Genomic DNA, 218,800 nt, shown 5'->3' with positions numbered 1-218,800 from the left:
AATCGTCGGAGATCAACGCGAGTCCGGAAAGGCCAGGCCCCGTAGAACTAGACGGTGTGCTCGGCACAGTCGTGGATGGTGCTGTAACGGTCGTAACCGGCGGTGTCGACGCTGGCGGTGGTGCTGTGGCAGCAGGCGGAGCGGTGGCTTCCGGTGTGGTGGTTGTTGTCGTAGTTGGTGTTGTTGCGGTTGGTACCGTCGCGGTTGGCGTTGTCGCCGTTGGGCTGGTAGTCGTTACCGTTGCAGGCGTCGTGGACGTCGTTGTATGGTCAGATGTTGTTGAAGGCGGTGTCGCTGCCGGAGCATCGGTCGACGGACTCTTGACCGTGTCGCTCGTCGCGCCCGACGTTGCATTCTGATCACTGCCCGTCACCGTAACGGCGCTCGAAGCGGTCCGATGCCCAGTGATCGCGCTAATAACTACGTGTCCGTCTCTCAGTCCTTTAACAAGACCTGTAACTGACACTGTGGCGATCGTTGTATCGCTGGATTTCCAGTGTGCGAGGACGCCCATCACGCCTTGCATCGGGCGACCATCCGCATCGACGATACTCGTTGCCAGTTTTACGGTTTTGCCGACGACGAGCTGGGATGTGCCGGGCGAGACCTGGACGGATGCCGACGGCGGCAGCGCATACTCGGCTGCCGTGAGGTCCGTAACATCAGCCCCGCTCTTGTTTGCGTCGGTGCCGGCGCACGCAGCGACGGCGAGAAGAAGTGCTGTAAGCACAGTCTTGGAACTTGGGTTCACAATTCGGTCCTCGTAAAAACGCCATTCGGAAGCCCGACTAGCATGGCGCGAAGTTTTCGCGCTTTAGCCTCGTGGTTTTGCGTCCCCGCCTTTCAGCGGGTTTGCCTTTGTCGTGGCCCCTCTAGAGGGCCCAACTGGAAAAGAACGGTAAAGGCGTAGTATTTACCGTCCACCTTATTACGACTAACTCCCTACATGGTAACCGCTGGTCACGTGTTTGTGGACCGCCCTCACTGTTTTTTTATGGCGTCTACGGCTCCCAGCAAAACAGCCGTGTCATATTCCCAGTTATAACGGTTCCGAACGGCCGTTCGTCCGGAAGCCCCCAGGATTGCTGCTATATCAGGCCGTGCTACCTCTTCTATGGCGGTGGCAAGCTCGATGGCATCGCCGGACCTGAAGATTCGCCCGGAACCTGTTTCCCGAATTATCCGCGCACAGGGAGCGGCGTCCGAGCTGACCACGGGCAGGCCAGCCGCCATGTAGTCAAAGAGCTTGTTGGGGATCGTGGTATCCCAGGACTCGTTCTTCCTGTGCGGAATCAATCCCACATCGGATTCCGCGACAACGCGAAGCGCCTCCGCGTGGGATGCGATATAGCCGAGGAACTCGACGTCCTCCGCCGTGAGGCCCAGCGATGCAGCGCGATCCCTCACCAACGCCTCGTCCCGCCCGCGGCCTATCACGCGAAGACGGATTCGCTTTCCTTCGTTCTTGAGATGCGCAACCGCATCGATCGCTTCGAGAAGACCGCGAACAACTTCCAGGTTACCCATGTAAACGACATCCGTCGTGGCACGCGTCGACGACGGCTCATGCGATGGACAGTCGAGTCTGGCAAGAGGTGGAGTGTTCGAAACCACAGTGAGCTTGCTGCGCGGAATGCCAAGCGCTGCGACGCGGTCAGCGGATTCCTCGACGACCACGATGATGTGGTCGACATTTCTCACGCAGCGACGCTCGACTTTCGCCGTGATGGATGGATTCCTGGCAAAGTAGTCGAACAATGTGTCGCGACCGGTCTCCCAAAGCACACGCATCATCGCCGGATAATTTTCCGCCATGTCGAGCATCACCGGTATGTCGAGTCGCTTGCCGCACGAAATCGCGGTTGGGCACAGCGGCAGGTCGCGAACGATTATCAGATCGGCCTTCGCTTCGCGGCACGTACGGTCAATCAGACTGATCCAGCGCGGACTGAAGAACGCCGGAAAGCTCAACGCATTGTCGAGGCGGCGGCCGAGCGGTTTCCACGGCATCATGCGGTGAACAGTGCCTTCCGGTAACGTCTCCGTCGTCTGCTTCCAGGCGCGATTACGCGCCACGATGTGCACCGAATGGCCGGCACGCGCGAGCGCGAGGGTTACTTTCTCGGTGCGAACGTCCCACGGGTAATCGGCATCCCAAACGTAAACAATCGATTTACTGGTGTGGCTCATCTGCGATTCGGCGCGGAAGGTCAGAGGTCTGGGAGCTGAGATGCCGCGCGAATGGTGTGGACGCGCGAATACCGATTGCTGAATATCGGCAACTTCGAATACGGACCGCATCAACGCTCGCGCAGCCAGCGAGACATTTCAACGAGATCGGAATTACTAACCATATGATGTGTCGGCAATGTAACAAGCCGGCGCGCCAGTTCGTGCGCACCGTGCAGCGGCTCGCGCGACGCAACCAGACAGGGCTGTATCTGCGGCTCGAGAGACAGCGGATTCGGATAGCCGCGCGCGATTCCAAGTGCGTCGTTGTCGCGTGGATCGTCGCGAAGGAGAACGGGGAAGCGCAGGTATCCTGACTCGCCTGTTTCTATCGCGCGTACCGTGTCCAGGTTCCGCGACTGGTCGGCAGTGTCGCGTAGTACGAGGGCGTTGGCCTGGCGCGCTTGCACGGCGCGCCGCATCCCCGGGAAGGTCCGGTCGAGCAGGGCAATGCCGGCGCGAGACATTCGGCTCGGCTCGCCAGCATCGTGATACACGGTTTCTCCGAGATGAAGCGACGGTATGGATGCGGGTATTCCATAGAAGGAAGGACGGCCAAGCACCCACGTCGCGGCAGTGGTCAGGAGCACGCCCGTGCTCGGAGCCTGTCCACGCTCGCCAGGCGAGAGCGTCGCTCCGGCCTCGACACCGCCACCACTCAATAACGCGCCGCCGCGGCCGGATGTGGTCCCCTTGCCGCGTCCGAAGCTCAGCACGGTTACGTCGCCGAACGACCCGGCAGGCTTTCCCGCGATCGTTGCGCCTGCATGCTGGGCGGCATCCTCGATGACGGGGACGCCCGCGTCTCGTGCCATCTTCATCACGGTTGGCATGTCCGCGGGAAAGCCGTAAAGGTGCGCGATCACGATTGCACTGACACCCGCGCTCATCACGCGTTGCAGCGAGTCCATGTCAGGACTGAGTGTGTGCGGATCGATGTCGAAGAGACGAACGCGTACGCCACCCCGTCGCGCGGCCGCTATGAGATCGACGCACACGTACGCTGGCATCGCGACAGGCATCGTAATCTTTGCGAACATCCGCAGCGCAAGTACGAGTGCCGACGTGCCGCTGTCGGTAAGCAGAACGTCGCGTGCATTGAATTCCATCGCAATCGCGTTGCGCACGCGCTCGCTCGCATCCCGACGCGCGATGGTGTCGAGCGTCGCGCCGACGATGTTGCCTGCGCTGAGCGGTGACGCAACGGTGAGCTGCCGGCGGATATGCATCGCGTCCGCTACGGGATGAAGCGGATGATGCGCGGGCCGAGCGCGTTTGCCAGCGGGAGAGGGAGGCGCTTCCAGATCTCTGGGCCGCGTGCTGCTGCACCGTGTCCTTCAGATGGCGTTGCGGCGCCGGCCGCTCTGCGCTCGTACCACCAGAGTGGCTGATCGACCGTGCCCCACTGAGTCTTGAACTTGTGGGTGTTTCCACCGGGCGTGCAGCGGCCGAAGTTGAAGGTGGTGACGCCGCGATCGGCGACGTGTTTCATCAGCTCCCAGTACACCAGCATGTTGGGCGACATGCGGTTGTAGGCACGCAGCGCTGATGCCCACGTGATCTCGAATTCGCTGTTGTCGCCGGTGCCCCACGTGAAGCCTGCGCCGCACGCGATCGGTTTGTCGTTGTGATACGCAACAGCGAACAGGGCGTCGTCGCCGAATTGGTGCGCTATCTCCTCGAAGAACCTGCGCGGCATGACGGGGGTGCCGAGGTCACGCATGTGGTGCGCGAAGACGTCGTAGAAGGGACGCAACTGATCCGCGCCGATGCGCACTGTGACGCCTTCCTTCTGCGGTCTCCGGATCTGACTGCGCAATTTCGAGCTCAACCGCTTCCACAACGCGTCGGAGCCGCCGCTGCTGTCGAGGAGGACCGTGATCTTGCGATGCGACACCGAAAAATCCGGAATTGCACCGATGTCATGGCGACTGCGCAGCTCGAGTACTGTTGCGCCGTCGTCGGTCGCCATCTTCGCGGCGTGGGCTGCCAGTGCCGTTATCGCGGACGGTGATCCGAGCGGGCCACCGTAGTTGAGGAAGGGCACAGAGACGAGGAAGTGTCCGAACAGCGCGCTCTTCACACGAACCAGCGGCAGCACACCGACGATCTGGTCGTCGTGCGCTGCATCGTCGATCGCGACGAGATACGGAGTGTCGTGTCCCATTGCGTGCTGCATGACGTTGCGCCAGCCGTGCAGGTGGAAGTGGGTCCAGCCTTTTTGTGACCGGACGAACTCATTCCAGCGCTCGGGCGATCCGGTGTAGCGCTCGACGCGCAGTGTCAAATCCGGGCTACGGCGTGTGGTGACACGTCGGGCAGCGGTGCGGTTGCACGAAACCACTTGCCGTCACCGGCGAGTCGTTGCGCGATCGACGTGAATTTGAATTCGCCGAGCAGGCGCTCGAGTCGAGGAAGCACTTTGTGAATGTTCCGGTAATGACGGACGGTGGTCAGCCACGGAACGGGCATGCGCGGCTGTTCGCAGTCGATTTCCCAGGGATGAATGTAGAACACGCCGGGGATTCCGGAGCGGTCTTTTTCGCTGAAGGCCTTCCGGATTATGCCATATGGAAAGTGCCGGAGGTATCCGCCGCCAGCGGCTGGAATGTGCTTTCCGAGGACACGCGTGGTGGTGAGCGGAAATTCCATGAGATCGCCGGCGCTGCGATGGATGAGATGCGGCAGCGGCGGTGTGGTCGGGTAGCCGTAGTTGGACCGGTTGATCGGGAAGAGACTGGAGTCGTATCGATAGCCCGTTTCCAGCAGCACGTCGAATGCCCATTCGTTCCCCGGTGTGATCGAGAAACTCGGGGCGCGATAGCCGACGACTGGGCGTCCGCTCACCTGCTCGAGGATGGCGCGCGATGCATGCGCGTCCTCGCGGAACTGCGCGGGTGTGAGGCTGGTCACCTTGCGATGCCACCATCCGTGAGAGGCGATCTCATGACCCGCGTCGGCGATCCTGCGAACTATCTCCGGATGCTTGTCGGCGACCCAGCCGAGTGTGAAGAAGGTGCCGTGAGCGCCATGACGCGCGAGCAGGTCGAGGAGCACGTCGGTATTGCGCGCGACGCGTGACGGATAGCCATCCCACGCGGCGCGATCGACGACGCCCTCGAATGCGTAGACCTGAAAATAGTCTTCGACGTCTACCGTGAAGACGTGCTCGGTTGCCACGTTTCTCCTAGGCGGTCATGTGGTGCTTGCAACGCTGTCGCGCTCGTCCGCGAACCACCTGAACGTTTCGGCTATACCATCTGCAATTGACATGCGCGGAGTCCAGCCGAGTACTTCTTCCGCTCTTGAAGCGAGGAGCACCGAGCGGCGAACCTCGCCAGCGCGCTCCGGCGCGTGTTCGATCACGGGGTTGGCACCGGACGTCTCGTGGATCAGCTCGGCGAGCTCGATCACGGTCGTCTCCACGCCGGTTCCGATGTTGAACGAGCGTGAATCGAGAGGGCCGGCTGGCGGCAACTGTCGCGTGGCGGCGAGGAAGTTGGCGTTCGCGACGTCGGCGACGTAGACGTAATCGCGGGTCTGCTTTCCATCGCCGAAGACTGTCAGCTTCCGTCCAGCGAGGACTCGCTCGCAGAAGATCGCGACGACGCCAGCCTCGCCATGGGAATCCTGGCGCGGGCCGTAGACATTGCCGTAGCGGAGCGCCACCGTATCGAGACCGTGCACTCGTGCATAGTAGCCGAGGTACAATTCCACGGAAAGCTTGGCGTTGCCGTAGGGGGACTGGGGGTCTTTCGGAAAGTGTTCCGGGGTGGGCAGCACCTCGACGTCGCCGTAGAGTGCGCCGCCAGTGGACGAAAAGATGAAGCGGGTTGTCTTCTTGCCGCTCTGGCGCATCGCCTCGAGCAGGTTGAGCGAGCCGCCTATGTTCACCGCTACGTCGTAGGCGGGATCTTCGACACTCTTGCGGACGTCGATCTGAGCCGCGAGGTGACAGATGACGTCGAATGCGCCGTCGCGGACCAGGCGTGCGGCAGAGGGCGATCTGATGTCATCTTCCACGAAAGTGACGCCTTCGGGGAGATTGGCGAGCTTGCCGGAGGACAGGTCATCGAGGACGGTTACGGACGAGCCATGCTCGACGAATCGCCGGACGACGTGTGAGCCGATAAACCCGGCGCCGCCGGTGACGAGTACAGAATGGGACATAGTGTCTTAGGAAGAGTAGCAGGGACCTGGCCAGCGCGATGCACCAGCGATGGGTTGGAGATTCAGTACCGTTTGGAGTATCGGCGGCAAACAGGAGTCGCAACAACGATACCGGCGCGGAGTGCAAGCTACATATGGGTGTCGCGGTCGCTACCAGCGCGTCGGGATGTGGCCGCGCAATGAATCCAACACGTGTGGGGCGAATGCAACACAAGGATTGGTCCGGGATCGTCCGGTTCGTGCGAGAATGGTGCGGTGTCGGTGGTCAGTGCCCGGGTGATGTTGCGAGCTTTTTCATGGGAGAATATCACATATTCGACGATCGCACTTCAAATGTTTGAGGCGTTATGGCCTGGCGGTCATGCGGGGCATGGAATCTGCCAATCAGGATGCCTGTCGCAGGGTGTCGACGGGCGCGATTGCGGCGCTGCATCCAGCTCCTAGGGTCACCGTCGAGTAGGTAAACATTATTTTGGAGGAGTAGAGAGTATGAAGATTTCTCGACGGTTAACCGCTATCGCTGGTGCTGCAGCAGCGTTGGCACTTCCAGTGGCCTCGCAGGCTCAGGTGACGTACTTCACGACTGGCGTGTTTACGTCCACCGGCACGAATACGGTCAGCAACGGTGGGATGACCATCACGTTCAACGGCCTTCCGAGCACGACGACGGCGACGCCGAGCAACGTCAGCTTCGGCGACTTCCTGTCCACTGCTGCCTCGACAGGTTCGTCAGGAACGTTCAACGATCAGTTCACCCTGAACGTGTTCCAGACATCCCCGACGACAGGTCAGGGGAGCTTTTTCGGCTCCTTCGCTGGTACGATCTCGAGCACCGGAAGCCTTACCTACTGGAATCCGGCCAACCCGACGATCTTCAACATCGATGCGTCCACCTACTCCCTGACGAACTTCACGCCAGGCCTGGGCTACTCGATCGTTGCGCCGAACAACAACAACGGCCACACCACGGTTCAGGGCTTCGTTTCGACGCCTGAGCCGAGCTCGATGGCTCTTCTCGGAACGGGCCTCATCGGCCTCGTACCGATGATCCGCCGCAAGAAGCAGAAGTAGCAATGGCCGGATCAGCGCACTGAGGTGTGCTGAAAAAAGGGGCGCGCATCGAGAGATGCGCGCCCCTTTCTGCTTTCTGGTGCGGCTGCCGGACTCGCTGCCGACACTGGCCAACCCGGGCCGATGACCGCATTTTGCGGCCATGCAAATACCTCGCTGGTTACAGATCGTCGTCGCTGTCTGCCTGATCGTCCTGAGCCTCGACGCGACGTTTTATCTCATTGGTCCTGCGCGCGACCACCGCTACTCCGCCGGTCCCGAGCACTTTTCGGTGGTCGATGGCCGGACGGGAAGGTTCTGTCAGATGAATGGGTCTGCAGCGGCGGTATGCTGGAACCCGATGGTGGTCGAAACGAACGCGACGAAGCCCTAGGGACGGCCCCTCGGCGCGATCGTGTCGTGAAAGGCGGTCGCTAGAATCGCTTTCCGGTGGATGCCCAGTGGCGGACCAGGCGATTCCAGGCCCAGCCGCCGACGCCCACGATGACCGCACCGGCAAGAATGTCGAATACCATTGTGTTGCTCCTGTAGGCTTCGGGCGCCGATGGTCGACGCCGCTCTCCTTAATTATGTGTCAGTTTCGAGCGGAGAAACGTTGCCTGCCCTTGTCATGGGCCAGCGCACGGGTACTCAGCACGGCGAGCTTGCGCCGTGCGCCCTGGATGGTAAACTCTCCCTAGCTTCTTCCATTCAATCAACCGGGGGGATTCAATGTCCACTGTCGGGGATTCGCTGGACGCTCAGGGGCCAACTGGGCTTGTCGCGCGTGTGAAGGGCATCATCATGCTGCCGAAGTCGGAGTGGCGTGTGATAGACGGTGAGTCAACCACCGTGAGTCAACTGTACACAGGCTACATCATTCCGTTGTCAGCCATTCCGCCGATTGCATCGGTGATCGGGCTGAGCATTTTCGGAGTCAGTCTCCCGTTACTCGGTACGTATCGTGTTCCGCTTGGCTCGGCACTCACGAGCGCGATAACGCAATACATACTCGGGCTGGTCGGCATCTACGTGCTCGCGCTGATAATCGACGCACTCGCGCCCACGTTCGCGGGTCAGAAGAATCAGATCCAGGCGTTGAAGGTTGCGACGTACTCGAGCACGGCGAGCTGGCTGGCGGGAATCTTCGCGCTCATTCCAGGGCTGCGTATTTTCGGTCTGCTGGGTTTGTACGGCCTGTACCTGCTGTACACCGGCCTTCCGACTTTGATGAAGGCGCCGGCAGAGAAGGCGATGGGTTACACTGTGGTGGTAATCATCTGCGCGATCGTGATCTTCGTAGTGATCGGGGCGATTGCCGCACGGTTTGTGTCGTATCCGGCGCTGGGAGGGTTGCAGTAGCTTTTAGTTCGATCGCGCGTGGAGGGGCCAGGCGCGGATATATCCGCGCCTTACGCAGGACCGGCGATGCGGCGCGTGGCTGAGCGTCGGGCGGGCCACATCCGAGCTCGATCGCGCGTGGAGGGGGCAGGCGCGGATATATCCGCGCCTTACGCAGGACCGGCGATGCGGCGCGTGGCTGAGCGTCGGGTGGGATACAATCAGGGGGTTGAGATTGCGGATCAAGTTCTTTGCGATGATGGTCGTTTGCGTTGCGGGACCGCTCGCGGCGCAAACGACTGCGGCTCAGCCGAAACCGGCTGACACGGAGGTGTGGGGTCCGGAGCCGCGGATCGTGACGCCGGGCGCGTCAAACGCGGCGGCGCCGTCGGATGCGATAGTGTTGTTCGACGGCAGGAATCTGGATCAGTGGATCAGCGCACGCGACAGCTCGGCGGCCAAATGGGACGTCGGAAACGGGATCGTCACCGTGAACAAGCCGTCGGGTGATATCCAGACCAGGCGGAGCTTCAGCAACTATCAGCTGCACATCGAATGGCGCATCCCTGTTGGAATAACAGGGACGAGTCAGGATCGCGGCAACAGCGGGGTCTTTCTGGCCATCACTCCCGTGGGCGGGTACGAGCTGCAGATCATGGACTCGTACAACAACAAGACGTACGTCAACGGACAGGCTGGAAGCATCTACAAGCAATACGCGCCACTGGTGAACGCGGCGCGAAAGCCTGGTGAATGGCAGACGTACGATGTCGTCTGGACGGCGCCGACGTTCAAGAGCGATGGTTCGCTTGCGACTCCGGCTTATGTAACGGCGTTTCACAATGGCGTACTCGTGCAGAACCACGTCGCACTCAAAGGTGTGACCAAGAATACGGGGTATCCGGAGTACAAGCAGCACGGGCCTGCTCCGATTCTTCTGCAGGCGCATGGAGACAAGAGCGCCCCGATCAGCTTCAGGAATATCTGGGTGCGGGTGCTGTAGAACGCGGCGCCAGCACGCTTTGCGCGTGCGCTCGCCTGACGCGTAGCGCACCGCGTTCAGTCGCGAGCCGGAGGATGTCGTTGAGTACGCCGGCAGCGGTGACAGCGGGTCCCGCGCCGGGGCCGGTAATCACGAGTGGTTGCCGTTTGTAACGTCTGGTTGTGAATGCGAATTGATTGTCGGTGCCGCTCAGCGTGCCGAGTGGATCGGTTACCGACACGGCGACGAGTCCAACTGTGATCGCCGACGGCGTGACGCGGGCGCGATAGCGAAGAACCGTGCTGGCTGCGCTCGCTTCGCTCACCCGCGCGCTCCAGTGGTCGTTCAGCTCCTCGATACGCTCGAGAAATTCTTCGCGTGAGATGTCGCGCAACCGATCGGGGACGAGCGACTCGACTACGATGTCGTCGAGATCACCGTCGAACCCAATCAGTCGCGCGAGTATGAGCGCCTTGCGCGCAACGTCGATGCCTGAGAGGTCGATTCGTGGGTCTGGCTCGGTGTAGCCAGCCGCGATTGCGCTCCGCAGTGCCGCGGCGAAGGTGCGACCGCTGCCTAGCTCGCCGAAGAGATAGCCGAGTGTTCCGGAAGGACAGCCCTCGATGCAGAGAACGTGATCACCTGCCTCGACGAGTTTTCGCAACGTGTCGATCACCGGGAGGCCGGCACCGACAGTTGCTTCGTAGAGGATGTGACGGCCGTGCTCCTGCGCGGTCTTCTCCAATTGCACGGCGGTGTCGCGTGTAGCGAGCGGAATCTTGTTGGCAAGCACGAGATCCCATCCTCTAGACAGCGCGAGATCGAGGATCGCGCCGGAGTCCGCGGCGGTCGCGTCGACGAGGATCGGACGCGACAGGGCGTGCGCAGACATTACCTCGATCGCCTGGACGGCATCGGCGAGCTGGCCACCAGGGACCGATGCCAGCGCGCCGCCGTTCGACTTGTGCAGCGAGAGTGCGACAAGCTCGGCGCGCGACAATCCGCGCGAATCGAAGACGAAGCCCGACCGGTCGATCACCCCGCACACACGGAGCGGTGCGATGGCGGTCGTACCAGGCTCGGTGATCTGATCGAGCAATTCGCGGCCGATCGCACCGACGCCGAGCAACACGACGTCGGCGTGAGCCGGCGCGCTGACGCGGCCGCCGCCTGTCTTGTGCAGTTGGAACCGATCATGGATTGCGCACTGAACTTCAGCAGCGCGTGTCGCATCAACGACGACGGAGAGCGAGCCGCCCGATCCGCTACCTTGTGCAGCGGCAACGACGTTGATCCCCGCATCGGCGAGCGCGCTGAATACGCGTGCCGCGACGCCGGGCTCGTGTGCAAGCGCGCACCCAACGATGCCGATGGTGGCGACTCCGACACGTGCGTCGATGTGCTCGATCTCTCCGCTCGCGAGCTCCGGCGCGAGAGCGTGTCGCAACGCGGCAACCGCGGCACCCGCGCGACAGCTGGCCACGGTGAACGCCACCGCATAATCGGTAGCTGCCTGGGATATGAGTGCTGCACCGAGCCCGGCGTCATGCAGCGCCGCGAACGCACGCGTCGCGATGCCCGGAAGCGCGAAGAGGCCCTGACCGCTGATGCTCACCAGCGCCTGGTCCATCGTGGCCGCAATCGCCTGCACGGGAGATGGCGAGCTGTGGCGGTGACTCGATATCTCGGTTCCGGCCGCAAGGCGATTGCTGAACGGGCGCACGTGTACGCGAGTGCGCTCGGTGAGGGGAGCGAGCGTACGCGGATGAAGGACCTTGACGCCGTAGTGCGCCAATTCGGCCGCTTCACGGAAGGTCAGATGCGGTATGACGCGCGCTGTCGCAACGACGCGTGGATCCGCGCTCAACAGGCCATCGACGTCCTTCCAGAGAATGACCCGCGCCGCATCCAGTGCCCGTGCCAGCACAGTCGCAGCGAGATCGGAGCCGCCGCGGCCGAGTGTGACTGTAGCTCCGTCATGACCGCGACCGATGAATCCCGGGACTACGGGGATGGCTCCCGAAGAGAGCAGCGGTCCGAGCGTGGCGCGACTCGCAGCGTTCGTGCGGCCGAGATCCGGTGCGGCGTGACCGAACCGGCCGTCGGTCTCGATCAGGTCTGTTGCATCGACGAAAACAGCGGGGAGACCCACGCTCCGCATCGCCGCCGCAAGGATGCGTGCGGCAAGACGCTCTCCGCGTGCAACGATGAGATCCGACTCGCGCGGCCCCGCATCACCGACGATCCGCGCCGCAGCTACCAGTATCTCCAGCTCCTGGAAGGCCTGATGCACAAAGGCACGTAACTCGTCTGCGTCTGCCCCTCCGAGAAGCACGTCGACGACTTCCAGGTGACGCGCGCGCAGCCGCTCGATCTCCGCCGCGATCTGCGCCGGCGCATTCCTGGATGCGGTACGGGCGATGCTCAGCAGTGCGTCGGTGACACCGGCGAAGGCAGATGCTACTACAACCGCGGGATGTGCGTCGGACGCCGACGCAGGCGCATCTTGTGATGCTGGCGCGATCAGAGAAATCGCTGCGCGGATGGCGTCAGCGTTGGCGAGAGCAGCGCCGCCAAACTTGTGGATTGTAAGAGCATTGTTACAACCGAACGGGCCGGCTCGCGTGTGACCTGTCACGTCGATCATGCGAGGGTTGCCGCGAGCGAGGGTGATGCGCCTGTGATACAACGTTCCGTCCGGGAGGCGGCTACGCGATCGAGCGCGCGCGTAAGATCCTGGACCAGATCGGCCGCAAGCTCGATTCCGACTGACAGGCGCAGCAGCGAGTCGCTGATTCCGGCGACGGCGCGTGCATCCGCGTCCATCGAGGCGTGGGTCATCGTCGCCGGATGCGCGACGAGGCTTTCGACACCGCCGAGGGACTCGGCCAGAGTAAAGCAGCTCAATGCCGATGTGAAGATCTCGACCGCGTCTATTCCGCCCCGCAGCTCGAAACTGACCATCGCACCGAAGCCGGACTGCTGGCAACGTGCGACGTCGTGGCCGGGATGCGTGACAAGGCCGGGATAGTAGACGTTGGCAACGGCTTCGTGGTCGCACAGCGCGTCAACGACCGCGCTTGCGTTGCCGAGGTGCAACGCAAGGCGAGCATACAGGGTGCGAATGCCGCGCAGCGTGAGAAAGCTGTCGAATGGTGCGCCGGTGAGACCAAGACAGTTCGCCCACCACGCGAGCTCCTGGCCCAGTGCGGCGTCACGCGCGATCACCGCTCCTCCCACGACGTCGCTGTGTCCGTTGAGGTATTTGGTAGTGCTGTGCAGGGCGATGTCCGCGCCGAGTGCTAGTGGCTGCTGGAGCGCCGGTGAGAGGAAGGTGTTGTCCACTACGACGAGGGCGTTGGCAGCGTGCCCCGCGGCGGCGATCCGGCGAATGTCCGTGATGCGAAGCAGTGGATTGCTGGGTGTCTCGATCCAGAGGATTTTGGGCCTTCTGCGCGCGATTTCCGCTTCCGCAGTGGTACCGGTGAGGTCGATCAGCGCGAGATCGAAGTTGCCGCGGGCGCTGAGCGATCGCAGCAGACGCTGTGTTCCGCCGTAACAATCGTGCGCGGCGACGACGAGATCACCCGGACGCGTCAGCTGAAGCACAAGCGTCACCGCCGACATGCCCGTGTTCGTCACGACCGCCGACGCGCCGTGTTCCAGCTCCGCGAGCGCGTCCGCAAGGTGACTGCGCGTTGGATTACCGCTTCGAGTGTAGTCGTACTGGCCCGGCGACCCGAATCCGTTGAACGCGAACGTCGAGGAGAGGTGAATTGGCGGGACAACCGCGCCATATTCGCGATCGGTTGCGATACCAGCACGCACGGCGCGCGTTGCTGCTCCGTGCGACGTTGTGATGTTGGATCCTGTCATGACACGACCTCGGTGTGTAGTGAGTTGTGGAGGATCGGGCCGATCAGATCCGGCTCCGCGAGAAATGCGTCATGCCCCGTTGCGACCTGCAATCGGATGAGACGATTGGGACCGGCGAGTCGGGCAGCCAGCTGGCGCAGCTGCTCGCCGGGCACGATCGTGTCGCCGTCGATGCTCACGAGTACGGCTGGAGTACGGATGCGCTCAGGAGCGACGCGGTGGAGGTCGGCGGAGAGCGAGAGAGCCAGAAAGCGACTCGCGCTCCAGCGCCGCGCGAATTTCTCACCGTTGTGCAGGAGATAATTCTCTACCGGGAAGGTGGCGCCTGCTTCGGTCGTGGCGTCGGGCGTGGATGCGAAACGCTGGGCGAACTCGTTCGCCGAGCGATATGTCGTCATTGCGAGTGCGCGGGCGAGTACGAGCGCATCGTGCGTGCGCTCAGTCTCGATGCCAAGCGTGACGATGCGACGTTGTATGGTGCGGAGAGCGGTACTCATTGGATGAGTCTCGTGCGGGGCGCTTATCACGATCAGCCGCCCGACGCGATCCGGATATCGCTCCGCGAATGCGAGCGCCACCATGCCGCCGTACGACGCGCCGACGATCGCGTGTACCCGTGCGATGCGGAGCGTGTCGAGCACGTGCGCGAGCGCATCGGCCTGGTCGTGGGTGGATACGAGGGCCGCCGGCCGTCCGTCTTTCGTGCTGCCGCCATCGATGTAATCGAAACTGAGGACGCGATACTCTTTCGTGTCGATCGCGCGTCCCGCGCCAACTACGTCCTGCCACCAACCGTCCGACGTATCGCCAACCGTCGATGTGACGTGGCGGCTGGCGGAGATTCCGCCGAGTGTGACGACCAGCGGCGCCGCGGGCGGTCCAGTTACTTCGTACGGCGGTAACGGCGCTGACAATGGAGATGCAGCGGAGAATGCAGCGGCTCCGCGTGCAGCCCGCCTCGGCGTCGGTGTCTCGAGTTGTGTCATCTATCGCAATCCTGTTTGTTGGCGGACCGCGGCTTGCGCTTGTCTCGCGTGTGGCTCGTCCGGTGTGTTCTCGGAGTCACAGCCGTCGTTTGCCGCGCGTAAACAGGGCGCACGCGGTCACGGAAGGCAGCGCGCAGATGAGACTGCGCGACGCTCTCCATGACTCGCAAACGAAAATGCCCGGACGGTAGAGCCGCCGGGCAGATTGCGTTTTAGCACTTTGTTTTACGTGGCGGCAATAGGCAGCAAATGACCACGAAGCTTCGATTGTGACCGGAACATATAACGGCCATTGCCGGCAGTCAATGCCCAGGGGATGACGAAGGGGCGATCCACAGCACGTACCGGGGGGAGAGGCCGAGAGGGGGATGTGGTTGCGGGTGTTGCCTTCATGCGTCATTGAACAATGCACGCAATGCCGCCGCCAAATGTAGCAAAATGACCACGTCTGTAGACTCCAAAGGCAGTTACCGCGAAGTTCAACCCAGCCAGGCGCAGAAGCTGGATGCCGTGAGCCGGCTGGCGAGCAAGGTCGCCCACGACCTTAACAACATTCTCACCGTCATCCATGGCTGTTCGGATTTCCTCACGACGAGCCTTGCCGACGATGATCCGCGTCGCGCCGATGCGGTGATGATCAGGGATGCGTCGTCGCGTGCGGCCGCGCTCACGACCAGGCTGGTCGAGTTCACGACGAATCAGGAACTCGAGGTGTCAGTCGTCGATCTCAATGCCTGCATCATCGCGCTGCAACCAACGCTCGTTCGTGAAGTTGGTGCCGGCGTCGTTCTCGCGATCGATCTTGCCAGCGATCTCGGCCGCGTCTCGGTGGATTACGGGCGGCTCGAAAGCGCGATTCTGAGCATGGCCGCGAACGCAAGAGACGCAATGCCGAGCGGCGGCGAGCTGCGAATCACCACGCGCAACTACATGGTGGGCGAGGCTGACATCCGACAACATCCCGAGGCAACGCCCGGGCCTCACGTTCGACTGTCGATCTGCGATACCGGACGCGGAATGGATAATGCGACGCTTGCGCGCGTGTTCGAGCCGTTCTTCACGACAAAAAAACCTCCCGGAGCGGGGATTGCGCTCGCCACCGTGTATGGAATGATCCGGCAATCGTCGGGCTACATATCCGTGGCTACCACGCCTGGGGCGGGCACGTGCTTCGATATCCTGCTCCCGATGGTCCAGGCGTCACCGGATGAGGATCCGGGATTGACGGACGGAGTGCAGACGGCGCACGGGAAGGAAGTCATCCTTGTCGTCGAGGACGACGCGGGCGTACTTTCGCTCGCATCGCGCATGCTCATCAGCGAAGGCTATGCAGTTATCGAGGCTGCGAACGGTGCTGAAGCTCTGAATACGGTCCGTGCATGGGCGGGGAATGTGGATCTCGTCATTACCGACGCCATGATGCCCGTGATGAATGGTGGCGAGCTCGCAGATGCACTTGCGCGCGAATATCCGCATGTCCGGGTGCTTTTCATGTCGCTCTACACCGGGGACGACATCGTCCGACGTGGGCCGGACGCCCGGCGCGCGTTCATGCCGAAGCCGTTTACGGCGGCGGACCTGACCCGGAAGGTGCGGGAAATCCTCGATAGCAGCGAAGGACGTTCGTGAGCAGCGTGCCGGCCACACCGGGCGTGCAGCGGGACGCATCGCCCAACACGCCGCGCGTGCTCTGTGTCGATGACGATCAGTTTGTGCTCGCAGGCATGCAGCGGATATTGCATGCGAAGTTCAGTGTCCACGTTGCTTCCGATCCGATCTCGGCACTCAAGCTCATCGACGAATCCGCGTCGTCGCCGTTTGCGGTTATCGTGTCGGATCTGGCGATGCCGGGTGTGAATGGAATCGCGCTGCTCAAGCGTGTTCGTGAGATGGCGCCGGATACAGTTCGCGTGCTCCTGACCGGGCATGCAAACATCGACAGTGCGATTGCCGCGGTAAACGATGGGGCCGTGTTCCGCTTTCTGACCAAGCCGTGCGGGGCAAGCGCGTTGATCGCTGCCGTGTCCTCTGCTGCCGAGCATTATCGGCTCACCATGTCGGAACGCGTGTTGCTCGAGCGAACGTTGCATGGATCGGTCAAGGCGCTCATCGATATTCTCACGCTCGTCAATCCGTCGGCATTCGCCCGGGGAACGCGACTCAAGCGATACGTCGCTCGCGTTTCCGACGCGCTGGAGGTGGACAATCAGTGGGAGATCGAGATTGCCGCGCTTCTTTCGCGGCTCGGCACAGTATCCTTGCCACCTGCGCTCGTCGACAAACTGCACGTCGGGAAGGAACTGAGTCAGGAGGAGCAATGTCTTGCCGACAGTGTCCCCGCGCTGGCTGCGTCATTCATAGCGGAAATACCCAGGCTGGACGGAGTTCACGAAATTCTCGTGTTCCAGAATACTGGATTCGACGGCGCCAACTCTCCGCGTCGTGGTGTGCGTGGCGAGAAGATCCCGCTTGGTGCGCGCATTCTCAAAGTCGCGACCGATCTCGACGCACTCGAGGCGGGTGGCATGACAGCGAGCGTTGCCATCGCAGCATTATCGGATCGCGCGAACGTTTACGATCCGCGCGTTCTGCGAGCATTTGTAAAGTCGATCGAGAGCGATACCGCGCCCGTGAACGTGCGGCACGTACGGTTGGGAGAGGTGGTTCCCGGAATGGTATTCGCTGTCGACGTTACGGGGGCGAACGGCCTGCTGCTGGCCGCTCGCGGGCAGGAAGTAGGGCGCGCGCTCACGGAACGTCTCCGCTACTCCATGCCGGGCGCACTTCTGGATCAGGAGGTCGTGGTGATCGTACCCGACCCGGGTGCCCGAGATCGTTAGCACTCGCGTGAGCCATCGCGCGCTTGCGGGCGCGGTAACAGTTGCCGTTCTTGTCGCACTGGCGGCGATCCGTCGCAACGATCTGCATCGCGCAGCCGTTGGAGAGTGGACGCGCCGATCGTCATCGGCCGTTCAAATATCGAGTGGCTCGGCGCGGGCCTGGGTCGCCGAGCGCGCAGCTGCGGTGCGAATCGTCGGTGCAAGCGGTGCTCGCAGCCCCGCACTCTTCGCCAGATCGGCGGCGCTGGGTTTTCCGCTGGCCGACTCCGCGCTGATGCACAGGCTTGCGACGGTCCTCAGCCAGCTCGATCAGGCGTCTGCGCAGTCCACAGCGCCATTCTCGGCCCTGTGGTTGCTGAACCGATCGGGTGTGTTGGTTGGCTCTGCATCGCAGAGCACTCCGCCTGACGTCGTCGTTGCGGCAATGCGCAACGCGAGGGATACGAACTCGATCATCGTGGTGGGTCCATTTCCGTTGAACGACAGTCAGCTGTGCGTCGTGTTCGTTCAGCCGGTGTTGTCCAGTGCGGATACGAGCGGAGGAATCTCCGGTCGTTCGTCGATGATCGGTGCCGTTGCGATGGCGACGACGCTCGATGGCAAGTCGCTCGCAAGGCTTGGTGTCGCGCCGCCGGGCCCCACGTCGCAACATACCGCTCTGGTCGCCCGCGTGGGGGACTCGGTATATGCATACACGCTCTCGAAGCGCGGGAGCGGATTCCACGTTCACTCGATGGGAGCGCCGCAGGCGGGCCCGCTCGTGCTCGAATCTCTGGGCGCGTCTGGAGTCGTGCGCTCGCTGGACGGTCACGTTCCAGCTGTTGCCGTTCATATCGACGGGCTGCCGTGGGGATTGGTGCGTCGCGCAAATCCAGAGACGCTGTATCGTTCCGCGGACGCGACCCTTCTGCACGAGATTTCTACTGTCCTCGTCATTCTGACGTTAGTCAGTTGGCTCGTGCTCGCTCGCGGCCACAGGGAGCGCGCCGAGAATCTTCGTGGACTGGCTACGTCGGAGGCACGCTATCGCCTGCTGGCCGATCACTCCACCGACATCATCGCGCGGTTCGCGCCCGATGGCCGCGTGTTGTACGTATCGCCGGCCGTAAAGGCAGTCCTCGGTTACGAACCGCAGGCTGTGGTGGGCACCTTCCCGTTCGCGTTGCGCCACGATGACGATGCAGCCACCACGCACACCGCCATTCATCGTGCCATGTCTCTAAAGGAAGCCGTGCGCACGGAGCATCGGTTCCGGCATGCCGATGGCCACTTTGTGTGGCTCGAGACCGTTGGCACCGCGGTCCGTGATCCGATGACGGGAGAGGTGAAGGAAGTCATCACCACAAGTCGCGATATCGTCGACGCGAAGGCGTCGGAAGAGGCGCTCAAGGCGTCGGAAGAGCAGTACCGCCTCCTGTTCGAGACGAACCCGATGCCGATGTGGGCGTTCGATGTGGAGACGAGCCGTTTTCTGGCGGTCAACAACGCCGCTGTCGAGCACTACGGATTTTCACGCGATGAATTCCTGCAGATGACGATCTTCGACGTGCGGTCGCCCGAATATGCGTACGAGGTCCTTTCCCCGGAAGAGCGTCTGAAGCAGGGATCGGTAGAGATCACGGGACGCCACCATCGCAAGAAGGATGGCACGCTGATCGACGTCGATCTTACAATTCATTCGCTTCCGTTCGGAGATCGTGCAACGCGGCTCGTACTGATCAACGACGTGACTCAGAAGAACGAAATCGAAGCCGCGTTTCGTGAGTCGAGCCAGTTTGTTCGTGCGATCCTGGGCAGCTCTCCGGTTGCGATCATAGCAACCGATCTCGACCTGCGCGTCGTCCAATGGAATCGTGCGTCGGAGCGTCTATTCGGCTGGCGCGCTGACGAAATTATCGGCAGGCAATGCCCGCTGATGGCAGTGGATGCGAACGGTGTCAGCAAGGATCGACTTCATGACGTCCTGCCTGGCACCATGCAGATTTCCGGACGCGAAACGGAAGTCGCGCGGAAGGACGGGACCCATGTCAAGGTCGATGTATCAGTCGCGGTGATTCACAACGCAACGGGCGTTCCCGCCGGCTTTGTCACCCTCGCGGTGGATCTTACAGAACGCACACGTCTCGAAGCACAATTACTTCAGGCGCAAAAGATGGAAGCAGTGGGCCAGTTCGCCGGCGGAATCGCTCATGACTTCAACAACCTGCTTACCGTAATTACGGCATACGCGGAGATGCTCATCGGGGACGTCGATGAGACTGCTCCGAAGCGCGCCGACCTGTTGGAGATCAGGGGAGCGGCGTCGCGGGCCGCCGCGCTGGTACGCCAGCTTCTGGCATTCAGCCGCAGACAGGTGCTGGTCCCCACCCTCATCGACCTCAACTCCGTCGTGCGCGAAACGGAGCAGATGCTCCGTCGCGTGCTTCCGCCAACGGTAACGATAGTGACGTCGCTCGATCCCGACCTTCACTTAGTCTTCGCCGACACAGGACAGGTCGAACAGGTGCTGATGAATCTTGTGGTCAATGCACGGGACGCAATGGCCGATGGCGGAACACTCACCGTCACGACTGCGAATGTCGCGCGGGATACGGCAACTGGCGCGGATGGTGTCGACGCACGCCACACTGCGGAGGTCATGCTTTCAGTGAGCGACACGGGCTGCGGCATGCCGCGCGAAATTCAGGATCGTATCTTCGAGCCATTCTTCACGACCAAGGAAGTCGGCAAGGGAACAGGATTGGGACTCTCCACCGCGCATGGAATCGTGAGTCAGTCCGGCGGCCGTCTCACCGTCAGCAGTACGGAAGGTGTGGGAACGACCTTCACGATACATCTGCCCGCCGCGTCGACCTTTGACGCGGATAACGAGGCGGACCAGCCCGACAAGCCGGCATCCCGCAGGCGCGGGTCGGGAGTCGTGCTACTCGCGGATGATGAAGGCGCTGTGCGCTACGTGGCGACGCGCATTCTCGAATCCGCAGGCTACACCGTGCTCGCTGCGAACGACGGTCCGGATGCACTGGCGCTGTATGCTGAGCATCACGCGGACATCAAGCTGTTGATCACCGACATGATCATGCCGACGATGACCGGCGCTGCGGTCGCCGCGACGTTGCGCGAGGAGGATCCGCATCTGCCGGTCGTTATCATGTCCGGGGTAGCGGACGATGGGATGGCGAGCGGCGTTTCGGGCGATCCAATCATGATCCTCCGGAAGCCGTTCACGCCGGACGCCTTCATTCGCAAGGCGACAGACGCGATCGGCGCAGTCAGTCCACATGGACCTCCGAGCCGGTCGGCCGCTCTCCGCGCCTGAGCAACAGAACGAGCGGAAGGCCTAGCACGAACAGCGCGGTGACCAGCAGGAAGACATGATTGTAGGCAAGTACCGTCGCCTGTCGTGTCACTGAAATATCGAGCAGCTGGAGCGCGCGTTGCTGGGCCGTGAACTTGTCGGCGCCAGCGTGAATCATCGCAGCGGTTGCGTTCTTGAGGAACCGCACGGTGGCGGGATTCCACATTCCCGTGTTCTCCGACAGCACGTCGTGGTAACGTGAAGTAGCGCTTGTGAGCTGAGTCGCGGCGATCGCGATTCCGACGCTACCCATCACCTGACGCACCACGTTGTACAGGCCGGTCGCCTGTGTCATCTGCGGTTTGGCGATAGTTGCGAGCGCAGCGGTGCTGAGCGCAACGAAGATGAGCGAGAAGCCGACTCCCTGCCAGAGCTGCGGCCAGAAGATGTCCCAGAAACCGACGTCGGTCGTGAGCACCGAAAGGCCCCAGAAACCGTACGCGCAGATGACGAGTCCTGACCCGATCAGGACGCGCGGCCCGAGTTTGTTGTAGAATCGTCCGGCGATCGGCATGAGCAGTGCCATGGCCAGACTGCGCGGCATGAGCGCGATTCCGGATTGCGTCGCATCGAACCCGATCAGATCTTGCAGAAAGAGTGGCAGCAGAAAGAGGCTTCCATTGAGTGCCAGCCCCAGCACGCCACCGATCGCCGTCGCGGAAGTGAACGAGATGTTGCCGAGTATCCGCAGATTGACAGCTGGCCTGCGCGCTTTCATCTCGCGCCAGATGAAGAGCATCAATCCAACTGCGGCGATCGCAGCGAGCCGCAGGATGAACCCGGACTCGAACCACTGGTTGCGCTCGCCCTCTTCCAGCATGAGCTGCAACGCCCCCAATCCCGCGACGAGCAGACCGAGTCCCAGGAAGTCGATCTCTCCATTTTCGCGAATGAGATAAGGGGGATCCTGAATGAAGCGCGCGACGAGGATGAGATTGAGAATCCCGATCGGGAGATTGATGTAGAAGATCCACGGCCATGAGTAATTATCCGTGAGCCAGCCGCCGAGCGTGGGACCGAGCGCCGGCGCGAGCACGACGCCGAGTCCATACACGCCCATCGCTATTCCCTGTTCCTCGGGCGGAAACGATTCGCGGAGAATCGCCTGCGACACCGTTATGAGCACTCCGCCGCCAAGCCCCTGGATGATCCTGAACATGACCATCACGAGGAGCGAGGGCGCGAGCCCGCAGGCCATCGATGCCGTAGTGAACAGCACCACGCTTGCCATGTAGAAGTTCTTGCGGCCGAAACGCGAGCTCAGGAGCGCCACGATCGGCATGATGATCACGTTGGCGAGGATGTAGCCGGTGATTACCCACGTGATTTCTTCGATGGTCGCGCCGAGCGTGCCGCTCATGTTCGGCAGCGCGACGTTGACGATGCTGGAATCCAGTGACGCCATGATGGAGCCGGTCATCACAGTGCCGGCTATCACCCACTTGTGCGTCCCTTCCGCAGGCTCAAGTCGCTCCAGAGCCCCGGCTACTGAAGTCACCGCGCCATCGCCTCGATCATCTTCGCAGCCTCGGCGACCGATACGCGGCCGGTATCGATTACTACGTGATAGAGCAGGGGATCATGCCATTCGCGATGATAGTAGCGCTGTGAGTATGCGGCGCGATCGGCGTCTATATGGCGCGCGCGGTCAGCGGCAGTATCGTAGTCCCAGCCGAATCGCGCCATGAGCCGTTCGACACGCGACTCCAACGGCGCGACGAGGCGCACGTGCAGCGCACCCGGGCGCGTGGCGAAGATGTTCTGGCCGCTGTGGCCGACGATGATGAGTGGCGGGTTCTGTGCGGCTTCGACGACGACACTCTGGGCGGCCTCGGCAACAGAATCCATGTGCAGCATGTGGGGTGTGTCGATCCCGACCGGCATCTCCGGCGGCGCGATGAGGAGCGCCGAGGTGACGCGTGCGAGCCAGTTTGGCGGGTGCTCGTCGAGGCGCTCGACCGCTTTGACCTGGAGTTTGAGCCGCTGCGCTACGCGGCGGATGATATCCTGGTCGAGTACCGGCCAGCCGAGGCCGTTGCCCAGCTCTACCGCGAAATCGCTCCCTCCAGCCCCGAACTCGCGACTGACGGTTATGAGATCGATCGATTGGTTCTGCACGGTTTGTTCGTGCCGTCTTGTGTGAGGTTTAATGCCCCGTGCGCTTGATCCGCCGCCGCGGGGGTTTACGTTCAATATGTACTAAACAAACATAACAAAGTTTGGTGACTCGAGGAATTGCATGGTGGCAGCGCGCGAGCGATTCATCGAAGAGGTCGGGATGGCGGCGGAGGGGGACGGGTTGCCACGCATTGCGGGGCGGCTCTTCGGCCACCTTTTACTGAGTCCGGGTCCGTGCACGCTGGACGAGATCGCGGAGGCGCTGAACGTGAGCAAGGGGAGCGTGAGCACCGACGCGCGGCTCCTGCTGCGTCACGGTTGGCTGCGTCGGAGCAGCCGAGCCGGCGACCGTAAGGACTATTACGAGATGGCGCCGGATTTTTTTGCAGGAATCGTGGCGTACCGGCTAGAGAGATGGGATGCGCTGCACGATCTCGTCGCGGCGTCGATTCCGGATTTTGCGGAGGCGCCGGCGACGGTTCGCGGCCGGTTGGAATATCTGGATGAGGTGCAGGCTTTCTTTGTTGCCGGAATGCGGCAACTGCTTCTGGAATGGCGATCGCGCGGTGAGGTTGCCACTTCAGCGGCGGGTTGACGGGCGTTATCCACTGCTACCGCTGCGCGGGCTGGGTGAGCCGATCGAGACGTGCAGACTGTTGCAGCGTTGCGTCGGGCCGAATCTCGAGGGTCCATGCGGTTGCTGGATTGTCAGACGGTGCGAAGCGCAAGCCGAACCAGTTGAGCGCTTCCGAATAATCCATCTCGTCGGTGGTCTGGAGCAGCGTGTGGAAGAACGTCGTGAGATCCGTTCCGGCGACATCCGACGCGGTTGCGACCCATTGTTGCGGCGTGAATCCGTGCGCGCCGCCGTAGCGCTTGTAAGCGAGGCGCATCATGTCGTCCAGGCTCTTTCTGCCATTGGTCGCGTGCTGGATGCGCGCGTCGAGCAGCAGTCCGACGATGAGTCCCTTGTCGTAGTAGCTGACGTTCGTATTCGGATTGCCGCCCTCACCGGACCCTCCGGTGGAGAAGATGTCGAGCGATGCCTGCTCCAGAGTCTGCACGTGGCGGCCGGGCGAGTTCTGCACCGATGTGATCGCTTTTGAAAGCGCGTTGAGCACGTCCTGCTGCGTGCCGAGGCCGCCGCGGCTCACCATGAGATTGCCGTAGTACGTCGTCAGTCCTTCGGAAATCCAGAGGCTCGGCGTTTTTGGCGGATGCTCGTAGTCGAACGGGCCAAGTTGAACAGGGCGGAGTCGCTTGACGTTGAAGGCATGGAAGTATTCGTGACTTACGTATTGGAGCCAGCGCATGTCGCCGCCGCCGGTGGAGTTCGGACTCGACGTGAGCAGTGTCGAGTTGAGGTGCTCGAGTCCGCCGGCGCCGCGACGAAAGACGTTGAGGAAAACGTATTTCCTGAATGGCAGGAATCCCCAGAAGCTGGAATCAGCGGTTACGAATTTCTTCAGGTTCTGCGCGGCGAGTGCGCCGTCCCATTGAGGCGGGATTTCACCGATGTCGGCGAGGTAGTGTTTCGCGCCTGCGAGCTCGAATTCGTGGAATGAAATGTTGCCCGCAATGATTGGAGAATCCGCGAGCTCATCGTAGCTCGATGCTTCGTAGTGATTGGGGACGCTGTCGGATGCCGCAGCGAGCGACGTCGCCGACTGTTTCCATCGCGACGGAAGCTCGAGCGCGACGTCGTGTTGCCGCTTCACGTGCTCGGCGAGCGTGATGTATGTCGCCGGCCCGTTGAGAATGGCCATCGTCGTATCGACCCAATCACCAGTCACGGAGCGGTGATCGCACACGAGTGTGTATGACAGTGTGATTGCGGATGCGCCGCCGGTCGCGATGCGCCAGCGATTGGGCTGCGGCTGTTCCACAGTGAGTGTGCGTCCGTCCGGCGTCGCTGCCGAAAGCTGCTGAACGTGAGTGGCGTAATTCTCCTGCACATAATAGCCCGGTGACCAGACTGCCATCATCAGATCGACGTACGGCTTTGCTCCGGTTGGAATGCGCGCCTGGACGTGAGCCAGGTGCGTTTCCGGTGCTGGCATGCTCACGGTGTACTGGATGGGTGGTAACTGTTGCGCGCGCGCGACCGGCGCAATGGTGAGCGAAGTTGCGGTCGCGAATATGGCGTAAGTGAGGTGGCGCCGAGTGGTGGGCATGTTAGCGATTGGTCCGATCTGGTAGGGAAGTGCGATAAGCATGCATCCTCGACGTCGGGCGGGCTATCCGGCGACGGGAGTTACTCTGCGCTCGACGAGCGCCAACATTCCATCCACTGCGAGCGCGAGCGCCGCCGCGGGTAGCGCACCGGACAGTATCATGCGTGTGTCGGCGAGTGCAAGGCCGGCAACGATGGGCTCGCCGAGGCCGCCCGCGCCTATGAATGCCGCGAGCGTGGCGGCGCCCACGGTGATCACCGCAGCGGTTCGCACGCCGGCCATGATTATTGGCGCAGCGAGCGGGAGGCGAACCCACAGCAAGCGCTGTACTGCCGTGGTGCCGAGCGCCTCCGCGGCCTCGATGGCGCCGGGATCGGCGTCGCGTACGCCGGTATATGTGTTGCGCGCGATCGGGTACAACGCATACAGCCAGAGCGCAACGAGCGCTGGAACTGTTCCGATTCCGAACAGCGGTATCATGAAGGCGAGCATCGCTATGCTCGGCACTGTCTGAATCACGCCGAGTGCACGCACCACAGGCTCGGCCGCACTGCGTGCTCGCTCGAGTGCCAGGCCGAGCGGGATGGCGACCAGGATAGCCGCGCCCAGCGCAATCACCACCAGAAAAAGATGACGCAGCGTGAGGGCACCGATGGTCGCTCTGCGATTCCACATGTAGCGCCAGAAAGAATCGTGCGTGTCGCTCCTGAGTGACGTCGCGGGGCTGACCGGCGCATTCATGAGGCCAAGCGCGTTGAGCGCATCGGCTGCCACGCGATGCACGTCCTCGCCAGCGACCTCGACTCGCTGATTGAGGCGACGCATTCGCGCTTCATCGAGTCGGCCGCTGAGCAGCGTGAGCACAGCGATCGCGTCGGGACGATCGCGCACCAGCCGCGGACTGACCAGCGCTGCCGCCTCGTAGGGCGGGAAGAAATGACGATCATCCAACAGTGTGACGAGATCGTACCGTGCGAGCAGCCCGTCGGTGGAGTATCCATCTGCCACGTCGACGGCTCCATCTGCAAGCGCGCGATACTTCACGGCAGGCGCCAGCGGACGGACATTGCGCAGACGAACGCCATACACGCGAGCGAGCCCCGGGAGCCCATCGCTACGACCTATGAAATCCGGAGTGAAGCCGCCGACCAGGTGCGAGCCCTCCCGGGCCAGATCGCTCAGCGTGCGAAGGTGGTATCGCTCTGCTGTCGAACGACGGACGGCTATCGCGTAAGTATTCTGGAAGCCGAGCGGCGGGAGCCATCGTACGCCGTAACGCGCGTTGAAAGTGCGCGCGACCTTTTCAAAGACTGCGCGCGAATCTCGTGCGAGGGAATCTGCAACCGAGTCGTGCAGGATCGCGATCAACCCCGTTCCTGTGTATTCAGGATAGACGTCGATAGCGTCCTGTCGGAGCGCGCCGAACGCGACCTCTGTTGCTCCGAGGCCGGGGCGACGTGTCACCGCAATACCGTGTGCTTCGAGAAGCTGCGCGAACATCTCGCACAGGAGATACGACTCGCCGAACGGCTTGGATGCAACAACGACGGGAGGCTGGTTCTGCTCACCCGGATTCGCGTGTGGTGGTGGTGCGACGGGGCCGAAGGTCTGTCCGCGCGAACCGTTCGCGAATCCATTCGCTCCACTGGCCGCGAGCGATAGCAGCAGGATGGCAGGGAATACGAAGATCATGCGTGCGATCCGGCTGCGCGAACCGCTCATGGCGTGGGGATGAGATGCGCCGACGTCGCTCTCGCTCGTGCGATCAGTGCTGCGACGTAGCTCGTTGCGGGAGCAGTGTGGAGATCGGACATGGTTCCCTGTTGTTCCACTCGCCCTGATCTCATCACGGCGATTTCGTCCGCGAGCCGCGCCGCCTCGGCGAGATCATGCGTGACCAGGAGCACGGTCATCGGCAGCTGGCGGCGCACATCCTGAAACGTCTCGTGCAGTTCCGCGCGCGTAATGGCGTCGAGCGCGCCGAAGGGTTCGTCGAGCAGGATCACGCCGGGCCGCGCGGCGAGTGCGCGAGCGAGAGCTACGCGCTGACGTTGCCCGCCGGACAGCTCGTGCGGGTAGCGGCCGCCAAACGTGTCTGGCGATAATCCGACGAGGCGAAGCGCTTCGGCAGCTTCCGACTCCGGTTCGTGCATCTGCAGCAGTTTCGGGACGAGCGCCACATTACGCAGCACGCGCCAGTGCGGCAGCAATCCACCATCCTGGGGGACGTACCCCATATGACGGCGCAGCGTGATCACCGGGAGAGATCGCGCATCGATACCGCCTACCTGGATCGCCCCTGCGTCCGCCTCCGCCATGCGGTTGAAACATCGCAGGAGTGTCGTCTTGCCGGAGCCGCTCTCGCCGACGAGCGCGAGAGCCCGAGCCGCATCGACGGTAATACTCGCGCCGTCGAGGGCGAGCACACTACCGTAGCGGTGCACCACACGATGCGCCGCGAGTGCGCGTGGTGACGACTGGCTCTCAGACATCGATTACGCGGGATTATCGGAGGGTGATACGTTCGAATCGGGGACTACCAGATCAAAGGTATGTGCTGTGGGGCACATACGGGTAATCAGCGGGCTCGTCGGCGGCATCAGGGCCTCCCACGTTGACAAGTCTCGCGCCGTGGCCCATCGTTGCGCACGCCGACATCTTCTTCTCCAGTCCGCCGCACAACGTGACTTCCACCCCACTCTGGACACCGCCCCTACGCCGAGCTGCCGGCGTCGTGTTGAAATCGCAGCAGATTGGAATCGTCGCCGTCCTGATCGCGCTGGGTATCGCGCTGACATTCGCAGCCGGCTCCCATATCGACGCGGTGAGCGGCGCCCACACAAATAATTTCCTCAACGTCTACACGCTGGTGCAGATGGGCACCGACGCGAGCTCATTCGCGATCATGGGCGTCGGGGCTACGATCGTGATCATCGCCGGCGGGATCGACCTCTCCGTCGGCGCGATCTATGCGCTGGCCGGCGTCGGGATGGCGATGGTGCTCCGTGCCGTCGGTCCCATGGGGCCCGTCGCCACCGTGTTCGTCGCTCTGGCGACCTGCCTCTCCATCGCACTGCTATGCGGACTCGCCAACGGGTTCATGGTGATTGGCCTTGGCGTGCATCCATTCATCGTCACGCTCGGCACCATGTGGGTGCTGCGCGGCGTTGCGTTCGTGGTGAGCCACGCGGAGAGCATTCTGGTACCCGGCGCGCTGACGAGCGTCGCCAAGGCGCGCCTGGGTCTGGGTGCCGACCTGTATCCCGTACCGGTGCTCGTGATGCTCGTCGTGGCGGCGATCGGACAGGTGTATCTGAGCCGGACTGTGAGCGGACGCTACGTATTCGCGATCGGTGGCAATCCGGAAGCGAGCCGCTACTCGGGACTTCGCGTGGACCGCATCAAGCTCGGTGTGTATGCGATCTCAGGCCTGAGCGCCGGAATCGCGGCGTTCCTGGGCGCGTCATTCTATGGATCTGCGACGTCGTCGGACGCGAACGGCTACGAGCTGTACGTGATCGCGGCTGCAGTGGTCGGCGGTGCAAGTCTCATCGGGGGGAAGGGCAGCGCGATCAGCGCGATGCTGGGGGCAATTCTCATCGTGATGATCCGGCAGGCGATTCGTACATTGCATCTGGACCAGAACTACGAGTGGATCATCATTGGCAGCGCACTGATCCTCGCCGTCGTATTGGATCAGGGTGGCACCCGTCTGCTCGCGCGCCGAATGGCCGCAGTTCCTGCCACGAAAGACACATCCACTGTAACATGAGAGGCGTTGTGATGAAGCGATCGCATATCATCCCCGTTCCATTCCTTCTGAGCGCTGCCGCCATGCTCGCCTGCGGGGGTTCGGGAGAAAGTGCTGCGAAGGGTGGTAGCGCGTCCTCCGGTGGCGCAAAGACGTTCACGATCGCGATGATCGCGAAGAGTTCCACCAATCCGGTGTTCCTCTCGGGACGCACCGGCGCGGACTCGGCGGCGAAGGAGCTGTCGAAGCAGTATGGTGTGAACGTGCGCGTTGACTGGCTGACGCCGCCGAGCGAGGATGCGACGATTCAGGCGCAACGGATCGCGTCGGCGGTGAACAGCGGCGACAACGCGATTCTCCTCTCGGCAAGCGATGCGGGCAAGCTGATCGGAGCGGTGAACGAAGCAGTGGACCGCGGCGTTCCAGTAATGACGTTCGATAGCGACGTCGCCGGCTCCAAGCGATTCTCGTTCTACGGTGGCGACGACGAGCTGATAGGCAAGCAGGTGATGCAGGAGCTCGCCAAGCAGATGAACGGCAAGGGCCGGATCGCGATTCTGGGCGGAAGCCAGAACGCGCCGAATCTGCAGAAGCGCATCGAGGGAGTGAAGAACGAGGCGAAGAATTATCCCGGCATCACCATCGTCAACACCTTCTATCACGAGGAAACTCCGCAGGATGCCGCGGCGGAAGTGGTGCGCGCACAGAACGCATATCCGGGCATTCAGGGTTGGGCGATGATCGGTGGATGGGCACTTTTTACAAAGGCGCTCCTGACAGATCTCGATCCCGCGCGACTCAAGATTGTTTCCGTGGACGCGTTGCCTGCCGAGCTGCCATACGTGGATAAAGGCCTTGCGCCGGTGCTCCTCGCACAACCGACGTACCTCTGGGGCTACGTCTCCGTGAAGACGATCTTCGATCATGTTTATCTGCACAAGGATGTACCGCCTCACGTGCAGATGGATCTCGTGCGCGTATCGAAGGACAATCTCGGCACATGGGCCCGCCAGTTGAAAGCGTGGGGATTCACCGACGTCGATCCGAAATATCTCGCGATGAAGTAACATGGCGGCGATTTCGTTCTCACACATCACCAAACGCTTTCCAGGAGCTCTCGCACTTTCGAACGTGAGCTTCGACGTGCGCGCCGGCTCCTGCCACGCGGTGTGCGGTGAGAATGGCGCCGGCAAAAGTACGTTGGGAAAGATTCTGGCGGGACTGCAGCGCCCTGACGACGGCGAGATCCTGCTGGAAGGTCGTCCCGCTCGATTCGACAGCCCGCGTGATGCACTTGCGTCGGGCGTGGCGATGGTGCACCAGGAGCTCGCGTTCTGCGAGAATCTCACCGTTGGCGAGAATCTCTGTCTCGGCACGCTTCCGCGTCGGTTCGGATTCGTTCGGCGCGACGTCACGCACCGCCGCGCGAAGGAGTTGCTGGCGACCATCGGTGCGACGATCGATCCGTCGCGGCCGATGGACACGCTCACGGTTGCTGAGCAGCAGCTAGTGCAGATCGCGGGTGCAGTTGGCGCCGGCGCCAGGGTCATCGTGTTCGACGAGCCCACCAGCAGTCTGGGCGGCGACGACGCCGAGCGACTCTTTACGCTGATTGGCGAACTGCAGGCGCGCGGCGTTACGATCATCTACGTCTCGCATCGAATGATGGAAATACACCGACTGTGTGATGAGATCACCGTGCTCCGGGATGGCCAGCACGTAGTCACGCGACCGGCAAACGAATTGGATGAGGGTGCACTCATCCAACTCATGATCGGGCGCCGGCTGGAACAGTATTTCCCGACGGCAACAGGGGAGGAGCGCGGTGAGGAACGTTTGCGTGTCGAAGGACTCGCGCGCGGCGCAGCGTTCTCCAACGTCTCGTTCACGCTGCACGCAGGCGAAGTACTCGGCTTGGCCGGACTGATCGGCGCAGGACGCTCGGAGATCGCGCAATCCATTTTCGGGCTCGAGCCAGCGACGCATGGCACGGTCTGGGTGCGCGGTGTACGTGCAGTAATCCGGTCGGCGCGGGACGCAGTGCGGTTGCGTATCGGATTCGTTCCCGAGGATCGCAAGAAGCAGGGCCTCGTTCTTTCGATGCGAACCGGGGAGAACAGCACGTTGCCGACATTGCCGCTCTTCGCGCGCCTGGGCTGGATCGACAGGGCGCGGGAGAGCGGTGTGATCCACCAGCTGTTCGAACGGCTTCGCGTACGTGCGACTCCACAAGCCGTTACCGCCGAGTTGTCAGGCGGTAATCAGCAGAAGATCGTGATGGCAAAATGGCTCGCCGCCGATTGCGACATACTCATACTCGACGAGCCAACCCGCGGCGTGGATGTCGGAGCCAAGGCGGAGCTGCACGCGTGGATCGACGAGCTGGCGTCGCGTGGATGCGCAGTGTTGCTCATCTCGAGCGAGCTGCCCGAGCTGATCAATCTCTCGACGCGCATCCTCGTGCTACGAAACGGCCGCGTCGTCGGCGAAGTCGCCCGCTCCGACGCGACGCAGGAAGGTCTCCTGCGGTTGATGACCGGCACCACCGCGACAGTGTTGCCGGCTGCGTGAGCCGAGTGTCATCGCGTGACGTCAGCGTCACCTGGTGTGGCGCTACGGCAGTGCGTCTCCTCGCGTCATTCGCACTCCGAACACCGCCGCGATCTGACTTCCCTCAGCGGCCTGAAAGCGCACCGTGACCTTCGACTTGCCCTGCACCAGTGCTGCCGGCACCGGACAACGCACATCGTAGAATTGGCCGGGGTCGGTCCGCTCCACCTTTTGCTCGGCGATCTGTTGGCCGTCGACCAGGATATCGAACCGGGCGGGTGAGGTGCGACGGTCCGCAGTGTAGTACGTCGCGACGAGGACCATGGGGTGCCCCGCCTCGACCGGTAGATCGTAGGAAAACCAGCTTCGTCCCGCGCGGGCAGTGCGTCCGAGCACGTGCTGCGGGGTCGCGTCCTTGCCGCCCTGGTAGTCGAACGACTGTTCGGTAGCCGTTTCTCCCGGATGGACGAAGGCAACTGTCGCAGCTTCGAGCTTGCGCTGGCTCTCGGCGTCGCGCGCGTACTCTGCTTTCTGCGCCGTCCACTGATCGGGGGTGAGGAGATCCCAGTATGTCGAGTAGGTACGCTCGTGCAGGCGATAGAACGGCACGAGATCGACTTCGTGCGCGGTTCCGGCCACCGTCGGCTCGTGTCCGACGCCCACGGTTCGGAACCGACCGGGCTCGCCCGGCACCGGCCTGACCCAGTTCTCGACCGGAACGTTGGCTGCGACAAAGACCGGCACAACCACGGGAGCGTGCACTCCCTCGTTTTCTCCGTCACCGTTGTCGTCTTCGCGATGCGGCGGCTCGGGGCCCAGGTCGCCAGCGAGCACGAATGGTCCCCACATGATTGCGACGCGCTGCGGCATGTCGGGAGTTGGTTCCAGTCGGAGAGTCTTGGGCAGTGTCACTTCCACGACGTCGCCGCTGTGCCAGGTGCGCTTCACCTCGACGTACGATCCCACCGGCACGGGCGAGCTGTACATGGGGTGTCGCGCTGGTCCCCGCGCGGCTTCAGCGGACTTGGGCGTCTCCGCGGAGTTCGTGACAGTCTTGCCGTTGACGCTCACCGAGTAGCCATCGCCGGCCCAGTAGGGTCGCCGCATCGCGAGCGTGAACTGTCTGGGCCGCTGCAATTTGAGAGTGAGGCGGGCCGTTTCGCCTTCGGGGAAGTCGCTTTCCATCGCGAGTTGTACGCCCGCCGCTGGCCATTTCGCGGTGGACGGTGCGTAGATGTTGACCCACAGCTTGTCGCCGGACTCGTAGTACATCCCGTCGCCGGCGAGTGCGTGATTCTCCATGCCCGTGCCAACGCAGCACGTGAAGCTATGCAGCATGTCCTGATATTCGTGCGTGACTCCGGGGCCCACGGGCACCATGTAGCACATGCGCGAATTATCCGGATTGATGGACGCCATCGCGTGATTGAAAAGCGCGCGCTCGTGAAAATCCGCGTAGTGGACATCGGGCGCCACGGAAAACATCTGCCGGGACATCTTGAGCATGTTGTAGACGTTGCACGACTCGGCGGTGCGGCCGTGCACGCGTGCGCCGAGGCGATCGGGCGGGCCGAAATATTCGTCCGTGCCGTCACCGCCCGTGGAGAAGCTGTGGTGTTGCGCTACCTGGTCGTAGAAGAACGCGGCGGCCAGAAGATCGGGCACCTGTTGCGTGTACGCATATCTGGCAGCCGATCCGATGAGCTTGGGGATCTGCGTGTTTGCGTGTTTTCCGTTCAGCACGTCTTCATGACGTTGCAGCGGCTGAATGAAGGCCGTGTGCTCGAAGTCATATGAGACATTCAGCCAGCGCCGATCGCCGGTGTCTGCGTACAGATCGACCAGCACCTCGTTCATTCCGCCGAACTCGGTGTCGAGCATGTGCTGTATCTGCTCGTTGTCGAGGCCGGACAGAATTCCGTGCGCCCATTCAGCGAATTTCGTCTCCACATTCAGAGCCGTTCTGTTGCCAGTGAAGCGATAGGCATCGCGCAGTCCGGCGAAGGTCTTGTGCAGCGTGTACCAGGGCGACCACTGGCCGTTGAGGTCGAATGCAGCCGCCTTGATCTCGCCCTTTGCGAGTGCGTTGAAACATTGCCGGCCGCCTTCGAGCGCGCTGAGGTAGCCGTCGCCGTGCTTGTCCTGCACCAGCTTGAGCTCCGTGACTATGTAGTCCACGCGCTCCTTGAAACGCCTGTCACCGGTCGCGGACCACATCGCGCTGGTCGCCGAGAGGTAGTGGCCGGCGATGTGACCGGTGAGATTGCGGCCGCCGCCGTCCCAGCCACCGTATGGCTTTGCCCTGGGAGTGAGGCCGGCGTTCTGCCGGTAGTAGGCAAGCATTCGATCGGGCTCCAGCTCGAGCAGATATCTGATGTCGGCGTCCTGCGCCTGCTTGAGCGGACCACCGAGCAGACGCACCCCGTCGAGGGGCAGCGGCCGCGCCGCCAGAATCTGATTCCGGGGCGGCTGCAGCAGCTTGCTCGGGGGCGTGGTCGCCTCTGCGTCGGCGACTCCGCTCGCAATGGAATCGAGCAATGAAACCGCGCCTGCTCCCAGGCCCAGTTTGAGAACATTACGGCGGGACAACGTCATGGAATGCTCCTCGTGATTCGCCTGCGAGATTTGCCTGCTCAGCGTGTTGAAGGGGGGACAATGGCAGCCGACGTGCTGGCGCTCGATTCTCCTCTCGGATATAGTATACCGAACATGACACGGATTGGCCGTGTCGGCGGGCCACACCCGGCAGCACTCGATGCGAGGTCTTGATTCATGAGCGACTCGGTCACTCGCCGGGACTGGCTGAAAACAATGGGCCTGGTCGGCGCCGGCGCACTGGTCGCGCCGGATCCGCTGCAACGCGCGGCGCCGGCAACTGGTCAGGTCGCGACAACGCCCATGGCGGGAGCGGCCACTCCGGTCGTGCGGCACGCCCCGGGGACGATTCTGGACCTGGTCTCGACGAGCGAGATATTCATTCCGCCGCGCGGTCGCAGTTTCCAGAAGTTCAGCTTCGACTTCCCCGAGCCGTCGGTGGCCTTTGGCGATTACACGTTCGGATTTCTCGTCTTTACCGACGAGAACACCTATGGTCTCGACCGGGCGGCGATAAGGGCCGACGGAAATGGCGACGCGCTGACTATCACGTGTGATCGTTTCGTCTGGGCTGGCGGGCAGCAGACGGCGCCCGGGCGGCTGACCGCGTCACTCCGGCGCAACGGGAGTGCGATCGAGTGGGATGCAGTGGTGGAGATGGAACGGCCGGTCAAGTCGGTCACCACGATCGTCCGCAGCGTGCCGCGCGGTCACGTTTCGTTCGGCGCAGGCGGATTCCGCGATCCGCACGACGACGAGATGCTCGCTGGTTACGCATTCGGCGCCGGTGATCTGAACGGTCCCGGTGGAAGCATGACGACGCCGCTGCTCATGATCCAGACGCCGACCGATGTGTTCTACGTTTCGTCGCTGGACGATCGCATGCGCCCAAAGCGATTCTATCTCGCGCCGGGCGAGACGGGCTATCGAGTGGAGGCGGTCTACGAGCACGACGGGTGGCGCGAGGACAGGAAGGTTGTCGTGCCTGCGTGGCGGCTCGGCCGCGTCGCAAACGAGCAGGACGCGACAGCTCTGCACATGCAACACGTCGAGAAAGCCTTTTCTCTCAAGTCATGGGAGACGCGCACCGATGTGCCGGCGTGGATGCGCAAGCTGGCGATGGTGACGACGCTGCATGGCATGCACTACACGGGCTACATGTTCAACGATTTCGCGAAGATGCTGGAGATTCTGCGCTGGATGGCGACGCAGATTCCAGCCGATCGCGTGCTGGTGTTCCTGCCCGCGTGGGACGGACGCTACTACTGGGACTATCCGACGTACACGGTCTCCGATCGCATGGGCGGCGAAGCAGGCTTCCGTCGGCTGATCGACGAGGGTCACAAGCTCGGTTTCAAGCTGATGCCGATGTACGGCACGAACGCCGCAAACACGAAGCTGCCCAGCTGGCCCACGATTGCCAGCGCGGTCACACGGAAGATCGACGGCAACGTCTACAATCTGGACTGGGTCGACTGGAACAACGACCGTCACGGTGACGGATGGCTCGCGTACATGAACCTCGGCGCCGACGCGTGGCGCGAGCATCTCGAGGGCCGGATCTCCGACATGATAACGCGCTACGGCGTCGACGCGTATTTTCTCGACATCGTGGGCGGCCACGTCAACAGCACCAATGGCGACATGCACGAGGGAACGCGGCGACTGGTCGAGAGTCTGCGCGCGAAGCATCCACAGGTTGCATGCGTCGGTGAGATGCCATATGACGCGCTGCACGGCTTCATTCCAATGTTTCAGGTCGGTCTGGGGCCACTGTGGTCGAAGTACAGTCACGCGTATCAGCATCTCAGCAGCCCAGCCCCGGGCCGCGGCAGCAGCGGCGTACACGAATCGGGATTCGGCCGGTTCAATTCCGAGACGTTATCGCTCTCGCCGAACAGCATTCCCACACTTCAGGTCGTGGACGACACCTTCACCAGCCATCGTGATGCGATGACGGCGATCATTCAGCGTGCAAAGCAGCGGGCGGGTATCGTATGACGGACAGACGCGGTGCATTGCTGGATCTTCGCTGCGAAGTCTGCGAAGCGAACAAGGAACTGGCGGAGCGCGGGCTCGCGCGATTCACTTTCGGGAATGCAAGCGCGATCGATCGTGAGTCCGGTGTCGTGGTGATCAAGCCGAGCGGTGTGCCGTACGATGCGATGACCCCTGCGCAGATGGTAGTCGTGAACATGAACGGTGACGTCGTGGAAGGGAGTCTGCGCCCGTCGTCGGACCTTGCCACGCATCTGGAGCTGTACCGCGCGTTCGATCGCATCGGCGGCGTGGTCCACACGCACTCGCATTACGCCACGGTTTGGGCACAGTCACAACGCGAGATTCCGTGCCTCGGCACGACGCACGCCGACTATTTTCACGGCGCGATTCCATTGACCGCGCATCTCTCGGCGGACGACATTCAGTCGGAATACGAGGCCAACACCGGTCGCGAGATCGTGCGCAGATTCGCGAACATCGATCCGCTGCGAATGCCGGCGGTGCTCGTGGCGGGGCATGCGAGTTTCTGCTGGGGTGAATCTGTCGGCGCCGCGGTGGAGACTGCGGACCTGCTCGAGGAAGTGGCTCGTATGGCGTACGCGACACTTACGCTGAATGCGAACGCGGATGCAATTCCGGCGGCGTTGCTCGACAAGCATTTTCTGCGCAAGCACGGACCGGCGGCGTATTACGGGCAGGTAAAGAGCTAGCGATTGGCAGGTCGATGTTGCATGGGGTTCGATTCAGTCAGCGCTCAAAGCGAGATTTCGATCTCACGACCGGTGAACGAGAGCGAAGTCACTTTCTTACTTCCTGCCACGCGCACATCGATGCGTCGCGGTGCAGGCTCGCGCATGCGTGAACCTGGTGCGAGGCGCAGGCTGAGCCGGCGTGTTGCATCGTGCCACGTCATGTTGATACGCATGAAATCACCGCGTCGATAATCGAACGTATTTCCGTCGTCCTCGTACCATGACGATTCACCGTCGGCGCCCGGATAGACAACCAGAGTCACCGGCTCGTCGCTCTGCTCGCTGACGTATTGTCTGACCGGGCCCATTGGTATGATGGAGCCTGCACGCGCGTAGAGTGGCGTGGTCGCGAGGTCCACTGCGCGATCGATTTCGCGACCGCCTTCGGTGCGCTGTTCGGTCCAGAAGTCGAACCAGCTTCCGCGCGGAAGGTACAGGCGCCGTGATGTGACGCCTTTTTCCACCACGGGCGCGACGAGCAGATCTCGGCCCCAGAGATACTCGTCGCCGCGCGCGACCGCGGCTTCCTCTCCGGAATGGTGCAGCCACAGCGCGCGCATGATGGGCATCCCCGTGTCGTGACTCTCACGAACGGCGGTATACAGATATGGCAACAGGCGATAACGCAGCTCCAGATATTTCCGGCATATCGGCTCGACAGTGGTGTTATGCAACTCTGCCGGATCCACCTGAAAATTGCGTGTCTCCGGCGGACCGCCATCACCTCCATCCCAGCCCCACGGCAGATGCAGATGCCAGTTGCGTCCGTGTGATCGGAACAGCGGACAGAATGCACCGAACTGAAACCAGCGCACGTACAGCTCCCCCGTGTACTCCGACGTTGGAACGAATCCGCCGATGTCCGTTCCCCAGTACGGCAATCCAGTGAGACCTGCATTGATACCGACAGCGACATGAGTGCGCAGCGTTTCCCAGCGTGACTGGACGTCGCCGGACCAGAGAAGGCCGCCAAACCGCTGCACGCCCGCCGATGCATTGCGGTGAAGCGCGAAGGGACGCTCGTTGGGACGGAAGAGCTGAGTGCCTTCCCAGTACATGCGATGGCGGTTGAGTTCCGACGGACCATCGAAGCCATCGCCCTGATCCGGCCACCATCCATCTATCCCGTCGTCCACCATCACGGACTTGTGCGATGGCCAGTAGCACGCAACCTGCCGGTCGGGTGGCCAGTGTCCGTCGGGAGTCACTCCGCTCGGAAGCGGCGCAGCGGTGCATGGATCCGACACGGTACCCGTGAGATGATGCCCTTCCACGACCACGTGCAGCACGACCTTGAAATGCTCTGCGTGCAACGCCGCGACCTGCTGCTTTGGCGATGGGAAGTTTGCGGAGTTCCAGGTGAAGTCACCGTTGCGGGTGTTCCAGCCCGACGGACAAAAACCCGTGCCGAGGTAGATGAGTGCATCGCATGGAAGCCGTTTCTCGCGCATGGTGCGCGCGACGCCCATTACTTCATCAGGACCGGCGAGGGTGCGGGACGATTGCAGGTAGCCGAACCCCCAGAGTGCGGGCATCTCGGGCAGGCCGGTGATGCGCGCGTACTCGCGCATGATCACGCGCGGCTCTTTCGACGAAACGACGAATATGTCGAGCGGCAACGCCGGCGAGGGGATGAACTTCCCCGTAGTGCCGGTGAAATCGAATGTGCCGTGCGGTCGATGAACGAACATCGCCCAGCCGTCGGTTCCCACGAGCCACTGAATCGGGGCGCGAGTTCCGTTCGTCGACAGGCGATAGCCGCCCTGTCCGATGATCATGGGATCGGTCTTTCCCTTGCGATCGAATTGCGGGCCTCCCTCGCCGAGGCCGAGCAGCGGTCCGTGTCCGAGGGAGAACGACATGCCGGGTGTCGATGCGTCGAACGCGAGATCCTGAACGATCGTGCCGCTGGCGGTCTCGATTCGAATCCTCGGCGGGTCGTCGGTCACCGTCACGAACAGATCGCCAGCTCGCACGCGTGCAAGGTCGGTCGCAGTGCGGCCGCGCCGCGAAATCTTTCCAATCTCGTGGTCAACGAGCTCACCCGTGATTGGCAGCGGCTGTGGTTGCCCGTTCTGCAGTGGGCGAATCGTGAGTCGCGCTGTTTGCGGGCTCAGCGATAAGACGGTGATCTCCACTGGCTGGCCGGCGATGGTGATGTCGCGAGCGGTGCGGCGGATGGTGAGTCCGCCGCGGGTGATGTCGCCGCTTAGCGCGAAGCCCGCGGTGATCGTGGCGAGGCGCTTGATGGCGTCGCGCCGTGATACGGAATCCGACATGGGAGTAGATCCTTATCCGAAGCTGGAATCAGATGCCTTCCTGAGATTGGATAAAGTATACAGCCCAATCGGCAGCGCCGCATCACTGCACTGCGGCCGCCCTGGCTGCGCGAACCTCGGCCGCGATCCGACGCAAGTCCGGGAGCACGGTGCCGACACGTATCGCGGGCGACGATGGATCACCCATCGCGAAGTACAGCGACCTGTACATCTCATACAGCCGTTCACAGGTCGCCTGCTCGCGCGGCTCGGGCTCGATGACGCGAAATGGCGGGCAGAGCGCGGCCTGCGCTTCCTCGATCGTGCCGAAGACACCGGCGGCGAGAAAGGCGAAGATGGATGAGCCGAGTCCCGTGATCGGACGCTCGGGCACGAGAATCGGCTTGCCGAGCACGTTTGCGTAGACGCGGTTGAGCGCGTCGTTCTTCTGCGCTATCCCGCCGCCGTGTATCACGCGATTGATCGGCACGCCGTGCTCCGCCATTCGTTCGAGTACGATGCGCGTGTGGAACGCGGTCCCCTCGATTGCGGCGAATAGCTCGTCACGCGCGCTGTGGTTCAGATTCCAGCCGAACGTCACACCGCCAAGATGCGGATTCACCAGCACCGTGCGGTCGCCGTTGTCCCACACCATCCGCAGCAGTCCGGTCTGGCCCGCGCGATAGTGCTCGATGCCGGCGGAGAGCTCCTCGACCGTGCTTCCGCTTCGCGTTGCTATGGACTCGAAGATGCTGCCCACGCCGGACAGTCCCGACTCGACGCCGACATAATCCGGATGCGCGGATCCGCGCACCACTCCGCAGACGCCCGGTACGCAGTCGACATTCTTCCCGATGGCGACGATGCACGTGGACGTCCCGATCACGTTGACGACGTCGCCTTCGACGAGGCCGGCACCGATGGCATCCCAGTGTGCGTCGAATGCACCAACCGGAATTGGAATTCCAGCTCTGAGACGGAGCTTGGCGGCCCAATCCGCGGACAGTTCGCCCGCGACATGCTCCGACGTGAGATAGCGGCCCTGCAACTTCGCGCGCACGCCGGCCAGCAGCGGATCCACCGCGCAGAGGAATTCCTCCGATGGAAGGCCGCCGAGCTCCTCGTTCCAGAGCCACTTGTGTCCCATGGCGCAGATCGAGCGGGCGACCTCGCGCGGATCGGAGACGCCGCACAGCGTCGCCGCAACCATGTCGCAGTTCTCGAGCGCTGTCACGAACCTGTCGCGCTTGTCGGGATTGTTTCGCAGCCAGTGCAGCAGCTTGGCAAAGCCCCACTCGGCGGAATAAACACCGCCGCAGTACTGGATCGCCTCCAATCCCTCGCGATGCGCGATCTCTGTTATCAGCGCGGCTTCATGCTTTGCGCGGTGGTCGGCCCAGAGATAGTAATCGTCGAGTGGGACGAGTCCTTCGCCTACCGGTATCACCGACGATCCGGTCGTGTCGAGCGCCAGTGCGAGAATGTCATGTCCATCGACTCTCGCGTCCGCGAGTGCAAGCCGCATCGCGTCGACCAGCGCATTCATCTGCGCGTCGTGCGGCTGGGTCGCGAAGTCGGGATCGTTCGGATCGCGCAGCAGCGGCAATCCGGCGACGCCGGCACCGAGCTGTCCAGCCTTGCTGTCGACGATCGCGACGCGCACGCTCTGCGTGCCGAAATCGACCCCTGCGACGATAGGCACTCTGCTACGCGTGCTTGTGGACGTCCCAGCCAAGATATCGCGACGTCGCCTCGTGCACCGAATCGGTCACGGTTGCCATCGTACCCGCGACGTGATGCTCGAAGCCCTTCTCGCAGATGAAGTGCAACAATTCCTGCAGGCGCGGAATCTCCACCACGCCGGCGCCGCCGAACGTGGTGAGCGGATCGTTCGTGAATCGCCCGCCACCGACATAGCCGCGGATGCGGCCGCTGCGGTCGTCAGTCGAAAAGCGCGCGTACGTCATCGGGTTCGCCTTCACCTTGCCTACGACGGTGCCGTATGTATTCTCCCGTCCCACGGTGCCGGCTATGATCGCCTGATAGTCCATCTGCACGTCTTCGAAGAAAGCCTTCGGCAGGTTGCTGCAGTGGAAGCATACGGCCTTGTTGGGATCATCTCCGTAGTTGTTGTTCCAATCCAGGAGAGCGCTGGGCGTCCCGGACGCGAGCGTCAGTGCGTACATGCTGATGGTGCCGCACACGTCCATCTCGCATGCACTGGGAAGATTCACATCACTCATCATGCTCATGATCGTGCATGGTACCACGCCGAAGAACTCTTCCATGGAGGTCCAGCACTGGATTGCGCTTACCGTTACGTCTGCCTCGTGCATCCAGCGGTCGATCACGAGGCCCAGCTTGGCCATCTTCATGAGCGCTTCGGACGGGATGCCGTCCGTTGAGACGTAGGCCTCGATCTCGTCCAGTTTCGTGCGAACGTGAGGGTCGTCGTTCGCGAGGCGGTCGATGCGTCCGAGAATCTCGGACAGATCGATTGGCTCGACGGCGATTCCGGAGGCCTCGAGTATCTTCTCGCTGAACCGAACTGTCTTGAACGCGGCCGGCCGAGCGCCGATTGCGCCGATACGCGCATGCTTGAGACCTCGTACGACGCGGCAGACGCTGGTGAAGCTGCGCAGATCGGCGCGGAAGCTCTCGGATTCCGGACGCTGGGTGTGCAGTGACGTGAGCGAGTAGGGAATGCCGTACTGCGTGAGCACGTTGCAGGCGGACATCTTGCCGCAGAAAGCGTCGCGTCGTGCATCGATGCCCATTCTGGCCGGATCGTCGGCGGTGGCGTGGATGAGCACGGGCACGTCGAGCCGGGCCATGCGGAGCGTCTCCGCGATCGCGCGCTCGTCGCCGAAATTCGGCAGGGTGACGATCACGCCGGCGATTTTGTCGGCGTTGGCGCGGAAGAGCGCCGCGCATGCCTTGGCCTCGTCGCGACTCTCGACGGCTCCGTGCACCGAATCCTCCGGACCGAGCGCTATCGCGTCGATCCCTTCCTCGGCGAGCGCCTTGAGCATGTCATCGCGTCCCGTGCTCGCGAGGTGGCCGGGGAAAAAGCCCCGATTGCCGACGATGACGCCGAGTGTCACACGCTCATGAGGGGTGGAGCGGGGCGGGCGTGACGCCGGCCTGGCAGAGCGCTTTGCGGTGAGCTTTCCACCGGCATTGGACTCGAGTTTATGGATGCGCATTTGGATAGGTCAGGAATCAGGATTGTATACAATACTGCAACGCCGGAGCGGTCGAAAGAGCAGCAAGCAGGCGCGATGCGCGATGTCGTCTCATGACTGACATTCGACGTCAGGACTTCCGGACGCAAATTCATGTTTTTCCGGACTGCGTACGCGGTTGTGGGCGTGCACGTTTCAGAATGTCAGCCGGCGGGCTGATTCAACCGTGTCGACACGGGCTGGCGCGAAGCACGTCCATCAAACTCATCGAGTGAGGGATCGTACAATGTATTCCGACACAGCATTACAGAAGAACGTGATCGACGAACTGGCGTGGGACCCCGCGTTGACAGCGACAGAAGTCGGTGTTGCAGCAAAGGCCGGTGTCGTCACGCTATCGGGTAAAGTGCGCAACTACAGTCAGAAATATGCAGCCGAGAAGGCCGCGCGCCGGGTGTCCGGCGTCAAGGCACTCGCGGACGAGTTGGAAGTGCACCTGCTGCCCGAGTACAAGCGGAACGATACGGACATTGCACATGCCGTTCTCAACGGCTTCATCTGGAACGTCTCCGTACCTGAAGACAAGATCCAGGTCGACGTCGAGGATGGGTGGGTCACGCTGCGGGGGCACGTCGAATGGGATTTCCAGCGACGCGCGGCGGAAGCTTCCGTTCGGTCGCTCACCGGAGTGCGCGGCGTGTCCAATCTGATCGCGGTGACGCCGAGTGTCTCCGTGAGCGACGTCAAAGGGAAGATCGAGTCCGCCTTGAAGCGATACGCGGAAATCGACTCGAAGCACGTTCAGGTATCTGCGAGCGATGGCACCGTGACGTTGCGCGGGACTGTGCGGTCATGGACCGAGCGCAACGACGCCGAGCGTGCCGCGTGGGCTGCCCCGGGCGTTCGTCAAGTCGAGGATCTCCTGACGGTCGGCGTTCTTTGAGGTGCGCGAATCGCCAGCCGCGTTGAGGAGGGATATGCTCGCAGGAGTATATCCCTCCCCGCCGGCGGGCACGGAGCACGGCAGTTCAGCGATCGTGGTAAGAACAGTCCGATGTGGCACTCAGCAGATCTCAATCTGGTCATGACTGGGTCGACGTCGCCTCTCTCCCGCTGATCTCATTGATGTGGATGCGAAACAGCACGTTCCGGAATGCCGCCCGATCATGCTCGGTCCACGTGTCCGGTTCCAATTGGCGCAGCAGCTCGAGTGCCTTGATATATGCGAGTGCATCCGGCCCCGACAGATCGGCCGGAATTATCTCGAACTCACCCTTTATGACTACGCTGCGCCAGTCGAACTGGCCAGCGACCTCGTCTACCTCGAATGCGACCCAGTGGTGATGCGTCAGTATGGCGAGCTTGGTGCCGTGCGAAGTGCGGCCGTACAGCCATCCATGCGTGTAGACGTAGCTGATGGGCTCGATGTCCACGCTGTCATGCAACGTAAACGCCAGGCGTCCGACGTGATTGCGTTCCAGCAGGGCCTCTGCTTCGTGATGGGCGAGCTGTCGAAATACCGGCGGACTGGAGGACCCCGTCATTCTTGCATGTTCTTTGTTCGCGCTTGCCATTTCGGGCCTCCGCTTCTGTGGTGTAATCGAGGTACAGCAAAACCTAGCGATTGTGCGGATGACCTCGCTGTCAGATACGTCCGTATTTGATGACGGGGAAAAGCCGACATCCTTGTCCGTAAGAGTGGTGGCGCGGTGGCGCGAGGTCCTTACACGAAATGCATTGAATTCCCGACATGACGTTCCCGTGCGCGAGATAGTATGTCCTTGTGTCATTCTGCCTCTTTCCCTTCGCGACACCCTGCAATGGAATCCCAGGCCACAGAGCTTTCCGGGTCGCTTGTGTCTGCCATGCGTGAGGCGCCGATTCTTGTCGCCACAGACGGAAATCCGCATGCGGACACCGCACTGATCGCAGCCGCATTCATAGCGGGCCGCGTCGGAGCAAATGTGCAGGTATTCTCGATCGTGGAGCATGCGTCACCGGCATGTCGAGAGTGTGATAATACAGCCGGCGCGTCCCACGTTTCTCATGACCCGCGAAAGCAGTGCGGCGCGCAGGAAGAGATTTCCGAAGAACGGGACGCACGCTGCGCAATGATCGCGGCGCAAGTGGCTCTCACGGTCGGCGAGGCGGCAAACTGGCCAATCACGGTGCACGATGGGCCGCTCGGCCAGACGACCTGTGATCTCGTGACGCGGAGTCATGCACAATTGATGGTCATCGGACAGCGACGGCAGCGGAGTCTCGATCTGCAGTCCGAAGATGAGCGCGCGACCGATGCATTGATGCAGTGCGCGGTCCCGATCTACATCGCGGCACCAACACTTCGAGGAATCGCACGTCGCGTCGTGGTCGCGATCGACTTCAGCGTCGCGAGTATCCACGCTGCGCACATCGTCAAACGTCTCAGTGCACCGGACGCGCGCATGTACCTGATCCATGTCGTTTCCTATGCGTCTGCACAGGAGCTGGAAGAGCGGCGACGCCAGTTGCTGAATATCGAACACTCCCTTCGTGACGAATCCGGCGTTTGCGTCGAGTCCATCATGCTGCTGGGAGACGCGGCGCGGGAGACGCTCAGCTTCGCTGAAGGTATTCAGGCGGACGTCATTGCCTGTGGCCTGTCCGGCCGGCGTGCCGTCTCCCCAGCAGATCCTTCCCCGCCCGTGGGCGATGACGTTACACGGGGCCTCATCCGCCATGCATCGTGTTCGATGCTGATCGCCCCAGCCCTGACCGGTTTGTAAACCCAATCACTCGCAGAGCCATGTACACAAGATGCGCGCAGCGACTCGGCCCGCCGGATGCGAAGGACATCGCCCGGAGCATTCCGTCGTCGATTCAGCACATTGTCGTGATGTGTGACGGAACACCGTCCGGCGACGGCGCCCTGCGGCTTGCCGACGCGATTTCGCAGGGTACCGGTGCCAGCGTTCGCGCCGTCACGTGGCTTCCGGATGGGTATGCGCTCTACGGGGAGGCGCCGATCGAAAAATTTCTCGCCTCCGTTACGCGGCAGCTCTACAGGATCACGCCGATGGCTGGATTCTGGCGGCTCGAGTTGTTGGCGGGGCATGTCGATATGCGGCTCGCCCTGCTGTGCGCGACGGAGTCTGCCCAACTCCTCATTGTTCCCGGCGCACTGAGCCTGGCGAGTCCGGGATATCGCTGGACTCCAATGGCGGGAATTCCTGCGGTCTGTGTGGTCCAGGACACCGAACCCTGCGGCGAGCAGGCGATACTCCATGCACGCGCCGACGCCCGAAGTCAGCTTGATGCCCATGTTGCTGCAGCGATCGTTACGGCTGCTCACACGGTGCATGCCGTGGCTCACAGATCTCGCGGAGAATATGCGAAACCATCATGTCCGTATGTCCATGTCCAGACCGAGCCCGCGGTGGCGAGCTATTTGGTCGGTGCCCACTCCTCGTCGAATAGCTTGAGCTTGACCGCGAGTTGAATGTATTCCGCGCGGTGCGACACGCCGATCTTCTCCTGAATTCGTTGCTTGTACGTCTCGACCGTCTTGGCGCTGATGTTCAGCTTGTGCCCGATTTCCGGGCCGGAGTATCCACGCGCGACATGCCGAAATACAAGTCCCTCGCGCTCGCTTAGCGTCGCAAACCGTTCGCGATCGGCATGGCGCGGTTCCTTGTGTACGAGTTGCTGGACAACCATTCGCGCAGCAGTCGGTCTTAGATAGACATCGCCATACGCAACGGCCCGAATGGCATCGACGAGCTCACGGTCCGCGGCGGTCTTGACGAGATAGCCGGAGGCGCCGGCGTGCAGCGCGGGTGACAGATGTTCTGCCTCCTCATGCATCGTGAGGATGAGGACTCTGGTGGGGCTCAGCCGACTGACGATCTCCCTGGTCGCTTCCGTACCGTCGCCGCCAGCCATATCGAGGTCCATCACGACGACATGCGGATGAAACCGCTCCACCAGACTTACCGCTTCGCGTCCGTGCTTTGCTTCGGCAACCACTTCGATGTCAGCAGCCTTGCTGAGGATGGTTTTCAATCCGGTGCGCACAACTGAATGATCGTCAGCCAGCACTACTCGAATGATGTCGAGCGTCATGGTCTCGCACCTTTTCTGAAGAGTATCACTCCGGAACATATCCCCCGATCGGGGCGGCCGTGTCCAGTATTTGGATGACAGCTCGTCCGAATTCCTGACTGGACTCAGCGTACATTTATGCCATGGCATCGGATACGAGGGATTTCGTACTGGATGCATTCCGCGCATTGTTCGGGGATCCCGAGCGATACGCGCTCATTCTGACGCAGGATCATGAGGTTCTGGAGGGTACGGCAGCAGCGCGCCGTCTCTTTGGGCTCCCCCCGGACGGCGTCGCCTCTGCGCGCGGGATACTCCCTGCGGCCGTCGCGGACGCGATCGACGAAGCCTTCCGGGGACGGGTTGTACAGCTTGATTTTGCGGCAGAAGCGCGTGACGGAAAGGCCGCCTTTGAAGTAGTCATACAGCCCGCCGGCGAACTGGCGGAGACCGGGTCCGTCCTTCTCCTGGCGGTCGCCACCGATGGCCGGCGTACACACGAAGAGCAGGAAGGCGAGCTGCTGGCGCGGATCGCGCTCGCGGTATGCAAAACCGCCAGCGTCACGTTCGCGGTCGAGGAGACACTGCGAAATATCTGTCAGGCGACGGGATGGCCGCTTGGCGAAGCCTGGATTCCGCAAAATTCGAAAGGCGTAACGCCAGCGCTCATGTGTTGTGGTAGCTGGACGAGCGAAAAGGGCTGGCTCGAGACGTTTACGACCCAGGCGACAGGACTCCGGTTCAACCGTGGGGAAGGGGTTCCGGGGGCGGCGTGGGATTCGGGGCGTCCTGTCTGGGTCGGTGACCTGGCGACGTCGCGCATCTTCACCCGCGGTGCCCTGGCTGCCATTTCACGTCTCAGGGCAGCGGTGGCCATCCCGCTGATGTACGCCGACGATGATTTTGTCGGCGTCCTTCAGTTCTACATGCGCGACGTGCCCGCGAACAACGATGAGCTGGTGAAGCTCGCGTCCGCGGTCGCAACTCCGCTCGCTCAGTTGCTCCGGCAGAAGCAAAGCGAAGAAGCGCATCGCCTGGCGGAGGCGAGGTTCATCGGGATGGTCTCGATGGCATCGGATGCCATCGTCTCGATCGACGGCGCACGCCGGATCACGCTCTTCAATTGGGGCGCCGAGCGGATTTTCGGGTACAGCTCGGCCGAAGCTATCGGACAGCTGATGGATATGCTGTTACCGGAAGACGTGCGAAGTCGGCACGCCGCGCACATCGCGGCATTCGCCGCGTCGTCCGACACGACCCGACGTATGGGAGAGCGCAGTCACATCGTGGGACGACGCAAGAATGGCGAATTGTTTCCCGCGGAAGCGTCGATCTCGCGATTTCTGGTCGGCCGCGAATGGGGGTATACTGCGATCCTGCGCGACGTGAGCGAACGGGTTCGGAAAGAAGACGAACTCCGGGTGCTTGCCGAGCGCATGCGGAAGGCTGCCGCCGCTCGCGACGAAGTCATGGCGCTTGTCTCGCACGATCTTCGTAATCCGCTGAGCACGATGTCGATGTGCCTGTCCGCACTGCACGACGATCCACCGCCGACGCCGGACATGGCTCATGGTCTCGTCGTGCTTGCAGAAGAGGCGGCGTTGTTGATGTCGCGCATGATTCAGGATTTGCTCGACATCGCAAGCATCGATGCTGGGAAGCTGTCCATCGAACGCACGGAACAGGCCGTCGGTCCAACGCTCGAGCAAGCGGTTGAAATGCATCGGCCCATTGCGGCCGAACAGGAAATCGCGCTTGTCATGGATCTTCCGCCCGGACTGGAAGAACGCATGTTGACGATCGATCGCGAGCGTATCGTGCAGGCGCTCTCGAATCTGATTGGCAATGGTTGCAAGTTCACACGCGCCGGCGGCAGCGTGACAGTCAGCGCAGCCGCGCTTGCGGATGCAGTGCAGGTCACCGTGCGAGACACGGGACGCGGGATTCCGGTCGACGCGATTCCGCACGTTTTCGACCGCTTCTGGCATGCCCGCCGCGGCGCTGCCCAGCGATCAACCGGATTGGGGCTCGCGATCGTGCGGGGAATCATCGAAGCGCACGATGGCCGGATCTGGGTCGAGAGCACGGTGGGAGAGGGAAGCGCCTTTCACTTCACGCTACCATCCCTTGCCGTGTCAGGCAATGGACGACATGTCGCGGGTGAAGTCCCGCACGAAGATCAGGTGACGCGCTGACATCCAGGGGGGTGGGCTGGGCGTATGATGAATCAACTCATCTCGTCCGGAGCAACTCATGGCACCACTCTCCTCGCCCCAGACGGCGCCCCGGGCCGCGGGTTTGGCGGTACGCGCAACTCAACTGTCGCCGGTCTTTCCGGCGGTCGTTGCAGTAACCGCTGATACAGCGGCGAGCGCCGCGATCTACATCACGCATGCACTCGCACAGGAGTGCGGCGCTGTACCGACGGTTCTGCGTGTCGTGCAGGACGATATCGCAGCACGTGCAGCTGCGACTGGGACGATGCTTGGTGTCCCGCAGGCTGCGCTTGATCCCGCCTATCGTACTTCCCAGCTGGCCGCGCTAGAAGATCAGGTGCAACGAATCCTGGGTACGCTTCCGAGCTGGCAATACGACGTCGAGATCGGGGTGACCGTGCCCACAATCGTGCGGCGGGCTCATGATCTTCGTGCCGAGATCGTGATCCTGGGATTGCCGGACCACAACTTTTTCCGGCACGCATTTGTGCGCGACACGGTGCAGGGGATTATCGAACACACCCAGGCGGCGGTCTTTGCAGTCCGTCCGGAGCTGGTACATCGCCCCGAGTCGATTCTGGTGGCTCTCGATTTTGGCATTGGTAGCCTGCGAGCTGCGCATCTGGCATGTCAGCTCGTAGTACCAGGCGGCCGCGTCATTCTCGTGTATGTCCAGCCGGATCTTCCACCGGGCAGCAGCGCGGATGCGACCAATGACAGCCCCGATGGTTCTTTGGCGCTCCAAACGGCGATCACATTGTTGATCGACGAGCTGATGTCACAGAAGGCGGTCACGATCACTTCCATCATCGAGCACGGTGGCTCGATCGAGGGTGTCAAGCAGGCCGCAGTGCGCATGCGGCCTGACGTCATCGCTCTGGGATCCCGGCATCACTCCGCCGTCGATTGGTTCTTCGGCGACAGTGTCTCGGCGGACCTCCTGAGCGACCGTCGGTGGTCGCTATTGATGGTCCCCGAATAGTGCGACGCCCTGCACGCACGGAGTACACGTGCCAACCGTAATCACTCATCCGACGCGCACGCCGGAAACGTGCATCGGGCATGACGGCCCGCACGCACGCTCCTGGACGCGGCCACGCGACACGACTTCAGGACCTGGCGTGCCCGAGCTGCGAATAGCCGTCTCCGTGCCGGGTAGCGCATCGAGCGTCTCGATGCAGCTGGCGCATGAGGCACATTGGTCCGTGCTGACAGTTCCGGCACGCAACGATGTCTGAACGAGCACGCGATGTCCCCATGAAGCTGCTGCTCGCGATCACCAATGATGATCTTGCGCCTGCTGCGACCGCTGTCGCGGCCGCGCTTCAGCGCGAGCGTAACGCCCGGCCATCGGTCGTCTATGTCATCGACATAGGCCCCACCGTGCCGGAAGCGGCGATGCTGGTCGCACAACTCGAAGAGCCGCAGGCGCTCGCGAGAGAAGCGGTCGGGATGCGCCCCGTGCTCCACATCGACCGGGGTGCGGCTGCGAGTTGGCCGTTCGAGATCGCGGTTGGAGCGGTCGCGCGGGAGGTCGTGGAAACCGCGCAGCGGGAAGAGGCCGATGTGGTCGTGATGGGATTGAGCCGGCACACCTCCATTGGGCGGGCCATCGGGAACGACACAGTGCGGGAAGTCATGACGATAGGCGGTGTTCCAGTCCTCGCCGTTCGCCCTGAGTTGACGGCGCTGCCCAAACGCGTCGTGATTGCGGTCGACTTCAGTCGGGCAAGCATTCGCGCGGCACAGCTCGTACGCAGGTTGGTCGACGACAACTGCAGCGTACACCTCCTGTTCGTCGAATCTGATTCTCCGCGCGAGACCACCGAGAGCGCGGAGGGATTGCAGCTGATTCGGAGCCGCGGCGTCGATCATGCTTTCGCGGAGCTGATCCGCACGCTCGATGCGCCGCCGGGAATGACGATCGATGCCAACGTGCGACAGGGCAAGCCAGTCGCGGAGATTACACGCTTCTGCGAGGAGGTCGCCCCGGATCTGGTCGCGGTCGGAAGCCAGCACCACCGCTTTCTCGATCGCTTGCTGCTGGGGAGCGTCGGGAAGGCAATCGCGGGCGATGGCAGATGGTCAGTGTTGGTGACACCTCCCGGGTTGGTCGAGCATACACCACCGATAGAAGTATCGGCAGCGCGGCGGTGATTCATGCGCGCCTGGCTCATGAACGCGGGCCGCGGTCACGCGGGCGGCTCCTGTCATGAATCTGCGCACCGCTAGCGCTCCAACTGCAACATCGAACGCGTCGGCAACGCCGGCAGCGGCTGAAGGACTGCCAGCTGACCATCACACTGCGGAGCTACGCCCGCGCTCGATTCAGACGTCGCCGTTCCTCGATGAAGCGGCGAGCCACTCTGTGCAGTGGGTGTACGAACGTCTCGGGACCGGTGACGCCGGCCTCTCGAGCGACGAGGCCCGCACCAGACTCGCGCTCCATGGCCCCAACGACATAGCGTCGGAACATCCTCCCGGCTGGGCGCGGCGACTGTTGCTGGCATGCCGCAATCCGCTCGTTCTGCTGCTCGCGGTGCTCGCCAGCGTTTCGATTGCCACGGGGGATGTCCGTGCCGCGACGGTGATTACAGTGATGATCGTGCTCGGTGTCGCGCTTCGACTGTTCCAGGAGCAGCGCGCCGATGTCGCCGCGGAAAGCCTCCGTGAGATGATTCACGTAACCGCGACCGTCATGCGAGACGGAGCCGCTGCCGAGATCCCGATTCACGAAGTGGTTCCGGGCGACATCGTTCATCTGGCGGCAGGCGACATGATCCCGGGTGACGTTCGCATTGTCGTCTCGAATACACTGTTCGTGAATCAGGCGACACTGACTGGCGAGTCGCTTCCGGTCGAGAAGTCGGCCGACGCGACTCAAGCCACCACCGCTAATCGTTCAAGCGGCGTGGCGCTCATCGATGCCACGAATGTCTGCTACCTAGGGACCAGCGTTCAGAGCGGGACCGCGACGGCCGTGGTAGTCGAGACCGGTCCGAATACATCCTTCGGTCGCGTGGCGGCGAGCATCGCTGCGACCGAACCGCCTACCGCGTTCGAACGTGGCGTGAGCCAGTTCACCTGGTTCATGATACGGCTGATGTGCGTGATGGTGCCGCTCGTGTTCTTCATCAATGGAGTGACCAAGCACAACTGGCACGAGGCGTTCTTCTTCGCTCTGGCCGTGGCGGTCGGACTCACACCCGAGATGCTTCCGATGATCGTGTCGGTTTGCCTTTCGCAGGGCGCGCTCGCGATGTCCAGGAAACGGGTGATCGTTCGGCGGCTCGATTCGATCCAGAATCTTGGCGCAATGGACGTCCTCTGCACGGACAAGACCGGGACGCTCACCAGAGACGAAGTGATCCTGGAGCGCCACTGCGACGTCGACGGCGCGGAGAGCGCTCGCGTCCTCTTGCTCGCGTCGCTCGTCAGCCAGATGCAGACCGGCCTGAAGAGCGTGCTCGATCGTGCAATCCTCGACTACGTGCAAACCCACAGCGACTCGATTCCGGTCACACACGACAGTTATCGCAAGGTGGGGGAGATTCCCTACGATTTCACGCGCAAGCTGATGTCGGTCGTCGTGGATGCGCCGGACGGGAAGCGGATGTTGATCGTCAAGGGCGCGCCCGAAGAGGTATTCCGGCGTTGCACGCGACTGGAGATGAGCGGCGAAATGGTCGTGATCGATCCTGCGTTCCTCGCCGATATCGGGGAGGAATACGACGCTCTCAGCACCAATGGCTTTCGCGTGCTGGCGGTGGCATACCGCGAGGTTCCGCCGACGGACGGAGTCACCACGGAGGACGAGACTGATCTTGTGCTGTGCGGGTATGTCGCATTTCTGGACCCGCCCAAGGAAACAGCGCGGGCTGCGATCAAGGCTCTGGAGCACGCGGGAATCACGGTGAAGACGCTTACAGGCGACAACGAGCTTGTCTCGCGAACGATCTGCCGGTCGGTCGGAATCGCGACGAGGCATGTCCTTACGGGAGCCGACATCGCGCTCATGTCGGATGCGCAGCTTGCGGATGCGGCGGAGAAAGCATCCATCTTCGCGCGTGTATCGCCTGCCGACAAGCAACGCATCATTCGCTCTCTGCAGGCAAAGTCGCACGTCGTTGGCTACATGGGTGACGGAATCAACGACGCGCCGGCGCTTCACACGGCTGACGTCGGCATCTCGGTCGATTCAGCAGTGGATGTTGCCAAGGCGTCGGCCGACATCATCCTGCTCGACAAGAGTCTGGCGGTGCTTGCACAGGGTGTGATGGAGGGACGAAAAGTCTTCGCGAACGTGCTCAAGTACGTGAGGATGGGTGCAAGCTCGAATTTTGGAAACATGTTCAGCGTGCTCGGTGCCAGCGCGTGGCTGCCGTTCCTGCCAATGGCTCCGATCCAGGTGCTCACGAACAATCTGCTGTACGATGTGTCGCAAATTCCGATTCCATCCGACCGGGTCGATGTGGAACAGATTACTCGCCCGCGTCCCTGGGCCATGGGTGAGATCCGGCGCTACATCCTCTGGATCGGGCCCGTCAGCTCGCTATTCGATTACACGACGTTTCTGGTGATGTATTTCGTCTTTCACGCGTCCACGCCCGCACACGCTGCGCTCTTTCAGACCGGATGGTTCGTCGAGTCACTGCTGACACAGACGCTGATCATTCACGTCATCCGAACCGACAAGATACCGTTCCTGCAGAGCCGCGCGAGCGGGCAACTCATTGCGACGAGCATCACGGTAATGGCAATCGGCGCATGGCTGCCGTTTTCTCCATTCGCATCATCGCTTGGCCTTGTCAGACTGCCGTCCCTGTACTGGCCGTTTCTGCTCGCGACGGCCGTGGCGTACATGACCGTCACGCAACTCCTCAAGACGGTGTTGCTGCGCCGGAGGTTGATCTAGCGACGATCAGGCGGAAAGTGGAAAACAACGCGGATCCGAGCACGACGGCGACATTCCATGTGAAGAATCAATGACCGGCGTTATCTGCAGCGCTCACGCGGTGCCGGAACATCCAGTACAGATAGCCGAAATAGCCCACGACGAGCACGGCGCTCATCATCCACCAGATAAGACCGATCCGGAGGCCATATGCACCGGCCGCGCTGTTTGCGATGGTCAGGCTGTTCGCTGGATCGGTCGTCGCGGGGAGCAGCGTTGGATACATGCCAAACGCGATTCCACCCAGCATGCCGGCGATGTAAAGACTGGACGAGACGAAGGCGAACAGATCGTTGTGGCGCGCACCAAACCAAGCCATTCCAGCCAGCCCACCAAGAGCGACGACGGGTATCAACCACCCCAAGCCGAGCACGCGATAGTTATCGAGAATCGTCGGACGCACCCGGACCGTGGCAAAAAATCCCACTACGGTAACAAGAGCTACGATCCACCAGAGAGTTGTTGCAATGCGACGCGCTCGTCCGCGCAGCGGCTCTTCAGTCTTGAGTGCGAGCCAGTGCGCGCCGTGGTTTGCCAACGTCACTAACGACATCACACCGATCAACGTGGTGTACCAGTCCAGAATTCCTGGCCGGCCCGTGACTCGAAACGTCGTCCAGAGCGGCTCGAAGAAATAGCCGTCCGAGTTCAGCGGCACGCCGCGGATCACGTTGCCGAGCGCAGCACCGAGGAAGATGGCGAGCAGTGCTCCAGAAAGCGTGAACACAAAATCGTAGAAGCCGTGCCAGAGCGGGTCGTTTACATGGGATCTTACCTCGATGCTGATACCGCGAAGCATGAGCAGCCACAGCACCATTGTGAGCGGGAGATAGAAGCCGCTGAAGCTTGATGCGTAAAGTGCCGGGAAGGCGAAATACAACGTTCCGCCAGCTGCAATCAGCCAGACTTCATTGCCATCCCAAACAGGGCCGATTGCGCTTAGCACCAGGCGACGCTCGTCGCTCGTGCGGCCCACAAGCCAGTGAATTGCTCCGACTCCCAGATCGAAGCCGTCGAGCACTGAATAGATCATGAGCATCAATGCAACAATCACAAAAAAGGCCGTCGCCATCGTTGCGCCTGCCTAGGCTGTCGCCGGTCGACCGGCAGCAGCGGGGCCCTGCTCGATCTCGCGGTAGATGAGGAAGAGAAACAGAATCGTCAGCACGGCATACATCCCCATGAAGCCCAGAAGCGTGAAGAGGCCATTACCCGCCGACACTTCCGGCGAAAGGCCGTGTGACGTGCGCATGAGCCCGTAGACGAGCCATGGTTGGCGACCGATCTCCGCCGTCAGCCAGCCCGCGGTGTTCGCGATATACGGGAACGGCAGCATGAGCATCAGTATCCAGAGCATCCAGCGGTTCTTATCGAGAGTTCCCCGCCACAGCAGAAGCGTACCGACCAGTAACACCGCGATCATGATTGTGCCGAGGCCGACCATGATGTGGTAGGCGTAGTAGAGGAGTGGTACGTTGTCGGGCCACGTATCGGCGGGGAAGGCGTCGAGTCCGCGCACAGATGCGTCCCAACGCCGGTAGGTCAGGAAACTCAACATCTTCGGGACCGTAATCGGATTGTCCAACGACCTGTCGCGCATGTTGGGCTGACCGATGATCACCAGCGGCACGCCCGGCCCCGTCGTGAATACGGCCTCCATCGCAGCAAGCGTCACCGGCTGATATTCGGCGACCATCTTCCCCTGGCGGTCCCCGGTCGGGAACAGCTGCAGCAGTGAGAACAGGCAGCCCGCGAGAATTCCCACCTTCAGGAATATCTGGCCGTGCCTGGTCGCTCGGCCTGAGAGGACGTAGAACGCGCCAACGCTCGCCATCACCACCGAGCCGGTAATCGCCGCGCCGCTCATCGTGTGGGCATACTGCCAGAGACCCCACGGATTGCTGAGGAGCGCACCGAAACTCGCGAGTTGTACGCTTCCATCCGGCATGACCTGGTTCGCGACCGGGTGTTGCATCCAGGCGTCGGTCACCACGATGAAGTAACCCGACAGCCATGAGCCCAGGAAGACCAGCAACGCCGCAACCCAGTGTCCGCGAGGCCCGAGCCGGCGCTCTCGGAATAGAAAGAGACCGAGGAAGGATGATTCGAGAAAGAACGCGAACATTCCTTCCATGGCCAGTGTTTGCCCGATCACGCCGCCTGCGAACTTTGAGAACGCAGCCCAGTTTGTGCCGAACTGGAATTCCATCGGAATCCCAGTGACCACGCCGAACGCGAAGTTGATTCCGAAGATGCGGGCCCAGAAGCGAGCGGAATCGCCGTATCGCTCATTTCCAGTCCTGAGCGCGAGCGTCTTCAGCACGAGGATGAGGAGCGCCAGCCCCATCGTCAGTTGCGGAAAGAGGTAGTGATATGTAATTGTGAAGGCGAACTGAAGGCGATCTACAACTAGCGCACTGTCCATCGCAGCCTGTGTGTTGAGCCTTCCATGAAACTACTCGTTCTATGGCTACCCGCACGCGTGTGCGTGCCAGATACGCCAACGAGATGTAGTGGTTGTCGGACGGCTACACACGCTCATGATCACTCCGTCCTTTCGACAGAGGCAAATGACCAAGGAGGCAATTCCAATGAAGGCAATCGTTGTGACGGACCAGACCGCGGGAACGGCCGGGATGAAGTTGACCGAGCAGCCCGCGCCGGCGGCAGCGATAAACGACGTTGTCGTTCAGATTCATGCGTCGGGATTCGTTCCGACCGAGCTGACATGGCCCTCGACCTGGACCGATCGCCGTGACCGCGATCGAACACCGTCGATTCCCGGCCACGAGCTGGCTGGAGTCGTCACCGCACTCGGCTACGGTACGACGGGACTGTCGATAGGACAGCGCGTGTTCGGCCTTGCGGACTGGTATCGCAACGGCACCCTTGCCGAGTACGTGGCGATCGAGGCACGTAATCTCGCGCCGCTGCCGGGCGACGTCGACTTCACCGTGGGCGCGAGCCTGCCGATCTCGGGACTCACCGCGTGGCAGGGACTGTTCGAGCAGGGCCGCCTTCGGGCGGGGCAGAGTGTAATCGCGCACGGCGCGGCCGGCGCGGTCGGCTCGATGGTGACGCAGCTCGCACGAGAGATCGGGGCCCACGTCATCGGCACCGGACGCGGGGCCGACCGTCAGAAGGCGCTCGACTTCGGTGCGCAGGAGTTTGTAGACCTCGACAGCGACACGCTGGAAGACGTCGGCAGCGTCGATCTCGTGTTCGATGTCATCGGCGGCGACATCGGGAAGCGGTCTGCGCGCCTGATTCGAGCCGGAGGAACGCTGGTGTCGATCGTTGGGCCGTCGGAGGCGCGGCCCGTTGACGGCCTTGCGGTCGACTTCGTCGTCGAGTCCGATCGTGCCCAACTGAGTGAGATTGTCCAGCGGGTGCGGGACGGACGACTGCGGACGAACATCGGAAATGTCTCGACCCTCGACGATGCGGTCGCAGCCTTCAACTCGACCCAGCGGCGCGCGGGGAAGCCGGTCATCCGCGTTCTTCTGTAAGGAGTCTGGGAGGGCGAGCGATTCTGCCCTCCTGGGTGGATTGCCGCACGTCAGCCGAGTCGATCTTCGTGATCGCTTGGACATCGGGCCGATCAAGACCTGATCGATTGCGCGTGGGATCTCAGATGCGCGAAACGCCGATCGATGTCGATCGGCGTTTCGCTTGTAACTTGTTGTTGGAGCGGGATTTACAGATCAGTCGGGGTGGCCGGATTTGAACCGGCGACCTCTTGCTCCCGAAGCAAGCGCGCTACCGGGCTACGCTACACCCCGATGCCTTCATGGTACAGCCTTTCAACTTAATCAGGGCCAAGGGCGCGGCGCCACCCCGCGCCGCCGGCTGAGCTGGAATGGTGGACAGCGTTGATTGCGTAAACGGCTACGTGGATTCCCGCTTTCCCGGGAATGACGAGGGCGTAGCGGGAATGACGAGGGCGTGGCGGGAATGACGAGGGCCCGAATGGGCCTGGCTGGGTGCGAGCAGGAATCGGTTCCCTCCCCACCTCTCGGCTCCGCCGGTTAACATAGGCTCGTAACTCGCAATTACGCACCCGCAGAAACGGTCCAACACTTCAATCCGACCCTCGCATGGCCACCGCCGTCCTGCAAGAAACTCCCACAGCCAAATCGCTGTACGAGGCCTCCAGCAAGCCTGAAACGCTAGCCCAGCTGGTCGCTCCGCTCCGCGCAGCCGACATCGCCGAGCTGGTGAATCAGCTGCAGCCGGCCAGGGCTGCGCGGGTTCTGGCCAATCTTCCGTTCGACGTCGCGGTAGATGTGATGGACGAGCCGGAGCTCGACCGGCGGCACGACATCGTCCAGCACATGGACAGGGGGATCGCCGGAGCGCTGGTGGCCGCCATGGCGCCGGATCGGCGCGCCGATCTGCTGCGCGAGCTGAGCCCGGGCAAGCGAAAGGCGGTGCTCGCCACGATCGATGAGCCCGACCGGTCCGTTCTCAATGCGTTACTGGTATACCCGGAAGGATCGGTTGGCGCGATCATGACCACGGAGTTCGTGAGCGTTGCAGCGAACACCACTGTCGCCGATGCGATCGAGCGCGTCCGCATACTCGCGCCTGACGTAACTGCCGTCTACGCTGTGTACGTGGTCGATCCGGTGAGCGGGAGGCTCGAGCGCTCGGTGCACCTGCAGGACCTGCTGCTCGCCGATCGCAACGCTCCGATCAGCAGCATCGGCGACGCGCGCAAGCCACTTTCCACGTCGCCGCTCACGAGTGAAGAAGATGTCGCGCGGCTCATCTCCAAGTACAATCTCGTCGCGCTTCCGGTTGTCGACGAGACCGGCAGGATGATCGGCGCGGCAACTGTCGACGACGTGATCGATGCGATGGTGCGCGAGACGACAGAAGATGTCCAACGATTCGGCGGTGTCGCCGCGCTCGAAGTTCCGTACCTGCGCATCTCGCTCTTCGGCATGGTGCGCAAGCGCGCCGGTTGGCTCGCTGCGCTGTTCCTCGGTGAGATGCTCACGGCGACGGCGATGGGATATTTCCAGACCGAGATCGCGCGTGCGGTGGTGCTCGCGCTGTTCATCCCACTGATCATCTCGTCCGGCGGCAATTCCGGATCGCAGGCGACTTCGCTCATCATTCGTGCACTCGCGCTGCGGGAGCTCTCACTGCGCGACTGGTGGCGCGTCGCGGTGCGGGAGCTGCCAACCGGACTGGCGCTCGGCACAGTGCTCGGCGTCATCGGGGTCATCCGAATTCTCACGTGGCAACATCTCGGATGGTATGATTACGGTCCCCACCACAATCTCGTCGCGCTCACGATCGGTGTCTCGCTCGTCGGGGTGGTCACCTTCGGATCGATGGCCGGGTCGATGCTCCCGTTCCTGCTCCGGCGGCTCGGATTCGACCCCGCCAGCGCATCCGCCCCGTTCGTCGCGACGCTGGTGGATGTGACCGGACTGGTCATCTACTTCTCGGTCGCCTACGCAATCCTGCGAGGGACGTTATTGTAAGGCGTGACCCAATCAAACATGCCTCTGAATCCGCCGGGCTCACCGCTCTTCCGGGACCATCTGGAAACGAAGGTCGCCTCGTGGATCCGGCCGTGGGATGGAACGGAATCCGTCGACGTCGTCCTGCTCGGCGCACCGCTGTCCAAGACGTCCATCTCGCATTCCGGTGCGTCAGGAACGCCGCAGGCAATGCGCGAGATGTTCGGCGCGGTATCGACGTACAACTTCGATCACGACGTCGATCTCGCATCCGCGCTGAGCATCCGGGACGCGGGCGATGCCAGGGTACACGTGACCGATCTCGCGCGATCGCGCGCGGGGATCGGCGAAGCCGTTGCCGCGGTGCTGGCGCAATCCTCGGGTGCGCTCACCGTCGTCATGGGCGGTGACCACTCGATCTCCGCGCCGTCGATCGAGGCGTTCCGCGCGCACGTGCGCGGTACTGCAGGACTGGTGCAGCTCGACGCGCACATGGATCTCCGCAATCTCGACGATGGTGGGCCGAGTAACGGAACTCCGATCAGACAATTGCTGGAATCGGGAACGCTGGAAGGCCGCAACATTGTACAGATTGGTCTTCACGCGTTCGCGAATGCGCGCGCATACCGCGACGTTGCGCGCGACGCGGGCATCACGCAGATCTCCGCACGCGAGGTCGCACACACGCCTCCAGGAGACATCGCGCGCATGGCCCTGTCCCTGCTGGACGAGCGAGCGGATGCGCTGTACGTGACGCTCGACATGGACGTGCTGGACCAGGCCTTCGCACCCGGCGTCCCAGCGCTCGTGCCGGGTGGAATGACGTCGTGGCAGCTGTTCGAGATGTTGCTCGTACTCGGCGGTCATCCGAAAGTGCGCGCGATCGACATAGTCGAGGTCGATCCGTCGCAGGATCCGCGACGTGCGACCGTGCGCGTCGCAGTGCACGCGATGCTGACATTTCTCACCGGCATGGCGCTGTGCCGAGGCAAGGCATGACCGTCACGGATACGGTACGGATCGATGGGCGATCGCTCAGGATTGCCGACGTGATTGCCGTAGCGCGTGGACTCGCGCGCGTGGAGATGACCGATGCCGCGCGGACGCGGATGGCGGCATCGAATGCGACCGTCACCAGCATCGTGGAGCGCAATGACGTCGTGTACGGTGTTACGACCGGGTTCGGAAAGTTGTCGGACATCGCGATACCGCCGAACAGGCTCGCCGAGCTGCAGGTGAATCTGATCAGATCGCACGCGGTGGGAGTCGGACCGCTGTTGAGCGAAGCCGAGGTGCGCGCGATGATGCTGCTGCGCGCGAACGTGATATCGAAGGGATATTCGGGGGCGCGCGCTGCACTTGTGGATCTGCTCGCCGGCATGCTGAACGCCGGATTGTATCCGCCTGTACCCGAGCAGGGGAGTGTCGGCGCCAGCGGCGATCTCGCGCCGCTCGCGCATCTCGCGCTGTCGATGATCGGTGAAGGATTATTGTTCAAGGGCGATCAGTCCGGCCCCGCAGCCGACATGTTGCGTGCGAGCGGACTCGAACCGATCACGCTCGGTCCCAAGGAAGGGATCACCCTCATCAATGGGACGCAGGCACACACGGCCATCGCGGCGTTGCTCGTGCACGACGCAGAGCGAATCTGGCGCGCCGCGCACGTTGCTGCGGCGATGTCGCTCGAAGCGCTCAAGGGTACGCCGGTGGCGTTCGACGCCCGTATCCAGGAAGCGCGCGGTCAGATCGGACAGGTGGAATCTGCGCGCGTGATGCGGCTGCTCCTCGACAACAGCGAGATTCGAGAGTCGCACAGGTCGAACGATCGCAGGGTGCAGGACGCGTATGGATTGCGGTGCGTTCCGCAGGTTCACGGGCCCGTGCTCGATGCGCTTCGATGGATCGAAGGGATGGTGTCGCGCGAGCTGAACGCCGCGACCGACAATCCGCTGGTGTTCGAGGACGGCGAGATGTTGAGCGGTGGAAACTTTCACGGACAGGCAGTTGCGATGGCGCTCGACTTTCTCGCAATTGCGACAACCAATCTCGCAGTTATCAGCGAGCGTCGCACCGATCGGCTGGTTCATCCGGACCTGAACGAAGGGTTGCCTGCATTTCTGTCACCGGATGCCGGCACGAATTCGGGATTCATGATGGCGCAGGTCACCGCCGCGTCGATCACGAGCGAGTGCAAAGTGCTGGCGCATCCCTCCAGCGTGGATTCGATCCCGACCGACGGGAGCAAGGAAGACGTGGTGCCGATGGCGATGGGCGCAGCGTGGAAGGCGCGTCGCATCATTGCAAACGTGCGAAACGTGCTTGCGATCGAGATGATGTGCGGTGCGCAGGGGATCGATTTCCGCGCGCCGCTCAAGCCATCCTGTGCCGTGGCCCGAGCGCATGGCATCGTCCGCCAGGTAGTCCCGCACCTCGATCGAGACAGAGTGATGAGCGGAGACATCGGAGTGATCGCGACCGAGATTGCCAACGGACGCTTCGATGAGTGCATAGTATGGGACGTGGAGGAGCAAGTTCAATGACGCATGGCGCCAGAGTAGTGCGCGCACCGCACGGAACGGAGATCACCTGCAAGGGGTGGCAGCAGGAAGCGGCGATGCGAATGCTGATGAACAACCTCGATCCGGACGTCGCCGAACGTCCGGACGATCTCGTCGTGTACGGCGGAACGGGAAAGGCCGCGCGCAACTGGGAGGCGTTCGACGCGATAGTGCGCGAGCTCCGCGACCTGGGCGATGACGAAACACTGCTGGTGCAGAGCGGCAAGCCAGTGGGTGTGCTGCGCACTCACCGCAGCGCACCACGAGTGCTCATTGCGAACAGCAATCTCGTGGGCCGCTGGGCAACGTGGGACAAGTTTCGCGAGCTCGAGCGTGCGGGACTGATCATGTACGGGCAGATGACAGCCGGCTCGTGGATCTACATCGGATCGCAGGGCATCGTGCAGGGAACCTACGAAACGCTGGGCGCGGTGGCACGCAAGCACTTCGACGGCTCGCTCGCGGGACGACTCGTCGTTACTGCCGGACTTGGCGGAATGGGCGGCGCGCAACCACTCGCCGCAACGATGCTCGGCGCTGTGTTTCTAGGCGTCGAAGTCGCGGAGTCGCGCATCGACAAGCGGATCGAGACAGGGTATTGCGATCGCAAGACGAGCAGTCTCGACCAGGCGTTGGCGTGGCTCGGTGAGGCGCAGCGAAACAGGACGCCGCTATCCGTTGGGCTGGTTGGAAACGCGGCAGATGTGATGCCTGAGCTTGCCCGGCGTGGTGTGGTGCCCGACGTGCTGACGGATCAGACGAGCGCGCACGACATGTTGAACGGCTACGTGCCAGCGGGCATGTCCATATGGGAGGCCGATGAACTTCGGCGCAACGATCCGGAGGAATACGTGCACCGTTCGACGGCGAGCGCGGTCCGGCACGTCGAAGCGATGCTCGCGCTGCAGAAGATGGGCGCGGTGACCTTCGATTACGGCAATAACATCCGCACCGTGGCGTTCGACGCGGGACTCGAACATGCGTTCGACTTTCCCGGATTCGTGCCTGCATACATACGGCCACTGTTCTGCGAGGGGAAAGGACCATTCCGGTGGGCCGCACTATCCGGCGATCCAGCGGATATAGCGCGTACCGATCGTCTCGTGCTCGATCTATTTCCGGAGGATGAGCATCTCGCGCGATGGATCAAGCTCGCGAGCGAGCGGATTCACTTCCAGGGACTGCCGGCGCGGATATGCTGGCTGGGTCAGGGTGATCGAGCACGATTTGGCGTCGCACTCAACGATCTCGTTGCTTCGGGTGAGATAAGCGCGCCGATCGCGATCGGGCGCGATCATCTCGATACGGGGAGCGTTGCATCTCCGTTCCGCGAAACCGAAGCGATGCTGGATGGCAGCGACGCGATTGCCGACTGGCCGATATTGAACGCGCTCGTGAACACGGCGAGTGGGGCGAGCTGGGTGTCGTTCCACCACGGTGGCGGCGTCGGGATCGGTAACTCGCTGCATGCGGGCCAGGTGGTCGTCGCCGACGGAACGCCGGAGATGCGCGAGCGTATCGAGCGCGTGTTGACGAACGATCCCGCCACTGGAATTCTGCGGCACGCCGATGCGGGCTACGATAGTGCTCGCGACGCCGCCGTGCGTCACGGGCTGACGATCCCCGTTCCGCGCTGATAGTGTGACGCGGAGAATCATCTTTCACAACGCATCGCAGGTCGTCACTTGCGCCGGACCCGCGCGCGGCAGGCGCGGTGCCGAGATGGCCGACGCGGGGATACGAACGGAGGTCGCGGTCGGGATCGATGACGGCCTCATAGTCGCGGTCGGAACGATGACCGACGTCGAGCGCGGGCTTGCCGGCCTCGAGCGCTCTGGCGAGTCCGAGTATCACGCGCAGTGTGAGTACATAGACTGTGCGGGGCGGGTCGTGACGCCCGGATTGGTGGATTCGCACACGCATGCTGTGTTCGGTCGGCCGAGGTATGACGAGCAGGAGTTGCGCGCGGCGGGCGCTGGCTACATGGAGATCGCGCAGAAGGGAGGCGGGATTCACTCGTCCGTACGTGACCTGCGTTTGCGTAGCGAGGACGATCTGCTCGCGTTGACGAGGGCGAGGCTGCAGCGTCTCGCCCGGTACGGTACAACCACCGTCGAGATCAAGTCGGGTTACGGGCTTTCAAGCGAAGACGAGCTCAAGTCGCTGCGTGTCATTGCAAGTGTGCAGAGCGAGACAAACCTTCGGCTCGTGCCGACGTGGCTTGGCGCACACGAAATCCCGCAGGATTATCGCAGCGGTCCGGACGGACGGCGTCGATACATCGAGCAATTGGTCTCGGAACAACTGCCGACCGTTGCGCGGGAGAAACTGGCGACATTCGCGGATGTGTTCTGCGAGCCCGGAGTGTTCACTCTTGACGAGACCCGGGCGATCCTGGAAGCGGCGCGCGCTCGCGGATTGCAATTGAAGCTGCACGCCGACGAGCTGGAGCCGTCGGGCGGCGCGGAGCTCGCAGCGGAGCTGGGTGCAACGTCTGCTGACCATCTGGCTGCGATATCCGAGGCGGGGATCGCGGCACTGGCGAGTTCCAATACGGTCGCGACGCTTCTTCCTGGAACCATGTTCTTCCTCGGGCGTACCAGGCAGGCGCCCGCGCGTGCTCTGATCGAATCCGGTGCCGTCGTGGCGCTGGCGACCGACTTCAACCCCGGCACATCGCCGACACCGAACCTGCCACTCATTATGACCATCGGCGTGAGTCAGCTTCACATGAGCGTTGCGGAGGTTTTGCTCGCTACGACTGTGAATGGTGCGGCAGCGCTTGGGCTCGCCGGTTCGACGGGGCAGATCGCATCGGGCTTCAGCGCCGACATCGCCCTCTGGGATTGTGAGGACGCGCGCGAGATTCCGTACTGGTACGGCGATGCTCGCTGTGTTGCGACCTGGTGTCGCGGAGAACCGGTGCACACGGCGTGACCTGGCGCCACGGACCTTTGAATCAAGACGGAGACAGTCGGTGGATGCGATAGACATTTCGGGCGATGTCGCGATTGTGGCGATAACGCTTCTGACGGTCAACATTCTGCTCGGGATGTTGATGTCGATCAAGTACAATCCAGTGCGCAGCTGGCCACACCGGCGCGTCAATACGCTCAAGCTGCACAACTGGACCGGATACCTCGCGCTGGCGGCGAGCGCAATTCATCCACTCATAATTCTGTTGTCATCGACGGCGAAGTTTCATCTGATCGACATCGTCTATCCGATAAATGCCCCGAAGCAACCGTGGATCAACACGCTCGGCGCGGGGGCTCTTTATCTGCTGGCGTTCGTCGTGATCACATCGTACTTCCGGTTCGACATTGGCCGGTTCTGGTGGAAGCGTATGCATTACGTGACGTACGCGCTGTTCGTACTGTACGCATTTCACGCAATCCTGACCGATCCCACGTTGAAGGACGCGCCGCTCGATCCGCTGGATGCGGAAAAGGTGTATGTGGAGCTGTGTATTCTCGTGGTCGTGATCGCCACGGTATTGCGCGCGCGCTTCGCATTAAGGCAGCCGGCGCCGCGTGTCCACAGGCCGAAGCAACCCCGCCCAGCGCGGCGCAGAGTGTTGGCATAGTCCTCGTTCGCCGCAAAAGCTTCCCGACTCGTCATTCCCGCTTTCGCGGGAATGACGGGCCGCTAGAAATCCCTATCTACATCCTACTTCTTGGGGTTCAGGATCTCCCCGATGCGATGCTCCGCGTCGGCGAGGTGAAGCTGTGTCTCCCTGTCCGTCGCATTCCCACTCGCACGCTTGATGTCGGCGGTAAGTGAGACGAGCTCGCCGCGAAGCGCGGACTTTGCATCGTCCGATAGCGGTGGCTGCGGTGGACCGAAGCCTGCGCGCGCCGCGGTAGTTGCCGGTGCGTTCAGCTTGCGATCGATCTGTGTGAGATAGGTATCCTGCAACGCACGCCGGTACGGATCGATTGCGACGTGCGACGATGCCAGCTCGCTCCAGATTCCGTGGCGCATGTCGTCCAGCATGTTCACGAGCGTGTACGTATCGCGCTTGTTCGTGGCGAGTGCCTCGTCGCCGAGCAGGCGGTTCATTCGCTGATCGTCCAGGAGGCTGCTGAGAATCCGTCCCTGCGCGTTGTCGATGCGTCTGATCATGCCATCGGCTTCGATTCTGCGCGCGATGTCCGGCCGGATCAGGAAGGTCGGCGTTTTGAACACGTTGTCGTTGAGAAAGCGAATCGCGTCGGCCTGCCGAGCGCGTGACAGTGGAGTGTAGACGGCACCTGGCTGACTTCCGGACTTGTACTGCACTTCCGCGCCGCCAACGACGGTCGTTACGTGATTTGCTTCCGTTGTCCACTGGTTGACAGTGCGGTCGTATATCTCGCGCAGGTCGCTGTTATCCTCGCCTTGCTCGGTCGCTGCTCCGTTTATGTAGCCGACGACGCGTTCCAGGTTCTTGAAGCCGTAGCCTGTGGACTTGACCGGATCCGCGTCACCTACGGCTTCTGTAAGAGTGCCGAAGCCGCCCGCTTCGTTGTTCTCGGAAAAGCGATACCACGGGATGCTGTCCTGCATGCGCGCCCACTGATCCAGCATCGGACGCTCGGCGTCAGTGGTCATCGCGGCCGGAATCGGCTTGTAGCCCCACATGATCGCGTACTTGTCGTATGGACCGATGCGTGGGATGATGTCTTCCAGCGGAATGTGGTCTTCCGGCTGCGCCACGTAGTTGAAGCGCGAGTAGTCCATGATCGACGGCGAGTGTCCCATCTTGTGCACCCACGTCGCACTTCGGACGCTGTCCGCGGGATACGTCGAGCTTCCGAGCTGGTCGTGCCGCAAGCCGATCGTGTGACCGATCTCGTGTGCGACGACGAACTCCAGCAATCTGCCCATCAGCGAATCCGGCATCGGGAAGCTGCGCGCGCGTGGATCCACCTGCGCGGCCTGCGTGAAGTACCAGTCGCGCTGAAGGTTGAGCACGTTCTGGAAGATGCGCACGGAGCCATTCAATATCTCACCCGTACGCGGATCGCTGACGTGCGGGCCGACGGCATTTTCGACCGTGGACGGCAGCCAGCGGATCATTGTGTGACGTATGTCGTCGGGTGACCAGTCGGGGTCATTGGCCGGCGGGTCCATTGCTATGATCGCGTTCTTGAAACCGGCGGCTTCGAATGCGGGCTGCCAATCGGTGATCGCCTTGCGGATCCATGGCTTCCACCGATCCGGCGTGGCGGGATCCACGTAATAGATGATAGGCTTGACCGGCTCCGACAGTGCCGCACTCGGATCCTTCTTGACGAGGCGATAGCGTGTTATGAACTGGCGCTGTGCCGCGCGCTGCTCGACGCCGAAGTTCACGTTCCGAACTGAGAAGAACCCGACGCGCTCGTCGAATCTGCGCGGCATCATCGGAATCTCCGGCAGGCGCACCAGACTCCAGTGTGCGAGGACGCTCTGCGCGGTCTGCAGCTCCCGTGGCGTCGCGGGCGCGGGTGGTGTTCCCGGTCGCGCCGGCGCTGGTGCGGGTACGCCGGTCTCGGTTGCTTCGACCTCGACGTTATCGGGGAATGCGATGGCGCTCTCGACAAATGAACGGCGCTCGTCGATGGTTCCACGTATGGCGGCGAACTCAGGTACTGCCGTTGTGTAGAGACGAGTTACATCGATCACCGCCGCGCTGTCGCGGCCATATGCCTCGACATTGAAGACCGCGACGATCGGTGAGTAGTTGGAATTCTGAACCGCGCGATAGACCGCCAGCGACGAGTCCGCGGTAATGGCGAAAGATGGCGAGCGGAGTATTATGCGATCGCCATCGCGATCCCACCTAAGTGTACGCTCGCCGAATTCATCGCCGCCGTAGTCGCCGAAGCCGCCTCCCGGCGCATTCGGATTCTCGGCCGCGGCGCGTGCGTACCGGCCCACGAGCAGCATGTCCTTGCCGAGCTCGTTGCGCGGTATTTCGAAGTAAAGCTTGTCGCCCACGCGATGCACTATGAAGAGCCCGCGTCGTGTCTTCGCCTCGGATGTGATAACCCGGTTGTACGGGCGTGGTCTCGGGGCGACACCCGGTGTGATTCGTGGTGTGGAATCGCGGGGTGCGCCTGCGACCTCCGCGTTCGTGCTGGCGGCTGCGCCAGCTCTCACCGGTGATGGCGTCGGAGCTGGCGGCGTCGCGTTGTGCGCGCATCCAACTGTGAGCACTGCAGTACCCAGAGTGATGATCAGCCTGTTGGTCATTCCAGTCGGTGTGAGATGTTGATTGCGGGAATCGCCCGAAAACATACGCTCTCTTCGGTGCGTTCGTTCGCAGCGACTTTTACCGGCGCCCGGAAACCTTTGGCCTTATCCGATCCACCGTTCGCCGATAACCGTGGTTCGCCGCGAACACTGACGCGTAGGTTAGCCTCACCCTTGAGCGGGTCTGCTACCGACGCACGCTGCGCGCAGGCGCGGCACTGCGTTGGGACCAGCCGCAACGCCAGGTGAGCGCTTCGTCTGCTCACCCGGACGCGCCCGGCGTTTACATAAGGCCGGAGCCCGCCTAGCAACTCACCTCAGCTAGGAGCTCGCACGACGCTATGACGATTCGTTATCTCAACCGAGTGCTACTCTTTATTGCCGGGACGCTCGTCGCGCCCGCAATACTTGTAGCCCAACAGACTGGCGGTACGATCACCGGGAGTGTGGTGGACGCATCGTCGCACGCACCGATCCCGTCGGTGCGGATCCAGATTGTCGGCTCGCAACGCGCGACGCTCGGCGACGCTGAAGGCAAGTTCAGGATCACCGTGCCCGCGGCAGGCCAGTATCAGGTGCGCGCGATGCGAATCGGATTTGCGGCATCGACGCAGACCGCGACAGTGGCGGAAGGCAGCTCGGCGAATATCGTGTTCACACTTTCGCCTGTGGCGATCAGCCTCGAAGAAGTCGTAACGACGGCGACCGGCGAGACGAAGCGCAAGAAGGAGCAGGGTACCGCCGTTGCCATTGTGCAGCCGAAACCCGTGGAGCTGGCCACGGCGCAGTCGGCGAGCCAGCTACTGACGGGAAAGGTCGCGGGTGTTGACGTCGCCACGACTGGCGGCACGGTTGGCTCCGGCTCGCGGATCCGCATTCGCGGCGCCAACTCGCTCTCGCTCAGCAACGAGCCGTTGCTGATCGTCGACGGGGTGCGTTACAACAACCAGTTCTCGGGCATAGGCGTCGGCGGGCAGGCTCCGTCATCCTTCAACAACATCAATCCCGAAGACATTGCCGACATCCAGGTGCTGAAGGGTCCGGCAGCCGCGGCGCAGTATGGCACGGCTGCGGCCAACGGCGTGCTCCAGATCACGACGAAGCACGGCGCCAACACCAAGCCGCGCTGGAATGCGTACGCCGAGGGCGGCACGATCCAGGATGTGGCGACGTATCCGTCGAACTATCACCAGGTGGGTGTGACAACGGCTGGCAAGCGCACCACGACGTGCACACTCGACAGCCAGACTCTGGGCAATTGCACTCCAAACCCGGATTCGCTCGTGTTCTACAATCCGCTGGCGGCATCCGGCGCCCTCATTCACGGGCATCACGGCGGGTATGGCCTGAGCGTGAACGGTGGCACCGACGCTGTCAACTACTACGTTTCCGGCAGCTTCGACAGACAGCAGGGTGTGTTCGCCGTTGACCAGGATCAGAAAGCAAGCGGCCGCGCAAATGTAAACGCCGTACTGAGCCCGCAGCTCAATGTGCAGGTAGGCTCGAGCTATCTGACGGATCACCTGCGACTGCCCCAGAACGACAACAACACGCTCGGCGTTGTGAGCGCTGCGCTGCTCGGCTCCGCATTTCCGAATGCCGCGGATGGCTATCTCAACGGCCAGCTGCCGCAGGTGCTGTATGCGATCAATACCAGGCAGGACATACAGCGTTACGGCAGCACTATCAACTCGACGTACACACCGCTGTCATGGCTGACGGCGACGGGTGTCTTCGGGCTTGATTACACCAATCGCTGGGATCACGAGGTGATTCCGCCGAACGTCGTTACGTTCGGTTCGTTGCCGCAAGGCCAGGTGACATCGAATCCGACCTCGCTATACGACTACACGGCGAACGGGACGTTATCCGCGCACTGGAGTCCGTTTGGCCAGCTCAAGACGACAACGAGCGCTGGATTTGCGTTCGCCAAGGAGTTGATCCAGGGGACGCAGGCGTTCGGCGCAGGTCTGCTTGGCGGGACTGGCTCGCTCAGCGGTACCAGCGCGCGCTTTGCGGTCAGCTCGACGAATACCGACAACAAAACGATCGGTGGCCTCGCGAGCGAGGAGCTCGCATATGCGGACCGGCTGTTCATTACCGGATCGGTAAGAACCGACCAGAACAGCGCGTTCGGTCAGAACTTCGGCCACATTACCTACCCATCGATCAGTGGTTCCTGGGTCGTCGATGAGCAGTCGTGGTTCCCGAAAACCAACCTGTTCAATTCACTGCGCCTGCGCGCGGCGAGCGGCCGGTCGGGAAGGCAGCCAAACTTCCGCGACGCGATCACGTTCTTCAACGAGCAAACGGTCACGGTTAGCGGCGCAGACGTTCCCGGAATCATTGTCGGCGGAACTGGCAACCCGAATCTGCGGCCCGAGCGCTCGTCCGAGTTCGAGTTCGGTTTCGATGCTGGATTCCTCGCTCAGCATATCGGTCTCGAGGTTACGCATTATCACAAGCGAACGGATGACCTGCTGGTCGCGGTTCCCCTCGCTCCATCGCTCGGTCTGACGGCGACTCAGTTCCAGAATCTTGGCGCCGTGCTCAACACCGGATGGGAATACGTGGCGAACGTGAAGGTGCTCGATGCCCGGAAGGTCCAGTTCGACTTCTCCGTAAATGCGTCGACGAACAACAACAAGTTGCTCACTCTTGGTCTGCTGCCGACAGGGAAACCCGTACCACCGATCGTGGTCAACAGCGATCAGCAGCATCGCGTCGGATATGCGCTGGGATCGTACTGGCTCAAGCCGATGTCATTCAAGGACGCGAACGGTGACGGCATAATCGCGCGCTCCGAAATCACTGTCGGTGATACGGCCGTGTACCTCGGCAACATCTTCCCGACCAGGAACTATTCAGTCACGCCGAACCTGACATTGTTCAACTGGATGAGGTTCTCCGCGCTGATCGATCACAAGGGCGGGTTCAAGCTGTTCAACAACACAGCGCGCTTCCGTTGCGCGTTCGGCAACTGTCAGGCAGCGTACGACAAGTCGGCGCCACTTGCGGACCAGGCTGCATCGATCGCCGCAACTTCGCTGGGAACCGACGCAGGCTACGTGGAAGACGCAACCTTCACGAAGCTCCGGGAATTGTCGGTCACGTTCATCGCATCACCACGCGTGGCCCGTGCATTCCATGCACGCGGTCTGGATCTGACCATCGCGGGACGGAATCTGCACACATGGACGAACTACAAGGGCTTCGATCCAGAAGTCAACTCGACTGCCAACGCGAATTTCTCGACTTCGGACTTCCTGACACTTCCACCGTCGCGCACCTGGACCGCACGCATCAATGTCAACTACTGATCAAACGACCCTCTCACCGAGACAACACATGAAGATCGGAACAGTCTTGCGTGGAATCACGGGTCGGCCGGCCCGACTCGCGGCTCTAGCCGCTGTGATCACGCTCTCCGCTTGCGATACGCAGAAGATCCTGCAGGTAACAGATCCGGACGTGGCACGACCGGATGCGTTCACGAGCGCGTCGGCGCTGCCGGCACTGTACGCTGGTGCCGTCGGCTCCTTCGGGGGCGCGTTCGACGGGCCAACCGGAGACTGGCAGCAGGTTCAAATGTCCGCCACGCTGTCGGACGAATTCATCAATACCGAAACATTTCCTACGCGTATAGAGACAGATCAGCGGGCGCAAACGATCACCAACACGAGTCTGGGACCGTTGTTCCTGACACTCAACCAGGCGCGCGCCGCTGCGGAACGTGCGGTCAGCGCCTTCAAGGCGCTGGCGAAAACCAAGGCCGATAGCACCGGCTACGCGGAATCACTGGCACTTAACGGCATGGTTTACGTGTTGTTCGCGGAAAACTATTGCGGTTCCGTTCCAACCAGCGTTCAGAATTCCGACGGCTCGTTTACCTTCGGCGTCGGGCTGACGACTGATCAGCTGTCAGACAGTGCGATATCGAAGTTCAATCAGGCGACTGCCGGCGGTGGATCGTCGCTCACCGCGAGCATCAAGTCGCTCGCGGCGGTGGGATTGGGCCGCGCGCTACTGGATAAGGGCGACTTCGCTGGCGCCGCAGCTGCTGTCGCGGGCGTTCCAACGACGTTCCAGTACATCTATACGCATTCCCAGACCAGCGCTGGGCAGAACAACGGTACGTGGGCATTGACGGCCAACGTTGCCCGCTTCGGTGAGGCAGACCGAAAGGGAACCAATGGTCTCCCGTACGCCAGTGATGGCGATATCAAGGTAAAGGGCGCTGCCGCGGATCCACGCGTCGCTGACAGTGTCCGCGCAGGTACGGGCCTCGGCTTCGACGGCTTCACCAGGCAGTTGGTGCAGACCAAGTATCCGTCGCGCACGTCATCGACCGTGATCGCCGACGGTGTGGAAGCACGTCTGATCGAGGCGGAAGCGGCACTTCAGGCCGGAAGCCCGACCAACGCGCTCACGATCCTCAACGCGCTTCGCAGTAACGCTGCGTTGCTTTCGCTCCGTGGGTATCCACCCAATTCTCTGCCGCCGCTAACGCTTCAAACGACAGCTGCCGCGCAGAGAGATCAGCTCTTCAAGGAGCGCGCATACTGGCTCTATCTCACCTCGCATCGCCTCGGCGACATGCGTCGCTTGATCCGCCAGTACGGTCTCGGTGCGGAACAGGTCTTCCCGACCGGTATCTACGTTCACAACGGCGGCAATTACGGCACTGACGTCAACACGCCGGTACCGCAGGCCGAGCAGAACAACCCGAGTTACGTCGCGGGGTCGTGCAAGCAGAATCAAGCGTAGAACCTTGGGGTTGTAAGTGAAAGGGGGCAGGCTACAACACATCGTAGCCTGCCCCCTTCGTTCTGCCATGAACGCCGCTACGGCGACGAGGCCTCGCGTGTATGGATGTAGATCACGCCGGCCGACGCGTTCGTGCCCTGCGAGCCGCTGCCGCGAATTCCACTCAGAATCTCGATGCTGGCAATGGCGGTCGCCGGAAGCTGCGCGAGTGCGGCAATGTCGGTCAGGCGCGCGCCGTCGATGATCACCATCGGTGCGTCGGAGTCGGACAGTATTATCGAGCTGACTCCGCGCTGGGCTACGATTCGCAGGGGTCTGCCCGACCGATCCTCCTTGTATGTGTATCGGCGCACTTCGTTCTTCAGCACTTCCCACGCGGACGTCGCCGACGTGCGTGCGATCTGTTCCTGTGTGATGGTGACTGTACCATCGGACGTTCTGTCGCCTTTCTGTACGCCCGCGGTGGCACATCCCAGCAGTGAAGCAACTGCCGCGACACCGAACCACGCGTTCGAGCGGTGAGTGCGCATCATACCTCCCATACGTGAAGGACTGACACACCAGCAAGTGCAATGAGCGTGGTTGGGACGATTTTCGGGTACGCGTCAATCTTCGGTCTGGGCCGCTCGCCGGCAAGGGCGAGCGGCGTATGTAACGTGTAAGCGGTCAGTCCGCGGAGGCGAGCGGCGGCTATTTCCTCGCGGGCCGCGTCTTCATGATACTCTCGATCTCGTCGATCTCCCGTGGCGCGCTGCTCATTCGCTCCAGTCCGCGATCGGTTATCACGTAGTCGTCCTCGATGCGAACTCCGGTATTGTTGTAACGCTCGACTGCCGCGCGTACGTGCGCGATGAACGCCCGATTCTTCGGTGTGGCGGGAAGAACGTCCAGCGCCGCCGTGCTTATGTAGATGCCGGGCTCGATCGTGAATGCGTCGCCCTTCATGAACTTCCTGTCACCCGTGTAATATTGCGCGGGGTCGTGCACTGCGAGCCCGAGCCCGTGACTGATTCCGTGAATCATCCACAGCATGGATTGTCTGCACTGCGCTGGTGCGGCGGTGCAGTCCACCTTCCATGGCGGATCGAACGTTGCGTCGACGCTCTCGATCAATCCGAGCTTCGCGAGACCGGACGCACGGATCGCAACTGCGGAGTCGGTTGCTGCTGCTGCGGACATGCCCGGCCTGGAATTGCGCTCCGCGGCCGCCTGCGCATCACGCACCAGCTGGTAGATGATACGCTGGTCTGCCGTGAACTTTCCGCTCACCGGAATCGTACGTGTGACATCGGCCGCGTAACCCTGGTATTCCGTGGCTGCATCCATCACGACGAGATCGCCCGGTCGTGCAGTACCACTGTCCAGCATGTAGTGCAACTGGGTGCCGCGCTGTCCAGCACCGACGATCGATCCGTACGCAGGCCGCGAGCCACCCAGCTTAGTGAACGTGTTTTCGAGAGCGGCCTTGAGCTCGTATTCGTGTCGTGGTTCGGGAATGTGCAGTACGGCGACGTGCCCTGCCGAGCTGATCTGCGCGGCGCGCCTGAGCAGAGCGATCTCCGCCGGACTCTTGCGTGCGCGCAGTGCATCGACGATCGGATGCGCATCCTTCACCACGAGTCCCGGATGGTTCGAGACAAGCGTGCGAACGAACATGCGTCCGCGCGTAAGCGAGTCCTGGCGTGCGAAGTCCGCGTCCGCGAAATCCGCCAGCGTGTAGACCGGCAGTCCCGACGTCGCGAGCGAATCCACGATCGTGCCAAGCGCGCTGAACGACCGCGCGCCGACTCCGAGCGTGCTCGTCACACTGGCGGAGTCGGGTCGCCGTCCGTAGTAGAATGCCGTGCGCGGATCGATCGGCGTGAGAAACAACGTGCTGCTGGTTGCACGGCCGTTGCGTACGACCATGACGAATGCAGCGTCGGCCTCGTCGAAGTTCGTGAGGTAGTGGAAGGCAGGGAGCTGGTAGAACGGTCCGAAATCAGTAACCGGTGTCCTTCCGCCGAATGCTATCACGACGCCGTTCCCGACGTGTGTCGCGAGCGAATCGCGTCTCGCTGCGAACTCAGCGCCGCTGATCTGTGCGTGCGTCACAATCGGCGCCGCGAGCAGTCCAATTGTGATCAGTAACGAATGCAGTTGCCGTGACACGTATCGCGCTCCGGTTCGGGGTTTGCGAAAGAGAGCCACATACCCCGATAACGTCAAGGCGGCTACACCGTCACTGACGTCACTTTGGTGCCGCAGGCCCGGACGACCCACGGATCCGGTGCAGAGTGCCACCGCGTGACACCGTGAACCGTGGAAACAGCAGTCGCTCCTTGATCGCCGTGCCCGAAGACGCGGCAGAAGGAACGTTGATGGCGGCGGAGGGAGAGACAGGAACGTTGGGGTTGAACGCATTCGCCGCGCTGAAGTCGTCGGCAGCCTCCGGAACAACGGTGTAGCCAAAGTCTGCCAGCGCCTCGATGGTCACGAGACTCAGCGGATCCAGCCCGTTGTGAAGCGTGCCTGTCATCAGCTCGTGACCGAATACAGTCGCACGCCAGTGGCCGTCGCGCGTTCCATCACCGCCCGAGTTTTCGATCGGAACGCCGAGCGACGAGTCGGCAGTGAAGCCGAGTTCCGCGGATGCGACTCTCGCTGCGTGCCCGATGAAGACGGGATCAGGCCCGCCAAGCCCTGCGGCAGTATTCGGAAAGTACGTCACCGAATCGCGTACCGTACCATCGGACCACAGAGTTCCGATGCCGAGCACGTGACCCATCTCGTGAGTCAACATCGATACCAGAACACCCTGCTGGTCCAGCGAAGCGACATCGGCGGAATCGACGGTGATGGTGCCGAGTGCAGTGAACTGCGGCGCATCGTCGCGAATTATGCACGGGCCGCCCTCCCCGACCGTATTCGATCGGCCGTCGATCGAGTCAGACTGGATGACGATCATCATGCTCGTTTCGACCGTATCGACTGCAGGGATTCCTGCGCCGCACAGGTTCGCCGTGGTGACTACATGGTACGGGATGAGCGGCGCAGAGATTACAGTTTCCCATCTTTGCGCCGCCTGCGCTGCTGCCGCTTTCACCGTCGATGAAACGTTGCCGACGAATCGGAGATCGATCTTGAAGCCAGCGATGCCGAGCGCGGCGACTGAAATGGGAGCTGTGGCCGATGCCGCCCCTGAAGTAACTGTGAGCGTAGCCTTTCCCGGCGCGATTCCATGCACGACACCAGCCGAAGTGACTGTGGCAACCGCGGGATTGTCGACCGAGTATGTGTAACTCCTTCCGTGCAGTGTGTCACCCGCGGCGGAAAATGCCAACGTCTGTGTCGCAATAGTGTGGCCGACGCCGAGATCGAGCACGCCGGGCACAATCCTCGCGCGCGCCGCCGGAGCCGTCACGACCACGGGAAGCGACGCCGACACGCTGTTGGCCCGCAGGGTGACCGACGTCGTGCCGGTGTGCACACCGGTAACCACGCCAGTGCTCGATACTTTCGCGATGGTCGAGTCGGCGATGCTCCACGAGATCGACGTCGGAACAACCGGTGATCCAGCGGAGTCGAAGAATGTGGCGATGATCGTGCTCGTGCCCTGCAAATCGACAGAATCCACCAACCGATCGAACTTGATGATCGCGAGCGGAGGCGGCGCCTTCAACGTTCGTGGGCCCGTAGCGGAATCGCCGCCGCATGTCAGACCCGGGATGATACAGACGGCCGATACGAACACCGCGCGAGCGATACGGGCGACGCGAACGATGCGGGCGATGCCCCCGCGAACCCGGGAACGGAACGGCCCTTGCGCTCGGAACTGATTACCCCAGCCCATCCACATTGCCAATTCTCCGGTCAGTAGCCGCCGTTCTCGTCAGCCGTCGCACCGCGCGCCGCCTGGCAAGGATAATTCCGAATCCGCTGGTGCGATATGCCATCGTAACCATAGGTACTGCAGTTGTTCCGGTCCTGGCCGCAAGAATCGGTGAAAGGTGGGCAAACCGGCGGGCAACGGAGTGGGGAAAGAGGTGGGGCAGAGGGCGGCCGGCGGTCCTTGACCCCAACGCAGACGTGCTGCTGTAGCTCGGCCGTTGTTACCAGTCAACCCGGTTGCTCGTCAGTGTAAAAGCATCGTCGCGGCCACCACGCCGCTGTCAAACTGGCCCAACGGAGGCGCGATGGCGCGGTCGCGCGGGTACCTTTTCATCGTCATCCTCACAATTGCCGGATCGGCGGTCGCCTGCGGCCCCTCAGGCCAGGATCAGCGCGACCAGCGACGGGTACTGGCGCAGAGCACATGCGAGGACGCAGTGCGCGACCAGCTGACGTCTCGCGCCACTGCACGGTTCAGTACCGACGCAGAGCATGTCTACTACGACTCTCTCGGCGGAGCTGGCGTGACCGGCACCGTTTCGACAGCGTCCGGTGAGCGGAACTTCGCCTGCCTCCTCAAGCCCGCCGCAGACAGCAGCTGGATTCTGACAGCCGCCCGACTGCTCAACTAGAACCGCACCGGCGCTCGACTGGCGGCCCGCAACCTTTCGACAAACTCTCGACGGAGCCTGTGCTGGCGGTGATGCGGGTTTAGCTTGCAGGTCGCCTCGATGCTCCTGCATCGGTTGACTTTGTCCCACTGCCATGTTCGTCTCAGCACTGCTCGTCGTCGCTGGCTTTGCCAGCCACGCGCAGCCGAAGCCCTCGCCCGTCACCTGCTATCTCGCCAACGGCGACCGTCTGAGTGGGGCTCTGGTATCGGTGTCCACAACGAAAGTCCGGATAACCCATAAGTCCCTCGGCCCACTCTCTCTGGACCGGAGCGCGATTGCGCTCTGTGAGTCGAGCGACAGCACGGCGCTTCGCCGCCTCGGTACGCTCGCGCTCGCACCGCTGCCGGAAGTCCCCACCACGACTGTAGCGGTAGTGGGTCCCCCAATGCCGATTCCGACGCCTGCGCCCACGCCCCGTGTGTCGCTCGAGAAGCTGACTCATCCGAAGCAGGCAATTCCGCTCGCCGCGCGCGCTCTTCCGACGTACGTATCTCACGTGGGGTGGAAGCGGTCACTGGGAGCCACGTATCTTCTCACGCGCGGCAACGCCAACGTCAGCAACCTTGGATTCACCGGGGCGGTTGCGCGGCGCACCGACAGGACGCAGATAGCGCTTAGCGGCAAGCGGGAATTCGGCAGTCGGGAAGGATCGGCGACGGAAAACTTTCTCTCCGCGACGCTGCGCTACGATCTCGCACTGGGGCCGAACGATTCAGCCGCAGCAGCGCGTCCGTCGTTCTTCTCGGAGGCGGTGTACGAGCACGATCCGTTCGCACAGATAGCGCGTCGCACGGTGGAAAATACCGGTGTATCGGTGCCACTGTCGCGCAACCCGCACAACAACATTGCGCTCGAAATAGGAACCGGTGTCACCAACGAACAGCCGACTGTCCTGCCGAGTTACACACGCATCGGCGGCGTTCTGCGACTTGCGGCGCGGCAGGTATTCGGTACTACGAGATCGGACCAGCAGATCGCGGTCTTTCCCGACATCACCGGTCCACCGGGCCACTATCGTGTCAATTCGGACCTCAATCTCTCGGCGCCGCTGTCCAAGTCACTCGCGCTCAAGGTCGGAATCGCCAGCAGATACGACACCAAGCCGCAAGTGAAGGTCAAGAAATCCGATACAACGATTCAGAGTGGAATCGGCATCGAATTCTGATCGGTGATCGTCAGTCCGTGCGACTCGTGCGTTCGAGCATTACGTAGCCCGACATGCGGCGGAATTCCTCGCGTCGTTCCCGCGATCCGAATCTGGACAGAAGTCGCCAGAGCGGCGCCATGCGCATCTCGCGCCGCAGGCGATGGGCTTCGTCGAGGCCGGAGCGAAATTCGAGTTCGCGCCAACCGAACTTCTCGAAGAACGCCGTTCCCTCCGCAGGTGCGAACTGAAATGGAGCATTACCTGCGGTGACCGCGCGGCCCCAGTAGCGGTTCATTATGGGTAGCAGCCGCTTGCTCGCCAGGTCGAACAGCCACCAGATCGCGCACTGCATCGACTGAATGTCGCGCGCGAGCGAGCCGACCTGTTCGGCGGTGAGATAGATCAAGAGGCCTTCGGTGATCACGAGAGCGCGCTTGCTCTCGCTGTCGATGCGCGCGAACAACGCGGCGCGCTCCGATGCGTCGGTGAGATCCGTCGCGATTGCCTCGTATGTGCAGGCGGTTTTCTCGCCGCGCATCGCGTTCGCCTTGTATTCCGTGATGCCTGGCAGATCGACATCGATCCAGCGGAGCGATCGAGGTAGTTGCATTCGCCACGCCCGCGTGTCGAGTCCAGCCGCAAGATTCACGACCGTGTCGACGCCGTGGTTGGCAACGCGATCCATGATCATTTCGTCGAACACGGCGGTACGCACGATCATGGGCCACGCGAGCGACTTGCCGCGCTTGAGCTCGTTGACAATCAGGGCACCCTGCGCACCAGCCAGTCGAGCCGCGAATGGGTCGTTGAAAAGGGCGTCGCGCCGTGCGGATTCCATGGCGCGATAGACCGCGACCCACCGGGCGGTATCGGAGATGTTTTCTATCGGCATGTCTGCGAAGTCGAACCGGCCAGGGGTTGGGCGCCGGATGGTGCGCGCCTTGCAACCCAGGCGAGCGGCTGGCGGCACACGATCCGGACCTAATTTATGACTTGCCGGCCGGACTGTCACTGCCCTCGACCGCCCTGCGCGCAGACCCCCATCCTCTTTCCCCACCACGATGTCGCAGGACATAATCGCCAGAAACAACGTGAAGATTTCAGGGCGCGGCAGTCAGCCAATGCTGTTCGCGCATGGCTTCGGGTGCGACCAGAACATGTGGCGGTTTGTCACGCCGGCGTTCGAGGATGACTATCGCATCGTTCTGTTCGATTACGTGGGCTCGGGCAAATCCGACATGGCCGCGTACGACAGCGAGCGTTACTCGACCCTCGATGGCTATGCACTTGATGTGCTCGACATCTGTCACGCACTGGATCTGTACGACGTGATATTCGTTGGTCACTCTGTGAGCTCGATGATCGGGATACTCGCGGCGAATGCAGAGCCCGACCGTTTCTCCGATCTCATCCTTATCGGGCCGTCTCCACGCTACATCAACGAGGCACCGGATTATGTCGGCGGCTTCGAGCGCTCGGATATAGACGGGTTGCTCGAGACGATGGACAGGAACTACATCGGCTGGGCGAACTATCTCGCGCCAGCCATCATGAAGAATCCGGATCGTCCGGAGCTCGCGGCCGAGCTGACGGAGAGTTTCTGCTCGACGGATCCGATTGTCGCAAGGCAATTCGCCGAGGCCACCTTCTTTGCGGACAATCGTGCAGATCTCGCTGGCGTGCGAGTACCGTCGCTGATTCTTCAGTGCTCCGAAGACATCATCGCGCCACAGGAAGTCGGAGCGTATGTGCATTGCAAACTTCCCGACAGTACACTCCGTACGATGCGGGCCACGGGACACTGTCCCCACATGAGCGCTCCGGAAGAAACTATTCGGCTCATCAAGGAGTATCTAACAGCAGCGGTTGCATTTTGAGATCTCTTCCGAAGCTGGAGCTGGACGGTGGATGAGCTTCTGAACACGCTGCCCTGTGGCGTGGTGTCGTTCACGGACGAGGGAATGATCACGCTCGCGAACGCCACGCTCTGCAACCTGCTCGGCTATCCGGTCGGAGAGCTCGACGGGAAGCGCTTCGAGACTCTGCTCACGGTTCCGGGACGCATCTTCGTTCAGACACATCTCTTTCCGATGCTCAAGCTGCACGGGAAGGCGAGCGAGATATTTCTGCTGTTTCGCGCCAAGGACGGAACTGAAGTGGGTACGCTCGTCAACGCCGTGCGACGGGAGCGCGGCGGCGCCTTCGCGAACGATTGTGTGTTGATGGAGGTGCGCGAGCGCCGGAAGTATGAAGACGAACTTCTGAACGCACGGCGGAAGGCAGAGGCGTTGGCCGTTACGCTTACCGCGCGCACTGACGAAATGCACCGCGCGATCGTGATCGCGGATGAAGCGAACCAGGCCAAGACGCGATTCCTCACGACGATGAGTCACGAGCTGCGCACACCGCTCAATGCAATCGGAGGTTACGTTCAGCTCATCGAGCTGGGCATTCACGGCCCTGTGACAGAGGCGCAGCGCACCGCGCTGGATCGCGTGAATCGGAGTCAGCGGCATCTGCTGCGGCTCATCAACGATATTCTCAACACAGCGCGGATCGAGGCGGGACGAGTCGAGTACCTGCTGGAGGACGTGCCGTTAGCCGACGTCGTGGCAAGCGTGATTCCGATGGTAGATCCGCAGATGAATACAGCTGGGCTGACGCTCAAGTCATCAGTGCCCGAGAAGATCGTTGCGCGAGCCGATCGGGAAAAGGTGCAGCAGGTGCTCATCAATCTTCTTACAAACGCGATGAAGTTCACGCTCCGTGGCGGCCACGTGCGAATTGGCGCCGGCTACGATGAGGCCGGTACAAGAGTACGCGTGATGGTGACGGATTCCGGGATCGGCATCCCGCCTGCGAACCTGACCAACATTTTCGAGCCGTTCGTGCAGGTGCAGGTCGAGCGGTCGCAGCGGCTGGAGGGAACGGGCCTGGGGCTCGCGATCAGCCGGGACCTGGCGCGGGCGATGGGCGGTGATCTCACCGTCGAGAGCGAGCTGGGGGTGGGGAGCACCTTCATCTTCGAGCTGCCGAGGGCGTGAACTGGCCCGACACTTAAAACGCCGCGATCTCGATGATCGCGGCGTCGGTTGTCGTTGTGTTTGTGTTGGAACTGGAATTCAGTGCGCCCGGAGGAAGTCGAATCCCCAACCTTCTGATCCGTAGTCAGATGCTCTATCCAATTGAGCTACGGGCGCATACAAACCGCATTCACTACCGTGGCGTCTTCTGACCGCCTCTACTCATCCTGCAATGGGCGGTACAAGACTCGAACTTGTGACCTCCACGATGTCAACGTGGCGCTCTAACCAACTGAGCTAACCGCCCGCGATGCGCAGCCCTGGCGCCCATCCCTTCGATCAGGGGCAGGGCCCCCGTGTCTGCCGTATTTGGGGCAGGCACGGAGGCCTGCCCCTACACGCCTGCCCATATACAAGCGGGAGACGGGACTTGAACCCGCGACCCCAACCTTGGCAAGGTTGTGCTCTACCAACTGAGCTACTCCCGCATTTCGCCCCACCTTCGGGGCACCTGCTACTGCAAACAGCCGTTCCGCCCAGTGGAGCGAAGGGGGATCGAACCCCTGACCTCTTGAATGCCATTCAAGCGCTCTACCAACTGAGCTACCGCCCCAAAACCGGGTAAACATTCGGACCAGAATCTCGGTCCGAACCCCTGCCCGGTAGGAACCGCGAAGGATATCCGGGGGTATGTCGAAAGTCAAGAAATGTCATCGACTTCTGGGTCTAGACACGGGCCCTTCGGCCGGTATCTTGCACCGCGACCCCACTGTCTGAGTGGGTTATACAATCCACACGACTTCAGCGCCGCGAGAGCGGCGTCTGATACATATAGAGTAAAGAGGCTAACATGGCCGAAGTCAAACCACGCCGCCGCCGAGGAACTGGAACCTCACCGGCCGGCATCGCTCCGAGCGAGCCAGAGCGCGACATTCTCGATCAGTACCTGTACGAAGTTAGTACATATCCACTTCTCAAAGGCACAGAAGAGATCGACATCGCCCGCAAGATCCGCGCGGGTGATCCCGATGCGCTCCAGGAATTGGTGAAGCGCAATTTGCGCTTCGTCATTTCCGTCGCAAAGAAATACCAGAACCGCGGTCTTCCGCTCATCGATCTGATCGGTGAGGGCAACGTCGGTCTACTCACTGCTGCGCGCAAGTTCGATCCGGATCAGGGAGTGAAGTTCATCTCCTACGCAGTGTGGTGGATTCGTCAGGCAATCCTGTCGTCGCTCGCACGCCAGGGTCGCACGGTCCGCGTTCCGCTCAACCGTACCGCGGATCTCTCGCGCATCATCAAGGCGTCGGAAATTCTGCGCCAGAAGTTGCGTCGTGAGCCAACGCCGAACGAGCTGGCGCAGATCACCGGTCTCTCCGTCGATGTAGTGCAGTCGCTCGCCGCGCTCAATACAGGCGACGTGCGTCTCGATGCACCGATGGATCCGGAAGGCGATCGCTCACTCATCGAGCGTTTCGTCGCTGATGAAATGCCGGACACCGAGGAAGAGGCGATGAACCGCTTCCTCAATGACGAGATCGAAACCGCGCTGCGCACGCTTCCACCGCGCGACGCGAAAGTTCTCAAGCTGTACTTCGGTCTCGAAGGCGGCCGGGAGCATACGCTCGAAGAGATCGGCTCGATGCTTGGCGTCACGCGCGAGCGCGTTCGTCAGTTGCGCGATCGCGCGCTCAAGCGCCTGCGCGAAGGTGACGTTGGTCGCGCACTGAGCAGCTTCGCGGCGTAACGCAGGAAAGACCGCCGTGGTCTGACCACGGCGGCGCGATGTCCGGAGGGCCGGGGCAGCTGCAGGTGACGCTGCCCCGGCCCTTCTGTCGTTTCGGCGTGTCACCGTGAGCTTCCGTCAGTAGCGTACGGAGTTACACCATGTGCGTGGTGGAGCTCTCAAATCAGCGCTGGCCAATACGCGGACCGGAGCCAATATTGGACGCGAGCGGATGGTCGCTGTCGGCACACGCACTGATCGACGTGAGGTTCCCACCTTGATCTTCATGGCGGATAAAGGATGACGACGCTGGTGACCGGGGCCGCTGGATTCATCGGCTTCCACGTCGCGAAGCGACTGCTCGAAGCTGGGGATGCGGTGGTCGGCATCGACAACCTCAACGACTACTACGACCCGTCGCTCAAGCTCGCACGCCTGGCGGAGTTGGCGCCGAGCTCGTCGTTCCGGTTCGTCCACGGCGACATCTGTGATGCGCCGCTGCTCGCGAAAACAATGGCAGAGCACCGTCCGGACGTCGTCATCAACCTCGCCGCGCAGGCGGGCGTACGTTATTCACTCGAGAATCCTGGCGCGTATGCCGACAGCAATCTGGTCGGATTCCTGAACATTCTCGAAGCGTGCAGACATGCCCGAGTCTCGCACCTCGTGCACGCGTCTTCGAGCTCGGTCTATGGAGCCAATACCGCAACTCCGTTTTCCGTGGAGCAGCGCGTCGATCATCCGGTGAGCCTGTACGCGGCGACAAAAAAAGCATCGGAGCTCATGGCGCACAGCTACGCGCACCTGTTCCGTCTCCCGATAACTGCACTTCGCTTCTTTACCGTGTATGGTCCGTTCGGCAGGCCCGACATGGCGTACTTCAAGTTCACTCGTGCGATCGTTGAAGGGCGTCCGATAGAGCTGTATAACAATGGCGACATGCTGCGCGACTTTACGTACATCGACGACGTTGTCGAGGGCGTGGTGCGCGTCGCCGCCAGGCCTGCAACCCCCGACCCCAACTGGTCGGGTGATTCTCCGAATCCTGCAACGAGCTCGGCGCCATATCGCGTTTACAACATCGGCCACAGCGATCCTGTGCCGCTGCTCGAATTCGTCGAAGTGCTCGAACGCCAGCTTGGAATCCACGCCAAACGCAAGTATTTGCCGATGCAACCGGGCGACGTTCTGGCAACGTACGCAGACGTTTCCGATCTCGAGCGCGACGTCGGGTACCGACCGGAAACATCCATCACGGTGGGGTTGGAACGGTTTGTCGACTGGTACCGGGACTATTACGGCGTGAGGCAACCGGCTGCAATGGCCTGAGGCCCGGCGGCGCTACAACTGTGGCATCGCAGCATCACCCGATCGGTCGAGGCGCAGCGCGGCTGAATTGATCCGAAGCGCATCTACTGGTACTGCAATAACTTAGCGCGAATTTTGCGAGCAGGTTCGCCGTGCATGGTTCTTGATCCTGGCGATGGTCTCCAGCTCCGTCGAGTTGGGAATTGGGCGGGATCGCTTCGCCGTATTACGACGACCATTTTATCGCTGAGCGACCGAGGACCTGTGTTAGTGACGGAGTTTACTGGCGCGCAGGAGACCGATGACGCTACGGACCGCGAACGCGGCCCGGGACGGCGTCTTCGCATCTGCATGCTCACCACTTTCTATCCGCCATACAACTTTGGCGGAGACGGGATCGGTGTGCAGCGTCTCGCGGCGGCGTTCGCGCGCCGTGGCCACTCGGTCACGGTCGTCCACGACGCGGATGCGTTTCTGGCGCTGAATGGCGGAATCGAGCCAGCGCCTGGCGCGTCCATCCCGGGCGTCGAGGTCGTGACGCTTCGAAGCAAGCTCGGAATCATCTCGCCGATTCTGACGCAGCAGTTTGGACGCCCTGTGGTGCACGGGCGAAAACTTCGCGCCCTGCTCGGTGAAGGGTTCGACGTAACCTTCTTTCACAACGTATCGCTCGTGGGCGGCCCGGTGTTGCTTCGAGAGGGGCGTGGCGTCACGCTGTACGAAGCCCATGAGCACTGGCTCGTGTGCCCAACCCACGTATTGTGGCGTTATAACCGTGAACTATGCGATGCGCGTGACTGCGTGCGCTGCGTGCTGTCCTATCGCAGACCGCCGCAACTGTGGCGGTCCACGGGCCTGCTCGACCGCGAGCTGGACAATGTCGATGCATTCATAGCGAAAAGTGCGTTCAGTCGCGACAAGCATCACGAGTTCGGCTTTCCGCGCGACATGGAAGTCATTCCGTATTTCCTGCCGCAAGACAGTGCAGGGGCGGATCCGGTGACGGAGGCGCCGTCACCTCACAGTCGTCCATTCTTTCTATTCGTCGGGCGATTGGAGAAGATCAAGGGACTCGAAGACGTCATTCCGTCGTTCGCGGGCACCGATGGACCTGACCTGCTCATTGCCGGAGACGGGGACTACGCCGCGTCGCTACGGTCGCTTGCTGCCGACATGCCCCGGGTGCGTTTTCTGGGTCGAGTGCCGGGCGAGCAGCTCGGATCGTACTATCACCATGCGCTGGCGCTGATAGTGCCGTCGGTTTGCTTCGAGACGTTCGGCATAATCATCATCGAAGCTTTTCGGAAGGGCACGCCTGTAATTGCGCGCCGGCTGGGGCCGTTTCCCGAGATCGTCGAAACGGCAGACGCAGGGCTGCTGTTTGAGAATCGCGCCGAGCTGGAAGCGGCCATGCACGAGCTGGTGGAATTCCCGGAGCGTCGTGAGGCACTGGCGAATGCAGGCCGGCGCGCGTTCGCGGAGCACTGGAGTGAGGAAGCAGTGATGCCCCAGTATCTCGATCTCATTCGCCGCATGGCGAGTGCGAAGGGCGAAAAGTCCATTGTTGATGCTCTCGCGAGCGGAGGCCCGGCATGAAGGTATTCATTACCGGCGGCGCAGGTTTTATCGGCTCGCACCTCGCGACCCGGCTGCTCGACGACCGTCATCAGGTGATCATTCTCGATGACTTGTCGACGGGCTCGATGGACAACATCGAGCACCTGGTTGGTCGTGCCGGATTCACGTACCATATCGGATCGGTGACGAACGCCGCGCTGGTGTCCGAGCTGGTGGATAGATGCGACTGCACGGTACACCTCGCCGCAGCGGTCGGTGTGCGACTCATCGTCGAAAGCCCGGTAAGGACGATAACGACGAACGTGCACGGAACCGAAGTGGTACTCGACGCAGCGGCCCGTAAGCAGAAGCTCGTGATCCTTGCGTCGACGTCGGAAGTATACGGAAAGAGTCTGCACACACCGTTTCGAGAAGACGACGACCTCGTACTTGGATCGACCACTCACTCACGGTGGGCTTACGCGTGCTCCAAGGCGCTGGACGAATGGCTCGGGCTGGCATACATGCGCGAGCGTAACGTGCCCGTGATCATCGTGCGTTTCTTCAACACCGTTGGCCCCCGCCAGACTGGCCGGTACGGCATGGTGGTGCCGAATTTTGCGTCGCAGGCAGTGCGCGGCGAGCCGATCACGGTGTACGGGCCAGGTACTCAGTCACGCTGTTTCGGACACGTCTCCGACGCTGTCGAATCAGTCGTGCGGCTGATGCGCACGCCCTCGGCACCGGGCCGAGCCTATAATGTCGGGAACGACGAGGAAGTTACGATCATGCGTCTCGCGGAGCTGGTGCGTGAGGCGGCGGATAGCTCTTCACCGATCGTGCGCGTGCCATACGATGAAGCGTATGCCGTTGGGTTCGAAGACATGCCGCGTCGTGTGCCGGATCTGTCGCGCCTCGAGCAGACGATCGGCTTCCGTCCACGTACTCCGTTGTCCCGGATCATCAGCGACGTTATCGCCGATCAACGCTCGATTCTGGAGAGCGTGGAGGCGTGAAGGCTCGGGTGGTCAGCATCGACGATGGAGCAGCGCGTGATGTCTCGCCTGATGTCTCGCCCGGCCTCGGGCCTGATACAGCGCCGGCGCGCTCCGGCGCGTTCGCGCGCTTTTCGGATCTCGTGCTCCTGCTGCGCCCGCGGCAGTGGATCAAGAACGGATTCGTGCTCGCTCCTCTCCTCTTCTCCGGACTCGCGACGAACAGCTCGGCCAGGGACCACGCATTCGGTGCATTTGTGTGCTTCTGCCTGATCGCGAGTGGCATCTATTGCTGGAATGACGTTTCCGACTCCAGCGCAGACCGCGCACACCCGACCAAGCGCAACCGTCCGATAGCAGCAGGCCGAGTGAGTCGCCGCACCGGCATCGTGCTCGGCTCGGTGTTGGTGTTTGCATCGCTGGCGCTCGGCGCCTTTATCGCACCGCTGCTCGCTCTGGTGCTTGTTTCGTACGCCGGTCTCAACGTCATCTACTCCTTGCTGCTCAAGCGTGTGGTGCTCGTGGACGTCTTCGCTATCGCAGCGTTTTTCGTACTGCGCCTTCTGGCTGGAGTAGCCGCGATCGGCGTGCACGCTTCGGTCTGGCTGCTTCTTTGCGGCGGGCTGCTGTCACTTTATCTGGGGTTCACCAAGCGCCGGCACGAGCTTACCCTGCTTGGGGATGGCTCCGGTGAACACCGTGCGGTCCTCAGACAATACGACGCCGAGACCCTGGATCAGATCTCCGGGATTCTGCTGTCCGTTACCATCGTGTCGTACATCATGTACACGATCTCATCGTCGACGGCACTGGCCGTCGGCTCGGAAGCGCTGAGCTACAGCACCGTGTTCGTCCTGTATGGAGTGTTTCGATATCTGTATCTCGTACGACGCAGCCACGGTGGCGATCCGGCGGGCACCCTGTTCACTGATCGTGCGCTCCTCATAGATGTGGGGCTCTGGGCGGTCTACTGCGCTGCGACGCTCTACCACGTTGTTTGAGGCTCCGACTTGACATCCGCTGAAAACCCCACCGAACCGGTGCCCGCGCGTATGCGTGAGCCAAGGTCGTCGCGCACGTTGCATGGTCGAGCAACGGGTGCGAGTGCGATCCGGGATGTGATACACAGCTTCCGGAGTCCGATCGCGCGTGCGTATTCGCGCGTGCGCTTCGCGATCGTCCGGCAGCCGTTTCTCGAAGAGATCGGCCAGTATCTTCCCGATTGTGGCGACGTTCTGGATCTGGGTTGCGGTTTCGGTCTTTTCTCGCTGTTCTACGCGATGACGAAGCCGGACCTGCAAATTGTTGCTGTCGACCTCGATCCAGGACGTGTCGCTGCCGCTACGACAAGCGCGGAGTACCTCGAGCTGACCAACGTTGCGTATGAGGCGAGTGACGTCACTACGTGGACCAGCGAGCGGCAGTTCGACGCCATCTACATGCTTGATCTCCTGCATCATCTGCCGCAATCGCGAGTGCGAGGGTTTCTCGCGACGGTGGCCGGCCTCGTCCGGCCGGGCGGTATTGTGATAATCAAGGATGTTGCCGACCGGCCGCGTTACAAGATGCTCTTCACGCTGCTGCTCGATCGCCTGCTGGTCGGAATGGAACCCATTCATTACTGGCCGCCCGACGAGCTGGTGACGATTCTGAGCGGCCTCGGCTTCGACGTTGCGATGCATCGGATGAACGACGTGCTCCCGTATCCGCACATACTGTATGTCTGTCGACGTCGCGCAAGCTGAGGTCGTAGCGCAGGCACCGGAAGCGGCGCGATCGAATATGATCGCGGCGATTGTGTGGATGCTTGTCGCGATAGCAGGCGAACAGGCGGCAATCGCGCTGTACTCGCCAGGTGCGTGGCAATTCGGGTTTGGTGCGCCGGCCGAGCTGCGGCAGCACCCACTGGCGATTGCAATTCTCCTGTTCGTCGCGCTCGCTGCTACCGTCGGACTCACGAGGTCGTACCGAAGCCTCACTGCGTCACACCGTGCTGCCGGAGTCGCGGTGTCTGTGTGCGTCATCTGGGTGCTCGCGACCACGCTGGTGTCACGCGACCCGGTCGGCTATGGCATCCACCTGATTCTCACTGCCGCGATGCACGCCGCCGGACTGGCGTGCATCGTATTCGCAGCGCGCAGCATTCCGCGGGGCCCGGCGGTGTCGGCGCTGCTCGATGCGGATGGCCGCAAGGCGTGGGTGATCGTTGGTGTTGCAGCGGCGTTCACGACTCTCGCGTGCGGTACGGTTGCATTACTGACGTTCCACCAGATCCCGCACGTGCCTGATGAAGTCGCCTATCTCTTCCAGGCGAAAACGTATGCGCACGGTCGCGTCTATCTCGATACGCCGCCGGCGCCCGAGTTGTTCCGGCAGTTTCTGATAATGGTGCACGACGGCAAGTGGTTCAGCGTATTTCCACCGGGCTGGCCTCTGGTGCTTGCGCTTGGTGTACTCGCGGGCGTCCCATGGATACTCAACCCGTTGCTTTCGGGCGCAGGCGTTCTGCTCGCGTACGCCGTGGTCAGGCGCGTTCACCGCTCGTCCACCGCGCTCCTGGCGGCTTTGCTGCTCGCGACGTCGCCGCTCTACGTGACGGTCGGCTCGACATACATGGCACACCCGCTCAGCATTGTCTGCGCACTTCTGGCACTGCTGAGTGCGCTCGAGCTGCAGAAGGGAGCGCGAATCCGATGGGCATTCATCGGCGGCCTGGCGCTCGGCCTGCTGTTTCTCACCCGCCCCGTCGAGTCCGTCAGCGTGGGCGTCATCGTGCTTGCGATGTGTATGGGTGCATTCGGTGCGCGCGTTCGTGCCGCTGCCGTTGCGGTGGCAGTCGGCGCGAGTTCCGCTGTCGGCTCGCTCTTCTTCGTCAACAATAGGATTCTCACCGGAAATGCATTCCGCGATCCGGTGCAGATGTTCTTTGATCTCACGTTCTATCCGGGATCCAATTCACTGGGTTTCGGACCGGACAAGGGCAACATCGGTTGGGCGAACGACATCCTCCCTGGTCACAGCCCCCTGGAAGCCGCGATTCACCTGAATCTGAATCTGAGTATTATCGATACCGAGCTGTTCGGGTGGCTTGGCGGTGCCGCGCTGTTCATCGTCATGCTCGCGCTGGGGAAGACAGTGCGTGGGATGTGGCTCTGGATCTGCCTCATCGTAGCGGTCCTTGTGCCGCCGACGCTGTACTGGTACAGCGGCGCCGATCTGGGGCCGCGCTACTGGTATCAGACACTGGTGCCCTTTGCGGCGCTGACGGCGTTGGGAGTACGCGCGCTGGCAGACGGCATTGGGATCGATCAGACGCGCGTCGCGTCAGTCGCGCTCCTGCTCGCGTTCGTCGGCTTCTTTCAGATCACGGTGTGGCGAGGGACCGGGAAGTATCGGCGTTACCGCGGCGTGAGCGCCGACGTCGGTAGACTGATTGGCGACAACGCTATGCAGCACGGTCTGATATTTGTGAAAAACGGGAACCCGCCCAACGATTATGCCGACTACGCGAGCGGATTCCTGTGGAGCGGTGTTCCACTCGGAGACGGACCCATTGTCGCACGGTACGGTGATGCGTCGGCGATGGCGGCCATTCATGCGCGCTTTCCGGATCGCAAGCGTTGGATCATCGCCCCGTCAGGCGAGGCCGGGAGATACTCCGTGATTGCAATGCTCGACGGCACCCCTGGCAACGTCCCGGCCACCCATGGCAACCAGCTTGACAACCGATAATCCCGTCGTCGTTGCCCCGGTCGCGGGGCGCGTCGCACGCGCATTCGTCGCGCTCGGTTCCGGCGAGGTTACGGCGCGTCTCATAGCGTTCGCCGGGATGTTGTATGTTGCGCGTACGCTCGGCCCGGAGCGTTACGGTGTGATCGGGTTTGCGCTCGCAGTGCTTCTGTATCTGCAGCGCCTCGCAGATGCCGGCTTCGATCTTGGCGTCGGGGTTCGTGAAGTCGCGGCGCATCGTGATCAGCTCGGGAGCATGGTGCCTGCGTTGCTCACCGTAAGGGCGGCGATCGCAATCCTCATCGCTGGTACAGCCGCAGCCCTGTCCTTGGTCTTCCTGCCCAGTCCTGATGGAAAGGTTCTCGCCCTGTACTGTGCCGCTGTAATCGCTGTTGGGATCAGTACCAGCTGGGTCCACGTCGGGTTGGAGCATGCGCGCCGGGTAGCGGCTGCACGCGTCGTGGGAGAATGTGTCGCTCTTGGCGTACTGCTCTTCGCCGTGCACGGTTCAGCGGATGTGGAACGGGTTCCAATTGCCCAGGTCATCGGAGATGGCCTCACCGCTGTGATCCTGCTGGTGATCCTGGCGCGGAGCGGTATCGTGCTGTTGCCGCGGGTCAATCTGCGAGTAGCCCTTCCGTTGCTGCGGCAGGGATGGCACCTCATGGCAGCATCACTGTTCGGGCTCGCGCTGTACAACTCCGATCTGCTCTTCCTGCGTTTCTTCCGCGGCTCCGAGAGCGTGGGATACTACGCCGCTGCCTATACTGTGGTTGCCTTCTGCTTGAATGTCGGTATCGCGTACGGGCTCAGTCTGCTTCCGGTGCTGAGTGCATGTCGTGCGGATACTGGCGAGCATCGCAAACTCTTCGAGACGGCACTTGCCCACGTGTTCGTGTTTCTCATCCCTGTAGTCGTTGGCGGAGCCGTGGTCGCCCCGGGTATCGTCGCACTGGTGCTCGGTCCTACGTATGTCCCGGCTGCAGCTGCGCTGCGCTTGCTGATCTGGTCGCTGGTTCCCGGGGTCCTGTGCAATGTTGCTGTCGTGGGATTGCTGTCGGTCGGTCGTGAAGCTGACGTCTTGCGCGCATTCGCGCTCACTCTCGTGGTTGTCACCATACTCGATATAGTGCTCATCTCGCGCTTCGGAATCCCCGGTGCAGCCGTGGCGACGATTCTGGGTGAGAGCGTGCGGCTGGCGCTTACGATGTACGCGGCAAAGCGCGCGCGCATTGGAGGAATCGTACTGGCTCGCTTGTGGCGCCCAGTCATCGCCGTATCGGCGATGACCGCCGTGCTGCTGGTGCTCGAACCGCAGACTCTGGTTACGGCGCTGGTGTGGGGAGCCGCATCCTATGCGGTGGCTCTCGTCCTGACAGGTGCGGTGAGAGTCCGCGCTGGGCAGATACCCGTGCTTGCCGTCTAGTGAAACGCATGCGACGATACCGGTCGGCCGCTCGGGTGCCGCTGATGGGGACTCGATGATGCGCGCTTCGTCCGATCGCACGGGATGGTTGCGCGTGTGGCCGCGCCAGATAGCGGTTGCGCTCTTCATCATTGGTGTGCTGCTGCCCGTGCACTCGTTCGCTGGTGCGCTGGCCGGTCCTGCAGCATCCGGCGAGCACGTGGCGCAACTTGTCGTGGGCATGGTGCTCCTCAAGGTCGCGCTGGTCGTTCACGCCGTGCTGTTGGCGCTCATTCCGTCCATGCGGCTCGTGCCGTCAGAGGGGCGGGGTCTGGCACCGGATGCGACGGTTCCGCCGTCCAAGCCATGGAGTCGCGCCGAGGCCTGCGCAGCCATTTGCATTCTCGCTGTGGGCGTCGCTCTCCGGATCCCGTCGCTCGGCCGCGGTCTCTGGTTCGACGAGATCCAGACATACGTCGACTACGTGAGGCTCCCCCTCATTCACATCGTTTCGACGTTCGACAGCCAGAATCAACATATGCTCTATTCGATTCTGGCGCGGATCTCAGTCGTTCTATTCGGTGGCAGCGCGTGGGCGCTCCGCCTTCCCGCGGTCTGTCTGGGCGTCGCGAGCCTCGGCGCGCTGATCTGGTTCGGCGAGCGGGTGACGTCGCGGCGCGAGGCGTTGCTCGCCGCGACCATTCTCGCCGTCTCCTACCATCACGTCTGGTTTTCTCAGAACGCTCGTGGCTATACGGGGTTGCTGTTCTTCACTCTCGTCGGAAGTGGTTGCTTCCTGTTGCTCCTGAGCGACCCGTTGCGTCACACCTGGCGCAATGTTGCCGGATACGCTGTAAGCATGGCGTTGGCCAACATGATCCATGTGACGGCGGTATTCGTCACAGCCACTCACGCGCTCGTGTGGCTGTGCCTCGTGATCGTTCTACGCGATGACCTTCGCAATCGTGCCTGGCGTGCGCCACTCGCTGGTCTGGTGCTCGCCGGAACGCTTTCTGTGCTTTTGTATGCGCTGGTCCTGCCGCAATTCATCGCGACGCTGACGATTCCTCCGGATGCAGGCTCCGCCACCGTTTGGAAGGATCCTGTCTGGATGTTCACCGAAGGGCTGCGAGTTCTGAGCAGTGGAATTCCGGGTGGGCTGGCTGCGGTGGCGGTTGTATTCGTAATCATCGGTGCGGGCGTGGCGAGCTACTGGCGGCGGAGCGTGGTGATTACCACGGTGATGTTGCTCCCGGCGGTCGTGACAGGCGCCGCAGTAATGGTACTTTCGCACAATCTCTGGCCGCGGTTCTTCTTTTTCAGTGCCGGCTTTGCCGTCCTGATCGCTGTACGCGGAGGATTTGCCGTGGTCCAAGCTATAGTGCCAGGCAGAGCTTCCGTCCCGGTGTCTGTTGGTGGAGCACTGCTTGTTGCCGCTGCCAGCCTCATGACGGTTCCGCGTGCATGGCTGCCGAAGCAGGATTTTGGGGCGGCGAGGAGCTTTGTCGACTCTCACCGCGGGCCGGCCGATGTCGTCGCAGTGACCGACATGAGCAGCTACGTTTACGGCCGGTATTATCACCTTCCGTGGACGACAGTAACGTCGGCGTCGGACCTGGCGCAAGTCGAGCCTCGAGGTACACGGACCTGGATGGTCCTGACGTTTCCCGTGCGCATCGAAACTGGTGAACCGTCCCTGTGGACGCGTCTATCCGATTCGTATCGTACAGTAGCACGCTTTCCGGGCACGGTCGGAGGCGGAGACCTTTACGTGATGGTGAGCCGATGAGTGCATCTCCGAACCCCCTGCAGGGTCTGCAAGAGCCACGGTTCGTAGCTCGTTTCCACGCCGCCGGATTGATCGAGCGGGAGCTGGAGCCGGACGAGCGTTCTCTCTCCCACGCAGTTTCGATCGTCATTCCAGCATTCAACGAGGGCGCGCACGTTGCGGCGCAGATCGAAGACGTGGCCCGCGTGATGGACGCGTCCGGGTGGGACTATGAGATCATCGTGGTGGATGACGGTTCCAGCGACGACACAGCTCAGCGCGCCGCGGCTGCCGGAGCGCATGTACTGTCGCATCCGCGCAATCGCGGTTATGGCGCCTCGCTCAAGCACGGGATAAGGCGCGCGTATTTCGACTGGGTGCTGATCACCGACGCGGACGGCACGTATCCTGTCGCGGCGATTCCCGAACTGCTGGCTCGTGCGGATGCCAACGACATGGTGGTCGGTGCACGGACCGGCGAGACCGTCCAGGTGCCGTTGGTTCGCCGGCCTGCCAAGGCGTTCCTCCGTTGGCTCGCGAGCTACCTGAGCGGTCAGCACATTCCCGATATCAATTCCGGCTTGAGGCTCATGCGCAAGAGCCTCGTCGAGCGCTACGAGTATCTGCTGCCGCCGGGATTCTCATTCACAACGACGATCACGCTGGCCTCCATCTGCAACGATCATACGGTGGAATACATATCCATCGACTATTACAAGCGACTGGGCAACTCGACGATCCGTGCGCGTCACGCGTACGACTTCACGCTTCTCATCCTCAGGACGATCGTCTTCTTCAATCCCCTGAAGGTGTTCATTCCGCTGGGAGCCGTGCTGGCGGTGATAGGGATCGCGAAGTTGATCTACGACATATTTCGCGACAACATGTCGGAGACGACCGTGCTCGGGCTTCTCGCCGCGCTGATCATCTGGTCCGTGGGCATGCTGGCGGATCAGACCGCGCGACTGGCGAACCGCAAATGAAACGTTGGCTCAAACCGGCAGTGAGCATCGGACTGCTCGCCGCGATATTCTACTTCCTGCCGTGGCACGAGGTCCAAGCCGCGATCTCGCGTCTCACGTTCAGCACGTGGGCACTCGTGCTGGTCGGCTTTCTCGCCGGCCACCGGCTTGGTGTCGCGAAATGGCGCATGCTGGTGAACGCAGGACGCGCGCGCATGAAGTCGCGCGACGCGATTCGTTGCTACGCCGCCGGCCTGTTTGCGAATCTCTGCCTACCAACGGTCGTTGGCGGCGATGTAGTTCGGGCCGCGCTCGCCGCCCGCGCGACCGGCCGGATTGAAGCCGCTTTCTTCGGCAGTGCTGCCGACAGGGCGATCGACATAGCCGCAACAGGATTGTTGATCGCCGTCGGCGGAGTACTGTCACGGGATTCATTCCCGGGATGGGCGGGCGAGCTGCTAGCGGTCGGCCTGCTGGTCGTTGCGATGGCGTTGCTCGCATGCGTGCCGCTTCTGCTTCGCCGCCGTCTCAGCCGATGGCCAAAGAAGATTCGCAGACCGGTGGGACGCAGCCTGGTGGTATTGCGGCGCATGAGCCGCTCGCCCGGAACCGCAGTCATGGCAGCGATGATATCGCTCACGATGCAGAGCGGCTTCGTGCTGCTCAACGCATGGATCGGTCGCTCAGTCGGAATAACGGTTTCCATCACCGTATGGTTCTTCGTCTGGCCGCTGGCAAAGATCGCGGGTCTGCTCCCGATCAGTCTTGGCGGGCTGGCTGTGCGCGACGCAACCCTCGCCGCGCTGCTGGCGCCGGCTGGCGTGCCGGTGACGCTCGGGATCGTCGCTGCGCTCATCTGGCAATCCGTGATGATATCTGGCGGATTGGTCGGCGGAGCAGTGTGGTGGGCCCTGAGCGGCGGCCGAACCGGATGGCGGGACGTGACCGGCACACGCAGGACGGGAGAACTGGAGCCCAACGCCAACCATGCGTGATTCATGACACAACCAGCTGAGTCGGTTGCCGCAACTGATGCCGCGGATGAACTTCCGCACGTCGTCGTGCTGGGCGGCGGTCCGGCTGGAGTGGGCGCGGCGTTCCAGTTACGCCGACTCGACCGCGCGCGCGTCACACTCATCGAAGCAAATTCCGCCGTCGGCGGCAACTCGGGCAGTTTCGACCACGCAGGCCAGCGACTCGACTACGGAAGCCATCGGCTGCATCCCGCGTGCGACCCCGCGATTCTGGAAGACATCAAGACGGTGCTCGATGGTGATCTGCTCGATCGGCCGCGACATGGACGTATCCGGTTGCGCGGCCGGTGGATTCATTTCCCGCTAAAGCCGCTCGATCTGCTGCTGCGCCTGGATCCGGGTTTCGCATTCGGAACCTTGCGCGACATGACGCGTCGCGGGCGTCGCAAATCAGACGATGTACAGAGCCAGGAAAGTTTCGCGTCTGTACTTCAGGCCAGCCTTGGTGAGACGATATGCCGCGACTTCTACTTCCCGTATGCGCGGAAGATCTGGGGTGCGGAGCCCGAAGAGTTATCGGCAATCCAGGCGCGCCGCCGCGTTTCTGCGGGTTCGTTCAAGAAACTGCTGCGCAAGCTGTTGTCGGCGGTACCGGGATTCAAGCCGCCCGGCTCGGGTCGATTCTTCTACCCGAGGCGCGGCTTCGGGCAGATCAGCGAGGCGTTTGCGGCCGCTGCGAGCAAGGCGGGCGCGAAAATCATGCTCGAATGGCGCGTCGTCGGCGTCGAGCGGGAGGGAGACGGATGGTCGGTGCATGTCGAGCGCGGATCCGAAACACACGCGATACACGCCGACTACCTCTGGTCCACACTTCCAATCACGATGCTCGCCAGAATGACTACTCCGGAGCCGGACGCTGCGTCGCTCACGGCGTCCGGTGACATTCAGTACAGGGCGATGTTGCTCGTGTATCTAACCCTCCCGGTGCCGCAGTTCACCGAATTCGACGCGCATTACTTTCCCGAGGGATCGGTGACGATCACGCGATTGTCGGAGCCAAAAAACTATTCGGCGCTCGATGAACCCCGTAACTCCACGACGCTGTGCGCCGAGCTGCCATGTGCGTTGGGCGACGCACACTGGGAAATGAGCGACAGCGCTCTCGGCGAGATCGTTGCAGCGGATCTTCTGCGTTCTGGTCTTCCACTGCCGGCAGCGCCAACTTCTGTATATGTGAAGCGCCTGCGCTTCGCGTACCCGATCTATCGCCAGGGCTACGAGCGCGCGTTTTCCGCGCTGGATGGATGGGCTTCAGAACAGCCGAACATGCTGACGTTCGGTCGCCAGGGCCTTTTTGCGCATGACAACACCCATCACGCGCTCCGTATGGCCTACGCGGCTGCCGATTGCCTCGGCCCGGATGGCTTCGACCTCGGGCGCTGGGCCGAGTATCGTCATGAATTCGAGAGCCACGTGGTGGAAGATTGATGCGGAAATTGCCTCGCTTCAGCACGGCTGCTCGACTGGCTCTGACTGTGTTTCTCGTGTACGTCACGCACTTCGCGTCCAATGTCGTGCGGGAGACCTACCTGGCAATCACTCTGGGCGAACATCTGTCGGTGCGTGTGGATGAATACATGGGCCTGCACCCGGATCTCTTTCAGATTCCGGGGAGAGGAGCATACATCAACAACAATCCTGGCGCCTCGATGCTCGGCGCGATCCCCTATGCCATTGCGCGGCCCGCGCTGGCCGTGCTCTTCCGTGCCCGCCCCGATCTGATAAGTCCCAAGCCTGCTGCCGCATACAACGATCCGCGGCCGAACCGTACGAAATTTCTCAATGCCTCACGCGAGCGTGGCCTCGACGTCAAGCTCGGTCTCGCCGCCGCGATCACGCAAGCGGGTCTGATGGCGCCGCTCGGTGCACTCGCCGCAGTAGTCCTGTTCTGGTTTCTTCGAGCGCGACTCGGAGACGAACGTCGGGCATTATGGTTTTCGCTTCTCTACGCATTCGGTACGCCGATCTTCTTTCGGTCCGCATTCCTGAACCAGAATGCGATCGTAACTCACTGTACGCTGATTGCGTTCGTGCTGCTTGCGGGCGCGCGCGCCGATTCGGGCGAAGACGCTGGGGCAGCGTGGCCGCCGAGTAATCGGGCGCTCGCAGGCGCCGGTGCGATGCTGGGTCTTGCGGTCCTGTGCGATTATAGTGGCGCGGCGCTCATTGTCGCGTTTGGATTCTGGACACTCGCACGAGGATGGCAGCGCGGAGGCGCCGTTGCCGGTGTCAGAGATACCGCATGGCTCGCCGCCGGCGCGCTGGGTCCTGTGCTGCTCCTGCTATGGTACCAGTGGGCTGCGTTCGGGAATCCGTTCTTCCCCGCGCAGCGTTACATGGCCGCCACGCAGTACAGCGGGCGCGGCTGGAATGGAATCTCTCTGCCGGCCGCTTCGCTGCTCTGGGGAAATCTGTTCGATCTCCGGTATGGCTTGTTCGCATTCTGTCCGATGCTCATCGCTGCATTCGCCTCGCCTTTCGTCCAGCGTCGCACGCGCATCGTGAGCAGCGCCGAGCTGACACTCGTTTTTGTCGCATGCGCGGCGCTCTGGCTGTTCAGTAGCGCGAATCAGTATGCATTCCTGCAGTGGAACACGGGAGTTCGATACATGGTGCCCGCGGCGCCGTTGCTGTTCGTGGCGCTGGTACCTGTGCTGCTTCGATGCGGGCCGCTGCTGCGCTATCTGCTCGTCGTGCCGACGCTCCTCATCTCGTGGAGCGTGGCGATGGCGCGCGAGGACGTGCCGACTTCATTGATGCACATCCTGCTCGGAGGCTTCGAGCTTCCATTCCTTACGGTCTTGAGCAAGACTGCGTCAGCCGGTTATGCTCCGTTTCTTGCGACTACCGGTGTTTCGCCTCTCCCGATCTTCGTTCTGCTCGGCGTCACAATCTGGTTGATCTGGCGACGCCATCCGGTCGAGCACGGTGCGTTGCGTCACGCGACAGCTACGACTGACGATAGACCGTAATCACGCCGGCCGCCGGCATGGTGACGTCCACACCATTGCCGGTTGTCACTGTGACGCTTTGCAACTGACTGCCTGAAGCTGTCGCCGTGGTGTATGAGACGCCGTAAGTTCCCGCGGGCAGGCCGTTGATGCGGAACGTCACAGCTCCAGTCGTCTTGGTGACGACGACAAATCCGCCGTTCGTATTGACGAATGCCACAGGTGCAGCAGCATCGGTCCCGCCGCTCGTTCCCACGCGCACCGCACCAGCCCTGACATACCGGAAATATTCCATGAGGTACGATGTGCGCGATCCCATCGTTACCGTCGGTGAGTTTCCGCCTCCTTCGACGAAGTACGCGCCACCGCCGTCGGAGCCGGGATAACCCAGCGTGTATTGCTGCCATGCACTGTTCTGGCCCGCGGTCAGATCGGTATATAGATCCTGGTAATCGCTTCCGATGTGCTCCAGCATGGATGTCTGCAGTCCATACTTGTTGGCGCGAGTCACGATTGCGGCGAGGGCGTCATCGGAAACGCCGGCGTATCGATGATACGACAGCTCCTTCACGTACTGCTGCGCACCCGGCACCGCCATCATGGAATCGATGTACGATGATGCGCTGGTCATGCTCATCGTCGACGGGGCGACGAAGTGCGGTGTGAAGCCGGCCGCCTTCAGTCTGTCACCCGCTGCCACAATCGCGCGGCCAATCATGCCGCCGTCCCACAAACCGCCGGTGTTGTCCGGCTCGAGTATGACTTCCCACGAGTCCGGCGTGATATTGAAGGTGGACTGGAGGTGTTGGTAAGCGGCAAGAACGAACTCGGCGTATTCCGGCGGGTTGTTCAGGTGGGCGTATGGCGTATTGCTGCACTGTCGCGCGAACGCGACGTACTCGACGTTCAGATACAGATGCTCGCCGCGTGCCTCCACGAGCGCCTTCATCGGGAGCACGAGACGGTTCATCGTTGCGTCGAGCTCCGAGAAGTGAAAGCCGGCCGGGTTAATTACCATCGGATCGGCATTGTCGTTTATCGTCGCGTAACGCTGACAGCGCCAATCCGCGGCGGAAAGCGTCCCCGCCTGCTCCTCGGCCCACGTATCTACAGGGTTCTCCGCGCCGCTCCTTACCTCCACGCGCAGCCGGTTGATTCCGAGCGTGTTGACGGCGAGATCGAGCAGCTGCGCGCGGTACGCGGGATACGATGCGACGTCATTCTGCCCACCTTCTGCAGTCGCTTCCCAGCCAGTCATCGCCTGGTACTTGACCGACGGGTTCACAGTGATGACCGTCGATGGTGCGGGGCCGGACGTGGTCGAAGGCTGCTGAGTATTGCCGAGCTGTCCGGGCGCATCCGACGATGCACCGCCGCAGGCAATCATCGCGATAGTCATGAGCGCCGCAATCAGCGGGCGCACCCGGCGCGGCGTCAGTTCAGTGACAGGAAGCATGATTACGTACTCTCCGTTGCTTTTGTCGCAGGACTTTGACTGAGAGAAGCACCGGCCTTCCCTGTAACGTATCCCATAAGCTCGCCAGCTGCCCACGCAGACGCAACGGCGATGAGCGGCACCGAGGCCCGCGCGAGCGCCCCCAGATATCTTCGCCTGCGGACGACGTTGCCCGTAACACGAGCAACGAGGAGCGGCGGTAGCAGGAGAGCGGCGCCCGACATCGCCAACCGCTTCGCCGGTGAGGCGCCCACGACGCGCGTGCTGCCGAACAGCCGGCCGAACGAGTACCTGTCGTGAAGCGTCTGCGACCATGTCATCGATCGCTGTTCGTGGACCACGATGCGCGGCGAGAACCACAGCGGCTTGCCGTGCCTTGCGAGCTCCGCATGCACGATATTCTCGTGGAACTCATTGCTCCACACCGGAGCTATCTCCATGAGCGCCTGGCGCTTGTACGAAACGTTGCAGTCGGAGGCCGCGCCGGATCGGCCTTCGGCCATTGGGAGTGCGTATCGGCTGTAATCTGCCAGATACAGTGCCCAGTTGAGTGCTGTGTCGTCGCCGGAATCCGGTGGAAAGCCCTTTTCCATTGCGCCGCCGACGGCAGCGGCATCGCCCTGGTGTGCCGCGATCACCTGTGCTGTCCAGTCCGGCGCCGGCACGCAGTGATCCTCCACGAGCGCAACGATTTCACCTCGGGCGCGCGCGACGCCTACCGCACGAAGGCTGGCGGGCGAGCGTGGGTCATCGAAGCGTACGAAATCGACCGTCGGATAGCTCGAGCGAAACCGCGCAATGTCGCCAATCAGGGAATCACAGACGACGATCACTTCAGACCGGTCGGTCGTCTGCAGGGTAAGCGCATCGAGCAGTCGCTGCAGGTACTGCTCGCCAACGAACGCTACCACGACGACCGACAGCTCTGGGGGTGTTTGCGTCATCTGGGGCCGGGATCGCGATGGTTCACAAATCTGCGTAAATCAATTCCGCGGCGCCCCAGCGCGTCGACAATGTCGTGTATCGGCGCACCGTTACTGGCTTTAGCGTAGTCGAACAGGATGTCACGCCGAACCAGAAACAGCGGACTCCCAGGATCTATCGGTAATCTCTGTGAACGGTCCTTTGCGAGCACGGAATCACTCCTGACAAGCATGGTGTAGTGGCCCTGCTGACCGATGGGGTGGAACCCCGCCGGTAACGACATCTCGACAGGCTGCACGACGTAGTTCGTGTGCTCCGAAGGGACTCCCATATCGTGGTGCAGATAATAGTTCCAGACCAGTGGTGAGTTACCCAGCGTTTGGGGCACATGCCGGTCCCACGACATCGGAAACAGCAGCACCAGCGTATCTGCCGCTCTGAATTCCTCAGGTGAAGAGACGTCGTACCCCGGAACGCGAATCTGGATCTCGGAGGCGACCCGCCGAGCCCATGTCATGGGTGCCCCTCGCCTCGGCAACGCCAGTATCAGCGCGCCCACGAGGCCAGCGAGCGCAGCGATGCGCCATTCGATGCGCTGCTTGCGCTCGTCCGGAGCAACTCGCCAGTACAGTGCGATCGGTAACAGCATCACTGGTACGTAGTAGTGCAGTTTTGAATACGCCTGCACGTACGTAAAAACAAAATAACCGACGATCAGCAACGCGATCACACGACCGAGCGAATCCTGGCGTTTCCAGAGAAATATCGCCGCGACCGGCGCGATCCCGCAGGGAATGAGTACATACAAGAGTCGTCGCCAGTCGCTGAACTGCACCATCAGCACGCGGTTCAACAGCATGTCGCTGCCGTACTCCCCGCCCGGAGCCAGCGACCCGACGCGCCGGAGAAGATACGGCAGCAACGTCCCCAGCACGATACATGCAATTATCAGAGTGCCGAGTGTAATGACAATCCGGCGCGGCACCGGTCGATACACGAGCAGTACCGCCATCCAGAGCATTCCGAGTAGCAGCAGTCCGTTCGGCAGCGCGAAGTAGGACAGTAGCCCGAACAGCATCATCCAGCCGACCTCATCCGACGCCACTGCAATTATCGTTGCCGCGAAGAGTGCGACGAGCATCGTATCCTGCGCACCTGGCATGGCGATATCGGCGGAGTATGCACTGTATGTCGCGCTGTAGGCCACGACTATCGTATAGACAAGCAACGCCGTCCAGATCAGCAATCGCTCACCCGCACCGAGCGTACGACGTGCCGTATCGGCGCCTCTATCGCGAACCTCCGCGAGGGCGACTATCGCGGCGTGAGTGGCGAGCAGTGCGAGCAGCAGAGGCGCACGTGCCGAAAATTCCAGTGCGCCGAACGCGCGCACGAACCACGACGCCGGATACGCGAAAAGCATCGACGTAATTCCCGGGAAGTTGCCGACAGTTCCCGCGCCAGCGGGCCAGAATGGCATCGCCTGGTGAAATAGGAGCCGAGCCACTTCGAGTGCGTCAGCACCGTCGCCGTTGAAGTTCTCCCACATGAACTTGGGAAGCATGACTACGAGAATGACGGACAGCGCCGCTGCAGCTTCCAGCGCATTTCGCGCAGCGAATCGTGGTATGGCCGGCCGGTCAGTGCGCATCGCGCGGAACCAGGCGATAGCAGCCGCTGCTGCATTGCAGCCGAACACGACGAGGAGAAAACTTGCTCCGGTCAGCGGTGTTCCTGCGATCCGCTGGACGGTAGCAGTAGCTGCGCTCAACACGACAATACCGAGTGCCACGCCGCACAACAGCCACCAGCTCCACGATCTCGTCGCGCCAAGCGCAGAGGCCAGAAACAAACCCGGCGCTATGAAGACGAGCATCGAGCTGATCACGACCGCCGGCACGCAGACATACAACAGCCATGCGTGTGACGGCAGCCAGAATGGACTTGATCCGTCGGCCAGGTTGTACGTGGATGCCGCCGATTGTATCGCAGATCGCCCGACCGTCACGATAACGCTGGCGACGGCCACGGTGACCAGCATCCAGATCAGTTCGCGTCGGACGTTCCCCAGCGTAGCCGCTGGCGCACCGACCCCGGAGCGCGACGTCCGCTGCGAAGCCAGGGTGTGCTGCTGCACATCAGGACCGCGCGTCTCAGGCATTGGCGAGAGTATACGGCTGCACAAACCGCACCGGCAAGTGGAAAGTCCTGCCGCCCCCTGTCCTGCGGCGGAAATCGGGAGTCCGATCACCCGCGGACCACCGAGCCCTTACGACCGGATTATCCGGAGAACAGCGACGACTGGCCGGCAACTCGCCGCAGAACGACATTTCTGAATGCAAATTGTGCGGCGGGGCGACTGGTTATCGACGGTCGTGCAGGGAGTTCCGCAGCTCGGGGCGCTCGTCCGACACATGCGTCCGACAATCCACCTCGCAAGTGTAGCTGCTCTGGACCCGCTGATACTTCACTCCCTGGGCACCGCCGGAGTGATCACCGGGATGATCTGGGACGTCGATGGCACCCTCATGGCGCGCAACGCCGCCGCGGTCGCACCAGATCTCGAACCGGCTTTTTCACGCCTTCTCGCCGAGCCCGAGCTGCGCCACGTGATTCTGTCCAATTCGGACGAACGTAGATTCATCGAACTGTCCGCGATCTTTCCAGGAATTCCCGTGATTCGTGTCTACGACTGCCCGGACGGATTGATCGTACGGCGCCGGATCGGGGCCAGCGATTCGTGCGCCGCAGAGGATGGCGTCATACATCGGCCAGCGGCGCGGACACTGCGCAAGCCCAATGTGTCGCTCGTGCGCGCTGCACTCGCCGAGCTGGGATGCAGCGCGCCAACCCGCGCCGTGATGGTCGGCGATCAGTATCTTACCGATGTCGCGCCCGCGAACTGTCTCGGCGTTCGAACAGTCAAGGTCAGAACCGTACAGCCGCGCAGTTTCCCGATGGCAGTACGAGTGCTGCAAGCCGCTGAGCGCGTGTTGTACAAATTCTCATCCAACGGATAGAGCTCCAGATGGGATCTCCGCAGCCGCGCACACCCGAGTATTTCGCGCGCATGCGCGCTCTCGAGGCGCAGTCGTGGTGGAATGCCGGCATGCGGGACCTCGCTGCGCGCCTGCTCGACCTGGCTGCGCTGGGGGACGACTGCACGGTCCTCGACGTCGGGTGCGGCTCCGGTCAGACGCTGGCATGGGTGCAACAGACGCACCCACGTTGGGCTACCCTCGGACTCGATATAAGCGAGGACGCCTTGTCCGACGCACACAGCGAGCACATCGATCTGGTCCTTGCGTCGGCGACGAACATTCCCCTTGCGAGTGCGAGCACAGATCTGGTCATCACACTCGACGTCCTGCATCATCTGCCTGTGGATGGCGGAGACGTCGCGGCACTACGCGAAATCATGCGAGTCCTGAAACCAGGCGGATACCTTCTGTTTCGCACGAACGCACAGAGCTTCCCCCGCAAGGCTGACGATGTAACGTCGAGCTATCGTAAGTACGACCCGCCCGACCTGCACCAGAAACTGATTGCAGCGGGCTTTGAGATTGTGCGCATGGGTCGTGTCAATGCCGTGCTGGGCCTTGCCGAAATTCCGCGCGAGTTACGGGCACATAGGCGCAGGGACTCCGGAATCCTGGCGCCAGAGCCCACAGCCCCAGGTCGTGCAGACTCACTCAAGCGCGCCTGGCTCAACCTCGAAGGACGCGTCGTTGTTGCTGGCTGGCGCCTGCCGCTGGGTCGCAGCATCGTCGGATTGTGCCGCGCCTGATAGATTCCCACGGCTCGCAGCACGCCGCGGATGTGATGTCGAGATCGTTCGCCTCGGCACGCGTACACACCGCATCAAAACGGAGATCGAATGCCTCCATTCAAAGTCGCAGTCGTCGGGCTGGGTAACGCCGGACACACGCTTCACCTGCCGGCGCTCGCTGGCTTACCGGACATCGCGACCGTGGTCGGCGCGTGCGATGTCGATGCGGCGCGCAGAGACCGCGCCGCATCGACGTGGAAAGTGCCGGTTTTCGAGTCGATCGAAGATGTGATTTCGCGGACGACGCCGGACGTGGTGATTGTGGGCACGCCGCCGGCGAGCCACGTCGATCACTGCATACTTGCACTGAAGTCCGGCGCGCACGTGATATGCGAAAAGCCATTCGCCTCCAGTATCGACGAAGCGAACAGCATACTCGCCGCATCTGCCGCAACCGGAAAGCGCGTCGCACTGAATCACGAGTTTCGTGAAATGGAGATATTTCGCGCAGTTCGCGATGCCGCGGATGCCGCGCCCGGAGGCGTGGTGTTCGCCCAGGCCTGGCAGTTGATGGACCTGCCACCGTGGGCCGAGCCGGGATGGCGCGGCCAGATGTTGCAACGTACGCTGTACGAAGCTGGCATCCATCTCGTGGATTTCCTGATGGCGCTGTTTGGCGAGCGCCCTGTCTCCGTTTCGGCGTCGACGTCCACCTGTGGAGTTCGCGACAGTGATTCGGACGCGGTCGCCCTCGTCACGCTCGAGTTCAGTCGCGGCCGGCTGGCCCAGATAGTTCAGGACAGGCTGTGCAAGGGAGAAACGCAGTACTTCGAATTGCGAGCGGAAACTCGTGACTCGTCCCTGCGTGCCTCGTTCGGCGGACGTGCCCGTGTATCGGCCGGCCTCCATCGCAGCACCAGGCCGCATGTGCGGCTCGAGTACGGAGTGTCGGGGTTGGCGTGGCGCGAAGTCGGCCATCTTCGCACGATGCTGGCGCGCAATCCCAAGGACCCAGCGATGCTGGCAACGCGGCGATTGATCCAGCGGTCTCTGCTTGCGTTCCGCGATGGTGGTGAACTTCCGGCCGACGGCCAGGCCGGAGTCGATGTCCTCGAGGTGATCGCCGCTACCTATCTTTCCGCGGATTCGGGCCAGCGCATCGCGCTCGATAGTGATGCGGTTCGCGACGTCGCAAGTCTCCAGATGGGTGTAATTCCGGGCTAGCCCTCCCGCCATCGGGTTTGTAGCGCCGCATGGCAGAATGTGGTGCCGGCGCAGCAGTTCGATCCCCCCCGCGCCGTCCGTGTGTGTGCTTATCATTACGTAAACATATGATTAGTATTGTATGGCAAGCACTTACGCTGCTTTCACCTGCCGTGGGTAGAAAGCCATCCGGCGGTACGGTTGGTGCGGGATATCCCTGCCACGGACACCTTCGGGTAGCGCACCTTTCAGCGATGTTCACGCTTGCCGGCCGCGCGCATTGACCACCGCACCTGCCATGGAACTGATCGAACGAGACGAGCGAATGTCCAGCGCGCGCCGTGTGGACCGTTTGCGGGCGGGCGACAGCGTTATCGTCTGCGGCGCTGGCCCAGCAGGCCTTACGGCTGCGTACTTGCTCGCCAAGCGCGGTGTGTCCGTAACCGTGCTTGAATCCAGCGACACAGTAGGCGGAATCTCCCAGACTGCGCAGTACAAGGGATACCGGTTCGACATCGGTGGCCACCGTTTCTTCACCAAGATCACTCCCGTGCAGGAGCTCTGGGAGGAGTTGCTCGGCGATCAGTTCATCGATGTCCCGAGACTGTCGCGAATCCACTACGGCGGCAAGTACTTCAATTATCCGCTGCAGGCGCGCAATGCGCTCAGCGGGCTCGGCGTCGTGAATGCGATACGAATCGTGGCGAGTTACGTCGACGCCAGACTGCACCCGTATCCCGTGGAGGATACGTTCGAGGAGTGGGTGTGCAATCGATTCGGACGCAGACTGTACGAGCTCTTCTTCAAGACCTACACGGAAAAGGTCTGGGGAATTCCGTGCAGCGAGATTCGTGCGGAATGGGCGGCACAGCGCATCCAGGGGCTGTCGCTCGCAGCGGCCGTGCTATCCGCAACGTCGCTCAATCGAAGGTCGTCCGCCATCAAGACGCTCATTCACACCTTCAAGTACCCGCGCCTCGGCCCTGGCCAGATGTGGGAAGCGTGTCGCGACCGCATTCGCGAGATGGGCGGCAAGGTGCTCATGCGCCATCACGTGAGCGGATTGGAATACAGCAATGGTCGCCTTACCGCTGCACGTGTGCAGACGCCAGGCGGCGAGATCAGAATCGCGGGTCGCCATTTCATCTCGACACTGCCCGTGCGCTCGCTTGTGCGGTCCATGGGCGACGCACCGCCGGCTTCAGCACGCGAAGGGGCCGAAGGACTGGCATACCGCGACTTTCTGGTCGTAGCGTTGATACTGGAAGGAGAGAACGTCTTTCCAGATAACTGGATCTACATCCACACACCCGGCGTCAAAGTCGGGCGCATCCAGAATTTCAACAACTGGAGCCGCGACATGGTACCCGAGCCGGGACGCACGTGCCTCGGATTCGAGTACTTCTGCTTCAAGGGCGACGGGCTCTGGAACAGCAGCGACGAGGATCTCATCGCGCTCGCCACCAGGGAACTGGAGCAGCTCGGCCTTGCCCGCGCATCGACCGTGATGGACGGCACTGTCGTGCGCGTGCCGAAGGCTTATCCGATCTACAATGCGGCGTATCGCGGTCACCTCGACGCCGTACGCGACTTTACCGATGCGATTCCCAACCTGCACATGGTGGGACGCAACGGCATGCACAAGTACAACAATCAGGATCATTCGATGTACACCGCGATGCTCACTGTTGCGAACATGTACGGTGCGAATCACGACGTATGGTCAGTGAATACCGATCTCGATTACCACGAGGAACAGAAGCTCGAGATAGCCAGCTCCGACATCAGCGATGCTCGCGCCGGAGATAAGCTGCCTGCCAGCGCGTGAGGATAGGTGTGGACGCGACATGCATCGCCAACGGACGCGGCTACGGCAGATTTGCGCGAGAGCTGATCGCGGCGATGGCTGAGCGGTCTCCAGCGGACGAGTTCACGCTCTTCGTGGACGACCGCGCAGCCGCCACATGGACCGGCACGACGGCGAATGTGCGTCTCGTACTCGTACAGCAACGCGTCTCCCCAACGGTTGCCGCCGCCGTCGACAGTTCGCGGTCTCCGGGCGACATGCTGCGTTTCACGCGCGCGGTGTGGCGTGCGAAACTCGATGTCTTCTTCTCGCCGTCTGTCTACACGTACTTTCCGCTTCCGCCGCGTCTCGCAGCGGTGGTCACTCTGCACGACGCGATCGCAGAGCGCTTTCCCGAGATGACTCTTCCATCGCGACGCGCCCGCCTATTCTGGAATCTCAAGACCCGGCTCGCACTGATACAGGCGAAGCTGGTGCTCACCGTGTCCGAATTTGCCGCGAGCGAGATCGTCGCCGTGCACGGACTTTCTCGCGATCGTCTCAGAGTCGCAACCGAGGCGCCGTCCTCCATTTACAAGCCCAGCGAGTGTGCCGCGGATATCGACGCCGTCGCGCGAAAGTACGGCCTGCGCGACGGCGAGCGATGGTTTGTCTACGTCGGCGGATTCAATCCTCACAAGCACGTGGACATGATCGTGAGAGCGCACGCCGCCGCAATTCGCGGCGCCGAGCATCCGCCACGTCTCCTGCTTGTCGGCACGCGTGACTCGGACGTCTTTCATGGTGACAGCCCGCGAATCGCAGACGCGATTCGTCAGTGCGGCACGACGGAACTCGTCCAATGGACAGGCTTCATACCGGATGACGAGCTGCGCCACCTCTTGTCGGGTGCGATCGCGTTGCTGCTGCCGTCGGAGAGCGAGGGATTTGGCCTCCCCGCGATCGAGGCCGCTGCATGTGGAACGCCGGTAATCGCTACCACCGCCAGTCCGCTTCCCGACCTGCTGAAGGACGGTGGCTATTTCGTGAAACCGGGTGACGAACAGGCCACGGCGCGTGCGATGATCGCGTTGATGACGGACGAGGGCGATCGCGTTACGCGCGGCAACCGTGCGCGAGAGGGCGCGGGTCGTCTCAGCTGGGTTGCGGCGGCCGACGTCGCGCTGTCTGCATTGCGAGAGGCGGCGGCGTGAAGGCGGTCATCATGTATCACTCGCTGGATCGTAGCGGATCGCCGATCTCGCTCGATCCGGAGACGTTCGGGCGCCATGTTCGGTGGCTTGCGTCAGGCCGCGTTCGTGTGGTGCCGCTCGAGCGACTATCCGGCGACTCTGCCCAGGGCGATGCGGTGGCTCTTACATTCGACGACGCATTTCTCAACTTCGCGACGGTGGCGGCCCCGTTGCTCGCGGAATACGATCTACCATCGACACTCTTTGTTGTATCCGGCTGTGCCGGCGGCACCAACGCGTGGGGTGGCGTGGCACATCCACGCATACCGACACTGGATCTGCTCGACTGGGACGCGATCTGCGCACTTGCTCGCGACGGTGTAGCGATCGGTGCACACACACGCTCGCATCCGCGACTCGGCGCGATCGGCGATACGCGGATGACGGATGAGATTGCGGGCTCTTCCGAGGATATTTTGAGACACGTCGGAATGCGCCCCGCAACATTCGCGTACCCGTTCGGGGATGTGAACGAGGCCGCAGCCCGGTGCGCTCGGGCCCACTACGCCTACGCGTGCACCACGGATCTTCGCATTCTGTCGGCGAGAGAGGATCCGGCGCTGCTCCCACGTCTCGACGCTTACTACCTCAGGAAGCCCGGAACTCTCGAATCGTGGGGTTCGCCGGCGTTCAGTCGATTCGTTCGGCGGCGTGCGCTCGCGCGTCGGTTGCGCAGTCGTATTCGAGAAACCATGCAAAGTTCAGGGAAGGTCGCGTGAGCTCGTTGATCTGCTCCGTGATCGTTCCCGCGCGCGATTGCGCAGCCATGCTGCGTGAATCGTTGTCCTCGCTCGGTGCGAGTACACTGCCGCGCGATCAGTGGGAACTGATAGTGGTGGATGACGGCAGTACCGACGAGACTGCGGCAACCGCCGCCGCTTTCGCTGATCGTGTCTTGCGTCTTCCCGACGGGCCACTCGGACCGGCGGCCGCAAGAAATCGTGGCGCAGAAGTCGCACAGGGTGTGTTCCTCGTATTTGTCGATGCAGATGTGTGCGTGCGTCCCGACGTACTGACCGGGTTCGTCAATGCATTTGGCGCCGATGAGCGCATCGCCGCGGTGTTCGGTGCATACGACACCGACCCGCGCGCCGCGGGCCTGGTGTCACAGTATCGCAATCTGCTGCACCATTACGTTCATCTTACCAGTTACGGTGACGCGGAAACGTTCTGGGCTGGATGCGGTGCGGTTCGGCGGTCTGCGTTCCTCGCGGCCGGCATGTTCGACGAGCAGCGATTCCCGCGCCCGCAGATCGAGGACATCGAACTTGGCTACAGACTGGTTGCCAACGGCGACAGAATCCTGCTCCGTCCGGAAATTCAGGGTACGCACCTCAAGCACTGGACTCTTCGGCGCATGCTTGCGACGGATTTCAAGGACCGCGCGGTCCCGTGGATGCTGCTCCTGCTCGAGCGTCGCAACTCGGGACGGCCGGGAACGCTCAACGTGCGGCACACGGAGAAGATCCTGACCGCACTTGTGGGCGTGGCGCTGGCGGGAGTTGCCGTTGCCGCAATCCTCGTCGACCCGCGCTGGCTGTTACTGTCGCTGGGCTGCATCGTGTGTGTGATACTGGGAAACCTCACACTGCTCCGATGGTTCGCCGAGCGAAGGGGGGGCCGGTTCGCGCTTGCCGTGATTCCGTTACGGCTGGCCTTCTATATTGTCAGCGGAACTGGAGCAGTCTGGGCAATGTTTGTACATATTACCGGGTGGCGCCGGACCTCCGCTCCGTCGCTTCGCGGCGCTCTACAATGAGGCCAGTGATTATGCGAAATGGGCATCCCGATAACCGCGATCTCAGCCTGCCTGATGGGAGCCTCGCCGGTACCGACGGTCGAGGCGGACCCTTCTCGGTGACGGGCGAACAGCGCGCGAACAACACGATCGTGCTCGCATTCGCGCCGTTGCACAAGGCCGCACTTGGACTCGCGAGCGGCGTCGTCTTCGCCTCGATCTTCGCACTTGTCACACTCGCCGATCTCGTGGTGGATCCGCGGCAGATGGCTGATCTGGGCCTGCTTGCGCAGTACTTCTACGGTTACAGCGTATCCATCGCCGGCGTCTTCATCGGATTGGCGTGGGGATTTGCCGTCGGGTTCGTTGCAGGCTGGTTTCTCGCATTCACGCGCAACGTCGTGCTGGCGATATGGATACTTTATTTCCGCGCGCGGGCAGATTGGCTCGCGACCAGGGACTTGTTGGATTACGTATGACAGCATCCAGCGGAGCAGAGCGCGTGACGAGAGCAGATGACGAACTTCGCAGGACACTCGCCCGCATCAACGGGCGCGCATGGGGTGTTGCAATGGGGCTGGTGCTCGGTCTCGGCCTCGCTATCGCAACGCTGTTCCTGGTGATCAAGGGCGGTGCCGTCGTCGGGCCGCATCTTGGATTGCTCGGAATATTCCTGCCCGGCTACAGCGTCACCTGGCATGGTGCGCTGTTCGGCTTCGTCTACGCGTTCGTCATCGGCTATGCGATCGGGCGCTTGATAGGCATTATCTACAATGCGGCGAGCAAGCCGCGGCACAGTCCGCGCTGAGCTCGTTGACACCAATGATTTTCGCTTGAGCCGCGCCAGGACCATCTCCGAAGACTCTCCGCCGAATACGGAATCCCGCACGGCAACCCCGAAAACAGAGCGCCAGTTCGCACTGATCCTCGTCGCGGCATTTCTGGTGGTGACGCTGCCAGTGATGTTGCACCACGAGATGTGGCGCGACGAAATCCAGGCATGGTTACTTGCGCGAGACGCAGCGTCCCTTGGCGACCTGTTTCATTATTTCCATTTCGAGGGACACCCCAGCCTCTGGTACCTGCTGCTTCGCCCGATAGCGCGGGCGGTGCGCGATCCGCGTTGGATCCAGCCCATCGCGCTGCTGTTCAGCTGCTGCACCGTATATATGTTTGCGCGTTTCGCACCTTTCCCACGTCTGATCCGGGTGCTCTTCGCGTTCGGCTACTTCGTTGTGTACGGCTGGACCATAGTAGCACGCAGTTACGGGGTAGGACTCACGCTTGCGATCCTGCTCTGCGTCCTTCTGGCGCGGCCCAAGCCGCGTTATGGAATGGCAGCGGTGGTAATGGCGCTCCTCGCCGACACGAGCGTGTACGGCTCGATGCTCGTCGTTGCCTGCGGTATTGCGCTTGTCGCCGCGGCGCTATTCGGGCCCGCTGGCGCCGCACGACGTGAGCGAATGCGCCAGGTTGCGCTTCCGGTGCTTGTCGGGGCAGCGGCGGTCCTGCTCGCCGCCGTGCAGGTGTGGCCCGCGTCGGACAACTCCTTCGTCGGACCCGGACTCGCGGGGGCGCACCGCGCCGAACAGTTCAGCTGGGTGGAGAGACCATTGATCGCAATCGCGCCTATCTGGCGCGGCTATGTACCGATCCCTCGAATGGAAGAAACCAGCGACATCTGGTGGGCGAATTTTCTTGTCGATCGCTCGCACAAGGGAGCTCTGCTCGCGGGAATATTGGCGATCGTCGGCGTTGTACTGCTCGCGATGCTCATGCGCCGGTCCGCTATTGCTTTGAGCCTGTATCTATCGGCGACGGGCATCCTGATGCTGTTCTCGATCTTTGTTTACGGCGGTTCGCTGTATCATCACGGTTATTTCTTTCTCGCTGCAATAATGGCGCTGTGGTTCGCCGCAGCCGAGGCGGCTGAGATGCCGCCCGGACGGCAACCGGTCGCGAAATCTGCACCTGTGCGCTGGATCGACGGGCGGGCACAGCTCGCGATAATCACACTGCTCGGGCTTCAGGTTATCGGTGGCGGCTTCCGCTTGGTCGCTGATTATGTAATGCCATTTTCGGAAGGTGAGGCCGCTGCCGACTACATACGTTCGCACGGCCTGGATCGACTTCCGCTCCTCGCGTCGCCCGGTTTCAATGCCACCTCCGTCTCGGGCTACCTCGACAGGCCGATTTTCGCGCTGGACCGCAATGTGCTGATGACCTTTGCGCCGCTGAATCTGCCGGCGGCTATCATCGATGATGCGCAAGTGCTGTCTCGCATCGATACGTGCTGTGCGGCTCGGGATTCGGTGATGGTTCTCATACTGAACCACTCACTCGAAGCAACTTCCCCGTCGCTCGCCATTCGACCGCTGGCTGCCTTCGGCGACGCTCTCGTCCCCGAGCGCTTCTATCTCTATGAGGTGCGGCCCAGGTGATAATTTCCTTGTGAAACGCTGCGCCGGCTGACTCCAGTCCGGTGGGTTAAATTTCATGTTTGTGATTTCTGCCGGTGCCAAATGATCAGACTCGACGACGTTTACAAATCCTTCGGTGACAAGAAAGTGCTCGAGGGGTTCACGCTTGAAGTCGACGAGGGAGAAACGATGGTGATCATCGGCTATTCCGGCACCGGTAAGTCGGTCGCCATCAAGCACATCGTCGGCCTCCTTCTGCCGGATAGCGGCACTGTCTTTGTCGACGGACTCGAAGTGCCTGATCTGCCGCGCGAGCAGCTATACGACCTGCGCGGTAGAATCGGCTACGTATTCCAGTTCGCAGCACTGTTTGATTCGCTAACCGTAGGGGAGAACGTCGCGATGGCGTTGCGAAAGATGCGCACGATGTCTGAGAAGGAAATCGCGGAACGCGTCACCGAATCGCTCGCCCTTGTGGATCTTCCTGACGCCGAGTCTAAATATCCCGCGGAGCTCTCGGGCGGAATGCGCAAGAGAGTCGGAATCGCGCGCGCAATCGCCAAACGGCCCAAATACATTCTGTACGATGAGCCGACGACCGGGCTCGATCCCGTGACTTCGGCGGTCATCGACGAGCTCATGATTCGCATGCGCCAGAAGCTCGGCGTCACGAGCGTCGTCATCACGCACGACATGCGCAGCGCGTACAGCGTCGGCACTCGCATCGCCATGCTGTACGAGGGTAAGGTGCGGCAGGTCGGGACAGTCGCCGAGATTCAGCAAACCACTGATCCCGTCGTGCGACAGTTCATAGAAGGCAAGCCGAGTCTGGACGCAGCTCTGGCGGGCGTCTAACATGACGTCCGTGATCGATTCCGCGTCTCCGGCATTCCCGTGCATTCTTGTTTATGCCGGCCGCGAGCGTTCGCGCGCGTTCGTGCGCGCCGCGTTTCCGCGACGGCGCTGTCACACCGTGCTCGTACGCAACCTCGAGGAGTTCGAAGCAGCAATACGGCGCGAGCTCATCGATGCTGTGGTCATCGATCTTGCCGCACAGGGTGACACGCACTGGACGCTTGCTGCACGCGCCGTGGATTTTCCGAGTACGCCGTTCTTCGGTCTGCTCCCTCTCCGCACCACGGACGCCGAAGCCGTCGCGCACGCCGCGGCGCTCGGTTTTGCAGACGTGCTATGCGAGCAGATCGACGAGGCCAGCGCGCGCGACATCATTGCGCCGCTGAGCTACTCGTCACGCTTCGCCAGAGCGCTGACGGACGCGCCGGACCCGCTCGGTTTCACCAGCGAGACTCAACGGAAAACCTGGCGGGCGATCGTGCTCCATGCGGGGCGGCCCGTGACGACGACCACCCTTGCGGCGGTGATGGGTGTCACGCGGGAACATTTGAGTAGAAACTTCGCCCGCGACCGGGGAGCCAATCTCAAGCGGGTCATCGACCTGGTCCGGCTCATTTCGGCAGCAGAGCTGTCCAAGAATCCGGGGTACGACGTCCGGGATGTCGCGGCGGTGTTGGGATTCGCCTCCTCATCCCACCTCGCGGTGACGACCCAGCGCATAGCGAGCACTCGACCGGCGTCCCTTTCTGGTCTCCGCACTATCGACCTCGTGGATCGGTTCGTTCAGGGCAGAACCAGGAGTCGAGTTGCAGGAAAAGGGGGCTTGTGATAATTTTCACAAGCTCGCCACAAGCATAAAATTCCCGCTTAAATCATGGCCACTGACACCGCGCTCCGTCCTGGCGAAATCAAGGACATTCTCCTTCGTGAGATCGAAGCCGCTGACCTCAATGACCTCAAGGTCGAGGAAGTAGGAACGGTCCTCGAAGTGAAAGACGGCATTGCCCGCATTTACGGCCTTTCCAAGGCGATGGCGGGTGAGATGTTGAACGTCACCTCGTCCGAGACCGGCGAGCTCATCACCGCCCTGGCGCTGAACCTCGAAGAGGACAACATCGGCGCCGTGATCCTGGGCGATTACCTGATCCTCAAGGAAGGCGACCAGGTCCGCCGCACCGGTCGCGTGCTCGAGGTCCCCGTCGGACCCGAGCTCATCGGCCGCGTCGTCGATGCACTGGGTCGCCCGCTCGACGAGCGCGGCCCCATCAACGCCAAACACACCCGCAAGGTGGAGAGCGAGGCGCCTGGCATCATCGTTCGCCAGCCGGTAAAGGAGCCGCTCCAGACCGGTCTCAAGGCTGTCGACTCGATGATCCCGATCGGCCGCGGCCAGCGTGAGCTGATCATCGGCGATCGCGGCACCGGCAAGACGGCAATTGCGATCGACACCATTCTGAACCAGAAGGGAACCGGTGTAGTCTGCGTTTACGTCGCGATCGGGCAGAAGGCCTCTACCGTGGCCGCCGTGGTCGATCGCCTGCGCAGCTCGGGGGCGATGGATTACACCATCGTCGTCGTTGCGAGCGCCGCCGACCCCGCGCCAATGCAGTACATCGCGCCGTACTCGGGATGCGCGATGGCCGAGTACTTCATGTACAACGAAGGCAAGGCGACGCTGTGCGTGTACGACGATCTGTCCAAGCAGGCCGCGGCCTACCGCCAGATCTCCCTCGTCCTGCGCCGTCCGCCTGGACGTGAGGCGTATCCGGGCGACGTGTTCTATCTGCACAGCCGTCTGCTCGAGCGTGCCGCAAAGCTCAGCGAGGACAAGAGCGTCGTCGACGGCAAGACGATCTTCGCCCCGGGTGGATCGCTCACCGCGCTTCCGATCATCGAGACGCAGGCTGGCGACGTTTCGGCGTACATCCCGACCAACGTGATCTCGATCACCGATGGTCAGATCTTCCTCGAAGCCGATCTGTTCTACTCGGGCGTTCGTCCCGCGGTGAACGTCGGTATCTCCGTGTCGCGTGTCGGTGGTTCGGCGCAGACCAAGGCGATGAAGGGTGTCGCCGGTCGTCTCCGCCTCGATCTCGCGCAGTACCGCGAGCTGGAAGCATTCGCGTCGTTCGCATCAGACCTCGACGCGGCGACCAAGAAGCAGCTCGATCGTGGAGCGCGTACCGTCGAGATCCTCAAGCAGCCGCAGTATCAACCGATGCCGGTCGAGCTGCAGGTGATGGTGATCTACGCGGTGACGAATGGATTCGTGGACGAGGTTCCGGTTGCGGAGATCCGCGACTGGGAACACGGGTTCCTGGCATTCATGTCGGCGCAGTTCCCGCAGGTCGGCGACAAGATTCGCACGGAAAAGGCGCTCTCCAAGGATCTCGAAGCCGAGCTCAAGCGCGCGATCGAACGCTACAACGCAACGCGGAAGAAGCCGGCCTGATCGCCGGTTTTGATCCGCATCGAGTCATAACAGCGACGCATGGCGAAAGGACGAGAGCTTAAAGGCCGCATCAAATCCGTCGAGAACACGCGCAAGATCACGCGCACGATGGAAATGGTCGCGACGTCGAAGATGAAGCGCGCGCAGGACCGCGTTGTCGGCGCGCGGCCGTATGCACGGTCGCTCGCGGAGGTCATCTCCGATCTGTATTCACCGGACCTGGCGGAGCAATTCCCGCTGCTCCGCCAGCCGGCGCATGTACGACGCGCCGCCGTGCTGCTCCTGACGTCGAATCGCGGCCTGGCCGGCGCATTCAACGCGAACCTGATCAAGGAAGCGCGCGTGCTCGTACAGAGGCTCGAGTCCGATGGTACTCAGGTCGAGCTGCACATCGTCGGGCGCAAGGGCATCGGATTCTTCCGGTATCTCGGCCGCGAGCTCGCCACTGCGCGCACCGACATCACCGACAGGCCGACCGCGAGCGATGCTCGCGGCCTCGCCGATTCACTGATCGAGAACTTCACAAACCGCGCGCTCGATGCCGTGTATGTCGTGTACGCCAAGTTCAATTCGGCGCTCTCGACACCGGCTACGGCGGAGCAGGTGCTTCCCGTCACACCACCGAAGCGCACCGGCATCGCGCGGGATTACATCCTCGCGCCATCGGCCGACGCGATTCTGACAGAGCTGCTTCCGCTCTACGTACGCAATTCGATCTACCGCGCGCTCGTCGAAACAGTGGCGGGTGAGCAGAGTGCACGACGTACCGCAATGAAGAACGCAACGGATAACGCAAGCGACATGATCAACGTCCTTCGCCGCACGTACAACCGTGCACGCCAGGCACAGATCACGCAGGAAATCGCCGAGATCGTCGGCGGTGCAGCAGCACTGGAATAAAGGGCGCGGCCATACCGCGTCCACGCAGGACCATCGCCGTAGGTAGAGGGCGCAGCGATACTGCGCCCCACGCAGGACCATAGCCGCAGGTAGGGCGCGGATGTATCCGCGCCTGTAGTTCGAAAGCATGTAGGGCGCGGATGTATCCGCGCCTGTTGTTCCGGCAGGCCCCCGTGCCTGCCCGCAGTACGACGACGCCTCACGGCACGCCTAAATATCGAGATCACATCATGACTACCGCCACCGCAATCGAAACCGAAGTCCACATAGGCAAGATCATCCAGGTCATCGGCCCCGTCCTGGACGTGGAGTTCGAGTCCGAGCATCTGCCAGAGCTGTACAACGCGCTCCGCATCGAGGGAACGACGCAGGCCGGCGTTCCGATCAAGGTCACTGTCGAAGTACAGCAGCACATCGGACGCAATCAGGTCCGCACGGTTGCCATGTCTTCGACGGATGGCGTCGAGCGCGGCATGGATGCAATCGATACCGGATCGCCGATCACAGTTCCGGTCGGCGCACCGGCGCTCGGTCGCATCCTCAACGTCATCGGTGACCCGGTCGACAACGGTCCGGCCATTCCGGCGGACGCGGTCCGCTGGCCCATCCATCGCGCACCGCCTCACTTTGCGGATCTCGAAGCCAAGACTGAAGTCTTCGAGACAGGCATCAAGGTCGTCGACCTCATCGCGCCGTTCGTGAAGGGCGGAAAGATCGGACTGTTCGGCGGTGCAGGCGTCGGCAAGACTGTCGTCATCCAGGAGCTCATCAACAACGTGCAGAAGGGCCACGGCGGCCGCTCGGTATTCTGCGGCGTCGGCGAGCGCACGCGCGAAGGCAACGATCTGTACGCCGAGTTCAAGGAAGCGGGAATTCTCGATTCCGTCGCACTCATCTACGGACAGATGAACGAGCCGCCGGGAGCGCGTCTCCGCGTCGGTCTGTCGGGGCTCACCGTCGCCGAGTATTTCCGCGACGTCGAGAACCAGGACGTGCTCCTCTTCATCGACAACATCTTCCGCTTCACGCAGGCCGGATCCGAAGTTTCCGCGCTGCTCGGCCGCATGCCAAGCGCCGTCGGTTATCAGCCGACGCTCGCGACGGAGATGGGAGAGCTGCAGGAGCGCATCACCTCGACGCGCAACGGATCCATTACGTCGGTGCAGGCCATCTACGTGCCCGCTGACGACATCACCGATCCGGCGCCGGCGACTGCGTTCGCGCACCTCGACGCCACCGTCGTTCTGTCGCGCGCAATCACGGAGCTCGGGATCTATCCTGCCGTCGATCCACTTGCGTCATCGTCGCGCATTCTCGACGCTGCAATTCTTGGTGAACGCCATTACAGAGTTGCGACGGACGTGCAGCGCATTCTTCAGCGCTACCGCGAGCTTCAGGACATCATCGCAATTCTCGGCATGGACGAGCTCTCCGAAGACGACAAGCTCGTCGTCGGACGCGCACGCCGTCTGCAGCGCTTCATGTCGCAGCCGTTCGCGGTCGCCGAGCAGTTCACCGGAATTCCAGGCAAGTACGTCAAGCTCGAAGAGACTATCTCGTCGTTCGAGCGACTCGTTGCCGGCGAGTTCGATCAGTATCCGGAACAGGCATTCTTCATGGCCGGCGGCGCTGACGACGTCATCGCGAACGCCGCCAAGCTCAAGGGCTGACCGGTGCTTCGAGTATCAGTGATCTCACCCGAGCGCGTGCTGTTCGAGGGCGAGACCGATTCGGTGGTCGCTCCCGCATTCGACGGCGAAGTCGGCATTCTGACCGGCCACGCTGCGATGATGGCGGTGCTCGGTAACGGCGAGTTGCGCCTCGGTCATGGCGTAACTCACCGATTCCACGTCGAAGGCGGTTTCCTTCAAGTAGCCGACGATCACGTGCGTGTCGTGACGGAGAAGGCAGCAGCGGCGTAACGCAGTCCAGGCACGCGCCACGGGTCGTCATTCCCGCAAAAGCGGGAATCCATCTGCTGCCGACCCTCTCCGGCCTGCGTCGTCGAGCACTGGCGCCCCCTGGACGGGCGTCCGGAAATCCTGCAGGACCGCCTGCCGATGGCAGCCCGACGCGCCCGCCAGCGCTCGCCATCGATATTTCCGGCCTGTTTGCAGCGGTCATCGCAGTGTAGCGTCCCGGGAGACCGTTCGGGTCCCCCTTTTGCACTTGTTTCCCTCTGACCTTGGCTCAAAGGGACCGATGCCTGATAAGCTCCTGCGCGTGTTGGTCGTGGATGACAATCACGACAACGCCGACATCATCCGACAGTATCTCGAATCCACGAAGGAATACACCGTCGAAGTAGCGTATGACGGTGATGATGCGCTGCGCAGACTCCATGAAGTGGATCCGCACGTGGTCCTACTCGACGTGATGATGCCCGGACGTGACGGCTGGGAAGTCTGCCGAGTGATGAAAAGCGATCCCGCCCGCGCAGCTGCCATTCGCGTTATTATGGTCACGGCGCACGGCGATCTCGCCGACAAGCGGACCGCATTGCAATCCGGCGCCGATGACTTTCTGGAGAAACCATTGGATTTCTCGAAGCTGCTTGCCGCGCTGCGGCGAAATGTGGCCACGCTTGCGGCGCGTCCGGACCGTCCGACAGACTCGACAGCTCCCGCGAGTCCGGCAATTCAGGCGTGACGGCCAAGTACGTCGGTGGGCCGCCACTCGGCCGCCGCGTAGGTGACTCCGTAGCGGCGGCGTCTCTGGCGTTTCCCGGGAAGGACGCGCGCAACGCGATGCCCACCCTAGCTGCGGCGATCGACAGCCTGCGCGGCGCAGTGCAGGATCGCGGCGCACTTGTGATCCTGTACCTCAACTTCGACCGCTACGCCAAGATCGAAGAGATTTACGGATGGGAGAAGCTCGACGCCGTGCTTGATACCACCGCGCGCGAGCTGGCGGTCATTCTCGCGGAAACACCCCTGCGCGCCGCGCGTCTCGCGCTGAGCCATGCGAACGACGACGATTTTCTCCTGTTCTACGTTCCGCCGAACGAGCCACCTGGACGCGAAGACGCGGACGGTGGCTACATCAGCGAGCCGCTCATCGCGCGGCTGAATGAAGGAATCGCGGACGCGCTCGAGCGCATCCATGGCGCCGACGTCGCATCGTTGTTCGATCTCTATGTTGGTCGCGCAGTGGTGCAGTACGATCCGAAGGCACGCCTCGAACGTGTCGTCTATCGTGGAATCCGCGAAGCTGCGAGCAACGCACACAACCTGGAGCAGCGCGAGCGGGCGCGACTCGTCGATGATCTGCGCGAGACACTGCGGGCGCGCGCGGTGTACGTGGACTACCATCCAATCGTGCATGCAGCGGATGGGCGAGTGTTCGGATACGAGGCGCTTGCGCGCGGATCGATGCGGTCCTTGCGGCGACCCGAGGTCATGTTCGAGGTTGCCGCGCGGGCAGGCCTGATCTGGGAGTTGAGCCGGCTGTGCCGGGACCGCGCGGTTGAAGGAATATCTCAGCTGCTCAAGCCGGGCGAAGCACTGTTCGTGAATGTGGACCCGCACGATTTCGCCGATCCCGAGTTCGGTGACACGGCACTCGGCGCGTCCGATGCCCACCGCGTAGTCATCGAGATCACCGAGCGCACTGCGATCAAGGATTACCCGAAGTTCCGCGAGCGACTGCGCGCGTTCCGCGACAGGGGCTTCCGCTTCGCCGTCGATGATGCGGGCAGCGGCTACGCTGGTCTCGGCTCCATCGCGAACCTGGAGCCGGATTTCATCAAGCTCGACATTTCGCTCATCAACGGAATCGATACCAACTTCATCAAGCAGGACCTCGTCGCGACGCTAGTTCGTTTTGCCAATGACCAGGGTGCGATGGTGATCGCCGAAGGCGTCGAATACGAGCAGGAATACGAGGTCGTAAAGTCGCTCGGCGTACACCTCGTGCAGGGATTCTACCTACACCGCCCGCAGCAGCTCCCGAACGACCTCGAAGGTACGGTCGACAGCGCCTAGCTCGCCCGCGACTACCGCACCGATCGCGTCCGCGCGGTCGGCGCGCTCCTGTTCGGTCGTGAAGAGACGAATCAAGGTGCGTGACAGTTGCCGTGCATCATCGACACTCACGGCACCACCGGTCGCCAGCATGAGAGCAGCGTCGCGCGAGTCCTCATGACGGGGACCGACGATCACCGGTACGCGAAATACCGCGGGCTCGACGAGCGAATGTAGCCCGGCATCGTGGAATCCGCCTCCAACGTACGCAACCGTAGCAAGCGCATACAGATCTGCGAGTACGCCAAGTCGGTCGACGATTATCACGTCCGTCGATGCTGTTGCGGACGCGAGCGATGAAGCGGATAGCGAGCTGGCCCGGGCCCAGTGTTCGATCGCCGCGACGTGCCCCTCAGCCAATTCGTGTGGCGCTATTATGAGGCGTGCGTCCGGCACCTGCGCACGCACCGCTCGCCACGCCGCGAACAGCTCGCGCTCGTCGGAGCGCCACGTCGAGCCTGCGACGAGAGTCGGACGCGGCGAGCTCAGTGCAGCTACGATCTCCACGTTGCGTGGCTCCGTGCGTGCGCGCGCCCACGCCTGGTCGTACCGTGTATCACCGGTCACGCGCACGCGATCGGCGCGCGCGCCGGCTTCGACGATGCGCGCAGCATCGTCCGTGCTCGCGGCGCCGATCGCATCCAGCGCCCGGTACGCATCGCGCGTTATCATCGACCCGACAGAGCTCTTGCGTAGCGAGCTCGCGGGAATCGAGGCACTCACGAGTGCGAGCCTCACTCCCTGCGATGACGCTTCTCGAACCAGCGCCGGCCACACATCGCCTTTCGCGAACACCAGCGCCGTCGGATCGAGCGCATCGATAGCGACTCGCGCGGCACCGGCGGAATCGAACGGCAGATAGTCACTGAAGTCCGCACCCATCTGCTTCGCGAGTGACTCCGCGCTGGGCGAGAAGAACGTGTATGCAATCTGCACGTTTGGTAGGGCTCTCCGGACACTGTGAACTATGGGTAACGCCATGAGCCCCTCGCCGACGGAGGCCGCGTGAATCCACAACAGCGGCCGCGACCTGTCACGTCCCTTGGCGCCCCAGTTCCGGTAACGTCGCCTGATTCCCCGTCGTGCGACGAACGCTCTGGCAAGCTTGCTCTCTGTAGTGCGCGGCGTCACGAGGCTGATCATCTCCGCCGTTCTTGCAGCTGCGCCATACGCTACGCGAAGCCAGGGAGTCACGAGCTGCGCGCTCCGTTATCCCAGCTGTCGTCATTCCCGCGAAAGCGGGGATCCATGTTACCGCTCTCTCCGGTAACGACACTCACCAATGGCAAAGATGGCTCGTGAATGGGGGGCACGGATGCATCCGTGCCTGTCACTTCAGACTCACTTCGTCGCTTCGAGGGCCTGATCGATTGCAGCCTTCATCTCGCTCGTCGGAATCGCACCCTCGATCAGCTTGCCGCCAACCCAGAAACTCGGCGTGGCAGTCACGCCGCCGCCTTTCGCGCGCTGTTGATCGCCGGCCACCAGTGCGGCGATCGATGGTGAGCTGAGACACGCATGATACCTGGCCGCATCGACCCCGACAGACTTGGCCAGCGAATCAAACGTCGTCGTAGGATCTGGCAGCGCTTCCCAACTCGACTGCGACGCGAACAGTGCGTCGTGCATCTCCCAGAACTTGTCCTGCGCGCCCGCGCACATCGCCGCGATCGCAGCCTGATGTGCGTGCGCGTGGATCGACAGCGGGAAATTGACGTACGCCATGCGTACCTTGCCGGTCTTCACGTAATCGTCGCGCACCATCTTATATGTGGCATCGTGCCATTCCTTGCAGTACGGACACTGGAAGTCGCTCACCTCGATCACCCAGATCTTCGCCGATGGCGATCCCTGAATGCGACTCGAGTCCGCCGTTTTGGAAAGCGAGTCGGTGAGCGCGCCCGTCACCGCCACCGGCGATCCAGCCGCTGTCGGCGTGTCACTCGCCGTGTGCCCGTTCGGCTTGGCGCAGCCAAGAGACACAAATGTGATCGAGGCAGCGAGCGAGAGTCCAGCGAGTCCGTTGACTAGTGTAGTACGCATGCCGTAAATACTATGGTGCTCCAGACCCTACTTCAATCGGCGCTTCTGGCGCTCCTCGTCCAGAGTGGTCCGACGATCCCGCAGCCGGTGGGGCTGGTCAACGACTTCGCCCATGTAATTCCGGCCGACGCCGCGGCCCACATAGAGCAGATCGCCAGCGATGTGCGCAACAAATCGCGTGGCGAATTCACCGTTGTCACGCTTCCCGACATCGGCGACTACGCGCCGTCCGACGTTGCGCTCAAGATCGGACGCCAGTGGAAGGTCGGAAAGATCGGTAATCCGGGCGATCCGACCCGCAACGCTGGCGCAGTGATTCTGGTCGTCCCCAAGGAGACCAACTCCGATGGCAGGGGCGAGTGCTTCATACTCGTCGGCAATGGCGCGGAAGGTTTCGTTACCGACGCCGACGCCGGCACCATGTGCAGACAGGCGATCCCGTTCTTCAAACAGAAGGATTACGGCCGCGGCATCCAGCTGCTGACGCTCCTTACCGCTCAGCGCTTCGCGAACGAGTTCCATTTCACGCTCGACACGGCGCTGCACGCGCCGGAGCCAGAAGCGGCGCCCGAGCCGAGTGGCGGAGGGTTCCCTCCGCAGATGATCTTCCTGGCGATCGTCTTCGTGGTCATCATGCTGAGTAATCTTCGTCGCGGTCGCCGCGGCGGGGGTTGTGGCGGCTGCCTGCCGCTCTTCATCCCGTGGGGCGGGGGAGGCGGATTCGGTGGCTTCTCCGGCGGCGGCGGTGGATTTGGTGGTGGCGGCGGTGGTGGATTTGGCGGTTTCGGCGGAGGCGGCGGGTTCAGCGGGGGCGGTGGTGGCGGCAGCTGGTAGACCCTGGAGATCACGATGACACTTGATGAGCTGGTAACCCAACTCCGCGCCGCCTACGGCACTTCGCTGCGCTCGGTAGTGCTCTACGGATCCGCCGCGGCTGGCGGCGCCGAGCACGTCGCGAAGCGATCCGACTTCAACGTGCTGATTATCGTGGATGACGTACCGCTCGGCCGGCTGCGCGAGCTGTCCGCCGTGACGCGGGCCTGGCGCGATGCAGGGAATCATCCGCCGATGACCTTTACCCAGAGGGAGTGGCGCGCCTCCAGCGACATATTTGCGATGGAATACGCGGACATACTCGAGCGCAACAAGGTTCTGTATGGCGATTCGCCGTTCGAGGGAATCTCCGTCGCGCACGACGACCTGCGCCTGCAGTTGGAGCGCGAGGCGATGGGAGTGCTGCTCCGGTTGCGCGGCGCGGTGCTGCTTGCCGGCAACGATTCGAGCGAGCAGGTAAAGCTCATGACTGCGAGTCTCAGCACGCTCATGGTTGTCTTCCGCGGAATCCTGCGCCTCGCCGGCCGCACGCCGCCCCATGGATACGCCGAGATCGCCCGGGAGGTCGCGGCACTCACCGGGGTCGATGCAACTCCGTTCGAGTCCGCGGCACAGCAGCTTCGTGACTCGAAGGCCATCCCCAAGGAGCGCGCGCAGGTGGTGCTCGGCGCATATTTAACAGCAATGGAAGCGGTGACGGCCTACGTGTCCGCCCTTCCGAACACGAGACCTTGAGAGGACTACCGATGATCAGGCAGCGCAGATTTCTCGCATGGATGCTACCGGCCGCCCTCCTGCTGACCGGCTGTGGCTATAACAAGATCCAGAGCCTTGACGAGCAGGCTCAGTCGGCCAAGCAGCAGATCCAGGTTCAGTTGCAGCGTCGTGCGGACCTCATTCCGAATCTGGTGAACACCGTGAAGGGTGTAACCAAGCAGGAAGACACCGTTTACATCAGCATCGCCAACGCGCGCGCGCAGCTTGCGGGCGCAGTGAAGACCGGAGACCCCGCGCAGATGGCCGCGGCCGATCAGGCTGCGACTGGCGCGATCGGACGGCTCCTGGCGATCGCCGAGAACTATCCGCAGCTCAAGAGCAACGAGAACTTTCTCGCGCTGCAGGATGAGCTGACTGGAACGGAGAACCGCGTGGCAGTTGCGCGCGGAGATTACAACAGCGCGGTGCAGGCGTACAACACTTACATCAGAACCTTCCCGCAGGCGATCACCGCAAAGGTGACAGGTGCCAAGCCGCGGACGTATTACGAAGCCGCACCCGGAAGCGCGACTACACCGACGGTGAAGTTCTAGTTGCGGTCAGGGAATGCGTGAATATTCAGTATTCCTTTATAAATCCTTAATACTGTATTGATAGTTTGTAACGCACAGATGCGACCGTAGTCACGGTCGCATCTGTGCGTTTGTGTACCATTGTCGTGCGGTGTGTGCTCCTGCGCTGACCGTGGTCGCACAGTATTTACGAAGCCGATACCGCCTGCATACGTACGGCGTTCATTGACACAAAAGACATATGGCCGTACCCTTTGTCCCAACGATTTCCGGCCAGACACTTTCCTTACAACGAAAGCAAGTCAGTCCGGCTGCAATCTTTTTACCAATCTCTAAAGAGGAGTGAGTCGGGGAATGTCCAGTTCCCAAAGTCGTAATTCGTCCGTGTGGTCATGTCACACCTATCAGGGGCAACCCTGGAGGAACCATGCTTAGGTTGTTCAAGCGTATCAGTTCAGTCACGGCTGCGTTGGCAACGGTTGCCTCCGTAGCAGCAGCACAGCAAGGCGGTACAATATCGGGACGCGTGTTGACGGAAAGCGGTGCGCCGCTGACTGCAGCAAGCGTCTCAATTTCTTCGCTAGGTCTCGGCGCCTATACCAACGACCAGGGCGTGTACACCATCAACGTGTCAGCGGCACGAATGACCGGTCAGACGGTCGACCTCACTGCGCGTCGAGTCGGCTACGCGCCACATACGGTCCGGGTGACGCTTACATCGGGGCGTAACATACAGCAGGACTTCACGCTCACGGCGAACGCTACGAGCCTTACCGGCGTCGTCGTTTCTGCACTCGGCGTCGAGAAGCAGAAGAGCCAACTGGGTACCGCGATTCAGCAGGTCTCCAGCGAGCAGCTGAATGCGACGCACGATCAGAACATCGTCAATCAGCTGGAAGGCAAGGTTTCCGGCGTTGCGATCACTGGCTCGGGCACGCAGGGTGGTTCGACCAAGATCACGATCCGTGGTGCCAACTCGATCACCGGCAACAACGATCCGTTGTTCATCGTCGACGGGACGCCGGTTTCCAACCGCGGTCGCGGCGGCAGCCCGAACGGCGGCGGACTGGGCGGTTCCAACGTCGATTTCGGAAGTGTCATCAACGACATCGATCCGAACGACATTGCGACGGTGACGGTGCTCAAGGGCCCGAACGCCGCTGCAATTTACGGATCGCGCGGCGCTAACGGTGTAGTCCTCATCACTACCAAGCGCGGAAGTGCAAGCGCGAACGGCTTCCAGACTGCGGTCACGTCGAGCGTAACATTCGACACGCCTTCCATTGAACCCAAGTTCCAGAATCTCTATGGACAGGGATCTGGCGGCCAGTTCCAGTTCGTGGACGGCGCTGGCGGCGGCACGCAGGACTTCAACGATCAGAGCTTCGGTCCCCGGCTTGACGGGCGCACCATGGGTTGCATCTTCACGACAGCCCCGAACTCGACGACTTACGATCAGACTCAGCCGTGCACCCAGTTCGACAGCCCGGTCGTCAACGGCGTGCTGCAGCCCAGCCCGTGGATCGCGCACCCCAACAACGTAAGCAGCTTCTTCCAGACTGGTCAGACCTGGAACAACAACATCGCGTTCAGCGGTGGGACTGACCGTGCAACCGGCCGTCTCTCGGTCGGCGATGAGAACACGAAGGGCGTGATTCCGAACAACACCTTCCGCAAGGTCTCGAGCAGCTTCGCTGGCAACTTCAACGTCAGCAGCCGCCTGAGCACGTCGGCTACCGTCCAGTACATCAGCGACAAGGCATATAACCGGCCCGGTGTCGGATACAACTCCGGCATCATGGAAGGTCTCTACGTGTGGTTCGGTCGTCAGGTCGACATGAACGCGCTCAAGAATTACGAGCCGCACGCCGACCAGACGTTCTCGTGCAACGACCAGTACAACTGGAACTGCAACTTCCACAACAACCCGTACTGGATTCAATACCAGAATCCCGAGGCCGACAATCGCGATCACGTGATCGGAAGCGCTGCGGCGACGTGGAAGGTCACCAACTGGCTCAACGCTCAGGCTCAGACGGGCACCGACTACTACCGGTCCAACATCGCGCAGAATTACGCGGCCGGTAACCTCGGGTATAGCGATCTTGCCTACAACGGTGCGTTCTATCACTTCAACAACACCGGCAACGAGAACAACTCATCGTTGCTTCTGACCGCCAACAAGACTGCGAAGAGCTGGTTGCAGCTGAGCGGTACCCTCGGTGCCAACCGCCGTTACGCAACGTACGGATCCAGCAGCCTCCAGTCCGACGCCATACTTGCGGCGGATATTTACAACGTCTCCAACTCGGCCAAGTCTCCGACGGTGAACGAGTACGCCGAGCGCCGCCAGACCAATAGCGTGTACGGTTCTGGCTCTTTCACACTCGGTCAGGTGTGGACAGTCGAAGTCACTGGTCGTAACGACTGGTCGTCGACGTTGCCCAAGGGTAGCAACTCATACTTCTATCCATCGATCAACAGCTCGCTCGTCCTGACGGATCTGATGCCGTCACTCAAGAATCGCGTCCTGAGCTATGCCAAGATCCGCGGCGCGATCGCGAACGTTGGTAACGATGCAGACCCGTATCAGTTGGCCACGACGTACGTCGGTCAGGCCAACAAGTTCGGAAGCCTGCCGCAGTACACGTTGAGTGACACGCGCGCCAATCCTACGCTCAAGCCCGAGAACACGAACTCGGCCGAGGTTGGTTTGGAGCTTGGGTTCCTCAACAACCGGGCAACGCTGGATGCCAGCTACTATGGCAAGGCAACCACCAACGAGATCGTGAGCCTCAGCCTGGCCAACGAAACCGGCTTCTCCGCTGCGGCGCTGAATGCCGGCAAGTTGACGAACAAGGGTATCGAGGCACAGCTCACGTTGATCCCGATTCAGCTGGCGAACGGGTTCCAGTGGACATCGACGTTCAACTATTCCGCCAACCGAAGCAAGCTGGTTTCACTCTATCCGGGCGTTCAGAACTATCGCATCGGAAGCACGTGGACCATCGACGAGGAAGCGCGCGTCGGCCAGCCGTACGGCGACATCTTCGCGACTCCATACAAGCGCGACAGTACGACCGGCGAGCTGCTTCTGAGCGATGGACTGCCACAGAACGACGCCGGACATCGGCGTGTGCTTGGCAACGTCAACCCCAAGTGGATCGGCGGCTGGAACAATGAAGTCCGCTGGGGCCGGTTCACGGCCAGCGCGCTGCTCGACATTCACAGAGGCGGCAACATCTACTCCGTGACAAACATGTTCGGCCAGTACACCGGCGTGCTCACGAGCACGATCAACGGACGCCAGGTTGATTGGAACAATCCCGGACTTGTTGTCCATGGTATCGACCAGGCGACGGGCAAGGAGAACACCGTCAATGTCACGTCGGAGAACTACTACCAGTCGCTGTTCGAGAACGGCGAGGCATTCCTGTACGACGACAGCTTCGTCAAGCTGCGCGAGGTCCGTGTAGGGGTCGACCTGCCGAGCGGATTCACCAATCGCCTGAAAGTATCGAGCGCAAATCTCGCGTTCGTTGGGCGTAACCTGTGGACTCACACGAAGGTTCCGAACATAGATCCCGAGTTCACATACACTACTGGGAACTACCAGGGGGCAGAGTTTGCGGCGCTTCCTACGACGCGGAGCCTCGGCTTGAATCTCCGCATCACGCCATAACCGCCACCGGAGACTCTTAAATCATGCATATCAAGAAGCTCACATGTGCGGCGGGACTGACACTCGCCGCCGTCGTGGTCGGTTGCAGCAACGACAACCTGACCAATCTCAACACGAATCCCAACAACCCGACGAGTGCACCGCCGGGCCCGGTTTTCACATACGCCACGCGTCTGTCCGCCGCGACCTTTGTCGGCAACGGATTCGATCTGCGTCAGACCGAGTTCGTCGCTCAACACTGGGCCGAGGTGCAGTATCCTGACGAGGATCGGTATGCTCGTCTCGACCCCGCGTCGACTCAGGGTACCTGGACAGGTGCCTACAGCGGACAGCTCCAGGACCTGAACAAGGTTGCTGCCGCCGGCATCGCCGCGAAGGACCCGGGAACTTACGGTCCGGCGCAGGTGCTGCAGACGTGGAACTTCGAGTATCTCACTGATACCTGGGGTGACATTCCTTATTCCGCCGCGCTCAAGGGCGACAGCACGGGCGGTAGCCTGACTCCGGCCTTCGACTCACAGAAGGATGTGTACGCTGGAATGTTGGCGACACTCACGTCCGCCGCGACGGCGCTGAAGGGTGCTTCCAACTCGCTCGGGTCCGCCGATCCGATCTATGGCGGGAGTACAGCGGCGTGGGCGAAGTTTGCCAATTCGCTGCGCGCTCGTCTGGCGATGCGTTTGGTGAACGTGGATCCCGCGACCGCCGACGCTCAGCTCAAGGCGGCCTTTACCGATCCAGCTGGCGTGTTCGCGTCGAATGCCGACATGGCGAAACTTGTCTATCCGGGCGATGGTGTTTACAACAACCCGATGACAGACAACTTTTCCGGCCGCGACGATCACCGCGTTTCGCAGACGCTTGCGAACATTCTGATCGCCAACTCCGATCCACGCATGCCGATCCTCATGCAGCCGGTCGTGGATTCCTCCGCTTCCGGTCCGCTTGGATACGCGGGCATGCCTAACGGACTGTCCACCTCCACTGCCGGTACCTACTTCCGTATTGCATCGCGACCGGGCTCGTATCTGTATCCCGGCGCGACTACGTTCGGAACCTTCGGATCCGCGGCGAACAAGAAGAATCCGACGTATCTGATGACCTACGCGGAACTCCTGTTCATCAAGGCCGAGGCAGCACAACGTGGGATCGGTGGCCTGAACGCCGGACAAGCCGCCGGCTTTTACAATGCGGCCATCGAGGCATCGATGGCGCAGTGGGGCGTGACGAGCGCCAGCGCGATTGCCGCGTACGAGGCGGGTCCAAACGTCGCGTACAAGGGTGGCACGGCAGGGCTCACGCAGATTGCGGTTCAGAAGTGGGTCGCAATGGTCGGCGATGGTGCGCAGTCGTGGGCGGAATGGCGCCGCACATGCCAGCCGTCAACGATCAAGCCTGGTCCGGCCGCAGTCGTCAATTTCGTACCGCGGCGGTTCTACTATCCGAACCAGGAGTACACGCTCAACGCGGCGAGTGTCGCCGCCGCGAACGCGGCTCAGGGTGCCGACAACTTCGGAACGCGGCCCTACTGGGACACGAAGCCGAGTGCAGCACCGACCTACGTTTCGGCAGCCGTCTGCGGACCGTGATGTAGCGCTGGTCGAGTAGTGCTGGAGAGAAAGGGACTTCCGCCGGTGGCGGAAGTCCCTTTCTTCATATAGGTAGGGCTCGCGTGCGCTGCTTGTGACGAAGTCGGTGATCCTGTTTGACGCCCGCCATACCCGATTGGTGGCGCCATGCAGCATTCGAACATTGTCAACACACCGTTGCGTTGAATGGTCGGCGCTCGCCTCAGCCGTCCGAAGCCGTAAACTTTCATGCGCACAATTTTACACGTGCGCCGGCCCGTGAACCGCGCATCGTGCACGAAGGCTGCATCACTCTTACCGGTATAGCTGCACGTTGCACGATTGCATGATCATGCAGCCCCGCTGCACAAATACACGCAAGTGCATTAAGAAATCTTGGTGAATTCGCATTAAGAAATCTTAACGGTCTAGCGCGACGAACCCTGTAGCGCGTGATTAGCCAGATTGTTCCAAACACGCCGTCGTTCTCCAGCGACGCCCGTGGTGTGCTCATTTCAGATCGCATTGCCATCCAGCGGCGGCGAAGGAGGTAGTGAGCAGAGAGGGCGGCCTTTCGCACTCGATCAGGTGGTACTTCGCGTACGTACCAATCGCGCCGCACGGCGGCGCATCATGGAGGAGACTCATTACAATGTTCAAACGTATCTTGTCAGTCATCGGCGCAAGCGCGATGGTTGCCTCGGTTGCGTTGGCACAGGGGACTACCATCTCCGGACGTGTGACCAACGAAGCCGGTGCCCCGTTAGCGGGCGCAAGCGTGTTCATACCTTCGCTCAACCTGGGATCGCAGACGAACGATGCCGGTCGTTACACCTTTGTCGTCGCCGGAGCTCGCGCGGCGGGACAGACTGTAGCGCTCACCGCACGCGTTATCGGCTTCACGTCCAAGTCGGTCCAGGTAACTCTGACCAACGGTCAGAACATCACCGAGAACTTTGTCCTTGTAGCGAATCCGCTCAGACTGGGCGAAGTCGTCGTGACAGGTGCCGGTACTTCCACGACACGCGAGCGCCTCACATCGACCATCAACTCAGTCGATAGCGCATCGCTGCATCGTGTCGCTCAACCGCAGAACGTCGTCTCGGCGCTCGCGGCGCAGGCACCGAACGTGGAAGTTCGTACACAATCCGGCGAGCCCGGCTCCTCCGCGTCCATCAAGATCCGCGGCGCCTCTTCGCTCTCCGGCACGAATCAGCCTCTGTTCGTCGTCGACGGCCAGCCGATCGACAACTCGACCGAGTCGACCAACGGCGGCGATGCGAGCACAGTCACCACCAACCGCGCGTCCGACATCAATCCCGCGGATATCGAGTCCATCGAAATCCTCAAGGGTGGTGCTGCGGCTGCGATCTATGGTGCACGCGCTTCCAACGGCGTTGTGCTGATCACAACCAAGCGCGGTCACTCCGGGCCAACACGCTACTCGTTCACGTCCACGGAGACGTTCGACAACGTGTACACGCCGCAGTTGGTGCAGACCATGTACGGTCAGGGCATCAACCAGACGCCAGCCACGTGCGGCGGTCCGGATTGCGTAGTCAATCGCTATTCCTGGGGCCCGCAGATTGCGGCTGGAACGCCAATCTACAACCACCAGACCGAGCTGTTCGATACGGGCTTGACTGCTGACAACAATCTGCAGATCTCTGGCGGCAGCGACCGTACGACATTCTTCGCATCTGGCGGACTCACCAATCAGGACGGCTACTTCAAGGGACCGAACAACAAGTACAATCGGGCGACGGTCCGCCTCAAAGGCACGCAGGAAGTGAGCTCCAAGCTCACTGTCGGCGGCAACATCAGCTACATCGATACCCGCGGCAAGTACGTGCAGAAGGGGTCCAACGTTTCGGGGCTCATGCTCGGTGCGTTGCGCACGCCGCCCACGTACAACAACGAAGACGCATTCACCTCGACGGGTCTCCAGAAGCCGGCGCGCTTCCCGAATCCGACCAGCGTCGCCTCACTACAGAACGCGATCTACTACGACAATCCGTTCTTCGTTCTGGGAAGCGCCGGAAATCGCAGTGAGCTTGGTCGCTCCATCGGAAATGTGAATGCCGACTGGATCCCACTCGGCTGGTTGACGGTGAAGGAGACGCTCGGCGCGGATTACTACAATGATTCCCGTCTCGAGGCACTCCCGCTCACGTCGGCCGGCAATGTTCTCGGTCAGGTCGACAGGCTCGACATCAACAACCTGACGATCGATAACAACCTCATCGCGACGGCGCAGCACACCTTCAGCGACCGGCTCGATGCAACACTGACGGTCGGCCAGAACCTCAACTCACGCCGCTTCCGCCAGCTCTTTGTCGACGGACAGCAATTGGTAGCACCAGAGCCGCTCGCACTGCAGAACACCATCAGTCAGACGGCCAACGAGAACAAGAACCTCCGTCACGTGCAGGGTTACTTCACGCAGGCGGAAATCAATCTCTTCCAGCAGCTGGTGCTGAACGTCGGCGTACGTAACGACGGCTTCTCCACCTTCGGCGCATCCAATCGCCGCGCGAACTATCCCAAAGCATCGGCGGCATGGACGTTCACCAAGCTGCTCGGCACCGAGGAGAACTCCGGCTGGTTCAACTACGGCAAGATCCACTTTGCCTACGGTGAAACCGGTAAGGAGCCGCCCGTGTATGGCGCAGTTACTGCGCTCTCGACCGGCGGCTTTGGACTTGGCGGCTACGGAGATGCCTTGAAGGCCGGTATCAACGGACAGGGAGCGCTCTCCACCAGCGGAACGATCGGTAACCCGGCACTGCGCCCGGAGCGCGATCGCGAGACGGAATTCGGTGGCGACTTCGCCTTTTTCCGGTCCAGGGCTGACCTGACCGCGACGTACTATGACAAGCGGTCGAGCGACGTTATTCTCTCCACGCCTGTCAACGCTGCCCAGTTCGGCGCGACCAGTCAGATTCTCAACGGCGCTGCGCTCAAGAATCAGGGCGTGGAGCTCACTCTCAATCTGCACCCGATCCAGACGCGCAACGCGACATGGGACGTTGGTGTCATGTACGGCCGCAACAAGGGCGACGTGACGAGTCTCAACGGTGCGCAGTTCATCGACTACAACAATGAAGGTTTCACCGGTGCGATCGGTTCGTCGACCATCGGCTTTGCGCCAGGCGTGATTCGCGGCGATGACTTCGCGCGCTGCGGTCGCGGGCTTACGCTCGCTGTTCCAGGTATCACGGGTGGTCCGCAGAACATCGATGCTCTGTGCGGCTCCGCGCCGAAGGGTGCGCTGTTCCTCGCGCCGAACGGCAGGCCGATCGTCGACCCGACGGATCGTGTCATCGCCGATCCGAACCCGAAGTACACGATGTCGTACAACACCAGCCTCCACCTCTGGAACAAGCTCACACTGTCCGGTCTGCTCGACGTACGCAAGGGCGGCACGGTGTGGGACGGAACGCGCGGCATTCTCGACAACTTCGGAACCGGCGTCGACACGTACATCCGCAACCAGCAGGGCGTGTTCGGCAAGAATTATCAGACTGATGTATTCCCAGTCGTTGCCGGCCCTGGTGTTGGCGTCACTGCATTCGCGACGCCGAAGGATTGGCAGCAATGGTTCCAGGGTAACGGCGGTGGCTTCGGTCCCGTCGGATCACAGTTCATGGAGAACGGAAGCTTCGTCAAGCTGCGTGAGCTTGGCGTCACCTACACTCTGGACCAGCGCTGGGTACGGTCGTTGAGCGGGTTCAGCAGTGCCGACATCCGCTTCGCCGGCAGAAATCTCAAGACATGGACCAAGTACAAGGGCTTTGATCCCGAGGCGAACCTCGGTGGTGCAGAGTTCCTCACACAAGGTCTCGACTATTTCAGCAATCCGCAGACGCGGTCGTTCGTAGTCTCGATCAGCCTCAACCGCTAACGCGACCAAGGAGATATCAGTGTCAATAAAAAACAAACTGGCCGCGATCGCGATGCTGGGCGCTGCGCTCGGCGCGACTGCATGCCAGGGCGACTTTCTGACGGGCGGGGAGCTGAGCAACGATCCCAATCGCCCCACGGTCGCATCGAATGATCAGCTGTTCGTCGGTAATCAGGAAACCCTGTGGGCCTACTGGGGCAGCGATCCGGCGCGCGTAACAGGCGTCTACGCGCAACAGTTCACCGGGCTTGCCAACCAGTACGGCGCGCTCGGCGCCACATACAGTCAGGACGCCACGACCACAAATGGTACGAACGCCGCGCTGTATACCGGCGGCGGACTCGTAGACATCGTGAAGCTGCAGAAAGCCGTTGCGGCCGCCCACGATTCTGTGTATCTGGGAATCGCACGTGTCGTGGAAGGAGCATTGATGGGCACCGGCGCCGACCTCTTTGGCGACCTGGTCTACAAGCAAGCGCTTTCTGGAACTCCGAACCCGACGCTGGATGATCAGATGTCGGTGTACGATTCGGTCCAGACGGTTCTTTCAGCCGCCATCACCGATCTCGGAGCAACGGGGCCGACCAACATCGGTCCAGGCGCGGCTGATCTGGTTTACGGGGGCGACGCCACGCAATGGACGACGATGGCGCACACGCTCAAGGCGCGCTTCTTCATGCACACCGCCGAGGTTCGTGGCACGGCGGCGTACCAGTCCGCGCTCAACGAAGCGAAGCTGGGCATCACGAGCGACGCCGGGAACTACTTTGGCGCGTTCACGCAGGGCAACCTGCCGACCGAGTCCAACTTCTACTACCAGTTTCACGGCCCGGCAGGCCGCGGTGGAGATCTTGGGGGTGGCGTCTTCCTCGATTCACTCCTCAAGGCGCGAAACGATCCGCGTGATGCGGAGTATTTCAGCCACACCTCGACGGGTGCGGTCAATTGGCTGAGCGCCACGCGGAACGCGCCGGATTTCCAGCAGCCGTTCGTTACATATGATGAGAACACCCTCATATGGGCTGAAGCTGCGTATCGCACCGGAGACGCGGGAACCGCGCTCGCCAAGCTCAACGAGGAGCGCGCGAACCACGGGTTGTCTGCCGAAAGTGTCTCGGGACAGGCGCTTCTCAACGAAATACTCACCGAGAAGTACATAGTCGACTTCCAGCTCGGCGAGGAAGCATGGAACGACTACAAGCGGACCTGCACGCCCAACATTGCGCCGCCGCAAGCAGGGCTCGTGATTCCGGGCCGCATGTTCTATGATTCCGGGGAAGAAAACACCAACACGAACGTCCCCGCGCCGGGCGTTGGTATAAACAATCTCCGGCCGCCGAACGATCCGGTCAACGCGACGTCCGATGGAACGGGCGCCGCATGCAAGGCCGGAGCCTGATGGCGCGTTTCCGCAGTTGAAGGGTAGCACTGATTCAGCCCGATCCCGTATGGATCGGGCTGAATCAGTTCGGCCCCATGCCATATCACCCATTCCGGTCGACTCATGCATTCTTTTCGTTTACGGCGCGCCGTTGCCCCCGCAGTCGCTCTGCTGTCTGTCGGTTGTCAGGTTTACACACCGATATCACTCTCGTCTCAGCTGTCGAAGGACGATGTCCGGCTCACGCTGACGAACGATGGAACCGTGAATCTCGCCAGGGCGCTTGGTGTTGGCGCGTCGGAACTGGAGGGTCACATCGACTCCGTCACCGATTCGACAATCGTCATGCGCATCACCGAGCTCACGCGCCTCAGCGGTTCCGACGAAACATGGAGCGGTGAGCCGGTGTCGATTCCACGTACGAGCGTAGCGACCGCCGAACGTCACACGACGTCGGTCGCGCGCAGCGTTCTCCTGGGCGGTGCCCTGGTTGCCGGCGCAGTGCTGGCAGGTACGGTCGCGGGATCCGCGCAAGGCGGGTCGACCACCGGGCCGATCAAACCGCCCAAATAGCAGCGAGCAGCCAGCGATGTTTGCTGCGCGTTGCTACCAGATGCCGACGGTCGAGCGTTGCAGGTTGTCTTCCAATGTCAACGCGACGGTGTAACCCGTTCGCACGGAAACAACGGGACTCAGATAATCGTCGCGCTCGCCGGCATAAGCCGGTCCTCCAATTGGTGCCATCGAATCATCATGGCCGCCAATGCGGTGCACCAGGAGCTGTATCGTTCCGCCCGCGCTAACCAGTCGGACCGGGATGGCAAATGTCGCCGACTTGGCCGCCGTCACTTGGGCAAACCGCGTTCGTGATCCGTCGTGCAACACGTAGATGACCACGTCGGACCAGTTACGGTTCTCGACTTCCAGCGCAAGCGCGTTGGCGGGTACCTCGTCGTCGACTGGCTTGCTGTGCGCAGTAGTGCAAGCGGTTGCAACGACCGATACAACTCCAAAAAGGGCAAGACGTGCGACGTCCATAACCCCTCCACGAGGGCTTCCCGAATAATCTACTGCGAATTCGGCGCCGGCATCACGGATACCGGCGAAATACCAATCAGCTCTTACACGCACGACGGCGCTCGGCGGTATCCCCTTGCGCATTACCTCACGGTACGGGTGGAAACGAGCGAAGCGGGGTGATCGCCCTCTCGATCGCTTCGGTGCGCGATTCGATCGTTACCGGCGGTATGCCGGAGATCATCGTTGTCATGCCGGACGGCGACAATGGACCCTGCCAGGATCTCGTCGCTCTCCTTGATTCAACTAACCCTACGGTAGAGAACAGAGAGCAGGCGGCCATACCACCGCGTTTTGGCGGGCACACGAAGCCCGGAGTCTGGTGTGGCTGGCGGGCGTAATCGCTCGCTGACCGGAATCAATTGCGATTCTATTACATGTTTGCGGTTGACGGCCCCGTTGTACGGTTCCATGTTGTACGGGGCCAAAATGACGTGTTCCTGACCCTGGAACATATGTAGTCACAGCACGGGCACCCCGGGCGGCGCTTGCGATTTTGCGAAATCTTAATGACGCCCTGAGGATGCGGTACCGTGACCCGGCTGTACGTTAGTCCGGTTCAAATCGGCCGGAGACATCCACCCAATCCTGAGACGAGTAGGAGGCACACGAGCGGTTTGGTTTGTTCTTGATGGGGTCGCAGCATCGGCCCCACACGACAGCACGCAGTACAAGCTTTCCATCCACAGATGTCAATCACGCCGGCGAACGAGTTCGTCGGACGGAGGAATGTTCGGATGAAGTCAGTAACACGTCTCTGGATTGCGGCGGTATTACTCGCTGTGATCCCATCGCTCGGCCATGCGCAGCAGACGCGGCGCGTGACCGGTCACGTAACCGTCCAGGGGGGCACTGAGCCCATCCCCGGAGCAACGGTTCAGGTAGTGGGCACGACCCTCGGCGGTACCGCTGATGACAACGGTAACTTCAACATCAGCGTGCCGGCCGGCGCACATCAACTGCGCATTCGCCGAATCGGCTTTGCGGCCAAGATCGTCCCCGTCGGCGCCAACGACAACTCGATCAACGTCTCGCTCGCGCGTGACGTCCTCCAGCTCGAGACTCAGGTCATCACCGGTCAGGCGACGACGGTGTCGCGCGCTAACGCTGCGAACGCTGTAACGGTGGTAAACACCGAACAGATCAACAAGGTTCCGCAGCAGAACATCGAGAGCGCGCTGCAGGGCAAGGTTCCCGGCGCCGTGATCACGTCCAACTCGGGCGCACCAGGCGGCGGAATCCAGTTGCAGCTTCGCGGTACCAATACCGTGAACGGCAACTATCAGCCGCTGTACGTCGTTGACGGCGTCGCAGTGGACAACTCCTCGTTCGGAAACGGCCTCAACAGCATCTCGGGTGCCGGTGGCGCGATCTCTTCCACCCAGGATCAGCAGGTCAATCGTATCGCCGACCTCAACCCTGAAGACATCGAATCGATCGAAGTCCTCAAGGGGCCGTCGGCCGGCGCCATCTACGGTTCGCGCGGTGCAAACGGTGTCGTGGTCATCACCACCAAGCGCGGTCGCGCTGGTACTCCGTCGCTTGACGTCGTACAGCGTTTCGGAACGACGGCCGTATCCAACACGCTCGCTCTTCGTTGCTTCACGCAGGCACAGGCGACGGATTACGTCAACGCCAATCCACCGGCAGGATTCAAGGGCGCCACGGATTACTTCGCGGCAAACCCGTACGCCGGCTGCACCGATGCACAGAATCAGCTCTACGGCAACCACGGCCTGTCGTACGAGACTTCGGCCTCGCTGCGCGGCGGTACAGGTGACGGCAACACGACGTACTTCACCTCTGCGGGCGTGAAGCACGACGCTGGAATCACCTCGACGGACGGTTACGACAAGCAGAACCTCCGGATCAACCTGACGCAGCAGTTCGGTCCCAAGATCAATCTGCGCGCCAATACCGAAGTGCTGCACACGCTCACCAAGCGCGGTATCTCCGGTAACGACAACAACGCGATCAACCCGCTGGACGTCATCTCTGGAACGCCGTCGTTCTATGACTTCTCCCGAAAGGTCAACGGCGTTTACACGTCGGATCCGTGGGCCGTCAGCGGTGCCAACATCCTGCAGGATCAGGAAGTGATCAAGACCCCTGAGAACGTCTACCGCCTGATCGGTAGTGCGCAGGCAGGGTGGTCTGCAATCGCCTCCACGCGCCAGACCCTCGACTTCTCGCTACTCGGCGGCGTCGACAGCTACTCCGACCAGGCGCTGATCTATTCGCCACCGTTCACGTATCTGGAGCAGTCGGGCGTCATCAGCCCGTACGCCGGTACGGTCGCCAATGGTAACACGAACGTCGTGAGTGGCAACCTGAACCTGAACGGCACACACAAGCTGATTCTTTCACCGTTCACAGCGACGACATCGTTTGGTTTGCGCCAGGATCGGGCGCAGGTCGACAACGTTTTCAATCAGGGCAAGGGACTGTTCCCGGGCATCACGAACGTTGCGACCGCAACACAGACGGCCGTCAACCAGTCGCAGAACGATACCAAGTCGTTCTCGTACTACGCTCAGGAAGAAATCCTGACCGCCAATGAACGGCTCCTGTTGACCGGCGCCATCAATGCAGAGCGTTCCAGCACCAACGGCGACGCGCACAAGTTCTACTCGTATCCAAAGGCATCGATCTCGTACAAGCTGCCATGGCTACCGCCAAAGACGGACAACCTGAAGTTGCGTCTGGCGTACGGCAAGGCTGGTAACCGTGTCCCTACAAACTTCAAGTACACATTCCTTACTCCATTGCTTGAAGATGGCGTCAACGGGTTACGCCAGGGTGCGCAGATCGGGCTTAACACGATCAAGCCGGAGCTTACGACCGAAGTCGAAGGTGGATTTGATGCCACCATGTTTGGTGGGCGTGCCGGCCTCGAAGTCACGCAGTATGAGAAGAAGACAACAGGCATGGTACTGACCGCGGGACTTGCGCCGTCGACCGGTTTCACCACCAAGGTGATCAACGGCGGAGCGATGCGTAACGTCGGTACGGAGGTCGGACTGAATCTGGTACCGATCCAGACGGGCATCTTTACGTGGACATCGAACACCACGTTCTCCCGTAACAAGAACAAGGTAACCAGCCTTCCGGTCCCGGCGTTTGCGACAGGCTCCGGCTTCAGCGAACGCTTCGGCAGCTACAAGATCCAGCAAGGCTACTCCGCCACGCAGGTCGTGGTGTTCAGCGGCTTCGATTCCACGTTCGATTCGAACGGCAAGTACCTCAGCCGCGCGCGTCACGAGCTCCACATCGGAGATCAGAACCCTGACTTCCAGATGGGCTTTTCGAACGACTTCACGCTTGGCAAGCTCACACTTTCCAGCTTGCTGGACTGGCGCAAGGGCGGCTACGTGATCAACCTCACGAACAACTACTTCGACTTCAACGTCGGTGGCAGCAACTTCGCCGATACGCTCGCTGCACAGAAGCGCGGAGCCGCGTTCCTTGCCGGTCAGCCGGTATATGCGGAGCACGGCAGCTTTGCCAAGCTTCGTGAGTTGACACTTTCGTATGACCTCGGCGAATCGTTCGCGCACCGGATGTTGGGAAACCACGCGAAGGATCTCCGAATCGAGGCAAGCGGACACAATCTGATCACCTGGACCAACTACACGGGTTATGACCCCGAGGTGTCGAACTTCGGTAACGCACCGATCGGCCGTACGCAGGATGTGACGCCGTATCCGCCGAGCCGCCAGTTCTTCCTCTCGCTCAACGCCACATTCTAATCTCGGGGAACGCACTTAAATGAAGAAATACATCGCGGCGGCACTCACCAGCACTCTTGTGCTGGCGGGTGCGTGCCAGGATAATCCGGCAGCACCGAGCCGGGACAACGTCGTGGCAGGATCGCAGCAGACGCTGCAGTCGCTGGCCACAGGTATCATAGCGCAGGATCGCGCGAACTACGGCGGCAACTATTTTCTTTGGGGAGGGATCATGGCGCGCGATGCCATCGTTCCTACAGCCAATGAAAGCCGCTTCGTCACGGAGTTCTACGTGACACCACCCGATCCCAGCGATTTCATCGGTGGCTCGCAGTGGACTGGCTACTACCAGATGCTTCGCGCGTCGCAGATTCTGCTCAAGGACGCATCGTTCACGTCGCTCAGTGCGGCTGATCAGGGCGCTGCGCGCGGCTTTGTCCGTACACTGGACGCGCTTTCCTACATACGGTTGATCGACTACCGCGATCAGAATGGCGTGGTCATCCAGGGGGCGGACCCGACAGTACAGGATCCCATCAAGACGAAGGCGTCCGTACTCGCCTACACGTCCGCGCTGCTCGACTCGGCGCTGGTGGATCTGCAGGCGGGATCGAGCACAGTACCGTTCACGTTGCCGTCCGGTTATTCGCTCCACGGAGATTACAGCCAGACCGCCAACCTCATCCTGCTCAATCGTGGTCTGAAAGGACGGGTCGAGGTCATGCGTGCGCTGGATCCGGTTGCACCGAACGCGGCCAGTGCGGCAGCGGCGCTCACTGCGCTGAACATTGCGCTCGCTGGCGCGCCGTCACCAATGACGGAGGCATACCTCAACACCGGGCCGTGGTACCAGTACAATCCGTCGTCGCCTGAGAGTGCGGCGAATCCGCAGCAGGGCTCGTCCTCGCTGGTCACGGATAACTTTGTGAATTCGTTCATGCCCGGCGACATACGCGCAGCCAACGTCATTCCGGCGTCTGCTCCGACGGTCGCAGGATTCACCGCGTCGCATCGTCTGAAACTGACCGATCCGAATAACGCCGCGCTCCAGTCGGCGCCGATTCCGATCGTACGCAACGCTGAGCTGGTGCTGCTTCGTGCGCAGGCGGAAATCGCAACCGGTGACCTTGCCGGCGCGACGAAGGACATCAACGCAGTACACACGGTAGAAGGCGGCCTGCCAGCATACTCGACGTTCACGACTGCGTCGGATGCCATCAACGCGCTGCTGTACGAGTTGCGTTACACATTCACGTACTTCGGGCCACAGCACATCGTAGCGCTTCGTGAGTACAAGATGTTCAACCTCGCGTACGTTACGCAGGCGGGCATGCCGAACAAGGGCGCAGCTGATCCGCTTGTTCAGAGCCTGCCGATCACGCTGAACGAGACGAACGCACGGAACGGCAACATCACTCCGGTGCCGTAATCTCGGAACTGTTTCGGACATTGTAAAAGCAAAGGGGGCCCGGACGGGCCCCCTTTGTGCTGTAACACGTAACGCCGGACCGTGTCGGGCGAGCCGGCATCAACTTCGGAGTCTCCCATGGCTTCCACACCTCTGATCGCCGGGCCAGCGCGGCGCTTCAACGCCGCTTGCATGGTCCTCGTCCTCGCAGTTGCTGTTGCAGGATGCACCCGCGCTAACACAGCTGTCGCGCCCGGAGGTGACCCGATGATGGTCACCGAGGACCAGATCGAGCAGCTGCGAGTCGCGGACGCTTACGACATAGTGGCTCAGACGCACGCGAATTTCCTGCACAGTCGCGGCCGCGAGTCCCAGAACCCCAACGTCCCGGCCATCCCCGTTCACGTATTCGTCGACGACACTTATTACTCGAGCGACGTCAATGCACTGCGTGAGATTACCGCCCAGGACGTAATGGCGATCCGCTTCTACCAGTCCTACGAGGCCCAGTACAAGTTCGGCAGCGGCCACATGGGCGGCGTGATCCAGGTGATCACCAAGAATTAAACCCGGGCGCTCGCGCCGCCCATATGGGATGAACCGCACGCGGGGCCGTTAGCAGACTGTCGTGGCGATGTGTATTTTTACGCCAACATCTGAAAACAGGACCCGGTTGCAAAATGTGGAACTACAGACCTGCGCACGATAAGTGCCGCACGCTACCCGGCGTGGCCGGCGATGTCGCCACGCTCCGACTTACGGTTGCATCCCTCCTCTTCGCTGCAATGGCGTGCAGCCGCGTATCACCGGCTGCTTCACCAGCGACTGACCTCAGAGCGCAGATCGAGGCCCGCGTCGCCCGCGCCCCCGGCGCACTCGTCGGCGTTGCGTACATCGACCTCGCCACAGGCGATACGCTCTTCATCAATGCCGATAGCCTCATGCATGCGGCGAGCACGATGAAGGTTCCGGTCATGATGCGACTCTTTCGCGAATCGGACGCAGGTCGTCTCTCGCTCAGCCAACGCATCCCGGTCGTGAATCGGTTCACGTCGATAGTCGACGGATCGCCGTACGTGCAGGATCCAGGTGTCGATAGCGACAGCGCGATGTACAAGCTGGTTGGCGACTCCGTGACGATACGGGATCTCATCCAGCACATGATCACGCGATCCAGCAATCTTGCGACGAACACGCTCATAGCTCTCGCAAACCCCGATAGTGTCAACGCAATGATGCGCTCGCTCGGCGCTCGACGCATGCTGGTGCTGCGCGGCGTGGAAGACGAGAAGGCGTTCGAGAAAGGACTCAACAACATGGCGACTGCTCGCGATCTCGCCATTCTTCTGAGAGACATCGAGACGGGAAAGGCCGCTTCACCAGCGTCGACGGACTCGATGCGCGCAATCCTCCTGGCGCAGCAATTCAACGAGAAAATCCCCGCCGGTCTCCCGGCCGGCACACGCGTCGCGCACAAGACGGGGGACATCACAGCCATCGCGCACGACGCGGCGATCGTATATCCTGCAAACCGCAAACCCTACATCCTCGTGGTTCTTACCAAAGGCATCGAGAAGGAGCCCGTTGCCGATTCGCTGATAGCCGACGTGTCGCGCATTGTCTACCGGCATGCGATGGCAACTCACTGACATGCGCAATCCTTCACTTGTCTTCCTGGCATTCGCATCTCTCGCAGCGTCCGTTCTTGATGCCCAGACAACCAGGCCGTCGTTCACCATCCCGCAGATACTGAGCGCGCCGTTTCCGACGGATTTTGTTGCGTCGCCGCATGGGGACGCGGTCGCCTGGGTCTTCGATCAGGCCGGCCCCGAAAATCTCTGGATCGCGCGCGCACCGGACTGGCGTGCGCGTGCAATCACGCCATACACTGCCGACGACGGCTGGGAAATGAGCTCGCCTCGCTGGCTCGCTGACGGGAGCGGCGTGGTGTTCGTACGCGGATCGGGCAGGAACGATCGTGGCGAGTATCCCAATCCCGCGCTCGACGCGCATGGCCGGAGCCAGCTTGTGATGCTGGCTCGGATCGATGGCGGCGCACCGCGTTCGCTCGCCGAGGGCGCGTCACCGGAGCCGTCACCGGATGGGAAGATCGTGGCTTTTACGCGGGGCGGCGTGATCTACACGGTCACGTTAGATAGCGGCGCCCACGAAAGGCGGCTGTTCGTCGGGCGCGGACGCGACGGAAACATCCGATGGTCGCCGGACGGTTCGGCGATAGCATTCACGAGCACTCGTGTCGATCACTCGTTCATCGGCGTATTCAACGTGCGAGATTCGACGCTTCGGTACATGGATCCGTCGGTGGACGATGACGGCTATCCCGTCTGGTCGCCGGATGGACGCTCTGTCGCATTCATAAGGCAGCCGACCATCACGCGGCAGCCACAGCACGCGCTGAGGCGTACCGGGCAGCGATGGTCAATTCTCGTCGCCGATCCGGCGACGGGTACCGCGCGCGAGCTCTGGCGCGCCGCGTCCGGGCCGGGAAGCATGTTCCGTCGCACCGACTCACGCGATCAGATCATCTGGACTGCAGACAATCGCATCGCGTTCCCATGGGAGTCCGGAGGCTGGAACAGACTCTACTCGGTATCCGCCATTGCTACATCTGCGGCACCGGTAGCGCTCACGATTGGCGAGCGCGAGGTAGTGTCGGCCACGGCCGGAATCGATGGACACAGCATCCTGTACGCGGCGAACGAAGGGAACAGGATCGACCTGTTGCACATCTGGTCGGTGCCTGCGAGCGGTGGAGCGCCGACACCCCTGACGTCTGGAGGCGGCATCGAGTGGGGGCCGGCGGCTCTGCAGGGCGGTGTTGCGCTGCTTCACTCGGGCGCGACGACGCCCGCGCGGCCCGCGATGTTGCGGGAACGCGGCGCCATCGCCGATCTCGCTCCAACCGCAATCCCAGCCGATTTTCCCTCGGCACAGCTCGCGACTCCGCAGCAGGTCACCTTCCGATCCACCGACGGCCTGCTGTTGCACGGACAGCTCTTTCTCCCGCCCACCGCACGCGACGGAAAGCGACATCCGGCCGTCGTCTTCTACCACGGCGGGTCCCAGCGCCAGATGCTGCTTGGCTTCAATCCGATGGGCTACTACCACAACGCTTACGGACTCAATCAGTATCTCGCGAGCCGGGGCTACGTCGTACTGTCGGTAAACTACCGCAGCGGAATCGGCTACGGACTCGATTTCCGCGAAGCGCTCGACTACGGCCCGGGTGGCGGCGCCGAGGCGCGCGACGCAATCGCCGCAGCGCATTATCTACGTGCGCGGCGTGAAGTCGATCCCGCGCGCATCGGTGTTTGGGGAGGGTCGTACGGCGGTTACATGACAGCGCTGTCGCTCGCGCGGGATCCGGCCGACTACAAGGTCGGCGTGGATTTCGCCGGCGTGCACGACTGGAATCTCGAGTGGAGCAGGATGGAGGACACGTGGGACGAGGATCGCGAGATGAAGGCACGTCGCCTCGCGTACGCGTCGTCGCCGATGAGCGATCTGTCGCACTGGCGCGCACCAGTGCTGCTGATTCAAGGCGACGACGACCGCAACGTGGACTTCAGGCAGACCGTGCAGCTGACGGAGGACCTGCGCAACCGCGGTGTGCACGTCGAAACGCTCATCTATCCCGACGAAACGCACGAATGGTTGTTGCATTCGCACTGGATTCAATCATACGAAACAACGGCGGCGTTTCTGGAACGGTATTTACGATGACGACGTTTGTCACGTACGGCATTGTGCCGCATTTAACGAACCCGGCAGGCATCCAATTCTGATTGCGCCTGAATGGGCCAGGCGCGGATGAATCCGCGCCCTACGCAGGACCACCAATTCGGCGCGTGGCGAGGTCTATGCCGTCTCCTTTTTCGGGAACAACGACGCGCCTTTCGCCACGCGCCAACCCGTCACATCGAACGTCGTGACGCCGCCATCGCCCAATCTCCCGGGCGTGGCGAGGAAATCCGCCGGTGCGCCCAGCTGTGACAGGAGTTCCGCGCATCGCCCCGGCATGAACGGCGACAACGCAATCGCCTGCCGCGTCAATTGCCGCACCAGCGCCGCCAGCGTGGCGTCAAGCTCATCCTGCCTTGTCGGATCCTTCGCAAGCTTCCACGGCGCCTGCCGGTCCACGTATTCGTTCCCGCGGGCGACCGTTGCCCAGATGTACTCGAGCGCGCGATTGGGAAGATTGTCCTGCATCGCAGCGTCATACGCGGCCATGTCGGCAGCGTCGACTGCATCGAGCTCGTTCGGTTCCGCGGGCGGGACGATCGCGCCGCGATACTTTTCTATCATCGCGATCGTGCGACTGGCGAGATTGCCCCACGCATTTGCGAGATCGGCGTTGTAACGCTCCTCGAATCGCTCCCATGAAAAGTTTCCGTCAGCGTCGAACGGAACTTCGCGCATCAGGAAGTACCGGAACGGGTCGGCGCCGAATCGCGCAACTGCGTCCTGCAGATCGAGCGTGACGCCGGCGGACTTGCTGAACCGGTCGCCGCCCAGCAGGACGAAGCCGTGCGCCCACACCAGCTTTGGCAGCGGAAGCTCCGCCGCGATGAGCATCGCCGGCCAGATGAGCGCATGAAAGCGCGTGATGTCCTTGCCTATCACATGCACGTCCACCGGCCACCACTTCGCAAACTCCCCGCTGGTATCCGGGAAACCCACAGCCGTGATGTAGTTCGGAAGTGCGTCGAACCAGACGTACGTCGTCTGCGGCTCGCCATCGCCCGTGTCGCGAGGGAAGGGAACTCCCCATCCCGCGCGCGCGCGACTCGCGGACACATCTTCCAGCCCCTGATCGATCAGCGACAGTATCTCGTTCGCGCGGCTTCGTGGCTGCAGAAAGTTCCCGCTCGCAATCAACGTCCGCAGACGATCTGCGTACGCGCTCAGCCGGAAGAACCAGTTGCGCTCCTCGACCCACTCGAGGGTGCGTGTCGGATGCAGCACGCACTTGCCGTCGACGATCTCTTCCTCGGTCTTGAACGCCTCGCAACCGACGCAATACCATCCGGCGTACGTCTTGGTGTAGAAGTTGTCCGGAGCACGCTCGAAAATGCGCTCGATCAGCGCACGGACGCCGATCTTGTGCTGTTCGCTCGTGGTACGCACGAAGCGATCGTACGATATTCCGAGCGCTGCCCACGCCTCCTGAAATCTGCGCGCGATCTCATCGACCTGTGCCTGAGGGGTCCGGCCTTCCTTGGCCGCGGACTGCGCGACCTTCTGACCGTGCTCGTCCATGCCGGTGACGAACAGCACCTTCTCGCCACGAAGACGGTGGTACCGGGCCAGGACGTCAGCGCCGATCTTCTCGAAGGCGTGCCCCAGGTGCGGGTCGCCGTTGGCGTAGTCGATCGCTGTGGTGATATAGTACTTGTTGGGCACGTCGCAATTTATAACAGCTGTCAAAGCCGTGGCTCGGCCGGTCAGCCTTCCTTCGCTGGCCCCTTTCTGTCGTTCGGCCTGGGCGCACCGGAGCCGTTGGCGCTCCCACCATCGCCGCTTCCGCTTCCGCCCCGGCGGCCGCGACGGCGACGCTCAGGCTTCCGCGTCTGCGCGGGTGGAGCTACCTCGGTCTCGACGGTTTCGGTAAGAATGACCAGTCGGGGCTCCGGAATCGCGAATTCCGAGGTGTACATCAGCTCCGGGGATATCTCTTCCGATGACTCGTCGGTGTCGTCGTCGCACGGTGGCGGCGTTGGTGCCGGACGACCAGCGACTTCGCCGTTGAACGCTTCCAGCGGAATGGTCCGCAGTACACCTTCCGCGTTCCGCAGCGTGACGGCCTCGCGGAACAGATCCACGGTCAGAACCTTCTCCTCACCCACCGTCGTCATGACGATGCGTCCTTCCTTCGGAAAGCGCCGACGCGTCTCCACATAGAACTCGTGCTCGTAACGCAGGCAACACATGAGACGCCCGCACGCGCCCGATATCTGCGACGGATTGAGCGATAGCCGCTGATCCTTTGCCACGCCCAGGTTCACCGGTCGAAGCTCCGGCAGCCACGCTGCGGAGCAATACTGGCGGCCACAGCGCCCAATGCCATCCAGTCGCTTGGCCTCGTCTCGCACGCCGATCTGCTTGAGCTCGATGCGCGTGCGGAACGCCGCTGCCAGATCTCGCACGAGATTCCGGAAATCGACGCGCTTCTCGGCGGTGAAATACAACGTCAGCTTCTTCTTGTCCCACTGCCACTCGGCGTCCGAGATCTTCATCTGAAGATTCGCGGCGCGCACCTTGTCCGCGGCGCGCTGTCGTGCGTCGTCGTTCGCCTTCTGAAGCGATTCGCTCTGCCGAACGTCACGCTTGGTTGCGATACGCAGCGCCTTCCGTACCGGCTCGCCGCAACCGTGCGCGCAACCGGAATTGCGCTGCGCCGCGAGTTCGCCAATCGCGTGCACCGTACCCAGGTCCTCACCGCGATCCGCTTCAACGATCACCGCCGTGCGAGCAGGAGGCGGTGTCTCACCCTCCCAGCCAAAGAACTCCTTCCGATTACCGCGAAACGCTACTTCAATGAGATGCATTGTGCGGTGCTAAGACGTGTATGGGCAGGCCTCCGTGCCTGCCCACGTCAGGTGCGACGTACGCGGGTTCATTCTGCCCACTGTCCCATCCTCAGATACTTCTGCCTGCGTCGCCTCACCAACCGCTCAGGCCGCAGCTTGCGCAACTCTTCCAGATTGGTATTGAGCACCTCGGCAAGCGAGCGCGCAGCGGCCTCGTGGTTTGCGTGCGCTCCGCCTTCCGGCTCCGGCACGATCTCGTCGATCACTCGCATCTCGAGCAGGTCGGGCGACGTGATGCGCAGCGCGTTCGCCGCACGGTCGCGCATCTCCGGAGATTTGCCGTCCTTCCAGAGGATCGCGGCACATCCTTCGACAGTGATGACGGAGTAGACCGCGTTCTCCATCATCAACACGCGGTCCGCAACGCCCAGCGCGAGCGCGCCGCCGGAGCCACCCTCGCCTATCACAGTCGCGATGATCGGGACCTGAAGCTGGCTCATCTCAAGAAGATTCCGCGCGATCGCCTCGGACTGCCCGCGCTCTTCAGCACCAAGTCCCGGGTACGCACCCGGCGTATCGATGAACGTGAGGACCGGAACGTGGAACTTCTCCGCGAGCTTCATCAGGCGAAGCGCCTTTCGGTAGCCCTCCGGATGCGGCATTCCGAAGTTGCGCCGGAGATTTTCCTTGGTGTCATGTCCGCGCTGATGTCCCACCAGCATCACCGTCTCGCCATCGAGGCGTGCCCATCCACCGACGATTGCCGCGTCGTCGCGGAATGCGCGATCGCCGTGCAGCTCTACGAAGTCGGTGAAGATGCGCGCGACGTAATCCAGCATGAACGGACGCCGAACATTGCGCGCGACCTGCACGCGCTGAATCGGAGTCAGATTCTTGTATATGTCACCACGTAGCTCGCTCAGCTTCCGCTCGAGTGAGATGATCTCGTCGTCGACGTTCACGGCACGATCGCCCGGCGCGTGCTTGAGCTCGTCGATCTTGCGCTCGAGCTCCGCGATCGGCTTCTCGAAATCCATGGTCGTTGCTGCAGTCGCCATTCGGACCTCCTATGTCCCTAAAACTACCGAAACGCACCCGTCTCCGAGCAACGATCTCAATTCCTTGAGGGCCACGCCATCGGCTGACAGCTTGAGCGACCTCGACCGCCAGCGCGCTGAGCCGCCGTTGCCGTCACTCCACCGCAGCTCCAGCGGAGCTGTTCCGGGGTGGGCGTGCACCACTTCCTGCACGTCCCGCATTACCGTCGGATCCAGCGGCATCCCGGGCGCCAGCGCTATCGCCACCGCCACCTGCCCGTTGGTCCGCTTCTCCGCAAGCTTGGTCACCGACTCGACGATGAAGGTGGGGTTGTCCGCCCCCTCGTCGCGTCTCGAATAGCCGCCCTTCATCACGACTGGCACGTCCGCCTTCACCTGGTCGTGAATCACGCTCCATGCCTCGGGAAAGACGAGCACTTCCGCCGACCCCGAAAAATCCTCGATCGTGAGACGCGCGAATTCCGCACCGGTCTTCTTGCTCGTCTGCCGTTTGATCGTCGTGATCACGCAACACAACGACATCGACTCACCTGTCCACGTGCCCAGGTCGCTGACGGTATGGGTGGAGAACAGCTCGCATTCCGCGCGGAACGGCTCCAGCGGATGTCCCGACGTGTAGAAGCCGAGTATAGCCTTCTCGTTCGCGAGTCGCTCGCTCTCGGGCCACGGAGCCACGTTCGGCAGCGTCGTCTGATGCGCCGGCTTGGACGTTGCGCCGAGTGCGTCGCCGAACATCGACACCTGACCGCTGGCGACGTCTTCCTGCGCCAGCGACGCTTCGCGAATCGCCGTATCGAGCGCCGCCACGAGCTGCGAGCGGTGGCCGCCGAGCGAATCGAGCGCGCCCGCGTGGATCATCGCTTCCAGCACGCGCTTGTTGCACATGCGCAGATCGACGCGATTGCACAGGTCGAACAGCGAGGTGAACGGGCCCGCTTTACGCGCTTCAAGAATGGATTCGATCGCGCTCTTGCCGACGTTGCGAATCGCGCCAAGCCCGAAGCGTATCTTCTTGTCGGCAATCACCGTGAACTTGTAATTCGACTCGTTCACGTCTGGCGGAAGTACCTCGAGCTCGATCTCTCTCGCTTCGTTGATGTACTTGACGACGCTGTCCGTATCCCCGATCTGCGACGACAAGAGCGCCGCCATGAACTCGGCGGGGAAGTGCGTTTTGAGCCACGCGGTCTGGTACGAGATGATCGAGTACGCCACGGCGTGCGATTTGTTGAAGCCGTAACGTCCAAACGTCTCGATCTGCGCCGCAATCTCGTTGATGATCTTGCGATCATGTCCCAGCGCAACCGCCTTCTCGATGAACTTGCCCAGCTCCTTCCGAATGAGCTCCGCATCCTTCTTGCCCACCGCCTTGCGCAACACATCAGCTTCGGCCAGCGAGATTCCCGCGAGCTTCTGCGAGATACGCATGACCTGTTCCTGATACGTGATCACGCCGTACGTGTCGTTCAGGAACTCCTCGAGCTCCGGCAACGCGTAGGTGATCGGCTCCTCACCGCGCTTGCGACGGATGTAGACCTTGTGCATCCCCGCGTCGAGCGGACCGGGACGCATCAGCGCATTCGATGCCACCAGATCGTTGAAGCGGTCGCATCGCAATGAACGCACGAGCTCGGTCGCAAGCGGAGATTCGAACTGGAACACGCCCGCCGTCTTCCCGAGCCGGAGCATGTGATACGTCTCCTTGTCGTCCAGCGGAATGTCGTCCAGATCCGGGATCTCGCGCCCCCGTGCGCGCACGTTTGCAACAGCGTCAGTGATGATCGTGAGCGTCGTGAGGCCGAGGAAGTCCATCTTGAGCATCCCCGCCTTCTCGAGCCCGTTCATGTCGTATTGTGTTACGACAATGCTCTCGTCTCCCTGACTCCCCGCGCCCTTCGATGACTGCGTGCAAACAGGCACGTAGTTGTCCAGCGGACCCGGCGCGATCACGACGCCCGCTGCGTGCACGCCGGCATGCCGGGACAGACCTTCGAGTGCGATCGCGTAGTCGAGCAGCTCGCTGTATCGCTCGTCCGTCGTGTACAGCGTCTTCACTTCAGGAATCTTCTCGACCGCCTCGCGTACCGTCAGCGAATAGTTGGGAAGATTCGGAATCAGCTTCGCGAGTGCGTCCGTCTCGCCAGGCGTGAAGCCCAGCACGCGTCCCACGTCCTTCACAGCTGCACGTGACTTGAGCGTACCGAACGTGATGATCTGCCCCACGGAATCGCGCCCATACTTCTGACGCACGTAGTCGATCACTTCACCGCGCCGCTCGAAGCAGAAGTCGACGTCGATGTCAGGCATCGACACGCGCTCCGGGTTCAGAAAGCGCTCGAACAGCAGGTCGAACTTGATCGGGCAGACGTTCGTGATCCTGAGTGCGTACGCGACGAGCGACCCCGCCGCGGATCCGCGTCCCGGACCAACCGGGATCCCCATGTCGCGTGCGGCCTTGATGAAGTCGTACACGATCAGGAAGTAGCCCGCGTACCCCGTCTTCGTTATGACGTCGAGCTCGTAACGCATGCGCGTCTCGACTTCTTCTGACAGTACGTCGCCGTATCGCTCGTGCGCACCCTGTTCAGTGAGCTTCACGAGCAGCTCGTTCTCGCTCTTGACTCCCTTCGGAAGCGGAAACGACGGCACGTGATACTTCTTCTTGAACTCGATCCCCGATTCCTCGGCGATGCGCAGCGTATTCTCGAGTACGTCGCCACGCGCCGGAAACCGCTCGCGCATCTCGTCAGCGCTCTTGAAGTAGAGCCCGTCGTCGTAGTGCATGCGGTTCGCGTCGGACACGTTCTTGCCCAGTCCGATGCACAGCAGCACGTCGTGCGACGCGTGGTCGTCGTGCCGCAGAAAGTGCGCGTCGTTGGTCGCAACCACCGGCAGTCCCATCTCTTCCGCGAGCTTGAACACGCGCTCGTTGAGCAGAGCCTGGTCGCCGCTGTCGTGCGCCTGCACTTCCAGGTAGTACCGGTCCTTGAACAGCTCCGCGTACCATGCAGCAGTCTCGCGCGCCGCGTCCCAGTTGTCCGCCAGAAGATGCGTCGCAATCTCGCCCGCCATGCACGCCGACGATACGACTATCCCCTCGCTGTAGCGCGTCAGCAGCTCACGATCCACGCGCGGCTTGGAGTAGAAGCCTTCCGTGTAACCCAGCGACGACAGCTTGACTAGATTCTTGTACCCGGTCGCGTTCTGCGCCAGCAACACCAGATGGTAATACGCCCGGGATCTGGAGGTTCCTCCCCCTGTACTTTCAATGCGTTGTCTCGACCGCCGGTCGCCGGGTGCTACGTACGCCTCCATGCCGAGTATGGGCTTGATGCCCGCCTTCTTGGCCCGCTCCTGGAATTCCCAGGCGGCATGCATGTTCCCATGGTCGGTTATGGCCAGCGCAGGCTGCTCGAACTCGAGCGCACGGGCGATAAGGTCCTCGATGCGGTTCGCCCCATCGAGCAGGGAATATTCCGAGTGGCAGTGGAGATGAACGAAGGACACCCGTTAAGGATAGGCACCCGTCCATGCGCCTAGAAGGGGCACCGGGGGCGAGTTCTCGCTCGCTCAAGCGAACGGTGCGCAAGGCGCTGCTCCCAGTCGCAATTGTGATCGTGGGAGCGGCCCTGATCGTCGTGGGGCCTACTGCCTGCTATCTCGGTCGTGGTGCCTGGGAGGAGGCCCGGATCCTCAGCCGGCGTCGGCCCATACCGGCAATGATCGCCGATCCACGCACGCCAGCCGAGGTGAAGGCCAAGCTCACGATTGTGGAGGCGGCTCGGAAGTACGCCCACGATTCCCTGGGGCTCAACACCGGCGAAAGCTTCACCACCTACTCCCACGTCGAGCACGACACCCTGGTCCTGGTGCTCTCGGCGGCCTACCGCGACCGGCTGGTGCCGTATACATGGTGGTTCCCGGTTGTGGGACGGGTGCCGTACAAGGGCTTCTTTGATTTTTCTGCCGCTCGACGCGCTGCGGCGGACCTGGAGTCCCAGGGCTTCGACGTCTACCTCAGGCCGTCATCAGCCTTCAGTACGCTCGGCTTTTTCAACGACCCGTTGCTCAACACGACTCTGAGCGCCGATTCGCTGGAACTGGCCAATACCGTGATCCACGAGGTGACGCACAACACGTATTACGCCCCGGGATCGGTGCCGTTCAACGAGTCGTTCGCGAGTTTTGTGGGGGCGCGAGGTGCCGCGGCCCTGTTCAGATCGCGCGGAGACTCTGCATCTGCTGCCCGGGTGGATGCCCGGTGGGCGGACGACAAGTTGTTGGGCGCGTTCTGGAGCGGCTTGAGCCATACGCTGGATTCAGCGTTCAGGGCGCACCCGAATGACAGGGCCGCGCGGCTCGCTGCGCGAGAGGAGATTTATGCAGCGGCGCGTCGAGTCCTGGTGGACAGCATCGCCCCGCGACTCGGCACTATTTCTCCGCTGTACGCCCGGCGCGTGAAGCTCGACAACGCGGCGCTTCTGGCGCGGCGGGTCTACGGCAGCGGGCTGGACACCTTCGATCAGTTATGGGCCCGAAACCACTACGATTTGAGGCTGACGATTCGCCAGATAATCGCCGTAGCGAAGCGCAATCGAAAGGATCCTTTCGCGGCAGTGAGGGCTGCCGCCCGGTAGATATCGGCCGAAAAGTCCCTAAATAATTAGCGTGTTCTTAATATGGTGTCAATAATTCTTTCATTGACACCCACTTTTTATGCCGTAACGTAGGGGCTGCATAAAGAACCAATAAGCACGCAAAAAGATCCGGACGGCTGGATAAGCCTTCCGGCAGGGTGAAGCGCACCGTTGACACTCACTGTCAGACGGTGAGGTACTCCTTTGCCCGGCAGTAGTTCCGTCGCGTTGTTGTAACCGCAACCCGTTTCCGGAGGATTTCCGTTGACTCGCTGGTCTGTCGTTGCGCGGCTGTGGAGTGTCGCATGGAACCCATCTGCAGGGAGAGTGGAATGAGGCGCACTGGTTTGATGCCGATATTGCGAAAAGGGTTGGTAGCCTTCGCGATGTTAGCCGTAAGTGGCTTTGCTAAAGCCCAGGCTCAAGTTGTTATAAGCGGAACCGTGACTTCTGAGCAGGGCCAGAAGCTCGCGAACGCGAACGTGTACATCAACGAGTTGAACGTTTCGGTGGCGACCGATGCGGTTGGTCACTACACCGTCACACTCACGCCAGCGCGTCTTCGCGGAGCAACCAGCATTACGGTGCGTGCTCGCGCGATTGGCTTCACACCGACCAGCAAGATCACTACTGCCACTTCGCAGACCATCGACTTCAAGCTCAGACAGGACATCAACCGCTTGAGTGAAGTCGTGGTTGCAGGCGTCACCGCGGGAACGGAGCAGAAGAAGCTCGCGTTCAACATCACGCGCGTCGATGCTGCGGATCTGACCAAGACTGCAGCCACCGATCCTCTGGCCGCACTCGAGGGGAAGGTTCCTGGCGCCAACATCACGTCGGCTTCTGGCCGCCCTGGTGCTCCGCCCGCCATCCTGCTTCGTGCACCAACGTCCATCGCCACGCAGGGACGCGGGACCGCGCCCTTGTACGTGGTCGATGGAATCATTCTGGGTGACCAGATGTCGGCGACCGGCGGCGGCGGACTTGGCGGTATCAACCCCAACGACATCGACAACATCGAAGTCATCAAGGGTGCAGCTGCAGCGTCGCTGTATGGAACGCGCGCTGGTAACGGCGTTATCTCCATCACCACCAAGACAGGCAAGGCGGGAGCGGACGGCTTTCACACTGCCTTCCGGACCGATTACGGCACTAGCAACATAGAGCGCAAGCTGCCGATCGCGCAGACCACTGCGATGCGCATGGATCCGACCGCTACGCGGTTCTGCATCAACGTATCCGGCGCGTACGCAGCACCTGCAACCGGAACGTTCGCGTCCAACAGCTGCGCGCGATCGATCGACTATGCGAGCGTCGCGAGCTTCATCAACAGCTATCCGGACGTCTTCGCGCAGACTCCACCCACCTTCCCGGTCGATCCGGGTTCGACGGTGACTGGATCCGCGCTCAAGAACACATTCCAGATCGACAGATGGCCCGGCACGAACTACGACGCGGTCGGCCAGTTCGTCGATCCGAAGCCGTACGTTCAGCAGAACGTCGAGATCCGTGGCAAGAGCGGACCGAACACGATGTTCGCAAGCGGCAACTACACGCAGCAGCGTGGTGCGATCAAGTATCTCAACGGATTCCAGCGCGCCACCGCGCGCCTCAACGCCGGCCGTACCACCGATAACTGGAACTTCGACGTCACGAGCGCCTTCGCGCACGATACGAAGGACGGCTATCAGGAAGAAGATGGCGGCGCAGCGTTCTTCCGCCTTACCCGCACGCCACCGATCGTCAATCTCGACGCGGTCGATCAGTTCGGTCGCCTCTACATCCGCCCCAACCTGCAGGGTGGTGGGTCGCAGAACTTCAACCCGCTCTATGAGCTGCAGAATTATGCGCAGACCACGGCGACCAACCGGTTCACCGGTGGTAGCACTGCGCAGTGGCGTCCGCTGACGTGGTTCTCGATGAACTTCAACTTCAGCTACGACGGAACTGCGGCAACAGCGATCTCGTTCCAGGACAAGGGCTATCGCACGACGACCGGTCCTGCGGGAACGAGCAATTCTGGATTCCTTGCGCGCCGCGCTGAAGCACAGCAGCAGTACAATGCGAGCGTCGACGCAATCGCAACACGCACGTTCTTCACTGACTTCAATACCCGGACCAGTCTGCGGTATCTGTTCGACCGCACCGATTACAACTATCAGGTGCTGTCGGGTAACTGGCTCGGTGTGGTGGGCCTGCCCAACGCGGCAAACATCGGCTCCACACCTTCCGGCACGCCGTCGCAGACGGTTGGCTCGAGTCTCACCACCGTTCGCGGCCTCGGCTACTACCTGAGCGAAGACGTCGACTGGAAGGACCGCTATATCATCGGCGCACTCGTACGTCGCGACGCAAGCTCGCTGTTCGGCTCCGGACATCGGTGGTCGACGTTCGGCCGCGGATCGCTGGCATGGCGCGTAGCTCAGGAGCCATGGTGGTTCATCCCGGCCCTCGACGAGTTCAAGCTGCGCGCGTCGGTCGGGTCCGCAGGTAACCGTCCAGCCTTCGTTTCGCAGTACGAGACTTACTCACTGAGCTCAGGAAACGTCGGCAATCCGGTGACCCTCGGTAACCGCAACCTGCGTCCCGAAACCGTTGTTGAAACCGAACTCGGCCTCGATGGTGAGCTGTTTCACCGCATCGGTTTCAGCGTAACGTCATCCAAAACCGATTCACGCGATCAGATCCTGGTCGTTCCGGTCGCTTCGTACTACGGCTACTCGCAGCAGTACCAGAACGCCGGTACGCTCCAGGGTCGGTCCTTCGAAGCGTCTGTCAACATCCCCTGGGTCAACAGCACCAACTTCAGCACCTCGACGCGGTTGAGCTATGACCGCGCCAAGTCGAAGATCACCAAGCTCAACGTTCCAGCATTCACCGCTGGCGCATCGGCACAGGGAACCGGCTCGCTGTTCTTCGTCCGTCAGGGCGAGGAGTACGGCACGTTCTACGGCCGCAAATTCATCACCAGCTGCGGCCAGTTGCCAACCGCAGCACAGGGCGCGTGCGGCACCGGTAAGGACTTCCAGGCCAATTCGGATGGATATATCGTCTGGACCGGCTCCGGCAACACTCCGTCCGATGGCATCACGAAGAATCTGTGGCAGGCGCGTCTTCCGCTCAACAGCCCGTTCTTCTCGACGTCAGCGGGCGGCGACCAGTCGCACTTCAACACCGGCCAGGTAATCAACTGGGGCATGCCGATGATCCAGCGCGACTCCACTGGCGCGGCGATGATCGTCCCCCTGGGTCACGCACTGCCAACTTATCGGTGGAGCATCGGTCAGAACGCGAGCTACAAGCGCCTCAGTGGATCGGTACTGTTCGATGCATCGAAGGGACGCAGCGTTTACAACCAGGGCCGCGGCTGGGGCTTCCTCGACTTCCTGTCGGTCGATGACCAGCAGACGGGCAAGGATGTTTCGACCGTCAAGCCACTCGGCTACTACTACCGCGCGGCATTGCCTGACAACGGCTCGGGAACTGGCGGACTCTACGACATTCTCGGCCCCAACAGCGCAGTTACCGAAGATGCAAGCTTTGTGAAGCTTCGCGAAGCAACGGTTGCATTCCACATCGGTGCATTTGGCCGATTGGGCGGTGACTGGTCGATCTCCGGTACCGGTCGCAACCTCAAGACGTGGACAAAGTACAAGGGCTTCGATCCTGAAGTGGGTTACGGCGCCGTATCCGGCACGGGTGGTGCCAGCGCGAACTCGCCAGGTTCGGCGGTGCTCAACGCCGTCGATGCCTACCAGTTCCCGAACCTGCGGACGTTCACACTATCACTGTCCACGAACTTCTAAAACCGCGAATCCCTGGCGGGCGTGAGTCCGTCAGGGTACCCATGAGGAGAGAATGCGAAAGCTGTTCTATATCGCTGTCGCGGTGACAGGTCTCGGCGCTTGCGCCGGAGACCAGGTAACCGCACCCAATCTGAACAATCCCGACGTCGCGCGTGTTCTGGCGCGACCCGGTGACGTCGAAAGCGTGATCGCCAACTCGTTCGGCTCGGCGTACAACGCCGCGCAGGGCGCGACCGGCGGATCGGGTATCGCCGGACATATCGAGCCGGCTTTGCTCACCATGGCTTTCGAGAACGCGTCGTCGCTCGCAAATGACGGCCTGGGTCCGCGCGGGAGCATTCCGCGTTCCCCCATCGCCAACAACAGCACCGATACGTATGCTGGAAACAACGCGTACAATTATCAGGGAAGCCAGCGTGCCGCACGCACCGCGGCAAATGGGTTGGTTCAGCTCAACTCGAAAGGCTTCACTCTGGGAAGTGCCCAGCAGGATCTTCGCGCCCGCGCATTCGCATACTTTACGATGGCATTCGCTAATGCCACCGTCGCGATTGCGTACGACTCACTCTCGATCGTGAGTGAGACGGACACCATCGCGAATCCGCCGAGCAAGTTCGTGGGCGGGGTGGCCGCGATGCCCGTCATTCTGACTCAGATGGATTCGGCGATCGCAGCGGCGACTCGGGCCATCGCGCTTGGAAGCGCGCCAAACGGCGCCGGCGGTGGTGCTGGCTTCACGCTGCCCAGCACGTGGGTGAACGGAAATGCGTTCACCGCTGCACAGTTCATTCAGATGGTTCGCGGCTTCAAGGCGCGCTTCCGCGCCGAGGTCGCGCGTACTCCCACGGATCGTGCTGCAGTTGACTGGACGCAAGTCATCGCGGACGCCAACGCTGCTCTGCCGAACGATCTGAACATCACGATGACGACCGTCGCCCCGTGGCGCGTTGGTGACGAGCAGCACTATCTGTTCGACACCTGGGCGCAGCAGAGTCCGATGATCATTGGCATGGCCGATAGCGTACGTGCTGGGTGCACCGCTGCAAACCAGGGTGACCCGAACGGCGGAAACTGCTACGACGCCTGGATCGCAACGTCGCTCGGAAACCGCTACGCCTTCATCGTCCGCACGGCGGATCAACGCTTCCCCGCGGGCGACACGCGCGCGGCGCAGCAGGTCAGCTCGGGCGCCGGAACTGCGCAGCAGCCTCCGCGCACCAACCTCTACTTCCGAAACCGCAGGTCCAGCGACCCGTCTGGCGATCCGTGGAACCTGTCTCAGTATGACTTCTATCGGTTCCAGCTCTGGAACGATGGCGGTCGCGCAGGCCCGTATCCGATCATGACGCGCGCTGAACTGGATCTCCTCGCCGCGGAAGGCTACATCCGGAAGGGGGATTTCGTAAACGCAATGGCAAAGATCAACATTTCCCGCGTGGCCAAGGGCAACCTTCCGCCGATCACCGGGATCACAAGCGCTACGCAGCCAATCGCTGTCGGTGCAGCGGCGAATTCCTGCGTACCACGCGTTCCCACGGGTCCCGACTTCGCTCACGCAACATGCGGAAATATCTTCGAGGCGATGAAGTGGGAAAAGCGCATGGAAACGGCCTATACATATCTCGGCGCGTGGTTCTTCGATAGCCGCGGCTGGGGCGACCTGGCGCAGTATACCGCGCTCAACTTCCCCGTTCCGTACCAGGAGACGGACGTGAGGAGCATGAAGGCGTGGACGACGGGCGGGCCCGGTGGCAAGGACGCCGCTGCACTCGGATCTTACGGCTACTGATTAAAGGCTAGGTGCGAAGCTCAATGATCCATCGAGCACTGCCTGACGCAGTGAGGTGCGTGGCGCGATTTGCGCCACGTGGCCTCGTTGCGCTGATGGCGTCGGTCGGTGTCTGCGGTCTTTTGCTGACTACTGGCTGCTACACCTACCAGATGCAGGCGCCGTCTGACCTCACCGCCGGACAGAACGTCCAGATCCGCGTAAACAACGTCGGCCGGGTTGCTCTTACGGCCGATCTTGGTGACGATGTCGCGACGTTTGATGGCAAGGTGGTTTCGGTCACAGACAGTTTGCTCGGTGTCAGCGTCACTCACATCGACTACCTCGACGGAAGCTCTACAGGCTTTCCAGGAGGAACGGTGATGCTGTCGCGCAATTCGATCACGAGCGTAAGCACCAAGACGTTCTCTCAATCAAAGACGACGGTCACGGCGATCGGGTTGGTCGCCGCGATCGTCGCGATCATAGTCGTCCTGCATGCAACCGGGTTTGGCGATTCAGGTCCTGGATCGAAGAACACCGGTGAAAACCCACCGACGCAAATACAATGACGTCGTGCTCACCCTTGGAGAGGAATATTCAATGAAAGTTTACCGTCTGCTCCCCGTGGCAGGGTTGGTGCTGTTCGCGGGGTGCTCCGGCGATAGTGTCTCGACCGTCATAACCCCCGAGCCGCACGCAGCGGTTCGCTGGGTGAATGCTGTTCCCGACACAATCGACATGGATTACCGTATCGTTGATGTCGTTACCAACGCAAACGAGGCGAGCATCAAGTACCGCGGCAACAGCGGTGCTTATCGTGCCGTTCCGCCCGGACAGCACCGGATCCGCGTGTTCCCGTCCGGTACGACTACGGCAGCCTGCAATGGCCCGTCGGTCGTCAGCCAGGTACTCCTTGATACGACCTTTACGTTCGCTGCAAATCACTATTACACGGTGGTGCATGCAGGGTACATGAAGGCGGGCGCCACGCCCAAGCAGCGCCTGATACTCACTGACGATGCATTCCCGGCGGCGGCGGCTGGTGCGTTCGCTGTGCGCGCCATCGATGCGGTCGGTAACGCAGCGTCCGTTGATGTGTTCGTTTCTGCAGCAACCGCCGCGGGCGGCGCTGTATCCGGTACGCCTGCCTTTACTGGCATGGCGTTCGGAGCGGTGAGCCAGTACGCCAACTTTGCGGCGGCAGCTTCTTCGCCGGCCGCATCGACATACCGTGTGACTGCCACTGGCGCCGGTACTACCACGCCTCTGCTCGCGGACGGCTTGCTCCCCGTTGGTGCCGCCGCATTCGCAGGATCATCGTCGGTGCCACCGCTGGATCCGATTGGCGGCGCGCAACAGGCGGGATCGGTCCTTACCGCGATCGCTACACCACCGGCCGTGGCCTACACGTTGACGAGCTCAGGCTCGGCTCCGAGTTGCCCGGCAGCCGGCACCACGACCGTCATCGCAGGCACTACCTCTGGTGCGGTCGTATCTTTGGTCGACAAGAATCCGAACGATAAGCTGCTCGGACAGTAGCAGCGCAACGCACGTGTCCTGACAAGAAGTTGCAACGTTGCGAAACAAGGAGCGGGTTCCGGCAGTCATGCCGGGACCCGCTCCTTTTTGCTCGCGCTCCAACCAGCTGGATAGGCGCTCGCTTGCGGTCGACGCCACTCCACTACACCGCGCCGAATCGCCCTCTCAGCAACGCCCGCAGATCCACCACGGGCCCTCGCTGCTCCACCGATACGTGCTCCGCCAGCCTGTCATCCGACCCCAGCGCAACGTGCTGCATCGTCGCGCGAACCTCCGGATCCACGAATCGCGATAGCTGCGTCAGAGAGTAATCCGCTCCGCGTTGACTGCCGTACGAGTTGAGAGGATGCACAACGCTCAGATAGTCTCTTGCCCGCGTCATCGCGACATACATCAGCCGCCGCTCTTCCTCGGTGTCCTCATCGCTGCCGAGTGCGCGTGTCGACGGGAACAGCCCATCGACAGCTGATATCACGAACACCGCGTCCCACTCCTTGCCCTTCGCCGAGTGGACAGTGCTCAGGACCAGCGCATCGTCCTCGCTGTCAGCAGAGGCACCGGCAAAATCCTGAGTTGCGCTCGGCGGCTCCAGCGCGAGCGCCGACAGGAACGTCGTGCGATCGGGGAAGCCAGCCGCGATGGTCTGCAGCTGATCCAGATCCGCAAGGCGCGGCTCCGGACGGTCGTAGCGGTCGCGCACTATCGCGTCGTACATCGTGCGTACATGCCCGATCTCGCGCGCAACGCGGGCGTCGTCCGCCTCGGGGGCCGATCGCAACGTCCCGAGCAACGCCACCAGCGACGCGTGTGCCGCGCGGGCACGCGGAGGAGCCACGAAACCGCCAAATGCCGCCGAGTCCCACGCAGCTGCAGCGAGTGCCTCCATTGCGGAGCGTGCAGTCGCCTCGCCGATCCCAGGAAGCAGCAACAGCAGCCGATACCAGCTCACCTCGTCGCGCGGGTTCTCCAGTACGCGCAGAAATGCGAGCACATCCTTCACGTGCGCGGCTTCGAGGAACTTGATGCCGCCCCATTTCTCGAACGGGATCTTCCTGTTGGCCAGCTCGATCTCGAGGTCGGCGGACATGTATCCCGCGCGAAAGAGGACGGCGATGTTGCGAAGAGCGATGCCCTCCTCGTGCAGTTCCAGGATCCTGTCCACCACGTATCGCGTCTGCTGCGGCTCGTCACGCGCCGTCACCAGCAGCGGTCGCTCGGCGGCAGCGCGATCAGTCCAGAGAGTCTTCGCGAATCGCTCGCCCGCATGTGCGATGAGCGTGTTGCTGGTGCCGAGTATCTGTGGCGTCGATCTGTAATTGCGATCCAGCGTCACGACGCGCGTCCCGGGAAACTGGGCAGGGAAGTCCAGGATGTTGCGTATCGTGGCGCCGCGAAACGAATAGATGCTCTGCGCGTCGTCGCCGACCACTGTGACGTTGGAGTGCCCGCGCGCCATTCCGCGGAGTATCCGGGCCTGCAGCGCGTTCGTGTCCTGATACTCGTCCACGAGGATGTGATCGTACAATCCCGCGATGTCGCTTGCGAGCTCGGGGCTCGCCTCGAGCAGCATAGCCCACAGCAGCAGGAGGTCGTCGTAATCGACGAGATTGCGCTCCTGCTTGCGCAGGGTATAGTCGGCGTACAACCGGGTGAAATCGGGGATGAACTCGATGAAGCGCGGATACTCGTCGCGCACGATGTCTTCCATCGCGATGCCGGTATTCACGTGGCGCGAGTACACATGGTGCAGTGTTTCCTTTTTCGGAAAACGCTTCGCGCCGGCACCGAAGCCCAGGGCCGCGCGCGAGATCTGCATCAGATCGGCCGAGTCGCCCTGATCCATGATGCTGAAGTCACGTGGCAGGCCGGCAGCAGGTCCGAAGCGTCGCAGCAGCCGATGGGCGGTCGCGTGGAACGTCCCGCCATGCACGTTCCGGCTGGCGCTCCCGATGAGCCGCTCGGCGCGTGACAGCATCTCGTGTGCGGCGCGTCTGGTGAACGTCAAGAGGAGAATCCGCTCGGGCCGCACACCGCGATCCACGAGGTGGGCCACGCGATACACAAGCGTGCGCGTCTTGCCGCTGCCCGCACCCGCGACGATCAGCAGCGGGCCCTCCCCGTGCGTCGCCGCCGCGAGCTGATCCGGGTTCAGCTCCGCCGAGAAATCGCGACCGCTGGCGGCCGGCGACACGATGCGCTCATGGAGCTGAATAACAGTGCGGCCATCGTCCGTCATACCCGAAATATACCCGAAGACGCCGGGGGATCGCACGCCGGACTGGCGACAGACGACATCGCATTTCCGCCGACGCTCACCCACGCGCCGAATTGGTAGTCATGCCCGACGACGCTCAAACGACGCGCCGAATTGGTAGTCACACCCGACGACGCCCAACCACGCGCCGAATTGGTGGTCATGCCCGACGACGCCCAACCACGCGCCGAATTGGTAGTCATGCGTAGGGCGCGGATGTATCCGCGCCTGGCCCATTTACGCGCAATCGAAATTGGATGATCGCCGCGTCGATACGATGTCGCGCAACGCCTGGCCCATTCAGGTGCAATCGAAATCGGATGATGACGCGATAAACCCACCCATCGCCCACCCCGCCGGCGCGGCGTCCGCGAACAATTGATTCAACACCGTCGCGCCGCACGCATAAACGATGGCAAATAAATGTGGGGCACGGATGCATCCGTGCCTGTCACTTATAATGCAATCGAGACCGAATCAGTGCCCGCATGTGAGATGTCATCATCCCAGCCTTCGGCGGAATCACAGCTCTCGGCCAATCCTGAATTGCTCCCTATGACGACGTCGTACGCGGCCATTTGGGGAACTGGTGTTCGGGTGGTTTCGATTGCACATGAATGGATGCGGCGGGTGAATCCCGCGATCATCCGGTTTCGATCGCACGTAAATGGGCCAGGCGCGGATACATCCGCGCCCTACGCATGACTACCAATTAGGCGCGTGGCTGGGCATCGTCGGAGCCGCGTTTCAAACCGTCGCCACAATCCTCGGCGTCAATTCGAACAAATTCCCAAACTGGCGGGCGGTCTCCGCCGCTACGTCGTCCACCGTCAATGCCCTTTCCGGCTGCTCGCGACTCATCGACGTCATCACGACGCCATCGATCCCGCACGGCGTCATCAGGTTGAAGTATGACAGGTCTGTCGTGACGTTCAGTGCGAATCCGTGCCACGTCACCCACGTGCGTGCATGTACTCCGATCGACGCGATCTTCCTTCCGCCGGTCCATACGCCCGTAAAGCCGATGTTGCGTTCACCGGGAATGTCGTACGCGGCAAGCGTGCGGATCAAACCCTCTTCGACCTGGCGCAGGTACCAGTGAAGATCCAGCTTGTGGCGCTGAAGATCGAAGATGGGATAGCCAACAAGTTGCCCCGGCCCATGAAACGTCACGCCGCCGCCTCGCTCCACTTCGAACAGCTCGATTCCGCGCGACGTTAGAAAATCTTCCGTGACCGGTAGCTTGTTGTCCGCCTTCTTGCGGCCGAGCGTCACGACGGGAGGATGCTCAACCAGGATCAGCAGATCCTGATCGATCTCCCCGGTGATCCGTCGTGCGGCCGCGTCTCGCTGAAACGCAAGAACCTCGGCGTACGACTGCTCGCCGAGGTTCAGCACCAGCAACTCCCTGTCAGCCATGATTAGAAGTTGATCATCTTTCCGAGCGTGTCGAGAGTCGCTTCGGCTATCGCTTCCGACAGTGTCGGATGCGCGTGAATCGCCAGCTCCACTTCCTCGACTGTGAACTCGTTCTCGCGAGCCACTGCCAGCTCATGAATGATCTCGGTCGCGTGTGCGCCGATGATGTGCGCGCCGAGTATCTCGCCGTACTTGGGATCGGAAATGATCTTCACGAAGCCCTCCGTCTCGCCTGAAGTACGTGCGCGGCCGTTGGCGGAGAACGGGAATTTGCCGATCTTGTACGGAATCTTCTTTTCCTTCAGCTCGCGCTCTGTCTGGCCGATCGACGCGACTTCCGGATGGCAGTACGTCGCGTTCGGAATGTTGCCATAGTTCACGTTGTGCACGTGCGGCTGTCCGGCGAGATACTCTGCGAATACAATCCCTTCGCGCTCGCCCTTGTGCGCAAGCATCGGTGGACCGGCTACGTCGCCGATTGCGAAGATGCCCTTGACCGACGTTTCCATTCGCTCGTTGATCTTGATGAAGCCACGATCTGTCATCGCGACGCCGAGCTCCTTGATACCGATATCCTCGATGTTTGCCGCGCGGCCGGCGGCGACCAGCACCTTCTCGACTTCGATATCCTGCTTCTTGCCCGCGATATCGACGCTGAACTTGACCGAAGCCTTGCCGACTTTCACGTCGCCGATCTTTGCGCTCGTGAGCATCGTGATTCCGCGCTTCTTGAACGCCTTGGCGAGCTCGACGCCCACATCGTCATCCTCGATCGGCAGAAGCTGCTTCGCGACTTCTATGATCGTGACCTGTGTTCCGAACGCGGCGAACACGTCAGCGAACTCACAGCCGACTGCACCCGCACCGATGATCGCCATCGTCTTTGGCGCTTGCTCGAGAGTGAGCGCTTCGTCAGAGGAGATAACGGTCGTCTTGTTGAGCTCGAGCCCAGCTTGCGGCAGGCCTTTCACTCGCGAGCCGGTGCAGATGCAGATTGCCTTCTTGGCCTCGTGCTTTTCTTCCTTGCCATCCGCAGACTTTACCGTGACGGTGTTCTTCGCGGTGACGCGTCCGTTGCCCTTGATCCAGGTGATCTTGTTCTTCTTGAACAGGAATTCGACGCCCTTGGAATTCTGATTGCTCACGTTGCGCGAGCGCTTCATCGCGACGCCGTAGTCGAGCTTCACCTCGCCGGCGCTGACACCGAATTCCGCGCCCTTCTTAACCTTCTCAGCGATCGACGCCGACTCCAGCAACGCCTTGGCGGGAATGCAACCCCAAAGAACGCAGGTGCCGCCGAGCCCGTCGCGCTCGACGACCGCAACGGACAGCCCGAGCTGTGCGGCGCGAATGGCGCCGACATATCCGGCCGGGCCGCCGCCGATGAAGATCACATCATAAGAAGACATGGATATTCCCAGAAAAGGTCATGTAGGGCGCGAATACATCTGCGCCTGTCGTCATTCAAGCGTCCCACCTCGTCATTCGGGGATGACGATACTCATCAGAACACCAGCATCAACGGGTTCTCGATCAACCTGCGCAACGTCTGCAGGAATTTCGCCCCCGTCGCTCCGTCGATCACGCGATGGTCGCAGCTCATCGTTACCCGCAGTCGCTTGCGTATCACCAGATCGCCATCGACTACAACCGGCTTTTCTTCGACTGCTCCGATCGCAAGTATCCCTGCTTCGGGTGGATTGATTATCGCAGTGAACTGGTCGATCCCGAACATGCCGAGGTTCGAGACGGAAAAAGTCGAGCCCGTGTATTCCTCAGGCTTGAGTCTCCGCTCGCGCGCTCGTCCGGCCAGCTCTCGTGCCTCCGCTGCAATGTCCGAGAGTCCCTTTTCGTTTGCATCGAAGATGACGGGAGTGATGAGCCCTTCTTCCACAGCGACAGCCATTCCGATGTGCACACGATTGAACTGCCGAATCGCGTCGCCGGTCCAGTGCGCATTCACTTCAGGGTGCTGCGCAAGTGCCGTCGCAGTTGCCTTGATGATGATGTCGTTGAACGACACCTTGTACTCGGCGCCCTGTGCGATCATCGCCTCGCGCAGCTCGGCCACGCGGGTGAGATCGAACTCGACGGTGAGGTAGAAGGTCGGGATCGGTCCGATGGATTCGCCGAGTCGCTTGGCGATCGTCTTCCGCATCTGCGTGAGCGGAATGTCCCGGTAATCACCAACACGTGCAGTGCGTGGGGCTGTGGCAATCGCGGCAGCGGCGGGCGCCTGCTCGATGTCACGCTTCACGATACGGCCACCGGGGCCGGATCCGCGCAGCGCGTTGAGATCGATGCCTCGCTCCGACGCGAGACGACGTGCTAGTGGAGATGAGCGCGGTCTGCCGGATGGCGTAGCTGAGCCGTTACCCTCCGCGTGGTGCGCGCTGGTATCGATGCGCTGATGTCCGCGTCGCTCCTGTTCCTGCGGAGGTGTCGAAGCCTCCCCCTGAGATTGACGCGCGGCCGTCGGAATCGATGTGACTCCCTCGAACTCCTTGGCCTTCGCGATCACGTCGCCCGCATCGGCTGGCTTGCCCAGAGGCTGCTGCGTGTTGTCGGACGGCACCGGTGTCGGCTCGGCGCCCTTGACCAGCGCGGAGATGTCTTCATCGGGCGCTGCGACAACGCCGAGCAGCGTTCCGACTGCGGATGAATCACCCTCGTTGGCAAGTTGCTTTCGCAGCACACCCTCACCACGTGCAACCAGCTCCATCACCGCCTTGTCCGTCTCGACCTCTGCCAGAACGTCGCCGCTCTTTATCGGGTCGCCTTCGTGCTTGAGCCACTTGACGAGGCGCCCTTCTTCCATCGTGGGTGACAGCGCTTCCATCAGAACTTTTGTCGCCATGATCGTCAGTCCTCCAGGTACATGACGCGCTTCACCGCCGCGACGGTCTTTGCAGCATCCGGCTTCGCGAGCTTTTCCAGATTCTTGGCGTACGGCATAGGTACATCCGCCTGATGCACGCGGACCACCGGCGCATCGAGATCGTCGAAACACTCGCGCTGGATGTAGTCCACAACCTGCGCGCCGATGCCGCAAAGTTCCCAACCTTCCTCTACGACTACCGCGCGGTTGGTCTTTGCGACAGACGTTGCGATTGCCTCGACGTCCATCGGTCGTATCGTGCGCAGATCCACCACGTCCACGTTCACGCCCTGCTTCGCGAGCTGATCCGCGGCCTGCAATGCAACGAGCACCATCTTTCCGGAGGTGATGATCGAGCAATGTTCGCCCTCGCGCTTGAGCTCCGCCTTGCCGAGTGGAATCACGATGTCCGGATTCTCATCGACCTCGCCCTTCGTGTTGTAGAGCATCTCGCCTTCGAGCACCACGACGGGATTGTCGTCGCGGATCGCAGCCTTGAGCAGTCCCTTCGCATCGGCAGGCGTGCCGGGAGCGACAACCTTGAGACCAGGGATATGTGCCAACCAGCTCTCCCAGGCCTGCGAGTGCTGCGCCGACAACTGCAGTGCCGCGCCATTCGGTCCGCGGAATACCATCGGCATCTTGTACTGTCCGTTGGACATGTACAGCATCTTGGCAGCCGCGTTCACGACCTGGTCCAGTGCAAGAAGCGCGAAGTTCCACGTCATGAATTCGATGATCGGACGCAAGCCTGCCATCGCCGCGCCTACGCCTACGCCGGCGAATCCGAGCTCGGTGATCGGTGTGTCCACGATTCGCTTGGGACCGAATTCATCCAGCAACCCGCGCGACACCTTGTACGCGCCATTGTACTCGGCGACTTCCTCGCCCATCAGGAACACCGACTCGTCGCGGGTCAACTCTTCGCGCAATGCCTGGTTGAGCGCATCGCGATATGTCATGACGGTCATCGTCCGACCCCCGCGAGTTCGGCGTGGTTCGCGGCACCAACCGTCGATTCGTCGCTCAGCACGTGCGTGAACAGCTCTTCCGGAGACGGTTCCGGTGATGCATCGGCGAAATCCCATGCGGCCTGTGCCGCAGCCTTGGCCTCGTCATCCATCTTGTTGTAGTCGGCTTCCGTGATCATTCCATCGCTCAGCATCTTCGTCTTGAGCAACACGATCGGATCGCGCTGCATGCTCTGATCCAGCTCTTCCTTGGAGCGGTAGGTTCCGCTCGCCGCGTCAGACATGGAGTGCCCCATGAAGCGCGTGGTGCGGACCTCGACCAGCGTCGGGCGCTGCTCCTTGCGCGCACGCTCGATCGCTTCGTCCATCTCCTTGCGCACGGCGAACACGTCCTGACCGTCGACGGACGTGCCGATCATCGCGTACGATTCCGCGCGCTTCACCACATCCTGCTGCGCCGTGGAGCGGCTGATCGCCGTTCCCATACCGTAACGATTGTTCTCGATGATGAACACGACCGGCAGATTCCACAGCGATGCCATGTTCAGTGCCTCGTGAAAAGCACCGATGTTGACGGCAGCTTCGCCAAAAAAGCAGACGCACACCTGGTCGCCGCCACGATACGAGATCGCGAATGCCACGCCCGTGGCGATCGGAATGTGGCCGCCCACGATGCCGTGGCCGCCCAGAAAGTTCAGCTTGCTGTCGAAGAGGTGCATCGAACCGCCCTTGCCGCCGGAGCAACCTGTGGCGCGGCCGAACAGCTCCGCCATGATTTCGTTCGCCGTCATTCCGCGAGCCAGCGCCAGTCCGTGATCGCGGTACGCGGTGATCACGTAGTCGTCTGGTCGAAGTGCGGCCATCGTGCCGGTGGAAACCGCTTCCTGGCCGATGTATAGGTGACAGAAGCCGCCGATCTTTCCGATCGCGTACGCTTCCGCGCTTTTTTCCTCGAAGCGGCGCTGCATCAGCATCGAGTGCAGATAGGCGACGGCGGTCTCGCGAGCATTCGCGGCTGCCGGAGAAGATGTGTTTTTCTTAGCCATGACATTTATACGTGCAGGTGGTACTGGAAGCTGTGATCGTAGCGTATCGGATCGTTGGGCTTCTCAGTTGTCGTGCCGCGCGTGATTGTGCGTGTGAAGCGCGGGGCGGATGTGATCGCAGCTCAGTTGACTCCAGCCGCCTGAACCTGTTCCCAGGCGTGGTAACTGCTGCGCACAAGGGGACCTGACTCGACATGTCTGAAGCCCATCGACATGCCGATTTCATACAACTCGCGGAATTCCGCCGGTGTCACGTAACGATCCAGCGGAATGTGACTGTCGGACGGCCGCAGGTACTGGCCCAGCGTGAGAATGTCCACATCCACTTCGCGCAGGTCGCGCATCACGAGTTCGACTTCTTTCAGCGTCTCGCCCATTCCGAGAATCAGCCCGGATTTGGTCGGAATGTCGGGCGCCAGCTCCTTGGCGGTGCGGAAAATCTCCATCACGCGGGGATAACGACCCCCGGGCCGGCACTTCTTGTACAGCCGCGGCACCGTCTCGGTGTTGTGGTTGTAGATGTCGGGCCTGGCTTCGAGCACCGTCGCAATGCTGTCCCGGTTCCCCTGAAAGTCTGGAACCAGAACCTCCACGGAGCAATCAGGGAGCCGCTGCTTGATCTGCCGAATGGTTTCAGCAAAAATGTAGGCCCCAAAATCGGGCAGGTCGTCGCGGTCCACCGAAGTGATCACGGCGTGACGCAGCCTGAGCTCGGCAACCGCGTCGCCAACCCGCTCAGGCTCCGCGATGTCGTATGAGGCAGGACGACCGTGCGCGACGGCGCAGTACGCGCAGTTGCGGGTACACACGTCGCCCAGGATCATGAAGGTCGCGGTGCCATGCTCCCAGCATTCGCCGATATTGGGGCAATGAGCTTCCTCGCACACCGTGTGCAGGTTCAGCTCACGCATCATCTGCGTCAGGCGCAGATAGTTGGGACCGCCGGGCGCCCTGACCTTGAGCCAGGAAGGCTTTCGCTCAGGAAGGGGTTCAGCCCTATGGCGCCCCATGATCTGGTACAGCAGTTCAGCCATAGAGTGTCAAATCTAGCCTAATGCCGCCCGGGCCGAAATCGACTCAGGTCGTAGTGTGATGCGGCGCCCGTCACCAGATCGGCTACGACCTGCGCGGTGAGTGGCGCGAGCAGTATTCCGTTGCGCGAATGACCGCACGCGTAGATCACGCGTGGCCGCTCCGGATCGGCGCCGATGATTGGCAGCAGGTCCGGCGTGATCGGCCGCAGCCCCGCCCAACTCGAGTGAATCGGCACGCCGGCGAGCGCAGGACATAGCGCCACCGCGCGCGCGCGGATGGATTCGATACCGTCTGCCGTCGTCTCCACCTCGAAACCCGAGTGCTCCATGGTCCCGCCCGCAACGGTAATTCCTTCGCTGCGCGGAATCAGATATCCACCGGCGCCACAGATCACGTGTCGCACCGCGTCGCTCTCGAAGGCCAGCATCTGGCCCCGGACGGGTTGAACCGCTGCAACGCAGTCGCCGGATCCAGCGATCAGCGGCGTCCACGCACCCGCCGCAAGGACCACGTAATCGGAAGCGAAGCGGCTTTCCATGTCCGTGAGCACGTTGCAGCCAAGCTCGGACGCATGCAGCTCTCGGCAATCCTCGCGCACCGTGGTGATCCCGTCGTGCGCCGCGATTGCGATGCCGAGCGCGTCGAGCAGCGCCAACGGCTCCACGGCGCCATCGGAGGGATGCAACAGTCCGCCCAGACACGAGGCGACAGCCGGCTCCAGCGCCGCAAGCTCTTCCGGCGGAACCCACCTCGCCGAACGGTCGTTCGAACGTCGTAGCGTGTCTGCTTCTATTTCGTCGAACGCTAGTTCGATAGTCCCGGCATCGTTCGTCGGGATCTGCCGTCCTGTCCGCTCGGCCAGGGCGGCGGCGTAGCCGGGATAGTAGTCCCGGGACGCCATCGCGAAATCGTGCGCCGGCCCGGTTTCGCTATCGATGGATGGCGCCAGCATCCCGCCCGCGGCGGCGGATGCATTTCCGGAATGCGTGGTACCAACCAGACGAACAGCCAGACCCCGGTCGGCCAACTCCAGCGCCGCTGACAGCGCTATTATTCCTCTACCGACAACCGTTACGTCAGCAACCATTTGATGCCCGGAGGGTGTCAAATGGGCGTAGGAAATTCAACAGAAATTCGGTCGGAGCTCGCATGCTCCGTACTATTCTAAACGGAGAGCTGAGAAATGCTGCGTACCATCTTTTTCCTCGGTATCGCACTCATCGTTGGTGGCATCCTGCTCGGCATGGTGTTCGGTATCGCGATGTTCGTTTTGGGGATAGCCATCAAGGTCGCCGTCGTGGGCGGAATAGCCTATCTGATCATTCGCATCATCAGCCCCGACACCGCTGCTATGATCCGGAGCCAGTGCCAGCGCAAGACGCTCGATCGGTTCTAGACGTCGTGGAAGTCTTCATCCCCGCGAAAGCGGGGATGAAGTACGTCGGTTCAGTTCCCGGCTTTGTACGATCTCAAATAAAGATTGATCGAACCGAACGACAGCTTCGACTTGAGCTGTACCAGAACGTGTCTGCTATCATCCGACAGCCACACCTCGGCCTTTCCATTCTCCGAGAATATCCCCTGCGTCTTGATGACCGGCTGCAGCACGACGCAATCGAATCTCCCCGCAGGCACGTCAATCGTTTCCTTGCGCAGGACGCGAACCCGGATCGGGTTGCGCTCGGGACGGAAGTACCGATTGGACTCGTAGGTATGTCCCACCTCGAGCGGTAACGTCCGCACGAAGAACAGAAACGATCCGTCGTCGAGCGGATCCTTCACACCTGCGTGTTCGCGTGGCGGCTTCTTGTCCATCTCCATGTACGTGCCGCGATCGGGATAGATCTCGTACCGCTTCTGTCGATCGCTCGACCCTTCCTGTTGCGTCTGGTAAAAACGCAGGGAAGAGAAAGTGCTTCGATCTACCCAACTCTCGAAGACGTCGTCGACATGGTAGAAGAACGTCCCGCCCTTCAGGCTGAACACGGTGTGCCACGCAGATATGCCGCGCACCTGCTCGATGTCCTTCACCACCGTGCTCGCCGTGCCCACCTTGAGCGCACCGAACTTGACGTCGTACTCGGCGGTCTCGCCGACGCCGAATGGTACGGACATCGTACTGTCAGCCTGCGCAACACTGGTCGCCGCCGCCGGCCCCGCGGTCGTCGGTGTCTGCGCCGAGGCGGAGATGGTTATGGAAAGGCTGCCTGCGATTGCGAGCTTGATGAGCGCCGACGCCATCACGTGGCTGCCTTCCGCCATCCGCCCGACGCGCGTCCGGCGCGATACAAGGCCATCGCGTCGGCGAACGGGCGCACGCGCGTCTCACGCGGCCGCAGATCGTAACGCGGCTCGACCGCGACTTTCTCGATCTTGCGCGCGAGAGGCGCGAGCTTGAGAAAGAGCTCCAGGTTAGCCGCCCATCCATCACTCGTCACGAGTGGAATGTCGCCCGACGACTTGGCATAATCGCGCATCAGCGAGATGCGATACATCTTGAACGACGCGAACGGATCGGCTACGTCCCTGGCCGACACGAACGGGCGCATCATCCACGGACCGAATTTCGCAAGCCTGCGTACCGCTGCCGGCATACTCTGCTGTGCGCGCTCCGTGGTTACGATGTCGGCGCCTCCCTCGAACCTCTTGAGCAGTTCCGGGAGTGACTCCGGCTGGTCCGTAAAATCCGCCTGCATCACGACCATTGCGTCTCGTCGTGGGTACTTGGTCCGACGCGAAACATCGGCGCACAGCGCGCCCAGGGCGTGACCGAAGCCCTGCCTCGTGGCGCCATGCAAAACCGTGAGTGGAAGGACCTTGCAGTACGGCTCCAGCGTGGCCGCCGTGTCGTCAGTGCTTCCATCGTCGTAAACGATGACTTCGTACTCGCGGGAATACTCCTGGAACACCTTGCGGATGCGCCAGAGCAGAACTCCCACGGTCGGGCCTTCGTTGTAGGTTGGAATGCAGATGTGAAGCATGTCGTTCAAGTTAGGCAGTAAGGATCTGTTGGTACACCCGTTCCACGCCTTGGGTCATCCCCTCCACGCTGAAAAGCGCCGCGCGTGCTGGGCCATCAGCCGCCAACCGGCTCCGCAAGCCCGCCTCCAGCAGTGACTCATGCGCTGCGGCGAAGGCTCTGAAATCACCTAAGGGGACAAGAAGTCCGTTTTTGCCGTTTTCCACAATCTCGGAGATTCCACCGACGTCGAACGCCACCGGCGGAACCCTGAGGGCCAGCGAATCGATGAGGACCGTTCCAAGCCCCTCCTCGACGGCTGGGTGCCACAGGATGTCGAGGCCGGCCATCCCATTGTGGATGTCGGAGACGAAGCCAGCCTGGTGGGCTCGCAACGGGCCCAGTTTGATCGGTCCCTTTGCCGTGCCGCCAAGCAGAATGACGCGCGTCCGGCCGATCGCGTTCTCGCTGAGCCAGCTGCCAACGTGCCGGAGCGAATCGATCCCTTTTTCAGCCGTCATCGCGCCCACGACGCCGGCAAGCACCGTGTCGCGAGGCCAGCCGAGCTCCTTGCGCCAGTCTCGCGGTGCGGGCGCGGACGGTGTCGGGACACCCGAGTGTACTACGACGATCCGATGTGCATCGACCCCCGAGCGCACCATTGCCGTCTTCACCGCATTCGATATGGCTATGAACCGCGTGACGCGGAGGCCGTATTTCACGCGTACCGATTTGAGCGGGAACGTAACGCGCCGGGTGACGACGAGAGGAGTCGTGTCACCGGCAAGTGCGATCAGCGAGATCGCGTGTGCTCGCGCATCGTGCGCGTGAACGATGTCCGGGTGCCACGCCCGAATGATCGACCGCAGGCGCTTGGCGGAGCGTAGATCCCAATCCGACCGCATCGGGACCGACGCTGTGGCGATCCCTGCCGCCTGGAGCCGTTCGAGCAGCGGAGAGCCGCCGACGCCCACCACGAGCGGCTCGCATCCGTGTGAGCGCAGCGACGTCGCCAGTAGAAATACCTGGCGCTGGCCGCCACGCCAACTGCGGCCAGCGTCGATGTGCAGCGATCGGAGCGTCACGATATACCGATCATCGCTTACCGATCACTCTGGCGAATGAGCTGAAAATATCGCGGTCCCAGGACTCGTCGGTGCCGATGAGGTCTTCCGGGTGCCATTGAACTCCGACGCACCACCACGGTGAATCCGCGGCCGATTCGACGCCCTCGATCACTCCGTCTGGCGCAACTGCGACCACCCGAAGCTCGTCTGCGACGCGCTCGATGGACTGATGATGCACGGAATTGACTTCCAGGTTCGTCAGCCCGATGGCACGCGCTAGTCGCGATTCGGTCTGAATTTCGACGGAATGCGTACGCGATGTGCGAGGCCGATCGGGATCGTGGTTGATGTCGCTCGGATGCTGGCTTGGAATATCCTGTATCAGCGAGCCGCCGAGCGCCACGTTGAGCAGCTGTGCGCCCCGGCAAATGGCGAGCAGCGGAGTCCCACGTCGCTTCGCGGCATTGACCAGCGCGATCTCCCAGTGATCTCTGATGTCGGACACGGCGCCGAGCATGGGATGCCGGGGCGCGTCGTACAGTGCAGGATTGAGGTCGGCGCCACCGGTGAGCACCAGGGCGTCTACGTGCTCCATGAGATCTTCCGCGGCAGTGGGGTCGTGGAGTGGGGCGGCGACGAGTGGTACGAGCCGTGCGTTCTCCAGGGCTGTGAGGTAGGTCGTTCTCAAGTGCGCAAACGGTACGTCGCGCTCGCTGCGGACTGCGGCGCTAACCGCTACAATTGGACGGAATGACACAGCTCTGGGCTTGGAAGATGGCGTCGATCGGCACTCTTCTCGGAATCTGCTCTGCGGCGGCCGGCGGGCAAGGGGAGAATGCCGTCAACGCGCCCCCGACAAGCACGGCGCTCGCCAGCATGGGGTCGGGGAACGCGGCACCAGCCCCACTGCTCTGTCACGGTGAAACCATAACGTCGATTGAAATCCATGCCTATCCGCCGTTCGAGGCGGGCGGCGCCAATCTCACTGCCCGCGTCGCGAGATTGGCCACGAACCTCCATGCCACGACGCGACCCGAGGTAATAAGCCGCTTCCTGCCGATCCGCGTGGGCGATGCCTGTGAGGATCGGCGTTTGCACGAAGCCGAGCGCATACTACGGGCGCAGCCGTTCATTGCCGATGCGAATCTGCTGGTGACTCCTGACGGCACCGGTGGCGTAAACATCGACGTGGTCACGTTCGACGAAGTGTCGCTAGTGGTCGACGGCACCATCACGTCCAAATCGCCGGTCATTCGCTCGGTGCGTTTTGGTGAGGAGAATCTGTCGGGAGCGGCGCTGTCTGCAACGGGAGCGTGGGAGAAGAGTCGATTCTACCGCGACATCTACAAGGCGCGCGTTGTGGAATATCAGTTGTTCGGCAGGCCATATCAGCTTTCGGTTCAGGGAACGCGAAACGAGATCGGCGGGACCTGGGATGCACTCATAACGCATCCATTCCTCACTGATCTGCAACGGACGTCGTGGCGTGCGTCGGCCGGTTCTTCGACCGGTTACAGATATTTTCTCCGAGGACGGGACCCCAACGCTGCGCTTCCCTTCACGCGTGCGTACGCTGATGTCGGCGGAGTTCTGGCGTTCGGCCTCGTACGACATGTCTTCCTGATAGGAGCGACTGTTTCCAAGGAGCGCGAGCGGACGGGCCGTATGCCGGTGCTCGTGCTCAACACGGTTGTGCCCGATACTAGCACCGCGCTCATCGGGCGCTATGGTGAGCATCGGACCGATCGCGTCAATCTGCTGCTGGGCTTTCGCAATTCCCGCTTCATGCAGGTGAGAGCCTTCGACGCGGTTGAGGGGACACAGGACATGCGCACCGGCATGCAGTTGGCGACGCTGTTCGGGCGGGGATTCAAGCTGACTCCCAAGGACGAGCGAGACTATTTCATGTCGACCGACCTCTATTACGGGTACGGGACCCCGCAGTCTTTTGCAGGTATGGAAATCATGGGCGAGCGGCGTCGCAATCTCGACACGCACCGGTTCGATGGTGTGCTCGCTAGCGGCAGGGCGGCCTGGTACGCGCATCCGTCGGCCAAGCACACGTCGATCTTCGATGTGGAGTACAGCGGTGGTTCGCGCCAGAGGGTCCCGTTTCAGCTCTCACTTGCCGACCGCGACGGCGGAATGCGAGGCTACGGCTCGTCGGATCTCGGCGGTGGACAGCGCGTCGTAATGCGATTGGAGGACCGTTACCGCCTGGGACACGTTCGTCAGTTCGCCGGTCTCGCCAGCGCGGTCTGGGTGGACGCGGGACGTTTGTGGGCCGGTGACGCCCCGTTCGGAGTCAATACGAACGTCAAATACGCTGTCGGCGTCGGCCTTCTCGCCGCTTTGCCACCGCGGTCGCGGCGGACATGGCGCGTCGATTTCGCCTTCCCGCTGAACGACCGCGGCGATTCAAAGTTCGAGATCCGCTTCACGAATCACGACTTCACGCGCTGGTTCTGGCACGAGCCCGGCGACGTTCAGACCAGCCGCGAGCGCGCGATCCCGAACTCGGTTTACAACTGGCCCTGATCCGGTCGAAATCGCGCGTTACGCTGACGTCTTCTCTTCCATCATCTTCCGGATCGGAATGACCAGCGCGGCACACACCGCGGCGGCAATGAAGAGCGCTATCGCTGTATTCCTGAACAGCAGCGGCATCTCGCTGAGGTTGTTCGGATTCACGTGACCGCCGACCAGTCCAGCAACGAGGTTGCCGAGCGCGTCGGCCAGGAACCAGATGCCCATCATCTGACCGACAAAGCGTCGCGGCGCGAGTTTGGTCATCGAGCTCAATCCGACGGGGCTGAGCGACAGCTCGCCGAATGCCTGGAACATGTAGCAGATCACAAGCCACCACATCGACACGTGCATGGCCTCGCCCACTGCCGCGCTTGCGACGATGCGGTTGGACGCCACGAGCATTACAAGAAAACTGACGCCGGCGAATGCGAGACCGATCGCAAACTTGGTGGGACTCGACAGGTCGAGCCTTCTGCGCGCGAGAGCAACCCAGATCCATGCGAATACCGGGGCAAGCGTGATGACGAAGAATGACTCGGCGGACTGCAGCCATAACGTAGGTACTTCCCAGCCAAATACCGTGCGGTTGGTGAAATCGTGCGCAAACAGGTTGAGAGATGTGGGCGCCTGCTCGAACCCTGCCCAGAAGATCGTTGCAAAGACAAACAGGACGACGATCACGGCGACTCGCTTCTTTTCCCCCGTGTTGAGGCCAGCGAAAAAGAACATGTACGCGAAGTAGACCACGGCGAGAGCCAGTAGCACGTATCCCATACGTTCAGCAAGCGCGACGGGATTGATGTGAATCACTCCGAGGATAGTGAGCAGAACGATGACGCCGATCACCGCGACGCTCGCGAAGGTGATGCGTTTTACCTTGTTCTGCTCCGCGACACTTGCTGTCGAGGCGGCGCCAATCGGGCCGAGCGTTTGCGTCATGCGCAACTTGAACATGATGACGCCAATGATCATGCCGACGCCAGCCGCGCCGAATCCCCAGTGCCAACCAACGCGCTCTCCGAGATAGCCGGTGATCAGCGGTGCGATCAGCGCGCCGGTATTGATACCCATGTAGAAGATCGAGAAGCCAGCATCTCTGCGCGCACCGCCTTCAGGATAGAGATCGCCGACAGTTGCCGATACGTTGGGCTTGAGCATTCCGGTGCCCAGCACGATGAATACGAGGCCGACGAAAAACGCCGAGTGCGCGAAGACCGTCGATAGCGCTATCGAGATGTGTCCGCATGCGATGAGCACGCCGCCCCACAAAACGGAACGTTGCAATCCAAGCCACCGGTCCGCGATCCACCCGCCCGGCAATGACGCCAGGTAGACACAGGCCGCGTAGATGCCGACGATGGACGAGGCGACGGTACGGTCGAAGCCGAAGCCGCCCGACATGAGCGCTGCGGACATGAACAGCACCAGCAGGGGCCGGATCCCGTAATACGAGAACCGCTCCCACATCTCCATGAAGAAGAGCGTTGACAGGCCGGTCGGGTGCCCGAAGAACGCCTTGTTCCCCGTCCATTGCTCGAACCCGGTGGGTGGCTCGTCGTGGGTGACAGTCGCGGCTTGTGGCTGGTCGAAAACTGACTTCTGTGTTGCCATGGCGATGTGAGGCTGGGGGAGATGCAGGATTGGTTATGGCAGCTGGCTTGGCTGTTTGATGCATGCAGCAAAGTGCGCGGGCGTCTTTTCTTCCAGCGGCGGAACCACTCGCGTACAGTCGTCATCCTTGAGCGGATGCTGACAGCGCGAATAAAATACGCATCCAGGTGGTGGGTTCGCTGGCGATGGCGGCTCACCCTGTAGCACGATGCGCGCCGTCTGACGGCCCGGCTCCGGACGTGGCACCGCCGAGAGCAGCGCCTGTGTGTACGGCATCGTCGGGTTGGAATAAAGATCGTCTGCCGACGCAATCTCGACGATCCGCCCGAGATACATGACCGCGACACGATCTGCGATGTGACGCACCACCGACAGATCGTGGGCTATGAACAGGTAGGTGAGGCCCCGATCTCGCTGAAGATCCTGCAGCAGATTGATGACCTGCGCCTGCACTGACACGTCGAGCGCGGACACCGGCTCATCGCAGACGATCATCTCCGGCTCGACCGAGAGCGCTCGCGCGACACCTATGCGCTGCCGCTGACCGCCCGAGAACTCATGCGGATAGCGCGAGGCATAATCCGGATTCAACCCGACTTCCTCGAACAGTGTCTTGACGCGATGATCGGCAGCGCGACCTTCGGCGAGGTGGTGGATCAACATTCCCTCCTTGACCGCCGCGCCGACCGTCATCCGCGGGTTGAGCGACGAGAACGGATCCTGGAAGACTACCTGCATCTTCCGTCGCATGCTGCGCAACGCGGCGCCGTGCAACGTTGCAACGTCGATCCCATCGAAGACCACGGAGCCGGAGGTTGGCTCGATCAGTCGGAGGATCGCGCGACCCATCGTCGTCTTTCCGCAACCCGATTCGCCAACAACACCCAGAGTTTCACCCCGCGCTATGTCGAACGAGACGTCGTTCACAGCGCGGATCGCAGCGGCGTTGCGCCCGAAGAGACTGTGCTGCAAACCCTGGCGTACTGGAAAGTCCTTGCGCAGGTGCGTAACCTGCAGCAATGCCGGGTTGGTGCGCGCGCTCGTCACGAGCCGGCGCCGACGCGCACAGTTAACGGCGTATGCGGTTCGGACCGGCGCAGCGGCTCGACGGCAAGATGACAGCGTGATTCGTGCTCGTGTCCAACCGAGTAGAGCGGGGGATGTTCCGTCGCGCACCGATCCCAGGCGTAACTGCAGCGATCCCGGAATCGACAACCACTCGGCCACGCGGTCGAAGGCGGCACGACGCCCGGGATCGTCACGAGTCGTTCGGTGTCACTGTCGAGTCGGGGCATCGCACTCATCAGCCCTTCGGTATACGGATGCTGCGGCGCCTCGAACAACTCAGCCACCGTGGCACGCTCGACCACCTCGCCGCCATACATCACGACGACTCGGTCCGCGACTTCTGCAACGACACCAAGGTCGTGCGTGATGAGCAGCACTGCCATTCCAAGCTGCTGCTGCAGCCGCTGGAGCAACTCGAGTATCTGTGCCTGGATCGTGACGTCGAGTGCGGTCGTTGGCTCGTCTGCGATAAGCAGCGCCGGCTTCAGCACGAGGGCCATCGCAATCATTACGCGCTGACGCATGCCGCCAGAGAGCTGGTGCGGATATTCCGATGCCCGCTCGCGCGGAGCCGAGATTCCAGTGAGGGCGAGCATCTCCACCGCGCGCTCCCACGCATCGTGACGCGACGCGTGGGTGTGTACGCGCACTACTTCCGCGATCTGTTCACCTACCGTGAGCACAGGATTGAGCGCCGACATCGGCTCCTGGAATATCATCGCGATCCGGTTGCCTCGGATGGTGCGCATCTCGCCGTCGCTCAGTTGCAGAAGTTCGCGCCCCTGGAATCTGATGCTGCTGGCGGTCTCGATCCTGCCGGGCGGACGAATGAGCCTGAGAATGGAAAGTGCGGTGACCGATTTACCCGAGCCGGATTCACCCACCACCGCGACAGTCTCGCCCTCTGCCACGTCGAACGAGACCCCGTCCACTGCACGGGCAATCACCTCGCCGTCGTGGAAATAAGTCCGCAGATCGCTGACCGCCAGCAACGGGTCCGTCATGAATCGAGCTCGGCCATCGTCACCGCGTCCTCACGCGGATCGAACGCTGCACGCAGCGCATCGCCCAGCGCGTTGCACGCGATGGCAGTCGTGACGATGAGCAGTCCCGGAAAAAGTGATATCCACCACGCAGCGCCAATCTGATCGGCTCCATCCTGAATTATGCTACCCCAGCTCGCGCTCGGCGGCTGAACGCCCAGCCCCAGGTACGAAAGCCCTGCCTCGAGTATGATCACGTGCCCCACGCCCAACGTAGCAGCGACGATAATGGTGGGAAGCACATTCGGTAAGATGTGACGGAAAAGAATCCTCGGCCCCGATGCCCCCAACGCTCGCGCTGCCGCCACGAAGTCGAGCTCGCGCATCGATAATACCTGAGCACGCACCATCCTGCTGAGCCCGAACCAGCCCGTGGCTCCGAGCACTACGATGAGTAACCAGAGCGGCAAACCATTCCACAACGCCAGAATTGCGATCAGTAGCAGGACTCGCGGAATCGAAAGCGCCGCGTCCACGATGCGCATGAGCACCGCATCGACCGCTCCGCCGACGTAACCCGCGATTGCACCATAGAGCGTTCCAAGCGTTATTGCGATCGCCGTCGCAAGAGCGGCGACCGAAAGCGAAATGCGCGCACCGTAGATGCATCTGCTCAGAACGTCGCGGCTGAACGAATCAGTACCGAAGGGGTGGCTGAACGATGGCGCGAGATTCTTGAGCCCAATGATGTCAGGCTGCGCAATCGGATCATAGGGCGCTACCCATGGCGCGAGCAACGCAACGACTACGATGACCGCGATCACGCCTGACGCGACGCCTGCGTGTCGCACCATGCGGTGCGTCCAGTGCGGCCGATCTCTCAGCGTATCAGCGTCCACGAATTCGCGGATCGGCGACGGAGTACAACAGGTCGGCTCCCAGGCTCCCGAGCGTTACGGTTGCCGCTGCAACGATTACGCCCGCCGTAACCAGTGGATAGTCGCGCGTCGCGACACCGTTCAGAATCACCCAACCCATTCCCGGCCAGGCAAAGACGCGCTCGATAAACACCGCGCCGGTGAACAATACCGGCAGTGAAAGGCCGAGCAGGCTGATTGTTGGTATGAGAGCGTTGCGAAGCACGTGAACCCACATCACACGTCGCTCGCTCACACCCTTCGCGCGGGCGGTGCGGACGAAATCATCCGGCAGAACGCGCAGCAGCTCCGCACGCTGGTACCGTGCCACCGCCGCGCCGGAGAGCAGAGCAAGTGTGATTGCCGGAAGCGCCAGGTGCTTGAGTCTGTCGCCCAGAGCCGCGAGTGGCCCCATGTATTCGTGCATCACCGGATCCACGGCGCCGGCGACGGGGAACCACGGAAGCCAGTACGCGAAGATCAGCATCATCATGAGCGCGAGCCAGAAGTCAGGCATCGCGTAGAAGAACATCGATCCCGCACCGAGCGTGCGATCAGTGCGGGATCCCGGTCTCGTTGCCTGAATCACTGCGAGCCCGATCCCGCCGGCGAACCCGAGCACCAGCGCCGTTCCGGCAAGCAGCAGCGTGTTCGGCAACGCGTCCTTCAAGACGTCGATGACCGGCCTGTGCATCGAGAATGACCAGCCAAAATTCCCGCGTGCCACGTTGCTCAGGTAGCGGACATACTGTTCCAGCAGCGGCCGGTCCAACCCGTACATCGCGCGCCACCTGCCACGCATCGCTTCGGTGACGTTGGGGTTGTCCATCGCCGACGTGAATGGATCGCCCGGCGCAATGTGGATGAGCACGAAGACGATCGTCGTGACGATCGCGACGACGATTACTGCCTGCAAGAGGCGCGATACGACGGTGCCGACTACACCACGCCTTCCCGCTGACCCCAAGCTAGCTGCTCCCTTTCGACGACGGTGAATCCGCCCGCGGCGCAGTATCGTCACCCGCATGGTCGCGCGCGATCTGTTCGTCGGCCGGAACGTACCAGTCTGCAAGATGGGCCCACCACGCGTCCGCCCGCAGCGGTGCGGTATGAATGCGTTTCTGAATGCCGACTACGTTACGCGGCTCGAACAGCCAGATCGCCGGCGCGTCCGAGATCAGCGTCTGGAATGCACGCGAGAACAACACGCGTGCGGCTGGCCGCGATGACGCTCCGAGCGCGCTGTCGACCTGCGTGTCGAAGATGGAGTTCGCATAGTCGCCGTAGTTCTTGCTTCCCTCGGTTCGCGCGGCTTCCGATCCCCAACTCTCACGGATGCCGCCAGGGCTGGGGTCTGCCAGCCAGGTCTCGATCGCCGCATCGAACGCGTGAGTCGCCTGCTGTTGCTCGAACACGTTCGGCTCGACCGAGAGAATGCTCACCTTGACGCCGACGCGCTTGAACTGATCCTGCATCAGTACCGCCAGACGCTCGCGATCCTTGCTCGATGAGGGGACCATGATCGTGAACGCGAGCTGCCTTCCATCGCGCGCTCGTATCCCATCGCGTGCGGCGCGCCACCCGAGCGAGTCGAGAATGCGCATTGCACCGCTCGGGTCGTAGGGTATCTGCGCAATTGTCGTGTCGCTGGTTCCCATCGCGCGTACGGTCGGGCCGATGCTCGCGATCGCGAGCGAGTCGAAGACGTTGCGTACCAGCGACGCCCGGTCGATCGCCATCGTGAGCGCGCGTCGCACCGCAACGTCGTGGAATAGCGGATGTGGCGCCTTCGGATTCTTCGGATCCCGCATGTTGAAAACCATGTAGCCGAACTTGAACCCGGGATATTCGACCAATCGCAGATTCGGCGATTTCGCGATCTGCGCCATCATGTCCGGCCGGACGCTCGGGAAGAAATCCGCCTCGCCTGCGAGAAACCGTGTGGATGCTGCGCTGAAGTCTCCCGGCGCGATAGTCCATATCACGCGATCGAGCCTCGCCGGCGCACGGTAGTGATCCCGGTTCGACACGATCTCGATCGTCGCATTCGGAACCCAGCGGCGGAACTTGAACCGCCCGGACCCCACCGGATGCCGCAGCACGTCCGAGGACGCCAGCGCCGCCGGCGCGATGCCGCCATAAATGTGTTCCGGCACGATGAGCGCGACCGTGGCTGCATCATAGAACTGCTGCGCCGAGCGTCGCTTGAACCAGAACACCGGCGTCAGCGAGTCGGTGACGCTCACCGAATCCACGTTTGACAGCAGCGGAGCGATCGGCGCCGCTACCACTGGATTCTTGGCCAACGATAGCGTGAACCTGACGTCGCTCGCTCTTACCGGCTTCCCGTCGTGCCAACGGGCACGCGGGTTCAGGTGAAATGCGATCGACAACGAATCGGCCGACCAGCTCCAGCTGTCCGCAAGCCGCGGAATGAACCCGGCATCTCCGAACACGTTCAGAGAATCGCCGACGTCGGCCAGCGGCTCGAATATCTGCTCCACCACCTGCCGACCCTGGCTCGACATTACGAGTGGCGGAAAGAGATTGTCCGCGTCGGAGGCGGTCGAGACCACCAGGGTCCCGCCCCCGCTTTCGGTTCGCGACTTCTCGCTGCAACCGGCGATGAATCCGACAGTGAGGGCCAGCGCGCAGCACAGCGCTGCCCGGCGCCCGTCAGGCATGCGCGGCGGAATGGTACGTGGCGTTGGACTCATCGAGTGATATGATCGCGTCTGGGTTGTCCTCGATGAGTATCGTCAGCGCTACATCATCGCGCCATTCCGCCAGCCGCACAAGATTCACCCTCGAATACGGCCTGCTACAGACGATTAAATTTACGGGCTGAAGGCGCTCTCGCAGAGAGCCCTCCTCGGCGCCCAATGCCGCCGTCGCCGCACAATCCAATCTCTCGATAGATGGCTTCCGTTCAGGCTCCCTCCGCGCTCGAAAGCGCTGATCAATTTGCACCCCGCCACATCGGCCCGACGCCGGCCGAAGTATCCGAGATGCTCTCCACACTCGGCTACGACAGCCTCGACTCCCTGATAGATGCGACCGTTCCAGAGCGAATCAGGTTCCGGAGCCAGCTCTCGATCCCGGCGGCCAGGACCGAAGCGGAAACGCTGGCGCTGCTCCGATGCATCGCCGCCCGCAACAAGCTCTTCAGGTCGTACATCGGCATGGGCTTCTCGGACTGCGTCACTCCGCCGGTCATCCAGCGCAACATCGTAGAAAGCCCAGCCTGGTACACTGCCTACACGCCATATCAGGCCGAAATTGCCCAGGGGCGCCTGGAAGCCTTGCTGAACTTCCAGACCATGGTGGCTGACCTGACCGGACTCCCCATTGCCAACGCCTCGTTGCTCGATGAGTCCACCGCGGCTGCCGAGGCGATGGGGCTCGCCCATGCCCTCGCCGGCAAGGGAGGGAAGGAGGTATTCCTCGTTGCGGACGACTGCCATCCGCAAACCATCAGCGTGGTCCAGACCCGCGCAGCGGCTCGCGGCCTCACGGTACACGTCCTTCCGTATGACAAGTTCGAGTTCGGTCCACAGGTGTTCGGCGCACTCGTACAGTACCCGGCCACGGACGGGGCCATCCGCGACTATTCGTCGATCTGTGACGACGCTCACGCGCACGATGCGCTCGTAACCGTCGCCGCCGACCTGCTCAGCCTGGTGCTGCTGTCGCCGCCAGGAGAGTGGGGTGCCGACATCGTCGTGGGCAACACCCAGCGATTCGGCGTTCCGCTCGGCTACGGCGGTCCCCACGCCGGCTTCCTCGCGACACGCGACGAGTACAAGCGCCAGATCCCAGGTCGCATCATCGGCGTTTCGCGCGACGCGGACGGAGCGCCCGCACTTCGCATGGCGTTGCAGACACGCGAGCAACACATTCGCCGCGAGAAGGCAACCAGCAACATCTGCACTGCGCAGGTCCTGCTAGCAGTCGTCGCAAGCATGTACGCGGTGTATCACGGTCCGGAGGGACTCGAGCGCATTGCCAAACGCGTCCACCAGCTCACGGCCGCACTCGCGGAAGGAATTCGTAGACTCGGCTTGCGCATCGTGCACGAAGACTACTTCGACACGCTTCGCGTCGACCTCGGTGCAGGGAAGGTCCAGGACGTGATGACGCGCGCTGTCGAATCGCGCATCAACTTTCGCCGTCTCGGTGATAACGAAATAGGCATCTCGCTGGATGAGACTACGAGTCTGGCCGACGTGGTGGATATTCTCAAGCTGCTCAGCGGTTCCTCCGCGACCGACACCAACTTCGACGAACTGCTGGCTGCTTCCGATCCGCGCTACGATGAGCGCTTCCGTCGCACATCGGCATTCCTCACGCATCCGGTATTCAATAAGTACCACTCCGAGACCGAGCTTCTGCGCTACATCTATCGCCTGCAGGCGCGCGATCTTTCGCTCGTGCATTCGATGATTCCGCTCGGCTCCTGCACCATGAAACTCAACGCGACCGCGGAGATGATGCCCATCACGTGGCCGCTGTTCAACAAGATCCATCCCTTTGCGCCGGTGGATCAGACTGCTGGCTACGCGCAGCTGTTCCGCGAGCTCGAAGCCGATCTTGCCGAGATCACCGGCTTCACCGCCGTATCGCTGGAGCCCAACGCCGGATCGCAGGGCGAATACTCGGGACTGCTCGCCATTGCGGGTTACCACGAGTCACGCGGCGAAGCACATCGAAAGATCTGCCTCATTCCTCAATCTGCGCATGGCACCAATCCGGCGAGTGCGGTGATGGCCGGCATGACGGTCGTCGTGGTGAAGACCGATCCGTCCGGCAACATCGACGTCGCCGATCTGCGCGACAAGGCGGAAGCACACCGCGCCGATCTCGCTGCGCTCATGGTCACGTATCCGTCGACGCACGGTGTTTTCGAAGAGACGATTTCGGACATCTGCGCGATCATTCATGCGAACGGTGGCCAGGTTTACATGGATGGCGCCAATATGAACGCGATGGTCGGCCTGTGCCGTCCGGGCGACGTCGGCGCCGACGTCTGCCACCTCAACCTGCACAAGACCTTCTGCATTCCGCACGGCGGCGGCGGACCTGGCATGGGTCCCATCTGTGTAGCGTCGCATCTCGCACCATTCCTGCCCGGTCATCCGGTCATCGATCAACCCGGCCGCGAGACTGTTGGAGCGGTTTCCGAAGCGCCGTGGGGAAGCGCCAGCATTTTGCCCATATCGTATGCGTACATCCGCATGATGGGCCCGGATGGACTCGTCGAGGCGACCAAGATTGCAATATTGAATGCCAACTACATGGCGAAGCGGCTCGAGCCACACTACCCCGTGCTGTACCGCGGACAGAACGGCACCGTCGCGCACGAGTGCATCATCGACACGCGTGTCGTGAAGGCGACGAGCGGCGTCGACGTCGAGGACATTGCAAAGCGGTTGATGGACTACGGCTTCCACGCGCCTACGGTCTCGTTCCCAGTTGCCGGCACGATGATGATCGAGCCAACTGAGAGCGAGTCCAAAGCCGAGCTGGATCGCTTCTGCGACGCAATGATCGCGATTCGTGAGGAAATTCGAGCGATCGAGACCGGCACGGCTGATCGCGCCGACAATCTATTGAAGAACGCCCCACACACCGCCGCGCGCATCACGGCCGACGAGTGGACCCATCCGTATCCCCGCAGCCAGGCAGCCTATCCCGCACCGTGGGTGCGGGAATCCAAGTTCTGGCCTGCTACCGCGCGCATCGAGTCGGCCTACGGCGATCGCAATCTCATCTGTTCCTGCCCGCCGACGGATTCGTACGTGAGCTGAGTCCGATCGTGGCGAGTGTCGTCGTCCCTGCTTTCGCGGGGACGACGACCTTCAGTTCAGCCTATCTGCGAGCTGTAGGCGTCAGGCTTTAGCAGCGTAGCCATCTCGTCCGGATCCTTGACCTTCAACCGGATCATCCAGCCCTCGCCGAAGGGATCGCTATTCACGATCGCCGGCTCGCCATCCAGCCTGGTATTCACTTCCGTGACCTCACCAGCCAGCGGGGCGAACAGCTCCGAAACAGCCTTCACCGCCTCGATCGTCCCGAACACGTCATGCCTGGCGAAGGACGTACCAACCTTCGGCAGCTCGAGATAAACGACGTCGCCGAGCTCGCCCTGAGCGTAGTCGGTGATGCCGACCTCGACGATGCCGTCGCCGCGATCGCGAATGTATTCATGCTCAGCCGTGTAAAGCAGGTCGCCGGGAACGTTGGCCACGCGTCAATGCCTCGATATGGAGCGTAATGGGGGGAACGGCGCCGCGCGCCGCTCAGACCGCCAAGCTAGGCCGGGCGCCGGAGGCTGTCAACCGCGACCACACGTCCATCACTTGCTCGTCCAGCTGCTCGAGCGAACCATCATTCTCGATTACGAAGTTCGCGCGCGCCCGCTTGAGCTCGGCGGGCATCTGAGCGGAGATCATATTGGCGGCGTCTTCGGGTGATATCCCGCGCAGCTCCACGAGCCGCTTCAACCGCAGGACCTGTGGCGCATCGACCAGGATGATCTGATCGAACTCGCCTGCAAGCCGTCGCTCGAACAACAGCGGCACCACATAGATAAGCACCGCGTCGCCGCGCTTTCGCGCCTCGGCCACCATCTTCCGGCGCAGCTTGTTGACGCCGGGATGGACTATCGCGTTCAACTCTTCCAGCTGGGCCGGGTCGGCGAAGACGGTATGCCTCAATGCCTCCCGGTCGAGCGTTCCATCAGGCGCCAGAATTCCCTTGCCCCAACGAGCGACGACGCGCTCGAACGCCGGCGAACCAACCGCGACCGCGTCACGAGCCAGAACGTCCGCGTCCACTATGGTCGCCCCGTGCCGCGCGAATCGGGCCGCAACCTCGGACTTTCCGCTGGCAATGTTGCCAGTCAAGCCTATGTATAGCATCACCAACTAAAGTATGAACGGACTCACGCTTGTAAACTGAAAACTGTTGGCGCCGCCATATCGGGGGCGGATGAGCCTCTGCGGGACGTCGGGCTGCTACAGGTCCGAAGACCGACGGTTCGCCGCAATTCCATCGCGCAGCAGGCTGAAAACCAGAGTCGCACCGCCGCGCGCACGGATTTCCGACGGGGTGGCTCCCAGGTAACGCCGACAGTTGTTGCGGAACGCGCTGCCCGATGGAAAGCGCAAGGTGAGCGCGATCCGGTCGCTGCTGTGGCGCGTTCCGTCCATGAGCGCCGCCGCAACGATGAGCCTTCCCCACATGATGAGCTTGTGCGCCGACGGATATCCCGATGCGGCGAGTGCGCGCGAGAGTCGTCGGCCGCCCACCCCCATTTCCTGCGCCAGGCTCGCCGGCGTTAGTCGCTCATGGGCTCTGGTGATCGCTGTCAGCAAGGCGTCCGTGGCCATCGGATCGACGGCTGGCGCCAGGTTGTTCCTCACCATTCCCGCGACACCCCGCGCCGAGGCTCTCTCGATTGCGCGTGAGAATGCCGACGGCCCGTCGTCGATGTCGGCGATGACGAGGGCCTCGAAGCCGTAGCGTCCTGCGTCAAAAATGTGATGTACCCTTTCAAGGGTGCAAGTCGTGTATCCGATGAGCGCAACCGTCGGATTCATGCGTTTGAACCGGCGGATGGGGTCGAAGCTCGGCGATGCTGCTATTTCGAGGTCCAGAACCGCGGCGTGAACCATCCGGTCACGGCATGTGGAAAAAATCTGTTCCCAGCTGTCGCAGGCGATAACCGTGTGGCTGTCGCGCGCGGCGGACCTGATCCGGGCAAGGCGCCCTGGATGGCTCGTCAGAGTGACGATGACGCTCACGTAGATGTTTTCAGATGCTTTGGTTGTCACTATGGACGCCGATACTCGCATTTAGTGACAAGACCGTCCGGCAGCGTGACGACTCACGCGACCTCATAACCCTACCTTCTCAGTATGGCGAAAACCGTTCGCGCGGGATTCACGCTAATCGAGATGTTGATCGTGGTGTCCATCGTGGGCATTCTGGCCGCACTCGCTTTGCCACGCCTCAAGGCCGCACAATTCGACGCGGATACGGGCATGCGTACGGTGCAGATCGCGCTTCAGCAGGCCCAGCGAGTCGCGATCGTGCGTCAGACCGACGTCATGGTCAGCTTCGATACAACCGGGCGACGCATACGCGTGGTTTACGACGCAAACGACAATCATCAGGTTGACCCCGGAGAGACCGTTCGCTGGACGCAACTCGAGGATGGGACTCGTTTCATTCTACCACCCGCTGGAGTGCAGCTCAGCGCCAGTGCATCCGTGGTCGGCAGCAGCCTTGCCAGTCGTGACAACTACCCGACCGTCTACTACCATCGTGACGGTGCGGTGAGCAGTGAGCTGGAGCTGTATCTGTCGTCTTATCGAATCAACAAGTCGGACATGCGCGCGATTCACGTTCGACAGGCAACGGGGCGCGTGCAGTCGTACCGCTACAACGGGAGCACCTGGATAGGAGCGGGACTATGATCAAGGGCGTACGAAAGGGAATGACGCTGGTCGAAGTCATGATCGCAGTGACGATTCTCGCCACCGCGATGCTCAGCATTGCGAGCTTCATGGGCAAATTCGCGCGCATCGCCGCCGTCAGCGACGTCAAGAACACCGCGAATGAGCTCGCCTCCCAACGGCTCGAAGAAATCAAGAACGCGCCGCGTTACACTGCGATCGACACGCTCTATCCTGGTACCGTGGCACTCGCGACACCATATGTCGGCTACACGCGGAAGACGCAGGTCACGCACACGGGTGGCGGGTCGAGCGATCTCTACGACTACAAGACGATTACCGTAACCGTCTCCAATCCCAGACTCGGCACGCCGATCAAGCGTACGACGATGATAGCCGCGTTCTGACATGAATGTGATGACCTTCGCCGCGAGCTCGAGCGCGGCTCACCGTGCGGGACGGAGGCGCAGCGGATTCACGCTGCTTGAAGTCATGCTGTCGATCACCATTCTGCTGTTGGTGTTCGCTATGGCCGTTCCGCTCTTCCGCTCACAGGTGCAGGCAATGGGCAGCACCGCTGGACGATCCGACGCTCAGCAGAACGTGCGCTTTGCCATCTCGACGATGGAGCGGCAAATACGCGTTGCCGGTGCCGGGGTTTCCGATCAGCAACCGCTGCTCGTGCAGGCCGATCCATTCGCCGTGACGTTCGACGCCGACTATGCGGCGCGCGATACGGCAGCCGAAGGCGGCGCGTTCGGCGCGGTGTACTACGATCCCGATCTTCCGGCCGGCTCGACGATGAGCATGACGCCGGCGCATCAGATCACGCTACCGGTCTCGTCGACCGTGTGGCCGACGACGTCGTACTTTCGTGGCGGACCGCCGAGCGCTGCGGAAACCATTTCCTTCTGGGTCGCACCGGACAACAGTCCGGGTTCGAGCGGCCGGTACGCGCTGTTTCGGCGCGTGAACGCGATGCCGATCGACACGCTGGCGCGCGGGATGATACTCGATCCCCTCACGCCTCCGTTTACGTATCAGATAATCAACGCTGCTGGTGCCGTCGTCGACGTTCCGGCGTCGTCGCTGCCGGCGATTCACGTTCCCATACACGGGTCGCCGGCGGACACCGGATCATCGGCCCTCACCGACGAGATTCGCTTTGTGAAGGTTCATTTGATTGGCAGCTTCATCGAGCGCGACGGAACCAAGACTCAACGGCCGGCGGATGCATCGATCCGGTTGCTCAATGCCGGTCTGTTGAATCACGCGACATGCGGCGACGCGCCGGTCTTTGGGCAGTCAGTGACTGCTGTCGCGCCAACATCCAATCAGGTAGTACTGAGCTGGGGTCGTGCGACAGATGACGGCGGTGGCGAGAAGGATGTGGAGAAGTACGTCATCTATCGACGCCTGGTAGGCGACGTGTTTGCAGATCCGCTCGCCTCGATACCAGCTGGACAGCCGACCTACACGTTCACAGACACGCAGGTGTCGAGTACCAACACGTGGGTCTACGGAGTGGCTGCTGAAGATTGCGGCGGCCAGTTCTCTCCAATTGCGGCGAGTAATCAGGTAACTGTTCCATAATCGGGGGAAGAATGTACGCCAAGCACCTTACGCAAATAGCGGTCAAGTACCGCGCGTGGAAGAGTAGGCGCACGATGAGACCCGGCGTCGAGCGCCGCGGCTCCGCGTTGATATTGACACTCGTGCTCACGCTGTCGCTGGCGAGCCTCGCGACGTCGGCGATCTACCTCGGCGGCAACGAACAGATACTCGCGAACTCGTACGATCAGGAGCGTGACTTGCGTTACGCTGCCGAGGCAGTGCTCGCGATGGGGAAGAGCACTCTTAATTTCGACCCGTACGCTGCGCCGGACTCGGGCTACACCACTGTCACCAGCAATGCGACAATACTTGGCGCGGACGGCAAGGTTGTCCCGGGAATTACGGTGAGCATGTATCTGGGACCGACCAGCTCGAATACCGGGCAGTTTGGACGGTTCGTGAGCGTCGTGGCGGTCGCGAAGAATCAGAGTGGTGCGCAGGTTGTGCGCCGACTCGAGCTCGCACAAGAGAGCTTCGCGAAGTTTGCCTACTGGTCCAACCAGGAAACGAACAACGGCTCCATAATCTATTTCAACAACAACGATCAACTGTGGGGCCCCGTCTGGTCCAATGACAATCTCAACATCGGGTCCGGCGGCGCGCGTTTTCACGGTACAGTAGGAACGGCTGGTGCAGTACTTGGCGCCGGCTACGGAACGTTCGATGTGGGTTATTCTGCCAACCAGAAACCGATCGCGCTTCCCAACAACACGGCGCTCAGCTCGCTTTCGGGATATGCATCGTCGGGTGGCTTCAACTTCACTGCGCCCAACTCCAACACGGTCGACAAGACGCTGATGCGTATCGAGTTCGTCGCGCGCCCGTACAACGGCGGAACCGGCGGAGTCGCCGGATTGCCGATCAACGGCGCTGACGACGGATTTTTCCGGGTTTACTACGGCAAGACCGCGCCATGGGTGCGTGGAGACTCGACCGAGGCCAACTGCGGCGCGACTTACATCTTTACGACCGCAGGTACCGCTCTCGGCTCATCCGCTCGTCCGGCATTCGTGCCGATTTCAGAAGACACCGCGAAATGGTTCTCACGGGCACTTACGGCATCGGGAAGATATTCCGGCGGCGGCTACACAGGCCCATCGATTGCGTCGCTGACCAGCACCACTGCATCGACCCGTGAGAAGGCCGTGCTGTCGCAGCCGACTGCGCGGTGCTATCTGGGCGGTGATCCGAATCTGCACGCGGCGAGCTACCGGTACGACCCACAGTTCAAGGTCGACACGGCGGGCGTGAACACGATGACGACAGCACAACTCCTCGCTCTCGTTCAGAAAGTTGCCGGTGATAGTACGACGTTCTATGCGGGAGTGACGACCAACCCGATGGGTTACTGGAAACCCTACACAGGCGCCGTCGCTCCTCAGCTGACGGCCTTGTACCCGGCGGAGGCACAGTATCTGTACCCGCTCTACCGTGGGCTCAATCCCGGCACGAAGGGCGTGATCTACGTCGCTGGGACTACCGGAATCAGCGGCACGCTTCGTGGGCGCGTCACGCTGTACGCGACCGGTAACGTCGCCATTCTGCGCGATACGAAATACGTGACGGATCCGTCGCTCAACAACTGCACGGCGGACATGCTCGGAATTATCTCCGGCAACGACATTCTGGTCGCCGACAATGCAGAGCAGGATCCGTTGAACGTTTACGGCGTTGGCTACAAGAACATGGACGATACAAAGGACGTGTTCGTACAGGGTGTCATGATGGCGCTCAACACTGCGTTCGGCGCCGAGAATTACAGTTCTGGACCGAACAACGCGAACGATTGTGAAGGAACCAACAACGGCCGTGGATGTCTCTATCTCACGGGCGGAATAATCCAGAAGCAACGCGGCGCTGTCGGGCTTTCCGACGGAACGGGTTTCGCGAAGCGTTACAGCTACGACAAGTGCGCGCTGTACAATCCGCCACCCTACTTCCCGACGACAGGGCGGTACACGGATAACAGATATTACGAAATCGATCCGGCTGGCTTCGACGTGGCGGCGCTGTACAACTCGCTGACACCCTAGTTATCGCAAAGCGTGACAGTGCAGAACGGCCCCGGTTGATACCGGGGCCGTTCTTGTTTGGTGCTGTTCGTCAACGACCGTCGCGATCGTACGGCCGGCAACGTCCTGGCACCGCGACCAATTGCGCCGGTTCGAGATCGGCTCCGAGGAGCGTCAGAACATGCGCACCTGCGCGGCGTCCAGCCGCGGCACGCTATGGCACATCCTGCACCGTGCTTCGTACCGGTCCGCTGCGCCGACCATGATCTGTGGACTCTCGTACGGCGCGGGCTTCCCGTCAATAAGTCGCTGATTGCGTGTTGCGGGTCCGCCGCAGAGCACACAGATCGCGTGTAGCTTGTCCACGCTCTCGGCGATCGCCATGAGCTGCGGCATGGCGCCAAACGGCTCGCCACGAAAGTCGGTGTCGGTGCCGGCAATTATCACGCGCCGTCCGGTGTCAGCGAGCGTCGTGACGAGTGTGATGATTCCCGGATCGAGAAACTGCGCTTCATCTATCCCGATCACCTGCGCGGTGGGATCCAATCGTTGTGCGATCTGTGCAGCCGTGTCGACAGGAATCGCCTCCACCGTCCGCCCGTCGTGGCTCGAGACAGCATTGATGCCGGCGTAGCGCTCGTCCAGGCGCGACTTGAACACCTGGACGCGCTTTCGCGCGATGAGTGCGCGCCGGATACGGCGAATGAGCTCCTCGCTCTTGCCACTGAACATGACGCCGGCGACTACCTCGATCCAGCCGCCGGTGTGCTGGTATGCGACACTCACTCCGCGTTACCGCTCGGAGGGCCGTGGACGACGTGGAGGACCGCTCGGGCGACCGCGATCGTCGCGACCCGCTCCGCCAGAACGGGGACCGCGGCCAAGGTTGCGCTCGCGGCGATCGCTGCCGGCGTGCGCGCTTCCTCCCTCGCGCGGTTGACGTGGCGTCCATTCCTTGCGCTCACTACGTTCCGGGCGTGGACCACCATGCGGCGGTCCGCGAAATTCACGCTCGCGTGGCGGGCGCGAGCCGCGCTCACCGCCACGATTCTCACGCGACTGCGCGGACGTGGAGTCCGCTGCCACGAGCCGCAGCTGGCGAGGCGCGGAGGCACTGCGTGTGCGCTCGACGTCGAGCAACCTTACTGCCGCCGCGGCGATCTCGATTCCGTCGTAACGGTCGAGCAACGGTTCCAGCGCCAGCATCTCGCGCGTGGCAACGCCCTGCGAAAGCACGATCGCCAGCTCCTCGCGCAGCCGTGAATCGCGCGAACGCGCAGCCGAGCCGGGGCCTTCGAGTGTCAGCGGGAGCAGTGATTCCGCCAGCTCGTGCAGCGAGATCATGTCGCGCGGAGTCGCGAGGGCGACTATCTGAACGGGACCGATTGCCGTGGTGGACGCGATCTCGCTCGGCATCACCGGCGCGTCGTACAGGATCACGGTGTGGCTGGGCGGAATCGCGTCGTAACGCGCGATCCTGATCGGATCGTCGGTGCGGCGGTAGCCAAGGCTCCGGACGGTCTGGACGGCATCTGCTTCGGACGCCGTGTCGCGGACGACTATCGCAGCCGAGGGCGGGTCGAGCTCGTCCAGAAGCCTGCGCAGTGCCGCGGGACGCGAGGCAGAGCTGACGCTCACGTAGTGGACCGAAGGTGCTGCTGGTGAGATCTGAGGCACCGCGCCGGCTTCGGCTTCGGGCGGCGTCATCCGCCTGGCGGTTCTCAGGTGTGCATCGATGATCTTCTCGGCGTCAGGCGTGGCGCGGCGGGCGATCATGACGCGAGTGGCGGTCTTCGGCAGCTCGCCAAAGAGCGATTCGAGGGCGGCGAAGGCTGCCGGCGTTTCTGCCATCTCATCATCTACCCACGCTAGAACGATCGTTCGAAGTTCATCCAGCTTGATCGCGGAACGCTGGATGAGGGTCTGGAGCTCCATTGCGGGGCCTGCGACGGCGTGGACCGGACGCTCGGCGAGCATGCGGGCAGCGCGGTTGGCAGAGGTGACCGGGAGGACCTCGATTCCCTGGGCGCCGGCCAGGCGGCTGACGACGTCGCCCACGATGACAGCCGTCTCCGCGTCGGGGGTCACGACGAGGAGCTGGAGGGAGGATTGGGCTGCATCCATGCGCTCGAGAGCGGGCGTTATGACGCGCACAAGCGCATCGGTCGTCCTCGGGAGAAAGTGGACGACGTTCTGGCTGCGTGAAGCCGTGCCGCGCTCGGCCTGTTCCATTCGGTGTTCGCTCGGTAATGTTATGGGATGATCTCCGCCATCGTGCTGGTGAGGGCCGACCCGCAGCGGATCCCGCAATGTGCCACCAAGCTGGCCGGGATTGAAGGGGTATCGCGCGTGTACTCCGTGAGTGGCGACTGGGATCTCGTCGCTCTTGTGGAGGTTCCCGACTTCGAAAGCGTCGCGCGCGTGGTAACCGAGGAGGTTTCCACGGCGCCGGGTCTGCAGAAGACACAGACCCTGACGGCATTCCGAGTGTACTCGAAGGGTGATCTGGAGCAAGCGTGGGACATCGGTGTCAATTGACGTACTGCGAGCGATCCAATCCCTGCTCCCGGATGTCGAGATAGTTCAGTCGGACGCGCCGGCGGACGAGAGTTACTCTGGCGCGTATAACGAGGCGCCGCGCATCGCAGCGGCGCAGTGCATAGAAGGGCAAAGGCTGCGTGCGCATCGAATAACCGGCGAGCCCGAGGTTCGCTTCGCGGGTTTTCTGGACGGAATCCAGCGTGCGCGAATCGCATGTCATCGCAATGGCATTCCGATAGTCGACGGGACGGTGGCGGCAGTGGTGCGCGTTCGCGTCAACCGTCGGTTCGTCACGTGGGGACATCGCACACCGATCATGTCGCGACGGTTGTACATGCCATTGACGCTCCTCAAATGCGAAGGTCGGACAGAGACGGGCGGATTCGAGATCGTCGATACCAGCCACGACGAGGGCACCGGAGCGCTGGTATCGCGTCATCCAGCGGCACTGCGCGCTGTCGCGTTCGAGCGCGTGGGACGGGATCGCGACAACGCCGAGCGCAAGCTCGCTGAGCTATGGTGTGCCGATGGCTCCGAGCCATTGTTCATCGACGGCGGGATCAGCGGAAGCGGGCGTGTGGCGGCAGCCAGTTGTGCGGTCGGTGTCATAAAGAGTCATCAGACTCTGTTTGCCGATGGAGATGCGCTGGACGTGGTGATGTCGCTCAAGCGAGGGGAGCGCAGTTCCGTGTTCACGTTGTCGGCCAGGCAGCGGAGTCCGGTGATCAGCTGGTATCTCCGGTTGCGCGATCCACGCGGACGTGACGCGATGTTCGGACTTGTTCGTATCGAGGTCTCGCCGACGGATGATGTTGCGGAGCGCGCCAATGAAGTGTCGCGCTGGGTGCTGGGTGAAGTGACGCCGCTGTCATTGCCCGACGGCCGATGGGACCGGATGGCATACGGGATTCGCGACTGCGAGCAGTTTCTACGAGCCATAGCGTGACCGAAATACTTGGAAGGGTCGTCGCGACGGAGCGGAAGCCCAACACGCCGCACGAGTTTCATTTCTGGACAGCGCTGGATTCGCCGGTAGGCATTGGCACGATAGTGCGCGTCGATGGACGCCGGCCGGTTGAAGGGCAGATTCCGCACATCTACGGAATCGTGACCGAGGGTTTCAGCTACACCGATCTGCTCACCCCGATGCACGACGTGCTGGGGCATGATGGTGCGCCGGGATCGGCCGGGTTCGCATCTGCAGAGCGGTCGGAGATCCGGCTCTACAGCGCCGCGGTATTGCGACAGATCCCCGAGGAGCCGCTGCAACCGGTGCCGATGGGCGATGTGTTTCTCGCGCAGGAGGAAGACGTCAACGTTGCGCTGCGGATGGATGGTTATCTGCGCGACGGTAGCCACACGGGGATTCCGATCGGCGTGTATCGCGCTGGTGGAACGGACGCGACGATCTTTCTCGACGCGGATTTTCTGGTCGGGCCGGAGGCAGCGCATCTGAACATCACTGGCGTGTCGGGTCTGGCGACGAAGACGAGCGCGGTGGAGTGGATACTGGCATCGTTGTTCGCTCACTTTCCGGAGAGCCGCGGATCGATTGCCGCGGTATGCTTCAACGTGAAGGGGCCGGATCTCTGCTTTCTCGATCTGCCGGGCAAGCTGGATGACGGTGACAGGGCGCTGTACGACAAGATGGGTGTTCCGGCGCGGCCGTTTCAGAACGTTCAATACTACGCACCCTACTCGGCACGCGGCTTCTCTCTCAACACTCTGCGCTCGAACGAGGCGCTCGCGCACAACGTGACTCCGCTCACGTGGGGGTTGCGCGAGGTGCTGCAGTACGCCGAGGTGTTGCTCAATCGGGACGACATCGACGCGAAAGCGGACGCGCTGATCGATTTCATAACGCGCAGCGTGATCGATCAGACCTTCACCGATCCAATGCTCACGCGGCCGCACGTAGTGCAGTCGTTTGCGGATCTGGAAGACTGGTTTCGCGACGTGTTGCGCGGACTCGAGAACGGCAACAAGGAAAGCTGGCGCACTCATCACGTTGCGACGATCCGCAAGGTTCGCAACCGGCTGTCAAACATATCGGTGCGATGTGCTGGGCTGGTCACCGACTCGGGACCGGTGAGCGATCTGCCTTTTGGCGAGTTCGAGGATCGCGCGACTTACGTGGTGGACGTCGCGAATCTGGAGGAGGATGCGCAGGATCTGATCTTCGCACGCGTAGTGTCCAAACTGCGGGAGCATCTGGAGCGGCGCGACCTGGGCGTGAAGCATGTAGTGGTGTTCGTCGACGAGCTGAACAAGTATGCACCAGGCGACGGGCCGGACACGTACGTGCGCAAGATGCTGCTGGACATCGCCGAGCGAGGGCGGTATCTGGGGCTGGTGCTGTTCAGTGCGCAGCAGTTCAGGTCGCAGGTGCATCGCAGAGTCGTGGGCAACTCGGGCACCTCGGTGTTCGGAAGAATGGATGCGGACGAGTTGAGTGCACCTGGTTACGCGGTGCTCTCACCTGCAACGCGGACCAAGCTCGCGACGCTCGAGAAGGGTCAACTGATGATCCGGCATCCGCATTTCACCCAGCCGATATTCGTGCGGTTCCCGCGGCCGGCGGTCATGGCTGGTCGTCTCGGGGCCGAGCAATATCCGCAAGGCGGAGAGGTGTCGCTGGAAGCGGCCGTATACCGCGCGCTCCGTGGGCGCGATTCGTCGATCACGCTGCAGGCTGTGGAAGACGCGATCGGGTTGCACGATGAGGGCGACGTGCTTCGCGCGCTCGCGGTGACTCTCAAGGAGCGACCAGCGGACATGCTCGGCACCTTCCGCGCGCGGTTGCCAAAACGAATCACGCAGTCCGTGCAGCAGCGGCCGCAGGTGGCCGCGCTTCGCGGCGCACCGAACGACGATCCATACGGAGCCTGACCGGTGATCCGCGGAGTGGGTGGCTTGTTACCACTTTTTCTGGTGTGTGGACTGACCGCAGCGCCGTTGCTGGCTCAGACCGTTACGCTGAAGATCGCTCCGCCCGCGGGAGACACGTTGCGCATGCAGCTGGAGCAGCGATTCGAGATGGAGTCGGGCGATCCGCCCGAAACGATGTCGGGGGAAATGCGTGTCTGGACGCGGGCGATCGTGCTGCAGCGGGCGCACGGATACACGGATCTTCTTTCAGTGACCGACTCTGTGCGGGTCTTTCCGTCGAACGTTGCACTGCGACCGCTTCGCGAGGCTCAGCGTGCGCTGGAAGGCCGCACCGTTCGCCTGCGCGTGGATGAGAGTGGCGGCATGAACGTGGGGGCGGGTTCAGGCGACGTCGTCTCGGTTGGGACGCAGATGCCGTCGATGCTTCCTCCACATCCGGTCGCGGTCGGCCATACGTGGGTACGCGACATGCGGGTACCGCTGAGCACCAGCGGGCCGAGCACCGCGGACGTGCGCACCACCTTCCGTCTGGATTCACTGGCCGGACGCGGCGCTGTGGCGTACGTATCTTTCCACGGGGCCGTCACGCATGATCACGCTCAGGACGGGGCCGGAACCGTGGGGAAAACCTTCGGAACAATCGAGGGCACGATGCAGGTGGACCGCCGCCTGGGCTGGATTACCGATTCGCAGATGGTCGTGAGCGTGGTGTCGGACGTGCATCCACTTGGACGGCCGCCGATCCATGCGCGCATGCGCATCATCCAGTCGCTCATGGAACTGGTGGGGAACTGAGCGCGATGCGGCTGGTCCATCTCGCCGATCTTCACATTGGCTACCGGCAGTATCAGCGATTGACTCCCGCTGGAATCAATCAGCGTGAAGCCGATGTCGCCGGCACGTTCAAGCGGGCGATCGACCGGACCATCGAATTGCGTCCCGACTTCGTTCTCATCGCGGGCGACGTATTTCACACGGTGCGTCCGTCCAATCCCGCGATCCTGCACGCCTTCCTGCAATTCGCGCGTCTCGTTTCGTCGTTGCCGGATGCGAAGGTCGTGATGGTCGCTGGCAATCATGACACCCCACGCACAGCCGAAACGGGTTGCATCCTTCGCCTTTTCTCGCCGCTCGGAATCACGGTCGTCGAAGGTGATGCACAGCGACTGGAGTTTCCGGAGCAGGGCGTCTCGATTCTGGCGGTTCCGGACATGCCGAGCGGCGTTCCGGCGCTTACACCCGATCCTGCGGCGCAGCGGAACATTCTGCTGTTGCACGGCGAGGTGGAGGGCGTGCTGCCGGATTACGCGCGGCGCATGGAGCGATCCAGCGTCGAGATCAGCAAGGATCAGATCGAGCCGACGCGCTGGGACTACGTGGCGCTCGGCCACTATCACGTTCACCGCGAAGTGGCGCCGAACGCTTACTACTCTGGCTCGATCGATTACACCAGCGCCAATCCGTGGGGTGAGATTCACGAGGAGCGGGCCGCCGGATTGCACGATCCGGTTCGCGGGGGGAAGGGCATCATCGAGTGGGACCTCGAGACAGCGACCCACACCTTTCATCCACTCACCGTCTCCCGCCCGCTGGTGGACCTTCCGCGACTCGATGGCACGTCGATGACGGCGCGGGAACTCGACGAGGCAATACAGGAAAGAGTGGATAGTTCGCGCGTGCCGATAGACGACAACGTAGCGCGGCTCGTGATCACCAACGTGTCGCGACACGTTGCGCGTCAGATGGACCCCAAGGCTGTGCGCGACGTGAAGCGGCGTGCATTGCACTTCAACCTCGACGTGCGCCGCCCGGAGCTCGTGCTTCGTAGTGCGAGCGGGGCGCCGGGAAGACGTCCGTCGCTGCCGGAGATACTGCGCGACAAGCTGGAATCACGACCGATTTCCGCGGAGATCGATCGTGCTGCATTCGTGTCGCTCGGTATGGAATATCTGACCATGGCGGATGCTGCGGCGACAGCCATTCCAGTGAGCGACTCGCTGTGAAGATCAACAGTCTTCGCATGCTGAACTTCCGCCAGCACGCGCGGACGGAGATGACGTTCGATCGCGGCATCACCGCGATCATTGGCCCAAACGGTTCTGGCAAGACGACGGTGCTCGAAGCGATCGCGTGGGCACTGTACGGTCAACCAGCGATCCGTGGTCAGCGGGACGGCGTCCGGTTCCTCGGCGCGGGACCACGTGCCCCGGTCGAGGTCGAGCTCGATTTCGAGCTTGGTGGACATCGTTACAGAGTGAAGCGCGGGTTGACGACCGCATCGCTCTATCTGGACGGATCCGAATCTGCTGTCGCCAATTCCATCAGCGGCGTGAACGAGCTCGTCGCGCGACGCATGGGCATGTCGCGCGGCGAATTCTTCAATACGTACTTCACGGGTCAGAAGGATCTCGCCGTGATGGCGGCGATGGGTACCACCGAGCGCGCGCAATTCCTGTCGCGAGTGCTGGGCTATGAGCGACTCCGTGCCGCACAGGAGATCGCACGCGAATCACGCAGGCGTATCGGCGCCGAGATCGCCGGCCTCCGCTCCGCGATGCCTGAACCGGAGGCGATCACAGGCGCACTGTCGGTGGCGGCCGCAAGTCTGCAGGATGCGATTGCGCGTTCGAATGAAGCTGGGACGCGTCATTCGATCGCGCTCGCGGAGCTGCGGCGTGTGACTCCCTTGTGGGAACAGGCGCAGCGCGAGCGCGAGCAGTGGCAACGATTGCTCGCCGAGATAACGATCGTCGAGCGTGAGGTTTCGGATCTCACGAGAGATGGAGAGCGCCTGGCCTCGGAACTGATCGCGATCGCGACTGTGCACGAGGAATTGGCGACGCTGCGCGCGGCAATTGCGCCGCTGCCTGCTCTGCGTCAGGAGCTACTTGGGCTGGACGATCTCTTCCGCCAGCAAGGTCGACGCCTCGCGCTCATGGAAAACGAGCGCGCACTGGCGGATGAGCTGATCCGGCTGCGCGAGCGGCTGGGACGACTCGAGACAGCACCAGCTCTGGAAGAGGCCGTGACGCTCGAGCTGGAGCAAGCTCGTACGCAGTTCGAGGAGACGTCCCAGACGCTTGAAACGCTGCGCACCGAATGGGTACGCGATAAGCAGGAAGCGGAAACGAAGCTGCAGGAGCTGCGCCGCCAATACGCCGATGTGAAGGAGCAACACGATAGCATCGTCGAGCTGGGTGCTGAGGGCATCTGTCCGACATGCAACCGTGTACTCGGCGCCAACTTCCGGTCTGTCGTAACGCACCTGGCCGAACAGCTGGAGACGCTCCGCGTGGACGGCCAGTACTATCGGGACCGCGAAGATCAACTTGCCGCGATTCCGGCTGGCGTATCGACCCTGGAGGAGAAGCGGCGCGGCCTCGCGATGGCGCTCACTACGCTCGAGCGGAAACTTGCCAAGGTGCAGGCCGCCGTGCACGAATTGCCGGCTCTCGAACGCGAGATAGCGGCGAAGGACCAACGTCGCGCGGAGATGCTTGCGGAGATCAACTCGATCAGTGCCGTGTACGATGCCGAGCGTCACGCGTACGTGCGCAGGGAAATCGAGCGTCTCGCACCGATGGACCTTCGTGCCGCGCGGCTCGAGGCGGCGGTCGAGCGCGCACCGGCCGCGCAGGTGGAGCGAGCGCGGATCGACTCGGAGTTGGCGAGGGCGATCGCGAAACGCGATGCGCTGCGCAACGCCGGCGCGACGCGCGAGTTCTCGCAGACTGCGCACGATGCTGTTCGCGCCGACTTCGAGCGCGCGACTGAAGCTTCCCGATCCAGCGAGCTGATCGTCGTCGGCGCCCAGGGTGACGTACGTGCTGCGCAGCAACGCCTGGATACCGCGGAGGCCGCGAAGCGCGAGTATGAGCGAGTGGCGGAACGGCTGCGCGTCCTGAACGGCCAGCGGCTGATGCACGACGAGTTGGACAACGCATTTCGGGACCTTCGAGGCGATCTGAACGATGCCCTGCGTCCGGAACTCTCGGAGATTGCGAGCTCTTTTCTTGGCGCGCTTACTGACGAGCGCTACAACAGACTCGAGCTGGACGAACGTTACGACATCGTCGTTCTGGAGGATGGGATAGCAAAGCCCGTGATATCCGGTGGTGAGGAAGACCTTGCCAATCTGGTGCTTCGCCTGGCGATCTCCCAGATGATTGCCGACCGGTCGGGCCAACCGTTCTCGTTGCTGGTACTGGACGAGGTCTTCGGATCACTGGACTCATCCAGACGCGACAATGTTCTGGAGCTGCTCCATAGACTGGAAGACAGGTTCGAGCAGGTGATTCTCATCACTCATATCGAGAGCGTGCGTGAGGGGGTCGATAGGGTTATCGTCGTGCGCTATGATGAGGAGACGGGCGCGTCGGTGGTCGACGGGTCGGACGAGGGAATTCCGTCGCTTCGGCTGGCGGAGCACGACGATGTGGAGGTAGATACGGTATTCCCGATGCAAGGAGCCTGAGTGACGGCTGGATTCGCGAAGAACTTCAGACGCTCGCCGAGCGTGTCGGGACCGTATCCTGCGACCGTGCGGGACGTCGCAAGCCTGAACTCAGTGTTCAGCGGCGCCTTCACCGACCGATACCGCAAGGACGGGCTGGTCGGTGTTCACGTTCCGAATCTCAGCTCCGCGATCTGGCGGTTCGCGATCGAGGACGCTGACGGCGGCGCAATGCTATGGCGCGGAGAGCGCGATGAAATCGTCGCCTTCAACATGTGTCATCTGTCTGGCACGGAAGGCTGGATGGGTCCCCTCGCCGTGACTCCGTCTCTCCAGGGCCACGGTATCGGCAAGAGCGTAGTCACCGAGGGGACAAGGTGGCTCGCTGATCACGGCGCGAAAGTTATCGGTCTCGAAACCATGCCCCGGACGGTCGACAACATCGGCTTCTACTCGTCGCTGGGCTACGTTCCATCCTATCTCACGATCACCATCACGCTGGACGCGGATTACGCGGACAGCAGAATCGTGCAGCTGGGGCGTCTGTCCGAGAGCGAGCGGACCGATCTCGTCACGAGATGCGCAGAACTCACGCAGGACATATCGCCGGGATACGATTACACGCGCGAGATCAACCTGACTCACGCGCTCGGACTGGGAGATACGCTCGTCCTGGAGCGCGGCGGCACGGTCGATGGTTTTGCATTGTGTCACACAGCGCCGCTTGTCGAAGGTCGGGGCAGGGACGAGCTGCGTGTTTTGAAGCTTGCGTGCCGCGCCGAAAGTGACGTCGACGTACTCGCGACCCAACTCGCGGATTATGCACGCAGATCCGGGACGCGTCGGGTGGCCATCAGAATGCAGGGCGCCTACGGCGCTTTGTATGCACAGCTCATTCGTCGGGGAGCGCGCGTTCGATGGACCGACCTTCGCATGACGCTCGCCGATCGTCCGGAGCCGGCGCACGCCGGTGTCATCCTGTCGAACTGGGAGATCTGAGTGCAGCAACCTGAACCGCAGCCGGGTACATTTTTCTTTCCCGGCCCCACGGAAGTCAGAGAAGACGTCTTGAAGGCGATGCTGCGGCAGCCGATCCCTCACCGCGGCGCGGAGTTTCACGAGATCTTCTCGCGCATACAGGCCGGAATGCGCGACGTGTTCCGGACGCAACGGCCTGTGTATGTACTGACGTCATCCGGCACTGGCGGAATGGAGGCCGCAATACGTTGTGCGCCGCGTGGAAGAATACTGGCGCTCGTGAACGGGGCGTTCGGTGAGCGCTTCGTGAAGCTCGCGCATGAGTGTGGCCGAGAGGTGGATCAGATCGGTTTTGCGCTGGGCGATGTCCCGGACGCGGAGGAGGTCGGCAAGCGACTCGAAGCTGGATCGTACTCGGCGCTGACCATGATTCACAACGAGAGCTCCACTGGTGCGCTCGCAGACGTGCGCGCAATCGCGCGCGTCGCGCGTGAATCGGGAGTACTGACAATTGTCGACAGCGTCAGCGGAGTTGGCGGTGCGCGGCTGGAATTCGACGCGTGGGACGTGGACTGTGTCGTGAGCGCATCGCAGAAGGCGCTCGCACTACCGACAGGGCTGGCGTTCGCCGTGGTGTCGGAGAATTATCTGCGGGCGATCGAAAAAGTGGAGGGTCGTGGCATGTACTTCGATCTGCTCGCCTTCGATTCCCACGCGCGGAACCAGGAGACGCCAGCGACCCCTGCGGTGTCGCTCATCTTCGCGCTCGATCGACAGGTGCAGGCGATCGTCGCCGAAGGGATCGAGGCGCGCTGGTCCAGACATGAAGCGATGCGCTCGACCATGGAACAATGGGTGGGGCGGACGCGTGATGCGCTCGATATCGATATTTCGATACTCGCGAAGGAGGGAGCGCGGTCGCCGACCGTTACTGCGGTATCGTTACCGTCGGGAATGGTGTCGACCGATCTGGTGCGGAACGTTGCCGAGCGTGGATATACGATCGGCACCGGTTACGGAGTTTTACGATCGGCGACGTTTCGCGTCGGACATATGGGAGACCATACGGTTGCAGGACTGGAATCCTGCCTCGGGGCGGTCGCGGACGGGCTGAGAGCTTTGAGGGGTTAGTTCCTGAACAACGACCGGAGCGCTTCCCCGAAGGTGATGTTGCGAAGGTACAAAAGCTCTTCCGGCGCGAACGGCGCCGGGCTGATTCCGAACACCGATACGAGTGCGTTGTCGGGGACGGTGTTGTTCAACGCAAGGATGTCGAGCAGCTCGCTCGTCACGGGCGGTCTGGGAACGAGATGCCAGAGCGCTGCGACGAGCGGCCGAATGATCGCGGCCGGCACGCCAATTACGGCCCGCCGGGCGTTCATGGCGACGAGAATGCGCTCGGCTATCTGACGAAGCGTCAGCTCGGCGGAGCCACCGAGTGGAAAGATCTGCTGATGCGTGGACGCATCGCTGATCGTGTGCGCGATGACCTGGGCGACATCGTCGACCGCGATCGGCTGAAAGCGTGCACGGCCATCGTCCGGAAGCGGCAATACAAATGGAGTGAGGCGCACCAGACGAGCGAGCATGTTGACGAACTCGTCCTCGCGTCCGAAGATGACAGACGGGCGGAGTACCGTCCATTCGAGGTCGCTCGACGTGACGAGGTCCTGCGCAATGCCCTTGCTTCGAAGGAATCGGTAAGGCGACTTGCTGTCGGAGCCGTTCTGCGACATGTGCACGAAGCGGCGCACCCTGGCATTCGAGGCGGATTCGATCACGGCGCGCGTTGCGTTCGTATTGGCCGATTCGTAGGTATCGCCATCGTGCTCGATAGCGATGGCGGCGAGGTGAACGACCGCTGTGGCGCCGTCCATCGATGACGCGAGGTACGCAGGATCCCGAATGTCACCGATTCGGATTTCAACTGGAAGATGGGCGAGTCGCTCGGCCGCTTTGGCGGCGCTTCGAACAAGGGCGCGGACCTGCCAGCCTTTCCCGGCGAGAGCGCGGCAGGTGTGACAGCCGACGAAGCCGGCAGCTCCGGTGACAACGACGCGACGCCCAAGTCCCGGCGGGACTGGTTTCAGCGCAAGAGGCTGTTCCGCGATCGCACCGCGTCCGCTGGCCGACGCGGCTGGGTCAAACATCGTTTACTCTTTGCGGCCCGCTGTGGGATATCCGGGTGTGCCGCGGACCACGATTCGATAGAAGAGCAGAAATACTCCCACGGTGAGCAATATGTGCGCCCAGCCCGGCGCATTGAGCGCGAAGGTCCACACACCCCATATCACGAGCATCACCACCGCAACGACAATGCCTAAATCCATGCCCCTCTAGTCCGTTGACCGGATGTGGAACGACCAATAGCTTTCTTCCGTATAAGTTACGCGGTTTTCATCGGAGCGGAGAGCTCAGTTTTTGAGCCGATAAGTCCTTCACGTGGGATCGACAAACTGTGCCGACGTCATGCCCCAGTGCGGGGAAGGCGGAAAGCGTGGGTGAGAGCCTCATTGTTTCGACAGGGCTTCAAAAATCCTCTCCACTCCGACCTCCGTCGTGGCTCGAGCCACGACGGAGGTTTTTGCGTCCGGAGGATGCATGCCAACGGTCACGGTCACCCGGCGACTCAAGTTCAACGCAGCGCACCGCGTCCACAATCCGGCGCTATCCGATGAGGAGAATCGTCGCACCTTCGGCAAGTGCAACAATCCGCACGGCCATGGCCACAATTACACGCTGGACGTCTCGGTAGCGGGTGAAGTGGACCCGAACACGGGCTACGTGTTCGATCTGAGCCGGCTCAAGGATCTGGTCACTCGCGAGGTGGTCGATCTGGTCGATCATCACAACCTGAACGTCGACGTTCCGTTCATGCACGAGGTGATCCCGACCGCAGAGAACATGATCGTTCAGATGTGGCGCATTCTCGAAGGAAAGATCAGGCCGGGCCGGCTGGTTCGGCTGGTACTTTGGGAGACGGAGAACAACTACGTGGAATACGATGGCCACTAACACTGCGATCAACAGGGCATTCGAGCCGGACCCGGATGACATTCTGCCGCCTGGCACGTCCGCAGCTGCGCTGGCTGACTACGAAGACCTCGTGCGAAAGCAGTTGGCTCTGCTGGGCGAGGACGCCAATCGCGAAGGTCTTCTCAAGACGCCTGAGCGTGTAGCGCGCTCGATGGCGTTTCTTACGCACGGCTACGATCAGGATGCGCGAACGGTAATCGGAGACGCAATGTTCGAGGAGGAGCACTCGAACATGATCCTGGTGCGCGACATCGAACTGTACTCGATGTGCGAGCATCACATGCTGCCGTTCTTCGGAAAGGCACACATCGCGTACATACCGGACGGACGAATCGTCGGGCTCTCCAAGCTTGCTCGCGTGGTGGACATCTTCGCTCGCCGGCTGCAGGTGCAGGAGCGTCTGACAGTCGACATCGCGCAAGCCATAACGGATGTGCTCAAACCGCGCGGCGTCGGAGTGGTGATCGAAGCGGCGCACCTGTGCATGATGATGCGTGGCGTACAGAAGCAGAACTCGACCACTGTCACGTCCGCCGTGCTGGGATCGTTTCGTGAGGATCCAAAGACGCGCGACGAGTTCCTGCGCCTGATCCCGAACGGGTCGTCGCTCTGAGCAACCGTCTGGCCGGAAGAAGTGCGCTCGTAACGGGCGCATCGCGCGGCATCGGTGAGGCGATCGCGCGTGCTCTGGCAAGTGACGGAGCGCGAGTTGCGCTCGTTGCACGTACGGAGGATGCCCTCCGACGTCTTGCGGGCGAGATTGGCCACGGCGCATTCGCCGCGCCATGTGACGTTACCAATGAGACGTCGGTGCGCGGGATGGCCGAGCGTGTGGAGACCGAGCTGGGAGGCGCGCCCGACCTCGTCGTGAACAATGCGGGGGTCTTTCAGGTCGCCGCGATTACGGAGATGCCGATGCGGTTGTTCAGCGACGTACTCGGCACCAATCTGTTTGGCCCGTTTCTGATCGTACACGCGTTTGCGGCGAAGATGAAACAGCGTGGAAGCGGGCACTTCGTCAGCCTGGGCTCGATCGCGGACCGCGGAATCTTTCCAGAGAATGGTGCGTACGCGCCGGCCAAGTACGCGTTGCGTGCCATGCACGAGGTGCTTCGCCTGGAGCTGAAGGGCTCTGGCGTCCGCGCGACGCTCGTTTCACCGGGACCGGTCAATACGGACATGTGGGATGGAATCACGTTCAGCGGACCCGAACGGATCGTGCCGGATCGCGGTGCGATGCTCACGCCGAGCGACGTGGCCTCCGCGGTGTTGTACGCAGTGACGCAGCCAGCAACCGTCAACGTCGACGAGTTGCGGCTGTCGCACTCGTAATGCACGCCTAACACGCTGGAACTGATTGCCGGATGTTCATCGAGCTACTGGATGGGTTGCGCTGCACTGCCGACCATCCTCAGATCCCGCTGGTTGCGGCAATACTTCAACGCGACGAGCGCCTGGTCGTGCAGGGGTTACTCGGCTGCCCCACGTGCCGCCGCGAATACGAGATCGAGGACGGTGAAGTGTGGTTCCGCGACCGGAGTGCCGGAGCCGTCACCGGGGAGTTGTTGCCACGCGATGATGAAGGCGCGATCCGAGTCGGCGCATTCCTCGCGGTTGCCGACGGAGCAACGATCGCGCTCGTGGGTGACTGGGCGCGGTACGCGATCGAGCTTGCGGAGCTGGTTGGATTGCGCGCTTATGCCGTCAACCCGCAAGAACCGATTGGGGAGTCGGAGCGAGTTGGAACGCTTTACTCCGATAACCGCCTACCCGTTACCGACGGCTCGCTCCGTGGTGTCGCGATCGATGACTCGGGCTGGTCTGGGAATGAGTTGAGGCTTGCCGCGCGCGCTCTCTCGCCCGGCGGGCGGATGGTCGCGCCTGCAATGCTGCCAGTCCCAGCGGAGATGGAAGAGATTGCGCGTGACGATCACTGGTGGATCGGTGAGAAGCGTGGTCCGCTAGTGGCGCTCCACCGGCGCTGATCCAGTCGCCTCCACCTCGGAATAGACAGCGTCGATCAGATGCTTGTAATGATCGTCGATCACACGTCGCTTGACCTTGAGCGTCGGCGTAAGCTCGCCGCGATCCACGGAGAAATCCTGCGGGACCAGCGTGACCTTCTTGGGTGTCTCGAAGTGCGCGAGATCGCCAAGGCTGGATAGCGTCTCTCGCTCCATCTTGGCGCGCACTTCCGGAAGCGCGATCAGCGTTTCATGGTCCGAAAAGACGAGTCCCTTGTAGCGCGCCCACTTTTCCAACTGGTCGAAATCCGGAACCACCAGTGCCATGGGAAATTTGCGCCGGTCGCCTATGAGCACCGCTTCCGCGACGAATTTGCTGCGTTTCATCAGCGTTTCGATCGGCTGCGGCGCGATGTTCTTTCCGCCAGCCGTAACCAGCAGCTCCTTCTTGCGATCCGTGATGGTAAGGAAGCCGTCGTTCAGCACGCCGATGTCGCCGGTGTGAAACCATCCGCCGGAATCGATCGCTTCCTTCGTCATCGACGGCTTGTTGTAGTAGCCCACCATCACGTTGGGACCCTGCACCAGAATCTCGCCGTCTTCGGCGATGGAGATCGACACTCCCGGAATAGCCATGCCTACGGTTCCGATACGGAACGCGCTTGGCGTGTTCACGGCGACGACAGGCGAGGTTTCCGTGAGGCCGTAGCCTTCGAGGATAGTGAGACCGGCAGCGTAGAAGAACTTGTTGATTTCTGCGGAGAGGGGCGCACCGCCGGATACCATGTATCTCAGCCGTCCGCCCGTGCGCGTCCTGAGCTTGGAGAAGACGAGCCGCTGCGCGAGCGAGTATTTCAGCGCCAGGCCACCGCGCGGTGTGTCACCGGCAAGCTTCACGTCCGCCCACCTGTCGCCTGTCGCGCGGGCCCAGAGGAAGATTCGCTTCTTGACCGCCCCGCCAGTCATTCCGGTCTCGACAACGCGTCCGTACATCTTTTCATAGAGGCGCGGGACAGATATCATGAGTGTCGGACGCACTTCGAGCATGTTGTCCGGCACTGTCGCCGTGGATTCCGCATATGCAATGGAAGTTCCGGTCGCGAACATCAGATAGTGTCCGGCCATACGCTCCAGGATGTGCGACAGCGGGAGGAAGCTGAGTGCAACGTCATTGCCGACGAACGGGATCATCTCGCGCGATGCAGCGACGTTTGAATGGATGTTGTCGTGCGTCAGCATGACGCCCTTCGGCTCGCCGGTGGTACCCGAGGTATAGAGGAAGGTCGCTATGTCGTTGGGGCGTACCTGCAAGGCGTGCTCACGGTGGCGCGCGGCGGCGTCGGGCGGCTCGTCTTCCGCGCCGCGTCGCTCGAATTCGGCCATGCTGAAATCCGCCAGACCCGACTCCACGGAATCGAAGCTTATGACGGATCTGAGCGTGGGAAGTTGATGGCGTATGGTCGCAACCTTCTGGGCCTGTTCCGCAGTCGAGACGAAGATCGCCATGGCACCCGAATCCTTCAGGATGTACGCGATCTGCGAATCCGGTAGCGTGGGGTAGATCGCAACATCGGTCACGCCTGTCGTAAGGCACGCAAAATCGGCGATCGCCCATTCCGGACGGTTCTCGGAAAGTATCGCGACACGGTCGCCCGGTTTCGCTCCCATCCATTGCAGTGCGTACGCGACGTGGCGCACACGCTCCAGCATGGCGCGATGCGAAATGGGTTCGTAGCGCCCTCCGATCTTCACCTGCAGCGCGTCCGGCTTGTCGTACCGCTCGATCGCCTGAAAGAACAACTGATTCAGGGTACCGGGCTCCGGGCGTGGTCCACCGTTTACCACGAGCATCTATGGCTCCAGTCTTACGGGTGCGGCTTCACCTTGAGTACAAACCGAACGGGTGCGCCGGCGACGGCAACACCACGGTAACGTACCGTGGCGATCACCACTACGGAATCGTTGACACTCGTGAGACTCAAGGGCCGAAGCCGGATTCGTCGCTGCGAAGTACCGGTTGCGTCAGTCGTGTCCACGGTCGATTTCCGCCCACCGTCGCGCGTAACCAGCTGCGCCAGAAGCGTATCGCTGGGATATGCGATTCGGTAGCTCACGATATATGAGCGCACCGGCAGTGGCGTCGAGACCGGAACACGGTGGCCCACTTGCAGTGTCAGGGGATTCGAGATGTTGGCCGTCGTATCCGTGAGAGAATACAGCAGCGAATCGGTGGTGCTGGTGGTGCTCACGGTGTCCGGCAGCGGAACGATATACAGAGTGTCGGGCGCGGACTGCAGCGCGCCAGAGACTGCGATGATCCTTACAGGAGTACTGCGCGCCGTGTCTGCCACGACGTATCCGGTTACACTGTCCACCCTTGCGCCTGCGTCGGGTGTGCGAAACCTCACCGCAATCGACGAGAGCGCGCTTCCCTCGATGTTGAATACGGAACCGTGCAGCGGACGCGCAACCCCGAGCGAATCGCGCAGAGAGTCGTTCGCCACGATCGAGGGGAATGGCAGTGTGTCGATAGCGATCGCCGCGGCGAATTTCGGATCGGTGTTGATCTCCGCGCACGCGCCCGCTCCCAGTACGGCTGCTGAGAGCAGCAGCGCGATCAACGCGGGAATACCACGGTTGCGTGGCATCGCCTTGCGGACCAGCTCAGCCATCCATTCGCTCGACGAGCGAAGTCGCGATGTTGATGTATGCCTGCGCCGCGGCGTCCGCGGGGCTGCGCGTCACTACAGGCTGGCCGGCGGCGAACGCATCCGCCGCTGCAACTGTGCGCGGCACGAGCTGGCGGAAAACAATATTCGCGGGCAGGTGTTGCCGAACGTACTCGACGACGCGCTCGCTGGCAGGATTGTTGGGCTCGTACATCGTCAGAATGAGCCCGTCCAGTATCAACTGCTCGTTGAGTTCGACGACGCTCTGAATCCCGCGAAGGATCTGCGGCGTCGTCTGCAACGCAAGCGGCTCGCACTGCAGCGGCACCACTACGTGCTGGCTGCCGAGCAGTACCTTGTGCGTGATGGGACCGAGCCCGGGGGGCGTGTCGACCACTACGATGTGACAGCGCTGGCGCGCCGTTTCCAACAGCTCGGGAAGCAACTCCGAGTCCGCGACCAGACTCTGATATGCGAGGTGATCGGCTTCGTCACTGACCGTACCCGCGAGAATCACACGCAGCCACGGCAGCATCGTCGGAAGAATCACGTCGCGCAGCGCACACTCGCCGCTCAGATAGTCGGCGAAGCCGTAGACTGAGTGGTCCTTGCGAAGCCCAACGCCGTAACGAACGGCGCCTTGCGGATCCACGTCGATGATGAGCGTCTTGAGTCCGCGCCGCGCGAATGCCGCGGCCAGATTCACCGCGGTGGTCGTCTTGCCGACGCCACCTTTCTGGCTGACGACGGCGAGAACTGAACCCACTTATTCCGGGTCCTCTGGCGGCTGATCCATCGTCAGATCAGCATCCACGGAATCGGTCGTCACTTCGCCATCGCTGGTCCGCAACGTATCCAGCGTTTCTCTCGCATGCGTGACCCAGCGCGTGGCTTCGGGACTCTTGGGTGCGTCGAGCAGAAACGCGTCGAGATGATATGCTGCGTCTGCGATGTCACCGCGCTTTAGCAACAGAAAGGCCAGTCCGTAGTGCGCTCCCGCCAGCCGCGGCTCGATGTGCAGCGCGCCACGGTAACAGCGGATTGCCTGCTCCGGCTGGCCGACCTTGGTGTAGGCAATCGCCATGTTCTGGAGCACCTTGAAATTGCTCGGCTGGTCCCGCATTGCGAGACGATACGACGTCAGGGCCGCGTCGAAATCGCCCTGACGCTCGAGCGCGAGGGCCTCGCTCAAGTAGTCCAGCTTTTGTGGCTTCTGTGTTGCAGTTTTTCCTGTCAGCCGGCTCCAGAACGACATTAGGGGAAGCTATCGAGGACGCACCGTTCGGGCTAGCTTGCTATCATGCCTCGACGCACATCCATCGATCCGGCGCGCGGGGTCCTCGTGGTAGAGTGGCCCCTCTTCGGCGAGCTTTCCCGCGGACTTGCCCTCAAGGTCGCGCGCGCGTACCAGCCGGACATCGTCGTGGGAGTCGCCACGGCGGGAGTCGTGCCTGGCGCTGTCGTGGCCGCCATGCTGGGCCGCGACTTTCATTCGATTCTGGTGAGCCGGAAATATCACTCCGAAGTCATCCGCGAAACGCCCGCTGTCTTTGGCGAGGCGCCGCCGCAGGCGCTGAATCGCCGAGTGCTGGTGGTGGATGAGACGTGCGACGGGGGCGACACGCTACGGTTGGCGATAGCAGCCTTGCATCATGTGGGCGCGGTCGAGGTGAGAACGGCTGTTTGCTTCCGAACGGGGAGCTACGAGCCGGATTACCACGCACTCGCGACCGAGAGTGCCGTGGTGCTGCCGTGGGATCGCGAAGTAATCGTCGATGGAACGCTCGTTCCAAATCCGGTCTATCGGGAGCTGTTGAACGGCTAGGGGGACGGAGTAGGGACGGAGTAGGGACGGACTCCGGAGGAACTTTCTGCCGGGGGGACGGACCCCGTCCCCCGCACCACTTGCTACGAATTCTCCGCGTACTTCGCGCCGATCATGTCCACATTTCCTGCCAGAAAGCGGCATTTCTCACTGTCCGTCGCCGGCCCCTCGACTTCGAGCACCGCGACCGGATAGTCGGCGAACTTGCCTAGGAACGCTCCGATGATACCGACCGTCAGGTGACAGCCGCGAGGGTCGGGCTGGTCGTCGACGTGTGCTTCCCAGCAGCCGGTGATCTCGACCGCGCAGAAGGCCCCATCGGCTTCGGAAAACGACGTCTGGCCCCAGCCGGACTGAGTCCAGAATTCACCGGCCCGCTGGAAGAACCGCTGGATTTCGAGTTCCTGCGGGTCGACGTTGTCCTTTGCCTGGACGAACGCTGCGAAGGCGTCGTACATCGCGTCACCGCCAGCGAAGGCGGCATCCCGTAGCGCGAAGACGGTGTCGAGGTCCGGTCGCGTGAGCATGGCCTTCCGGAGCGCCAGGAGCGCACGGGGCGGGACTGATAGAAGCGGCGGATTGTTGATATTGGTCTCGTTCACTCTATTGCCCGATCCGGTTGAACAGCTCGCTCTCGTCTATTATCGGAACGCCGAGCGCATTGGCCTTGTCTAATTTGCTTCCCGGCTCCGTCCCTGCAAGCACGAACGTCGTCGCCTTGGAAACCGAGCTGGTCACTCGGCCCCCATTTTCCTCGATCAGGGCGGCCGCCTGCGACCGCGATAGCGTCGGGAGTGTGCCTGTGATCACCACCGTCTGACCCGTAAGCGCGCCGGAGGCGGCCACGTGGGTCGGCTCGTCCAGCTTCACTCCGGCGCGCTCGAGCCTGGTCATCAACGACCGGACGGATGGATCGTGAAAGAAGCTCGCGACCGACTGGGCGATCACATCTCCGAGTCCACGAATGGCCTCGATCTGCTCGGCGCTAGCTGAGGACAACGCCTTCAACGAGCCGAAGTGCCGCGCGAGCAGACGCGCCGCAGTCTCGCCGACGTGCGGAATACCGAGACCGGTGAGGAGACGCGACAGTGGTTGTGATCTGGATGCGGAGATCGCTCCTATCAGTGACGTCGCGCTTTTCTTCTGATAACCGTCCAGTGCAAGAAGGTCGTCGACGCCGAGGGTGTAGAGATCGGCGACATCATGTACGAGATCCGCGTCCAGCAACTGCTCGATGCGCGCGTATGAGAGACCGCGAATGTCCATTGCACCGCGCGAGGCGAAATACACGATCGACTCCAGTTGGCGGCCCGGACAGGCGACGTTGGGGCAGTAGATCGCCGCGAGATCAGCATCCCGCTGTACAGGCGTGTTGCAGATCGGACAGCGTGAAGGCATGCGCCACTCGCGCTCGCTTCCGGAGCGTCGCTCGGGCACAGGGCCGATCACCTGCGGGATCACGTCGCCGGCGCGCTTGACCTGCACAACGTCGCCCACGCGCAGGTCCTTGTCGCGAATGAGTTGCTCGTTGTGCAGCGTAGCGAGTCGCACGGTGGTGCCGCCGATCTCCACAGCTTCGAGAACTGCGTACGGATTCAACTGGCCCGTGCGTCCTACGTTGACTTCGATCGCAGTGAGACGCGTCTCCGCAATGTCGGGTGCAAACTTCCGCGCGATCGCCCAGCGCGGCTCCCGTCCGCCGACAACGCCGAGGTCGTCCTGCAACCGAAGCGAATCGACCTTGACGACGCCGCCGTCGATCGCGAAGTTGAGCTCGGCGCGCAGCTCGTGTTCGACGCGATGAGCCCAGGCCGTTACCTCTTCCATCGTGCGACAGCGCAATGCGTGCGGCGCGACTGGAATGCCCCACGTTCGAAGTGCACCGAGCAGCTCGGATTGCGTCTTGAAGGGAAGCTTCGCCGGGTCGTCGAATGCAACGGCGTAGCCAAAGAACCGAAGCGGGCGCGATGCGGTGATGGCTGGATCGAGCTGTCTGAGACTGCCAGCGGATGCGTTGCGCGGGTTTGCGAATACCGGTTCTCCGGCGGCGACCCGCGCTTCGTTCATGCGCTCGAACTGATCGAATGGAAAGTAGATCTCGCCGCGAATCTCGACGCGGCCGCGCGGCGCGTTGGTAAGACGCAGCGGCACGTCGCGTACGGTGCGAATGTTGGCGGTGACGTCCTCGCCTATGGTTCCGTTGCCGCGCGTCGCACCGACGACGAGTAATCCATCCTCGTACGTAAGACTCACCGCCGCGCCGTCGATCTTGAGCTCTGCCGAATAGCCCGCTCGCGCGATGTCGTCGCCCGCGATGCGGATGAGGCGATCCTCCCACGCGCGCAGTTCATCATCGTCGAACGCGTTGGCGAGCGATAGCATTGGCACTGCGTGCGTGTGCTTGACGAGCGCACTCTGCACTTCCGCGCCCACGCGACGCGTCGGCGAATCGGCACTGCGCAACTCCGGGTACGCGGTTTCGATCTGCTGGAGCTCGCGAAACAGCCGGTCGTATTCAGCATCGCTGAGCTCGGGCTTGTCGAGCACGTAGTACTCGTGCGATGCCCGGTTGAGGATCTCACGCAGCGACTTGGCGCGGGCGGATGGAGAATCCTCGCCCTTGCTAGCTTGCCCGGTCTGTCGTTCCGTTTTTCGAGATATGCTCATTGAACTCGCGGCTGTCGAATCGCACTACGCGGTTCCTTCCGGTTTCCTTCGCGACGTACAGTGCGTCGTCAGCGGCCTTGATGAGCGCCTCCTGATCGGCGATGAGCGGGTGTGGCCATGCAGCAACGCCACAACTCATCGTGCGGTGCAACGTCTGTCCATCACCGTAGGTGAACTCGCGTTTTTCCACGCATTCCCGAATGCGTTCCGCGAATGTTACTGCCGCATCGAGGACGGTGCCAGGGAGCAGCAGTACAAATTCCTCTCCGCCGTAGCGGCCAACCCTGTCCACCTCGCGCGCCTCGCTCACCAGCAGGTGCGCGAACTGCTGGAGCACGACGTCGCCGACCTGATGTCCGTACTCGTCGTTCACCCGCTTGAAGTGATCGATGTCGCACATCACGAGCGAGAGGGGCTCGTGAAGGCGCTGTGAATGCTCCCACATGTCATGCAGGCGCTCCTCCAGTGCGCGACGATTCGCAACGCCGGTGAGTACGTCGGTGCTGGACAGCACGAGCAGTTGTGCGTTTGCGGCGGACAGCTCGCGCTCACGCTGCTGCAGCGCTGACTGGAGCGTCTGGATACGAAGCAGCGATCGCACGCGCGCGTCCAGCTCACGAAAGTTGACCGGCTTCGCGATGTAGTCGTCAGCGCCCGCCTCGAAGCCCTGCACCATGCTCTCGGTGGAATCGAGAGCGGTTTGCATTATCACCGGAATGAAGGGGAGGGACTCGTCGCTCTTTATTCGGCGAGCGACTTCGAAGCCATCGATCTTCGGCATCATCACGTCGAGCAGTATCAGGTCGGGCGGCGGCGAGGTGTATACCCGTGCCAGCGCCGCCTCTCCGTCGGCGGCCTCTTCGACTATGTATCCGCGCGCTTCCAACCGCGCGCGCAACAACTGAATGTTATCCGGGTGGTCGTCTACGACGAGGATGCGCTTGGTCTGCTCATCCGGCATCAGGCCGACCAAGGAAGCGCTGAACTTCGGCGACAACTGCGCGAGGCTCACAGGGCTTGGCAAGATAGCCATCGCATCCAACTTCCATCGCCTTCTCGCGGTCAGAGGCCAGCGCGTGAGCTGTGAGCGCGATGATGGGGATGTGCCTGGTCGCGGGGTCGTGCTTCAGCACCTGCGTGGCCTCCCAACCGTCGATTACGGGTATGGAAATGTCCATCAGGACGAGATCGGGTTGCTGGGCTCGCGCCTTTGCGATGCCCTCCTCTCCGTTCAGCGCCTCGATGACACTATAGCCGAAATGCTTGAGA

173 protein-coding genes, 5 tRNA genes and 1 riboswitch (1 of these 179 only partly in view) are annotated in these 218,800 nt (G+C 62.0%); of the genes, 104 read left to right on the top strand and 74 right to left on the bottom strand.

The genetic code is table 11. The annotated features are described in order from the left end of the window. A partial coding sequence (locus tag V4529_11875) for a hypothetical protein (GenBank protein MES2359019.1) occupies window positions 1-359 on the top strand: 359 nt, incomplete at its 5' end. 416 nt (window positions 360-775) lie between these two features. Continuing rightward, window positions 776-867, bottom strand: a riboswitch (cyclic di-GMP riboswitch). Window positions 868-981: 114 nt separating this feature from the next. Here the strand turns inward: V4529_11875 and V4529_11870 are convergent. Genes V4529_11870 through V4529_11850 form a run of 5 tightly spaced genes read right to left on the bottom strand, consistent with a single transcriptional unit; the run spans window position 982 to window position 6,399 of the window. Further along, a complete protein-coding gene (locus tag V4529_11870; GenBank protein MES2359018.1) occupies window positions 982-2,301 on the bottom strand; it encodes a glycosyltransferase family 4 protein in 1,320 nt (439 codons plus the stop codon). Next, window positions 2,301-3,458, bottom strand: a complete 1,158-nt coding sequence (locus V4529_11865; protein MES2359017.1) for a DegT/DnrJ/EryC1/StrS family aminotransferase — start codon at window positions 3,456-3,458, stop codon at window positions 2,301-2,303. Before V4529_11865 ends, V4529_11870 begins: the two co-directional genes overlap by 1 nt. 8 nt (window positions 3,459-3,466) lie before the next feature. Continuing rightward, complete coding sequence (locus V4529_11860; protein ID MES2359016.1) at window positions 3,467-4,516, bottom strand: FemAB family XrtA/PEP-CTERM system-associated protein; 1,050 nt, start codon at window positions 4,514-4,516, stop codon at window positions 3,467-3,469. Continuing rightward, on the bottom strand, window positions 4,513-5,409 hold the full coding sequence (locus V4529_11855; GenBank protein ID MES2359015.1) for an XrtA system polysaccharide deacetylase: 897 nt from the start codon (window positions 5,407-5,409) through the stop codon (window positions 4,513-4,515). Before V4529_11855 ends, V4529_11860 begins: the two co-directional genes overlap by 4 nt. A gap of 15 nt (window positions 5,410-5,424) precedes the next feature. Continuing rightward, window positions 5,425-6,399, bottom strand: a complete 975-nt coding sequence (locus V4529_11850; GenBank protein ID MES2359014.1) for an NAD-dependent epimerase/dehydratase family protein — start codon at window positions 6,397-6,399, stop codon at window positions 5,425-5,427. A 489-nt stretch (window positions 6,400-6,888) separates the two neighbouring features. Here V4529_11850 and V4529_11845 point away from each other — a divergent pair, with 489 nt between their 5' ends. From V4529_11845 to V4529_11830, 4 genes are all read left to right on the top strand, one after another. Then, window positions 6,889-7,470 (top strand): PEP-CTERM sorting domain-containing protein, encoded by a 582-nt coding sequence (locus V4529_11845; GenBank protein ID MES2359013.1) that lies wholly within the window; start codon window positions 6,889-6,891, stop codon window positions 7,468-7,470. Window positions 7,471-7,612: 142 nt separating this feature from the next. After that, complete coding sequence (locus tag V4529_11840) at window positions 7,613-7,843, top strand: hypothetical protein (protein MES2359012.1); 231 nt, start codon at window positions 7,613-7,615, stop codon at window positions 7,841-7,843. 338 nt (window positions 7,844-8,181) lie between these two features. Next, window positions 8,182-8,811, top strand: a complete 630-nt coding sequence (locus tag V4529_11835; GenBank protein ID MES2359011.1) for a Yip1 family protein — start codon at window positions 8,182-8,184, stop codon at window positions 8,809-8,811. Between the two features lie 238 nt (window positions 8,812-9,049). Next, entirely contained in the window at window positions 9,050-9,793 is a 744-nt protein-coding gene (locus V4529_11830) for a DUF1080 domain-containing protein (protein ID MES2359010.1), read from the top strand. Here V4529_11830 and V4529_11825 read toward each other — a convergent pair. Genes V4529_11825 through V4529_11815 form a run of 3 tightly spaced genes read right to left on the bottom strand, consistent with a single transcriptional unit; the run spans window position 9,765 to window position 14,634 of the window. Further along, complete coding sequence (locus tag V4529_11825) at window positions 9,765-12,419, bottom strand: aspartate kinase (GenBank protein MES2359009.1); 2,655 nt, start codon at window positions 12,417-12,419, stop codon at window positions 9,765-9,767. The two genes, V4529_11830 and V4529_11825, sit on opposite strands and share 29 nt — an antisense overlap. Further along, on the bottom strand, window positions 12,416-13,648 hold the full coding sequence (gene metB, locus V4529_11820) for a cystathionine gamma-synthase (protein ID MES2359008.1): 1,233 nt from the start codon (window positions 13,646-13,648) through the stop codon (window positions 12,416-12,418). Before metB ends, V4529_11825 begins: the two co-directional genes overlap by 4 nt. Next, a complete protein-coding gene (locus V4529_11815) occupies window positions 13,645-14,634 on the bottom strand; it encodes a homoserine O-succinyltransferase (protein ID MES2359007.1) in 990 nt (329 codons plus the stop codon). The genes metB and V4529_11815 overlap by 4 nt, the downstream gene beginning before the upstream one ends. Before the next feature lie 438 nt (window positions 14,635-15,072). Between V4529_11815 and V4529_11810 the strand changes: the two genes are divergently transcribed. Genes V4529_11810 through V4529_11800 form a run of 3 tightly spaced genes read left to right on the top strand, consistent with a single transcriptional unit; the run spans window position 15,073 to window position 20,793 of the window. Beyond that, window positions 15,073-16,263, top strand: coding sequence for a response regulator (locus tag V4529_11810; GenBank protein MES2359006.1), 1,191 nt, complete (start codon window positions 15,073-15,075; stop codon window positions 16,261-16,263). Continuing rightward, on the top strand, window positions 16,260-17,474 hold the full coding sequence (locus tag V4529_11805; protein ID MES2359005.1) for an HD domain-containing phosphohydrolase: 1,215 nt from the start codon (window positions 16,260-16,262) through the stop codon (window positions 17,472-17,474). Before V4529_11810 ends, V4529_11805 begins: the two co-directional genes overlap by 4 nt. Before the next feature lie 7 nt (window positions 17,475-17,481). Further along, the gene (locus V4529_11800) at window positions 17,482-20,793 is read left to right on the top strand and encodes a PAS domain S-box protein (GenBank protein MES2359004.1); all 3,312 of its coding nucleotides are present in this window, start codon (window positions 17,482-17,484) and stop codon (window positions 20,791-20,793) included. Here the strand turns inward: V4529_11800 and V4529_11795 are convergent. Further along, window positions 20,747-22,330: a DHA2 family efflux MFS transporter permease subunit gene (locus V4529_11795; protein ID MES2359003.1), complete on the bottom strand. Its 1,584-nt coding sequence runs from the start codon at window positions 22,328-22,330 to the stop codon at window positions 20,747-20,749. The genes V4529_11800 and V4529_11795 overlap by 47 nt on opposite strands. Then, complete coding sequence (locus V4529_11790; protein ID MES2359002.1) at window positions 22,327-22,950, bottom strand: cytidylate kinase-like family protein; 624 nt, start codon at window positions 22,948-22,950, stop codon at window positions 22,327-22,329. Before V4529_11790 ends, V4529_11795 begins: the two co-directional genes overlap by 4 nt. A 121-nt stretch (window positions 22,951-23,071) precedes the next feature. Here V4529_11790 and V4529_11785 point away from each other — a divergent pair, with 121 nt between their 5' ends. Continuing rightward, on the top strand, window positions 23,072-23,545 hold the full coding sequence (locus V4529_11785) for a MarR family transcriptional regulator (GenBank protein ID MES2359001.1): 474 nt from the start codon (window positions 23,072-23,074) through the stop codon (window positions 23,543-23,545). A 16-nt stretch (window positions 23,546-23,561) separates the two neighbouring features. Here the strand turns inward: V4529_11785 and V4529_11780 are convergent, their stop codons facing one another. The 3 genes from V4529_11780 to V4529_11770 all read right to left on the bottom strand — a co-directional run bounded on the left by V4529_11780 (window position 23,562) and on the right by V4529_11770 (window position 27,616). Further along, window positions 23,562-25,124 (bottom strand): hypothetical protein, encoded by a 1,563-nt coding sequence (locus V4529_11780; GenBank protein ID MES2359000.1) that lies wholly within the window; start codon window positions 25,122-25,124, stop codon window positions 23,562-23,564. Between the two features lie 63 nt (window positions 25,125-25,187). After that, window positions 25,188-26,846 (bottom strand): glycine betaine ABC transporter substrate-binding protein, encoded by a 1,659-nt coding sequence (locus tag V4529_11775; protein MES2358999.1) that lies wholly within the window; start codon window positions 26,844-26,846, stop codon window positions 25,188-25,190. Beyond that, window positions 26,843-27,616 (bottom strand): ATP-binding cassette domain-containing protein, encoded by a 774-nt coding sequence (locus V4529_11770; GenBank protein ID MES2358998.1) that lies wholly within the window; start codon window positions 27,614-27,616, stop codon window positions 26,843-26,845. The genes V4529_11775 and V4529_11770 overlap by 4 nt, the downstream gene beginning before the upstream one ends. 122 nt (window positions 27,617-27,738) lie before the next feature. Between V4529_11770 and V4529_11765 the strand changes: the two genes are divergently transcribed. The 3 genes from V4529_11765 to V4529_11755 are packed head-to-tail and all read left to right on the top strand — an operon-like array spanning window position 27,739 to window position 31,446. Beyond that, entirely contained in the window at window positions 27,739-28,896 is a 1,158-nt protein-coding gene (locus tag V4529_11765) for an ABC transporter permease (GenBank protein ID MES2358997.1), read from the top strand. Between the two features lie 11 nt (window positions 28,897-28,907). Beyond that, window positions 28,908-29,942 (top strand): substrate-binding domain-containing protein, encoded by a 1,035-nt coding sequence (locus V4529_11760; protein ID MES2358996.1) that lies wholly within the window; start codon window positions 28,908-28,910, stop codon window positions 29,940-29,942. A 1-nt stretch (window position 29,943) separates the two neighbouring features. Then, complete coding sequence (locus tag V4529_11755) at window positions 29,944-31,446, top strand: sugar ABC transporter ATP-binding protein (GenBank protein MES2358995.1); 1,503 nt, start codon at window positions 29,944-29,946, stop codon at window positions 31,444-31,446. A 42-nt stretch (window positions 31,447-31,488) separates the two neighbouring features. Here V4529_11755 and V4529_11750 read toward each other — a convergent pair whose 3' ends face one another. Then, the gene (locus V4529_11750) at window positions 31,489-34,020 is read right to left on the bottom strand and encodes a beta-L-arabinofuranosidase domain-containing protein (GenBank protein ID MES2358994.1); all 2,532 of its coding nucleotides are present in this window, start codon (window positions 34,018-34,020) and stop codon (window positions 31,489-31,491) included. 177 nt (window positions 34,021-34,197) lie between these two features. On the opposite strand from V4529_11750, the gene V4529_11745 reads away from it, so the two are divergent. Both V4529_11745 and araD read left to right on the top strand, forming a co-directional pair. Then, window positions 34,198-36,021 (top strand): hypothetical protein, encoded by a 1,824-nt coding sequence (locus V4529_11745; protein MES2358993.1) that lies wholly within the window; start codon window positions 34,198-34,200, stop codon window positions 36,019-36,021. Next, window positions 36,018-36,731, top strand: coding sequence for an L-ribulose-5-phosphate 4-epimerase AraD (araD, locus tag V4529_11740; GenBank protein ID MES2358992.1), 714 nt, complete (start codon window positions 36,018-36,020; stop codon window positions 36,729-36,731). Before V4529_11745 ends, araD begins: the two co-directional genes overlap by 4 nt. Before the next feature lie 44 nt (window positions 36,732-36,775). Here the strand turns inward: araD and V4529_11735 are convergent, their stop codons facing one another. The 3 genes from V4529_11735 to V4529_11725 all read right to left on the bottom strand — a co-directional run bounded on the left by V4529_11735 (window position 36,776) and on the right by V4529_11725 (window position 42,237). Beyond that, window positions 36,776-39,052 carry a TIM-barrel domain-containing protein gene (locus V4529_11735; GenBank protein MES2358991.1) on the bottom strand — a complete coding sequence of 759 codons (2,277 nt, stop codon included), beginning with the start codon at window positions 39,050-39,052 and terminating at the stop codon, window positions 36,776-36,778. A gap of 82 nt (window positions 39,053-39,134) precedes the next feature. Then, window positions 39,135-40,733 (bottom strand): ribulokinase, encoded by a 1,599-nt coding sequence (locus V4529_11730; protein ID MES2358990.1) that lies wholly within the window; start codon window positions 40,731-40,733, stop codon window positions 39,135-39,137. A 4-nt stretch (window positions 40,734-40,737) separates the two neighbouring features. Continuing rightward, window positions 40,738-42,237, bottom strand: coding sequence for a fucose isomerase (locus tag V4529_11725; GenBank protein ID MES2358989.1), 1,500 nt, complete (start codon window positions 42,235-42,237; stop codon window positions 40,738-40,740). A 265-nt stretch (window positions 42,238-42,502) separates the two neighbouring features. Here V4529_11725 and V4529_11720 point away from each other — a divergent pair, with 265 nt between their 5' ends. After that, a complete protein-coding gene (locus tag V4529_11720) occupies window positions 42,503-43,159 on the top strand; it encodes a BON domain-containing protein (protein ID MES2358988.1) in 657 nt (218 codons plus the stop codon). Between the two features lie 139 nt (window positions 43,160-43,298). Here V4529_11720 and V4529_11715 read toward each other — a convergent pair whose 3' ends face one another. Next, the gene (locus tag V4529_11715) at window positions 43,299-43,760 is read right to left on the bottom strand and encodes a pyridoxamine 5'-phosphate oxidase family protein (GenBank protein MES2358987.1); all 462 of its coding nucleotides are present in this window, start codon (window positions 43,758-43,760) and stop codon (window positions 43,299-43,301) included. Between the two features lie 321 nt (window positions 43,761-44,081). Between V4529_11715 and V4529_11710 the strand changes: the two genes are divergently transcribed. Both V4529_11710 and V4529_11705 read left to right on the top strand, forming a co-directional pair. Continuing rightward, complete coding sequence (locus tag V4529_11710) at window positions 44,082-44,981, top strand: universal stress protein (protein MES2358986.1); 900 nt, start codon at window positions 44,082-44,084, stop codon at window positions 44,979-44,981. A 20-nt stretch (window positions 44,982-45,001) separates the two neighbouring features. Next, entirely contained in the window at window positions 45,002-45,694 is a 693-nt protein-coding gene (locus V4529_11705) for a hypothetical protein (GenBank protein MES2358985.1), read from the top strand. On the opposite strand, the gene V4529_11700 is transcribed toward V4529_11705, so the two are convergent. Then, window positions 45,640-46,317 carry a response regulator transcription factor gene (locus tag V4529_11700; protein ID MES2358984.1) on the bottom strand — a complete coding sequence of 226 codons (678 nt, stop codon included), beginning with the start codon at window positions 46,315-46,317 and terminating at the stop codon, window positions 45,640-45,642. The genes V4529_11705 and V4529_11700 overlap by 55 nt on opposite strands. 122 nt (window positions 46,318-46,439) lie before the next feature. Between V4529_11700 and V4529_11695 the strand changes: the two genes are divergently transcribed. The 5 genes from V4529_11695 to mgtA are packed head-to-tail and all read left to right on the top strand — an operon-like array spanning window position 46,440 to window position 53,427. After that, window positions 46,440-48,491: an ATP-binding protein gene (locus V4529_11695; protein ID MES2358983.1), complete on the top strand. Its 2,052-nt coding sequence runs from the start codon at window positions 46,440-46,442 to the stop codon at window positions 48,489-48,491. 58 nt (window positions 48,492-48,549) lie between these two features. Next, window positions 48,550-49,494 carry a universal stress protein gene (locus V4529_11690; protein ID MES2358982.1) on the top strand — a complete coding sequence of 315 codons (945 nt, stop codon included), beginning with the start codon at window positions 48,550-48,552 and terminating at the stop codon, window positions 49,492-49,494. 28 nt (window positions 49,495-49,522) lie between these two features. Further along, entirely contained in the window at window positions 49,523-49,750 is a 228-nt protein-coding gene (locus V4529_11685) for a hypothetical protein (protein MES2358981.1), read from the top strand. 19 nt (window positions 49,751-49,769) lie between these two features. Further along, complete coding sequence (locus V4529_11680) at window positions 49,770-50,669, top strand: universal stress protein (protein MES2358980.1); 900 nt, start codon at window positions 49,770-49,772, stop codon at window positions 50,667-50,669. A gap of 55 nt (window positions 50,670-50,724) precedes the next feature. After that, a complete protein-coding gene (mgtA, locus tag V4529_11675) occupies window positions 50,725-53,427 on the top strand; it encodes a magnesium-translocating P-type ATPase (GenBank protein MES2358979.1) in 2,703 nt (900 codons plus the stop codon). A 67-nt stretch (window positions 53,428-53,494) separates the two neighbouring features. Here the strand turns inward: mgtA and cydB are convergent, their stop codons facing one another. Together cydB and V4529_11665 are read right to left on the bottom strand one after the other, a co-directional pair. Further along, the gene (gene cydB / locus V4529_11670; GenBank protein MES2358978.1) at window positions 53,495-54,538 is read right to left on the bottom strand and encodes a cytochrome d ubiquinol oxidase subunit II; all 1,044 of its coding nucleotides are present in this window, start codon (window positions 54,536-54,538) and stop codon (window positions 53,495-53,497) included. Between the two features lie 12 nt (window positions 54,539-54,550). Continuing rightward, window positions 54,551-55,891: a cytochrome ubiquinol oxidase subunit I gene (locus V4529_11665; protein MES2358977.1), complete on the bottom strand. Its 1,341-nt coding sequence runs from the start codon at window positions 55,889-55,891 to the stop codon at window positions 54,551-54,553. A gap of 166 nt (window positions 55,892-56,057) precedes the next feature. Between V4529_11665 and V4529_11660 the strand changes: the two genes are divergently transcribed. Further along, window positions 56,058-56,975, top strand: coding sequence for an NADP-dependent oxidoreductase (locus tag V4529_11660; GenBank protein MES2358976.1), 918 nt, complete (start codon window positions 56,058-56,060; stop codon window positions 56,973-56,975). 199 nt (window positions 56,976-57,174) lie between these two features. Here the strand turns inward: V4529_11660 and V4529_11655 are convergent. Next, a tRNA-Pro gene (locus V4529_11655) sits at window positions 57,175-57,248 on the bottom strand. A gap of 315 nt (window positions 57,249-57,563) precedes the next feature. Here V4529_11655 and mgtE point away from each other — a divergent pair. Genes mgtE through V4529_11625 form a run of 6 tightly spaced genes read left to right on the top strand, consistent with a single transcriptional unit; the run spans window position 57,564 to window position 65,084 of the window. Then, on the top strand, window positions 57,564-58,961 hold the full coding sequence (gene mgtE / locus V4529_11650; GenBank protein MES2358975.1) for a magnesium transporter: 1,398 nt from the start codon (window positions 57,564-57,566) through the stop codon (window positions 58,959-58,961). An 18-nt stretch (window positions 58,962-58,979) separates the two neighbouring features. Continuing rightward, the gene (locus V4529_11645) at window positions 58,980-59,939 is read left to right on the top strand and encodes an agmatinase family protein (protein MES2358974.1); all 960 of its coding nucleotides are present in this window, start codon (window positions 58,980-58,982) and stop codon (window positions 59,937-59,939) included. Further along, window positions 59,936-61,480, top strand: coding sequence for a histidine ammonia-lyase (gene hutH / locus V4529_11640; GenBank protein MES2358973.1), 1,545 nt, complete (start codon window positions 59,936-59,938; stop codon window positions 61,478-61,480). Before V4529_11645 ends, hutH begins: the two co-directional genes overlap by 4 nt. Beyond that, window positions 61,477-63,135, top strand: a complete 1,659-nt coding sequence (gene hutU / locus V4529_11635) for a urocanate hydratase (GenBank protein ID MES2358972.1) — start codon at window positions 61,477-61,479, stop codon at window positions 63,133-63,135. Before hutH ends, hutU begins: the two co-directional genes overlap by 4 nt. 4 nt (window positions 63,136-63,139) lie before the next feature. Beyond that, complete coding sequence (gene hutI / locus V4529_11630) at window positions 63,140-64,435, top strand: imidazolonepropionase (protein ID MES2358971.1); 1,296 nt, start codon at window positions 63,140-63,142, stop codon at window positions 64,433-64,435. Window positions 64,436-64,475: 40 nt separating this feature from the next. Next, complete coding sequence (locus V4529_11625) at window positions 64,476-65,084, top strand: ferric reductase-like transmembrane domain-containing protein (GenBank protein MES2358970.1); 609 nt, start codon at window positions 64,476-64,478, stop codon at window positions 65,082-65,084. 83 nt (window positions 65,085-65,167) lie between these two features. On the opposite strand, the gene V4529_11620 is transcribed toward V4529_11625, so the two are convergent. Next, window positions 65,168-67,717 (bottom strand): zinc-dependent metalloprotease, encoded by a 2,550-nt coding sequence (locus V4529_11620; protein MES2358969.1) that lies wholly within the window; start codon window positions 67,715-67,717, stop codon window positions 65,168-65,170. 341 nt (window positions 67,718-68,058) lie between these two features. On the opposite strand from V4529_11620, the gene V4529_11615 reads away from it, so the two are divergent. Continuing rightward, window positions 68,059-71,037, top strand: coding sequence for a SusC/RagA family TonB-linked outer membrane protein (locus V4529_11615; protein ID MES2358968.1), 2,979 nt, complete (start codon window positions 68,059-68,061; stop codon window positions 71,035-71,037). Between the two features lie 28 nt (window positions 71,038-71,065). Next, window positions 71,066-72,484, top strand: a complete 1,419-nt coding sequence (locus V4529_11610; protein MES2358967.1) for a RagB/SusD family nutrient uptake outer membrane protein — start codon at window positions 71,066-71,068, stop codon at window positions 72,482-72,484. 77 nt (window positions 72,485-72,561) lie between these two features. On the opposite strand, the gene V4529_11605 is transcribed toward V4529_11610, so the two are convergent. The 3 genes from V4529_11605 to V4529_11595 form a co-directional block, all read right to left on the bottom strand. Then, the gene (locus V4529_11605) at window positions 72,562-73,014 is read right to left on the bottom strand and encodes a TonB-dependent receptor plug domain-containing protein (protein ID MES2358966.1); all 453 of its coding nucleotides are present in this window, start codon (window positions 73,012-73,014) and stop codon (window positions 72,562-72,564) included. A 160-nt stretch (window positions 73,015-73,174) separates the two neighbouring features. After that, window positions 73,175-74,635 (bottom strand): aminopeptidase P N-terminal domain-containing protein, encoded by a 1,461-nt coding sequence (locus V4529_11600; GenBank protein ID MES2358965.1) that lies wholly within the window; start codon window positions 74,633-74,635, stop codon window positions 73,175-73,177. 79 nt (window positions 74,636-74,714) lie between these two features. Beyond that, the gene (locus V4529_11595) at window positions 74,715-76,217 is read right to left on the bottom strand and encodes an Ig-like domain-containing protein (protein MES2358964.1); all 1,503 of its coding nucleotides are present in this window, start codon (window positions 76,215-76,217) and stop codon (window positions 74,715-74,717) included. Window positions 76,218-76,659: 442 nt separating this feature from the next. Here V4529_11595 and V4529_11590 point away from each other — a divergent pair, with 442 nt between their 5' ends. Then, window positions 76,660-76,986: a hypothetical protein gene (locus V4529_11590; protein MES2358963.1), complete on the top strand. Its 327-nt coding sequence runs from the start codon at window positions 76,660-76,662 to the stop codon at window positions 76,984-76,986. A 133-nt stretch (window positions 76,987-77,119) separates the two neighbouring features. Then, complete coding sequence (locus V4529_11585) at window positions 77,120-78,193, top strand: DUF481 domain-containing protein (GenBank protein ID MES2358962.1); 1,074 nt, start codon at window positions 77,120-77,122, stop codon at window positions 78,191-78,193. Window positions 78,194-78,203: 10 nt separating this feature from the next. Here the strand turns inward: V4529_11585 and V4529_11580 are convergent, their stop codons facing one another. After that, complete coding sequence (locus tag V4529_11580) at window positions 78,204-79,067, bottom strand: class I SAM-dependent methyltransferase (GenBank protein ID MES2358961.1); 864 nt, start codon at window positions 79,065-79,067, stop codon at window positions 78,204-78,206. Between the two features lie 169 nt (window positions 79,068-79,236). On the opposite strand from V4529_11580, the gene V4529_11575 reads away from it, so the two are divergent. Next, entirely contained in the window at window positions 79,237-80,052 is an 816-nt protein-coding gene (locus V4529_11575; GenBank protein ID MES2358960.1) for an alpha/beta hydrolase, read from the top strand. 27 nt (window positions 80,053-80,079) lie between these two features. Beyond that, window positions 80,080-81,219 carry an ATP-binding protein gene (locus tag V4529_11570; protein ID MES2358959.1) on the top strand — a complete coding sequence of 380 codons (1,140 nt, stop codon included), beginning with the start codon at window positions 80,080-80,082 and terminating at the stop codon, window positions 81,217-81,219. Between the two features lie 82 nt (window positions 81,220-81,301). Here V4529_11570 and V4529_11565 read toward each other — a convergent pair. The 4 genes from V4529_11565 to V4529_11550 form a co-directional block, all read right to left on the bottom strand. After that, window positions 81,302-81,375, bottom strand: a tRNA-Arg gene (locus V4529_11565). A gap of 56 nt (window positions 81,376-81,431) precedes the next feature. Then, a tRNA-Val gene (locus V4529_11560) sits at window positions 81,432-81,505 on the bottom strand. Window positions 81,506-81,613: 108 nt separating this feature from the next. Then, a tRNA-Gly gene (locus V4529_11555) sits at window positions 81,614-81,686 on the bottom strand. 52 nt (window positions 81,687-81,738) lie between these two features. Further along, window positions 81,739-81,811, bottom strand: a tRNA-Ala gene (locus V4529_11550). A 237-nt stretch (window positions 81,812-82,048) separates the two neighbouring features. Between V4529_11550 and V4529_11545 the strand changes: the two genes are divergently transcribed. The 13 genes from V4529_11545 (at window position 82,049) to V4529_11485 (ending at window position 98,654) form a co-directional block, all read left to right on the top strand. Next, entirely contained in the window at window positions 82,049-82,945 is an 897-nt protein-coding gene (locus tag V4529_11545; protein ID MES2358958.1) for an RNA polymerase sigma factor RpoD/SigA, read from the top strand. A gap of 279 nt (window positions 82,946-83,224) precedes the next feature. Then, window positions 83,225-84,253 (top strand): NAD-dependent epimerase, encoded by a 1,029-nt coding sequence (locus V4529_11540; protein ID MES2358957.1) that lies wholly within the window; start codon window positions 83,225-83,227, stop codon window positions 84,251-84,253. Window positions 84,254-84,502: 249 nt separating this feature from the next. Continuing rightward, window positions 84,503-85,828, top strand: coding sequence for a glycosyltransferase family 4 protein (locus V4529_11535; protein ID MES2358956.1), 1,326 nt, complete (start codon window positions 84,503-84,505; stop codon window positions 85,826-85,828). Continuing rightward, complete coding sequence (locus V4529_11530) at window positions 85,825-86,805, top strand: NAD-dependent epimerase/dehydratase family protein (GenBank protein ID MES2358955.1); 981 nt, start codon at window positions 85,825-85,827, stop codon at window positions 86,803-86,805. The genes V4529_11535 and V4529_11530 overlap by 4 nt, the downstream gene beginning before the upstream one ends. Then, window positions 86,802-87,785 (top strand): decaprenyl-phosphate phosphoribosyltransferase, encoded by a 984-nt coding sequence (locus V4529_11525; protein MES2358954.1) that lies wholly within the window; start codon window positions 86,802-86,804, stop codon window positions 87,783-87,785. Before V4529_11530 ends, V4529_11525 begins: the two co-directional genes overlap by 4 nt. Before the next feature lie 51 nt (window positions 87,786-87,836). Then, on the top strand, window positions 87,837-88,529 hold the full coding sequence (locus V4529_11520) for a class I SAM-dependent methyltransferase (GenBank protein ID MES2358953.1): 693 nt from the start codon (window positions 87,837-87,839) through the stop codon (window positions 88,527-88,529). Beyond that, a complete protein-coding gene (locus V4529_11515; protein ID MES2358952.1) occupies window positions 88,504-90,516 on the top strand; it encodes a glycosyltransferase family 39 protein in 2,013 nt (670 codons plus the stop codon). The genes V4529_11520 and V4529_11515 overlap by 26 nt, the downstream gene beginning before the upstream one ends. Then, window positions 90,503-91,939 carry a flippase gene (locus tag V4529_11510; protein ID MES2358951.1) on the top strand — a complete coding sequence of 479 codons (1,437 nt, stop codon included), beginning with the start codon at window positions 90,503-90,505 and terminating at the stop codon, window positions 91,937-91,939. The genes V4529_11515 and V4529_11510 overlap by 14 nt, the downstream gene beginning before the upstream one ends. A gap of 58 nt (window positions 91,940-91,997) precedes the next feature. Next, complete coding sequence (locus V4529_11505; protein MES2358950.1) at window positions 91,998-93,707, top strand: glycosyltransferase family 39 protein; 1,710 nt, start codon at window positions 91,998-92,000, stop codon at window positions 93,705-93,707. After that, window positions 93,704-94,669, top strand: a complete 966-nt coding sequence (locus V4529_11500) for a glycosyltransferase family 2 protein (GenBank protein MES2358949.1) — start codon at window positions 93,704-93,706, stop codon at window positions 94,667-94,669. The genes V4529_11505 and V4529_11500 overlap by 4 nt, the downstream gene beginning before the upstream one ends. Next, window positions 94,666-95,643, top strand: a complete 978-nt coding sequence (locus V4529_11495) for a lysylphosphatidylglycerol synthase transmembrane domain-containing protein (protein MES2358948.1) — start codon at window positions 94,666-94,668, stop codon at window positions 95,641-95,643. Before V4529_11500 ends, V4529_11495 begins: the two co-directional genes overlap by 4 nt. A 3-nt stretch (window positions 95,644-95,646) precedes the next feature. Next, window positions 95,647-97,110, top strand: coding sequence for an FAD-dependent oxidoreductase (locus tag V4529_11490; GenBank protein ID MES2358947.1), 1,464 nt, complete (start codon window positions 95,647-95,649; stop codon window positions 97,108-97,110). Further along, a complete protein-coding gene (locus V4529_11485) occupies window positions 97,110-98,654 on the top strand; it encodes a phospholipid carrier-dependent glycosyltransferase (GenBank protein MES2358946.1) in 1,545 nt (514 codons plus the stop codon). Before V4529_11490 ends, V4529_11485 begins: the two co-directional genes overlap by 1 nt. On the opposite strand, the gene V4529_11480 is transcribed toward V4529_11485, so the two are convergent. Genes V4529_11480 through V4529_11470 form a run of 3 tightly spaced genes read right to left on the bottom strand, consistent with a single transcriptional unit; the run spans window position 98,632 to window position 103,174 of the window. After that, on the bottom strand, window positions 98,632-100,089 hold the full coding sequence (locus V4529_11480; protein MES2358945.1) for a carboxypeptidase-like regulatory domain-containing protein: 1,458 nt from the start codon (window positions 100,087-100,089) through the stop codon (window positions 98,632-98,634). The genes V4529_11485 and V4529_11480 overlap by 23 nt on opposite strands. Window positions 100,090-100,091: 2 nt before the next feature. Beyond that, window positions 100,092-101,033 (bottom strand): glycosyltransferase family A protein, encoded by a 942-nt coding sequence (locus V4529_11475; GenBank protein MES2358944.1) that lies wholly within the window; start codon window positions 101,031-101,033, stop codon window positions 100,092-100,094. Beyond that, window positions 101,030-103,174: a hypothetical protein gene (locus V4529_11470; protein ID MES2358943.1), complete on the bottom strand. Its 2,145-nt coding sequence runs from the start codon at window positions 103,172-103,174 to the stop codon at window positions 101,030-101,032. Before V4529_11470 ends, V4529_11475 begins: the two co-directional genes overlap by 4 nt. Before the next feature lie 175 nt (window positions 103,175-103,349). Here V4529_11470 and V4529_11465 point away from each other — a divergent pair, with 175 nt between their 5' ends. From V4529_11465 to V4529_11380, 18 genes are all read left to right on the top strand, one after another. Then, window positions 103,350-104,033 carry an HAD hydrolase-like protein gene (locus V4529_11465; protein MES2358942.1) on the top strand — a complete coding sequence of 228 codons (684 nt, stop codon included), beginning with the start codon at window positions 103,350-103,352 and terminating at the stop codon, window positions 104,031-104,033. 8 nt (window positions 104,034-104,041) lie between these two features. Continuing rightward, window positions 104,042-104,800, top strand: coding sequence for a class I SAM-dependent methyltransferase (locus V4529_11460; protein ID MES2358941.1), 759 nt, complete (start codon window positions 104,042-104,044; stop codon window positions 104,798-104,800). 90 nt (window positions 104,801-104,890) lie between these two features. Next, complete coding sequence (locus V4529_11455) at window positions 104,891-106,006, top strand: Gfo/Idh/MocA family oxidoreductase (protein ID MES2358940.1); 1,116 nt, start codon at window positions 104,891-104,893, stop codon at window positions 106,004-106,006. A gap of 304 nt (window positions 106,007-106,310) precedes the next feature. After that, entirely contained in the window at window positions 106,311-107,813 is a 1,503-nt protein-coding gene (locus V4529_11450; protein MES2358939.1) for an NAD(P)/FAD-dependent oxidoreductase, read from the top strand. Between the two features lie 8 nt (window positions 107,814-107,821). After that, window positions 107,822-108,985 (top strand): glycosyltransferase family 1 protein, encoded by a 1,164-nt coding sequence (locus V4529_11445; GenBank protein ID MES2358938.1) that lies wholly within the window; start codon window positions 107,822-107,824, stop codon window positions 108,983-108,985. Further along, window positions 108,982-109,743 (top strand): polysaccharide deacetylase family protein, encoded by a 762-nt coding sequence (locus V4529_11440; GenBank protein MES2358937.1) that lies wholly within the window; start codon window positions 108,982-108,984, stop codon window positions 109,741-109,743. The genes V4529_11445 and V4529_11440 overlap by 4 nt, the downstream gene beginning before the upstream one ends. After that, window positions 109,740-110,783, top strand: coding sequence for a glycosyltransferase family 2 protein (locus V4529_11435; GenBank protein ID MES2358936.1), 1,044 nt, complete (start codon window positions 109,740-109,742; stop codon window positions 110,781-110,783). Before V4529_11440 ends, V4529_11435 begins: the two co-directional genes overlap by 4 nt. Window positions 110,784-110,794: 11 nt before the next feature. After that, on the top strand, window positions 110,795-111,241 hold the full coding sequence (locus tag V4529_11430; protein MES2358935.1) for a hypothetical protein: 447 nt from the start codon (window positions 110,795-110,797) through the stop codon (window positions 111,239-111,241). Next, entirely contained in the window at window positions 111,238-111,570 is a 333-nt protein-coding gene (locus V4529_11425; protein ID MES2358934.1) for a hypothetical protein, read from the top strand. The genes V4529_11430 and V4529_11425 overlap by 4 nt, the downstream gene beginning before the upstream one ends. A gap of 25 nt (window positions 111,571-111,595) precedes the next feature. Further along, on the top strand, window positions 111,596-113,203 hold the full coding sequence (locus tag V4529_11420; GenBank protein ID MES2358933.1) for a hypothetical protein: 1,608 nt from the start codon (window positions 111,596-111,598) through the stop codon (window positions 113,201-113,203). 81 nt (window positions 113,204-113,284) lie between these two features. Then, the gene (locus tag V4529_11415) at window positions 113,285-114,037 is read left to right on the top strand and encodes an ABC transporter ATP-binding protein (protein ID MES2358932.1); all 753 of its coding nucleotides are present in this window, start codon (window positions 113,285-113,287) and stop codon (window positions 114,035-114,037) included. A gap of 1 nt (window position 114,038) precedes the next feature. Continuing rightward, the gene (locus V4529_11410; GenBank protein ID MES2358931.1) at window positions 114,039-114,866 is read left to right on the top strand and encodes an AraC family transcriptional regulator; all 828 of its coding nucleotides are present in this window, start codon (window positions 114,039-114,041) and stop codon (window positions 114,864-114,866) included. A gap of 45 nt (window positions 114,867-114,911) precedes the next feature. After that, entirely contained in the window at window positions 114,912-116,489 is a 1,578-nt protein-coding gene (gene atpA / locus V4529_11405; protein ID MES2358930.1) for a F0F1 ATP synthase subunit alpha, read from the top strand. A gap of 39 nt (window positions 116,490-116,528) precedes the next feature. Next, the gene (atpG, locus tag V4529_11400) at window positions 116,529-117,389 is read left to right on the top strand and encodes an ATP synthase F1 subunit gamma (protein MES2358929.1); all 861 of its coding nucleotides are present in this window, start codon (window positions 116,529-116,531) and stop codon (window positions 117,387-117,389) included. Window positions 117,390-117,619: 230 nt separating this feature from the next. Then, window positions 117,620-119,059, top strand: coding sequence for a F0F1 ATP synthase subunit beta (atpD, locus tag V4529_11395; GenBank protein ID MES2358928.1), 1,440 nt, complete (start codon window positions 117,620-117,622; stop codon window positions 119,057-119,059). Between the two features lie 3 nt (window positions 119,060-119,062). After that, window positions 119,063-119,311, top strand: a complete 249-nt coding sequence (locus V4529_11390) for a hypothetical protein (GenBank protein ID MES2358927.1) — start codon at window positions 119,063-119,065, stop codon at window positions 119,309-119,311. A gap of 280 nt (window positions 119,312-119,591) precedes the next feature. Continuing rightward, window positions 119,592-120,038 (top strand): response regulator, encoded by a 447-nt coding sequence (locus V4529_11385; protein MES2358926.1) that lies wholly within the window; start codon window positions 119,592-119,594, stop codon window positions 120,036-120,038. Continuing rightward, window positions 120,035-121,372 (top strand): EAL domain-containing protein, encoded by a 1,338-nt coding sequence (locus V4529_11380; GenBank protein ID MES2358925.1) that lies wholly within the window; start codon window positions 120,035-120,037, stop codon window positions 121,370-121,372. The genes V4529_11385 and V4529_11380 overlap by 4 nt, the downstream gene beginning before the upstream one ends. On the opposite strand, the gene V4529_11375 is transcribed toward V4529_11380, so the two are convergent. Further along, on the bottom strand, window positions 121,316-122,605 hold the full coding sequence (locus V4529_11375) for a glycosyltransferase N-terminal domain-containing protein (GenBank protein ID MES2358924.1): 1,290 nt from the start codon (window positions 122,603-122,605) through the stop codon (window positions 121,316-121,318). The genes V4529_11380 and V4529_11375 overlap by 57 nt on opposite strands. Before the next feature lie 147 nt (window positions 122,606-122,752). Continuing rightward, the gene (locus V4529_11370; protein MES2358923.1) at window positions 122,753-123,454 is read right to left on the bottom strand and encodes a thioredoxin domain-containing protein; all 702 of its coding nucleotides are present in this window, start codon (window positions 123,452-123,454) and stop codon (window positions 122,753-122,755) included. A 15-nt stretch (window positions 123,455-123,469) separates the two neighbouring features. Here V4529_11370 and V4529_11365 point away from each other — a divergent pair, with 15 nt between their 5' ends. The 8 genes from V4529_11365 to V4529_11330 all read left to right on the top strand — a co-directional run bounded on the left by V4529_11365 (window position 123,470) and on the right by V4529_11330 (window position 136,685). Further along, window positions 123,470-124,288 (top strand): TPM domain-containing protein, encoded by an 819-nt coding sequence (locus tag V4529_11365; GenBank protein ID MES2358922.1) that lies wholly within the window; start codon window positions 123,470-123,472, stop codon window positions 124,286-124,288. 15 nt (window positions 124,289-124,303) lie between these two features. Further along, entirely contained in the window at window positions 124,304-125,023 is a 720-nt protein-coding gene (locus tag V4529_11360) for a nucleotidyltransferase domain-containing protein (protein MES2358921.1), read from the top strand. An 11-nt stretch (window positions 125,024-125,034) separates the two neighbouring features. Then, complete coding sequence (locus V4529_11355) at window positions 125,035-125,598, top strand: LemA family protein (GenBank protein ID MES2358920.1); 564 nt, start codon at window positions 125,035-125,037, stop codon at window positions 125,596-125,598. A gap of 406 nt (window positions 125,599-126,004) precedes the next feature. Then, the gene (locus V4529_11350; protein ID MES2358919.1) at window positions 126,005-129,259 is read left to right on the top strand and encodes a SusC/RagA family TonB-linked outer membrane protein; all 3,255 of its coding nucleotides are present in this window, start codon (window positions 126,005-126,007) and stop codon (window positions 129,257-129,259) included. A gap of 23 nt (window positions 129,260-129,282) precedes the next feature. After that, window positions 129,283-130,848 carry a SusD/RagB family nutrient-binding outer membrane lipoprotein gene (locus tag V4529_11345; GenBank protein MES2358918.1) on the top strand — a complete coding sequence of 522 codons (1,566 nt, stop codon included), beginning with the start codon at window positions 129,283-129,285 and terminating at the stop codon, window positions 130,846-130,848. A gap of 631 nt (window positions 130,849-131,479) precedes the next feature. Continuing rightward, entirely contained in the window at window positions 131,480-134,731 is a 3,252-nt protein-coding gene (locus tag V4529_11340; protein ID MES2358917.1) for a SusC/RagA family TonB-linked outer membrane protein, read from the top strand. 19 nt (window positions 134,732-134,750) lie between these two features. Further along, window positions 134,751-136,130 (top strand): SusD/RagB family nutrient-binding outer membrane lipoprotein, encoded by a 1,380-nt coding sequence (locus V4529_11335; GenBank protein ID MES2358916.1) that lies wholly within the window; start codon window positions 134,751-134,753, stop codon window positions 136,128-136,130. A 105-nt stretch (window positions 136,131-136,235) separates the two neighbouring features. Beyond that, a complete protein-coding gene (locus tag V4529_11330) occupies window positions 136,236-136,685 on the top strand; it encodes a hypothetical protein (protein MES2358915.1) in 450 nt (149 codons plus the stop codon). A 33-nt stretch (window positions 136,686-136,718) separates the two neighbouring features. Here V4529_11330 and V4529_11325 read toward each other — a convergent pair whose 3' ends face one another. Beyond that, entirely contained in the window at window positions 136,719-137,150 is a 432-nt protein-coding gene (locus tag V4529_11325) for a hypothetical protein (GenBank protein ID MES2358914.1), read from the bottom strand. Between the two features lie 776 nt (window positions 137,151-137,926). Here V4529_11325 and V4529_11320 point away from each other — a divergent pair. The 5 genes from V4529_11320 (at window position 137,927) to V4529_11300 (ending at window position 146,069) form a co-directional block, all read left to right on the top strand. Beyond that, the gene (locus tag V4529_11320) at window positions 137,927-140,938 is read left to right on the top strand and encodes a SusC/RagA family TonB-linked outer membrane protein (GenBank protein MES2358913.1); all 3,012 of its coding nucleotides are present in this window, start codon (window positions 137,927-137,929) and stop codon (window positions 140,936-140,938) included. A gap of 19 nt (window positions 140,939-140,957) precedes the next feature. After that, window positions 140,958-142,346: a hypothetical protein gene (locus tag V4529_11315; GenBank protein ID MES2358912.1), complete on the top strand. Its 1,389-nt coding sequence runs from the start codon at window positions 140,958-140,960 to the stop codon at window positions 142,344-142,346. A 117-nt stretch (window positions 142,347-142,463) separates the two neighbouring features. Then, window positions 142,464-142,892: a hypothetical protein gene (locus V4529_11310; protein MES2358911.1), complete on the top strand. Its 429-nt coding sequence runs from the start codon at window positions 142,464-142,466 to the stop codon at window positions 142,890-142,892. A 113-nt stretch (window positions 142,893-143,005) separates the two neighbouring features. Beyond that, entirely contained in the window at window positions 143,006-143,974 is a 969-nt protein-coding gene (locus V4529_11305; protein MES2358910.1) for a serine hydrolase, read from the top strand. 1 nt (window position 143,975) lies between these two features. Continuing rightward, the gene (locus V4529_11300) at window positions 143,976-146,069 is read left to right on the top strand and encodes a prolyl oligopeptidase family serine peptidase (protein ID MES2358909.1); all 2,094 of its coding nucleotides are present in this window, start codon (window positions 143,976-143,978) and stop codon (window positions 146,067-146,069) included. Window positions 146,070-146,204: 135 nt separating this feature from the next. Here V4529_11300 and V4529_11295 read toward each other — a convergent pair whose 3' ends face one another. From V4529_11295 to dnaE, 4 genes are all read right to left on the bottom strand, one after another. Beyond that, the gene (locus V4529_11295) at window positions 146,205-147,749 is read right to left on the bottom strand and encodes a class I tRNA ligase family protein (GenBank protein ID MES2358908.1); all 1,545 of its coding nucleotides are present in this window, start codon (window positions 147,747-147,749) and stop codon (window positions 146,205-146,207) included. Window positions 147,750-147,790: 41 nt separating this feature from the next. Further along, entirely contained in the window at window positions 147,791-148,894 is a 1,104-nt protein-coding gene (gene ricT, locus V4529_11290) for a regulatory iron-sulfur-containing complex subunit RicT (protein ID MES2358907.1), read from the bottom strand. Window positions 148,895-148,962: 68 nt separating this feature from the next. Continuing rightward, window positions 148,963-149,934: an acetyl-CoA carboxylase carboxyltransferase subunit alpha gene (locus V4529_11285; protein MES2358906.1), complete on the bottom strand. Its 972-nt coding sequence runs from the start codon at window positions 149,932-149,934 to the stop codon at window positions 148,963-148,965. A 9-nt stretch (window positions 149,935-149,943) separates the two neighbouring features. Next, on the bottom strand, window positions 149,944-153,441 hold the full coding sequence (gene dnaE, locus V4529_11280) for a DNA polymerase III subunit alpha (protein ID MES2358905.1): 3,498 nt from the start codon (window positions 153,439-153,441) through the stop codon (window positions 149,944-149,946). 23 nt (window positions 153,442-153,464) lie between these two features. Between dnaE and V4529_11275 the strand changes: the two genes are divergently transcribed. The 5 genes from V4529_11275 (at window position 153,465) to V4529_11255 (ending at window position 161,687) form a co-directional block, all read left to right on the top strand. After that, window positions 153,465-154,571: an aminopeptidase gene (locus tag V4529_11275; GenBank protein ID MES2358904.1), complete on the top strand. Its 1,107-nt coding sequence runs from the start codon at window positions 153,465-153,467 to the stop codon at window positions 154,569-154,571. Window positions 154,572-155,014: 443 nt separating this feature from the next. Further along, window positions 155,015-158,377, top strand: a complete 3,363-nt coding sequence (locus V4529_11270; GenBank protein ID MES2358903.1) for a SusC/RagA family TonB-linked outer membrane protein — start codon at window positions 155,015-155,017, stop codon at window positions 158,375-158,377. Between the two features lie 52 nt (window positions 158,378-158,429). Further along, window positions 158,430-160,166 carry a hypothetical protein gene (locus tag V4529_11265; GenBank protein ID MES2358902.1) on the top strand — a complete coding sequence of 579 codons (1,737 nt, stop codon included), beginning with the start codon at window positions 158,430-158,432 and terminating at the stop codon, window positions 160,164-160,166. A 23-nt stretch (window positions 160,167-160,189) separates the two neighbouring features. Then, window positions 160,190-160,717, top strand: a complete 528-nt coding sequence (locus tag V4529_11260; GenBank protein MES2358901.1) for a hypothetical protein — start codon at window positions 160,190-160,192, stop codon at window positions 160,715-160,717. A gap of 31 nt (window positions 160,718-160,748) precedes the next feature. Then, window positions 160,749-161,687 carry a DUF4397 domain-containing protein gene (locus V4529_11255; GenBank protein ID MES2358900.1) on the top strand — a complete coding sequence of 313 codons (939 nt, stop codon included), beginning with the start codon at window positions 160,749-160,751 and terminating at the stop codon, window positions 161,685-161,687. A gap of 142 nt (window positions 161,688-161,829) precedes the next feature. Here the strand turns inward: V4529_11255 and V4529_11250 are convergent, their stop codons facing one another. The 8 genes from V4529_11250 to V4529_11215 all read right to left on the bottom strand — a co-directional run bounded on the left by V4529_11250 (window position 161,830) and on the right by V4529_11215 (window position 172,377). Beyond that, the gene (locus V4529_11250) at window positions 161,830-163,923 is read right to left on the bottom strand and encodes an ATP-dependent helicase (protein MES2358899.1); all 2,094 of its coding nucleotides are present in this window, start codon (window positions 163,921-163,923) and stop codon (window positions 161,830-161,832) included. A 765-nt stretch (window positions 163,924-164,688) separates the two neighbouring features. Further along, complete coding sequence (gene lipB, locus V4529_11245) at window positions 164,689-165,360, bottom strand: lipoyl(octanoyl) transferase LipB (GenBank protein ID MES2358898.1); 672 nt, start codon at window positions 165,358-165,360, stop codon at window positions 164,689-164,691. Between the two features lie 2 nt (window positions 165,361-165,362). Next, the gene (gene lpdA / locus V4529_11240) at window positions 165,363-166,769 is read right to left on the bottom strand and encodes a dihydrolipoyl dehydrogenase (GenBank protein MES2358897.1); all 1,407 of its coding nucleotides are present in this window, start codon (window positions 166,767-166,769) and stop codon (window positions 165,363-165,365) included. 95 nt (window positions 166,770-166,864) lie between these two features. Beyond that, window positions 166,865-168,217, bottom strand: coding sequence for a dihydrolipoamide acetyltransferase family protein (locus V4529_11235; protein MES2358896.1), 1,353 nt, complete (start codon window positions 168,215-168,217; stop codon window positions 166,865-166,867). Between the two features lie 5 nt (window positions 168,218-168,222). Next, window positions 168,223-169,209, bottom strand: a complete 987-nt coding sequence (locus V4529_11230) for a pyruvate dehydrogenase complex E1 component subunit beta (protein ID MES2358895.1) — start codon at window positions 169,207-169,209, stop codon at window positions 168,223-168,225. Further along, complete coding sequence (gene pdhA, locus V4529_11225) at window positions 169,206-170,255, bottom strand: pyruvate dehydrogenase (acetyl-transferring) E1 component subunit alpha (GenBank protein MES2358894.1); 1,050 nt, start codon at window positions 170,253-170,255, stop codon at window positions 169,206-169,208. Before pdhA ends, V4529_11230 begins: the two co-directional genes overlap by 4 nt. 122 nt (window positions 170,256-170,377) lie before the next feature. Beyond that, entirely contained in the window at window positions 170,378-171,289 is a 912-nt protein-coding gene (lipA, locus tag V4529_11220; protein ID MES2358893.1) for a lipoyl synthase, read from the bottom strand. 17 nt (window positions 171,290-171,306) lie between these two features. Beyond that, complete coding sequence (locus V4529_11215; protein MES2358892.1) at window positions 171,307-172,377, bottom strand: FAD-dependent oxidoreductase; 1,071 nt, start codon at window positions 172,375-172,377, stop codon at window positions 171,307-171,309. 96 nt (window positions 172,378-172,473) lie between these two features. Between V4529_11215 and V4529_11210 the strand changes: the two genes are divergently transcribed. After that, window positions 172,474-172,686 carry a hypothetical protein gene (locus V4529_11210; GenBank protein MES2358891.1) on the top strand — a complete coding sequence of 71 codons (213 nt, stop codon included), beginning with the start codon at window positions 172,474-172,476 and terminating at the stop codon, window positions 172,684-172,686. 50 nt (window positions 172,687-172,736) lie between these two features. On the opposite strand, the gene V4529_11205 is transcribed toward V4529_11210, so the two are convergent. From V4529_11205 to V4529_11190, 4 genes are read right to left on the bottom strand one after another with little or no spacing between them, the layout of a single operon-like run. Next, window positions 172,737-173,531, bottom strand: coding sequence for a DUF3108 domain-containing protein (locus V4529_11205; protein MES2358890.1), 795 nt, complete (start codon window positions 173,529-173,531; stop codon window positions 172,737-172,739). Then, window positions 173,531-174,271: a glycosyltransferase family 2 protein gene (locus V4529_11200; protein MES2358889.1), complete on the bottom strand. Its 741-nt coding sequence runs from the start codon at window positions 174,269-174,271 to the stop codon at window positions 173,531-173,533. Before V4529_11200 ends, V4529_11205 begins: the two co-directional genes overlap by 1 nt. Before the next feature lie 10 nt (window positions 174,272-174,281). After that, the gene (locus V4529_11195; protein ID MES2358888.1) at window positions 174,282-175,334 is read right to left on the bottom strand and encodes a glycosyltransferase family 4 protein; all 1,053 of its coding nucleotides are present in this window, start codon (window positions 175,332-175,334) and stop codon (window positions 174,282-174,284) included. A 10-nt stretch (window positions 175,335-175,344) separates the two neighbouring features. Then, window positions 175,345-176,073: a gamma-glutamyl-gamma-aminobutyrate hydrolase family protein gene (locus V4529_11190; protein ID MES2358887.1), complete on the bottom strand. Its 729-nt coding sequence runs from the start codon at window positions 176,071-176,073 to the stop codon at window positions 175,345-175,347. Here V4529_11190 and V4529_11185 point away from each other — a divergent pair. After that, entirely contained in the window at window positions 176,067-177,854 is a 1,788-nt protein-coding gene (locus V4529_11185; GenBank protein ID MES2358886.1) for a BamA/TamA family outer membrane protein, read from the top strand. The genes V4529_11190 and V4529_11185 overlap by 7 nt on opposite strands. Before the next feature lie 18 nt (window positions 177,855-177,872). Here V4529_11185 and V4529_11180 read toward each other — a convergent pair whose 3' ends face one another. Genes V4529_11180 through V4529_11155 form a run of 6 tightly spaced genes read right to left on the bottom strand, consistent with a single transcriptional unit; the run spans window position 177,873 to window position 185,141 of the window. Further along, window positions 177,873-179,456, bottom strand: a complete 1,584-nt coding sequence (locus V4529_11180) for a peptide MFS transporter (GenBank protein ID MES2358885.1) — start codon at window positions 179,454-179,456, stop codon at window positions 177,873-177,875. Between the two features lie 33 nt (window positions 179,457-179,489). Beyond that, a complete protein-coding gene (locus V4529_11175) occupies window positions 179,490-180,503 on the bottom strand; it encodes an oligopeptide/dipeptide ABC transporter ATP-binding protein (GenBank protein MES2358884.1) in 1,014 nt (337 codons plus the stop codon). Further along, window positions 180,500-181,528, bottom strand: coding sequence for an ABC transporter ATP-binding protein (locus tag V4529_11170; GenBank protein MES2358883.1), 1,029 nt, complete (start codon window positions 181,526-181,528; stop codon window positions 180,500-180,502). The genes V4529_11175 and V4529_11170 overlap by 4 nt, the downstream gene beginning before the upstream one ends. Beyond that, window positions 181,525-182,406 (bottom strand): ABC transporter permease, encoded by an 882-nt coding sequence (locus tag V4529_11165; GenBank protein MES2358882.1) that lies wholly within the window; start codon window positions 182,404-182,406, stop codon window positions 181,525-181,527. The genes V4529_11170 and V4529_11165 overlap by 4 nt, the downstream gene beginning before the upstream one ends. Beyond that, window positions 182,396-183,391, bottom strand: a complete 996-nt coding sequence (locus V4529_11160) for an ABC transporter permease (GenBank protein MES2358881.1) — start codon at window positions 183,389-183,391, stop codon at window positions 182,396-182,398. Before V4529_11160 ends, V4529_11165 begins: the two co-directional genes overlap by 11 nt. Before the next feature lies 1 nt (window position 183,392). Further along, on the bottom strand, window positions 183,393-185,141 hold the full coding sequence (locus tag V4529_11155; GenBank protein MES2358880.1) for a peptide ABC transporter substrate-binding protein: 1,749 nt from the start codon (window positions 185,139-185,141) through the stop codon (window positions 183,393-183,395). Between the two features lie 201 nt (window positions 185,142-185,342). On the opposite strand from V4529_11155, the gene gcvP reads away from it, so the two are divergent. Then, window positions 185,343-188,231, top strand: a complete 2,889-nt coding sequence (gcvP, locus tag V4529_11150; protein ID MES2358879.1) for an aminomethyl-transferring glycine dehydrogenase — start codon at window positions 185,343-185,345, stop codon at window positions 188,229-188,231. A 56-nt stretch (window positions 188,232-188,287) separates the two neighbouring features. Here the strand turns inward: gcvP and gcvH are convergent, their stop codons facing one another. The 3 genes from gcvH to V4529_11135 form a co-directional block, all read right to left on the bottom strand. Continuing rightward, the gene (gcvH, locus tag V4529_11145) at window positions 188,288-188,671 is read right to left on the bottom strand and encodes a glycine cleavage system protein GcvH (protein ID MES2358878.1); all 384 of its coding nucleotides are present in this window, start codon (window positions 188,669-188,671) and stop codon (window positions 188,288-188,290) included. Between the two features lie 52 nt (window positions 188,672-188,723). Continuing rightward, window positions 188,724-189,344 carry a dephospho-CoA kinase gene (gene coaE, locus V4529_11140; GenBank protein ID MES2358877.1) on the bottom strand — a complete coding sequence of 207 codons (621 nt, stop codon included), beginning with the start codon at window positions 189,342-189,344 and terminating at the stop codon, window positions 188,724-188,726. A gap of 96 nt (window positions 189,345-189,440) precedes the next feature. Further along, a complete protein-coding gene (locus tag V4529_11135) occupies window positions 189,441-190,259 on the bottom strand; it encodes a helix-turn-helix domain-containing protein (protein ID MES2358876.1) in 819 nt (272 codons plus the stop codon). A gap of 84 nt (window positions 190,260-190,343) precedes the next feature. Between V4529_11135 and V4529_11130 the strand changes: the two genes are divergently transcribed. Genes V4529_11130 through V4529_11115 form a run of 4 tightly spaced genes read left to right on the top strand, consistent with a single transcriptional unit; the run spans window position 190,344 to window position 194,530 of the window. After that, a complete protein-coding gene (locus V4529_11130) occupies window positions 190,344-190,904 on the top strand; it encodes a type II secretion system protein (GenBank protein ID MES2358875.1) in 561 nt (186 codons plus the stop codon). Next, complete coding sequence (locus V4529_11125; protein MES2358874.1) at window positions 190,901-191,290, top strand: prepilin-type N-terminal cleavage/methylation domain-containing protein; 390 nt, start codon at window positions 190,901-190,903, stop codon at window positions 191,288-191,290. Before V4529_11130 ends, V4529_11125 begins: the two co-directional genes overlap by 4 nt. Before the next feature lie 10 nt (window positions 191,291-191,300). Further along, window positions 191,301-192,476 carry a type II secretion system protein gene (locus V4529_11120; GenBank protein MES2358873.1) on the top strand — a complete coding sequence of 392 codons (1,176 nt, stop codon included), beginning with the start codon at window positions 191,301-191,303 and terminating at the stop codon, window positions 192,474-192,476. Window positions 192,477-192,487: 11 nt separating this feature from the next. Further along, window positions 192,488-194,530 (top strand): hypothetical protein, encoded by a 2,043-nt coding sequence (locus tag V4529_11115; GenBank protein ID MES2358872.1) that lies wholly within the window; start codon window positions 192,488-192,490, stop codon window positions 194,528-194,530. 153 nt (window positions 194,531-194,683) lie between these two features. On the opposite strand, the gene V4529_11110 is transcribed toward V4529_11115, so the two are convergent. Next, window positions 194,684-195,295 (bottom strand): thymidine kinase, encoded by a 612-nt coding sequence (locus V4529_11110; GenBank protein MES2358871.1) that lies wholly within the window; start codon window positions 195,293-195,295, stop codon window positions 194,684-194,686. A gap of 6 nt (window positions 195,296-195,301) precedes the next feature. Beyond that, complete coding sequence (locus V4529_11105) at window positions 195,302-196,741, bottom strand: hypothetical protein (protein ID MES2358870.1); 1,440 nt, start codon at window positions 196,739-196,741, stop codon at window positions 195,302-195,304. 27 nt (window positions 196,742-196,768) lie between these two features. On the opposite strand from V4529_11105, the gene V4529_11100 reads away from it, so the two are divergent. Genes V4529_11100 through V4529_11065 form a run of 8 tightly spaced genes read left to right on the top strand, consistent with a single transcriptional unit; the run spans window position 196,769 to window position 206,501 of the window. Beyond that, window positions 196,769-197,047: an Lrp/AsnC ligand binding domain-containing protein gene (locus V4529_11100; protein MES2358869.1), complete on the top strand. Its 279-nt coding sequence runs from the start codon at window positions 196,769-196,771 to the stop codon at window positions 197,045-197,047. Beyond that, window positions 197,037-197,996, top strand: a complete 960-nt coding sequence (locus tag V4529_11095; protein MES2358868.1) for a hypothetical protein — start codon at window positions 197,037-197,039, stop codon at window positions 197,994-197,996. Before V4529_11100 ends, V4529_11095 begins: the two co-directional genes overlap by 11 nt. Beyond that, window positions 197,993-199,939: an ATP-binding protein gene (locus V4529_11090; protein MES2358867.1), complete on the top strand. Its 1,947-nt coding sequence runs from the start codon at window positions 197,993-197,995 to the stop codon at window positions 199,937-199,939. Before V4529_11095 ends, V4529_11090 begins: the two co-directional genes overlap by 4 nt. Window positions 199,940-199,963: 24 nt before the next feature. Continuing rightward, window positions 199,964-200,734 carry a hypothetical protein gene (locus tag V4529_11085; protein MES2358866.1) on the top strand — a complete coding sequence of 257 codons (771 nt, stop codon included), beginning with the start codon at window positions 199,964-199,966 and terminating at the stop codon, window positions 200,732-200,734. 5 nt (window positions 200,735-200,739) lie between these two features. Next, window positions 200,740-201,942 carry a DNA repair exonuclease gene (locus V4529_11080; protein ID MES2358865.1) on the top strand — a complete coding sequence of 401 codons (1,203 nt, stop codon included), beginning with the start codon at window positions 200,740-200,742 and terminating at the stop codon, window positions 201,940-201,942. Next, window positions 201,939-204,413: an SMC family ATPase gene (locus V4529_11075; GenBank protein MES2358864.1), complete on the top strand. Its 2,475-nt coding sequence runs from the start codon at window positions 201,939-201,941 to the stop codon at window positions 204,411-204,413. Before V4529_11080 ends, V4529_11075 begins: the two co-directional genes overlap by 4 nt. Then, on the top strand, window positions 204,414-205,391 hold the full coding sequence (locus tag V4529_11070) for a GNAT family N-acetyltransferase (protein MES2358863.1): 978 nt from the start codon (window positions 204,414-204,416) through the stop codon (window positions 205,389-205,391). It begins immediately after the preceding gene. Next, window positions 205,392-206,501: an alanine--glyoxylate aminotransferase family protein gene (locus V4529_11065; GenBank protein MES2358862.1), complete on the top strand. Its 1,110-nt coding sequence runs from the start codon at window positions 205,392-205,394 to the stop codon at window positions 206,499-206,501. On the opposite strand, the gene V4529_11060 is transcribed toward V4529_11065, so the two are convergent. Together V4529_11060 and V4529_11055 are read right to left on the bottom strand one after the other, a co-directional pair. Continuing rightward, a complete protein-coding gene (locus V4529_11060; protein MES2358861.1) occupies window positions 206,498-207,520 on the bottom strand; it encodes a complex I NDUFA9 subunit family protein in 1,023 nt (340 codons plus the stop codon). The genes V4529_11065 and V4529_11060 overlap by 4 nt on opposite strands. A gap of 3 nt (window positions 207,521-207,523) precedes the next feature. Further along, the gene (locus V4529_11055) at window positions 207,524-207,700 is read right to left on the bottom strand and encodes a hypothetical protein (GenBank protein ID MES2358860.1); all 177 of its coding nucleotides are present in this window, start codon (window positions 207,698-207,700) and stop codon (window positions 207,524-207,526) included. Window positions 207,701-207,971: 271 nt separating this feature from the next. Here V4529_11055 and V4529_11050 point away from each other — a divergent pair, with 271 nt between their 5' ends. From V4529_11050 to V4529_11035, 4 genes are read left to right on the top strand one after another with little or no spacing between them, the layout of a single operon-like run. Further along, on the top strand, window positions 207,972-208,385 hold the full coding sequence (locus tag V4529_11050; GenBank protein MES2358859.1) for a 6-carboxytetrahydropterin synthase: 414 nt from the start codon (window positions 207,972-207,974) through the stop codon (window positions 208,383-208,385). Continuing rightward, window positions 208,375-209,019 (top strand): GTP cyclohydrolase I FolE, encoded by a 645-nt coding sequence (gene folE, locus V4529_11045; GenBank protein ID MES2358858.1) that lies wholly within the window; start codon window positions 208,375-208,377, stop codon window positions 209,017-209,019. The genes V4529_11050 and folE overlap by 11 nt, the downstream gene beginning before the upstream one ends. Continuing rightward, on the top strand, window positions 209,016-209,738 hold the full coding sequence (locus V4529_11040; protein ID MES2358857.1) for an SDR family oxidoreductase: 723 nt from the start codon (window positions 209,016-209,018) through the stop codon (window positions 209,736-209,738). Before folE ends, V4529_11040 begins: the two co-directional genes overlap by 4 nt. Window positions 209,739-209,770: 32 nt before the next feature. Then, entirely contained in the window at window positions 209,771-210,391 is a 621-nt protein-coding gene (locus V4529_11035; protein MES2358856.1) for a hypothetical protein, read from the top strand. On the opposite strand, the gene V4529_11030 is transcribed toward V4529_11035, so the two are convergent. Genes V4529_11030 through V4529_11015 form a run of 4 tightly spaced genes read right to left on the bottom strand, consistent with a single transcriptional unit; the run spans window position 210,368 to window position 214,294 of the window. Then, window positions 210,368-212,221 carry a long-chain fatty acid--CoA ligase gene (locus V4529_11030; GenBank protein MES2358855.1) on the bottom strand — a complete coding sequence of 618 codons (1,854 nt, stop codon included), beginning with the start codon at window positions 212,219-212,221 and terminating at the stop codon, window positions 210,368-210,370. The genes V4529_11035 and V4529_11030 overlap by 24 nt on opposite strands. 14 nt (window positions 212,222-212,235) lie before the next feature. Then, on the bottom strand, window positions 212,236-213,042 hold the full coding sequence (locus tag V4529_11025) for a hypothetical protein (GenBank protein MES2358854.1): 807 nt from the start codon (window positions 213,040-213,042) through the stop codon (window positions 212,236-212,238). Then, the gene (locus tag V4529_11020) at window positions 213,035-213,805 is read right to left on the bottom strand and encodes a ParA family protein (protein ID MES2358853.1); all 771 of its coding nucleotides are present in this window, start codon (window positions 213,803-213,805) and stop codon (window positions 213,035-213,037) included. Before V4529_11020 ends, V4529_11025 begins: the two co-directional genes overlap by 8 nt. Beyond that, the gene (locus V4529_11015; protein ID MES2358852.1) at window positions 213,806-214,294 is read right to left on the bottom strand and encodes a tetratricopeptide repeat protein; all 489 of its coding nucleotides are present in this window, start codon (window positions 214,292-214,294) and stop codon (window positions 213,806-213,808) included. It abuts the gene before it with no gap. 45 nt (window positions 214,295-214,339) lie between these two features. Here V4529_11015 and V4529_11010 point away from each other — a divergent pair, with 45 nt between their 5' ends. Beyond that, window positions 214,340-214,864 (top strand): phosphoribosyltransferase, encoded by a 525-nt coding sequence (locus V4529_11010; GenBank protein MES2358851.1) that lies wholly within the window; start codon window positions 214,340-214,342, stop codon window positions 214,862-214,864. Between the two features lie 83 nt (window positions 214,865-214,947). Here V4529_11010 and V4529_11005 read toward each other — a convergent pair whose 3' ends face one another. The 4 genes in view from V4529_11005 to V4529_10990 are tightly spaced (at most 1 nt apart) and all read right to left on the bottom strand, a layout consistent with a single transcriptional unit that may run on beyond the window. Then, window positions 214,948-215,466, bottom strand: a complete 519-nt coding sequence (locus tag V4529_11005) for a hypothetical protein (GenBank protein ID MES2358850.1) — start codon at window positions 215,464-215,466, stop codon at window positions 214,948-214,950. A gap of 1 nt (window position 215,467) precedes the next feature. Then, window positions 215,468-217,531: an NAD-dependent DNA ligase LigA gene (gene ligA, locus V4529_11000; protein MES2358849.1), complete on the bottom strand. Its 2,064-nt coding sequence runs from the start codon at window positions 217,529-217,531 to the stop codon at window positions 215,468-215,470. Further along, on the bottom strand, window positions 217,488-218,492 hold the full coding sequence (locus V4529_10995; GenBank protein MES2358848.1) for a diguanylate cyclase: 1,005 nt from the start codon (window positions 218,490-218,492) through the stop codon (window positions 217,488-217,490). Before V4529_10995 ends, ligA begins: the two co-directional genes overlap by 44 nt. Beyond that, window positions 218,482-218,800, bottom strand: the 3' portion of a protein-coding gene (locus tag V4529_10990; GenBank protein ID MES2358847.1) for a response regulator. 71 nt of this gene lie beyond the right edge of the window; 319 of the gene's 390 nt are visible here — the last part of the coding sequence; the start codon falls outside the window, past its right edge; its stop codon occupies window positions 218,482-218,484. Before V4529_10990 ends, V4529_10995 begins: the two co-directional genes overlap by 11 nt.

This window comes from Gemmatimonadota bacterium (genome assembly GCA_040388625.1).
GTDB lineage: Bacteria > Gemmatimonadota > Gemmatimonadetes > Gemmatimonadales > Gemmatimonadaceae > Fen-1247.
The sequence above is the reverse complement of the archived record's forward strand: the minus strand, read 5'-3'. Positions and strand labels throughout refer to the sequence as shown.

Excerpts from the sequence above, each read along its gene's own strand:
- V4529_11715 (MES2358987.1), bottom strand. The coding sequence starts at position 43,760 with ATGACGGGGTCCTCCAGTCCGCCGGTATTTCGACAGCTCGCCCATCAC.
- hutH (MES2358973.1), top strand. The coding sequence starts at position 59,936 with ATGACCGTCACGGATACGGTACGGATCGATGGGCGATCGCTCAGGATT.
- V4529_11130 (MES2358875.1), top strand. The coding sequence starts at position 190,344 with ATGGCGAAAACCGTTCGCGCGGGATTCACGCTAATCGAGATGTTGATC.
- V4529_11325 (MES2358914.1), bottom strand. The coding sequence starts at position 137,150 with ATGGACGTCGCACGTCTTGCCCTTTTTGGAGTTGTATCGGTCGTTGCA.
- V4529_11575 (MES2358960.1), top strand. The coding sequence starts at position 79,237 with ATGTCGCAGGACATAATCGCCAGAAACAACGTGAAGATTTCAGGGCGC.
- V4529_11500 (MES2358949.1), top strand. The coding sequence starts at position 93,704 with ATGAGTGCATCTCCGAACCCCCTGCAGGGTCTGCAAGAGCCACGGTTC.
- V4529_11360 (MES2358921.1), top strand. The coding sequence starts at position 124,304 with ATGACACTTGATGAGCTGGTAACCCAACTCCGCGCCGCCTACGGCACT.
- gcvP (MES2358879.1), top strand. The coding sequence starts at position 185,343 with ATGGCTTCCGTTCAGGCTCCCTCCGCGCTCGAAAGCGCTGATCAATTT.
- V4529_11125 (MES2358874.1), top strand. The coding sequence starts at position 190,901 with ATGATCAAGGGCGTACGAAAGGGAATGACGCTGGTCGAAGTCATGATC.
- V4529_11665 (MES2358977.1), bottom strand. The coding sequence starts at position 55,891 with ATGGACAGTGCGCTAGTTGTAGATCGCCTTCAGTTCGCCTTCACAATT.
- V4529_11755 (MES2358995.1), top strand. The coding sequence starts at position 29,944 with ATGGCGGCGATTTCGTTCTCACACATCACCAAACGCTTTCCAGGAGCT.
- V4529_11505 (MES2358950.1), top strand. The coding sequence starts at position 91,998 with ATGCGCGCTTCGTCCGATCGCACGGGATGGTTGCGCGTGTGGCCGCGC.
- V4529_11185 (MES2358886.1), top strand. The coding sequence starts at position 176,067 with ATGACACAGCTCTGGGCTTGGAAGATGGCGTCGATCGGCACTCTTCTC.
- lipB (MES2358898.1), bottom strand. The coding sequence starts at position 165,360 with ATGGCTGACAGGGAGTTGCTGGTGCTGAACCTCGGCGAGCAGTCGTAC.
- V4529_11115 (MES2358872.1), top strand. The coding sequence starts at position 192,488 with ATGTACGCCAAGCACCTTACGCAAATAGCGGTCAAGTACCGCGCGTGG.
- V4529_11545 (MES2358958.1), top strand. The coding sequence starts at position 82,049 with ATGGCCGAAGTCAAACCACGCCGCCGCCGAGGAACTGGAACCTCACCG.
- V4529_11250 (MES2358899.1), bottom strand. The coding sequence starts at position 163,923 with ATGACGGACGATGGCCGCACTGTTATTCAGCTCCATGAGCGCATCGTG.
- mgtE (MES2358975.1), top strand. The coding sequence starts at position 57,564 with ATGGCCACCGCCGTCCTGCAAGAAACTCCCACAGCCAAATCGCTGTAC.
- V4529_11490 (MES2358947.1), top strand. The coding sequence starts at position 95,647 with ATGACACAACCAGCTGAGTCGGTTGCCGCAACTGATGCCGCGGATGAA.
- V4529_11180 (MES2358885.1), bottom strand. The coding sequence starts at position 179,456 with ATGGCAACACAGAAGTCAGTTTTCGACCAGCCACAAGCCGCGACTGTC.
- V4529_11205 (MES2358890.1), bottom strand. The coding sequence starts at position 173,531 with ATGGCGTCGGCGCTCATCAAGCTCGCAATCGCAGGCAGCCTTTCCATA.
- V4529_11845 (MES2359013.1), top strand. The coding sequence starts at position 6,889 with ATGAAGATTTCTCGACGGTTAACCGCTATCGCTGGTGCTGCAGCAGCG.
- V4529_11750 (MES2358994.1), bottom strand. The coding sequence starts at position 34,020 with ATGACGTTGTCCCGCCGTAATGTTCTCAAACTGGGCCTGGGAGCAGGC.
- lpdA (MES2358897.1), bottom strand. The coding sequence starts at position 166,769 with ATGTCTTCTTATGATGTGATCTTCATCGGCGGCGGCCCGGCCGGATAT.
- V4529_11320 (MES2358913.1), top strand. The coding sequence starts at position 137,927 with ATGAAGTCAGTAACACGTCTCTGGATTGCGGCGGTATTACTCGCTGTG.
- V4529_11480 (MES2358945.1), bottom strand. The coding sequence starts at position 100,089 with ATGCTTCCTGTCACTGAACTGACGCCGCGCCGGGTGCGCCCGCTGATT.
- V4529_11170 (MES2358883.1), bottom strand. The coding sequence starts at position 181,528 with ATGACGGACCCGTTGCTGGCGGTCAGCGATCTGCGGACTTATTTCCAC.
- V4529_11780 (MES2359000.1), bottom strand. The coding sequence starts at position 25,124 with ATGCCCACCACTCGGCGCCACCTCACTTACGCCATATTCGCGACCGCA.
- V4529_11475 (MES2358944.1), bottom strand. The coding sequence starts at position 101,033 with ATGACGCAAACACCCCCAGAGCTGTCGGTCGTCGTGGTAGCGTTCGTT.
- V4529_11520 (MES2358953.1), top strand. The coding sequence starts at position 87,837 with ATGCGTGAGCCAAGGTCGTCGCGCACGTTGCATGGTCGAGCAACGGGT.
- V4529_11355 (MES2358920.1), top strand. The coding sequence starts at position 125,035 with ATGATCAGGCAGCGCAGATTTCTCGCATGGATGCTACCGGCCGCCCTC.
- V4529_11460 (MES2358941.1), top strand. The coding sequence starts at position 104,042 with ATGGGATCTCCGCAGCCGCGCACACCCGAGTATTTCGCGCGCATGCGC.
- V4529_11055 (MES2358860.1), bottom strand. The coding sequence starts at position 207,700 with ATGGATTTAGGCATTGTCGTTGCGGTGGTGATGCTCGTGATATGGGGT.
- V4529_11385 (MES2358926.1), top strand. The coding sequence starts at position 119,592 with ATGCCTGATAAGCTCCTGCGCGTGTTGGTCGTGGATGACAATCACGAC.
- V4529_11455 (MES2358940.1), top strand. The coding sequence starts at position 104,891 with ATGCCTCCATTCAAAGTCGCAGTCGTCGGGCTGGGTAACGCCGGACAC.
- V4529_11370 (MES2358923.1), bottom strand. The coding sequence starts at position 123,454 with ATGCGTACTACACTAGTCAACGGACTCGCTGGACTCTCGCTCGCTGCC.
- V4529_11265 (MES2358902.1), top strand. The coding sequence starts at position 158,430 with ATGCGAAAGCTGTTCTATATCGCTGTCGCGGTGACAGGTCTCGGCGCT.
- V4529_11540 (MES2358957.1), top strand. The coding sequence starts at position 83,225 with ATGACGACGCTGGTGACCGGGGCCGCTGGATTCATCGGCTTCCACGTC.
- V4529_11470 (MES2358943.1), bottom strand. The coding sequence starts at position 103,174 with ATGCCTGAGACGCGCGGTCCTGATGTGCAGCAGCACACCCTGGCTTCG.
- V4529_11450 (MES2358939.1), top strand. The coding sequence starts at position 106,311 with ATGTCCAGCGCGCGCCGTGTGGACCGTTTGCGGGCGGGCGACAGCGTT.
- V4529_11605 (MES2358966.1), bottom strand. The coding sequence starts at position 73,014 with ATGCGCACTCACCGCTCGAACGCGTGGTTCGGTGTCGCGGCAGTTGCT.
- metB (MES2359008.1), bottom strand. The coding sequence starts at position 13,648 with ATGACAGGATCCAACATCACAACGTCGCACGGAGCAGCAACGCGCGCC.
- V4529_11590 (MES2358963.1), top strand. The coding sequence starts at position 76,660 with ATGGCGCGGTCGCGCGGGTACCTTTTCATCGTCATCCTCACAATTGCC.
- V4529_11770 (MES2358998.1), bottom strand. The coding sequence starts at position 27,616 with ATGTCTGAGAGCCAGTCGTCACCACGCGCACTCGCGGCGCATCGTGTG.
- V4529_11775 (MES2358999.1), bottom strand. The coding sequence starts at position 26,846 with ATGAGCGGTTCGCGCAGCCGGATCGCACGCATGATCTTCGTATTCCCT.
- V4529_11840 (MES2359012.1), top strand. The coding sequence starts at position 7,613 with ATGCAAATACCTCGCTGGTTACAGATCGTCGTCGCTGTCTGCCTGATC.
- V4529_11345 (MES2358918.1), top strand. The coding sequence starts at position 129,283 with ATGCATATCAAGAAGCTCACATGTGCGGCGGGACTGACACTCGCCGCC.
- atpD (MES2358928.1), top strand. The coding sequence starts at position 117,620 with ATGACTACCGCCACCGCAATCGAAACCGAAGTCCACATAGGCAAGATC.
- V4529_11745 (MES2358993.1), top strand. The coding sequence starts at position 34,198 with ATGAGCGACTCGGTCACTCGCCGGGACTGGCTGAAAACAATGGGCCTG.
- V4529_11340 (MES2358917.1), top strand. The coding sequence starts at position 131,480 with ATGTTCAAACGTATCTTGTCAGTCATCGGCGCAAGCGCGATGGTTGCC.
- V4529_11230 (MES2358895.1), bottom strand. The coding sequence starts at position 169,209 with ATGACCGTCATGACATATCGCGATGCGCTCAACCAGGCATTGCGCGAA.
- V4529_11705 (MES2358985.1), top strand. The coding sequence starts at position 45,002 with ATGTACACAAGATGCGCGCAGCGACTCGGCCCGCCGGATGCGAAGGAC.
- V4529_11810 (MES2359006.1), top strand. The coding sequence starts at position 15,073 with ATGACCACGTCTGTAGACTCCAAAGGCAGTTACCGCGAAGTTCAACCC.
- V4529_11760 (MES2358996.1), top strand. The coding sequence starts at position 28,908 with ATGAAGCGATCGCATATCATCCCCGTTCCATTCCTTCTGAGCGCTGCC.
- V4529_11495 (MES2358948.1), top strand. The coding sequence starts at position 94,666 with ATGAAACGTTGGCTCAAACCGGCAGTGAGCATCGGACTGCTCGCCGCG.
- V4529_11725 (MES2358989.1), bottom strand. The coding sequence starts at position 42,237 with ATGCGCATCCATAAACTCGAGTCCAATGCCGGTGGAAAGCTCACCGCA.
- coaE (MES2358877.1), bottom strand. The coding sequence starts at position 189,344 with ATGCTATACATAGGCTTGACTGGCAACATTGCCAGCGGAAAGTCCGAG.
- V4529_11210 (MES2358891.1), top strand. The coding sequence starts at position 172,474 with ATGCTGCGTACCATCTTTTTCCTCGGTATCGCACTCATCGTTGGTGGC.
- atpA (MES2358930.1), top strand. The coding sequence starts at position 114,912 with ATGGCCACTGACACCGCGCTCCGTCCTGGCGAAATCAAGGACATTCTC.
- V4529_11645 (MES2358974.1), top strand. The coding sequence starts at position 58,980 with ATGCCTCTGAATCCGCCGGGCTCACCGCTCTTCCGGGACCATCTGGAA.
- V4529_11120 (MES2358873.1), top strand. The coding sequence starts at position 191,301 with ATGACCTTCGCCGCGAGCTCGAGCGCGGCTCACCGTGCGGGACGGAGG.
- V4529_11050 (MES2358859.1), top strand. The coding sequence starts at position 207,972 with ATGCCAACGGTCACGGTCACCCGGCGACTCAAGTTCAACGCAGCGCAC.
- V4529_11260 (MES2358901.1), top strand. The coding sequence starts at position 160,190 with ATGATCCATCGAGCACTGCCTGACGCAGTGAGGTGCGTGGCGCGATTT.
- V4529_11485 (MES2358946.1), top strand. The coding sequence starts at position 97,110 with ATGCGGAAATTGCCTCGCTTCAGCACGGCTGCTCGACTGGCTCTGACT.
- pdhA (MES2358894.1), bottom strand. The coding sequence starts at position 170,255 with ATGGCTAAGAAAAACACATCTTCTCCGGCAGCCGCGAATGCTCGCGAG.
- cydB (MES2358978.1), bottom strand. The coding sequence starts at position 54,538 with ATGGCGACGGCCTTTTTTGTGATTGTTGCATTGATGCTCATGATCTAT.
- V4529_11105 (MES2358870.1), bottom strand. The coding sequence starts at position 196,741 with ATGGAACAGGCCGAGCGCGGCACGGCTTCACGCAGCCAGAACGTCGTC.
- hutU (MES2358972.1), top strand. The coding sequence starts at position 61,477 with ATGACGCATGGCGCCAGAGTAGTGCGCGCACCGCACGGAACGGAGATC.
- V4529_11155 (MES2358880.1), bottom strand. The coding sequence starts at position 185,141 with ATGAGTCCAACGCCACGTACCATTCCGCCGCGCATGCCTGACGGGCGC.
- V4529_11300 (MES2358909.1), top strand. The coding sequence starts at position 143,976 with ATGCGCAATCCTTCACTTGTCTTCCTGGCATTCGCATCTCTCGCAGCG.
- V4529_11080 (MES2358865.1), top strand. The coding sequence starts at position 200,740 with ATGCGGCTGGTCCATCTCGCCGATCTTCACATTGGCTACCGGCAGTAT.
- V4529_11690 (MES2358982.1), top strand. The coding sequence starts at position 48,550 with ATGGCACCACTCTCCTCGCCCCAGACGGCGCCCCGGGCCGCGGGTTTG.
- V4529_11430 (MES2358935.1), top strand. The coding sequence starts at position 110,795 with ATGCGAAATGGGCATCCCGATAACCGCGATCTCAGCCTGCCTGATGGG.
- V4529_10995 (MES2358848.1), bottom strand. The coding sequence starts at position 218,492 with ATGCCGGATGAGCAGACCAAGCGCATCCTCGTCGTAGACGACCACCCG.
- V4529_11615 (MES2358968.1), top strand. The coding sequence starts at position 68,059 with ATGACGATTCGTTATCTCAACCGAGTGCTACTCTTTATTGCCGGGACG.
- V4529_11815 (MES2359007.1), bottom strand. The coding sequence starts at position 14,634 with ATGACACAACTCGAGACACCGACGCCGAGGCGGGCTGCACGCGGAGCC.
- V4529_11865 (MES2359017.1), bottom strand. The coding sequence starts at position 3,458 with ATGCATATCCGCCGGCAGCTCACCGTTGCGTCACCGCTCAGCGCAGGC.
- atpG (MES2358929.1), top strand. The coding sequence starts at position 116,529 with ATGGCGAAAGGACGAGAGCTTAAAGGCCGCATCAAATCCGTCGAGAAC.
- araD (MES2358992.1), top strand. The coding sequence starts at position 36,018 with ATGACGGACAGACGCGGTGCATTGCTGGATCTTCGCTGCGAAGTCTGC.
- V4529_11695 (MES2358983.1), top strand. The coding sequence starts at position 46,440 with ATGGCATCGGATACGAGGGATTTCGTACTGGATGCATTCCGCGCATTG.
- V4529_11735 (MES2358991.1), bottom strand. The coding sequence starts at position 39,052 with ATGTCGGATTCCGTATCACGGCGCGACGCCATCAAGCGCCTCGCCACG.
- V4529_11610 (MES2358967.1), top strand. The coding sequence starts at position 71,066 with ATGAAGATCGGAACAGTCTTGCGTGGAATCACGGGTCGGCCGGCCCGA.
- V4529_11025 (MES2358854.1), bottom strand. The coding sequence starts at position 213,042 with ATGGCTGAGCTGGTCCGCAAGGCGATGCCACGCAACCGTGGTATTCCC.
- mgtA (MES2358979.1), top strand. The coding sequence starts at position 50,725 with ATGAATCTGCGCACCGCTAGCGCTCCAACTGCAACATCGAACGCGTCG.
- V4529_11425 (MES2358934.1), top strand. The coding sequence starts at position 111,238 with ATGACAGCATCCAGCGGAGCAGAGCGCGTGACGAGAGCAGATGACGAA.
- V4529_11035 (MES2358856.1), top strand. The coding sequence starts at position 209,771 with ATGTTCATCGAGCTACTGGATGGGTTGCGCTGCACTGCCGACCATCCT.
- V4529_11275 (MES2358904.1), top strand. The coding sequence starts at position 153,465 with ATGCGCCTAGAAGGGGCACCGGGGGCGAGTTCTCGCTCGCTCAAGCGA.
- V4529_11835 (MES2359011.1), top strand. The coding sequence starts at position 8,182 with ATGTCCACTGTCGGGGATTCGCTGGACGCTCAGGGGCCAACTGGGCTT.
- V4529_11580 (MES2358961.1), bottom strand. The coding sequence starts at position 79,067 with ATGCCGATAGAAAACATCTCCGATACCGCCCGGTGGGTCGCGGTCTAT.
- V4529_11850 (MES2359014.1), bottom strand. The coding sequence starts at position 6,399 with ATGTCCCATTCTGTACTCGTCACCGGCGGCGCCGGGTTTATCGGCTCA.
- V4529_11060 (MES2358861.1), bottom strand. The coding sequence starts at position 207,520 with ATGTTTGACCCAGCCGCGTCGGCCAGCGGACGCGGTGCGATCGCGGAA.
- ligA (MES2358849.1), bottom strand. The coding sequence starts at position 217,531 with ATGAGCATATCTCGAAAAACGGAACGACAGACCGGGCAAGCTAGCAAG.
- V4529_11620 (MES2358969.1), bottom strand. The coding sequence starts at position 67,717 with ATGACCAACAGGCTGATCATCACTCTGGGTACTGCAGTGCTCACAGTT.
- V4529_11585 (MES2358962.1), top strand. The coding sequence starts at position 77,120 with ATGTTCGTCTCAGCACTGCTCGTCGTCGCTGGCTTTGCCAGCCACGCG.
- V4529_11215 (MES2358892.1), bottom strand. The coding sequence starts at position 172,377 with ATGGTTGCTGACGTAACGGTTGTCGGTAGAGGAATAATAGCGCTGTCA.
- V4529_11465 (MES2358942.1), top strand. The coding sequence starts at position 103,350 with ATGCAAATTGTGCGGCGGGGCGACTGGTTATCGACGGTCGTGCAGGGA.
- V4529_11305 (MES2358910.1), top strand. The coding sequence starts at position 143,006 with ATGTGGAACTACAGACCTGCGCACGATAAGTGCCGCACGCTACCCGGC.
- V4529_11255 (MES2358900.1), top strand. The coding sequence starts at position 160,749 with ATGAAAGTTTACCGTCTGCTCCCCGTGGCAGGGTTGGTGCTGTTCGCG.
- V4529_11015 (MES2358852.1), bottom strand. The coding sequence starts at position 214,294 with ATGTCGTTCTGGAGCCGGCTGACAGGAAAAACTGCAACACAGAAGCCA.
- V4529_11285 (MES2358906.1), bottom strand. The coding sequence starts at position 149,934 with ATGGCGACTGCAGCAACGACCATGGATTTCGAGAAGCCGATCGCGGAG.
- V4529_11710 (MES2358986.1), top strand. The coding sequence starts at position 44,082 with ATGCGTGAGGCGCCGATTCTTGTCGCCACAGACGGAAATCCGCATGCG.
- ricT (MES2358907.1), bottom strand. The coding sequence starts at position 148,894 with ATGCATCTCATTGAAGTAGCGTTTCGCGGTAATCGGAAGGAGTTCTTT.
- V4529_11410 (MES2358931.1), top strand. The coding sequence starts at position 114,039 with ATGACGTCCGTGATCGATTCCGCGTCTCCGGCATTCCCGTGCATTCTT.
- folE (MES2358858.1), top strand. The coding sequence starts at position 208,375 with ATGGCCACTAACACTGCGATCAACAGGGCATTCGAGCCGGACCCGGAT.
- V4529_11415 (MES2358932.1), top strand. The coding sequence starts at position 113,285 with ATGATCAGACTCGACGACGTTTACAAATCCTTCGGTGACAAGAAAGTG.
- V4529_11200 (MES2358889.1), bottom strand. The coding sequence starts at position 174,271 with ATGCTTCACATCTGCATTCCAACCTACAACGAAGGCCCGACCGTGGGA.
- V4529_11870 (MES2359018.1), bottom strand. The coding sequence starts at position 2,301 with ATGCGGTCCGTATTCGAAGTTGCCGATATTCAGCAATCGGTATTCGCG.
- V4529_11515 (MES2358952.1), top strand. The coding sequence starts at position 88,504 with ATGTCTGTCGACGTCGCGCAAGCTGAGGTCGTAGCGCAGGCACCGGAA.
- V4529_11530 (MES2358955.1), top strand. The coding sequence starts at position 85,825 with ATGAAGGTATTCATTACCGGCGGCGCAGGTTTTATCGGCTCGCACCTC.
- V4529_11330 (MES2358915.1), top strand. The coding sequence starts at position 136,236 with ATGCATTCTTTTCGTTTACGGCGCGCCGTTGCCCCCGCAGTCGCTCTG.
- V4529_11100 (MES2358869.1), top strand. The coding sequence starts at position 196,769 with ATGATCTCCGCCATCGTGCTGGTGAGGGCCGACCCGCAGCGGATCCCG.
- V4529_11310 (MES2358911.1), top strand. The coding sequence starts at position 142,464 with ATGGCTTCCACACCTCTGATCGCCGGGCCAGCGCGGCGCTTCAACGCC.
- V4529_11235 (MES2358896.1), bottom strand. The coding sequence starts at position 168,217 with ATGGCGACAAAAGTTCTGATGGAAGCGCTGTCACCCACGATGGAAGAA.
- V4529_11720 (MES2358988.1), top strand. The coding sequence starts at position 42,503 with ATGTATTCCGACACAGCATTACAGAAGAACGTGATCGACGAACTGGCG.
- V4529_11010 (MES2358851.1), top strand. The coding sequence starts at position 214,340 with ATGCCTCGACGCACATCCATCGATCCGGCGCGCGGGGTCCTCGTGGTA.
- V4529_11700 (MES2358984.1), bottom strand. The coding sequence starts at position 46,317 with ATGACGCTCGACATCATTCGAGTAGTGCTGGCTGACGATCATTCAGTT.
- V4529_11830 (MES2359010.1), top strand. The coding sequence starts at position 9,050 with ATGGTCGTTTGCGTTGCGGGACCGCTCGCGGCGCAAACGACTGCGGCT.
- V4529_11315 (MES2358912.1), top strand. The coding sequence starts at position 140,958 with ATGAAGAAATACATCGCGGCGGCACTCACCAGCACTCTTGTGCTGGCG.
- lipA (MES2358893.1), bottom strand. The coding sequence starts at position 171,289 with ATGGCTGAACTGCTGTACCAGATCATGGGGCGCCATAGGGCTGAACCC.
- V4529_11030 (MES2358855.1), bottom strand. The coding sequence starts at position 212,221 with ATGCTCGTGGTAAACGGTGGACCACGCCCGGAGCCCGGTACCCTGAAT.
- V4529_11660 (MES2358976.1), top strand. The coding sequence starts at position 56,058 with ATGAAGGCAATCGTTGTGACGGACCAGACCGCGGGAACGGCCGGGATG.
- V4529_11350 (MES2358919.1), top strand. The coding sequence starts at position 126,005 with ATGCTTAGGTTGTTCAAGCGTATCAGTTCAGTCACGGCTGCGTTGGCA.
- V4529_11785 (MES2359001.1), top strand. The coding sequence starts at position 23,072 with ATGGTGGCAGCGCGCGAGCGATTCATCGAAGAGGTCGGGATGGCGGCG.
- V4529_11825 (MES2359009.1), bottom strand. The coding sequence starts at position 12,419 with ATGATCGACGTGACAGGTCACACGCGAGCCGGCCCGTTCGGTTGTAAC.
- V4529_11680 (MES2358980.1), top strand. The coding sequence starts at position 49,770 with ATGAAGCTGCTGCTCGCGATCACCAATGATGATCTTGCGCCTGCTGCG.